The following is a 223,335-nucleotide window of genomic DNA, read 5'->3' as shown; positions in this document are numbered from 1 at the left end:
CCAGGGAAGACAAGTCGGTGCCAAAGCCACTCCGCAAGGCCGTGCTGCCCGTCGCGGGCCTGGGCACGCGTTTCCTGCCCGCGACCAAGCAGATGCCGAAGGAGATGCTGCCGGTCGTGGACAAGCCGCTGATCCAGTATGCGGTGGAGGAAGCGCGCGCGGCGGGCATCGAGCAGTTCTGCTTCGTCACCGGCCGCGGCAAGACGATGCTCGTGGACCAGTTCGACATCCCCTACGAGCTGGAGCGCACGCTGGCGGAGCGCAACAAGACGAAGGAGCTGGAGCTGCTGCGGGCCCAGGCGTTGCCGCCGGGCGCCATCGTCTCCACGCGGCAGCAGGTGCCGCTCGGGCTGGGCCATGCCATCTGGTGCGCGCGCAACTTCGTGCAGGACGATCCCTTCGCCATCCTGCTGCCGGACGACCTCATGCTCTGCGACACCTCCTGCATGAAGCAGCTCGCCGACGCCTATGAGGCGACGGGCGGCAATGTGGTGGCGATCGAGGAGGTGCCGAAGGAGCATGTGTCGCGCTACGGCGTGATCGCGCCCGGCGCGACGCGCGGCAACCTCGTGGAGGTCACGGGCCTCGTCGAGAAGCCGCCCATCGAGAAGGCGCCCTCCAACCTCACCGTGATCGGCCGCTACGTGCTGATGCCGGAGGTGATGGCGCACCTTTCCAAGATGGAGAAGGGCGCGGGCGGGGAGATCCAGCTGACCGACAGCATGGCGAAGCTGATCGGGAGCCAGCCCTTCCACGGCGTGCGCTACGAGGGCCGCCGCTTCGATTGCGGTTCGAAGGAGGGCTACCTGGAGGCGCAGGTCGCCTTCGCCCTCTCGCGCGACGACATGGCGCCTGCGATGCGCGCCATCCTGAACAAATACGCCTGAACGGCGAGCCTGGAGCGGATCAGCACATGACGGCTTTCCACCACAGCTTCGACCCGACCTCGCTGCGCGAATACGACATCCGGGGGATCGTCGGGCAGACGCTTCGCCCCGAGGACGCCTTCGCGATCGGGCGCTGCTTCGGCTCCATCGTCTCGCGCGGCGGCGGGACAAAGGTCGCGGTCGGCTATGACGGCCGGCTCTCCTCGCCGGAGATGGAGGCGCAGCTCGTCGCCGGCCTGCGCGCCTGCGGTCTCGAGGTGCTGCGGATCGGCTGCGGGCCGACGCCGATGCTGTACTACGCCGCCTATGCGCTGCAGGCGGATGGCGCGGTGATGGTGACCGGCAGCCACAACCCGCCGAACTACAACGGCTTCAAGATGATGCTGGGGAAGAAGCCCTTCTTCGGCAGGCAGATCCAGGAGATCGGCCGCATGGCTGCCGAGGGCGACGTGGTGCCCGCCGCCATCGGATCGGACCGCCAGGTGGACATCTCCGAGCAGTATGTCTCGCGCGTGCTCGAGGATTGGGACGGCGGCGACCGCGCGCTGCGCGTGGTGTGGGACCCGGGCAACGGCTCCTCGGCCGAGATCGTGAAGAAGCTGGTGGCGCGGCTGCCGGGGACGCATTTCGTCATCAACGGCACGATCGACGGCACCTTCCCGGCGCATCACCCGGACCCGACGGTGGCCAAGAACCTCGAGCAGATCATCGCCGAGGTGGCCCGCGAGAAGGCCGATCTCGGCATCGCCTTCGACGGCGACGGCGACCGCATCGGCGTGGTGGACGACGAGGGCCACATCCTGTTCGGCGACCAGCTGATGATCGTCCTGGCGCGCGACGTGCTGAAGCAGAAGCCGGGCGGGACCATCATCGCCGACGTGAAGGCGAGCCAGGTCTTGTTCGACGAGATCGCCAAGGCCGGCGGCACGCCCCTGATGTGGAAGACCGGCCACAGCCTGATCAAGGCGAAGATGGCCGAGACCGGCAGCCCGCTGGCCGGCGAGATGTCCGGGCACATCTTCTTCGCCGACAAGTGGTACGGCTTCGACGACGCGCCCTATTCCGCCGTGCGTCTGCTCGGCATCGTGGCGCGGATGCAGGGCAGGCTCTCGGCGGTGCGTGCGGCGCTGCCGCAGGTGATCAACACGCCCGAGCTTCGCTTCGACTGCCCGGACACCCGGAAGTTCGGCGTGATCCAGGAGGTGAAGGACCGCCTGGCCGCCGAGGGTGCGAAGGTGCAGGACGTGGACGGGGTGCGCGTGCTGACCGGGGATGGCTGGTGGCTGCTCCGCGCCTCCAACACGCAGGCGGTGCTGGTGGCGCGCGCCGAGGCGACGACGGAGGCGGGGCTCGATCGGTTGAAGGCGCAGATCGCGCGCCAGCTGGAGGCCTCGGGCCTGGCGGCGCCCGACTTCTCGGGGGCGAACGCCGGCCACTGAGGCCTGGGTCGTGGCGGTGTTCATCTATGGGACGCTGCTCGACCCTGCCGTCTTCGCGCGACTCGCCGGGCGGCGGCCGCTCCGCCGGGCGATTCCGGCAGGGCTGATCGGCTACCGGCGCGTGCGCTTGCGGGGCACACCCTATCCGACCCTGGTCGAGGGGGCGGGTGCCGTCGCCGGGTTGCTGCTGCCCCGCCTCGCCCCGGAAGCGTTCCGGCGCCTCGCCGCCTATGAGGGGCCGAGCTATACGCTGCGCCCCGTGCGCGTCGGCACGCCCCGCGGCCCGCGCTGGGCTCGCGCCTGGATGGCGGCGCGTCGCCGCGCCGATCCCTCCGTCCTCTGGGAGCCTGAGCGCTTTGCAACCCAGCCGCGCGAGAAAGTGAGCGACCACGCATGCTCGGCCGGGCTACATGCGGAGGTGGGTCGCCGGCGTTCGGCGGGAGGGTGCTTGATGGTGCATGGTCCGCGGAAGGTCATGGTGGTCGAGGACGAGGCTCTGGTGGCCATGCTGGTGGAGGACGCGCTGATCGATGCCGGATTCGGCGTGATGGGCCCCGCCGCCACGGTGGAGGAGGCCATGGCGATGCTCGACCGGGAGCGGCCGGACGCGGTGGTGCTGGACCTCAACCTGGCGGGCGAGACCTCGACCCCTGTCGCGGATGCGTTGGCCGCGCGCGGCATCCCCTATGTCATCGCGACGGGCTATGGCGCCTCCGGCCTGCCCGCAGGGCACCAGGATGCGACCGTGCTGGCCAAGCCCTATGACCCCGCCGAGCTGACCTCGGTGCTCGGCCGGCTCTGCCGACAGGCGGCCTGAGGGTTCGGGCCGCTACGCTGCCGGGTAGCGCCCGAGAAAATCCAGCAGCGCGGCGTTGAAGGCGGCCGGCTGCTCCCAATGGGCCGAATGGCCGCATTCCGCGATCACCCGCGTCTCGGCGCGGGGGACATGCGTGGCGACCTGCCGCAGCAGCGAAGGTGGGATCCAGAGGTCGGCATCCCCCGTCATCAGCAGGCAGGGCAGGTCGAGGGCTCTGAGCGCGGCGAAGGTGATCCGGTTCGCGGTGGGCTGGCGCAACTGCCGCCCAGGGATGGCGCGATGCTCCAGTTCCAGCCAGCTTGCCACGCCCGCCGGGTTGGCGGCCCGGTAGCTCGGGCCAAGCTCGCGGAACTCGGGCGGCATGGCGGCGAAGCCGGGCGGGCGCAGCCCTTCGCTCACGGCGGCATAGTCGGGGTCCGCGATGCCGAGGATCGAGCAGGAGAGCGTCAGGCTGATCAGGCGATCGGCACGCGACAGCGCGAAATCCAGCGCCACGATGCCGCCGGCCGCCGCCCCGACCAGGTGGCAGCGCGCGATGCCGAGATGGTCCAGCAGGGCGGCGAGGTCGCCGCTGCCCGTCCCCGGCGCCTCCGCGCTGCCGGGATCGGAGCCGCGATGGCCGCGGCGCGAATAGCCGATGGCGCGATAGCCCGCCGCGGCGAGGGCCGGGCGCTGGTGTTCCCAGATCTCCAGGCTGCCCGTGCCCGGATGCAGCAGCAGCACGGGCTCGCCGGGCCCGCCGGTGTCCCAGTAGGCGAGGCTTGTGTCGGGGAGCGCGGCGACCGCTTCGATCATGCGCTGAGTTATACCGAGCGGACGCAGGTTTCGCCTGCGTCCCTCAATCGTCGGCGCTTTGCTTGGCTGCGCCGCATAAGCGGCGGGCCGCATTCGCGGCCTCGGCCCTGCGGGCCGCAGGTCGGAACTTTTTGCGCCTGGTATCAGCGCGGATCGCTTCCGCCGGCAGCCGGGCGGCAATTTGGACGGACGGGGTGCCCGGCATGCCGACCATCCGCCGCGGGCCGCTGCGGCGTCGCTGAGGAAGCGCGCCGTGTTCGATCAGGCGACGATCTGGAAGTCTGCGGCGGTGACGCTCACGCCGGGATCCAGCCGTATCTCCGCGATCAGCACGGCGTCCACGCCATGGGTGCCGTCCGCATCCCACCAGAGCCGGCCGAGCGTGGCCGAAAGCGGCTGCCAGACGAACTCCGCATGTGTCGCCTGCGCCTGCCCGGATGCGTCCTCCGCGACCATGTCGGTCCCGGTCAGCCAGGTGCCTGCGACCAGCCCGCCGCCAAAGCCCTTGGCGGAGATCTGGAAGCGGTCGGAGGCGTCGAAATCGGTAATCGTGTCGCCGCCTTCGGCGGCGCTGCGATAGCGGAAGCGATCCCCGCCATCGCCGCCGGTGAGAAGGTCGGCGCCGAGGCCGCCGAGCAGCACATCCGCCATGATGTCGCCGGCCAGGCTGTCCGCGCCCTCGCCGCCGAGAAGGACGTCTGTGCCCGTGCCGCCGGCGAGCGAATCCGCGCCGCCGGCACCATCCAGCGTGTCATTGCCGCGTCCGCCGGAGAGCGTGTCGGCGCCCGAGAGAGCCGCGATGGAATCGTTGCCGTTGCCGGCCACGACCTGCCACCTCTCGAAGCCGCGGATGATGGTGCCGTCGCCGTCCAGCATCGCCCATTTGTCGATGCCGCGCGGGTCCAGCGTCAGGGAGTCCGCGATCCCTCGCCGCGAAAGCACCAGCAGGTCGCTGTCCGGGCCGCCATCGAGCGTGTCGGTGCCGCCCGTGCTGCGGATCGTGTCGTCGCCGCTGCCGCCGAGCACCATGTCGGCGGTGCCGTCGGCGGCGAAGCTGTCCTCGATGCTGTCGTTGCCATCGTGGCCGTGCAGCCGGTCGCTGCCCAGGCCGCCTTCGATGGTGTCGTTGTGGACGAATCCCTGGATCGTGTCGTTGCCGTCCCCGCCCTCGGCTATCCCGCCGAGCGGCGCGTCATAGCCTCCGAGCATCAGCCGATCGTTCCCCTCGTCGCCCTTCAGGACGGAGCCGCCCGCCGTGCTCCAGATCGTGTCGTCGCCAGCACCGCCGAACAGCGTGTCGGCGCCGAGCTGGCTGACGATGTTGTCATTGCCGCGGCCGCCCGACACGAAGTCCCTGCCGTTGCCCAGGATGAACTTGTCGTCGCCGCTGGTGCCATCGATGCGGAAGTCCTCGATGCCGCGGATCCGGGAGTCGTAGCCCCGGACCGGGACGAAGACGTCCGGCCACTGGGACAAGGCCAGGCTGGCGCCGACATCGCCGAAGAAGGTCATCTCAAGCCGGTCGTAGCCGTCGCCGCCGTCGATCACATGGCGAGCGGGATTGCGGGTGAGGATGATGTCGTTGCCGTCGCCGGCGCGCACGTGGTTGCCGATGCTGGTCGCGAGGTCGATCCGGTCATTGCCGGCCCCCCCGTCGAACAGGCTCCAGCCCTCGCTGCCGGTTGCCTCCAGCGAGTCGTTTCCGTCGCCGCCGAACAGGGCGTTGGTGCCGAGCCAGCCGTTCAGGGCGTCGTTGCCTCCCAGGCCTTCCAGCCTGTCGTTGCCGGGCAGGCCGTTGATCTGGTCCGCGTCCGTCGAGTAGGTCGCCGCGCCCATGATCACGTCGTCGAATTCCGTGCCCCGGAGGAAGTCGTTGCCGGTCGTGCCGAAGATCGTGGCCATGTCGCAACCCCAGGTCACCGCGCTCCCCGGTTAGCAGGGGGGGCGGCGGGGCGCTTTGCGCCAGGTCAAGCCGCCGCCGGCGCCGCCTCCGCCGCGATCAGCGCGCGCGCCTGCTCGGCCGGCATGGGGCGGCCGAGCAGCCAGCCCTGGCCGCGCTCGCAGCCGAGCGCGAGCAGCCGGTCCGCCTGTTCCCGGGTCTCGACGCCCTCCGCCACCACGCGCATCCCGAGGCCGCGGCCCATGCCGAGGATGGCGCCCACAACCGCCTCCACCCGCGGGTCGGCCTCCAGGTCGCGCAGGAACTGGCGGTCTATCTTGAGCTCGTCGAAGGCGAAGCGGCGCAGATAGGCGAGGCTCGACCAGCCGGTGCCGAAATCGTCGAGGGCGACGGAGACGCCAAGCGCCTGCAGGCCGCCGATGACGCGCGCGGCCTGCGGCCCGTCCTCGACCAGCATGCTCTCGGTGACTTCCAGCTCCAGGCGGTGCGCCGGCAGGCCCGAGGCGGCGAGTGCGGCGGCCACCGTCTCCACCAGGCCCTCGGCGCGGAGCTGGATCGCGGAGAGGTTCACGCCCGCCTTGAGCGCGCCCGGCCAGCCGGCGGTCTCGGCGGTCGCGGTACGGATCACCCAGGCGCCGAGCGGCACGATCAGGCCGGTCTTCTCGGCCAGCGGGATGAAGGCGTCGGGCGGCACCATGCCGCGGGTCGGGTGGTTCCAGCGCAGCAGCGCCTCGAAGCCGAGGAGCTCGCCGTCGGAGAGGCGCCGCTGCGGCTGCCAGTGCAGCTGGAACTGGCCCTCCGCGATCGCGATGCGCAGCTCGGCCTCGAGCTCCAGGGTGCGGCGCAGGGCGGCTTCGCGCTCGGGGGCGAAGCACAGGATGGCGGGAGTGGGCGAGCCGCGGGCGGCGGCCAGCGCGTCCTCGGCGCGCGTCAGCAACAGGCAGGGCTCCTCCGCGTCGTCGGGCGCGATGGCGATGCCGATATCGGCGGTCGCGTGCACCGTGCCGCCCGGCAGGTCGAGCGGCTCGGCCACCAGCGCGGCCAGGCGCTCGGCCAGGCGGAGCGCATCCGCCGGGTCTTGCAGGGCGGTCTGGACCACGCAGAAGCGGTCGCCCGAGAGGCGCGCGACCGGGTCTTCCAGCCGGACCGCCCCGCGCAGCCGCGCGGCGATCAGGCGCAGCGCCAGGTCGCCGCCGGCCCGGCCCTGCGCGGCGTTGACGTCGCGGAAGCGGCGCAGGTTCAGAACCAGCACCCCCACCTTCCAGCCCTGGCGGCGAGAGAGCGCGGCCGTCTCCTCGAGCCTGCCGCGCAGGGCGGACTGGGTCGGCAGGCCGGTGAGCGGATCGTGCAGGTCGGGCTCGGCGCCGCGCGGCGACGCGCCGGCGCGGGCAAGGCGGTACACGGCGAAGGGCGCGATGCCCGCGAAGGCGAAGAGCAGCGCGGCGCCCGTCGAGAGCAGCGGCGCGTCCTCCGGCCCGGCGGAGCGGCCGAGCGCCAGCAGCCAGGCCGCGGCGCCGAGCAGCAGCAGGCCGGCCGCGCCGGCGAGCAGCGGCGCCGCCTCGGCGGGCGGCGCGGAACGTAGTGGTCCTGCCATGGCGCCACCATCGCGGCAGAAGATGAACCCATGGTTGAGGCAGGACGCATATTCGTCGGAGGCGGCGATTTGCCCCGCAGGGCAGGGGGCCGCTATAGGGCGGCACCCATCCAAGCCGAGACAGACGGAGCAACCCGGCCATGGCCGGCCATTCGCACGCCAAGAACGTGATGCATCGCAAGGCCGTGCAGGGCGCCAAGCGCGCCCGCGCCTACGGCAAGCTGATCCGCGAGATCACCGTCGCCGCCAAGACCGGCATGCCGGACCCGGCGCACAATCCGCGCCTGCGCGCGGCGGTGAAGACCGCGCTGACCGCGAACATGACGCGCGACACCATCGACCGCGCCATCAAGCGCGTCGCCCAGGGCGCGGCCGGCGAGAACTACGAGGAGGTGCGCTACGAGGGCTACGGCCCGCACGGCATCGCCGTGATCGTCGAGGCGCTGACCGACAACCGCAACCGCACCGGCGGCGACCTGCGCTCGATCTTCGCCAAGGGTGGCGGTGCGCTGGGCGAGACGAACTCGGTCGCCTTCCAGTTCGAGCGCAAGGGCGTGCTGCGCTACCCGGCCGCCGTCGCCGATGCCGACGCCATGCTGGAGGCCGCGATCGAGGCCGGCGCCGAGGATGTGGAGAGCGGCGAGGACGGCCACGAGGTGTCCACCTCGGTCGAGGATTTCGCCGCGGTGCGCGATGCGCTGGAGCAGAAGTTCGGCACCGCCGAGGCGGGGCGGCTGGAATGGTGGCCCTCCACCACGCTTACGCTGGACGAGGAGAAGGCGGGCGAGGTGATGAAGCTGCTCGACGCGCTCGACGACCATGACGACGTGCAGCAGGTCTATGCGAACCTCGAGGCCGACGAGGCCGCGATGGAGAAGCTGACGGCCTGACCGCGAGCGTGGCGGCCGGCGAAGCCGGCGCTTGAGGCCCCAAGATTACGCCGCGCCGGGCGGAATCCGCGTCCAGTCGAAGCCGCGCCGCGCGCGCTCGAAGCCGTAATCATAGAGCGCGCGCATATAGGCCTGCTCGAAGGGCACGGTGTATTCGGTGGTGAAGTCGCTGCCGATAAAGGCCAGGTTGAAGTCCACGCCGTCGCGCTGCGCGGCGAAGTAGATCCGCATGACGTCGTTGTAGCCGCTCGAGCCGATCATCGTGGTGATCGCGCGGGCGGCGATGGAGACGGTCCGGCGGTCCGTGGCGGCCCATTCGGAATCGAGGCGGCCGTTGCGGATCACCCAGGCCCGGGCCGGCGTGACGCGGCGGCCCTGCGCGATGGCGTCGCGACGGCCGCGCGTGGCGACGGCGGGGTAGAGGAAGGCCTGGGCGAAGGCCCCGCCATCCACATGCATCTCCTGGTGCTTCACGCCGTCCAGCTCCACGTCGAACAGCACCGGCGGGAAGGCGCCCGGGATGGCCGCGGAGGCCAGAAGGATGCGGCGCACCGTGTCCAGGGCACGCGGATGCCCGCTCTTGGCGATGGCGCCGATGTTCCAGAAGACCGGCACCTGCGCGTCGATGTCGGCGCTGGCGACCATCAGCAGGCGCCCCTCGTCGTAGCCGGCGGCGATGCCGGCCATCATCTCCGCGTCGAGGTATTCGGAGATCATGCGGAACAGCGGCGTCGAATCCGCCATGGCGTCGTCCCACAGCGCCGCAGTGAACCAGCGGCGAACCAGGACGCGATCCGGCGTGATTTCCGTGTAGACCGCCTTGAGCTTGGCGTCCCAACCGCTGCCCAGGAAGGCGAAGGGCGCGGTCAGCGCGCCGGTGCTGACCCCGGTGACCAGGTCGAAGACCGGCCGGCCGCCATGCGCGGTCCAGCCGTTCAGCAGCCCGGCGCCGAAGGCCCCGTTCTCGCCGCCGCCGGAGATCGCGATCAGGTCGAGGGTGGGCAGGTCGGCGGTCCGGCTGACGCCCAGATGCCGGGCCTGGCGCTGCAGCGCCGCGGTGATCTCCCGGTCGAAGGCGTCGAAGCCGCCGGGGCTGTCGGGCCGGAAGCGCTCATTCGGCAGGCCGAGCACGCTGACGGCGCCGCTGCGCCCGCGCGGCACGGGCGCTTCGCGCATCGGCAGGGCGCAGGCGGGCAGGCCGGCGCCAAGCGCCAGCGCGCCGGCGCCGCGCAGCAGGCTGCGTCGCGCCGGGGATCGCACCCCGCGGGAGGCTGGCCAGTCGGGCATCGGCGGGACTCCGGGCCGGAAGGAAACGCGCCGGTATCTAGCGCAGGCCGGGCGGGCGGTGGAGCCCGGACGCGGCGGGCATCCCTTTCCCGGGCCGCAGGGGCTATGCAGGGCGCATGGCGCCGCCGCCGATTCGCATCCTGGGCCTCGATCCCGGCCTGCAGCACACCGGCTGGGGGCTGGTGGAGCATGACGGCTTCCGGCTGCGCTTCCTGGCCGATGGCGTGGTCTCCACCGCGCCGGGTGAGGAACTGGCGCGGCGGCTGCTGGTGCTGCATCGCGGGCTTGCCGAGGTGATCGCGCAATGGACGCCGGACGAGGCGGCGGTGGAGCACACCTATGTCGCGCGCAATCCGGAAAGCGCCCTGAAGCTCGGCCAGGCGCGCGGCGTGGTGCTGCTGGCGCCGGCACTGGCCGGGCTGGTCGTGCGCGAATACGGCGCGATGGAGGTGAAGCGCGCGGTGGTCGGAACGGGGCATGCGGCGAAGGAGCAGGTGCAGGCGATGGTGCGGCAGTTGCTGCCCGGCGTGACCTTCAAGCGTGCCGATGCGGCGGATGCGCTGGCGATCGCGATCTGCCACGCGCATCACCGCAGCACGCGGAATGCGTATTCGGCGGCGGTGGCGAGGGCGCGGGCGTGATCGGGTCGCTCAGGGGCGTTGTCGAATCCGTCCACGACGGCGGCTGCGTGCTGGACGTGAACGGCGTCGGCTATCTTGTCGCCTGCTCGCGCAAGACGCTCGACCGGCTGACGGCGAAGGAGGGCGCGCAGAAGCTGCTGGTGGAGACGCGGGTCAGCCAGGATGCAATCACCCTCTTCGGCTTCTTCGACGCGGCGGAGCGCGAGGCCTTCCGGGCGCTGATCGAGGTGAAGACGGTCGGGCCGCAGAAGGCGCTGCTGGTGCTCTCGGGCCTGTCGCCGAGCCAGCTCGCCGCGGCGATCGCGGCGAAGGAGCGCAAGAAGCTCTCGGAGGTGAAGGGGCTCGGCGCCGCCACGGCGAACCGCATCATCGACGAGCCCGCGATGCAGAAATGGGCGGTGGGCCGCGCGACGCCGGAGGCCGACGGGCTGGGCGGCATCGCCCTTGCGGTGCCGGCGGCGGAGGGCGGGGAGGCCGATGCCGTCTCGGCGCTGGTCAATCTCGGCATGAAGCGGCCGGAAGCGAGTGCGGCCGTCGCGCGCGCCGCGAAGCGCGTCGGCAAGGACGCCGCGCTCGAGGCGCTGATCACCGAGGCGCTGAAGGAGATGGCGCCGCGATGAGTGACGAGAGGCTCACCGCCGGCGCGCGGCAGGAGGAGGACGCGACAGAGGGCAGCCTCAGGCCGCAGACGCTCAAGGAGTTCATCGGGCAGAGGACGCTGCGCGAGAATCTCGAGGTCTTCGTCGGCGCCGCGCGGCAGCGGGGCGATGCGCTGGACCATGTGCTGCTGTTCGGGCCGCCGGGGCTTGGCAAGACGACGCTCGCACAGATCGTGGCGCGCGAGCTCGGCGTGGGGTTCCGCGCGACCTCGGGGCCGATCCTGCAGCGCGCCGGCGACCTCGCGGCGATCCTCACCAACCTGCAGCCGCGGGACGTGCTGTTCGTGGACGAGATCCACCGTCTGCAGCCGGCGATCGAGGAGACGCTCTATCCCGCGATGGAGGATTTTCGCCTCGACCTGATCATCGGGGAGGGGCCGGCGGCGCGCACGGTGCGCATCGACCTGCCGCCCTTCACGCTGGTGGGCGCGACGACGCGGGCGGGGCTGCTCAGCCAGCCGCTGCGCGACCGCTTCGGCATCCCGCTCCGGCTGCAATTCTACGAGGTTGACGAATTGTTGCTGATCGTCCGGCGCGGTGCCGAGAAGCTCGGCTTCCACCTCGCCGAGGATGGCGCGCTGGAGATCGCGCGGCGGTCCCGCGGGACGCCGCGCGTGGCGGGGCGGCTGCTGCGGCGGGTGCGGGATTTCGCGCAGGCCGCCGGCCGCGCGGCGGATCGCGCGATGGCCGATGCGGCGCTGGCGCGGCTGGAGGTGGATCGGCTCGGGCTCGATGCGCAGGACCGGCGCTATCTGCGGCGCATCGCGGAGCATCACGGCGGCGGGCCGGTCGGCGTGGAGACGCTGGCCGCCGCGCTTGCGGAATCGCGCGACACGCTGGAGGAGGTGATCGAGCCCTTCCTGATCCAGGAGGGGCTGGTGCTGCGCACCCCGCGCGGGCGCGTGCTGGGCGAGCCCGGCTGGCGCCATCTGGGCCTGACCCCGCCGGCCGGCTTCGGCGCGCAACTCGACCTGCTGGCCTCGATGCCGCCGGCGGACGGCACCGAATGAACGGAGATCCAGGGCCGCGAATGCGGCCCCGCGCACAGACGAACCATCGATAGAGGAACAAGAGTGCGTAGGCGCATCACGCCGAAGGCGTGCCTTCGGCACGACGCCACGCCTGCGGAGCAGGCGTCGGCGTCTCAGGCCACGAAAATGCCAGCGCACCGCCATGCGGTGCGCGTCTATTTCGAGGATACCGATGCGGGGGGAGTCGCCTACCACGCCAACTACCTGAAATGGGCGGAGCGGGCCCGGACCGAATCGTTGCGTGCCATGCACTTGCCCCATGCACTTATGATGGAGCGTTACAATGCGATGCTTGTGGTGCGGCGCATCGAAGTGGCGTATGTGCGGCCGGCCCGGCTCGACGAGCCCCTGATCGTCGAGACGCGGATCGTTGCGCTCGGCGCCGCGACGCTCGACCTGGACCAGCGTGTGGTCCGGGAGGAGGAGGGCGGGGCCGAGTTGGCGCGCCTGTCGGTCGGGCTGGTCTGCGTGCGCGGCAGCCTGGACGGCGCGGCGGGCGGCGCGGATGGGCTGAGGCCCGCCAGGATCCCCGAGCCCTGGCGGCAGGCATTGGGCGCGCTGCTGGCGCGGCCCGGGACATGAGGGTGGTCGCAAGCCAGGGCGGCCGGCGGTTGGAGAGGAGGCCCAGGCCTTGGGCAACGTAACGCAGACCCCGCTCGCCCAGGCGGCGCACGACCTGTCCCTTTGGGGGCTGTTCCTCCAGGCGGACTGGGTGGTGAAGGGCGTGATGATCGCCCTGCTGCTGGCCTCGATCTGGGTCTGGGCGATCGTGTTCGAGAAGGTGACGACGCTGCGCCGCATCCGCCGCGCGGCCGACGGCTTCGAGGACCGGTTCTGGTCGGGCGGCAGCCTGGAAGAGCTCTATGTCCGGGAGGGCGAGCAGCCGAGCCACCCGATGGCCGCGGTATTCGGCGCGGCGATGGGCGAATGGCGCCGCTCGACCGGCCGCGGCTTCGGCTCGGAGCTTGCTGTCACCGGCACAAAGGAGCGCGTGGAGCGCGCCATGGCCGTCGCGATCTCACGCGAGATGGATCGGCTGGAGCGGTGGATGATCTTCCTCGCGACCGTCGGCTCGGCAGCGCCCTTCATCGGCCTGTTCGGCACGGTCTGGGGCATCATGAACTCATTCAGCGCCATCGCGGGGATGCAGAACACCTCGCTCTCCGTGGTCGCGCCCGGCATCGCGGAGGCGCTGTTCGCGACCGCCATCGGCCTGATCGCGGCCATCCCGGCGACCATCGCCTACAACAAGTTCGCCTCCGACTTCGGGCGCTTCGCGGTGCGGCTGGAGGCCTTCGCGGCCGAGTTCTCGGCGATCCTCACGCGCCAGTCGGAAGCCGCGGCCGAGCCCGCGCAGCCGGCCCGCCCGGCGCCCGCGCCGGCGGCGGAATAGCGCCATGGCCGGCGGGCTGATGGGCGGCAATGGCGGCGGGCGCGGCCGGCGCTACCGCCCGATGAGCGAGATCAACGTCACGCCCTTCGTGGACGTGATGCTGGTGCTGCTCATCATCTTCATGGTGGCCGCGCCGCTGATGACCGTCGGCGTGCCGGTGGACCTGCCGCGCACCGCCGCGACGCCGCTGAACCAGGAGCAGGAGCCGCTGACCATCACGGTGGACAGCGAGGGCCGCATCTTCCTGCAGGAGACCGAGGTGCCGATCGAGAACCTGGTGCCGCAGCTCCAGGCCATCCTGGCGAACCAGCCGCAGGGCCAGCCGGAGCGGCGCATCTTCGTGCGCGGCGACCGCGCCATCTCCTATGGCCGCGTGATGGAGGTGATGGGCACCGTGAGCGCGGCCGGCTTCCAGCGCGTGGCGCTGCTGGCCGAGCAGCCGCAGGGAACGCCCGCGCGAAGCCCCGCCACCCGTCCCGCCGGCGCGCCGGCGCAGCCGGGGCGCTGAGCCTCGCGCGATGAGCGGGGTGGCGACCTTCTCGCTGGCCTTGGACCCGGACGACCGGCGGCTGAACCGCTGGCTCGGCGTGTCGCTGGCGCTGCATGTCGTTCTGGCGCTCGCGGCGGTGCTCTACGGCTATGTGAAGCCGCTACCGCCGCCGCTCGAGGTGCCTGTCACGGTGGAGTTCACCTCTCCCGTGCCACCGCAACAGGCGCCGGGCGAGCAGCCGGCGCCCGCGCCCTCGCCGGTGCCCTCGCCCGAGCCGCCCGACACCAGCGTGCCGGACCTGGCGGCGCCGCCGACCACCCAGCCGCCGCAGCCGACGCCCCCCCCGCCGCCACCGCCGCCGGCGCCGACGCCGGTTGCGCCGACCGTGCCGGTGCCGCCCGCGCCGACCCAGGTGGCGCCGCCCCCGCCGCCGCAGGTGGCCGCGCCCCGGCCGGAGCCGATCCCGCCCCCGCCGCCGCCCGCACCGACGCCGCAGGCGACCCCCACGCCGCCGCCGCGCCCCGCGCCGCCCGCCCCGGCGCAGGCCACGCCGTCACCGCCGGCGCCCGCGGTCGCGGAGCGGCCGAGCGAACCCCTGCCGCTGCCCCCGCCGCCCGCGCCGCCGCCGCCGACGCCGGCGCGCACGCCGGGCACGGCCCAGACCCCGCCCGTGCAGCGCCCGCAGGAGAACAGCCGCAGCGTGGACAACACGCTCGAGCGGCTGCGCCAGCAGCAGGCGCAGCAGCGCCCGCCCACCGCGCGCCCGCAGCCCCAGGCCGGCCGCCCCGCTTCCGGCGGCGGCGCGCCGACCGGCACGGCGCAGCTCACCCAGGGCGAGATCCGTGGGCTCGCCGAGCAGATCGGCGAGTGCTGGAGCGTGGATGCCGGGATGCTCGGCCTCGACCAGATCGTGGTGGAGCTGCGCGTACAGCTCGACGGCCAGGGCAATGTGCGCAACGTGGTGCCGGGCGACCGGGGCGTGCCGAGCGATGCACGTGCTCGTGCGGTCTACGAATCGGCGCGCCGCGCACTCTTGTCCCCGAACTGCAACCCGCTCAGGGTCCCGGCCGACAAGATGCAGACCGTCATGGCCTCAACCTTCCGCTTCAACCCGAGGGGTCTCGTGCGATGAGCCTCCGTTCCCCCTTCCTGCTCACCCGCCGCCACGCGCTGTTCGGCGCCGGCGCGGCGATGGTGGCGCCCGGCGTGCTGTCCTGGCCGCTGATGCCGAAATCCGCGATGGCGCAGGGCGCGGTGATCGACATCACGCGCGCGCGCACCGACCCGATCCCGATCGCCATTCCGGCGATGGCCGGCGCCTCGGCCGATGCGCAGCGGCTCGGGCGCGACATCGCGAATGTGATCCAGACCAATCTGCGCAATTCCGGCCTGTTCCGCCCGGTGGAGCGCCAGGCCTTCATCCAGTCGCCCGAGGCGGCGGCGGCGACGCCGCGCTGGCAGGACTGGCGCGTGATCGGCACCCAGGCGCTGACCACCGGCCGGGTCGAGGCGCAGGGCGACCGCGTGCGCGTCGAGTTCCGCCTGTTCGACGTGCTGGCCGAGCAGCAGATCCAGGGCACCGCCTTCACGGCGCCGGCCGCGCAGTGGCGGCGCATCGCGCACCTGATCAGCGACGTGATCTATGAGCGGATGCTGGGCGAGAAAGGCTATTTCGACACCCAGATCGTCTACATCTCCGAAAGCGGCCCGCGCGACCGGCGCACGCGGCGGCTCGCGATCATGGACCAGGATGGCGAGAACCACCGCTTCCTGACCGACGGGCGCTTCCAGGCGCTGACGCCGCGCTTCCACCCGAATGCGCGCCAGATCGCCTTCATGAGCTATCTGCGCAACGAGCCGCGGGTCTACCTGTTCAACCTGGACAGCGGGCAGCAGCAGGTGCTCGGCAGCTTCTCCGGCATGACCTTCAGCCCGCGCTTCTCGCCCGATGGGCGCAGCGTGATCCTCTCCGCGGCGCGCGGGGGCGATGCCAACATCTTCATCGTGGACCTGGCCAGCCGGCGGGAGCGGCAGCTGACCTCCGGCGGGTCGCTCGACGTCTCGCCCTGCTTCTCGCCGGACGGGACGCAGATCGTGTTCAACTCGGATCGCGGCGGCGACCAGCAGCTCTATGTGATGGGCGCGGACGGCTCGGGCGTGCGGCGCATCTCCTTCGGCAACGGGCGCTACGCGACGCCGGTGTGGTCACCGCGCGGCGACCTGATCGCCTTCACCCGCATGGCGGGCGGCCAGTTCGCCATCGGCGTGATGCGCCCCGACGGCAGCGGCGAGCGCATCCTGTCGGAGGGCTGGGCCATGGAAGGCCCGACCTTCGCGCCGAACGGCCGCGTGCTGGCCTTCTACCGCGAGACGCGGGCGCGGGATTCGCGGGGCGGCGGCTATTCCTCGCGCCTGGCGCAGATCGACATCGCCGGTTTCAACGAACGGCAGATGGTGACGCCGTCCGATGCCTCGGACCCGTCCTGGTCGCCGCTGCTGTCGTGAGCGGCAGGGGCGGCCGGGCGGGTTGCGCGTCCGGCATGGCCCCGCTGCGATCTTGACGGCGCGCGAATCGTTGACCGGGCCGGCCCGCATGGGTAACGGCCCAGCCACCGCCCGCAGGGCAGGCATCACGCAAGGGGTCGTTTCCACATGAAGATGAAGCTGATCGGCGCACTCGCCGCCATCGCGCTGCTCGGCGCCTGCCAGAGCGGCGACGAGAACGCCGCCGCCAGCGGCGCGGGCTCCGCCGCCAACGGCGCCGCCCCGCGCCCGGGCAGCCAGGAGGACCTGGTCGCGAATGTCGGCGATCGCGTCTTCTTCGACTTCGACCGCAGCAACATCCGCGCCGACCAGCGCCCGGTGCTGGAGCGCCAGGCGGCGTGGCTCGGCCGCTACCCGCAGGTGCAGGTGAGCGTTGAGGGCCACACCGACGAGCGTGGCACGCGCGAGTACAACCTCGCCCTCGGCCAGCGCCGCGCCAATGCGGCGCGCGACGTGCTGGTGGCGGGCGGCGTGGCGCCGGCGCGCATCTCCACCATCTCCTACGGCAAGGACCGCCCGGCTTCGCTCGGCTCCAACGAGGAAGCCTGGGCGCAGAACCGGCGCGCGGTCACCGTCGTTCGCTGACGGCGGGGTCCGGCCGGGCGCTGCCTCGCCCGGCCGGGACGCGTCCTGACACGATCGCGCCCGGGCCGGCAGGAGCCGGTCCGGGCGTCGCGCTTTCGGGGGAAACGCCATGCGTCTTGTGATTGCCGCCCTGCTGATCGCCCTGCCGGGCATCGCCGTGGCGCAGGTCGACAGCCGCGAGGGGATCGCGCTGCAGAACCAGATCCTGCAGCTGCGCCAGGAGGTGGAGATCCTGCGCCGCGGCGGGCTTTCCGCGCCGCAGCCCTCGACCGGCGGCGTGCTCGCCGCGCCCATGCCCTCCCGCCCCGCGGGCGCGCAGGGCGACCTGGTGCCGGCGCTGCTCGACCGGGTGCAGCGGCTGGAGGAGGAGCTGCGCAGCGTGCGCGGCCGCGCCGAGGAAGCGGAGTTCCGCGAGCGGCAGCTGCGCGAGCGGGTGGAGAAGCTGGAGGGCGACATCGACTTCCGGCTGCAGCAGCTGGAGGGCCAGCGTCAGGGCGCGGCGCCGGCGGCCCGCCCGCCCGCCGCGGCGGCAGCGGCACCCGCAGCCGCCGCCGCCAGCCCGGCCACCGCGGCGGCGCGCACCCCGCAGCGGGCGCTGGCCGAAGGCCAGGCGGCGCTCGGCCGGCGCGACTTCACGACGGCGGAGGCCGCGGCGCGCGAGGTGATCGGCAGCCGCGACACGGCGCGGATCGCCGATGGGCAGATCCTCCTGGGCGATGCGCTGATGGGGAAGCGCGACTTCGCGGGCGCGGCGGTCGCCTATGACGACGCGCGCCGGCGCAACCCGCGCGGCTCCCGCGCGCCGGAGGCGACGGTCGGCATCGCCAATGCGCTGATCGGCCTCAACAACAACCGCGACGCCTGCACGCTGCTGAACGAGCTGCGCAGCAGCAACCCGAACCTCTCGGGGCCGGTGGCCGAGCGCGCCGCCAATGCGCGCCGCCGCGCCTCCTGCCGCTAGCCGGATCGGGCCCGGCCCGGCCGCCGAGGCGGCCGAACCCGTCACAAAGGGCGAATTCGACGCGCTGATGGCGCCGCTCGGCCCCTTCGGGCCGACACCCGTCATGCTGGCCGGCGTCTCGGGCGGGCCGCACAGCCTGGCGCTTGCGCTGCTGACCGATGCCTGGGCGCGGGCGCGCGGCGGCCGTCTCCTGGCGCTGGTCTGCGATCACGGGCTGCGGCCGGAAAGCGGCGAGGAGGCGGCCGGCGTGGCGGCGATGCTGGCACGGCGGGGGATCGCGGCGCGGGTCGAGTCGCTCGGCCTGACGCCCGGGGCTGGCGCGCAGGAGCGGGCGCGGGCGGCGCGGCTGCGGGCGCTGCTGCGGGCCTGCCGGGCGCAGGGCGCGCCCTGGCTGCTGCTCGGCCACCACCGGCACGACCAGGCGGAGACGCTGCTGATGCGCGCCCTGGCCGGCAGCGGCCCGGCGGGGCTGGCGGCGATGGCGACCGTGCGGGCGGAGGCCGAGGCGCTGGTGCTGCGCCCGCTGCTCGGCGTCGCGCCCGCGCGGCTGGAGGCGGTGGTGGCCGAGGCCGGGCTCGAGCCGGTGCGCGACCCCTCCAACCGGGATGCGCGCTTCACGCGTATCCGGCTGCGCGGCGGCCTGGGGGAGGGGGCCGTCTCCGTCCTGGCCGAGACCGCGGCCCGCTTCGGCCAGCGCCGCCGGCGCATGGCCGCACAGGTGGCCGGGCGGCTCGCCGGTGCGGCGATGCTGCACGACGCGGGCTTCGCCCGACTCGACCTGCCGGCGCTGGGGTCCGACCCGGTGGCGCGGGCCGCCCTGTCGGCGCTGGTCCGGGTGGTGGCCGGCGCCGCCTATCCGCCGCCCGAGGCCGCCGTTGGCCGGCTGCTGGCGCAGGGGGAGGGGACGCTTGCCGGGGTGGTGCTGCGCCGCGGAGGGCTGCTGCTGCGGGAGGCGGCGGCGCTCGGTCCGCCGGTGGAGGCGCGGGCCGGGGCGCTGTGGGACGGGCGGTTCCGGCTGGTCGGCGCGCCCCCGCCGGGCGCAATGATCGGGGCAGCGGGGGAGGCGGCCCGGCGCCTCAAGCGGCCGGGCTGGATGCCGGCCGGCGTCGTCCCGACCCTTCCGGCGCTTTATGTGAACGGAACGCTGGCAGAGGTCCCGGCGCTGGCCTATCGTATTGCTTCATGTCGTGCGGACAGCGCCTTCCGCTTCGCGCCTGCGGGCGGGGCGATGACGTGATCCGCCCCGCCGCGCCGGCCGGGGCAGGGGACGACGTCGCGCCGCAGCAAGGCGGATGGAAGAACGGCGCCGCCACCCTATCTACACGACGGCGCGGCCCAGCCGGGCTGCGAGACATGGGAATCAACAGGTGAACAATTTCGGCCGCAATCTGGCGCTCTGGGTGATCGTCGCGCTGCTGCTCGTGGCGCTGTTCAACCTGTTCCAGCCCGCCTCCGGGCCGGGCCGGGCCTCCCAGCAGGTGGCCTATTCGGACTTCCTGAACGAGGTGAATGCCGGGCACGTCCGCGACGTGACCATCCAGGGCCGCACGGTCACCGGCCAGCTCTCGGACGGGCGCACCTTCCAGACCTACACGCCGGAAGACCCGGCCCTGGTCAGCAAGCTGACGGAGAAGGGCGTGCGCGTCGTCGCGCGGCCCGAGGACAGCGACGTGAACCCGCTGTTCCACTACCTGCTGTCCTGGTTCCCGATGCTGCTGCTGATCGGCGTCTGGGTGTTCTTCATGCGCCAGATGCAGGGCGGCGGCGGGCGGGCCATGGGCTTCGGCAAGTCCAAGGCCAAGCTGCTGACCGAGAAGCAGGGCCGCGTCACCTTCGAGGATGTGGCCGGCATCGACGAGGCGAAGGGCGAGCTCGAGGAGATCGTCGACTTCCTCCGCGACCCCCAGAAGTTCCAGCGGCTGGGCGGCAAGATCCCGAAGGGCGTGCTGCTGGTCGGCCCGCCCGGCACCGGCAAGACGCTGCTGGCGCGCTCCATCGCCGGCGAGGCCAACGTGCCCTTCTTCACCATCTCGGGCTCCGACTTCGTCGAGATGTTCGTGGGCGTCGGTGCCTCCCGCGTGCGCGACATGTTCGAGCAGGGCAAGAAGAACGCGCCCTGCATCATCTTCATCGACGAAATTGATGCCGTGGGTCGTCATCGCGGCGCCGGCCTCGGCGGCGGCAATGACGAGCGCGAGCAGACGCTGAACCAGATGCTCGTCGAGATGGACGGCTTCGAGAGCAACGAGGGCGTCATCATCATCGCGGCCACCAACCGGCCGGATGTGCTCGACCCCGCGCTGCTGCGCCCCGGCCGCTTCGACCGGCAGGTCGTGGTGCCGAACCCCGACGTGAACGGGCGCGAGAAGATCCTCCGCGTCCACATGCGGAAGGTCCCGCTCGCTTCCGACGTGGACCCGAAGGTGATCGCGCGCGGCACGCCGGGCTTCTCGGGTGCCGACCTCGCCAACCTGGTGAACGAGGCGGCGCTCCTCGCCGCGCGGACCGGGCGGCGGACCGTCGGCATGCACGAATTCGAGTCGGCGAAGGACAAGGTGCTGATGGGCACCGAGCGCCGCAGCCTGGTGATGAGCGAGGCCGAGAAGCGCATGACCGCCTATCACGAGGCGGGCCACGCCCTGGTGGCGCTGCACGAGCCGGAATGCGACCCGGTCCACAAGGCCACCATCATCCCGCGCGGCCGCGCGCTGGGCCTCGTGATGTCCCTGCCCGAGGGCGATCGCTACTCGATGCACAAGTCCAAGCTGAAGGCGCAGCTCGCCATGGCCATGGGCGGCCGGGTGGCGGAGGAGCTGATCTTCGGCCCGGACAAGGTGAGCAACGGGGCGGCGGGCGACATCAAGATGGCGACCGACCAGGCACGGCGGATGGTCACCGAATGGGGCATGTCCGAGAAGCTCGGCATGATCGCCTATGGCGACAACAGCCAAGAGGTCTTCCTCGGCCACTCCGTCACGCAGTCGAAGAACGTGTCGGAGGAGACGGCGCGGCAGATCGACGGCGAGATCCGCGGGATCATCGACAGCGCCTATGAGCGTGCGAAGAAGACGCTGTCGGAGAACATCGACGAGCTGCACCTGCTGGCGAAGGGCCTGCTGGAGCATGAGACGCTCTCCGGCGACGAGATCCGGTCGGTGATCAAGGGCGAGCCCGTGGTGCGCAATCGCCCGGACGAGCCGGCGCCGACCCGCGGCTCCGTGCCGAGCTCGGGCCGTTCCCCCACGCCGCGGCCCTCGGCCGGTCCGTGGAGCGGGGCGCCGGCGCCCGGCACCTGATCGGCGGCGCGAAGCTGGCCTGCGAGAGGCGAGGGGCACCGGCCCCTCGCCTTTTTTCGTTGCCGGCTATCGCGTCTACAGCGGTATCCACCACTGCCAGACGGTCTGCGGCGCGGCGTCGGGGCTGTTGGGCTGGTGGGTCAGCAGGTCGTAGAGCTGCTGCAGATTGACGTAGTTGGCGTATTCGATGTTGCCGTCCTGGTGCAGCCGGGCGTTGAGGAAGACGTCGTTCGACGGATCCGCATCGTTGTCGATGCGGCGGAAGACGAGGTTCAGCCTTCCGTCGCCATCGATGTCGTAGCCGCCGAGGACGCGCAGGCGATCCTCGGTCAGGTCGGCGGTGACCCGCTTCTGGCTGTCGAACTCGCTGCCCGGGGCGTGGGTGCCGTTGGCGACGAGCGGGTCGATATAGGTGCCGACGATGCGCGTACTGCCGCCGGCGCCATAATCGCCGGTGTCGATCGAGCCCGTGGTCTGGCCAAGCTGTTCCAGGGTGGCCCAGCGGCCGCCATTGCCGTCCTGGTCGGGGTTGACGAGGATGTATTCGGGCCGCCCGTCGCCGTTCACGTCGGCGACGCCCATCAGGTTCCAGCTGTCATTGGCGAAGTCGTTGCCGTCGTAGTCGCGCAGGTCCCAGTTGCGCCCCTCGGCGATGCCGAAGTCGAGGGTCATCGGCTGGCTGCCGCCGAAAGCGAGGAAGCGGTCGCCCGGAATGGCGTAGCCGATCGTGTCGAGCCTCTCATGGGCGATCGCCCAGCCATGCTCGAGGTTCATGATGTCGTAGTCAGTGACGGGCAGGGTGGTGGCGGTCATCACGCGCGTGACCGGCACGCCCGCACCGGGCAGGTGGTGGTCCAGGCTCACGGTGGAAATCGAGGCGGTGGACCACGTCGCATCGGGGAAGCGCAGGAACTCGACCTCGTAGAGCCGCGCGTCGTTCACCAAAATCGTGCGGTCGTCGAAGCGCGAGATCTGGTAGGAACTCGACAGGCTGTTGAACTGCGCTGTGTCGGTGCCGGAGCCGCCGATCAGCGCGTCACGGCCGCCATTCCCGATCAGAAGATCGTCGCCTGGTCCGCCATCGAGCGTCTCGGTGAAGACGCTGCCGATGAGCGTGTCGTTGCCGCTGAGGCCGAGGAGCGCGTCGCGGACGATGTAGGTCCCGACGTAGACCTCGAGGCGGTCGTTGTAATCCGTTCCGCTCAGCGTCTCGTCGAACTCGACGCAGCCGAACAGGGTGCAGATGAGGACCATGGGCGGGCTCCTTTCCCTGCCATGCGCGGCTGCGGATCCCCGCGCGCGCCTTTGCCGATCGGCTGCTTCGTGAGAACCAGCATCCATAAGAGAATTTCAACGTTCATTGATTCGCATCAATGGGCCGGCGCGGTTCCGGCGCCGGGCCGGCCTCTGCGCGGCTTGCCGATCGCGGACCGAGGCCGCAGCATGACGCGATCGCCTGCTCGTTCGGGCACGTGCCGAGATCTCCATGCCCGCTCCCACGCAAGACCGAGGCGCTTCGATGCAGTCCATGAGGGTCGAGCCGCTCGGGCTGCTGCGCGGCCGGGCTGCGGACTTCGCGCTGGCCGCGGACCTGGCGCTGCCGCTGGCCGGCGGGCCGGCCGCCTTCACCATGGTGCGGCTGCTCGGCGCGGGCGCCCCGGAGGGGGCGCTGGCGCTGGCCGATGTGCCGGCGGATTGGCAGCAGCATGTGATGGCGCTGACCAGGGCGCTGCCGCCCTTCGCCGGCCTGCCGTCCGGACGGCCGCTGGTGATGGGCGTGGTGAATGTCACGCCGGACAGCTTCTCCGATGGCGGGCGGCATCTGGACCCGTCGCGCGCCATCGCCGTCGGCCATGCCATGCTGGAGGCGGGCGCGGACATCCTCGATATCGGCGGCGAGAGCACCCGGCCCGGCGCCGAGCCGGTGACGCCGGAGGAGGAGCAGCGGCGCATCCTGCCGGTGATCAGGGAACTCGCGAAGGCCGCGACCGTCAGCGTGGACACGCGCAATGCCGCGACCATGCGCGCCGCGCTGGAGGCGGGGGCGGAGATCGTGAACGACGTCTCTGCCCTTCGGCATGATCCGGAGGCGGCGCGGGTGGTCGCGGAGAGCGAGGCCGCGGTGATCCTGATGCACATGCTGGGCGACGACCCGCGCACCATGCAGGACGACATCCGCTACGAGGATGCGGCCCTGGAGGTCGCGGAGTTCCTGGCCGCCCGCGTCGCCTGGGCCGAGGCGCAGGGCATCCCCCGCGGCCGCATCGCCGTGGACCCCGGCATTGGCTTCGGCAAGCGCACGCCCGAGAACCTGGCGCTGATCGAGCGCCTGCCGATCCTGGCCGGGATCGGCTGCCCGGTGGTGTTCGGCGCCAGCCGCAAGCGCTTCATCGGGGAACTGTCGGGCGTGGCCTCGGCGGAGCGCCGGCTGGCCGGCAGCCTCGCGGTGGCGCTCGCGGCCGCGGAGCGCGGCGCGGCGGTGCTGCGCGTGCATGACGTGGCGGAGACGGTGCAGGCCCTGCGGGTCGCGGCCGCTTGCGAGGCGGGGGCCGCGCCGCCGGTGGACGCGGAGGCGGAGGAGGAATAATCAGCCCGCCATGACGACGCCCGCCCGCAAGCTCTTCGGCACCGACGGCATCCGGGGCACGGCCAACCGCCCGCCCATGGATGCGGCGACCGCGCTCCGCCTGGGCCAGGCGGCGGGCCGGTTCTTCAACCGCGGCAACCACCGTCACCGCGTGGTGATCGGCAAGGATACGCGCCTGTCGGGCTACATGATCGAGCCGGCGCTGACGGCGGGATTCATCGGCGCGGGCATGGACGTGATGATCGTCGGGCCGCTGCCGACGCCGGCGATCGCGTTGCTGACGCGGAGCCTGCGCGCCGATCTCGGCGTGATGATCTCGGCCTCCCACAACCCCTATGAGGACAACGGCATCAAGCTGTTCGGGCCGGACGGGCTGAAGCTCTCGGATGCCGAGGAGGCGCAGATCGAGGCGCTGATGGGCGCGCCGGACCTGGCGGACAACATGGCCTCGCCGGGCAAGCTCGGCCGCGCGAGCCGGATCGAGGACGCGCCGGGCCGCTACATCGAGGCGGCGAAATCCACCTTCCCGAAGGGGCGCAGCCTGGAGGGCAAGCGCATCGTGCTCGATTGCGCGAACGGCGCCGCCTACAAGGTGGCGCCGACCGTGCTGTGGGAGCTGGGCGCGGAGGTGGTCTCGGTCGCCGTCGCGCCGGACGGGCTCAACATCAACCGCGAATGCGGGGCGACGGCGCCGCAGAAGCTGGCGGAGCTGGTGAAGGAGCGGCGCGCGGATCTCGGCATCGCCCTGGATGGCGACGCCGATCGGCTGGTGCTGTCCGACGAGCTGGGGCGCATCGTGGATGGCGACCAGATCCTGGCGCTCATCGCCGGCTCCTGGCACCGCGACGGCAGGCTGCGCGGCGGCGGCATCGCGGCGACCGTGATGTCCAATTTGGGGCTGGAGCGGCACCTGCAGGGCATGGGCCTCGCGCTGCATCGCGCCAAGGTGGGCGACCGCTACGTGGCCGAGGTGATGCGCGAGACGGGCTGCAACCTGGGCGGCGAGCAGTCCGGCCACATGATCCTGTCGGACTTTGCCACGACCGGCGACGGGCTGGTCGCGGCGCTGCAGGTGCTGGCGCTGCTGGTGGAGGAGGAGCGCCCGGCAAGCGAGGTTTGCCGTCGCTTCGATCCGCTGCCGCAGAAGCTCGTGAACATCCGCTATGCTGGCGCCTCGCCGCTCGGCGATGCCGAGGTGCAGCAGGCGATCGAGGCGGCGGGCGCGAAGCTCGGCAGCCGCGGCCGCGTGCTGGTGCGCGCCAGCGGGACGGAGCCGCTGATCCGCGTGATGGCGGAGGCGGAGGACCAGGCGGAGATGCAGGCGACGGTGGACGATCTGGCCGCGCTGATCCGAGCGCGGGCCGCCGCCGCGGGCGCGGCGCGCAAGGTGCAAGCGGCGGAGTGATGGCTCCTTCCGGGAGGGTTCTCGTCTGCGCCGGATCGGATTCCGGCGGCGGGGCGGGCATCCAGGCGGACATCAAGGCCGTGACGGCGCTCGGCGGCTTCGCGATGACGGCGATCACCGCGCTGACCGCGCAGAACACGCTCGGCGTGCATGGCGTGATGGGCGTGCCGCCCGACTTCATCCGGCTGCAGATCCGCGTGGTGCTGCAGGACCTCGGCGCGGATGCGATCAAGACCGGCATGCTGGCCGACAGCGCGACGATCGACGCGGTGTGCGACGCGCTGGCGGAATTCGGGCCGGGCATCCCGCTGGTCGCCGATCCGGTGATGGTGGCGAAGGGCGGGCATCCGCTGCTCGCACCCGAAGCGGTGGCGACGTTGCGCGCGCGCGTGCTGCCGATGGTCGCCGTGATCACGCCGAACATCCCCGAAGCGGAGGCGCTGTCGGGCGTCGCCATCGGCGATGTGGCGGGGATGCATCGGGCGGCGGAGACGCTGCTGGCGATGGGCGTGCGCGCGGTGCTGCTGAAGGGCGGGCATGGCAGCGGCGCGGTGCTGACCGACCTGCTCGCGACGCAGGACGGCACGGAAGTTTTCGAGAGCGCGCGGCTCGAGACGCGGCACACCCATGGTACGGGCTGCACCCTGGCGTCCGCGTTGGCCTGCGGCCTGGCGCAGGGCATGGCGCTGCGCGACGCGGTGATCCGCGCGCGTGCCTATGTGCGCGCGGCGATGCTGGCCGCGCCGGGCTTCGGCGCCGGGCATGGTCCGCTCGGCCATGGCGTCACCGTGGATCCTTCCCGCGTCGAGGGCCTGTCGTGAGAAAGTACCGCTTCGTCACGCTGGACGTGTTCACCGACACGCGCTTCGGCGGCAACCCGCTGGCCGTCTTTCCCGATGCGCGGGGGATGAGCGACGCCGAGATGCAGGCGCTGGCCGCCGAGTTCAACCTCAGCGAGACGACCTTCGTGCTGCCCCCGGAACGCGCGGAAAACACCGCGCGGGTGCGCATCTTCACGCCGAAGGTGGAGATGCCCTTCGCCGGTCATCCGAATGTCGGCACCGGCTACGTGATCGCGTCCGAAAGAGGCGGTGACCTGCTGCGCTTCGAGGAGATCGCGGGCCGCGTCGAGATCCGCATCGCGCGCGACGCCGCGGGCGCCGTGACGCAGGCCGACATCGCGGCGCCGCAGCCGCTCTCGCTCGGCGCGGAGTTCACGCCCGTGCAGCTTGCGCCCTGCGCCGGCCTCGAGCCCTGGGAGGTGGTGACCGAAAACCACCGACCGGTCGTCGCCTCGGTCGGCAATCCCTTCGTGCTGATGGAGGTGACGCCGGATGCGCTGACCCGCGCGGCGCCCGCGGATGCCGAGTTCCAGCGCGTGATGGCCGCGATGCCGCAGGTGGCGAAGCGGCTGGCGATCTATCTCTATGCCCGCGATGGCGCGGCTCTGCGCGCGCGCATGTTCGGCGGCGGGCTCGGCGTGAAGGAGGATGCGGCGACGGGCAGCGCGGCGGTCGCGCTCGCCGCGACGCTCCTGCATCTCTCGGGCGCGGACCGCGGTGCCTGGGACATCGTGCAGGGCGTCGAGATGGGGCGGCCGAGCCTGCTGCGCAGCACCGCGCATCGCGCGGCCGACGGCATCCGCTCCACCGTCGGCGGCGGCTGCGTGAAGGTCATGGAAGGCGAGGCGTTCCTTTGACGGCCATGACCCACGCCGCATCGCGGCCGACGCTCGCGCATCTGCCGCTGCCGCTGCTGGCGATGCCGATGGGCCTTGGCGGCGTCGGCCTCGCCTGGCGGCAGGCGCATGCGCTGCTTGGCGCGCCCGCGGCGATCGGGGAGGCGCTGCTGCTGCTGACGGCGCTGGTCTGGATCGGCGTGGTCGCGCTGCAGGTCGCGCGGCTGCTGCACCACCCGGAATCGGTGATCGAGGAGATCGGGCATCCCGTCCGCGTCTCCTTCGCCGCGGCGCCGACGATCGGGCTGATGATCCTCGCCGCCGCGGCCTTCCCGCATGCGCCGGGCCTCGGCGCGGCGCTGTGGAGCATCGCGGTGGCGGTGCATCTGCTGGTCGCGATGCTGCTGCTGCGTCGCGTGCTGAGCGGGCGGGGCGATCCGGCGATGATCGCGCCGCCGCTGCTGATTCCGCTCGTGGGCAACATCCTCGCGCCGGTCTTCGGCGTGGCGATGGGCTTCCATCACATGTCCTGGATGATGTTCGGCATCGGGCTGCTGCTGTGGCTGGCGGTGCTGCCGCTGCTGCTCTACCGCCTGTTCGCCGGCCCGGCGCTGCCGCTGCCGCTGGTGCCGAGCCTGGTGATCCTGGTGGCGCCGCCGGCCGTCGGCGCGGTGGCGGTGGCGGCGCTCACCGGCACTCCCTTCGGCCCCGCCCTGGCGCTGGCAGGCGTCGCGCTGCTGCTGGTGGCCGTGCTGCTCGCCATGGCCGGGGAGATCGCGCGGATCCCCTTCGGCATGGCCTGGTGGGGCACGACCTTCCCCTCAGCGGCCTTCGCCATCATGCTGATGACGCTGCGCTTCCCGCCCTGGCTCTGCTGGCCCGCGCTGGCCTTCGCGACGCTGCTGACCGGCTGGGTGACATGGCGCACCGCGCTGGCGGCGCGCGCCGGCGCCTTCTACCGCCCGGAGTGATGCGCAGCCGTCACGCGACGGCGAACAGGCTCAGCAGGAACAGGATGATCGCGATCGCCAGGAAGAGGCCGAACAGGATCTTGGCGACGCTGCCGGCCGCCGCGGCGACGCCGGTGAAGCCCAGCGCGCCGGCAATCAGCGCGATCACGAGGGCGATGATGGCCCAGGTCAGCATGAAGCCTTCTTCCTTCCGCTTGGGGTGACTGGCGACGCACCGCATGGGCGTCGCTGCCGGGGCCCGGTCGTCCGTTCCTCCGGGCGTCGCGTTCCCCGCCATAACGGGGTGCAAGCGGATGGGTTGCGGCGGACGCAGCCGCTTGCGGCACGGGAGGCAGGCGGCTAAGCCTCGCGGCGGGCCACGCCCCCCCACCGGGGCGCATCAGCTTCTGGAAGGGAGCTTCATATGTCGCACGCGAAACCGGACATCCGTCCGGCCAATCCCCGTTTCTCCTCCGGTCCCTGCGCCAAGCGTCCCGGCTGGACGCTGGAGGCGCTTTCCGGCGCGCTGCTCGGGCGCAGTCATCGGGCCAAGGATCCCAAGGCCAAACTGGTCGAGGTGATCGAGCGATCGAAGGCGATCCTCGGCATGCCGGCCGATTGGCGGCTCGGCATCGTGCCGGCCTCCGACACCGGCGCGGTGGAGATGGCGCTCTGGTCGTTGCTGGGGTCCAGGGGTGTGGACATCCTGGCCTGGGAGAGCTTCTCGAAGGACTGGGCGACGGATGTCACGAAGCAGCTCAAGCTTGCCGATGCGAAGGTGATCTCCGCCGGCTACGGCAAGCTGCCGGATCTCGCGCAGGTCTCGCCGGATCGGGACGTGGTCTTCGTGTGGAACGGCACGACGAGCGGTGTGCGGCTGCCGGATGCCGACTTCATCCGCGACGACCGCGAGGGGCTCGCGATCTGCGACGCGACGAGCGCGGCCTTCGCGATGGACCTGCCCTGGCACAAGCTCGATGTCGTGACCTGGTCCTGGCAGAAGGTGCTCGGGGGCGAGGCGGCGCATGGGATGCTGGCGCTGTCGCCGCGCGCGGTGGCGCGGCTCGAGTCCTACAAGCCGACCTGGCCGATGCCGAAGATCTTCCGGATGACCAAGGACGGGAAGATCAACGAAGGGATCTTCAAGGGCGAGACGATCAACACGCCGTCCATGCTCTGCGTCGAGGATGCGCTGGACGGGCTGCGCTGGGCGGAAGGCGTGGGCGGGCTGAAGGGCCTGGTCGCGCGCAGCGAGGGCAACCTGGCCGCTATCGCCGCCTGGGTGGCTAAGACGCCCTGGGTGGACTTCCTCGCGGAGGTTCCGGCCACGCGCTCCTGCACCTCGATCTGCCTGAAGATCGTCGCGCCTTGGTTCACCGCGCTGGATGCCGAGGGGCAGGCCGCCGCGGCGAAGAAGCTGTCTTCCATCCTGGAGAAGGAAGGCGTGGCGCTGGACGCCGCAGCCTATCGCGATGCGCCGCCGGGCCTGCGCATCTGGGGCGGCGCCACGGTGGAGACCGCCGACATCGCCGCGCTGCTCCCCTGGCTCGACTGGGCGTTTTCCCGCGTCGAGGCCGAGCAGAAGGTGGCTGCCTGATGCCGCGCGTCCTCATCTCCGACAAGCTCTCGCCCGCCGCCGTCCAGATCTTCCGGGACCGCGGCCTGGATGTGGACTTCAAGCCCGGCCTGAAGCCCGCGGAAATCCGGGAGATCATCGGCGAATACGATGGCCTCGCGGTGCGCAGCGCGACGAAGGTCACGCGCGAGCTGATCGAGGCCGCGCCGAGGCTGCGCGTGGTCGGTCGCGCCGGCATCGGCGTGGACAACGTCGACATCACCAGCGCCACCGCGCGCGGCGTCGTGGTGATGAACACGCCCTTCGGCAACGCGATCACCACCGCCGAGCACGCCATTGCGATGATGTTCGCTCTGGCGCGCCAGATCCCGGAGGCATCGGCCTCCACCAAGGCCGGGAAGTGGGAGAAGAACCGCTTCATGGGCGTGGAGCTGACGGGCAAGACGCTGGGACTCGTCGGCTGCGGCAACATCGGCTCGATCGTCGCGGACCGCGCCAACGGGCTGCGCATGAAGGTGATCGCCTTCGATCCCTTCCTGTCGGAGAAGCGGGCGGTCGAGCTCGGCGTGGAGAAGGTGGAGCTGGACGCGCTGATCGCGCGCGCCGACATCATCACGCTGCACGCACCCTATACCGAGCAGACGCGGAACATCCTCTCGCGCGAGCGGATCTTCGCCATGAAGAAGGGGGCGCGGCTGATCAACTGCGCCCGCGGCGGGCTGGTGGACGAGCAGGCGTTGTTCGAGGCGCTGCAGTCCGGACACCTGGCCGGCGCCGCGCTGGATGTGTTCGAGACGGAGCCCGCCACCGACAGCCCGCTCTTCACGCTGGAGAACGTGGTCTGCACGCCGCATCTCGGCGCGGCGACGACCGAGGCGCAGGAGAATGTCGCGCTGCAGGTCGCCGAGCAGATGTCGGATTTTCTGCTCACCGGCGCCGTCTCCAACGCCATCAACATGCCGTCCGTGACGGCGGAGGAAGCGCCGCGCCTCAAGCCCTATATGGAACTCGCGCGGCTGCTTGGCTCCATGGCCGGGCAGCTGACGGTGGCGCAGGACGCCTCGATCAAGGCGATCCGCGTGGAATACGAAGGCCAGGCGGCGGAGCTGAACCGGCGGCCGCTGACGGCCGCGGCGCTGGCCGGCGTGCTGACGCCGATCTCGGGCGCGGTGAACATGGTCAACGCCCCTGTGCTCGCGCAGCAACGCGGCATCGAGGTGGCGGAGACGGTGCATGAGCGCAGCGGCGACTATGTCACGCTGTTGCGCGTCACGGTCGTGACGGAAGGCGGGCCGCGCAGCGTGACGGGCACGCTGGTCGGAACCGGCAAGCCGCGCCTGGTGGAGATCAAGGGCATCGCGGTGGAGGCCGATTTCGCGCCGCACATGCTCTACGTGACGAACCAGGACAGGCCGGGATTCATCGGCCGCTTCGGCATGACGCTGTCGGAAGCGGGGGTGAACATCGCCACCTTCCATCTCGGCCGCACCGCACCTGGGGGCGATGCGATCTGCCTGGTCGGGCTGGACGGCCCGTTGCCGGCCGGCGTGCTGGAGACGGTGCGCGGGCTGCCGCTGGTGGTGCGCGCGGTGCCGCTGGCCTTCTGAACGGCGGCGGCGTCAGCCGCCGATCGTGCTGCGGCGGCTGTCGAGGCGGTTGATCTCGTTGGCCGCCGCGCCGGCTGCCTCGCTCACGCGCGGCAGCCGGGGCAGGGTGCGCAGCCGCTGCAACGTGGCCTCCGCGCCGAGGGGGAACATCGGGCCGCTGAGCGCCGCCTCCGCGCGGGCGAGGCTGCCGGCTTCCAGCGCATTCGCGAAGTCGCGCAGCTGCGCCATCAGCGGGCCGGCGGGCGCGTTCGGCGCGATGCCGACGGCCGCGCGCATCTCGTCCCGACCGCGGCGGATGATCTGCTGGTTCGCCGGCGAGACGTCGTGCATGTAGAGCGGGTCCGTGCGGAAGGAGTCGTCGATGAACTCCAGCAGGATCACGCCGCGCGCCGCCGCCACAGGATCGCCCGCGAGGTGCGCGGTGTTGCCAAGCCGCACCGGCGCCGACAGCGCCGCGCCGCGCACCGGATCGCCGATGCCGAACAGGTAGCCCGTCGTCGGATCCACCGAGCAGGCGCCGAGCAGGAGCAGCAGGGGAAGAAGGCGTCGCTTCATCGCGCAACCATAGCACGCCGCCGCGCCGCGGGTTGCCCGCCGACATGGCGCCACGTTTCGTCACTTGCCCTGGCGTGCCGCGGCACGGCAGATGCCGGCATGATTCTCTCGCGCCCCGCCCTGCTGCGCCGTTCCCTGCTGGTCATGCCGGCGCTGGCCGCGCTGCCCGCCCAGGCCCAGGGGCTGCGCACGCCGCGCCAGGCGGAGGGGCCCTACTACCCGGCCGCGATCCCCGCGGACGCCGATGCCGACCTGCTGCGCGTGGCGGGGCAGGCCGCGCCGGCGCGCGGCATCCCGCTGCTGCTGACCGGCGTCGTGCGCAGCGCGGATGGTTCCGGGCTGGCGGGCGCCGTGATCGAGATCTGGCAGGCGGATGCGCAGGGCATCTACCTGCATCCCCGCGACCCGCGCCAGGCGCAGCGCGATTCCGGCTTCCAGGGCTATGGCCGCGCCGTGGCCGACGGCGCGGGGCGCTACGCCTTCCGCACGATCCGCCCCGGCCTCTATCCCGGCCGCACCCCGCACATCCATCTGCGCGCGCAGCCGGCGGGCGGCGGGGCGGGGCTGACCACGCAGGTCTATTTCCCGGGCGAGCCGCGCAACGAGACGGACGGGCTGCTGCGGCGCGTTGCGCCCGAAAGCCGCGCGCTGCTGATGGCGCGCGTGACGCCCGTGGATGGCGGTCAGCGCGCGGAGTTCGACGTCTTCGTGGCGTGAGGGCGGCCGTCAGCCGAACAGGAAATCGCCTTCGGTCAGGCTCGCGGCGCTGACGCTCGTGAGCAGGAGCGTGGGCGCGCCGAAATACACGCTGCCGATGCGCACGCCCTCGGCCGTGTCCGTGAGGACGGCCCGCACATCGGCGAAATCCACGAGGCGCGGATCGACCGCCGCATAGCGGATGCGGTCCACGCCGGGCTGGAAGTCGAGGATGACGTCGGCGCCGCCATGGAGTGTCATGACGAACAGGTCGGCCCGGTCGCCGCCGACGAGGGTGTCCGCGCCGCCGCCGCCGATCAGCGTGTCCTGGCCGCTCATGCCCTCCAGCCGGTCTGCCCGCAAACTCCCCTCGATGATGTTGTCGGCGCTATTGCCGATCCCCGTGCCGACGCGCCAGCCGAGGATCAGGCCCTCGACATGGTCCGGGATGCGGAAGACGGTGGGCTCGCCGAGGTCGGCCAGGATCGTGTCGGCGCCGAAGCCCGCAAATTCGAGGATTCGCGTGCCTGACGCCTCGACGATGTAGAAATCGTCGCCCTGGTCGCCGAACAGCCGGTCGACGCTGTCATCATCCAGATCATCTTCGCCACCGCGCAGCGTGTCCGCGCCTGCGCCGCCAACGAGCGTGTCCGGACCGGCCCCGCCGATCAGGCTGTCGTTGCCGTTGCCGCCAATCAGGCGATCTGCGCCTTCCTCCCCGCGGACGGTGTCGTTGCCGTCGCCGCCGGCGAGGCGGTCATTGCCGCCGCCGCCGTACAGGACGTCGTTGCCTGCCTCGCCGAACAGGCTGTCGTTCCCGGCCCCGCCGTCCAGCTGGTCGAAGCCCCCCCTGCCCATCAGCCGGTTGTCGAGGCTGTTCCCGAACAGGAAGTTCATGCCGTCGTTGCCGGTGCCTTTGATCGCCTCTGCGCTTTCACGCAGGATCAAGGTCTCGACATTGCGCGGCAGTCGGTAGCTGAAGGACACGATGACGGTGTCGAAGTCGTCCAGGATGTAGAAGGGCTCGGTGTCCGGCTTCTCGGAAACGATGTCGCCGGGATCGTCCACGACATAGGTGTCGCCGCCCGCGCCACCGATCATGATGTCGGCGCCTTTCCCGTCGGCGAGAAAATCCGCGCCGTCGAGGCCGATCAGCGTGTCGTTGCCGGCACCGCCAAGCAGGATGTCGGTGGCCGGCAGGACGGGGTCGAAACCGGGATTGTCTGCTGGCACGATGATGTCGCTGCCGACCAGGCGCTCCCCAGCCGGCCCGGCTCGCTGCGCCGAGAAGCGGAGATCGGGGAAGTCGTCGGCGCCGATCGCGAAGCCCGGCGCTCCGTCGAAGCGGATGACCCGGTCGCGGGCGCCGAAGACGCCATCGCCGTCCCGGTCGAGCAGCACCCAGCCACCGCCTGCCGGGTCCGGCAGCCAGCCTGCGTGCCAGCCAATGATGTCATATTCCGCGGCCAGCAGCCGCATGCCCATGGTGGGTGCGCTGCCCTCGAGGGTGCCGATCCACACCCAGCCGCCGTGCGGGAAGGCTGAAATGGAGTAGGGAACGATGCTGTTGACGAAACCGCCGCCGGTGGACCAGCCGGGGGGAGAGACGTAGGGCTCCGCCTCCGCGGTGCGCTCCACGATACGCAGCCGGTCGCCTTCCGCGCGCGAGAAGTCCGTGATGCGCGGCATGCCGAGAAGAGGGTCCGGCGCGCCGGTTGCCAGCCGGAAGGTGTCCGCGCCCTCGCCGCCGGTCAGCGTCGCCGCCTCGATGGAAGCGCCGATGTTGTCGGCCCCGGCGCCGCCGAACAGCGTGTCTGTGCCGCCCGCGCCGCTGATCGTGTCGTCGCCCGCGCCGCCTTCGATGAGATTGGCGAAGCGGTTGCCGGTGAGCCTATCGTCGAAGGCGGAGCCGCGGAGGTCCTCGAAGGTCAGTTCGCCCCAGTAGCCGCCGAGCACGATCTCGTCGCGGCCGTCACCATAGGCCGGCGCCCCGCGGTAGAGGCCGATCTGGACGCCATGCGGCGCATCCTCGTAGCTAAGGAGATCGCGACCCGGCCCGCCATCCAGCACGTCGAAGCCGGGGCCGCCCTGGACGGTATCGTCGCCGCCGCCGCCGAGGATCGTGTCGGCGCCGGCGAAGCCCGCGAGGGACTCACCACCCTCGCCGCCTTCCAGCAGATCGTCCTCCGGCGTGCCCAAAACTCTTCCCCTTGCCTTCGGCCAGACATGATCGATGCGAGTGCGCATTGTATGCGGGGGGGGGTGAAAGGCAACAGACCATCGGTTGCAGCCTGGGCGGATCTCCCCCGCTTCCCCTTCGGCTTGCTCCCCGCCGCCCCGGCTGGCATCCCTCCGCGTCGTCATGACCGATGATCCGCCCAGCCCGGCCCTGCTGCCCGCCGGCCTCTCCGACCTGCTGCCGCCCGAGGCCGAGCGCGAGGCCGCGCTGGTGGAGGCGATGGTCGCGGTGTTCGGGCGGCACGGATACGAGCGGGTGAAGCCGCCGCTGCTGGAATTCGAGGACAGCCTGTTCGCCGGATCGGGCGCGGCCCTGGCCGACCAGACCTTCCGGCTGATGGACCCCGTCAGCCAGCGCATGATGGGGTTGCGCGCCGACACCACGCCGCAGGTCGCCCGCATCGCGGCGACGCGCCTGGCGCGGACGCCCCGCCCGCTGCGCCTGTCCTATGCCGGGCAGGTGCTACGGGTGCGCGGCACGCAGCTCGCCCCCGCGCGGCAGCTTCCCCAGGCGGGCATCGAGCTGATCGGGCCGGACCTGCCGGAAGCCGATGCCGAGGTCGCGGCGGTGGCGGCCGAGGCGCTGGCAGCCATCGGCATCGCCGACCCGACGCTGGACATCACCCTGCCGCGCCTCTCCCCCGCGCTGCTCGACGCCGCGGGGGTGGAGGGGGAGGCGCGGCGGCGGCTGGCGCGCGCGCTGGACCGCAAGGACGCCGCCGCGGTGCAGGCGCTGGTGCGCGAGGCCGGGGAGGCGGCGCATGTGCTGCCCGGGCTGCTCGCGGCCGCAGGCCCCGCGGAGGGCGCGCTCGCGGCGCTCGAGGATGCCGCGCTGCCGCCGGCGGCGCGCGCCATCGCGGACAATGCGGGTGCCGTGATCGCGGCGCTGCGCGCCCGCGCGCCGGGGCTGCGCATCACGCTCGATCCGGTGGAGTTCCGCGGCTTCCGCTACCACACCGGCGTCGCCTTCACGGTCTTCGGCGCCGGCGCCACCGGCGAGATCGCGCGCGGCGGGCGCTACATGTCGGGCGAGGAATGCGCGACGGGCATGACGCTCTATCCCGACGCGCTGCTGCGCGGCGTGCCGCCCGCGCCGCCGCGCCCGCGCGTCTTTCTTGCGTTCGGCACCGATCCCGCCCTGGCCCGCGCGTTGCGCGCGAAGGGCATGGCGACCGTCGCGCAGCTTTCGCCGGCGGACACGGCCCAGAGCCTGCGCTGCACCCATATCCTCGACGCGGCCGGCACGCCGCGCGCCCTGAAGGAGTAAGGCCCATGGCCAATGTCGCCGTGATCGGCGCCCAGTGGGGCGACGAGGGCAAGGGCAAGGTGGTGGACTGGCTGGCCAGCCGCGCCGATGTCGTGGTGCGCTTCCAGGGCGGGCACAATGCCGGCCATACGCTCGTGGTGGGCAGCCAGACCTACAAGCTGTCGCTGCTGCCCTCTGGCGTCGTGCGCGGCAAGCTCGGCGTCATCGGCAACGGCGTGGTGCTGGACCCCGAGCACCTGCTGAGCGAGATCGAGAAGGTCGGCGCGCAGGGGTTGCGGGTGACGCCCGAGAATCTGCGGATCGCGGAGAACGTGCCGCTGATCCTGCCCCTGCATCCGGCGCTGGACAAGGCGCGGGAGGCGGCGCGCGGCGAGGGCAAGATCGGCACGACGGGGCGCGGCATCGGCCCGGCGTACGAGGACAAGGTGGCGCGCCGCGCCGTGCGCCTGTGCGACCTGGCGGAGCCGGAGGTCCTCTCGCGCAAGCTGGACGAATTGCTGCTGCACCACAACACGCTGCTGAAGGGTCTCGGCGCCGAGACCTTCGAGAAGCAGGCGCTGCTGGACCGGCTGCTGGAACTGGCGCCGAAGCTGCTGCCCTTCGCGGAGCCGGTGTGGGAACGCCTGGACGAGGCCGCGCGCAGCGGCAAGCGCGTGCTGTTCGAAGGCGCGCAGGCGGTGATGCTGGATGTGGACCACGGCACCTATCCCTATGTGACGTCGTCCAACACCGTGGCGGGCAACGCGGCGGCGGGCGCGGGCGTCGGGCCGGGGCGCATCGGCTACGTGCTCGGCATCGCCAAGGCGTATGCGACGCGCGTGGGCTCGGGGCCCTTCCCGACCGAGCTGTTCGACGACACCGGCAAGCTGCTGGGCGAGCGCGGGCATGAGTTCGGCACCGTCACGGGGCGCCCGCGGCGCTGTGGCTGGTTCGACGCGGCGATGGTGCGCCAGGCGGTGAAGGTGGGCGGCGTGGATGGCCTGGTGCTGACCAAGCTCGACGTGCTGGACGGGCTGCCGAAGCTGCGGATCTGCACCGGCTACCGGGTGGCCGGCGAGACCATGAAGCGCCTCCCCGCCGGCGTCGCCGCCCAGGCGGCCGCGGAGCCGATCTTCGAGGACATGGAAGGCTGGTCCGGCTCGACGCGCGGCGCGCGCAGCTATGCCGAGCTGCCGGCCGAGGCGGTGAAATACATCCGCCGCATCGAGGAGCTGGTGGAGGCGCCGGTCGTGCTGCTTTCGACGAGCCCGGAGCGCGACGACACCATCGTGCTGCGCGACCCGTTTGTGGGGTGAGAGAGAACGAGATGAGCCAGCGCGACGAGTTCCACCACCTGTTCGACGAGACGCAGGGCCTGTTCCGCGAACTCGCGCCGGGCCTGACCACGCGCATCTTCCCGGGCGAGCATGCGATGCTCTCGGTGGTCACCATCGCGCCGGGCGCGATGGGCACGATGCATGACCATCCGGAGGAGCAATGGGGTGTGCTGCTGGAAGGCAGCGCCATCCGCTTCCAGGGCGGCGAGGAGATCGCCGTGCGGAAGGGCGATTTCTGGCGCACGCCGGGCGGCGTGCCGCACACGATGCGGGCCGGGCCCGAGGGCTGCAAGGTGCTCGACATCTTCGCGCCGCCGCGCGAGGCGTATCGCAAGGCCGGCAAGGGATTCGGCTGAGGCCATGTCCGGCATCACGCTTCGCGACAGCCGCGCCGAGGACATTCCGGCGATCGCCGCGATCTACGGTCACTGGGTCTCGACGGGCCTGGCCAGCTTCGAGCTTTCGCCGCCCGATGTGGCCGAGATGGCGAAGCGGCGCGAGGCCGTGCTCGCCGCCGGCTTCCCCTACATCGTGGCGGAAGGGGAGGGCGGGCGCGTGCTGGGCTATGCCTATGCCTCGCACTGGCGCACGCGGCCGGCCTATCGCTTCTCCTGCGAGAACTCGGTCTATGTCCACAAGGACGCGAACCGCGGCGGCATCGGCCGCGCGCTGCTGGAGGCGTTGATCGCGCGCTGCGCGGCGCAGGGGCTGCGGCTGATGGTGGCGGTGATCGGCGACAGCGCGAATGCGCCCTCCATCGGCCTGCACAAGGCCTGCGGCTTCACCATGGTGGGAACCCTGCCCGCGGTGGGGTGGAAGTTCGACCGCTGGGTGGACAGCGTGCTGATGACGCGTCAGCTCGGCGAAGGTGCGACGACGCCGCCGGTGGGCTGACAACACGCCGCTTGCGTAACCCGGCCGGAGGATCAGACTTCCGGCATGGAGCATGACGCCATCCTCCAGCGCCTCGGCATCGCGCTGGCCATCGGGCTGCTGGTCGGCGTGGAGCGCCATTGGCGGGAGCGCGATGCGGCGGCGGGCCATCGCACGGCCGGGGTGCGCACCTTCGGTACGCTCGGCCTGTTCGGCGGCGTCGCCGGGATCCTCGCTTCGGAGCTTTCGGGCGCGGCGCAGGGGCTGGTCCTGGCCGGCGCGATCCTCGCCGCGCTTGGCGCCGTGCTGCCCTTCGCGCTGCGTGAGGCTGCGGCCGATGGCAGCTTCAGCGCCACCACCGTGGTGGCCGCCATCGCGACCGTGGCGCTCGGCGCGCTCGCGGCCTTCGGCGAGACGGCGGCGGCCGGGGCGGCGGCCGTTGCGCTGACCGCGATCCTGGCCAGCCGCGAGTCCCTGCACGGCCTGGTGGCGCGCATCACCTGGGCCGAGATGCGCAGCGCGATCCTGCTGCTGTCCATGACGCTGGTCGCGTTGCCGCTGGTGCCGGATGCGCCGATCGCGGCGCTCGGCGGCGTCAATCCGGCGCAGGTCTGGCGGCTGGCCATCGTGCTCGCGGCGGTGTCCTTCGCGGGCTACCTGGCGGTGCGGCTGGTGGGCGCGGAACGCGGGCTGCTGCTGGCGGGCGCGGCGGCAGGGCTTGTCTCTTCCACCGCCGTCACGCTGTCGAACGGGCGGGCCGCGCGGGCCGGCGGGCCGGTGCCGGCGCTGGCCGCGGGCGCGCTGGCGGCCGGTGCCGTCTCCTGCCTGCGCACGGCCGGGCTGGCGCTGGCGGTTTCGCCTGTAGTGGGCGGGCAGGTTTGGCTGCCGCTCTGCGGCGCGGCGCTTGCCTTCGGGCTGCCGGCCCTGCTCGCGGGCCGGCGCAACGGACGCGGGCAGGCGGGGGCGCTGCCCGAAAATCCCTTCGAGCTGCTGGCCGTGCTGAAGCTCGCCTTGCTGCTGGCGGCCGTCGCGCTGCTCGCGCGGCTTGCCGCGGAGCGGCTGGGGGCGGAGGCCGTGCTGGTGGTCGCGGCGGTGACGGGGCTCGCGGATGTGGATGCAGTGACGCTCTCCGTGCCGCAGCTCGTGCCGGCGAGCCTGACGGCCACGGTCGCCGCGACGGCGATCGCGGTGGCGGTGGCGAGCAACATCGTCGCCAAGGCGGGCTATGCGCTGGGCATCGGGGGGTGGGGCTACGGCCTGCGCATCGCGCTGCCGTCGGTGGCGGCGCTGGCGGCCGGCGGGGCGCTGCTGCTTCTCGTCTGAAACGCATTTGCCTGCCAGGCGGGCATGTTTTCTTGCGTGTTGCCGAGAAGGCGTGCGGTGCCGCGGGGTGATGCCGAAATCAGGGGCAATGCGCGCTTGAAGCGGCGAGCGGCTTCTTGCGACACCGAACCATGCCCGACGGTGCGCCCCGACCGCATGACATCGCCGCGCTCAAGGCCGCTCTTCCGGGCCTCGCGCTGATCGAGGATCGGGCGCTGGTCCGCCAGCGCTCGCGCGACTTCTTCTGGTTCAGCCCGCTGCTGGATCGCCAGCTTCGCCGCAAATCCGCCGATGTGGTGGCGCTGCCGGCGGATGAGGCCGAGGTGATCGCGCTCGCCGCCGCCTGCGCGCGGCTGCGCATCCCCGTGACGCTGCGCGGCGCCGGCACCGGCACCTATGGCCAGGGCGTGCCGGAGCAGGGCGGCGTGCTGCTCGACATGACGCGGCTCGACCGGCTCGTCTTCGCCGATCCCGAACGCGGCCTGCGCGCGCAGGCGGGCATCCGCATGATGGCGGCGGAGGATGCGGCCATCGCGGCCGGCGGCGAGTTGCGCATCCATCCCTCCACCAAGCGCATGGCGACGCTGGGTGGCTTCTTCTGCGGCGGGTCGGGCGGCATCGGCGCGCTGCTCTGGGGCGGACTGCGGGAGCCCGGCAACATGCAGGCCGCCCGCGTGATCACGCTGGAGGAAACGCCGCGCGTGCTGGAGCTGCGCGGTGCCGACTGCAATCTTGTGAACCGCACCTATGGCAGCACCGGCATCGTGACGGAGGTGGAGGTGCCGCTGGCGCCGCATCGCGACTGGTGCGACGCGGTGGTGGCCTTCGAGCACTTCATGGACGCGGCGCGCGCGGGCGATGCGCTGTCGCGCAGCGGCCTCGGGGCGAAGCTCTGCGACGTGCTGGAGGACACGGCGGCGATCGGCCTGCCGCCGGTGCTGGGCGATGCGGTGGCGCCGCCGGGCGCGCATCTGCTGCTCGCGATGCTGCCCGCCGAGGCGGAGCGCGAGTTCCGTGCGCTGATGGAAGCGCAGAACGGGCGCGTGACGCTCTGGACCGGAAGCCGCGCGCGGGAGGCCGATGCGGATGCCACGCCCGTCTACGAATGCGCCTGGGGCCACACGACGCTGCATGCGCGCAAGCTGGATCGCGGCCTGACCTATCTGCAGACGCTGAACCCGCCCGGCCGCGTTCTGGAGAGCGTCGAATGGTCCTGGCGCCACTTCGGCGGGCGGGAGATGCCGATGCATCTCTGCTTCATCCTCTACGAGGGCGCGGTCGCGGCGAACGGCGCGCATCTGCTGCGCCTGCCGGAGGACGACGCGGCGGCGCGTGCGCGGCTGGACGCGATCATCGCGGCGCATGAGGCGGCGGGCGTCCCGGTCGCCAATCCGCATGTGAACACGCTGGAGGCGGGCAGCCGCCACAAGCGCGTGCCCGGCGACCAGCTCGGCTTCAAGGCCGAGGTGGATCCGCACGGGCTGCTCAATCCCGGGAAGATGGAAAGCTACGTCCCGGTCAAACCCTGAGGCGACACGAAGGAGAGAAGCCGATGACCAACATCACGCGCCGCCAGGCGCTGCTCGGCGCGGGTGCGCTGCTCGGCGCGCCCAATGTCGTGACGGCGCAGAGCCTGCACCGCGTGCGCTTCACGCTGGACTGGGTGTTCCACGGCTCCTACAGCTTCGCCGCCGCCGGCGAGCGCAACGGCATCTTCCGCAACAACGGCGTGGAGTTCTCCATCACGCGCGGCTACGGCTCCGGCCGGGTGCCGATCGACGTCGCGGCAGGCACCTACGACATCGGCATCGGCGACATGACGCCCGCGATCCGCTTCATGGCGGAGAACCCGCAGCGCGACGTGGTCGCGGTCGCCATCGTCTACGACCAGTCGCCCGCCTGCTGCACCGTGCGCGCCGATGGCCCGATCACCGAGCCGAAGATGCTGGAAGGCAGGACGCTCGCGGCGCCGGAATTCGACGGGGGGCGGCAGATCTTCCCGGTCTTCGCGCGCGCCGTCGGCATCGACGCGAACACGGTCCGCTGGAACAGCATCTCGCCCGAGCTGCGCGAGCCGATGCTGGTGCAGCGCCGCGCGGACGGCATCACCGGCTTCATCACCTCGACCGGCCTCAGCCTGAAGGCGCTGGGAATGGATTGGCCGCAGCAGCGCATCTTCCGCTACAAGAACTACGGCATGGATTTCTACGGCTCCGGCCTGATCACCACGCGCACCTTCCTGCGCGAGCGGCCCGAAGCCGCGCGCGCCGCGATCCGCGCGATCCTGCAGTCCACCATCTGGGCCTATCGCAACCCGACCGAGGCGATCGCCTTCCTGAAGCAGCGCGAGACGCTGACCGATGTCGCGATCGAGACGGAACGCCAGCAGGTCACCTTCGACGAGATGATGATCAGCGACACGGTGAAGCGCCACGGCCTCAGCCATTTCGAGCCGGCGCGCGCGCAGAAGCAGATCGAGGCCATCGTGCAGACCTTCTCGCTGCCGCGCACGCCGAGCGTGGACCAGGTCTTCGACGGCAGCTTCCTGCCGCCGGCGAGCGAGCTGCAGGTGGCGCCGGCCGCCTGATCCGGGTGCGCGGGAAGGGCGTGGCCCTTCCCGCGGCCGTGGCGCGGCGGAGGGAACCGGACCCGTTTCCGGGCGTCCTGGACGGCAAACATTCCGCCGGAGGTCGCCATGTCATCCCGTCTCGCCTGCCTGCCTGCCGCGCTGCCGCGCCGGTCCCTGCTGCTTGCGACCGGGTTCGCGCTGTGCGGCTGCGGCGCGCAGCACGCCCTGCCGCAGGCGGGCGAGGCGCAACTGGCGGAAGCGCGCCAGGCGATCGCGGCGGCCGGCCCGCTGCAGCGCAGCCAGCGCAGCGAGGCCGAACAGGTCGCCATGCTGCGCCGCGTGGCGCAGCGCGTCGCCGAGGCTTCCGACCCGCTCTGCCAGGACTACCTGGGCAACACCTGCCGCTTCCGCGTCGGCCTGGCCCGGTCGGAGGATGTGAATGCCTTCGCCACCGACAGCAACGTGGTCGGCGTCACATCGGGGATGCTGCAGGTGGTGCGCAACGATGCGGAGCTCGCCGCCGTGGTGGCGCATGAATACGGCCACCACCTGGCGAACCACATCCAGCGCGCCGGCACGCGCACGCAGCTCGGCTCGCTCGCGGGCGCGGTGATCGGGGCCTATCTGGGCGGCGACCAGCTGGCGCAGACCGGGGCACAGCTCGGCGGCGGCGCCGCGCGGCTGGTCTATTCTCAGGAGGAGGAGCGCGAGGCCGACTACCTCGCCGCCTTCATGGTCCGGCGCGCCGGCTACGACCTGGATCAGGCGGGCCAGATCTGGGTGCGCCTGGCCCAGGCCTCCGGCGGGGCCGAGCAGCCGAGCTTCCTCAGCACGCATCCCACCGGCCCGCAGCGCCTCGCCGCGTGGGAGCGCACGGTGGACGAGATCCAGGCGGCCGGCGCCAACCCGATGCCGCGCCGGAGCTGAGCGCGGCTGCCTACCGGATCGGCACCACCGCCACCGCGTTGTAGGGCGAGCCGTCCACCAGCTTGGTGGACCAGGCGAGGTAGACCACCGCGTTCCGCTCCTCGTCCACGAAGCGGTGCACGCGCGTCTCCTTGAAGAACAGGCTGGTGCTGCTCTCGAAGACCTGTTCGCCGCGTTCCCCGCGGCGGGCGCCGTCGCGCAGCTCCACAGGGCCCGTGGCGGCGCAGGTCAGGGAGAAGCGCGCCGGGTCGTCGGCGACGCCCAGCATGCCGGAGAAGCCGCCCGTGCGCGCCTGGCTGATCCAGCAGGAGACGTTGCGCACCTCCGGGTCGTCGAAGCGCTCCACCACCACGCGGTGGCTCCGCGTCAGGCCGAGATTGGTGATGGCGGTGTTCACGTAGCCGATCTCGCGCGTCTCCTCCGCGGCGCCGGCGGGCAGCGCGGCGAGCAGCAGGGCCAGGGCGGGCAGCAGGCGGGGCAGGGCGGGCATGCGGTGGTCCTCCATGCGGGCGTTACGCGGAGTCAGCATGGCCGCGCGGCGCGCCGCAACCGCGGCGACGATGAAATCAATCGCCGAGCGCGACGCCCTCCCGCCGGGGGTCGGGCGCGCCGAGCAGCCCGGCCGGGGTGATCCGGATCACCGAGAGGCCCGAGACATTGGCGCGCACATCCGTGCGATGGCCCATCGCCTGCAGCGCGGGCGCGAGGGAGGCCGCCTCCGTGCCGGCCTCCAGCTCCACCGGGCCGGTGCCGATGACGCCGATGCGCGGCAGCGCCACGGCCCGGGCCGGGGGCATGCTCCAGTCCAGCATGGCGACGAGGGTCTGCGCGACATGGAAGATGATGCGCGACCCGCCGGCCGAGCCTGCCAGGATCTCCGGCCGCCCCAGCGCATCGAGCACGATGGTGGGGGAAGTGGAGGAGCGCGGCCGCTTGCCCGGCTGCAGGCGGTTGGCCACCGGGCGGCCCTCCTGCTCCGGCAGGAAGGCGAAGTCGGTCAGCTGGTTGTTCAGCAGGAAGCCGCGCACGAAGATCCGCGACCCCATCGAGGCCTCGATCGTTGGGGTGAGGGAGACGGCGTTGCCGAAGGCGTCGAAGGCAACGATGTGGCTGGTGCCGGCCTCCTGCTCCGCGCCCTGCGGCGCGGCGCGGCCCTCGCGGAAGGGCGGGTCGCCGGCGGCGGGCGGGGCCATGGCGCGGGCCGGGTCGATCAGCGCGGCGCGGCCGGCGACATAGGCCGGATCGAGCAGGCCGCGCAGCGGCACGCGCACGTAATCGTCATCGGCGAGGTAGAGGTTGCGGTCGGCGAAGGCGAGGCGCCCGGCCTCGGCCAGCAGATGCGCGGCCGGTTCGCCGGCGGGATCGAGCGCCGCGAGGTCGAAGCGGGCGAGCATCCCCAGCACCTGCGCCACCGCGACGCCGCCCGAGGTCGGCGGCCCCATGCCGCAGACCTGCCGCGCGCGATAGGGGGCGCAGACCACGGCGCGCAGGCGGGGGAGGTAGTTGGCGAGGTCCGCGAGGCTCAGCGCACCCGGGTTCGGGTGGCGCTGCACGGCGGCGACGATCTCGGCCGCGATCGGCCCCGTGTAGAGCGCATCGGCGCCTTCCGCCGCGACGGCGCGCAGCGTGGAAGCCAGCGCGATGTTGCGCAGCACATGGCCGGGCGGCCAGGGATCGCCGCCGGCGTCGAGGAAATAGGCGCTTGCGGCGGGATCGCGCCGGAGGGCGGCGACCGCGCCGCCGACCGCGGCGGCCATGCGCTCCGGCACCGGGAAGCCGGCCTCGGCGGCCTGGATCGTGGGCGCCATCAGCCGCGCCCAGGGCAGGCGGCCATGGCGGCGATGCGCGTGCTCCAGCATGCGCAGCAGGCCGGGCACGCCGACGCTGCGGCCGCTTTCCATCGCCGCGACGAAGGGCATCGGCTGGCCGTCCGGGCGGCGGAACTGGTCGGGGCTTGCGAGGGCGGGCGCCGTCTCCCGCCCGTCCCAGGCTTCGATGCGGCGATCCGCCGCGCCGAAATGCAGCATCAGCCCGCCGCCGCCGATGCCGCTCGACTGCGGCTCGACCAGGGTGAGCATGACCGCGGCGGCGATGGCGGCGTCCAGGGCGCTGCCTCCTTCCCGCAGCACGGCCAGGCCGGCTTCGGCAGCCATCGGGTGGGGTGCGACGATCATGTGCCGCGTGGCGGGCTGCGCCTGCGCGGCCCATGCGACCGGTAAGGCGGCGATCAGGCAGAGCGCGAGCAGGGCGAGCAGGCGGCGCATTCCGGACTCCGTGGTCGCCGTGGCAGGCTCGCAGCATGCGCATGGGAGAGGATCTGCGGAAGGCCGCCGATCGCCGCGGCCGTCACGCGGAGGCGAAGGCGGCGGCGGCGCTGGCGGCGGAGGGCTGGGCGGTGCTGGCGCAGCGCGTCCGCACCCCGGCCGGCGAGATCGACCTGGTGGCGGAGCGCGAGGGGTTGCTGGCCTTCGTGGAGGTGAAGGCGCGGGCCAGCCTGACGGAGGCCGCGTTCGCGCTCGGCCCGCGGCAACGCGCGCGGCTGATCGCGGCGGCCGAGGCCTGGATGGCGGCGAACCCGGCGCATGGCACGGCGGGGGTGCGGTTCGACGTGCTGCTGGTGGACGCTGAAGGCCGCGTGCGGCGGATCGCGGACGCGTTCCGGGTGGAGTAGGCGCGTCAGGCCAGCGCCATGTTGTCCAGCAGGCGCACATCGCCGAGCCGCGCCGCGGCCAGCAGGCGGCCGGGGCCGGATTGCCAGGGGCGCAGCGTCTCCGGCTCCACGAGCGCGAAGTAGTCCGGCGCGAAGCCGGCCTCGACCAGGCGCTGCACTGCCTCCGTCAGCACGGGGCCGGACGCCTCGCCGGCAGCGATGCGGGCCAGCGCGTCGCGCATCGTGGCGGGCAGCAGCGGCGCGATCGCGCGCTGCGCCGCCGTCAGGCGGATGTTGCGGGAGGAGCAGGCGAGGCCGTCCTGCTCCCGCACGGTCTCATGGCCGAGGATCGCGATGGGCAGGTCGAGGTCGGCGACGACGCGACGTATCACCTGCAGCTGCTGCCAGTCCTTCTCGCCGAATACCGCGACATCGGCCTGGGTCTGGCTGAACAGCTTGGTGCAGACGGTGGCGACGCCGCGGAAATGGCCGGGGCGTGCTTCGCCCTCGAAGCCTTCGGCGGGGCCGGCGACCTCGATCGTGCTGGCGCTGCCGGGCGGATACATGGTGGCGACATCCGGCAGCCAGACCAGGTCGCAGCCCGCGTCGCGCAGCTTGCGCAGGTCGCCTTCCTCGTCGCGCGGATAGCGCGCGAAATCCTCGGAGGGGCCGAACTGCAAGGGGTTCACGAAGATCGAGACGGCGACGGCATCCGCGGCGCGGCGCGCGGCCTCGACCAGCGCGACGTGCCCTTCATGCAGCGCGCCCATGGTCGGCACCAGGGCGAGGCGGCGGCCGCCGGCGCGCAGCGTGGCGCTGGCCTGGCGCAATTCGGGAAGCGTGCGGATGCGCTGCATGCGCGCTGCCTCCCATGGCGGCAGGGGCGCGGTCAACCGGATGGCCGACCGCGCCGCCTGTCCCGTCAGGCGATCACGATGTTGTCGCCCAGGCCGCCATTCAGCACGTCGAGGCCGGGGCCGCCGATCAGCACGTCGTCGCCGGCATCGCCGTTCAGGATGTCGGCGCCCTCTCCGCCGATGAGCACGTCGTCGTCCTCGCCGCCATTGGCGATGAGCTGCATCACCGCCTGAAGGCCGGAGGCCTCGATCACGTCGTCGCCGCCGAGGCCGTTGACCACCAGCCGGTCCGTCGCCTCGAAGCCGGTGAGGTGGATCGTGGCGCCGAGGCCGAAGATGGACACGCCGGAGGCATCGCCCACCACGAGGATCACGTCGTCGGCGTTCGTGGCGTTGACCGTGACGGTGTCCACCGCTCCGTCTCCGGCCCCGCCCGCGCCGGCGAGGTTGATCGCGATCTCCGTCAGGTCGGTGCCGGAGAGGTCGCCGATGGTGATGTTGTCGGCGCCGCCGAGCGCGTTGAAGGCGATCTTCTCCACGTCGTTCAGGTCCATCAGCACGTTGGCGACGTCGCGGGTGAACAGCGCGCGGCCGCCATTGGCGAGGATGTTGATCGTCTCGGCGACATTGGCGCCGTTGAACTGCAGGGTGTCGAAGCCGTCCTGGCCCTCGACCACGTCGTTGTCGTCGCCGGGATTCCAGACGAAAATGTCGTCGCCAGCGCCCATCAGGGCGAGGTCGTTGCCGTCCCCGCCATTGATGAGGTCGTCGCCCGCGGAGCCGAGCAGGACATCGGCCCCGAGCCCGCCATTCATGGTGAGCGTCACCGCGCCGGCGGCGAGGCCGCTCGCGTCCATCACGTCGTCGCCGCCGAGCCCGTTCAGCACCAGGCGGTCATTGGCGCCGTCGCTGAACAGGATCTTCGTCTGCGCCGGCAGTCCGAAGACCGTGACGCCGCCGGCATCGCCGGTGACGCCGAAGGTGTCGGCGCCCTGCGTGGCGTTGACCGTCACGGTGTCGGCCGCGCCGTCGCCGCCGCCGTTCGGGCCGCGCAGGTCGAGCTCGACCTGCGTCACATCGGTGCCGGAGAGATCGCCGAGCACGATGTTGTCCGCGCCGCCGAGCGCGCGGAAGGAGACCTTCTCCACGTCGTCGAGGTCCATCGTGACGTTCCCGACGTCGCGGAGGAACAGCGCCCGGCCGCCATTGGCGACGAGGTTGATGGTCTCCGACGCGTTGGAGCCGAAGAACAGCAGCGTGTCGGCGCCGGCCTGGCCCTCCACCACGTCGCTGCCGTCGCCGGGATCCCATTGGAACACGTCGTTGCCGGCGCCGAGCAGCGCCAGGTCGTTGCCGTTGTCGCCGAAGACGAAGTCGTCGCCGTCGCCGCCGATCAGCACGTCCGCGCCCTGGCTGCCCAGGATCACGTCGTTCCCGGCGCCGCCATCGAGGGTCAGCCGGATGACGCCTGCCGGCAGCGTGGTCGCGGTGATGCCATCGTCGCCGGCGCCGCCATTGATCACCAGCGCATCGTTCGCGCCTTCCGCGCCGGTGATGTCCACCCGCGCCGCCAGGCCGAGGACCGCGACGCTGCCGCCGGCGCCGAAAACGTCCACGACGTCGTTGCCGCCGCCGCCATTCACGACCACAACATCCGCCGCCGCATCGCCCGCGGTGCCGCCGATCGTGCCGGCGAGGTTGACGTTCACGCGCGTCACATCGGTGCCGGTCATGTCGTTCACCGTGACGGTATCGGCGCCGCCCAGCGCGTTGACCGTCAGCGTCTCCACATCGTCGAGGTCCATGACGATGTTGCCGAGGTTGCGGGCGAACAGCGCACGGCCGCCATTGGCGGCGAGGCTCATCACTTCGTTGCCGTTGCTGCCGTTGAACAGGAGCGTGTCGGTGCCGGCCTGGCCCTCGACCACGTCGCTGCCGTCGCCCGGGTCCCATTGGAACACGTCGTCTCCGGCGCCGAGGAAGGCGGTGTCGCTGCCCTGCTGGCCGTCCACGAAGTCGTTGCCATCCCCGCCGAGCAGCAGGTCGGTGCCGTTGGAGCCAAGGATCGTGTCGTTGCCGGTGCCGCCATCCACCGTGACGGAAATCAGCGCGGCGAGGTTGCCGGTGGCGGAGAAGCTGTCGTTGCCGCCGTTCATGTTGACGACCAGCGTCTCCACCGTGCCCATGTCGAGGGAGAAGGGCGCGGGATCCAGCCGGTCGAAGCGCACGCGCGTGCCGTTGGCGGTGGCGGTGAAGACTTCCGCGCCGTTCCCGCCATTGACCTGAGTCGTGTCGATGCCGGCGCCGCCCTCGAACAGGTCGGTGTCGTCGCCCGGATTCCAGATCAGCAGGTCGTTGCCGGCCTCGCCGAAGAGCTGGTCGTTGCCGTCGCCGCCGGTGAGCGTGTCGTCGCCGCGGCCGCCGAAGAGCAGGTCGTTGCCGCCCTTGCCGAGCAGGGCGTCGTTCCCGTCCTGACCGAACAGCATGTCCGAACCGGACCCGCCGGTGATGGTGTCGTCGCCCGCGCCGCCGAACAGGGTCGCGCGCGGCAGCGCGCCGTTCGCCTCGTTCACCGTGATCCGGTCGTTGCCGCCCTGGCCGAAGACCTGGATCTGCAGGGTGTTGGCGACGGTGGGCACCGTGCCCTTGATCGGGACGGCGCCGTTGTTGACGAGAAGCCGGCCCGCGGCGTCGCGGCCGACCTCGATGTCGTTGTCGCGCGAATCGCCGAAGGCGAAGAGCCGGCCGGCGCTCGAGAGTGCGGTGATCGCCATGATGCGTTGCTCCCCCTGCGGATCTGCAGGTGGCGCTACGCTAGACCTGTCGGGCTTCCGGCCGATGTCACCGCGGGAACAGCACGCAGTCGTGCGCGACACGGTGTACGGGCGCATGTGTCACGTGCAACGCCCGCCTTGCAGGCGTTTCGTGCGTGTCGGCGCGCGGCGGTCGCCATTCGGCGGCTCGGCCGGCATATGCCGGCCGCAGATCCAGCCTTGGGGTCCCTGGTGTCAGACCGTCACCATGGCGCGGCCGGTGCCGAACAGCACATGCGCCTTCAGCCCGCGCAGGAGGCGGCGCATGGCGGTGTTTTCGGCCTCGAAGCTCACCTCGGCGGTGCTCGCGCCGAGGCCGAGCAGGCCGCCGGGCACGAGGCAGGCCATCAGCTCGCTCGCGATGCCGCGGCGGCGCCAGGGCTCGCTGACGCTGACGGCAAGCGTCACGCCGCCATCCGGCAGGCGCCAGGTGAGTGCGGCGCCGGCGATGCGGCCGCTGCCCGTCACCGCGCCGAAGCCCACGACGTTGCCGAGCCGCGGGCGGAAGTCAAAGCCGCGGCACTCGGCATCGATCTCGGCATCGGTGCGCGGCGATCCCCAGCGCGCGACCCGGTCCCAGCCGCAGAGCTCCTGCAGATGCACCGCCAGGGCGTGGCGGTCCTCCCCGTTCAGGCGCCGGAAGCAGAGGGGTGCGCCGGCGGCGGAGGCGCGGGTGACGGCGATCCGGCAGCTGGTGGCGAGCATCTCGTTCTCTCTCCTGGCTTGGCGCGACGCGGCGCGGCTGGCCCGGAGACCACCAGAAGGACGCCGCTGCGTCCCGAGAGTGGGACGAAATCAATCCGAAAGTTGGGGTGAGAACAAATCAACGACCCGGCATCCGGTGGCGGAAGGCCAGAGCCTCGGCGACATGGGCGCGGGCGATGCGGGCCTCGCCGGCCAGGTCGGCGATGGTCCGCGCGACGCGCAGCGCCCGCACCTGGCCGCGGGTGGAGAGGCGCAGCCGGCCGGATGCGGTCTCGAGCAGGGTTAGCGCCTCCGCGTCCAGGCCCGGCTGCAGCTCGTCCCAGCCGGCCTCGGCGTTGCGCGGGGCGCCGCCTCGGGCGCGGCCGCGTTCGCGCGCGGCGGCGACGCGTGCGGCGACGACCTCCGTGCGTTCGCCGATGGGGGCGCGGGCGAGCTCCACGGCGGGGATGGGCTGCACCTCGATCACCAGGTCCATGCGGTCGAGCAGCGGCCCGGAGAGCCGCGCCAGGTAGTCCTGGCCGCAGCCCGGCGCGCGGGCGCATTCGCGCGTGGCGTCGCCCAGATAGCCGCAGCGGCAGGGGTTCATCGCCGCGATGCACTGGAAGCGCGCGGGGTAGGAGACATGCGCATTGGCGCGGCTGATCGTGGTGCGTCCGGTCTCCATCGGCTGGCGCAGCGCCTCCAGCGCCGGGCGAGGGAATTCCGGCCATTCGTCGAGGAACAGCACGCCGAGATGCGCCAGGCTGATCTCGCCCGGCTTCGCGCGATGCCCGCCGCCGACCAGGGCGGGGACGGAGGCGGAGTGGTGCGGGTCGCGGAAGGGCGGGCGGCGGATCAGCCTGCCGCCCGAAAGCATGCCGGCGACGGAGTGGACCAGCGAGACGTCCAGCGCCTCGGCGGGCGTGAGGTCGGGCAGCAGGCCGGGCAGGCGCGCGGCGAGCATGGATTTGCCGGCGCCGGGCGGGCCGACCATCAGCAGGTTCAGCGACCCCGCCGCCGCGATCTCCAGCGCCCGCTTTGCGGATTCCTGGCCGCGCACCTCGGCGAGGTCGGCGCCGCGCCAGGGCTCCGGTTCGACATCCGGCAGCGTCGGCGGCGAGAGAAGCTGGCGGCCCGCGAAGTGGTTGATGAGGGAAGGGAGGTCGGGCGGCGCCAGCACCTCCACCGTGCCGGCCCAGGCGGCCTCGCCGCCCTGCGGGCCGGGGCAGACCAGGCCGAGTTCGCGCGCGCCGGCGCCGATCGCGGCGGGCAGCACGCCGGCGACAGGGGCGAGGGTGCCGTCCAGCGCCAGTTCGCCGAGGGCGGCGAATTCGGCGACCGCGTCGCGGGGGATGACCTCCATCGCGGCGAGGACGCCGAGCGCGATGGGCAGGTCGAAATGGCTGCCCTCCTTCAGCAGGTCGGCGGGAGCGAGATTCACCAGCACGCGCTTGGGCGGCAGGGAGAGGCCGATGGCGGTGAGCGCAGCCCGCACCCGTTCGCGGGATTCGCCCACGGCCTTGTCGGGCAGGCCCACGACGAGGAAGGCGGGGAGGCCGGGGGCGATCTGCACCTGGACTTCGACGGGCACGGCTTCGATGCCGGCGAAGGCGAAAGTCGGGATGCGGGCGATGGAGGACACGCGGCGAGGGTGGGGCGGGCGGGGGCGCGAGATCAACCGTGGGTTTTGCTGAGCATGGGGATTCTTTTGCGTTTTCTGCGGGGCTGGTCGTGCCCCCACCCGGCCTCGCTCCGCTCAACCACCCTCCCCCGCTTCGCAGGGGAGGGACCATTCGCGCGCCCTGCTCACTCCCCCGCTGTGCGGGGGCTTCGGCGCCAGAGGCGTCGGAGGCCGAAGGCTGGTTGGGGGTGGGGGCGCGACCGACTTGCCGGATGCAGCGCCACCCTCTTCCACCCCGCGCCGCATCGTCGTCTCATGGCGCCGACACAACACAGGCACACCGCACGCATGATCCGCGCCGCCATCATCGGCCTCGGCACCTGGGGGCAGCATCTCGTCCGCTGCGCGGAGGGCGCGAAGCACATCCGCTTCACCGCCGCCGCGACGCGCACCCCCGCCAAGGCCGCCGACTTCGCCGCCGCGCGCGGCCTGCGCATGCTGGAAAGCTACGAAGCCGCGCTGGCCGATCCGGAAGTGGACGCGGTGGTGCTCGCCACGCCGCACACCCAGCACACCGACCAGATCGTCGCCGCCGCGGCCGCGGGGAAGCCGGTCTTCACCGAGAAGCCGCTCGGCGTGAACGCCGCGGAGGCGCGGCGCGCGGCGGAGGCCTGCGCGAGGGCGGGGGTGACGCTTGCCGTCGGCTACAACTGGCGCTTCCAGCCGGCTTTGCAGCGCATCAAGGCGCTGGTCGAGGACGGCACGCTCGGCCGCATCCTGCACATGGAGGGCAATTTCTGCGGGCCGTCGGCCTATCGCTTCCCGAAGGGGCATTGGCGGCACGACCGGAAGGAAGGCCCGGCCGGCGGCATGACCGGGCGCGGCGTGCATGTGGTGGATGCGATGCTCTCGCTCGCCGGGCCGATCGAGCAGGTGACGGCGCAGAGTTTCCGGCTGGTGCAGGATTTCGGCATGGACGACACGACCTCCATGCTGTTCCGCTTCCGCTCCGGTGCGACAGGCTATCTCGGCACGGTCATCGCCACCGCCGAGACCTGGCGGCTGCAGGTGTTCGGCGCGAACGGCTGGGCCGAGGTGGGTGATGTCGAGCATTTGCCGACCTGGCAGTTGCGGCTCTGCTTGATCGACCGCAATGACATCGGGAAGAAGCAGCGCCCGGAGGTGATCACCTTCGAGGACACCAGCACGGAGCGCGCGGAACTCGACCACTTCGCGGGGGCGGCGCTGGCGAAGCGTCCGCTCGCCCTGCCGGATGGCGATGGCGTGCACAACGTGGCGGTGCTGGAGGCGATCATGGCCTCCATCGCATCGGGCGGGCCGGTGAAGGTGGGATGAGAGGGGATCAGGCGATGACGATTCGATTCACGCGACGCGCGGCGCTGCTCGGCGCGGCGGCGCTGGCTTCCGGCACGGCGGCGGCACAGGGCACGGATTACCCGAGCCGGCCGATCCGCGCCGTCGTTCCCTCGCCGCCGGGCGGGCCGCCGGACCTGATCATTCGCGCGCTGGCCCCAAAACTCTCGGCGGCGATCGGGCAGACGGTGGTGATCGAGAACCGGCCTGGCGCGGGCGGCATCGTCGGCACCGCGCAGGTCGCGCGCATGCCGGCGGATGGCTACACATGGCTGTTCACCACGGCGAGCCACGTCAACACGCCCCCCTTCAATCCCAACGTCAACTTCGACCCGATCGCCGACTTCACGCATGTGACGCTCGCCGTGCAGAATTTCGGGCAGGCGCTGGTGGTGCATCCCTCGGTGCAGGCGACCAACCTGGCGGAACTGATCGCGCTGGCGAAGCGTGAGCCGGGCAGGCTGACCTACGTCAACGCGGGCAACGGCACGGCCAGCCACATCCCCGCCGAGCTGATGAAGGCGATGACGGGGACCGACATCCTCTCCGTGCCGTATCGCGGCGTAGGCGAGGGCGTGACCGACCTGCTGGCCGGGCGCATCGACATGTTCTTCGTCGGCACGAATGTCGCGCTGGAGCATGTGCAGGCGGGGCGGCTCCGCGCCATCGCGCTGACCGGCGCGCGGCGCTGGAAGGGCATGCCGGACGTGCCGACGATGCAGGAGCAGGGGCTGGCCGGCTACGACGTGGTGAACTGGTTCGGCCTGTGGATGCCGGCCGGCGCGCCGCGCCCGATCGTGGAGAAGGCGCATGCCGCGATGCGGACGGCGGTGAACGACCCGGAGATCCTGGCGCTGTTCGACACGCAGGGTCTGCAGGGCATCGCCATGCCGCCCGACCAGTTCGCGGTCTTCGTGCAGGAGCAATCGCGCATCGCGCAGGAGATCGGGCGAAGGGTGAACGCCGCGCCGCGGTGAGACCGTTGCGGAGTGTTTGTCTCTCGCCTTATGGTTTCACAACGGCATCCTGGTGGGGGCGACCAATGATCGGTCGGTCATGGATTGCGGCGGGCTGCGCGCTGTGCGCGGGGTTGGGCTGGGCGGCGCCGGGCGAGGCGGCGATCCAGACCTACGTCTTCACGGGCACGGTGACCTTCGCAGGCGGTCTCGCACCGACCATCACAAGCGGCCAGGCCGTCAGCGGCTTCTTCAAGGTGGACACCACCACCCCTGCCGACGGCTCCTCCGACGCGACTGTCGCCGGCTACGCCGCGATCACGGCCTTCAGCATCACCGTCGGCGGCTACACGGCGACCTCGACCGGGGGACGGATCGTCATCGTCAATGACACGAACGACGTCCTTGGCATCCAGGGATCCAACCCGGTGACCGGCGCGGCCATCAACGGGCTGGTGCCTGCAAGTCCCCGTATCGAGCTGTCGGACTCCACAGGCGCGGTGTTCGGGCCGGCCGCTGCCGGGCTGCCGCTGCCCTTCGTGTTCGGCGCCTTCGACGGCACGGACGGCGTCGTCGAGTTCTCCGGAAATGACCCCGGCCAAGCCGCGTTCACGCTGAGCGGCCTCCGCCTCGTCGAGGTCACCGTGCCGGAGCCGGTAGCGCTGGCGCTGTTCGGCCTCGGGCTCGCCGGGTTGGCCGGTCTGCGGGCAGGGCGGCGCGCGGTCGTCCGGGCCTAGCCGCCCCAGGCGCCCAGGAACCGCCCCAGCAGCCCGCCGATCCGCTCCACGTTGTAGCCGCCTTCCTGGATGATCGCCGCCGGCAGCCCCGCCGCGGCGATCATCGCGCCCGCCCGCGCGAAGCCGTCCTCGGTCACGGCCAGGAAATTCAGCGGCTCGTGCTCGCTGGCGTCGAAGCCGAGGGAGACGACCAGCGCATCCGGCTTGAACGCGCGGATGGCGGAGAGGCCCGTCTCGATCGCCTCCAGCCAGTCGGCATCGCCGGTGCCCTGGGCCAGCGGCAGGTTCAGGTTGCGCTCCTCGCCGTCGCCGTCGCCGCGCTCCTCGGCGCGGCCGACGAACCAGGGATAGTAGCCGTCCGGGTCGCCATGGACGGACACGGTCAACACGTCGCCGCGCAGCCAGAAGATGCCCTGCGTGCCGTTGCCGTGGTGGCTGTCGATGTCGAGCACGGCGACGCGCGCGGCCCCCGCATCGCGCAAAGCCTGGGCGGCGATGGCGGCATTGTTGAGGTAGCAATGCCCGCCGGCGCGCGCGGCGTAGGCGTGATGGCCGGGCGGGCGGCAGAGGGCGTAGGCGGTGCGGCCCTGCGCGGCCTCGGCGGCTGCGGCGAGCGCGCAGGCGGCGGCGCCGATCGCGGCGTCATAGGTGCCGGGACCGATGGGGCAGGCGGTGTCGGCGCTGTACCAGCCGGCCTGGCCGACCAGGCCCTTCGGACGGCGCGCATCCTCCAGCAGCATCTCGGGGGTCGGGTGCATGTTGCCGACGACCTCGGGGCCGGGTTCCGGCAGGGCGGCCCAGGCGGCGGGCGCGTCGCGCAGGAAGTCGAGGTAGTCCGGCGCGTGCACCGCCTCCAGCGCGGCGCGCGGCGCCTCGGGCGGGATTTCCGGAACGATGCCGAGGCGCGACAGACCTTCCCGCAAGGCCGCGGCGCGACCCGGCACCTCGAAGTTCGGACGCACGCGGCCGCGCATCAGGAAGAAGCGGGGATCGTGCCGGGCCTCGGCGGGGTGGGCGAATGCCTTCATCTTTGGCAGGTTAGGCCCGCCACCTGACGGCGGGAAGGACGGCATGACGGAGTTGGACCCGGGCGCGCGGCGCGCGATCCTCGAAAGCTGCGACGCGCTGCGCGAGGAGTCCGTGCGCCTGCTGGAGCGCCTGGTGCGCTGCCCCTCCACGCTGGGCAACGAGGCCTCGGCGCTGAACGAGATGGCGCGGATCTATGAGGGGCTGGGCCTGGCGCCGCAGCGCGTCCCGGTCGAGGTCGAGAAGCTCAGGGCGCATCCCGGCTTCTCGCCACCGCTTGTTTCGTATGACGGGCGCGACAACGTCGTTGCGGTGCACCGGCCGCGCAGCGCGACCGGACGCAGCCTGGTCCTGCAGGGGCATGTGGACGTGGTGCCCGAAGGCGCCGCCGACGAATGGACCACGCCGCCCTATGAGCCCGCGATCCGCAACGGGCGGATGTATGGCCGCGGGGCCGGCGACATGAAGGCCGGCATCATCAGCTACGTCACGGCCTTCCGCGCGCTGAAGGAGGCCGGGCTGCAGCCGGCGGCCGAGGTGCAGATGCATGCGGTGATCGAGGAGGAATGCAGCGGCAACGGCGCGCTGGCCTGCATGGTGGCGATGCCGCCCTGCCAGGCGGCGATCATCCCGGAGCCCGGACCCGGCCTGCCCGCGATGTATTCCGCCGAGGTCGGCGTGGTCTGGGCCTTCGTCACCGTCACCGGCCGGCCGGCCCATGTGCGGGACAAGCAGGCGGGGGTGAACGCCATCGAGGCGGCGATGGCGATCTGGTCACGCTTCGAGGCCTATGAGCGCGAGATGAACCGCGCCGAACACATCCACGCCAGCTTCCGCGGCGTTAACCATCCGGTAAACGTCAATCTCGGAACTTTCGACGGCGGCGAGTGGAACAGCTCGGTCGCGACAAGGGCGAGGCTGGGGCTGAGGGTGGGGGTCATGGTGGGGAACAGTGCGGATCGGGTCCGCGCGGACATCGAGCGCATCGTGGATGCGGCGCGGGACGACGCGGCGCTGAAGGGGGCCAAGGTGACCGTGGAGTTCCGAGGCTTCCACGCCGATCCCTGCGTCTTCGACATGGAGGCGCCGATCGTGAAGCTGGCGATGCGGAGCTATGCCGAGGTGACCGGCGGGGATTTGCGCCAGTATCCGGCGACAGGGCTGACCGACGGGCGCTTCTTCCAGCTCTACCAGGGCACGCCGGTCGCCTGCTTCGGGCCGGATGCGCAGGAGATCCACGGCATCGACGAAAGCGTGGGGCTGGATTCGATGCACGACATCACGAGGTCCATCGCGCTGACCATGGCGGAGTGGTGCGGGGTGGAGGCGTTGTCGTGATGCGGAATCTGCCCGTCTCCGGCGCCAGGCTGTGGGACAGCCTGATGGAATACGCCCGCATCGGCGGGACGCCGAAGGGCGGCTGCAACCGGCAGACCCTGACCGACCTCGATGCCGAGGCGCGGCATCTGCTGGCTAGGCAGGCCGCGGCGGCGGGCGCGACGCTCAGCGTGGATCGCTTGGGCAACATGGTGCTGACGCGGCCGGGGCGCGATCCCGCGCGCAAGCCCGTCGCCATCGGCAGCCACCTCGATACGCAGCCCACAGGCGGGAAATTCGACGGCGTGCTGGGCGTGCTGGCGGGGCTTGAGATCCTGCGCGCGCTGCATGAGGCCGGCGTGCAGACCGAAGCGCCCGTCGCGCTGATCAACTGGACCAACGAGGAAGGCGCGCGCTTCTCGCCGCCGATGATGGGCTCCGGCGCCGCGATGGGCATTTTTCCTGAATCCGAGGTGCTGGCGAAGACCGACAGCACGGGCGCCGTTTTCGGCGCGGAGCTTTCGCGCATCGGCTGGGCGGGGAAGGCCGATCCGGCGGCGCTACAGGACCTCGGCGCCTATTTCGAGCTGCATATCGAGCAGGGGCCGGTGCTGGAGCGCGAGGGCCTTGACCTCGGCATCGTCACCCATGCGCTGGCGCAGCATTGGTTCGAGGTGACGGTGACCGGCGAGGATGCGCATGGCGGCAGCGCCATGGCGGGCCGCAAGGACGCGCTGATGGCGGCCGCGGAGTGCGCGTTGATGATCGAGCGCGCGGCGCTGGCGTGCGGCGCGCGCGCGACCATCGGGCGCATGACGCTGCACCCGGACAGCCGCAATGTCGTGCCGGGCCGCGTGTGGTTCAGCCTGGACACGCGGCACGATCACGAGGACCAGCTGGCGGCGCTGGCGGCGACGATGCGGGCGGAGGCCGCGGGCATTTCGGCGCGTCGCGGCGTGGCGATCGCCATCGAGGATTTCTGGATCTCGCCGGCCACGCCCTTCGATCCCGCCCTGGTCGGCCATCTGGAAGCCGCCGCCAGAACCCGCGGCGTACGTTCGAAAAAAATGCCGACGGCGATCGGCCATGATGCGGTGTATGTGGCGCGGCGCGTGCCCGCCGTGATGCTCTTCTGCCCCTGCCATGGCGGCATCAGCCACAACGAGGCGGAGAGCATCACGCCCGCCTGGGCGGAGGCGGGGCTGGTGGTGCTGGCGGACGCCGTGGTCGCGGCCGCCGGGGTTTCGAGAGACTGAGCAAGATGCGCATCGCGATCGGCGGCTTCCTGCACGAAAGCCATTCCTTCGCGCCACGGCCGACGACCTGGCGCGACTTCCTGGAGCCCGGCGGCTGGCCCGCCGTGCAGCGCCCGGCGACGCTGGTGGCGGCGCTGCGCGACACCGCGGTGCCGGCCGCGGGCGCCATCCGCGAGGCCGAGGTGGCGGGCGTCGCCATCGCGCCGCTCTCCTGGGGCTTCGCCAATCCGGCGGGGCCGGTCAGCGCGGAAGCGTTCGAGCGCCTGGCGTCGCTGATCTTCCACGACCTGCAGGCGGCGCTGGCGGAAGGGCCGCTCGACGGGCTCTATCTCGACCTGCATGGCGCGATGGTGGCGGAGAATTTCCCCGATGCGGAAGGCGAGCTGCTGCGGCGTGCGCGCGCCATCCTGGGGCCCGGCGTGCCGATCGCCGCCAGCCTCGACCCGCATTGCAACCTGACGGCTGCGATGGTGCGCGATGCCGACATCCTCTGCCCCTTCCGCACCTATCCGCATGTGGACATGAAGGAGGCCGGCGCGCGCGCGATGACGCTGCTGCTGGCCCGCATCGCGCGCCAGCAACCCTTCGCCAAGGCGTTCCGCCAGCTCGACTACCTGATCCCGATCACCAGCCAATGCACGCTGGTGCCGCCGATGGCGGAGGTGATGACGGCGCGCCAGACCATCTCCGCGAAGCTCGGCGCGGCGGAGCTCTCGCTCTGCTTCGGCTTTCCCTATGCCGACTTCGCCGATTGCGGCTGCGCGCTGGTGGCCTATGGCGTGACGCAGGAGGCGGCGGATGCGGCGGCCGATGCGCTGCTGAAGGAGCTGCGCCTGCGGGAGACGGAATTCGCCCAGCCGATCCTCGAGGCGAGGGAAGCAGTGGCGCAGGCCATCGAGCTCGCGAAGGGCGCGACCAAGCCGGTGGTGATCGCGGACACGCAGGACAACCCCGGCGGCGGCGGCCATGGCGACACCACGGGCCTGCTGGCGGAGCTGCTGGCGCAGCGCGCGGAAGGCGCCGTGCTCGGCCTGATCAACGACGCCGAGAGTGCGGCCGCCTGCCATGCGGCGGGGGAGGGGGCGCAGGTCTCGCTGAGGCTCGGCGGCAAGTCCGATGGGGCGCCGCTGGAGGTGGAGGCGCGGGTGCTCGCGCTGTCCAACGGATGCTTCACCTGCACCGGGCCGATGGCGGCCGGCAACCGCGCGGATCTCGGGCCGAGCGCGCTGATCGGCATCGGCGGCGTCGCGGTGATCGTCACCTCGCGCAAGATGCAGGCCTATGACCAGGCGCTGTTCCGCCATCTCGGGGTCGAGCCGGGCGAGCAGAAGATCCTGGCGCTGAAGTCGAGCGTGCATTTCCGCGCCGACTTCCAGCCGATCGCGCGCGCGGTGCTGGTCGCCGCCGCGCCGGGGCCGGTGGTCGCCGATCCGGCGATCCTGCCTTTCCGCCAGCTGCGTCCGGGGCTTCGGCTCCGCCCCGGCGACAACCGTCGGGTCGGCTGAGATGCGCAGCGCGCATCCGATCCGCGTTGCGCTGGTCCGCGCGCTGCCGCCCGCCTTCGCGGAGCTGGCGGCGGATGCACTGGCCGACAGCCAGAAGATGCTGGACGTGCTGCGCGAGGATTGGGAGAGCGGCACGCAGCGCTTCGACGCCCCCGGGGAGGCGCTGTTCGCGGCCTATGCCGGGGATGCGCTGCTCGGCCTCGGCGGGCTGACGCGCGATCCGTATCTGGAGGATGCCGCGGGGCGCGTGCGCAGGCTGTATGTGCGGCGCGCCGCGCGCGGCCATGGCGCGGGGCGGGCGCTGCTCGCGGCGATCACCGAGGGCGCGGCGGAGGCCGGCTGGCCGCGGCTGCGCGTACGCGCGCCGGCCTCGGCCTTCCTGTTCTACGAGCGCTGCGGCTTCCTGCGCGCGGTGGGCGAGCGGGCGGCGACGCATGTGCGGCCGCTGCGGCGGAGCCTGGCCGATCCGGCGCCGAGCGCGACGGGCCTGCGGGCATAGACCCCCAGCGCCCGGCGCTTCATTCCTCTCGCCCGAAGGCTGCTGTAGACAGCGGGGCCGCGGCACGGATCTGCGCTGCCGCCACACTCGGGAACGTCGCATGTCAGAGACCATCCTCCGCGCCGCCGAGGCGCTGCTCGCCGTCCGCAACGGCGCACCGCCCATCCCCGGCCTCGGCGCCGCCGCGCCTTCCGACGAGGCGGGGGCCTGGGCGATCCAGAAGGAGGTCCTGCGCCGGCTGGGCGGCACGATCGGCGGCTACAAATGCGCGACGCCGGCGAGCGCGCCGCCCTCGGCCGCGCTGCTGGATGCGCGCGGCATCAAGGCTGCGCCGGCGGCCTGGCCGGTGCCGAAGGGCGGGAAGATCGGCATCGAGACCGAGATCGCCTTCCGCCTCGGCCGCGACCTGCCGGCGCGCGGCACGCCGTATACGCGCGAGGAAGTGACCGAGGCGATCGCCGCCTGCTTCCCGGCCGTGGAACTGGTGGTCAGCCGCTACGCCGACCTGAAGGCGGTGACGCTGAACGAGAACATGGCCGACAACATCGCCCATGCCGGATTGATCTGCGGCGCGGAGGTGCCGGGCTGGCGCAGCCACGACCTGGGCGACCTGACGGTGCGGCAGAGCTGCGGCGGCCAGGTGCAGGTGGAGAAGCGCGGCAGCAACCCGGCCGGCGATCCGCTGCTGTCCCTCACGCGCCTGGCCAATCACCTGCACGCCTTCGGCCTGCATCTGGAAGCCGGGCAGGTTGTCACCACGGGAAGCTGGACGGGCCTGCTTTTCGTCGAGGGCGGCCAGCGCGTGGTCGGCGGCTTCGCCGGGCTTGGCGAGGTGGTCGTGGACCTCGGCTGACGGCCAGGGCTCACGCAACTTTCAAGCGACGGGGCACGCGGGCTGCCGCAGTGTGACGGCATCAGCATCAGAGCCTGCTTTCAGCCCATGGTCTCGTCGCGCCTGCTGCTCCTCGTGGAGGACGATCCGCTCGTTCGCGGCACGCTTGCCGAGGCGCTGACCGATGCCGGCTTCGAGGTGCTCGAGGCCGGCGACGCGGAGGCCGCGCTGCATGTCGTGGCCTCGCGGGACGACATCTCCGCGCTGCTGACGGACATCAACCTTCCGGGCGCCGATGGCTTCGTGCTGGCGCGCGCCGCGCGGCGCCTGCGCCCGGACCTGCCGGTGGTCTATGCCTCCGGCCGCGTGCGGGAGGCCGATCCGCGGCGCGCCCTGCCGGACGCGGCGTTCCTCGCCAAGCCCTTCAGCCTGTCCTGCGCGGTCAAGACGCTCGAGCGCGCCGTCGCGTCGGCGTGATGCGTCGTCAAGCGCCGCTGCGCCGCAGCACGGCATCCGTGAAGGACTGGGCCGCGCCGAGATAGCCCGCGGGATCGGTGAGGCGCGTAATGCCATCGGCATCGAGCAGCTTTGCGATGCGGCTGTCGCGCGCGAGGGCGGCGGCGAGTGGCACGCCCTCGGCGAGCGCGACGTCGCAGGCGTGATGGACCGCGTCGTGCGCGGCGCCGCGGCCGAGATGGGGGGCGAGGCCCATCATCACCGCCTCCGCCATGATCAGCCCGCCGCCCGCGTCGAGGTTGCGGCGCATGCGTGCGGCGTCCACCTCCAGCCCCTCCGCGATCGGCAGCAGCGTGGCCAGCGCACCATGCGTCAGCAGCAGGATCTGGCCGAGGGCGAGCTGTTCCTCCTGCATCGGGCCGGCGCCGCGTTCGTGCTGGTGCAGCATGGCGCCGAGCAGCAGCGGGATCTGCGCCTGCGCGGCGCGGGCCTGGGCGATCACGTATTCGCAGCCGATCGGGTTGCGCTTCTGCGGCATGGTGGAGCTGCCGCCCTTGCCGGGGGCCGCGGGCTCGCTGGCTTCGCCGACCTCCGACTGCATCAACCAGAGGATGTCGGTGGCGGGCTTGGCCAGCGTGCCGCCGAGGATGCCGCACCAGCAGCCGAGCTCCGCGATGCCGTCGCGCGCGACATGCCAGGTGATGGCGGGAAGCGCCAGGTCGAGCTCCTTCGCCAGTTCCGCTGCGACGCGCGGTCCGTCCTCACCCAGCGATGCGAGCGTGCCGACCGCGCCGCCGAATTGCAGGCGCAGCACGCGCGGGCGAAGCTGCACGAGCCGTTCACGCATGGTGATCAGCGGATCGAGCCAGAGCGCCACCTTGTAGCCGAAGGTGATCGGCAGCGCCTGCTGCGCATGGGTGCGGCCGGGCATGACGGTGTTGCGATGCGCGCGCGCGAGCTTTGCGAAGGCTGTGATCAGGCGCGCCAGGTCGGCGTCGAGCAGCGCGATGGCGTCGCGCAGCTGCAGCACCAGCGCGGTGTCCAGCACGTCCTGCGTGGTCGCGCCCCAATGCGTCCAGCGGCCCGCCTCGGCGCCCGCGAGCGCCGAAAGCTGCTTCACCAGGCCGACCGTGCAAAAACCCATGTTGCGCGTGGCGGCGGCGAGCGCGGGCAGGTCGAGCTGCGTCGCGTCGGCGGCTGCCGTGATCGCGGAAGCGGCCTCGGCGGGGATCAGGCCGAGCCGCGCCTGCGCGCGGGCCAGCGCTGCCTCGAAATCCAGCATGCGCTGCAGCGCGGCGCGCTCGCCGAGGATCGCGCGCATCGCGTCGGAGCCATAGACGGCGCCATGCACGGGCGCGTCGGCGGGGTGCACGGTCATCGGGTCTGCCTGACTGTTCCCTCTCCCGCGTGCGGGGGAGGGAGACGTGTGCGGGGGAGGCGCGGCCACCTCACACCTCCAGAAATACTGTCTCTCCGTCCCCTTGCAGCCGGATGTCCAGGCGCCAGACGCCGTCGCCCTGCGGCTTCGCCACCAGCGTCCTGCGGCGCGCAGGATCCTCCACCATCGTCAGCACGGGGTCGGTCGCGTTCAGCGCCTCGCCCTCGAAATAGGCGCGCGTGACCAGGTGCTGCATCAGGCCGCGGGCGAAGATCGCGATCTCGATATGCGGCGCCTGCATCGCATTGCCGCGGCCGGGCACGGGGCCCGGCTTCAGCGTGGTGAAGCGGAAGACGCCGTCGCTGTCCGTGGCGGCGCGGCCGAAGCCGTGGAAGACATCCTCGTATTTCCCGTCCGGCCCGGCCTGGAAGATCTCCACCATGCCGTCGGCGACCGGCGCGCCCTCGCCATCGGTGATGCGGCCCATCAGCGTGATGCGCTCGCCCTGCACGCCCTCGTTGCCCGAGCCGGCGCGGAGCAGGTCCGCCCATTCGGGGAAGTCGATCATGTGCCAGTAGGGACCGGCGGTCTGGTGCGCGGTGGCTGCGGTCATCGCCTCAGGCCTTCTCGAAGGGCGTGGCCTCGCGGCCGCGCAGCACCATGTCGAATCGGTAGCCGAGCGCCCATTCGGGCTTGGTGATCTCGAGGTCGAACTTCGAGATCAGCCGGTCGCGCGCCGCCTTGTCCGGCGTGGAGAGGAAGATCGGATCGAGGTCGAGCAGCGGATCGCCCGGAAAATACATCTGGGTGATCATGCGCTGGGCGAAGCCCGCGCCATGCAGGCCGAAATGGATGTGGATGGGACGCCAGGCGTTCCAGTGGTTCCGCCAGGGATAGGCGCCGGGCTTCACGCTGACGAAGCTGTAGTTCCCCTGGTCGTCCGTGAAGATGCGCGCGCGCCCTTCGAAATTCGGATCGAGCGGCGCGTCGTGCTGGTCGCGCGGATGGTGGTATCGGCCCGACGCATTGGCCTGCCACACCTCCACCATGACGCCGCGCTGCGGGCGGCCATCCTCGTCCGTGATGCGGCCGGCGACGATGATGCGCTCGCCGAGCGCGCCCTTGCCGTTCACCTGGCTCATGTCGGCATGCGCGGGATAGCGCGACGCGTCGAAGCGCGGCGCGCTGGTCTCGGTGAGGGTATGCGGGATGCGCAGCAAAGGCTGCTTCGGGTGCCGCTTGTGCGTGCTGCCATAGGCGGGGCTGTCGAGCGGCGGCTGCGTCGCCGGATCGGGCCGGCGATAGGGGATCGGGTCGCTCACCGTGTGCCTTCCTTGCCGTGCGGCCTTTTGGGCGGACCTTGCGGCAGGGGCAGGGTCAGCCCGCCTCTTCCTGCAGGACGCGCCGCGCGATCTTAAGCGCGGAATTCGCCGCGGGAACCCCCGCATAGGCGCCGACCTGCAGCAGCACTTCCGCGATCTCCTCCGGCGTCACGCCGGTGTTGCGGGTGGCGCGGACATGCAGTTCGAACTCCTCGTGCCGGCCGAGGGCTGCCATCATGGCAAGCGTCAGCAGGCTGCGCGTGTGGCGCGGCAGGCCGGGGCGCGTCCAGACGCCGCCCCAGACATTCTCCGTGATCCACGCCTGGAAGGCGGCGTCGAGCGGCGTGGTGCTGGCCTGCGCGCGCGCGACATGCGCCTCGCCCAGCACGGCCTTGCGGATGGCGAGGCCGCCTTCCGCGCCCGGTTGCGGTGCGAGCGCGGCGAAGTGGTCGAGCAGCGCGGCGTTCACCGCCTCCGCGCGCTCCAGCGTCGGGATATGCGCGGCCTCGGGGATGGTGACGAGCGTCGCACCCGGGATCATGTCCCGCAGCGCCTCCGCCATGGCGGGCGGCGTCGCGATGTCGCGCTCGCCGACGAGCACCGTGGTGGGGCAGGCAATGCGCCCCGCGATCTCGGCCGCGCGCGCATCGCGAAGCGCGGCGGCGGAGGCGGCGTAGCCCTGCGGGTCCGTTCCCAGCAGCATGCGCCTGAGGCCCTGCGCGGAGGCGAGCGAGGCATCCACCACCCAGCGCGGCATGACCATGTCCACGAGCCCCGCCATGCCCTGCGCGGCGACGATGTCGATGCGCTGCTGCCAGGCCTCGGGCGGCGGGAACTCCGCGGCGGTGTCCATCAGCACCAGCGAGGCGACGCGGTCCGGCGCCTCGGCGGCGATCTGCTGCGCGATGCGCCCGCCGATGGAGAGCCCCACGACATGCGCCTGCCGGATGCCGAGCGCATCGAGCAGCGCGAGCGCATCCTGCGCGTGGCGGGACATGCTGCCCGGCGCGGCGGTGACGCCCGAAAGCCCGTGCCCGCGCAGGTCCATGCGGATCACGCGGTGGTTGCGCGCCAGCACCGCGGCCTGCGGGTCGAAGACATGCAGGTTCGTGCCGATGGAATGCAGCATGAGGATCGGCGCGGCATCCGCGGTCGGCGGCGGGCCCTCGACGACGGCGTGGACGGCGATGTCGTGGAGCTGGAGGAACATGGCGAGATCCACGAGCCTACGCGTCAGACGCGCTCGAGCAGCATGGCGATGCCTTGGCCGACGCCGATGCACATCGTCACCACCGCATAGCGTTCCTTTCGGTGGTGCAGCTCCGCCACCGCGGTCTGCACCAGCCGCGCGCCGCTCATGCCCAGCGGATGGCCGAGCGCGATGGCGCCGCCATTCGGGTTCACATGCTCGGCGTCGTCCGGCAGGCCGAGGTCGCGCGTGACGGCCAGGCCCTGCGCGGCGAAGGCCTCGTTCAGCTCGATCACGCCGACATCGCCGAGCGCGACGCCGGTCTTGGCGAGCAGCCGGCGCACCGCCGGCGCCGGGCCGAAGCCCATGATGCGCGGCGCGACGCCCGCCGTCGCGGTCGCCACCACGCGCGCGCGCGGCGTGAGGCCGTGCTTCCGCGCGGCGGCCTCGCTGGCGACCAGGATGGCGCAGGCGCCGTCATTCACGCCGGAGGCATTGCCGGCCGTCACCGTGCCGCCTTCCTTGCGGAAGGGCGTTGGCAGCTTCGCCAGCGCCTCCAGCGTGGTGTCGGGGCGGGGATGCTCGTCGGTGTCCACCACGATCGGATCGCCCTTGCGGCGCGGGATCGTCACCGGGACGATCTCCTCCTTGAAGCGGCCGGCGGCCATGGCGCGACCGGCGCGCTGCTGGGAGCGGAACGCGAAGGCGTCCTGGTCGGCGCGGCTGATCTGGAATTCCTGTGCGACGTTCTCGGCGGTCTCCGGCATGGAATCGATGCCGTATTCGGCCTTCATCTTCGGGTTCACGAAGCGCCAGCCGATTGTGGTGTCGTAGATCTCGGCGGTGCGCCCGAACGCCTCCTGCGACTTGCTCATCACGAAGGGTGCGCGGGTCATGCTCTCGACGCCGCCGGCCAGCATCAGCTCCGTCTCGCCCGCCTTGATGGCGCGCGCGGCGATGCCGACGGCATCCATGCCGGAGCCGCAGAGGCGGTTGACCGTGCTGCCCGGGATGCTGTCCGGCAGGCCGGCCAGCAGCAGCGCCATGCGGGCGACGTTGCGGTTGTCCTCGCCGGCCTGGTTGGCGCAGCCGAAGATCACGTCCTCGACCGCTGCCCAGTCGAGTTCGGGGTTTCGCGCCTTCAGCGCCTTGATCGGGATCGCGGCGAGGTCGTCCGTACGGACCTCCTTCAGCGCGCCGGCGTAGCGGCCGATGGGGGTGCGGGCGGCGTCGCAGATGAAGGCGTCGGCCATGCGTCGGGTCCTCCGTTTGGCCAGGGCTTGCCCCTCGCCGGCCCGGACGTCAACTGAGCGCGTTCACCAGCCAGAGCGACAGGGCGGGGAAGGCGACCAGCAGCGCCAGGCGGATCAGGTCCATCCCGAGGAAGGGCAGCACGCCCTTGTAGGTGCGGGTGATGGGCACGTCGCGCGCCAGGGACGAGATGACGAAGACGTTCAGCCCGATCGGCGGCGCGGTCAGCCCGATCCCGACCACGCAGAGCACCAGGATCCCGAACCAGATCGCCGTCTCCTCGGTGGTGAGACCGAAGTCGAGCGCGGTGATCACCGGGAAGAAGACCGGCAGCGTCAGCAGCATCATCGCCAGCTCATCCATCACCGCGCCGAGGATGATGTAGGCGACCAGCAGCAGCACCAGCACGCCGTACGGCGGGAAATCCTGCTCGGTGATCCAGAGCGCGAGCAGGTCGGGCGCCTGGCTGAGTGCCAGGAAGGCGTTGAACACCTCCGCACCCAGCAGGATGACGAAGATCATCGCCGTGGTCTCGGCGGTGGCGAACAACGCTTCCCGGATGTGGCGGCCGCGCAGCGTCCCCCGCAGCAGGCCGACGGCGAGCGTCGCGATCACGCCAACGGCGGCACTCTCGGTCGGCGTGAAGACGCCGCCATAGATGCCGCCCACCACCACCACGGCGATCAGCAGCGCCGGGATGACGTTGAGGAAGGCGTCGCGCTTCTCGGCCGCGCTCGGCACCTCGCCGGGCGGGCCGAGCTCGGGCTTCGCGCGGACCACCAGCCAGATCGCCACAAGATAGAGGGACGCGGCGATCAGCCCCGGGATCAGCGCCGCCATGAACAGCTTGGCGATGTTCTGCTCGGTGCTGATCGCATAGACCACCAGGATCACCGAAGGCGGGATCAGGATGCCGAGCGTGCCGCCGACCGCGATGGTGCCGGTGGAGAAGCCGGGGTCGTAGCCGTAGCGCCGCAGTTCCGGCAGGGCGGCGCGGCCGAAGGTGGCGGTGGTGGCGACGGAGGATCCGCACACCGCGCCGAAGCAGGCGCAGGCGCCGATCACGCCCATCGCCATCCCGCCCGGCTTGCGCCCGACCAGCGCATTCGCCGCCGCGAAGAGGTCGCGCGCGAGGCCCCCGCGCTCGGCCAGCGCGCCCATCAGGATGAAGAGTGGGATGACCGAGAGGGTGTAGTTGGAGAACAGGTGGTAGGGCGTGGTCTTGAGGTAGTTGCCGAGCGCGGTCCAGTCCAGGATGTGGACATAGCCGCCCATGCCGACCAGCAGCATCGCGAGCCCGACCGGCGCGCGCAGCGCGATCAGCCCGAGCAGCACCGCGAAGCCCGTCGCGGCCAGGACGAATTCGGGCGCCATCAGCTGCGGCCGCGCAGCAGCCGCGGCACCCACCACAGCGCCATCAGCCCCGCCGCGGCGAAGCACATCGCGCCGATGGCGATCGCCCACCAGAAGGGCAGGGCCAGCAGGCCGATGGTGCGCGTGCCGCTGCGCAGCGTGTCGAGCGCGCCGAGCGTCATGCGCTCGGCCAGCCAGAGCGTCACCGCCGCCCAGACCAGCAGCCAGAAGGCGTCGATCGCGGCGTTGAGGCGGCGCGGCAGCCAGGTGGTGAAGCTGTCCACCAGGATGTTGGTGCGCATCAGCGTGCCATAGGCGAGGAAGCCGAAGACGCCGACGCCCGCGGCGATGGAGACGATCTCGAAGTCGCCGCGGATCGGCTGGCTGGTGGTCCAGCGCAGCAGCACGGAGACGGTCGTGACGCAGGCCGCGACGAGCAACGATGCGCCACCCAGAAAGGCCAGCGCGCGGGCCAGCAGCGGCACCGGGCCGGAAGGCGGCCCGGTGCCGGGGGAGTCCGCGCTCACCGGCGCGTCCGGCTCAGCCGACCCCGCCGGAGTTCTTCTCGATCAGCGCGCGCGCATCGGCCAGCAGCGCCGCGCCGTCGAAGCCCTTCTCGCGCGATCCGGCGACCCAGGAATCAACCACCGGCTTCGTCGCATCCATCCAGCGGCGCTTCTCGGCCTCGGAGATCTGCACGATCTTGTTGTCGCGGCGGCGCTCCACCATGGCGCGCACCACGGGGCCCTGCTCGTCCCAGACCTTCGCCGCCATCTCGGCCGCGACCATGCCGGAGTTCGCGTCCAGCACGCGCTTCAGGTCGGGCGCGAGGGCCTGGTACTTCGCCGGGTTCATCGCGAGGATGAAGGTGGCGGCGTAGAGCGTCGGGCTGCCCGGGATCTCCGTGTGGTTGCGCACCAGCTCCTGCAGCCGGATGGAGGGCACAACCTCCCACGGGACCACCGCGCCGTCGATCACGCGCTGGCTCAGCGCCTCCGGCACCTGCGGGATGGGCAGGCCGATCGGCGCGGCGCCGAGGGCGCGCAGCGCCTCGCCGGCCTGGCGCGTCGGGAAGCGCAGCTTCAGGCCGCGCAGGTCCTCCATGGTGAGGACCTCCTTGTTCGCATGGATCGAGCCGCCGTCATGCGCCCAGACCGTGATCGGGTGCACTTCCCGGAACTCGTCGCGCAGGTGCTTGTCGGTGAATTCCCAGCAGGCCTTGGCGTTCGGCATCGCAAGGCGATGCGCGACGAAGGGCAGCTCGAACACCTCGACCTTCGGGAAGCGGCCGGGCGTGTTGCCGGGCAGCGTCCAGACAATGTCGGCGACGCCGTCGCGCGCCTGATCGTAGAGCTGCGGCGGGGCGCCGCCGAGCTGCATCGAGGGGAAGATCTGGATGCGCAGCCTGCCGCCGCTCTCGGTCGCGATCTTCTGCGCCCAGGGCTGCAGGAAGTGGCGGTGCACGTTGGACACGGCGGGCAGGAAGTGGTGCAGGCGGAGCGTCACTTCCTGCGCGGAGGCGGGGCGCACCAGCGCCGGCGCCGCGAGGCCGGCGGCCCCGGCGAGAAGGATCGAGCGACGGGCGATCATGATGTTTCTTGCCTCCCTGGACGCGGCTTTTCGGCCGCCATTCCGCAATAGAAGCGCCCGGGCCGGCTTTCAAGCGCCGGCCAGGGCACCCTGCAACGCGCGCGCCTTGGCGGCGACCGTGGGCGCATCGTCGCCCGGGCGATAGATCGCGCTGCCGATCCCGAAGCCGGCGGCGCCCGCGGCGCGCCAGGGCGCCATGTTGCCGGGCTCGATCCCGCCCACCGGCAGGATCGGCGTGCCCTTCGGCAGCACCGCCAGCAGCGCCTTCAGCACGGCCGGCGAGGCGGCCTCGGCGGGGAACAGCTTCAGCCCGTCGGCGCCGGCCTTGAGCAGGGCGAAGGCTTCGCCCGGCGTGAAGAAGCCCGGCACGGCGAGCATCCCCGCCGCCTTCGCCGCGCGCACCACATCCGGGTCGGCATGTGGCGTCACCACCAGCCGCCCGCCGGCTTCCGCGATGCGCGCGCAATCGGCCGGATCGAGCACGGTGCCGGCGCCGACCAGCGCGCGGTCGCCGCAGCGCCGGGCGAGCCGGCCGATGCTGTCGAGCGGATCGGGCGAGTTCAGCGGCACCTCGATGACGGCGATGCCTTCGGCGATCAGCGCCTCGCCGATCGCTTCCACCTCCGCCGGCCGCACGCCGCGCAGGATGGCGACGAGCGGGCAGCGGGCGAGCCAGTCCTTCAGATCCATCCGAGGCTCCGTCCGATCTGGTGCAGTCCGGCGGCGACGAGGTCCGGGTCGTGCTTGCGCACGGTGACCCCGGACAGACGCAGCGCGTCCTCGTAGAGCGCGGCGAGCTCCGCCGCGCCGACCAGCTCCACCTGCGCAACGGGATGCGCGGCGAGCGCGGCGGCGATCTCGTGGCCGATCAGCAGGCCGGAGAGGTAGCTGCGCGTCTCGGCCTGCTCCAGCCTGTCCATCAGGTGCAGCGTGCGGGCGCCGAAGAGGTGGTGCAGCAGCCCGCCATGCTGGCGCGCGCGCGTCACGCCGCGCGCGAAGGCCTCCGGCCGGTGCGGGCCATCCAAGCTGGTGCGCGCCAGGATCGTGTGCGCGGAGAGCGCCGCGAAGGTCTCGCCGGTCATGTGGGTGGTGAAATGCGTGACGCGGTCGGCTTCCAGCCGCGCCCATTTGCTGTGCGTGCCGGGCATGCAGGCCAGCGCGTCGTCGAGCCCGATGGCCAGCGCGACCAGCTTCGTCTCTTCTCCGCGCATCACGTCGGGGATGCCGTCCGCATCCTCGGTGGTCAGGCCGGGCACCAGGCGGATCTCGGCGCCGTCGAAGGGCACGGGCACGGTCGCGGCGGCGATCTCGGCGGGGCCTGCGGGGCAGCGCAGATAGGGGGCCTCCACCCAGCCCTGTCGGCTGCCGACCATGCCGCAGAGCAGCACGCGCGTCTCGCCCTGCGCCAGCCAGGGGCCGACCGCCTCCCGCAGTGCCGCCGGGAAGCCGCCCGCCGGTACGGTCAGGATGCCGCCCGGCCGGTCCAGGCGGTCAGTGACCGCGCCGCCCGGACCCAGCCGGTAGGCGCGCAGGCTCGTGGTGCCCCAGTCGATGCCGATCATGCGCCAGGGATGGGCCGCGGCGGTGCCGCGCGCAAGCGTCGCCCGGCGTCCATCGCCGGGGCGTGACGCGCATCCGGCCGCTTCCGGCGCCGCCCGGCCTGTGCGAGGCTGCAATCTTCGCAGGGGGCAATGAAGGGGACTCAACCGGTGCGTCGTTCCGGCGGTCGGCTTCTGCCGACGGCGCTGCTGCTGACCGCGGCCGCCCTGCTCGGGCTGGCGGCGGCGGCGAATCCGGATCGCTTCAACCCGGACGCGGTTGCCTACCTCACGCTTGCCCGCCATTGGCGCGAGGGGGCGTGGGACCTGGCGACCAGCGGATACTGGGGGCCGCTGCTGCCCTGGATGGTCGCCGCGCTGCTGCCCCTCACCGGGGACCTGCTGGCGGCGGCGCGGCTGGCGATGGCGGCCTCGGCGCTGGTCTTCCTCGGCGGCGGTCTCGCGCTGCTGCGTGCGACGGGGTTGCCCGCGGCGGCGCAGGCGGTGGGTGGGCTGTGCCTGATGGGCTTCGCCCTCGCCTGGTCCATCCAGATCATCACGCCCGACCTGCTGGTGAGCGGCCTGCTGCTGGCCGGGCTCGCCGCGGCGCTGCGGCCCGGCTGGCCGCGCCGCCTGGCGGGGCAGGCGCTGGCGGGGCTGTTGCTGGGGCTCGCCTACTACGCGAAGGCGGTGGCGCTGCCGCTCGGGCTCGGCCTGCTGGTGCTCTGCGGGCTCTGGCACATGGTGGCGTGGCGCGCGGGCTGGCGCGGCGCCTGGGCGGCGCTGCGCTCCGGGGTGGTGATGCTGCTGGTCGCCGCGCCCTGGATCGGCCTGCTCTCGGCGCAATATAGCAAGCCGAGCTTCGGCACGAGCGGCGCGCTGAACCTCGCCATCGCCGGGCCGAGCTATGTCGCGGCGGCGGGCGACCGCTTCGACCCGCATCACCCGGCCTTCACCAGCTTCCATGCGCCGCGCGGGGGCCGCGTCACGGCGTGGGAAGAGCCGACCGAGATGGCCTATGTGAGCTGGACGCCCTGGGCGGATGCGGCCTCGCTGCGGCATTTCGGGCGGCTGATCCGCTACAATGCCGAGCTCAGCCTGCGCACGCTGCGCGGCTTCGACGCCTTCGGCCTCGGCCTCGCCGCGCTGCTGCTGGCGCCGCTGGCCGCCGTGGCCGGTGCGCAGCCCTGGCGCATGGCGGTGCTGCCCGCGGCGATGGTGGCGGCCATCTACCTGCCCGTGCTGTCGAACGGCGAGCCGCGCTACCTGATGCTGGCCTACCCGCTGATGTTCGCCGCCGCGGCCGGCATCGCCTTCACGCTGGCGGGGGAGGGCGCCTGGCAGGGGCTGCGACGCGCGCTCGCCGCGCTGCTGCTGCTTGTGGCCTTCCTGCTGCCGCTGCGCCACGACGTTGCGGTGGCGCTGCTCGGCCGGCCAAACCCGGCGCTGCTGGCTGCGCGTGAGGTCGCGGCGGCGATGCAGGCGCAGGACGTGCCGGGCGGTGTCGCCTCGGTCGGCGAGCTCGGCTTCGCGGCGATCTTCACGGCCTTCCTCGCGGAGCGCCCCTTCCTCGGCACCGAGGCTGCGCTGCCGCCGCGAGAGCGGCTCGCGGCGCTGCAGGCCGGCGTGCTGCTGGTCGCGCCCGGCGGTGCCGCGGACCGCGCCTTGCAGGCCGAGCCAGGCGCGGCGCGGCTGCTGCCGCCCGGCCCGACGGTTGCGGCCTGGCGGCTGCGATGAGCGCGCGCAGCCTGCTCGCCGCGCTCGGCTTCCCGCTGGGCTTCGGGCTGCTCGCGGTCCTGCTCGGCAAGGACGACAACTGGGACCTGCTGCACTACCACTACTACAACCCGCATGCCTGGCTTCACGGGCGCAACGGCCACGACCTGCTCGCGGCGGATTTCCACGTCTACTTCAACCCGCTGCTCGACCTGCCCTTCTACCTCGGCAACCGGCACCTGCCCGGCGCGGCGCTGACCTTCCTGCTCGGCGCGCTGCACGGGGTGAACGGGCTGCTGCTGTGGCGCATCGCAGGGCACGTGCTGCGGCCCGGCACGGGCGTTCCGCCGCTGGTGCCGGCGCTGGTCGGAATGCTGGGCGCGGGCTCGATCTACGTCGTCGGGACGACCTATTACGACGCGCTGGTGGCGCTGCCGGTCTTCGCCGCGCTGTGGCTGATCCTGCGCCGCTGGGATCTGGTGCAGCACGGCCCGCTCGGCCGGAGCCTGCCGCTGCTGGTGCTGGCCGGCGCCTGCGCCGGGACAGGGGTGGGGCTCAAGCAGACCGTCGCGGTCTTCGCGGTGGGCATCGGCGTCGCGCTGCTGCTGCTGCCGGGGCGGCGCATCGCGAGCATGGTGGCCTTCGGCATCGGCGGCGTGATCGGGGTGCTCGCCACCTCAGGCTTCTGGCTGTGGCACCTGTGGGAGACGACGGGCAATCCGCTGTTCCCGTACTTCAACCACGTCTTCCGCTCGCCGCTCGGCCCCGCCGAGGACCTGCGCACCCGCCACGCCATGCCGCGCGACCTGTGGGAGGCGCTGACCTGGCCGCTGGTGATGCTGCGCGCGCCCTGGCGGGTGGACAGCCCGGTGCGCGACGCGAAGCTGCTGGTGGCCTATCTGGCGGTGCCGGCCGGCCTGCTGCTGGCGCTGGCGCGGCCGCGCGCGGAGAACCTGCTGGCGGAGCGACGCATCGCGGTCTTCCTGCTGGTGGCCACGGCGGTCAGCTACCTGGTCTGGCTGCGCCTGTTCTCGATCTACCGCTACCTGATCCCGGTGGAGATGCTGGCGCCGCTGGTGATCCTGGCGGCGCTGGGCTTCGCGCCGCTGGCGCCGCGGGCCGCGCGCATCCTGGCGGTGGCGCTGATGATCGCGATCCTGCCGATCCAGCCGAGCAACCGCGACCGCATCGCCTGGGACGGGGCGATGGGCGCCCCCTTCGTCGCCGCCGCGCCGCCCGGGGGCATGGCGCTGGAGGGCGCGCTGGTGGTGGTGCCGGGGTGGCATCCGGGCTGGCGGCCGAACGCCTTCGTCATCCCCTTCTTCCCGCCGGAGGTGCCGTTCCTGCGCATCGTCGCGCATGACGATCCGGCCGGGCGGCTGGTGACCGGCTTCGACGCCGAGATCGCGCGGCGGATCGCCACGCATCCCGGACCGGTGCTGGTGCTGATGACGCCGGGCGGGGAGGCGCATGTCACGGCCTCCCTCGCGCGGCACAATCTGGCCGCGGAGTTCGCCGCCTGCCGGCGGCTCACCACAAGCATCGGCGGCCCGCTGGCGCTCTGCCCGGTCGGGCGGCGCTGACGCGCCGTCCTCGCCCGATATCAGGCCCCGCCGAACTTCACCTGCTGCTGGTCGTTCTGGCCGCGCATGGCCCAGCCGGTCGTGCGGTTCTCGATCGCGACGGCGGCGACATACATCGCGACGCCCATGATCGCGGTCATCATCAGCCCCGCGAAGACCAGCGGCACGTCGAAGCGCGAGCTCGCCAGGATCATCAGGTGGCCGATTCCTTTGTTCGCCGCCACCGTCTCCGCGATGATGGAGCCGACGAAGGCGACCGTGATCGAGATCTTCAGCGAGGCGAAGAAATAGGGCATCGCCCGCGGCAGGCCGACCTTGCGGATGATGTCGGAATGCCGGGCGCCCAGCGCGCGCAGCACGTCGCGCAGCTCCGGCTCCACCGTGGCGATGCCGGTCGCGACGTTCACCATGATGGGGAAGAAGCTGATCAGGAAGGCGGTGATCACCGCCGGCACCGTGCCGATGCCGAACCAGATCACCAGGATCGGCACCACCGCGACCTTCGGGATGGAGTTGAAGCCGATCAGCAGCGGATAGAGCCCGTGATAGAGCAGGGTCGAGCTGCCGATCGCGACGCCGAGCAGCAGGCCGAAGACGATGGCGAAGCCGAAGCCGATCAGCGTCGTCATCAGCGTCTGCCAGGAATTGTCGAGCAGCGGCACCCACCACTTCACCATGCTGGCGGCGATGTCGCTCGGCGCGGGCAGGACGAATTGCGGGACGTCGAAGGCGCGGACCGCGATCTCCCACACCACGAACATGCCGACGATCACCATCCAGGGCAGGGCGGCCTGCAGCCTGCGGCGGCGCCGCGCGGCGGCGGCCATGGATTCAAGCCGGCGCAGCGCCTCCGGCGACATGCCGTTGTCGGCGGGCAGCGTCGCCTGGCGGGCGGTCATGTCGTCAGGCATTCACCACCTCCTCGCCCTTGCGGGCGGCGCTGATGTACTCGCGCAGGTCGTGCACGAGGGAGACGAATTCCGGCTTGTAGGTGGTCTCCAGCGTGCGGGGGCGCGGGAAATCCACGATGCGCTCCGCGATGATGCGCCCGGGGCGGGAGGACATCACCAGCACGCGGTCGGCGAGGTAGGCGGCCTCGCGCAGGTCGTGGGTGACGAGGATCACGGTCGGGCGCCGCGCCATCCACACATCCTGCAGCACCGCCCAGAGATCCTCGCGCGTGAAGATGTCGAGCGCGGCGAAGGGCTCGTCCAGCATCAGCAGGGCGGGCTCGTGGATCAGCGCGCGGCAGAGGCTCGCGCGCTGCTGCATGCCGCCCGAGAGCTGCCAGGGGAATTTCTGCTCGAAGCCGCCGAGGCCGACCAGGGCCAGCAGGTCCCGGGCGCGGGCCTCATAGGTCGCGCGCTCGGCGCGCAGCCGGCGGCGATGCGGCTCCACCACCTCGAGCGGCAGCATCACGTTGTCCAGGATGTTCCGCCAGGGCAGCAGGGTGGGGTTCTGGAAGGCCATCCCGGCGATGGAGAGCGGCCCCGTCACCTCCTGCCCGGCGACCACCACATTGCCCGCGGTGGCCGGCCAGAGGCCCGTCACCAGGCGCATCAGCGTGGACTTGCCGCAGCCCGAAGGCCCGACCACGGCGATGAACTCGCCCTTGCGGACGTCCATCGTGGTGCCCTGCAGGGCGAGGGTGCCTTCGACGCCGCCGTAGCGCATGGCAACGCCGGTGATCTCGACGAAAGGCCGTTCCATTCTGCCCCCTGCCCGGCTTGGTGCGCGGAGATGTGCGTCACGGGGCCATCCCTACGCAAGACGCACGCCACGGGCGAACCCCTTTTTGCAGCGCCGCAGGAGGCATGGCCGTGCCGAGGCTGCAGGCAAAATGCCTATCTTCCGGGCGCATCCGGCGCGGCCAGCACGCCGGTGCAGGCGGCGGGCAGGCGGGGCGGCGGGCCGGGCCGGGCGGGGCGCGCAGGGGGGCGCCCTGCCTCCTCGGTGAACCACCAGTCGAGCGTCGAGTCGCAGCCATCGCCCGGCGGCGGCGGGGCGATGTCGCGGCAGAGCGGGCTGTCCGGCGGGCAGCGCAGGCGCACATGCATGTGGCTGTCATGCCCCCGCCAGGGCCGCACCCGGCGCAGCCAGGCGGCGCCGCCATGGTCGGCGCAGAGGCGCCGCTTGATCGCCGGGTTCACCAGCAGCCGGTCCACGCCGGGCGCCTCGGCCGCGATGCGGATCAGCTGGGCGTGCCGCGCGGTCCAGCGCGCCGGGTCCACCGCCATGCCGTCCGGCAGCACCAGGGAGGGGATCGAGAGCTCCTCCCGCCGGCCGGCCGGCACCAGGGGCTTCGGCCGCAGGTCGAGCCAGATGTCCACGTCGAGGCCGGTCTGGTGGCTGGCATGGCCCCAGGGCAGCGGCCCGCCGCGCGGCTGCGCGATGTCGCCGATCCAGAGGTCGGGCAGCCCCGCCGCCTGCGCCCGGCCCGCGACATGCTCCACCAGGGCGATCGCCGCCGGATGCCCCCAGTGCCGGTTGCGCGAGACGCGGATCGCCTGCCAGCCCGGCCCGTCATGCGGCAGCGCGACACCCCCGGCGAGGCAGCCGAGCGAGGTGCCGCCGATGGCCCGGGGCGGCCCGGCGGCCGGGCGTGCCGGCGCCGCCCAGTCCGCGGCGCGCGCGACCGGGCCTTCCGCTGCGCCCGCGCGCGATGCGGGCAGGAGAAGCAGCATGGCGAGCCCGAGCGCGCGAAGCAGCCTGTCCGTTCCGCACGCCGTCCCGCGCATGCCGCCCTCTCCGACCCGCCTCACCACCCAGTGATAGTCCCGGATGGCGCCCGCCTTGAAGCCGGCGCGTCCCGCCTTGCGGCGGCCATAGTGGTGGCGTGCTATGCCGCCGCGGCGTGGCCTCGTTCGGAGTGGTGCATTTGGCGCGTTTCCTGGTGACCGGCGGGGCCGGCTATGTGGGCAGCCACACGGTGCTGGCGCTGCTCGACCGCGGCGACGAGGTCGTCGTGCTCGACGATCTCTCCAAGGGCCATCGCGCCGCCGTCCCGGCCGGGGCGACGCTGGTGCAGGGGCGCTGCGACGATCCGCGCGCCGTCGAGGCCGCCTTCGCCCGCGGCCCCTTCGAGGCCGTGCTGCACTTCGCCGCGCTGTCGCTGGTGGGCGACAGCATGCGCGACCCGATGCGCTACATCGGGGAGAACGTGGCCGGCGTGACCGCCGTGGCCGGCGCCGCGGCGAAGGCCGGGTGCCGGAAATTCGTGCTCTCCTCCACCGCCGCCCTGTTCGGCTTCCCGGACCGCATCCCGATCGACGAGGAGCAGCGGCTGGAGCCCGCCTCGGCCTATGGCGAGAGCAAGCTGCTCTGCGAGCGGGCGCTGGCCTGGGCCGAGAAGGTGCACGGCATGCGCTTCGCCGCGCTGCGCTACTTCAACGCCGCGGGCGCCGACCCGGATGGCCGCGCGGGGGAGGACCACGACCCCGAGACGCATCTGATCCCGCTGGCGATCGGCGCCGCGCTCGGCCTGCGGCCGCCGCTCACCGTCTTCGGCGACGACTACGACACGCCCGACGGCACCTGCATCCGCGACTATGTGCATGTGACGGACCTGGCGGAGGCGCATCTGCGCGCGCTGCCGGTACTGGAGGAGCGCTCGGTCCGCTACAACCTCGGCAACGGCACGGGCTATTCGGTGAAGCAGGTGCTGGACACGGTCGCGCGCGTCGGCGGCCGGCCGGTGCCGCATGGCTACGGGCCGCGCCGCGCGGGCGATCCGGCCGCGCTGGTCGCCTCCTCGCGGCGGCTGCGCGAGGAGACCGGCTGGATGCCGCGCTTCCCGGCGCTCGAGGACATCGTGCGGACCGCCTGGGCGTGGCACGCGGCGCATCCGCGGGGGTATGCGGGCCGCTGATGCCGGGGCGGCCCTCCCCCGCAAGCGGGGGAGAGCGCCGTGATCAGCCGTTGAAGCGGAAGGCGCCGCTCACCTGGTCGCCATCGGTCGCGGCGGCCGGAGCCTCGCCGGCGGTGGCCTTGGCCTGGGCCTGGGCCATCGCCTCCTTGGCGCGCTGCTCGACCTGCTTGGTCACCTCGACCAGCACGCGCGCCAGCGCGGGCAGCTGAACCACCGGCACCACCAGCGTGCCGGAGGGCTCCGGCTTCGCGTCCTTCTGCGCCGTGGCGGCGCCGAGGGTCAGGCGGGCGACGCCGTTGGCGATGTGCACGTCGAGCACGCCGTCGCCGAAGATGATGGGGCTGGCAGCCATGGTCCGGTGTCCTGTCGGTCGTTGGGGGTGGGTGAAGGCGCGCGCCGCCCTGCCGGCGGCACGCGCATCTCGGCGCGGCGGCTATTGCTCGCGGAAGGCGCGGTGGAAGCTGTCGAAGACCGGCTGCAGCAGGTAGCGCCCGAAGGACCGCTCGCCGGTCTGGATCATCGCCTCCACCATCATGCCCGGACGCAGCTGCACGCCTTCCAGCGCCTGCAGCTGCGCCTGGTCGATCTCGATGTTGACGCGGTAATAGGCGATGCCCCGCCGGTCGTCCTGCGTGACGTCCGAGGCCACGAAGGTCACGTGGCCGTGCAGATAGGGCACGAGGCGCTGCTTGAAGGCGGGCAGCCGCACCTCGGCGAGCAGGCCGGGATGGATCACCTCGATGTCGTTCGGCTGGACATTCACCTCGGCGATGATCCGGTCCTCGCGCGGGACGAGGTCCATCACCGGGTCGCCCGGCCGCACCACGGCGCCGATGGTGAAGACCCGCAGGTTGAGCACCGTGCCGGATTCCGGCGCGGTGATGTCGAGCCGGGTGGACACGTCCTCGGCCGCGCGCAGGCGTTCCTCGGCCTCGGCGAGCTTCACGCGCACCTCGCGCAGCTCGGCGGAGACTTCCTGGGCGCGCTGGTCGCGCAGGCGGCGCATCTCGCGTTCGGCCTCGGCGATCTGCGCGTTGCTGCGCTCGGCCTGGCTGCGCAGGTCGGCGATGTTGCCCTCGGTCGAGGCGACCTGGCGCTGGATGGCCAGAAGCTGCGGCAGGCGGGCGAGGCCCTGGCTCAGCAGCCGGGCGGTGTTGGCTTCCTCGGCGCGCAGCAGCACCAGCATGCGCTCCTGCGCGTCGCGCTGCGCCTCGCCGGAGCGGATCTGCGCCTGGAACTGCTCGACGCGCGCGTTCAGCACGTTGAGCTGGCTTTCCAGCGCCACGCGGCGCGCCTCGAACAGCGCCCGCTGGCCGTTGACCGCATCCTGCGCGCGGGACGCCTCGGCGCCGATCAGGTCGGGCGGGAAGATGATCGCGGCGGCGTCGTTCTGCTCGGCGACGAGGCGCGCATCCTGCGCCAGCAGCGCCCAGCGCTGGCTGCGCAGCGTCTCGGTCTGCTGCGAGGCCTGGGGCTGGTCGAGGCGCATCAGCACCTGGCCGCGCCGCACCTCGTCGCCGTCGCGCACCAGGATCTCGCGGACGATGCCGCCCTCGAAATGCTGGATGGTGCGGCGGGTGCCCTCCACCTTCAGCACGCCGGGCGCGATCGCGGCCTCTGCCAGCGGGGTGAAGGCCGCCCAGCTGCCCAGGCCGACGAGGAAGATCAGCACGATGGCGTAGCCGAGCAGCATCGGCACGCGGGTGCGCGGGCGCGGCGCGTCGAGGATCAGCGGCTCGGTCGGCGGCTGCCACAGCGCCGGGACGCCGCCGGAGGCCTGCGCCACGGCGGCCTTCTCGGGGAGCGTGATCTGGTTCATCGGGCGCCACCTTCGACGCGGGCCGGAACCTCGGCGGGCCGGCTCTGCTGCTGCACCAGGCGCTTCAGCACCTCGGCGCGCGGGCCGAAGGCTTCCACCGCGCCGTCACGCATCAGGAGGACCTTGTCCACGCCCTGCACCAGGGTCGGGCGATGCGAGACGAGGATCACCGTGGTGCCGCGGCGCTTCAGTTCCTCGATGCCGCGGATCAGCGCCTGCTCCGCGTCGCCGTCGAGGTTCGAGTTCGGCTCGTCCAGCACCACCATCTTCGGGCTGCCGAACAGCGCGCGGGCCAGGCCGATCAGCTGCCGCTGGCCGCCCGAGAGGTGCTGGCCGCCATCGCCGATCTCGGTGTCGTAGCCCTGCGGCAGGCGCAGGATCATCTCGTGGCAGCCGGCGAGCTTCGCCGCCTCGAACACCAGCTCGGGGTCGGCATCGGCCATGCGGGCGATGTTGCGCAGCACCGTGCCGTCGAACAGCTCGACGTCCTGCGGCAGGTAGCCGACATACTTGCCGAAATCCTCGCGCATCCAGGTGAAGACGTCGGCGCCATCCAGCCGGACCGTGCCGGCGGAGGGCTGCAGCGTGCCGATCAGCAGGCGGATAAGCGTCGTCTTGCCCGCGGCGGAGGGACCGATCACCGCAAGCGATTCGCCGGCCGCGAGGTTGAAGGACACGCCCTTGATGATCGCCACCGGCTGGCCCGGGAAGCCGAAGGTCACGCGCTCGGCCGAGACGCGCCCGGTCGGCGGCGGCAGGGCCATCCCCGGCGGGCGCATCCGCGGCAGGGCGAGGAAGCCGAGCAGGCGGCGATAGGCCTGGCGCGCCTGCACCAGCTGCTTCCAGCCGCCGATCATCTGCTCCACCGGCGCCAGCGCGCGGCCCATGATGATCGAGGCGGCGATCGAGGCGCCGGCGGTCAGCTGCTGCCCGAGCACGAGATAGGCGCCATAGCCCAGCACCGCGACCTGCACCGCGAGGCGGAAGAAGCGCGTGATGGAGAGCAGGAAGGCTGCGCGGTCCGCGGCGCGTTCCTGCGGCGGCAGTGAATTCGCGAGGCCCTCGCGCCAGCGCTGCATGACGGCCGGGCCCATGCCCATGCTGTCGATGACCTCGGCGTTGCGGACCATGCTCTCGGCCCGGCGCTGGCTGGCCATGGCGCCGGTCGAGGCCTTCCGCAGCAGCGCGCCGGTGGCCCATTCATTCGCCAGGGTCAGCATGAACAGCAGCACCGCGCCGACCAGCGCGATGGCGCCGAGCGCGGGATGCAGCAGGAAGATCACCGCGAGGAAGATCGGCACCCAGGGCACGTCGAACAGCGTCAGCGCGGCGGGGGAGCCGAGCCAGCTGCGGCAGACGGCCAGGTCGCGCAGCGCCTCCATCCGGTAGGGGCGGTTGCGGAGCTGGCTTTCGATGGCGCGGAGGAAGGCCTCGGGCGCGGCCTTGCCCTCGACCCAGCCGGCGATGCGCTGCATCACCTGCCCGCGCAGGCCGTCCAGCACCGCCATGACCAGCAGGGCGAACATCGCGATGGCGGTCAGGTAGTAGAGCGTGTCCATGCTGCGGGTGGAGAGCACCCGGTCGAACACCTGCATCATGTAGAGCGAGACGGTGAGCTGCAGCATGTTCACCACGCCGCTGAACAGGGCGACGGCGGCGATCTGGCGGCGGCAGGCGCTGACGGCCTTGGACAGCACCGTCTCCCCCGGCCGCTCGGGGATCGGCATGTTGAGCGGCATCGGGCGCAGCATCGGGATCAGGCCCCTCCGGACAGGCGGGCAAGCAGCTCCGCCAGCCGCGACGGGATGGTCGGGTCGAGCGCGAGCGTCACGGCGACGAGCGCCGCGCCGAGGGCGAGGGCGGCGAGGTTGGCCAGCACCGCGCCGGGGAAACCGAGCGGGCGGGGAAACCGGTCGAGCTGCTCGGCGACCGCCTGGCGGCGGATCTCCTCCACCTGGTTGTGCAGCAACCGGAACGCATAGGCGTGCAGGTCGGCTTCCGCCTTGCGGCGCAGGCTTTCCACGCCGTCGGGGCCGGGCGGCTTGCCCGCCTGCACCGCCATGCCGAAGGCCAGGAGGTCGCGCAGCCGGCTTTCCTCGGCGCCGAGGAAGTCACGCAGCGAGGGCAGGCCCGAGGCGGGATCGGGGCCCGGGACGCCGACAGGCCCGGTCGCCCCGGCCAGGCGGTTGATGCGCCCCGGCGCAGGACCGGGCGCCGGGCGCTCGGCTTCCGTGTCGCCGCTCGTTTCAGTAGCCGATGCCGTCATGAGGACCTGGCGCTCTTTTACCGTGCCGGATGAATAGATCGTGAGGGGATCTTGCCCGTCCGGCGAAACCGGGCATCCAGGTGGCAGGCTAGCACGTCCGGCCGGGGGCACAAAACGCGGAGTCGTAGCCCTGCCGGGGCTGCGCTGACGGATCGTTACTTTGTGCGGACGGTTTCGCCCTGCGGCGCGGGGATGGCGAGATAGGCGATGCGCCGCGCCTCCAGCCGGCCGCGCGTCACGGTGTCCAGGATCAGGCCGCAGGCCAGCAGCAGGAAGGCGAGCAGCATCAGGCCCATCGAGAGCACCGCGGTGGGCAGGCGGGGCACCAGGCCGGTTTCGAAGAAGGTCTGCAGCACCGGCACGGACAGGCCCAGCGACAGTGCGGCGACGGCCGCCGAGACGGCCGTGAAAAAGGGCAGGGGCCGTTCCCGCCGGACCAGCAGCCCGATGGTGCGCAGGATGCGGAAGCCGTCGCGCCAGGTGTTCAGCTTGGACTGGCTGCCCGGCGGCCGTTCCCGGTAGCGGGTGCGCAGCTCGCCGACCGGCATGCGCAACTCCAGCGCATGGACGGTGAATTCCGTCTCGGTCTCGAAGCCGGAGGCCAGCGCGGGGAAGGATTTGGCGAAGCGGCGGGAGAAGACCCGGTAGCCGGAGAGCATGTCCGTGATCCGGTCCCCGAAGACCAGCCGCACCACCCCGGTCAGCACGCGGTTGCCCAGCCGATGGCCGGGGCGGTAGGCGGCTGTCGCGTCGGTGACGCGCACGCCGGTCACCATGTCGAGCTGCTCGGCCAGCAGCATGCGCACCATCTCCGGCGCGTCCGCGGCGTCATAGGTGTCGTCGCCATCCACCAGCACGTACACGTCGGCCTCGACATCGGCGAACATGCGCCGGATGACATGGCCCTTGCCCTGCTGCGTCTCGCGCCGGACCACGGCGCCGGCCGCGGCGGCGACCTCGGCCGTCCGGTCGCGGCTGTTGTTGTCGTAGACGTAGATGGTCGCCGCCGGCAGGGCCGCCTGGAAGGCGGCGACGACGCGCGGGATCGCCACTTCCTCGTTGTAGCAGGGCACCAGCACGGCGATGCGGGGGGCAGGGCTGGCGGCCCAGGCGTCACGATCCGCCGGCATGGGATCCCCCGAAGACGAAGCGGCGCGAGAGCACGAAATTGCCCACCATCCCGGCCAGCGCACCGGCCGCGACGCCAATCACCGGATGCTGCGCCACGAAGGGCACCCCAGCGACCAGCGCCGCATAGGTCCCGTAGTTGAAGGCGAAGCCGACCAGGTTGACCACGACGAAGACCGCCCATTGGCGCATCGCCGGGCCGCTGCCCTGGCCGCGGAAGGTCCAGGCCCGGTTGAGCGCCCAGGTCGTCGTCGCCGCCGCCAGGTAGGAGACGACGCGCCCGCCATAGAGCCCGAGCCCGACCGCCAGCCCGGCATAGAGCACGGCGGTGTCCACCACGAAGCCGATCGTGCCGACCACGCCGAAGCGCAGGAATTGCCCGAGAGTCCGGCTGCGTGCCGGGCCGAGCCGATCCAGCAGTCGACGCAGCAGCGAATCGCCCTGCATGGGTCTCCTCTGCGGCGCGGCAAGGCGGGTCATGCGGGGGCTCAAAGCACGGACCGGTGTCCGAACCAAGGCGGGGGGCTGCGGCTGGACGCGTCCCGGCCGGGCTGCAACCTTGCCGCGACGACAGGCGGGACGGTGCGGATGCGGATCGGTCTGGTGGGCCTCGGCAGGATGGGCGGCGCGATGCGCCAGCGCCTGGCGGAGACGGGGGCGGAGGTCGTCGCCTACGACATCGCCCCCGGTCATGGCGGCGTGGCGCGTCTTGAGGAGGTCGCGGCGCCGCTGGTGCTGCTCTCCCTGCCGGACGGCAAGGCGGTGGGCGCCGCGCTGGCCGGGCTGCTGCCCGCCCTGCCCGCGGGCGCCGTGATCGCGGACACCTCCACCATCTCGCCGCTCGAGGCGCGCGATTTCGCCGCGCGGGTGGCGGCGGCCGGGCATGCCTATCTGGACGCCCCGGTCTCTGGCGGGCCGGCGGGTGCGGCGGCGGGGACGCTGACCGTGATGCTGGGCGGGGACGCGGCGGCGCTGGAGCGCGCGCGGCCGGGGCTGGAGCGGATTGCCGCCCGCATCCTGCATGTCGGCGATTCGGGCGCGGGGCAGGTGGCGAAGCTGGTGAACAACCTGCTGGTCGCGACGCATCTGGTCGTCGCCGGGGAGGCGCTGCGCATCGGAACCGCCGCCGGAGTGCCGGCCGAGGCGCTGCTGGCGGTGGTGAACGCCGCCTCGGGCCGCTCCGCCGCGACGGAGGTGAACCTGCCGCGCTGGGTGCTCTCCGGCAGCTTCGATTCGGGCTTCACGGCGGGCTTGATGCGCAAGGATGCGCGGCTGGCGCTGGAGCTGGCGCGCGCGGTGGGCGCCGAGCCTTCGGCCTGCGGCGCCGCGGTGGCGGCCTGGGAGACGCCGGCGCTGCCGGACGATGCCGACTTCAACCGCATCGCCGCGCTGTTGATGCAGGAGGAACGGGCATGAGCTTCGCCGCCGCGACGGTCGCGCGGGAGGGGGTGGAGACGCTGCTCGGCGGGCGCGTCGGCAGCCTGGTGGATGGCGCGACGCGGGAGGGCGAGGGGACGCCGATCGAGCTCCTCGATCCCGCGACGGGCTCGGACCTGCTGGCCTATGCCGATGCCGGGCCGGCGGTGGCGCGGGCGGCCGCGGCGGGCGCGGCCCGCGCGCAGCAGGCCTGGATCGGCCTGCCGGCGGCGGAGCGCGGGCGCCGGCTCTGGGCGCTCGGCGCGCTGATCCGGCGGGAGGCGGAGGCGCTGGCGCGGCTCGAATGCGCCAACACCGGCAAGCCGATCCGCGACTGCCGCGGCGAGGTTTTCCGGGTTGCGGAGATGGCCGAATACTGGGCCGGCTGGTGCGACAAGATCGAGGGACGAACCATACCCGTGCCCTCCGGCCATCTCGTCTATGTGCGGCGGGAGCCCTGCGGCGTGGTGCTGGCGATCACGCCCTGGAACGCGCCGCTCTTCACCTGCGGCTGGAATGTCCTGCCCGCGCTCGCCGCCGGCAATGCGGTGGTGCTGAAGCCTTCGGAATACACGCCGCTGACCTCGCTCGCCTTCGCGCGCCTGGCGCTGGAGGCCGGGCTGCCGGAAGGGCTGGTGCAGGTGGTCGCCGGGCTCGGCGCGACCTCGGGCGCGGCGCTGCTGCAGGCCGAGCAGGTCGCGATGGTCACCTTCGTCGGCGGGCCCGCGACCGGTGCCACGATCGCCGCCGCCTGCGCCGCCCGCACCATCCCCTGCGTGCTGGAGCTCGGCGGCAAGAGCGCCAACATCGTCTTCGACGACGCCGACCTGCCGCTGGCCGTGCAGGGGGCGCAGCAGGCGATCTTCGCCGGGTCGGGGCAGAGCTGCGTCGCGGGCTCGCGCCTGCTGGTGCAACGCAGCGTCCATGACCGCTTCGTCGCGCAGCTGGCCGAGGCGTCGCGCCGCATTGCGCTCGGCGACCCGCTGGAGGCGACGACGGAGGCCGGGCCGGTCTGCAATGCTCGGCAATTCGCGCATGTCGAGGCGCTGATCGCCGCCGGCACGGCGGAGGGCGCGCAGGTGCTGGCGGCGCCGCGCGACGCGGCGCTGCCGCCCGGCGGCTTCTGGGTGCCGCCAACCATCCTGGCGGGCGTCGGCAACGGATCGCGCGTGGCACGCGACGAAATATTCGGGCCGGTGGTGGCGGCGATCCCCTTCGAAGACGAGGCGGAGGCGATCCGGCTGGCGAATGCGACGGCATTCGGCCTCGCCGGCGCGGTCTGGACGCGGGATGTCGGGCGGGCGCATCGCGTGGCGGCTGCGGTGCGCGCGGGCACCTTCTGGGTGAACGGCTACCGCACCATCCATGTCAGCGCGCCCTTCGGCGGCTTCGGCGCCTCGGGGCATGGGCGGTCCTCCGGCATCGAGGCGCTGAACGCCTACACGCAGTCCAAGGCGGTCTGGGTCGAGACGGCGGCGGCGCCGGTGCTCGGCTTCGGGCATCGGCCGGCGGCTGGCTGAGCGCGCGCCATGCCCGTCACGCCGGAGGAGGTGCGCGCCGCCTATCGCCTGATCCTTGGCCGCGAGCCGGAGAACGAGGCCGTGGTGGCGGCGCATGCGTCGGGCGCGCGCGATCTCGCCGCGCTGCGCGCCACCTTCCTGAACGCGCCGGAGTTCTGCCAGGCCAATGCGCGGGAGATCCTGCGCTTCACGACCGGCTGGGCTGCGACGCGCAAGCACGGTCCGGTCGAGACGGAATGCTCGCCGGAGGACCTGGCCAGGCTCTTCGCGCATGTGCGCCGCGTCTGGAGCCGGCTGGGCGAGGTCGAGCCGCACTTCTCGGTGGTGAGCCACGCCGCCTACAAGCCGGAGCGCATCGCGGAGACGATGCCGGCCTTCCTGGCGACGGGACGGGCGGAGGCGGAGATGCTGGCGGCGGAGCTTGCCGGCCACGGGTTCAGGACCACGGGCTGGTCGCATGGCGTCGAGCTCGGCTGCGGCGTCGGGCGGGTGACGCGCCACCTGGCGGGCTTCGCGGAGCGGGTGACCGGCCTCGATGTCTCGGCGCCGCATCTGGAGCTGGCCCGGGCGCATCTGGCGGCGGAGGGGGTGGGCAACGTGACGCTGGCGCGGATCGAGGACCCGGCCGGCCTCGTGCTGCCCGCCTGCGACCTGCTCTATTCGCGTATCGTCCTGCAGCACAACCCGCCGCCGGTGATGCTGTTCCTGCTGCGCCGGATGCTCGCCGCGCTGCGTCCCGGCGGCGTCGCGGTATTCCAGCTGCCGGTCTTCCTCGAGGGCTATCGCTTCGTCCTGGCGGAGTATCTGGCCGGCATGGACGCGATCGACGACCAGGAGCTGCACGCGCTGCCGCAGGCGGCGGTCTTCGGTGCCATCGCCGAGGCCGGCTGCCGGGTGCTGGCCTGCTACCGCGACAACTCCCTGGCGCGCATCACCCAGCTGTCCAACCGCTTCGTCCTCTACCGGCCCGCCGCTTCCCCTTGAGGGACATGCCTGCCGCCCGCTAGCCTCGGCGCGGCTTCATCCTGGAGACGACCAAAAAATGCTTCGTCGCGACCTGCTCGCCGGTGCCGCCGGCGCTGCCGCCGCCGCGGCCCTGCCGCGCTTCGCCATCGCCCAGCCCGCGGCCGCGCGCACGCTGAAATACGTGCCGCACGCCAATCCGGGCAACATCGACCCCTTCACCAACACCGCCTTCGTGGCGCGCGACCATGCCTTCCTGGTCTTCGACCAGCTCTACGGCATGAACGAGCGCTTCGAGCCGGTGCCGCAGATGGTGCAGGGCCATGTGGTGGAGAATGGCGGGCTGCTCTGGCGCTTCACCCTGCGCGAGGGGCTGAAGTTCCACGACGGCTCGCCGGTGCGCGGGCGCGACTGCATCGCCTCCATCCGCCGCTGGGGCCGACGCGACGCCTTCGGGCAGGAGCTGATGGCGCGCGTGGCCGACATGACGGAGGAGAGCGACCGCGTCTTCGTCATCCGGCTGAACCGGCCCTTCCCGAAGATGATCGAGGCCTTCTCCAAGGTCACGACGAGCTGCCTGTTCGTGATGCCGGAGCGGCTGGCGACTGTGGACCCCTTCCAGAACATCACCGAAGCGGTCGGCAGCGGCCCCTATCGCTTCGTGCAGAACGAGTGGGTGCCGGGCTCGCGCCTCGCGTATGTGAAGAACCCGGACTACGTGCCGGTTCCCTCCGGCACGCCGAGCATGACGGCGGGGCCGAAGGTCGCGCATTTCGACCGCGTCGAGTGGCACATCATCCCCGATGCCTCCACCGCATCCGCCGCGCTGCAGTCGGGCGAGATCGACTGGTGGGAGCAGCCGACGGCGGATCTGTTTCCGCTGTTCCTGCGCGGCGCGAATGCGCGCAACATCACCGTGGACATCATCAACAATTCCGGCCTGATCGGCATCTTCCGCCCCAACCACCTGACCGCGCCCTTCAACAACCCCGCGGTGCGCCGCGCCGTGCTGACCGCGATCAACCAGATCGATTTCATGACCGCGGTGATCGGCGAGACGGGCGTGCAGGGCCGGGCGGACCTTCGGCGCGAGGGCATCGGCTATTTCGCGCCGGAAAGCCCCTCGGCCTCCACCGTCGGGCTCGACCGGCTGAAGAAGAGCGTGGATGCGGCGCGGTCGGAGTTGCAGGCGGCGGGTGCGATGGGGGCGCGGCTGGTGCTGCTGAACGCCACCGACCTCGCCTCGATCAACGCGGCGACGCTGGTGGGCGCCGACCTGTTCCGCCGCATGGGCTTCAACGTGGACCTGGTCAGCACCGACTGGGGATCGGTCGTTGCGCGACGCGCCAGTCGCAACCCGCTCGACCAGGGCGGCTGGTCCGGCTTCTTCACCTTCTGGTCGGGCGTGGACCACTGGAACCCGGCGAGCCACGCCTCGATCCGCGGCCATGGCGAGAACGCCTGGCCGGGCTGGCCGACCATCCCGGCGATCGAGCAGCAGCGCAACGCGTGGTTCGACGCGCCGGACGAGGCCGCGGCCAAGGCCGCGACGACCGAGATGCAGCGCATCGCCTTCGAGGAGGTGCCCTACGTTCCCACCGGCATGTACTACCAGCCGACGGCCTACCGGCGGAATCTGACGGGCATGCTGAAGGGACAGCCGCCGCTGTTCTGGAACGTACGGCGCACGTGAGGGGAAGGTGGCGACGCGCGTGAGGGAAAGGCCGCTGCGCGCGTGATCGCGTAAGCGCAGCCGTCGCCCCGCGGCTCTTGCGCGGGGCGGCGGCTTGCGGTTGATGGACCGGCCCGTCGCGGGTTCCCCGCGCCGGCCGCAAGGGAGGCCCAATTCGATGCTGCGACGCCACCTTCTCACCGGGGCGGGGGCCGCGCTCGGCGCCGGCGCCCTGGGCGCGCCCGCGCTCGGCCAGGGCGCCTCGGGCGCGCCGCGGGTGCTGAAGTTCATCCCGCAGGCGGATCTCGCGGTGACCGACCCGATCCTCACCACCGCCTATGTCACCCGCAACCACGGCTACATGGTGTGGGACACGCTGTATGGCCTCGACGCGGACTACAAGCCGCAGCCGCAGATGGTGGAGGGCCACACCGTCGAGGATGACGGCAAGCGCGTGACGATGCGCCTGCGCGAGGGGCTGAAGTTCCATGACGGCGAGCCGGTGCGGGCGAAGGACGCCATCGCCTCGATCCGTCGCTGGGCGGCGCGCGACGCGCTCGGCCAGGTGATGATGTCGGTGACGGACGAACTCTCGGCGCCGGACGATCGCACCATCGTCTTCCGCCTGAAGCGCGCCTTCCCGCTGATGTTCGACGCGCTCGGCAAGCCTTCGAGCCCGGTCTGCTTAATCATGCCGGAACGGCTGGCGAGCCAGGACCCGAACCGGCCGCTGACCGGCGACCTGATCGGCTCCGGCCCCTTCCGCTTCGCGGCGAACGAGCGCGTGCCGGGCGCGCGCGTGGTCTATACCCGCTTCGCGGAGTACGTGCCGCGCGCCGAGGGCACGCCGTCCTGGACGGCGGGGCCGAAGCGCGTGCATTTCGACCGCGTCGAGTGGCATGTCACGCCCGATCCCGCCACCGCCTCCGCCGCGCTGCAGAACGGCGAGATGGACTGGTGGGAGCAGCCGACCGGCGACCTGCAGCCCGTGCTGCGGCGCAACCGCAACGTCACGCTGGAAATCCCCGACCCCACGGGGCTGATGGCGATCGCGCGCTTCAACCACCTGCATCCGCCCTTCGACAAGCCGGCGGTGCGCCGCGCGCTGCTCGGCGCGGTGAACCAGGCGGACTTCATGACGGCGGTGATCGGCACGGACCGCAGCCTGTGGCGCGAGGGCGTCGGCTTCTTCCCGCCCGGCACGCCCTTCGCCTCCGATGTTGGTCTCGATGCGCTGACCTCGCCGCGCGACATGGAGAAGGTGAAGCGCGACCTTGCCGCCGCCGGCTACAACGGCGAGCGCGTGGTGCTGATGGCGGCCTCCGACTTCCCGAGCCTGAACGCGCTGGCGCTGGTGTCGAACGACATGCTCACCAAGGCGGGCATGAATGTCGAGTTCGTCAACACCGACTGGGGCACCGTGGTGCAGCGCCGCGCGAGCAAGGAGCCGCCTTCGCGTGGCGGGTGGAGCATGTTCTGCACCTTCTGGGCGGGGCTCGACATGTTCAACCCGGGCGTCCACCAGAGCCTGCGCGGGCATGGCGACGCGGCATGGTTCGGCTGGCCAACCATCCCGCGCATCGAGGAACTGCGCCAGGCCTGGTTCGACGCGCCCGACCTCGCCGCGCAGCAGCGCATCTGCCGCGACATCCAGCAGGTCGCCTTCCAGGAAGTGCCCTATCTGCCGCTCGGCCAGTATTTCCAGGCGACGGCCTATCGCCGCAACCTGACCGGCGTGCTCAAGGGCCTGCCGCTGTTCTGGAACGTGCAGCGCAGCGGCTGAGGGCCGTCGCCCTGCCGGAACGAGGGGGCGTCGCGGGGGACCGCGGCGCCCTTCGCGTCTTGCACGCCCGGCGCTCCCCTGTTCTGATCCCGCCGGACGGGCATTCACCACGGGAGAACGACCATGCTGCGCAGGGACCTGATGAAGGCCGGCCTGGCCGCGGGCGCCGCCACCGGTCTGCAGCGCGCCGCCGTCGCGCAGACGCCGCGCGCGCGCACGCTGCGGATGGTGCCGCAGGCCAACCTCACCAGCCTGGACCCGATCTGGACCACGGCGAACATCACCCGCAACCACGGCCACATGATCTACGACACGCTGTACGGCCTGGATGCGGAGTTCCGCCCTCAGCCGCAGATGGCTGCGGGGCATGTGGTGGAGGATGGCGGGCGCAGCGTGACCATCACGCTGCGCGACGGCCTGCGCTTCCACGACGGCGAGCCGGTGCGCGCGCAGGACGTGGTGCCGAGCGTGCAGCGCTGGATGCGCCGCAACCCCTTCGGTCAGAAGATCGCGAGCGTCACCGACGCGGTGGAGGTGGTGGACGACAAGCGCCTGCGCTTCCGCCTGAAGCGGCCCTTCCCGGCGCTGTTCGCGGGCCTCGGCCAGGTCTCCAACAGCCCGGCCTTCATCATGCCGGAGCGTCTGGCGAACACCGATCCCTTCCAGCAGGTGCGGGAGGCGATCGGCAGCGGGCCGTTCCGCTTCAAGGCCGACGAGTACAACTCCGGCAGCATGGTCGTGTACACGAAGAACGAGGCCTATGTGCCGGTTTCGAGCGGCACGCCGAGCCTCACCGCCGGACCGAAGGTCGCGCATTTCGACCGAGTCGAGTGGCACATCATCGTGGACGCGGCGACGGCCGCGGCCGCGCTGCAGACCGGCGAGATCGACTGGTACGAGCAGCCGCCGCCGGAGATCCAGCAGCTGTTCGGCCGCAACCGCAACATCCGCGTCGAGACGATCGATCCGCTGCCGCTGATCGGCATCCTGCGCTTCAACCACCTGCATCCGCCCTTCGACAGCAAGGCGATGCGCCAGTCCATCCTGCCGGCCATCAGCCAGGAGGACTTCATGTCGGCGGTGGTCGGGACCAATCCGCGCGACTACCGCACCGGCGTCGGTGTCTTCACGCCCGGCACGCCGCTGGCGAACGATGCCGCCCTTGCGCCGCTGACCGGCCCGCGCAGCATCGAGCGGGCGAAGGAGCTGATGCGCGCGGCCGGCTACACGAACCAGCCGATGCGCCTGATCGGCCCGACGGACATCCTGGCGCCTTCGGCGATGACGCAGGTGGGCGCGGACCTGGTGCGGCGGCTCGGCTACAACGCCGACATCGTGCTGACCGACTGGGGCACGACGGTGCAGCGCCGCACCTCGCGCGAGCCGGTGGAGCGGGGCGGCTGGAGCATGCTGTTCACGGCCTTCTCCTCCTTCGACTTCGCCAATCCGGCGGCGCATTTCCCGCTGCGCGGCAACGGCACGGGCGCGTGGTTCGGCTGGCCGACCGCGCCGCGCCTGGAGGAACTGCGCGACGCCTGGTTCGAGGCGCCGGACCTCGCGACGGAGCAGCGCATCGCGCGCGAGATCCAGGAGGTGGCGATGGACGAGCTGCCGTATGTTCCGGTCGGCGCCTACATGTCGAACACGGCGCTGCGCAACGATCTCAGCGGGCGTGTCGCGGGCCTTGCGCTGTTCTGGGGCATCCGCCGCGGCTGAGCGGGAAGGGGGCTGATGATGATCGAACGTCGTGCATTCCTGGGCGCCGCGGCCGGGCTGGTCGCCGCGCCGCGCGTGGTGGGGGCGCAGGGAGCGCAGGCGCGCACGCTGCGCTTCGTGCCGCAGGCCAACCTGGCCAGCCTCGATCCGATCTGGTCCACGGCCGTCGTCGTGCGCAACCACGGGCTGATGGTCTACGACACGCTCTACGGCCTCGGCAGCGATTTCCGGCCGCGGCCGCAGATGGCCGCGGGCCATGAGATCACCGACGACGGCAAGCGCTGGACCGTCACGCTGCGCGAGGGGCTGCGCTTCCATGACGGCGAGCCGGTGCGGGCCGAGGACTGCGTCGCCTCCATCCGCCGCTGGGCGAAGCGCGACGTGCTCGGCCAGCGGCTGGACGCGCTGCTCGACGAGATCCGCGCGCTCGATGACCGCCGCTTCGAGATGCGGCTGAAGAAGCCATGGCCGGGCCTCGCCTTCGCCTTCGGCAAGCCCTCGGCGAACATGTGCGCGATCATGCCGGCGCGCATCGCCGCGACCGATCCCTTCACGCAGCTCACGGACAGCACCGGCTCCGGCCCCTTCCGCTTCCGCCGCGACCTGTTCCGCCCCGGCGATCTTGCGGTCTATGAGCGCTTCGACGGCTACCAGCCGCGGCAGGAGGCGGCGGATTTCCTCGCCGGCGGCAAGCAGGTGCATTTCGATCGCGTGGAATGGCGGGTGATGCCCGATCCCTCCACCGCCTCGGCCGCGCTGCAGAACAACGAGGCCGACTGGTGGGAGACGCCGCATGCGGACCTGCTACCGCTGCTGCGGCGCAACCGCGACATCGTGGTGGACCTGATCAACACGGCGGGCAACCTCGGCGTGCTGCGCTTCAACTTCCTCAATCCGCCCTTCGACAATGTGGCGGTGCGCCGCGCGCTGCTGCCCGCCGTGGACCAGCAGGCCTTCATGAACGCCGCGATGGGCACCGATCCCTCGCTGTTCCGCGTGCCGGCCGGCGCCTTCACGCCGGGCACGCCGCTGGCCAACGATGCGGGGCTCGAGGTTCTCTCCGGGCCGCGCGACGTCGAGGCGGCGCGCCGCGCGCTGCGCGAATCCGGCTACCGCAACGAGCGCGTGGTGATGCTCTCGGCCACCGACCTGCCGGTGCTGCAGAGCCTGGCGGAAGTGGCGGCCGACCTGCTGCGCCGCGTCGGCTTCAACGTGGACCTGCAGGCGATGGACTGGGGCACGCATATCCAGCGCCGCAACAACCGTGGCCCGGTGGACCAGGGCGGCTGGAGCGTGTTCTGCACCACCTGGGAAGGCCTCGACGTCTCGGTGCCCGGCAGCCACCAGCCGATCCGCGGCCATGGCGCGCAGGCCTGGGCGGGCTGGCCGACCATCCCGCGCCTCGAGGAACTGCGCGAAGCGTGGTTCGAGGCACCCGACCTCGATGCCGAGAAGCGCATCGCGGCGGAGATGCAGCGGGTCGTGTGGCAGGAAGTGCCCTTCATCCCCCTCGGCCAGGTGCTGCCCTCGATGGCGTATCGCCGCAGCATCACCGGCGTGGTGAAGGGCGGCCCCGCGCTGTTCTGGGGCGTGCGCCGGGCCTGACAGGGGGCGCTGAGACAGCGGGCGGCCGCCCTCACGGTTCGTGGCATGCCGTGTGCTGAGTGACGAGGTGGCCGTGACGGATACGGCGGTTCTTGGTGGCGGGGTGCTGGCGCCCCGCCCAGGAATGAGGCAGTTTGCCCGGCAGCCGGGCAAGAGCACGTGGGAGAGTCTCTGAATGGATCGCAGGTCGTTTCTCAAGGCCGGCGTAGCCGCCGGATCCGTCGCGGCTGCGGGCGGGCTTTCCGCGCCGGCCTACAGCCAGGCGGCCAACCGCACGCTGCGCTTCGTGCCGCAGGCCAACCTGGCCAATTTCGACCCGATCTGGGGCACGCAATACGTCGTCCGCAACGCCTCCGTCCTGGTGTGGGACACGCTCTACGGCTTCGACGAGAAGCTGGAGCCGCAGCGCCAGATGGTGGAGGGCGAGGAGGTCAGCGCCGACGGCAAGACCTGGACCTTCAAGCTGCGCGAGGGCCTGCGCTTCCATGACGGCGAGCCGGTGCGCGCGCGCGACGTGGTCGCCTCGATCAACCGCTGGATGCCGCGCGACCCGATGGGCCAGCTGCTGCGCGCCATCAATGTCGAGCTCAGCGCGGTGGACGACCGCACCTTCCGCTGGGTGCTGAGCGCGCCCTTCACCAAGATGAAGATGGCGCTGGGCAAGAACGCGACGCCGATGTGCTTCATCATGCCGGAGCGCATCGCCTCGCGCTTCGACAGCTTCACGCAGATCAACGAATACGTCGGCTCCGGCCCGATGCGCTTCGTGCGCAACGAATGGGTGCCGGGCGCGCGCGCGGTCTTCCAGCGCTTCGACCAGTACGTGCCGCGCAACGAGCCGGCGAGCTGGCTTGCCGGCGGCAAGCGCATGATGGTGGACCGGGTGGAGTGGGTGATCATGCCCGATCCCGCCACCGCGGCCGCGGCGCTGCAGAACGGCGAGATCGACTGGTGGGAGAACCCGATCACCGACCTCGTGCCGGTGCTGCGACGCAACCGGAACATCGCGGTCGACATCGCCGATCCGCTCGGCAACATCGGCAGCTTCCGCATGAACCACCTGCATGCGCCCTTCAACAACGTGAAGGTGCGCCAGGCGGTCATGACGGCGCTGAGCCAGCAGGACTACATGACCGCGCTGGTCGGCTCCGACCAGAACCTGTGGAAGGTCATGGGCGGCTTCTTCACGCCGGGCACGCCGCTGTACACCGAGGAAGGCGGCGAGATGATGAAGGCCGCCAACATGGAGCGCGGCCGCCAGATGCTGAGGGAATCCGGCTATGCCGGCGAGCCGGTGGTCTGCCTGGTCGCGCAGGACCAGCCGATCACCAAGGCGCAGGGCGACGTGACGGCCGACCTGCTGAAGCGGCTCGGGATGAACGTGGAATACGTGGCGACCGACTGGGGCACCGTCGGCCAGCGCCGCGCGATGAAGAACCCGCCCGGCCAGGGCGGCTGGGGCATGTTCCACACCTGGCATGCCGGCGCGGACGCCATCAATCCCGTGCTCTACAACGCGGTGCGCGCCAATGGCGACGGCGCTTGGTTCGGCTGGCCGACTGTCCCGGCGGTGGAGGCGGAGGTGCCGAACTGGCTCGCCGCGACCACGCTGGAGCAGGAGCGGGCGGCGATCGGCCGCCTGAACCGCGCCGCGGTGGAGAATGTGGTGTATTGCCCGACCGGCTTCTTCCTGGGCTACCAGGCGTGGCGGCGCAACGTGTCGGGCATCGTCAAGGGCCCGATCCCCTTCGCCTGGGGCGTTTCGAAGTCGTGAGTCGCGCGCCGGCCGGGCAGCAATGCCCGGCCGGCCGCATGGCAGGCAGGATCTAGATGTTCGCTTACGTCGTCCGGCGCGTGCTGGCGACCATCCCCGTCATGGCGGTGGTGGCGCTGTTCGTGTTCTCCCTCCTCTACATCGCGCCGGGCGACCCGGCCGCCGTGATCGCCGGCGACCAGGCGACGCCGCAGGATGTCGAGCGCATCCGCGAGAGCCTGGGCCTCGATCGCCCCTACCTGGTGCGCTTCAGCGCCTGGGTCTGGGACATCCTGCGCGGCGATCTCGGCGTCTCGATCTTCACCAACCTGCCGGTCAGCACGATGATCGCGCAGCGCATCGAGCCGACGCTGTCGCTGATGATCGTCACGCTGATCCTGGCGATCAGCATCGCGGTGCCGATGGGCGTGGTCGCCGCCTGGAAGCAAGGCACGCTGATCGATCGCGCCGTGATGGCCTTCGCGGTGCTGGGCTTCTCGGTGCCGGTCTTCGTCGTCGGCTACCTGCTTGCCTACTATTTCGCGTTGGAGTGGGACCTGCTGCCGGTGCAGGGCTACACGCCCTTCTCGGAAGGCTTCTGGCCCTGGCTCGAGAACCTGATCCTGCCGGCCATCGCGCTGGGATCGGTCTATATCGCGCTGATCGCGCGCATCACGCGCGCCACGATGCTGGAGGTGCTGCAGCAGGACTACATCCGAACCGCGCGCGCCAAGGGCGTGGGCCAGCGGGCGATCCTGTTCCTGCACGCGCTGAAGAACGCCGCCGTGCCGATCGTCACCGTCATCGGCATCGGCATCGCGCTGCTGATTGGCGGCGCGGTGGTGACGGAGAGCGTCTTCGCGATCCCCGGCCTCGGCCGTCTCACGGTGGATGCGATCCTTCGCCGCGACTACCCGGTGATCCAGGGCGTGGTGCTGCTGTTCAGCTTCGTCTACGTGCTGGTCAACCTGGCCATCGACCTGCTCTACACCCTGTTCGATCCGAGGATCCGGTATTGAGCACGCTCGTCTCCCCGGGCGGCGTCGCCGCCACGCTTCCGCACGAGGTCGCGGCCGCGACCCCGATGCCGGACATCATGCCCCCCGTGAAGCAGCGGAAGGGGTTCCTGGGCTTCCTATGGCGCAACCCGACCATCGCGATCGGCGGCTTCCTGGTCCTGCTGATGGTCTGCGTCGCAATCTTCGCGCCCTTCCTCTGGACCAAGGATCCGACCGCGCTCGCCCCCGCGATGCGCACCCGCGAGCCTTCGGCGCAATGGTGGTTCGGCACCGACATGCTGGGCCGCGACGTCTATTCGCGCGTGATCTACGGCACGCGCGTGTCGCTGACCGTCGGCTTCTCGGTGGCGATCTGCGCATCGCTGATCGGGCTGGTGATCGGGCTGGTCTCGGGCTTCATCCGCGTGGCGGATGCGGTCATCATGCGGATCATGGACGGGATGATGTCCATCCCCTCCATCCTGCTCGCGATCGCGCTGATGGCGCTCACGCGCGGGTCGGTCGGCAACGTGATCCTCGCCATCACCATCGCGGAGATCCCGCGCGTCTCGCGCCTGGTGCGCGGCGTGGTGCTCAGCCTTCGCGAGCAGCCTTATGTGGACGCCGCGGTCGCGGCCGGCACGCGTACGCCGATGATCATCATCCGCCACATCCTGCCGAATACGCTGGCGCCGCTGACGGTGCAGGCCACCTACATCTGCGCCTCGGCGATGATCACCGAAGCGATCCTGTCCTTCATCGGCGCGGGCACGCCGCCGATCATCCCCTCCTGGGGCAACATCATGGCCGAGGGCCGTGCGCTCTGGCAGGTGAAGCCCTACATCGTGTTCTTCCCGGCCGTGTTCCTCTCGATCACGGTGCTGGCGGTGAACCTGCTCGGCGACGGCCTGCGCGACGCGCTGGATCCGCGCATGGCCAAGAGGCTGTAAGGACCATGGCGCTTCTCGAAATCGACCAGCTCCAGGTCCATTTCCGCACGCCCGACGGCATCAACCGCGCGGTGGACGGCGTCTCCTTCCATGTCGAGGCGGGGGAGACGCTGGCCATCGTCGGCGAGTCCGGCTGCGGCAAGTCCGTCACCGCCATGTCCATGCTGCGCCTGATCCCGGAACCGCCCGGCAAGATCGCCGGCGCCATCCGGCTGAACGGCAAGAACCTGCTTGAATTGTCGGACCGCGAGATGCGCCAGATCCGCGGCAACGACATCTCGATGATCTTCCAGGAGCCGATGACCAGCCTGAACCCGGTGCTGACCGTCGGGCGGCAGATCGGCGAGACGCTGCGGCTGCACCAGGGCATGTCCAAGGCCCAGGCGGAAGCGAAGGCGGTGGAGATGCTGACGCTGGTCGGCATCCCCGAGCCGGGGCGGCGCGTGCGCGAATATCCGCACCAGCTCTCCGGCGGCATGCGCCAGCGCGTGATGATCGCCATCGCGCTCGCCTGCAACCCGAAGCTGCTGATCGCGGACGAGCCGACAACCGCGCTCGACGTGACCATCCAGGCGCAGATCCTGGAGCTGATGCGCGACCTGAAGCACCGCGTCGGCGCCGCCATCGTGCTCATCACCCATGACCTCGGCGTGGTGGCCGAGGTCGCGGAGCGCGTGGTGGTCATGTACGCCGGCAAGAAGGTGGAGGAGGCGGCGATCGGGCCGCTGTTCCGCAATCCGCGGCATCCCTACACGCAGGGCCTGCTCGGCTCCATGCCGAAGCTCGGCTCCTCCCTGCATGGGGATGAGACGCGGCTGGCCGAGATCCCCGGCCTTGTGCCGAGCCTGAAGCAGAAGATCCCGGGCTGCGTCTTCGCCAGCCGCTGCCCGCATGCGACGGATCTCTGCCGCAGCGTCGCCCCGGCGCTGGAGCTGAAGGCGCCCAACCATGTGGCCGCCTGCCACTATGCCCCGCGCGAGGGAGCGATGGCCGCATGAGCACGCCTGTCCTGCAGGTCAACGACCTCAAGAAGCACTTCCCGCTGCGCGGCGGCCTGCTCGGCGGGACCACCGGCTATGTCTATGCGGTGGACGGCGTCTCCTTTGACATCGCGAAGGGCGAGACGCTGTCGCTGGTCGGCGAGTCCGGCTGCGGCAAGTCCACCGTCGGCAAGGCGGTGCTGCGGCTGTTCGACATCACCGCGGGCCAGGTGATCCTGGACGGGGAGCGGATCGACGACATGCCCTCCGGCACGCTGCGGCCGATGCGGCGCCGCATGCAGGTGGTGTTCCAGGACCCGTTCAGCTCGCTGAACCCCCGCATGCGCGTGCGCGACATCCTGGCCGAGCCGATCCGCAACTTCGGCCTGGCGAAGGACGGGGCGGAGCTAGAGGCCAAGGTCGCCGCGCTGATGGACAAGGTGCGGCTGCCGCGCGATGCGGTGAACCGCTGGCCGCACGAATTTTCGGGCGGCCAGCGCCAGCGCATCGGCATCGCCCGCGCGCTGGCGGCCGAGCCCGACATCATCATCTGCGACGAGGCGGTCAGCGCGCTCGATGTCTCGGTGAAGGCGCAGATCGTGAACCTGCTGCAGGACCTGCAGAAGGAGCTCGGCCTGGCGATGCTGTTCATCAGCCACGACCTGGCGATCGTGGAGCACATGACGCATCGCGTCGCGGTGATGTATCTCGGCAAGATCGTGGAGGTGGCGCCGAAGCGCAGCCTCTTCGCCGCGCCCAAGCACCCCTACACCGAGGCGCTGCTCTCCGCCGTGCCGGTGCCGGAGCCCGGCGCCGCGCGCGAAAGAATAATCCTGAAGGGCGACGTGCCGAGCCCGATCAACCCGCCCAAGGGCTGCCGCTTCCACACCCGCTGCCCCTACGCCTTCGACCGCTGCCGGACGGAGGAGCCGCCGCTGCGCGCCGTCGCCGATGCGCTGGGCGAGGGGCATGTCGCCGCCTGCCACCTGCACGACCTCTCGCCGGCGGAGAACCCGCTCTCCGGCTCGAAGGGCGCGGCGCTGCTGGCTGCGCAGTAGCCTCGCCCCTGACCCGGCGCTCGCCGGGCCGGCACCGTCACGAGATCGTGAGCGACCGCCATTTCAGTGGCGGTCCGATCGCGTCGCATCACACTCTCCCAATCGCAAGCTTTGCGATGCGGGAGGGTGCAATGCGTAAGCTTCTGTCGGCCTCGGTGCTCGCCGCGTGCCTCGCTGCGGCGAACGGGGCGCAGGCCGGCGCGCTGCTGTTCCGCACGACGCTCGGTCCGGAGGTGCCCGGCGCGACCGGTTCCGGTTCTGCCTGGGTGTGGCTCGACCCTGTGGCCAACACGCTGCGCATCCAGGCCGAGTTCAGCGGCCTGACCGGCAACACCACCGTGGCGCACATCCATTGCTGCACGACGATTCCGGGCACGGGCACGGTGGGCGTGGCGGTGACGCCGGGGACGCTCACCGGCTTCCCCACCGGCGTCACTTCCGGCAGCTATGACCGGACCTTCGCAACCGACGACACGGCGACTTACACCAGCGGCTTCCTGACGGGCGCCGGCGCCGGCACGACGGACGGGGCCGAGGCCGCGCTGATCGCCGGCATGCGTGCCGGCAAGGCCTACTTCAACATCCACTCCACTGCGTTCCCTCCCGGTGAGATCCGCGGCTTCCTCGCCGCCGTGCCGGAGCCCGCGGCGCTCGGCCTGTTCGGCCTCGGCCTCGCCGCGCTGTCGGCGCTGCGCCGGCGCACGGCGGCACCGTGAGCCTGGGCGCCCGCCCGCGCGCGGCTTGACGCGCGCGCGGGGCAGGGCGAGGCTTCCCCCGCGAAACGGCACCCCCAGATCAGGGGCGCCACAGGATTCGGGGAGAGGCGCGATGCCGCAGGTCACGCTGACGGTGAACGGCACGAAGCACACGGTCGAGGTCGAGGCGCGCACGCTGCTCGTGGAGCTGCTGCGGGAGAAGCTGCGCCTCACCGGCACGCATGTCGGCTGCGACACCAGCCAGTGCGGCGCCTGCGTGGTGCATATGGGCGGCGACAGCATCAAGGCCTGCACCATCCTCGCCGTGCAGTGCGAGGGCGCGGACGTCACCACGATCGAGGGCTTGGCCAAGGCCGATGGCACGCTGCACCCGATGCAGGAAGCCTTCCGCGAGTATCACGCCCTGCAGTGCGGCTTCTGCACGCCGGGCATGGTCATGTCGGCCATCGACCTGGTGAACAAGCACCCGGGCGGCCTCTCCGAGCAGGAGATCCGCGAGGGGCTGGAGGGGAACCTCTGCCGCTGCACCGGCTACCACAACATCGTCAAGGCGATCGCCGCGGCGGCCGATGTGATGCAGGGACGCCGCAGCGAACTGGCGCGCGCCGCCGAATAGCGGCGCCGGCGACGGGGGAGGGACAAGAACAATGAACGTCGTGGCGCCCTTCGAGGGCATCGGCGCATCCGTGCGCCGCAAGGAGGACCTGCGCTTCCTCTCGGGCCGCGGGCACTACACCGACGACATCAACCGCCCGGGCCAGGCGCACGCCTACATCCTGCGCAGCCCGCACGCCCATGCCGCGGTCAACGCGATCGAGACGGCGGCGGCAAAGGCCATGCCCGGCGTCGTCGCGATCTTCACCGGCGCGGACCTCGCCGCGATCGGGGGCCTGCCCTGCGGCTGGCAGATCCACAACAAGGACGGCTCGCCGATGGCCGAGCCGAAGCATCCCGTGCTCGCCGAGGGCAAGGTGCGCCATGTCGGCGATCCCGTCGCCGTGGTGATCGCGGAGACGCGCCAGCAGGCGCGCGACGCGGCCGAGGCGATCGTGGTGGACTACGCGCCGCTGCCCGCCGCCGCGACGATGCAGGCGGCGCTGGCATCCGGTGCGGCGCAGATCCATGAGGCCGCGCCGGGGAACCTCTGCTACGACTGGCACATCGGCGACAAGGCCGCGCAGGAAGCAGCCTTCGCCAAGGCGCACAAGGTCGTCACCTTCGAGACGACGAACAACCGGCTGGTGCCGAACGCGATGGAGCCCCGCGCGGCGGTCGGCGACTTCGATCCGCAGTCGGGCGATTACACCCTCTACACCACCAGCCAGAACCCGCATGTGATCCGGCTGCTGATGGGCGCCTTCGTGCTGAACATCCCGGAGGCGAAGCTGCGCGTGGTCGCGCCCGATGTCGGCGGCGGCTTCGGCAGCAAGATCTACCACTACGCCGAGGAGGCGATCGTCACCTGGGCCAGCGGCCGGGTGAAGCGCCCCGTGAAGTGGACCGCGGACCGCACCGAATCCTTCATGTCCGACGCGCATGGCCGCGACCATGTCTCGAAGGCCGAGCTGGCGGTGGACAAGGACGGCAAGATCCTCGGCCTCAAGGTCCACACCTACGCCAACATGGGTGCGTATCTCTCCACCTTTGCCCCATGTGTCCCGACCTATCTCTACGCCACGCTCCTCGCCGGGGTGTACACCACGCCGGTGATCTATGCGGAGGTGAAGGCCGTCTTCACCAACACCGTGCCGGTGGATGCCTATCGCGGCGCCGGCCGGCCGGAGGCGACCTATCTGCTCGAGCGGCTGATGGATGTCGCGGCCGCCGAGATCGGCATGGACCGCGTGGAGTTCCGCCGGAAGAACTTCATCCCCGTGGACGCCTTCCCGTACCAGACGCCGGTGGCGCTGCAGTACGACAGCGGCAACTACTTCGCGACGCTCGACGCCGCGCTGGAAGCCGCCGACTGGAAGGGCTTCGAGGCGCGGCGCGCCGCGGCGAAGGCCAAGGGCAAGCTGCGCGGCATCGGCATCTCCACCTATCTGGAGGCCTGCGGCATCGCGCCTTCCGCCGTTGTGGGCAGCCTCGGCGCGCGGGCGGGCCTCTACGAGGTCGGCACGATCCGCGTGCATCCGACGGGCAGCGTGACCGTGCTCACCGGCACGCACAGCCACGGCCAGGGGCATGAGACGACGCTGGCGCAGCTCGTCGCCGACCGGCTCGGCGTGCCGATCGCCAATGTGGACATCGTGCATGGCGACACGGCCAAGGTGCCCTTCGGCATGGGCACCTACGGCTCGCGGTCGCTCGCGGTCGGCGGCTCGGCCATGTTCAAGGCGATGGACAAGATCATCGCCAAGGGCAAGCGCATCGCCGCCCACCTGATGGAAGCGAGCGTCGAGGACGTGGAGTTCGACCGCGGCACCTTCCGCGTGGCCGGCACGGACAAGACGAAGTCGCTGACCGACATCAGCCTCGCGGCCTACGTCCCGCACAACTATCCGATCGAGGAGATCGAGCCGGGGCTCGAGGAGACGGCCTTCTACGATCCGAAGAACTTCACCTATCCCGGCGGCTGCCACATCGCCGAGGTCGAGATCGACCCGGAGACGGGCAAGGTGTCGATGGTGAACTTCACCGCCGTGGACGATGTCGGGCGCGTCATCAACCCGATGATCGTGGAGGGCCAGGTGCAGGGCGGCGTAGCGCAGGGCATCGGCCAGGCGCTGCTGGAAAGCGCGATCTACGACGCGGAGGGGCAGCTGATCAGCGGCAGCATGATGGACTACACCATGCCGCGCGCGGACGATCTTGCGCCGGTCAGCGTCGCGACCCACACCACGCTCTGCACGCACAACCCGCTCGGCGTGAAGGGCTGCGGCGAGGTCGGCGCCATCGGCTCGCCGCCCGCGGTGATGAACGCCGTGGTGGACGCGCTGAAGGATTTCGGCGTGCGTCACATCGAGATGCCGGCCACGCCGGCGAAGATCTGGAACATCATCCACGCCCGCAAGGCGGCGGAGTAGGAGACCGGGCCATGTATGACTTCAGCTACCACAAGCCGTCCTCGGTCGCCGATGCGGTGAAGCTGCTGGCGGCGGACCCCGATGCGCGCGCGATCTCCGGCGGGATGACGCTGCTGCCCGCGCTGAAGCTGCGCCTCAACAAGCCGACCTCGGTGGTGGACCTCTCCGGCATCGCGGAGCTCCGCGGCGTGAAGCGCGAGGGCAACACGATCGTCGTCGGCGCGCTGACGAAGCACTACGAGATCGCGACCAATGCCGACATCAAGGCGGCGATCCCCGCGCTCGCCTGGATGGCCAGCACCATCGGCGACACCCAGGTGCGCAACCGCGGCACCATGGGCGGCTCGGTCGCCAACAACGACCCCTCGGCGGATTATCCGGCGGCGCTGCTCGCGCTGGGTGCGACCATCCAGACCAACAAGCGCAAGATCAGCGCCGACGACTTCTTCCAGGGCATGTTCGCCACGGCGCTGGAGACCGGCGAGATCGTCACCGCCATCCACATCCCGGTGCCGGAGAAGGCGGGCTACGCCAAGATGAAGAACCCGGCCAGCCGCTACTCCATGGCCGGCGTGTTCGTCGCCAAGGGGCCGGCGGGCGTGCGGGTCGGCGTGAACGGGGCAGGGGCCAACGGTGCCTTCCGTGCCACCGAGATGGAGAAGGCGCTGTCGGCCAACTGGTCGCCCGATGCGGTGGCCGGCGTGAAGATGGACGCCGGCATGATGAACGGGGACATCCACGGCAGCGCCGAGTATCGCGCGCATCTGGTGACCGTCATGGCGAAGCGGGCCGTCGCCAACGCGGGCTGACGCGCCGCGCAGCCGCCCGGGCGCCGGCTATGCCGGCGCCCTTTTCATGTACCCGCTGATGTATCCGATTGCCTGCCGCTCGCGCAGCGTGCATGACGTATGCACCTTGCGCCGCAGCAGCCCGCTCGGGGTGCCGACCGGCGCCACCTCGAAGCGGAGCCATGCCGGACACCGGGACTGCGGCGGAACGCCGAGCCTCTCCCGACCTGACCGCGCCCCGGGCGCCGCGGAACCGGCGTTTCTCCCTGCTCGGCCCGGCCGGCGGCCGCCTCGCGGTGCTCGTCGCGGCGGTCCTGCTGCTGCTGAGCACCGTCTTCGTCTCGATCACCTGGCAGGACCATGTCGCCACGCTTGAGGATGGCTGGGCCGCGGCCGAGCGCGCCGCGCTGGGCGCGGCGGAGCATGCCGGCCGCGGGCTGAGCGCCGCGCGGCTGGTGACCGACCGCGTGGCGGAGGCGGTCCAGCGCGACGGCGCGGAGGTGTTCCGCGGTGCCGGCCAGGCCGAACTCACGGCGATGCTGCGGGAGGTGCCGCAGATCGGTGCCGTCCTCGTCACGGGGCCCGAGGGCCGCGTCCTCGCCAGCAGCCTGGACCCCGATCCCGCGCCCCGCACGCTGACGCACCGCGGCTATGAGGAGGCGCTGCGCCAGGGCGCCGACAGCGCCTTGGGCCCGATGCGGCTCGATCACGCCTCCCCCATCTGGTTCTTCAGCTTCGCGCGGGCCGTGCGCGGCCCGACCGGGGATCTGCGCGCGGTCGTGCTGGCGGCCATGCATGCCGACGAGTTCCAGCGCTTCCAGCGCGGCCTTGGGCTCGGCGCCGGCGGACGGGTCGGGCTGTTCCGGCTGCCCGACGGCGCGCCGCTGATGCTCTCGCCGCTGCCGCAGGCGGCCGACGCGGCAGGGCTGCCGCGGGGAAGCCAGTTGACGCCCCCGCCCGAGGCGCTGCGCGCCGCGGCGACGACGCAGTTCCGGGATGGCCGCTTCGAATGGGCCGGGCCCGGCGGGCAGCGCCATCTCGTCGCCTGGCGGCTGGCCAGCCCCGGGCCGCCGCTGATCGCCGCGGCCGGCATGCCGCGCAGCGTCGCGCTCGCGCCCTTCAATGCGCGCGTGCTGCGCAACGCGCTGCTCTTCGCGCTGGCCGGCGTGGTGGTGCTCGCGCTGGCCGGCGCAGTCGCGACGGCGCTGGCGCGCGGCGTTCGCCTTAGGCTTTCGGCGGAGGCGGGCCAGCGCGAGCTGGCCGCGGTGCTGGAGGCCACCGGCGACGGCGTGCTCGCACTCGACGCCACCTGGCGGATCAGCTTCGTCAACCGGCGCGCCGCCGCCGCGCTGGCCGCCGGGCGCGAGCTGCGCGGCCTGGTCTTCTGGGACGCCTTCCCCGAGGCGTCGGGCACGCCGTTCGCCGCCGCCTATCGCCGCACCATGGAGCAGCGCCTGCCCTCCGTGGTCGAGGCGGCCTGGCCCGCCATCGGCCGCCGGTTCCGCGCCGAGAGCCACCCGCGCGAGGACGGGGGCGTCGTCGTCTTCTTCCGCGACGTGACGCAGGAGCGCGAGGCGGCCGCGCGCGTGGCGGAGAGCGAGGCGCGGTTCCGCGCCATGGCCGACAACATCCCCCAGCTCGCCTGGATGGCGCGGCCGGATGGCTGGATCTTCTGGTTCAACCGCCGCTGGTTCGACTACACCGGCACGACGCTGGCCGAGATGGAGGGCCAGGGCTGGCGCAACGTCCACCATCCCGACCATGTCGAGCATGTGGTCGCGCGCCTCTCCCGCGCCTGGGAAGGCGGCCATCCCTGGGAGGACACCTTCCCGCTGCGCGCCAAGGATGGCGGCTATCGCTGGTTCCTCTCCCGCGCCATGCCGGTGCGGGACGGGGAAGGGCAGATCGCGCTCTGGTTCGGCACCCATACCGACGTGACGGAGCAGCGCGCCGCGCAGGCGGCGCTTCGGGAAAGCGAGGCGCATCTGCGCCGCGTGCTCGACAACCTCTTCGTCTTCGTCGCGGTGCTGTCGCCCTCGGGCAGGCTGCAGGAGGTGAACCGCACGCCGCTGGAGGCCGCGGCGCTGACGCTGCCCGATGTGCGGGGCAGGCCCTTCTGGGACTGTTTCTGGTGGTCGCACGACCCGGCGGTGCAGGCGCGGCTGCGCGAGGCCTGCGAGCGTGCGGCCGCCGGCGAGGCCTTGCGCTTCGACATCGAGCTGCGCATGGCGGGCGACAGGCGCCGGATGGCGGATTTCCAGATCGCGCCGCTGCGCGACGCCGCGGGGCGTGTGACGCATCTCGTGCCCTCGGCCACCGACATCACCAAGCGCCACGAGGCCGAGGCGGCGCTGGCCGAGAGCGAGGCGCGCTTCCGCCTGGCGCAGGAAGCGGCCGAGATCGGCGTGTTCGAGCGCGTGCTGCCGGGCCTCGACGCCCACTGGTCGCCCACCATGTTCCGCCTCTACGGCCTCGATCCCGCGGGACGCAGCCCCTGGATAGGGGAGGAGGAGCACCTCGCGCTGCTGCACCCCGAGGATCGTGAGCTGCATCGCGCGCGCCGGGAGGCGATGCGCGGCGATCCGTCGCAGAGCCGCTTCGCCTTCGAGTTCCGCATCTGCCGCGCCGACTCGGGCGAGGTGCGCTGGATCGCGACGCGCGGCGAGGTGGTGAGGGACGCCGCGGGCCGGCCGATGGTGATCCGCGGCGTCAACTACGACGTTACGGAACGGCGGCGGGCGGAGGAGCGGCAGCTGCTGCTGGCGCGGGAAGTGGACCACCGCGCCAAGAACGCGCTGGCCGTGGTGCAGGCGATCGTCGGGCTCACGCGTCACAGCGACCCCGAGCAGTTCCGCGCCGCCGTCACCGGCCGCATCGCGGCGATGGCACGCGCGCACACGCTGCTGGCCCGCGAAGGCTGGGGCAGCGCGGAGCTGCGCGAGCTGATCGAGGCGGAGGTCGCGCCGCACAGCAGCGCCATGCAGGACGGGATGGAGCGCGTGGCGATCTCCGGCCCGTCGGTGGCGCTGGCCCCCGGCGCCGCGCAGCCGCTGGCCATGGCGCTGCACGAGCTGGCGACCAATGCGGCGAAATACGGTGCCCTCACCAGCCCGGCCGGGCGGGTCCGCGTCGCCTGGGCCGCCACGGAGGATGGCGGCCTCGCGCTGCGCTGGATCGAGGAGGGCGGGCCCGAACTGGAAGGCCCGCCGCAGCGCCGCGGCTTCGGCTCGTCGGTGATCCGCAACACGGTGGAGCGCCAGCTCGGCGGGCGGGTCCGCTTCGACTGGCCGCGCGGCGGCCTGGATCTCACGCTGTCGCTGCCCGCGGCCCAGCTCCGGTGGCCGCAGGCGACGCCGCGCGAGGCGCGACCGGAGCCGTAGCGGCGGGGCCGCTGGCGCGGGTGCGCCGCGTCCTCCCTCTGCAGCCTGGCCAGCTACGGCGCTGTGGCCGGGTTCAGCGCCCGGCCACAGCGGCCCTGAGCAGCACATCCGCACGCTCGGCCAGCATCCCCGCATCGATCGGCTTGCGCAGAAGCGAGAAGCGCCCGCTGATGGCGCCGCCGACGGCGAGCTCGGCCATGTCGGTGGCGAAGCCGGTCAGCAGGATGGCCGGCAGGTCCGGCCGCCGTCGCTGCGCCTCCCGGATGAGCGCGAGGCCATCGAGGCCAGGCATCGAGAGATCCGTGACCAGGATGTCCACGGCCTCGCCCGCATCGAGCAGCTCGAGGGCCTCCGCGCTGCTGCCGACCGAGTGGACGACGAAGCCGGCCGCCTCCAGGGCTTCCGCGGTGAGCGCGCGGACGAGCGCTTCGTCGTCGACGAGGAGGAGCCGGCGCCGCGCGTCGGCCTGGGGGCGCGGCTCCGCGACATGCGGCGCGGGGGCGACGGGCTCGCTGGGGGCGACCGGCAGCCAGAGCCGCACCGTGGTGCCGAAGCCCGGCGCGCTCTCGATGGTCAGCGCGCCGGCGCTTTGCTCGGCGAAGCCGCGCGCCATGGCGAGCCCGAGGCCGGTCCCCTGTCCGCGCGGCTTGGTGGTGAAGAACGGCTCGGTCGCGCGGGCGAGGGTGGGCGCGTCCATGCCAACCCCGGTGTCGGCGATCGAGAGCCGGACATAGGCACCCGCCTTGAGGCCGGCGGCACCGGCGGCGGCTCCGTTCCCGTTCGCGACCGCCTCATGGATGGCGGACAGGGTCAGCACGCCGGCGCCGCCCATGGCGTCCCGCGCATTCGCGGCGAGGTTCACCAGCACCGTCTCGAGCTGCCCCCTGTCCGCGAGCAGCGCCGGGACGTTTGGCGCCACCTGCACGCGCACCTCGATGCCGCTGCCGAGCGTGTGCCGGAGGATCTCGCGCATCGCTGTGAGCAGGTCGGCGACATCGACCGGCTCGGCGCGCAGGTCCGCGCGCCGGGCGAAGGTGAGCAGGCGGCGTGTCACGGCGGCCCCCCTGGAGGCCGCGTCCACGACCATCAACGCCAGCCGGCGCACCCGGCCCGGATCCGCGGCGTCGCTCGCGATGAGGCGGGCCCCGCCCTGGACGGCCTGCAGGACGTTGTTGAAGTCGTGTGCGATGCCGCCGGCAAGCTGGCCAAGCGCTTCCATGCGCTGGGCCTGCGCAAGCCGGGCCTGCGCCTCCTCGCGCGCCGCCACCTCCGCCTCGACGCGGGCGCGGAGCTCATCGTTCAGCCGCCGCAACTCCGTCTGCGCACGATCGCGCTCCGTGGTGGAAGCGCGCAGCCTTGCGTCCGCCTCGGCGAGCGACGCAGAGACCTGGTTGAGCTCGCGGATCGACGTCCGCACCCCCGACAAGGTGGCCTTGTGGCCGACCTGCTCGGCCATGCGGCTCAGCGCGCCTATCGAGCGTGCGAGCCGCCGGCCGACGAACAACGCGGCGCCCACCGACAGGCCGATCGCGAGCAGCCCCGCCGCGCCGAAGTAGAAGGCCGAGCGTTGCATCGGCGCGCGAAGGTCGGATTCCGGCACGCCGATGGCCACGCGCCAGCCCCAGTGTGGCATGCGGACGAAGGCGCCCCAGACCGGCACGCCAGCCACGTTCACCGTGCGCACGCTGCCTTCGTCCGCCGCGGCATTCCGACGGAGGGCCTCGTTCGCAAGGCTTCCGACGAAGCGGTCATGCTCGGGGAAGCGCGCGACGATCCTGTCCTGCCGGTCGATGATCGAGACCGACCAACCCGGCGGCAGCCTGTGCCGCGAGAGCAGCGAAGCCAGGTGCTGCGCCCGGACGCCGATGTTGACGGCACGCTCGATCTCCCCCTCCCGCAGCACCGGCACGTCGAGAAGGATGTAGGGCTGCCGGTCGGTGGTGCCGGTGTAGAGGTCGGACACACAGCTCGACCGGGTGCGGAAGACGCAGGCGTCGGCCGCGAGGACCGCCGGGGCCGCGGTGACCGGCAGGGGCGTGCCGAAGGGAAAGAGCGTGTTGATCAACTGCTGTCCGGAACGGTCGCGCATGACGATGGCGCCGCCGGCCGGTGCGACCTGCACCGCCTGCTCGTGGAACCGCCGGAGGTCGCCATCCTCGAGCGCCGGCGACGTCGCCAGGGCGCGGAGGGTCCCGCCGAAGCTCGCGAGTTCGCGGTCGAGCTCGAGCGCAAGGTTGCGCGCCACGATCAGGGTCTGCTGCTGGTAGTCGTCGCGTGCCTGTTGGACCGAGGTCCAGGCAATCCAGCCGAGCAGGCCCCAGAGCGGGAGAACCATGCAGAGGGCAAAGAGCGCGAGATGGGTCCATACCGGACGCGACCGCGATGCGGGACGCCCGGGGATATGCTCCGCGGAACCTTCTGCGACCGGTTTGTCGACCGTGCGGGGCATGGTCCACCCTACTGGCGAGGAGCGGCCCGATCCATTCAACGGGTCCGTTCCTCTCTTTCACCGTCGCGTGATGTTTGCCGTGCTCCGCGACGTGGGGGCAGATGACCCGGTCAGCCTTGTCCGCACGCGCCCCGGTCATTCGCCGGCGCGGCGATCGTCATGGGCGCGGCGGGAGTGCCCGCGCTGCCCTGCCCGGTCGCGCATGCTTCGCAGGGCGCAATCAGCAGCGCGTGGTCAGTGGCGTTCGTAGATGAGGCGGGCGCGCACCGTGCCGGGCAGGGCGCGCAGCTCCGCCAGGATGGCCTCGGCTTCCTGCCGTGCCTCGACGCTCTCGACCACGACGTAGCCGAGCTCGGAATCGGTCTGGTAGTACTGGGCCGCGATGTTCAGCCCGCGCCGGCCGAAGCTCTCGTTGATGCGGGAGAGGATGCCGGGCGCGTCGCGGTGCAGATGCGTCCAGCGCGCGCCGGTCGGGCGCGGCGGCAGCTGCACGTTGGGCAGGTTCACCGAGCCCATGGTGGCGCCGGTGTCGCTGTATTCCACCAGCTTGCGCGCCACCTCCATGCCGATGCGGTCCTGCGCCTCGGCCGTGCTGCCGCCGATATGCGGGGTCAGGATGGTGTTCGGCAGCCCCTGCAGCGGGGAGACGAAGGGATCGCCGTTGCGCTTCGGCTCCTCGGGGAAGACGTCCACCGCGGCGCCGAGGATGCGCCGGTCGCGCAGCGCCGCGGCCAGCGCGTCCACATCCACCACCGTGCCGCGGGCATTGTTGATGAAGACCGCGCTCGACTTCATCTGCGCAAGCTCGGCCGCGCCGATCATGCCGATGGTCTCCGGCGTCTCCGGCACATGCACCGTCACGACGTCCGACAGGCGCAGCAGCTCGCCGAGGCTCGCCGCCTGGTGGGCGTTGCCATGCGGCAGCTTGGCGGTGTGGTCGTAGTAGATCACCCGCATGCCGAACGCCTCGGCCAGCACCGAAAGCTGGCTGCCGATGTTGCCGTAGCCGACGATGCCGAGCGTCTTGCCGCGCATCTCCCAGGAATTCGCCGCCGACTTGTCCCAGCCCCCCTGATGGGCGGCGTTGGACTTGTCCACGATGCCGCGCAACAGCATCACCGCCTCGGCCAGCGTCAGCTCCGCCACGCTGCGGGTGTTGGAGAAGGGGGCGTTGAAGACGGCCACGCCGCGCCGCGCCGCCGCCTGCAGCGCCACCTGGTTGGTGCCGATGCAGAAGCAGCCGATGGCGATCAGCCGGTCGGCGGCCTCCAGCACCTCCTCCGTCACCTCGGTGCGGGAGCGGATGCCGAGGATGTGGACGCCCTTCACCGCCTCGATCAGCGCCCTGCCTTCCAGGGCGCGCTTCTCGCGCTGCACGGTCGCGTAGTCGGCGCCGGCGAAGAGCTCGACCGCGCTGTCCGCGATGCCTTCCAGCAGCAGGATGCGGATGCGGTCCTTGGGGAGGGAGATGCGGTCGGTCATGTCGGGGCCGGTGCGGGGAGGCGGCGTCTTTGCCCGCGCGCCGAGGTCCGGGCAAGTGCGGTGCGTCACGCAGGTGGTTGAATGGCACCGGCTTCACATTACGTCTATGTCATGCGCAGCGAATCCACCGCCGACCAGTGGGCGACATGACGGCCGTTTCGGATGTCTCGGTCGGCGCGCTTGCGGACCGCTTCGGCGTGGCCGCTTCGGGCGCGCTGCTGCTGCTGCTCTCCATTCCCGCCTTCCTGCCCATCCCGCTGCCGACCGGCATCCCCGCCGGCATCGCCGTCGCACTGCTCGGTGCGCAGCTCGCGCTGGGGCGGCCCCGTCCCTGGCTGCCGGGCTGGCTGCGCCGCTTCACGCTGCGGCGCGATCAGGTGGCGCAGGGGCTCGGCAGGCTGTTCGGCGTGCTCCGCCGCTGCGGCCTGCGGCTGCGCCGCCGCCTGCCCGGCGCGGTCGGCGCCGATGGCGCGCCGCGCCCGCTGCCGGGGGCGGTGCTCGTTGCCTGCGGCATCGTGATCGTGCTGCCGATCCCCTTCGGCAACCAGCTGCCCAGCCTGGCCGTGGCCGCGATCGGGCTCGGCATGCTGCGCCGCGACGGGCTTTTCGTGCTGGCGGGCTATGGCTTCGCGGCTGCCGCCCTGGCATGGACGGCGGTGCTGTTGGTCGCCGGCACCAGCATCGTCGCACCCCTGCTGCCCGCCTGAGGCGGTGCTAGGGCGCAAACCCATCCGGCGGCGAAGTGGGAGCCAGACCTTGCGCGTGGACACCGTGGTCTTCGATGTCGGCAACGTGCTGATCCAGTGGAATCCCCGCCACCTCTATCGGAAGCTCTTTGCCAGCGAGGCGGAGGTCGAGGCGTTCCTGGCGGAGATCTGCACCGACGCCTGGAACCTCGAGCAGGATCGCGGCCGGAGCTGGGCCGAGGCCGTCGCAGAGCGCATCGCCCTCTTTCCCCGGCACGAGGCGCTGATCCGCGCCTTCTCCGACCGCTGGCACGAGATGGTGCCCGGCGAGGTGCCGGGCAGCGCCGCGATCCTGGAAGCGCTGCGGGACGGCGGCGTGCCGCTCTATGCCATCACCAACTTCTCGGCCGAGAAATATGCCGAGGCGCGCGAGCGCTTCCCCCTGCTGCGCGGCTTCCGGGACACGGTGGTCAGCGCGCATGAGCGCATGGTGAAGCCCGATCCCGCGATCTACCGCCTGCTGCTCGACCGCAACGGGCTCGAGGCCGCGCGCTGCCTCTTCGTGGACGACAGCGCGGCGAATGTGCGCGGCGCGCAGGAGGTGGGAATGCGCGCCCATCATTTCCGCGACGCGGCAGGTCTGGCAGCCGAGCTTCGTGCCCTGGGGCTGCCGGCCGGCGCCGCCGCCTGACGGCGTTCGGCGCGCCTACCGGTTCGCCAGCTCCGCCAGCACCGCCGCCAGCACCCGCGTGCCGGCGCCGAGCTGCTCCGGGGAGCTGTACTCGCTCGGGTGGTGGGAGACGCCGCCGCGGCAGGGCACGAAGATCATCCCCGAAGGGCAGACCTGGGCCAGGAACTGCGCGTCGTGGAAGGCGCCCGAGGCCATCCGCCGCACGCCGAGCCCGAGGCCGCGCGCCGCCTGCTCCACCAGCCCCGGCACCAGCGGGTCGAAGCGTGAGGGCAGGGCGTGGAAGCGCTCGGTCACCGTCGCGGCGCAGGTGGTCATGGCGGCCTGGACGGTGCGTTCGATCGCGTCGCCCTTGGCCAGCAGCACGTCCTTGTCCGGGTGCCGGAGGTCGATGGTGAAGCGCGCGCGCTCCGCCACGGAGTTCGAGCTGTTCGGCGAGACCTCGATCCGGCCCACGGTGAAGCGCAGCACGTCATCCGGGTCGTGGGTGAGCTCGTTCAGCGCGGCGATGGCGCGCAGCATGTCCTGCACCGCGTCCTTGCGCAGCCGGAGCGGCGCGGTGCCGGCATGGTCGGACTTGCCGACGACCTCCACCAGGAACCAGCGGCTGCCCTGGATGCCCTCGACCGCGCCGATGTCGAGGCCGGCGGATTCGAGCAGCGGGCCCTGCTCGATATGCGCCTCGACATAGGCGAAGGGGGCGGGGCCATCCACCACGCCGAGGCCGCGACGCGGGATGTCCGATTCCAGCGAAAGCTGCTTCGCCAGCTCCGCGCCGAAGGTGAGGCCCTCGCCATCGGCCACGGCGTCCCAGGTGTCGGCCGGCTTGAAGCCGGCATAGGCCATGGAGCCCATGCAGCCCGGCGCGAAGCGGCCGCCTTCCTCGTTGGTCCAGGCCACCACCTCGATGGGGCGGCGCGTCGTGATGCCAGCCCCGCGCAGCGCCTGCACCGCCTCCAGCCCCGCGATCACGCCCCAGATGCCGTCGAAGCGCCCGCCATTGGGCTGGCTGTCCATGTGGCTGCCGGTCAGCACCGGCGGCAGGCCGGGCTCCGTCCCTTCATGCCGCAGGAACAGGTTGGCCAGCCGGTCCACCGAGACCGTCAGCCCCGCCGCCTGCGCCCAGCCGATCAGCAGCCGCCGCGATTCGCGGTCGAGTTCGGTCAGGCAGGCGCGGTTCACGCCGTCGCCCGGGATGGCGCCGAGCGCGGCCATCCGCATCAGCCTGTCCCATTGCCGCGCCTGGTCCACCGCCGCGGCGGCGCGCGTCTGAACTTCGCCCGTCATGCCTCTCTCCCCAGCGGCGCCCAACTGCACGCCGCGGGGCGTCCGATCAAGCGGGGGCGTTCAGCGCGCCACCACGCTGATCCCGAGCCGCGCGATCGCCTGCGCCGGATCGCCGCCCATGGCCGAGATCTCGCCGAAGGCGACGGGCTTGGGCGGGCGGACGGTGATCTCCAGCGTGCCGGGCTGGCGGATGAAGCTGGCGACGGCCTGGCGGATCGGCGCCATCGGATCCTGCGCGGCCTGGGGCGCGCCCTTGGCCTGCGGCGCGGCGCCGCGCCGGCCGGGGGGCGGGGAGCCCGGCATCGGCATGGCCAGCGCCATCTGCGCCCATTGCTCGCGCAGCCGCGCTTCCGGCATCCGCTGCTGCCGCGCCTGCACGGTCAGCACGCGGCCGAGCAGCCCGTGGTCGCGCAGCGAGAGGCTCAGCCCTGCCAGCTGCGCCGCGGCGAACTGCATGGCGGTCTCGGCCGGGTCCATGGCGGTGCCGGCCTCCGGCGCCGGGGGCGCGCCGTCCACCTGCGCCTCGATGCCGAGCGTCGCGGCCTGGTCCCAGCTGACGCGGATCGGCGCGATCTCCATCCGCCCGCCTTCGCGCGGCACGCTGCCGCGGATCTCGAGGCCGCCCGCGATCTCCTGGTAGCCGAGCATCTCCAGCCAGTCAGCATAGCCGCGCGGCGGGATGATGCGCAGCCCTTCCGCCGCCATGCTGCCGCGCGCCACGCCGTTCTCCAGCGAGGCCTCGCTCAGCAGCCGGCCGAGCGCGAAGACCGGCTGCCCGTCCCAGCGCGCGTCGAGGCCCTCCAGGCTGAGGCGCTGCGGCGTGCCGGCCATGGGATCGGGCACCTGCAGGCCGCCGATCACCGCATCCACCGTGCCCGCGGCATCCACGCCGGACACGTCCAGGCGGCCGAGGCTCATCTCGATCTGGCCGTAGCCGGTGGCCGGAGCGGCGACCTGCAGCCCCTGCAGGGCCAGGGTCATGGCGTTGCCCGGCGTCCAGTCGCGCAGGCTCGCTTCCCGCAGCCCGAGCGTCACGCCATCGGTGGGGTCGCGCAGCTGCGCCCCCTGGATCAGGATGCGGCCCGCGCGGAACTTCTGGGGGGCGAAGTCGGCATTGTCGACCGGCAGCGTCACCGCCTCCAGCTCGATGCGGCCGAGCCTTGCTTCCTGCGGGTCCTGCTGCGTGCCGCGGAAGGCGAAGCCGCTGGCGGCGGCGGAGGCGACGCCGTCGGGGCGCAGCTCGCGCAGCGTGAGCCGTTCGAGGCTGACGGCGCCCTGGGCCGGGTCCTGGATGCGCGCCGCCTCGACCTCCAGCGCGTCGAGCGTGATGTTCTGCAGGTTGAGCGACTTGCCCTCCACCGGCACGGGCAGCCCGGCGACCAGCAGGCGCGCGACCTCGCCCGTGCCGCCCTCCGGCGTGCGGAGCGTGACGCGCAGCGCCTCGGCGCGGCCGAGCCGCGTCTCCGTGACATCGGCCAGGCGCAGCTCCGGCACCTCGAGCCGGCCCTTGCCGTCGGTCAGCACCACGCCGGAGAGGGTGGCGCGGCCGGTCACCGGGTCCACCTGCCGCCCGCCGATCTCGAGCCGCATCTCCGGCGGCAGGGCCGCGCGCAGACGCTCGATCGCCGCGTCCAGCCGGCGCTCCGCTTCCGCCTGCGCAAGCGCCGCGGCGCCGGCGACGAGCAGCACGCCGCCGAGGGCGTAGGCAGGGAGGCGATGACGCATTCCGGGCTCCATGTGCTTGCTTGGCGGGCAGAGTAGGGCGCGCGGCGCGGTCCGTCCAACGCGATGGCGCTTCCCTCCGCGCCGCGGCTTGCTAGCCTGCGGAAACGACCGGGAGATGAACGCATGATCCGCCGCCGCGCCCTGCTCGCCGCGCCCGCCCTGCTTGCCATGCCCGGGGGCGCCGCCGCGCAATCCTGGCCCGAACGGCCGGTGCGCATCCTGGTGCCCTTCGCGCCCGGCGGGAACACGGATGGTCTCGCGCGGCTCGCCGCCGACCTGTTGCAGGAGGCGCTGCCGGGATCGAGCTTCGTCGTGGAGAACCGCACCGGCGCGGGCGGGCTGCTGGCGGCCGAGCAGATGGTGCGCGCCGCTCCGGACGGCTACACGCTGATGATGATGGCCGTCGCCGTGCTGGCGGTGGCGCCGGCGGCGATGGCGCAGCCGCCGCGCTTCGATCCGGTGGCCGATGTCACGCCGATCGTGAACCTCGGCACCAATCCCTTCGTGCTGATGACCCATCGCAGCGTGGAGGCCGCGGACCTCGCCGCGCTGCTGGCATGGATGAAGGCGCGATCGGGCCGCTTCGTGTATGCCTCGGGCGGCGTGGGCAGCTTCCAGCATCTGTCGATGGCGTTGCTGCTGCAGCGCATCGGCGTGCAGGCCGAGCACGTGCCCTATCGCGGCGGCGCGCCCGCGCTGGCCGATGTGCTGGCGGGGAATGCGCCGATGATGTTCGCCAACCTGTCGGAGGCCGTGCCGCATGCGCAGAACCCGGCGGTGCGGCTGCATGGCGTCTCCGGCCTGCAGCGCAGCCCGCAACTGCCGGGCGTGCCGGCGATCGCCGAGCAGTTGCCGGGCTTCGAGACGATCACCTGGAACGGGCTGATGGGGCCGAAGGGCATGCCCGCGCCCATCGTCGCGCGGATTTCCGGCGTCATCGCGGAGGCGCTGAAGCGGCCCGATGTGCGGGCGCGCATGGACAGGATCGGCGCCGATCCGCTCGGCGAGGGGCCGGATGCCTTCGCCGCGCGGCTGAAGGCAGATGTGGCGCGCTGGAACGAGGTGGTGCGGGTGGCGGGGATCCGCTTCCAGTAAGGCTGTCTCTCCCTCCCCCGCTGTGCGGGGGAGGGCCGGGGTGGGGGCACGACCGACCCTACCGACCCTCCACCGTCACGCCACCGCCGCCGCGGCGCGCACCCCCTCGATCATGCTGGTCCGCAGCAGATGCGCGCGCGCCTTCGCCGGGTCCGCCGCCGTCGCGCGCAGCTCATCCAGCCGCGCTGCGCGCTTCGCCGGGTCCTTCTCCTCCAGCGTCTTCTTGTTGGCGATGGTCATGGCCTGCAGGAAGGCCTCGGCCACATGCCGCCGCTGCCGGTCGTAGCGGTCGAGCAGGTCGTCGCTGCCGCCATCAAGGACCGCGGCGATGCGCTCGGCGGCGAGGATCGCGTCATGGATGCCGAAATTCATCCCCATCCCGCCGAGCGGGTTGTTCACATGCGCCGCGTCGCCCGCCAGCAGCACGCGGCCCTTGCGGAAGGTGGCGGCGACGCGCTGGTGCACGGCGTAGAGGTTGGTGTGCACCACCTCGAAGGCGCCTTGCTGGGGGATCAGCGCGCGCACCCGCTCGCGCGCCGCGGCGCGGTCGAGCAGCCCGGCTTCGTCCGCCTCCGGGTCTGTCGGGAAGACGATGCGCCAGAGGCCCGGCGGGCCCTTCGCCGGCACCTTGAACATCGCGCACCAGGTCACCGGATCGGAGACGTAGGAGGAGATGGCGTAGCCCTTCGCGCCCATGTCCTCCGGCGTCGTGATCACCAGGAAGCGCTCGGGCCAGGTGAAGCCCTCGAAGCCGATGCCCTGCGACTTTCTTACGTTGCTGCGCCCGCCATCGGCGCCGATCAGGAAGTCGGCGCGTTGCGTCTCGCCCTGCGTCGTGGTGACGGTGACGCCTGCGGCGTCCTGCACGGCGCCCTCGACCTCCACGCCCCAGCGGATCTCGGCATGCGGATGCCGGGACAGATGCGCCAGCAGGATGCGGCAGAGCTTGTGCTGCTCGCATTGCAGGCGGAACGGGTAGGGCGTGACGTCCGACAGGATGGAAAGGTCGAACTCCGCCACCACCCCCTCCGCCCGGCCGCGGAACTGCCAGACGGGCGCGCGGATGCCCTGCGCCAGCAGGTCCGCGGTGACGCCGGCCTCGGCATACATCTCCATCGTGGGCGGATGGATGGTGGCGGCGCGGGGATCCTCGAAGGGCTCGGTGTGGCGTTCCAGCACGCGCACGGGCACGCCGGCACGCGCCAGGAACAGCGCCGCCGTCAGCCCCGCCGGCCCGGCCCCCGCGATGAGGACGCGCGGTTCCGCCATGCCCTGATCCTTTCCCGGCCTTTCGCTGCCAGGAAACTAGGCGGCGCGGGCGCCCTGCGGAAGATGTGGCCAAGGCTTGCCCGGCCCTGTCGGCGGCGCGATTGTTGCACCGCACAGGCGCCGCAACGCGCCGAAGGACCGGGATTCGGATGGACCTCGCCTACCTGGCCGAATGGGCCAACCTGCTGATCCGCTGGCTGCACCTGATCGCCGGCATCGCCTGGATCGGCACCAGCTTCTACTTCATCGGCCTGGACAACCAGCTCGACCCGCCGCGGGACGGCAACCCGCGCGTCAAGGGCGAGCAATGGTCCATCCATGGCGGCGGCTTCTACCACAAGCAGAAATACGCCGTGGCGCCCGCGGTGCTGCCGGAGAAGCTGCACTGGTTCAAATGGGAGGCCTACTGGACCTGGATCAGCGGCTTCTCGCTGTTCGTGCTGATCTACTGGGCGAATGCCTCGACCTACCTGGTGGACCCGGCGGTGCTGGACATGCCGCCCTGGCTGGCCGTGCTGCTGAGCGCGGTCATGCTTGTAGGCGGCTGGGTGGTCTACGACCTGCTCTGCCGGTCGAAGTTCGGCGAGGACGAGACCAAGCTTTCCGTCGCGATGGTGGCGCTGCTCGTCGTGACCGCCTTCGTCGCCTGCCACGTCTTCAGCGGCCGCGGCGCCTTCCTGCAGGTGGGCGCGATGACGGGCACGATCATGGTGGCCAACGTCGCCATGGTGATCATCCCGGGCCAGCGGAAGATGGTCGCGGCGATGCAGGCCGGCCGCGAGCCCGACCCGAAATACGGCCGCTGGGGCAAGCAGCGCAGCGTCCACAACACCTACCTGACGCTGCCGGTGCTGTTCCTGATGATCAGCCCGCACTACCCGATGACCTGGAGCCATGACTGGAACTGGGTGATCCTGCTGGCCGTCGCGCTGGCCGGCGCCCTGGTGCGGCAGTATTTCGTCTCCCGCCAACTGGGCCGGAACCCGCTGGTGCTGCCGGCGGCGGCGACGGCGGTGGTGGTCGGGCTGATGTTCGCACTGCGCCCGGCGCCGAACCCGGCGCTCGCCGGCATCGAGGTGCCGCCGATCGCCGAGGTTCATGCCATCGCCGCCGCGCGCTGCGCCACCTGCCACGCCGCGCGCCCCACCTTCGAGGGCATCGCCGCCGCACCCAAGGGCGTGATGCTCGAGACACCGCAGCAGATCCGCCGCTGGGCGGCTTCCATGCGGCAACAGATCGAGACCGAGGCGATGCCGCCCGGAAACCTCACCGAACTGACCACCGAGGAACGGACGAAGCTGCTCGCCTGGATCGCGGCTGGGGCGCCGGCCCAATGAAGGCGTCGGCTCTCACCACGCATGTGCTCGACACGGCGGCCGGCAGGCCTGCCGCTGGCGTGAAGGTGGAGCTCTGGCGCATCGAGCCTGGCGGCGCGGCGAAGGTGACGGAGCGGCTGACCAATGCCGATGGCCGCACCGACGCGCCGCTGCTGACGCCCGAAAGCTTCGTCGCCGGGCGCTACGAGCTGCGCTTCGACGTCGGCGCGTATTTCGGCGGCGAGGGCTTCCTCGATGTCGTGCCGATCGCGGTGAAGCTGGAGGCAGGGCAGGGGCACTACCACGTGCCCCTGCTGTGCTCCCCCTGGAGCTACGCGACCTACCGCGGTAGCTGAACCGCGCCGGATAGTTTGCGCGCGCGCCGGCTTGTCTCCGCGCAGACCAGCCGGCAGGTTTGCGCCCAAGGCCGCGGAGCGCACAGCGCGGCGGGGAGCGGGACGACCTCATGAGCATCACAGGCGCCGAATGGCTGGCGCGTAGCCTTGCCGCCTCCGGCCAGACCCATGTGTTCTTCGTGGATGCGGTGCTGCGGCCGACGCTGCTGGCGCTGTCGCGCCTCGGCGTGAAGCCGGTGCTCGCGCATACCGAGAAGGCGGCGGTCTACATGGCCGATGCCTATGCGCGGGTCAGCGGGCGGCCCGGCGTTGTGGCGGCGCAGTCGGTGGGTGCCGCGAACCTCGCCGCCGGGCTGCAGGACGCCTTCCTGGCGCGCGCGCCGGTGATCGCGATGACCGGGCGCAAGGTGGCGGCGCATCAGCACCGCAACGCCTATCAGGAAGTGGCGCATGCGCCGCTGTTCCAGGCGGTGACGAAATTCGCCGCCGAGGTCGCGGCGGCCGACGAACTGCCGCAGCGTCTGCGCCAGGCCTGGGCGGCCGCGGTCAGCGTGCCGGCGCGGCCGGTGCATCTCGATCTCGCCGGACTGCAGGCGGAGGTGATCGAGCAGGGGCAGGTGGCGGCGCCGCCCGCCGAACTCGGCGCGCTGACCGCGCCGCGCTTCCGCCCGGCGCCCGATCCGCAGGCGATCGAGCAGGCGGCCGCCGTTCTCGCCCGCGCGCGGCGCGTCGCCATCATCGCGGGCGACGGCGCGGCGCTGTCGGCTTGCGGGGCGGAGCTGCTGGCCGTGGCCGGGAAGCTGGCCGCGCCGATCCTGACGACGCTCGGCGCGCGCGGCCTGGTGCCGACGACGCATCCGCTGCATGCCGGCGTTGTCGGCAGCTATTCCGCGCCGCCGGCCAACCGCATCGCCGCCGGCGCCGACCTGCTGCTGCTGGTCGGCTGCGACAGCGGCGACCAGGTGACGCATGGCTGGCGCGTGCCGCCGGCGGGCACGCCCGTCGTGCAGATCGACGCCGATCCGTCCGAGTTCGACCGCAGCTATCCCGCAGATGTGGCCGTGCTGGCCGATCCGCGCGCGGCGCTGGCCGCGCTCGCCGCCGCCCTGCCGGATGCGCCGCGCGACCCTGGCTTCCTGCAGGATGCGCAGGCGCAGCTGGCCGAGTGGCGCGCGGAGATCGCGCCGCGCCTGGCGAGCGAGGCGGTGCCGATCGACCCGGCGCGGCTCTGCGCCGAACTGTCGCGCGCGCTGCCGGAGGATGCGATCCTGGTGGCCGACACCGGCTATTCCGGGATCTGGACCGGCACGCTGGTGGAGATCACGAGCCAGGCGTATCTGCGCGCGGCCGGTTCGCTCGGCTGGGCCTTTCCCGCCGCGCTCGGCGCGAAATGCGCCGCGCCGGACCGGCCCGTGGTCTGCTACTGTGGCGACGGCGCGTTCCACTACCACATGCCGGAGCTGGAGACGGCGCGGCGCCTCGGGCTCGCCGTCGTCGTCGTGGTGAACAACAACCGCGGCTTCGGCCAGGGCTGGCCCAATGTGCGCCGTGTCGCCGGCAACGACAGCGATGCGGCGGCCGAGATCCTGCGTTTCGGCGAGAGCGCGGATTTCGCCGCCATCGCGCGCGGCTTCGGCCTGCACGGCGTCACGGTGGAGCGCCCTGGCGACATCGCGCCCGCGCTGCGTGCGGCGCTGGCGCGCAACGAGACCACCGTGCTGGATGTGCGCACGGATATCGAATCGCGGGCCCCCGAGGCCAGCATCCCGGGAGGGTGAAGACCATGGCGATCAAGGTCGCAGTGATCGGCGCCGGCACGATGGGCCATGCCCTCGCGCTGGTCTATGCGCTGGGCGGGCATGAGGTGCGCCTGACCGACAGCTCCATGAGCATGCTCGACAAGGCCGGCGGGCTGATGGAAACGGCGCTGGCCTCGCTCGTCGCGCATGGGGAGGCGCCGGCGGAATGCACGGCCGAGTGGCTGCATGCGCAGGTCACGCGCCTGCCGATGCTGGCCGAGACGGTGGAAGGCGCCGACCTGATCGTCGAGGCGATCATCGAGAACCCCGAGACGAAGCGCCTGCTGTTCACGGAGCTCGACCGGCTGGCGCCGATGGACGCGGTGATCGCCTCCAACACCTCCTATCTCGATCCCTTCCCACTGATCCCGGAACGGCGGCAGGCGCGGTCGCTCGTCATGCACTGGTACACGCCGCCCTACCTGGTGGACCTTGTGGACATCGTCGGCGGGCCGAAGACCGATCCCGCGATCATCGCCTGGGCGAGCGACCTGGTCGCGGCGATGGGCAAGGTGCCGCTGGTGATGCAGAAATTCGTCCCCGGCTACATCGCGAACCGCATCCAGTCCGCCATCGCGGCCGAGGTGTATCGCCTGCTGGACGAAGGCGTCTGCACGCCGGAGGACATCGACACCGCGGTGGTGCATGGCCTTGCGCTGCGCATCCCCGTCGTCGCGGTGATGGCGAAGGCGGACTTCACCGGCCTGCCGCTGCTGCAGCACGCGCTGCGCAACGCCACCTACCAGCCGCCACCGCCGCGCAACAACAGCGAGACGCTGGACAGGCTGATCGAGGAAGGGCGCACCGGCGTGATGACGGGCGCGGGCTACTACGAGTGGGGGACCGACACGCAGCAGCTGATGGCCGCGCGCGACCGGCGGCTGGTGGCGCTGAAGAAGGCGATGCGCGAGATCGGCACCATGGCCGGCGCGACGCGGGTGCAGGAGTAGGGCCATGAGCATCACCTACGACCTCAAGGGCAAGGCCGCGCTCGTCACCGGCGGCGCCTCCGGTATCGGCTTCGCAACGGCGACGATGCTGGCGCGCGGCGGGGCGGCCGTTGCGATCAACCACCTGGCCGACGATCCGCGCGGGCCGGAGGCGGTGGCGAAGCTGCATGCGATGACGGGCGCCAAGGTCGTCTCCGCGCCCGGCAATGTCGGCGACGCGGCGGATTGCGCGGGCATGGTGGAGCGCGCGGTCGCCGATCTCGGGCGGCTCGACTATCTGGTGAACAACGCCGGCACGCCCGCCACGCGCACAACCATCGCGCCGCATGAGCTGGAAAGGCTGACGGAGGAGGTCTGGCACACGCTGCTGGAGGTGAACCTCCTCGGCGTGTTCCGCTGCAGCAAGGCGGCGGCGCCGGCGCTGAAGAAGGCGCATGGCGCGATCGTGTCCATCGCCTCCATCGCCGGGATCAACCATGCGGGGTCGTCCATGGCCTATGGCGCGACCAAGGCGGGCGTGATCAGCCTGACCAAGAACCTGGCGCGCGGCCTGTCGCCGGAGGTGCGGGTGAACGCGGTCGCGCCGGGGGCCGTGGATTCCACCTGGATGATCGAATGGACCAACGAGCAGCGCGCGAACTCCATCGAGAACGCTTTGCTCAAGCGCCGCTGTACGCCGGAGGACATCGCCGAGGTCGTGGTGTTCCTGCTGGCGGGTGCTGCGATGGTGACGGGCCAGACCGTCGTGGTGGATGGCGGGCTGACGACGTGATGGTGGACACCGCCCGCTTCCTCGCCGACCTGCACGATCTTCGGAAGATCGGCACCTACAAGACCGGCGTGCACCGCCCGACCTACACGAAGGAGGACATGGAAAGCCGCCGCTGGCTGATGGACCGCATGACGGAATGCGGCCTGGAGCCGGAGATGGACGGCATCGGCAACGTCATCGGCCGCCACAAGGGCGCCGGGCCGCATCTGCTCGTCGGCAGCCATATCGAGACGCAGAACCATGCCGGCTGGCTGGATGGCGCTCTCGGGGTCGTCTCGGGTCTTGCGCTCGCCCGCGCGGGCCTGCCGGTGGATGTCATCGCCTTCGCCGACGAGGAAGGCCATTATGGCGGCTTCATCGGCAGCCGCAGCTTCATCGGGCAACTCGAAGACGCCGAGATCGACCGCCTCGCCAACCGCTACCATGGCAAGCCCCTGCGGGAGGCGTTGAAGGAAGCCGGGCTGGAAGGCCGCCCGCGCATGCGCTGCGCGGAAGGTCGCTACAGGGGCTTCCTCGAGATGCATATCGAGCAGGGAACCCAGCTCGAAAGCGCGGGCCTGCGCGTCGGCGTCGTCACCGGCATCGTCGCGATCCGGCAGTGGAAGCTGGTCTTCACCGGCATGCAGGACCATGCCGGCGGCACGACGATGGCGGAGCGGCGCGACGCGGGCCTTTCCGCGATCCGCCTGCTGGCAGAGATCGACCGGCAATTCCCGCTGGTCTGCGGGCCGCGCAGCACCTGGACGACGGGGCGCATCAGCCTCGATCCTGGCGCAGCCAGCATCATCCCCGGCCGCTGCGAGGTGCTGTTCCAGCTACGCGACGTGGACACCGCGATCATCGCCCGCATGGAGGAGCGCCTGCATGCGCTGGTGCAGGAGAGCAACCGCCGCGAGAAATGCCCCTGCGTGCTGGAGCCGGTCAGCCTCTCCACCCCCGCGCTCTGCGACCAGGCGCTGCAGCAGGCGCTGGCCGACGCGGCGGAGGCGTTGGCACCTGGCGCCTGGCAGCGCATGCCCTCAGGCGCCGGGCACGATGCGCAATACATCGCGCGGGTGATGCCGGCTGCGATGCTGTTCACGCCCTCCATCAACGGCATCAGCCACCATTGGGCCGAGGACACGAAGGAGGAGGACCTGGCGCTCTGCGTGCGGGTTCTTGCCGAAGGCGCGGCGCGCTACCTGGCGGCGTAGTCCACCCGCGCCCAGCTCGCGCAGAACGCGGGCAGCAGCCTGCCGCCGAGCAGGGAGGCGATGGCCGGATCCGGGTCGCGCGGCGGCAGCGCGGCCACTGGCGCGGTTGCGAACAGCAGGATCGCAAGCCCGGTCGCGACCGGCGCGCCTCGCGCTCCGCTGCCCGGCCGGCGCAGCAGCAGCCATCCCAGCATCAGGCCGACCACGCCGAGCGCCACGAAGATCATGTCGTACGCGAGCGGGTTCGCCACGCCGATGCGCGCGCGGTGCATGCCGAGCACCCAGTGGTTCAGCACCACATCCAGGATGTGCCACGCGCCGAAGCCGATCCACGCCCAGGCGACCAGGCCGCGGCCGGCGCGCGGTGCCGCGATCCCTTCGCGATGCTGCCAGAGCAGCCCGAGGCCAAATACGGCAACGGCGTAGTGCGCCGCATGGAACAGCCCATCCCAGACCACATGGAAGGGCATTCCCTCCTCCGGCGCCCAGAGCGAGAGCAGGTGGTGCCATTGCAGGATCTGGTGGAACAGGATCCCGTCGAAGAAGCCTCCGAGTGCGAAGCCCAACAGGAAGGCGGGCAGGCGGAGTTCGTGCGGCATGTGCCGGCAACGCCCCGCCGCCCGTGGCGTTCGGCGACTACTGCGCCTGGATGTTGGCCGCGCGCACCACCTCGCCGAACTTGGCGTTCTCCGCCCGCATGAAGGCGCCGAATTCCGCCGCGCCGCGCGGCGTCACGCGCGCGCCCTGGTCGGCCACGCGGGCCGCCATGGCGGGGTCGCGCATCACCTTCAGCGTCTCGGCCTCGAGCTTCGCCAGCACCGGCGCCGCCACGCCGTTCGGCGCGACCAGGCCGAACCAGATCGCCATCTCGTAGTCGATCCCGGCTTCCTTCATCGTCGGCACGTTCGGCAGCGCGGGATGGCGCTCGGCGCCCGACACCGCCAGCGGCTTCAGCGTGCCGGCCTGGATATGCGGCAGCAGCAGCGGCACGCCCTCGAAGGCCACGTCGATCTCCTTGGCCAGCAGCGCGGTCGCGACCGGCGCGGCGCCGCGATACGGGACGTGGGTGATGTCCACGCCGGCACGCAGCTTGAACAGCTCGAAGGCGAGATGCGTGCTGCCGCCGATGCCCGCGCTGGCATAGTTCAGCGCCCCCGGCCGTGCCTTCGCCGCCGCCACCAACTCCGCCACGGAGGATACGCTCAGCTTCTGCGATGCGACCATGACGATCATGATCTCGGCGCAGCCCGCCACCGGCGTCAGGTCCTTCATCGGGTCGTAGCCCGCATTGGTGAAGAGATGCGGGTTGATCGCCATGGTCGCGGTGTTGGCGATGCCGATGGTGCGGCCATCCGGGCGCGCCTCCACCACCTCCCGCGTGCCGATCATGCCGCCCGCGCCGGCCTTGTTGTCCACCACGACATTCTGTCCGAGGCTGGCCGGCAGGCGATCCGCCAGCAGCCGCGCCAGGCCGTCATTGAAGGCACCGGGCGGGGCGGGGACGACGATGCGCACCGGCCCGTCCTGGGCGCGGGCGATGGCGGGCAGCGCCAGCGCGCCGCCGGCGGCCAGCAGGCCGCGACGATTGAGCAACATGGACCCTTCCTCCTTCACGGCTTCATCGCCGCTATGTCGTCGAGCGTGGCGCCGAGGCCGAAGCCGGGCGCGTCATTCGGCACCAGATCGCCGTTCACCGGCACGGCCATGCCGGGGAACAGCCGCGTTTCCTCCAGCGGGATGCCCGGCGCGGTGCCCACGAACATCTCGCCCATCGGCGCGCCGGGCATGGCGAATCCGAAATGCTGCCCGTATGGCGTGTTCATGCCCGCATGCGGGATCACCGCGATGCCGGCGGCATCCGCGATGGCGTGGATGCGCAGCAGCGCCGTCAGCCCGCCCGCCCAGGCGATGTCGGGCTGCAGCACGTCGGCCACGCGCCGCGCCGCGGCGTGCAGGAAGGGCGGCGGCATGTACCAGTGCTCGCCTGTCGCGAGCCCCATCCAGGGCAGGCGTTTCCGCAGCGCCTCCTGGCCGTCCAGGTCCTCAGGCGTCAGGCAATCCTCGATCCAGCGCAGGCCATGGGGGCGCAGCCGTTCCGCGAGGCGCACCGCGTATTCGACATCGAGCGCCATCCAGCAATCCAGCATCAGCTCCACGTCGCGCCCGATCATCTCCCGCGTGCGCGCGACGAGGTCCTCGTTGCGGTTGAGGCCTGGCAGGCCATCGGCCGGGCCATGCGGCAGCGGCAGCTTGGTGGCGCGGAAACCCAGCTCCATGTGCCAGTCGGTGTCGCCGCCCGTCGCGTAGCAGGGGATCGCCGGACGCGCCGGCCCGCCGATCAGCCGCCACACCGGCTGCCCCAGGATCTTGCCCTTGAGGTCCCAGAGCGCGAGGTCCACTGCGCTGATCGCATAGGCCGCCAGCCCCGCCGCGGAATAGGGCGAGGCTATGCGCGCCATCATGTCCCACAGCGTCTCGGTCGCCAGCGCATCCTCGCCGATCAGCAGCGGCGCCAGGTGGCTCTCGATGGTCGGGATCACCGGCCCCGCATAGCGCGTGATGCCGAAGCCCCATGTGCCGTCGCTGGCCGTCACCAGGCAGCCGACGCCCGGCCAGGTGGGGCGCCAGATCGTCCGGTCCACCTTGAAGCGCGCATGCCGCGCCATCGGCCCCGCGACCTCCGCGGTGCCGTTCCAGCTCGGCCGGCGGGGCTTCGTGCGCGGCGGGCCGCCGACCAGGTCGCTTCGGATCGGGAAGACCTGGATCGCGGAGATGGTCGGCATGGCGGCAGGCTAACGCGCCCGGCGCGCGGCGCGAAAGGGGCGCCACCTTCGCCGTCCTCGCGCGTTCATTGCCTCCGCGGCCCGGGCCGCCTGGAACGGAGGCTCGCTTGGCGCTTTTGACGAAGCAGGATCTGCGGCGGCATTCGCGCTTCGCCTGGCTCTGCCTGCTCGGGCTTGCGGCCGTGATCGTTGCGCTTTGGGCGGTCGAGCGGCGCAACGCCGCGATCGGCACCGCAGCGGCACTGGTCGGCTGCCTCGCCCTGATCCTTCCGCCACGCGAACGGATGGAGGTGCTGCCCTGGCGCGTCCGCGCCCTGCCACGCCGGCTGGATGCGACGCCGGTGCTCGCGACCGTGCTGGCGAGCCCCGGCTACGGGCTGAACTACTTCTATGGCGTGAACCCCTATGACGAGATCGTGCACGCGCTGAGCGGGATGCTGGCCGGCGCGGTCTTCGCCGCGTTGCTGCTGGCCGATGGCAGGCCGCGCGGGCCCGGCCGGATGGCACTGGCCGGCGCCGCCTTCGGGCTCGCGCTCGGCGTCGCGTGGGAAGTCTTCGAATGGGCCGTCGCGATCATCGGCGACTGGCGCGACACCTGGACCGATGTCGTGCTCACCGCGCTCGGCGCATCGGCCGGTGCGGCGCTGTGGCTGCGGGCCGGCGGCCGGCGCTGAGTGCGGGTCGCCACCTACAACATCCACCGCGGCTGGGGTGCCGTGGGCTGGTATCGCCCGGACCGCATCCTTGATGTCGTTGCGGAGCTGCGCGCCGATGTGGTCGCGCTGCAGGAAGCGCAGCACTGGCTCCGCCCCGGCGTGGACATGCTGGACGGGCACGCGATGGGCGAGGTGCTCGGGCTGCGGCCGCTGGCGGTGGCGGAGCAGCCCGCGCATCTCGGCTGGCGCGGCAACGTCCTGCTGGTGGCGCAGCATGCGCGCGTGCTGCGCGCGCCGGTCGGGCTCCGCCTGGGCGGGGCCGAGCCGCGAGGAGCGATCCTGGTGGAACTGGACCTGGGCGAAGGACCGTTCCGGCTTCTGGCCACGCATCTCAGCCTGGGAAGCGAGCGCCGGCGGCGCCAGGCGCGGCTGCTGCTGCAGGCGATGCAGGCCGGCGTCGGACCGGCGTTGCCGACCCTGCTGCTGGGCGACCTGAACGAGCGGCGGGAGGATGGCGGCGCGCTGGAGGTGCTCCGGCCGGTCTTCGGCGCGCCGCCGCGCGCACCCACCTTCCCGGCCTTCCGGCCGTGGCTCTCCTTCGACCGCATCCTCGGCGACCGGACCGGCCTGGTCTCGGCGGTGCGGGCGCACGACACGCCCCTGGCGCGCCGCGCCTCCGACCACCTGCCGCTGGTCGCGGAGGTGGATCTCGGCGCGAGACGGCCGGTGCTGCTGGATTAGTCCAGCAGGGTCGCCGCCACGCGCAGCAGGCTGCCATTCGGCACGCGCAGCGCCTCCAGCACCCGGAAATGGTCGGCCCCCGGCACCGGCACCAGCGGCCCCGGCGCATGGGCTGCGCTGCGCAGCGCGTGGAAGTCGCGCGACTGGCGGCACAGCTCCGGCAGCTCCGCGCTGCCATAGGCGACAGCCAGGGGCTTCTGCACGACCGGCCGGCGCATGGGGGAGAGCTCGGCGATCTCCTCCTCCGTCAGCTTCAGTGCGGTGTTCAGCTTGGTGTCGCGGATCGGGGCGAGCTCGAAGATGCCGGAGATGGCGAGGCCCGCCGTCACCGCCGGATGCTCCAGCGCCAGCGCCGTGAGGTGCCCGCCCGCCGACCAGCCGGAGACGACGATCGGCCCGGCGATGCCATGCTCCGCGCCATGCGCCGAGAGCCAGTCCAGCGCGGCATGGACCTGCCAGGCGATGCGCGTCAGCGAGGCTTCGGGCGCGATGCTGTAGCCGTTGAAGGCCGCGCTCCACCCCATCGCCAGCGCGCCTTCGGCAAGGTGGACGAAATCCTCCCGCCGGTTGCGCTGCCAGTAGCCGCCATGGATGAAGACCAGGCAGGGCGCGTGCGGGTCGCGGCCGGGGAACAGGTCCCAGGCTTCGCGCTGCGTGTCGCCGAAGGCGAGGTCGAGATGCCCCGGATGCGCCGCGCGGAAGGCGGATGAGGCGGCGTTGCGCTCGGCGACCAGCGCCGGGCTGTCGGCGACGGCGCCGGCATTGTCATAGGCCGCGTCGCGCTCCGCCTGGCTGGCGGTGGCCCAGAAGCCGGGCAGGGGGGTCATGCCGGCAGTTCCATGATCGGCTTGCCGGCGAGATAGGCCTCCACCGCTGCGACCGCGCCTTCGAAATAGGCGGCATAGGCCTGGGTCGAGACATAGCCGAGATGCGGCGTCAGCATCGTGTTCGGGCAGGCGAGGATCGGGGCGTCGGGCGGCAGCGGCTCCTCCTCGAACACGTCGATGCCGGCGCGGATCTTCTTCTCGTTCAGGGCGGCGATCAGGGCGGGCTGGTCGATCAGCGGCCCGCGGGAGGTGTTCACCAGGATCGCACCCGGCTTCATCCGGGCGATGTCCGCCGCGCCGACCAGCCCGCGCGAGCGGTCGGAGAGGATGACATGCAGCGTGATGACGTCGGCGCGGGCGAACAGCTCCTCCTTCGTCGCGTACTCCACGCCGGCCGCCGCGGCTTTTTCCGGCGTCAGGTTCTGGCTCCAGGCGATCACCTTCATCCCGAGCGCGGCGCCGACCTTCGCCACCGCCGTCCCGAGCTTGCCGAGACCCACCACGCCGAGCGTCAGCCCGCCGGCCGAGGTGCCGACCGTGGTCTGCCAGCGCCCGGCGCGCAGGCTCTCCATCTCCGCCGGCACGTTGCGCAGCAGGTTCAGGATCAGCGCCCAGGTGATGTCCACCGTCGGCGCGCCGGCGCCCGGCGTGCCGCTGACGACGATGCCGCGCGCCTTCGCCGCCGCCACGTCGAAGCCGCGGTTCCGCTCGCCGGTGGTGATGAGGAGCTTGAGGTTCGGCAGGCGCTCGATCAGGGAAGCGGGGAAGGGCGTGCGTTCCCGCATGCCGAGGATGGCGTCGAAGGGGAGCAGGCGCTGCACCAGCGCCTCGCGGTCCTTCAGCGTGTCCCGGAAGACCTCGATGGCGAGCGAGTTCGGCAGCCGGTCCCACGGCCCCATGGAGAGCGCGACGCCCTGGTAGTCGTCGAGGATCGCAAGGCGCTTGAGTTCAGGCATGGTCGTCCCTTCGGCGGTCTTTGCAGGCGATCTACGCCGCCGCGCCGGGAACCACCAGCGCCGCCGCGGCATCGCGCAGGCGATCCGGCAGGGGTTGCGGCTTCGTCTGCGTCGCGCGGTCCACATAGACATGCACGAAGTGGCCCTCGGCGCTGGCGCTGTCCTCGTCCTCGCGGAAGATCGCGATGCCGTAGCGGATCGAGGTGTTGCCGAGCCGCTCCACGCGCAGCCCGGCCGTGACGGTCTCGGGGAAGGCGATGGGGGCGTGGTAGCGGCAGAGCGTCTCGACCACCACGCCGATCACCGGGCTGTCGGTGAGGTTGATCGCGCCCGATCCCAGCAGGAAGCGGGCGACCACCGTGTCGAACCAGGAATAGTAGGTGACGTTGTTGACGTGCCGGTAGACGTCGTTGTCCATCCAGCGCGTCGGGATCTCCAGGAAGAAGCGGTAGTCCGCGCGGGTCGGGCGGGCCTTGCTCATGCCAGCGCCTCGGCCACGATCGTCTCGTCCACGCAGGCGTCGAAGCCCGGCGCGCGGGGGATGGCGCCGACGCCGAGCATCGCGGCCTCCAGCGTCTCGAAGGCCTCGCGCGGGAAATGCGGCGTGCGGCTCCAGATGCCGAGGCCGAGGTAGCGCGCCACCGCCTTCTGCAGGATGGCGCGGTCGGTGTCCTCGAAGAAGGGGGCGACGGTCGTGGCGATCTCGGCGGGCGTGGCGGCATGCAGCCAGCGCTGCATGGCGGCGATGCCGCGCACCATCGCGCGCATCGCCGCCCGTTTTTCCGTCAGCGCCGGGCGCGCGGCGTAGAAGGCGGTGTAGCTGGTCGGGCCGCGCGAGCCCTGGGCGTGCCACACATGCCCGCCGCGGGATTCCAGCAGGCTCACGAAGGGCTCGAAGAGCTGTGCGGCATCGAGCGTGCCGGATACGACCGCCTCTACGTTCTCCGCCATGCCGCGGCCCGTGACGGGGCGCAGCGCCGACACCGCGATCCCGGCGCGGCGCAGATCGTGCTGCAGGCACCACCAGGGGGTCGGCACCTCGCTGACCACGCCGAGCGTCACGCCGGCCAGGTCGCGCAGCGCGAAGTCCGGGCGCGGCGCGCCGCCGACCAGCAGGAAGGGATCGCGCATCACCACCGCGCCGAAGCTGACCAACTGGCTGCCTGGATTCGCCGCATGGTCGCGGATCACCCGCATCGGCCCGCTCCAGGCCAGGTCTGCCGCGCCGGAGAGCAGGTTGGCCACGGCGCGGTCAGGCTCGCCCACGGTCAGCAGCCGCACCTCCACACCCTCGGCGGCGAAGTCGCCGCGCGCGAGCGCCGCGTAGAAGGGCGTGTAGAAGATGGCCCGGAAGGGCTCCTGCAGGGTCAGGACGGACAAGCGGCGCTCTCCCGGATTTGCGTGGCCCGCAGATTGCAGCAATAGGGGCGTATCCGGAAACCGGGGGAGAAGCAGGACCATGACCATCCATCGCCGCGCGCTGCTGGGCGCGCTAGCCGCCGCGCCGCTCGCCGCACCCGCGCTGGCCCAGGCGCCGCGTCCGATCCGGGTGATCGTGCCGTTCGGCGTCGGCGGCCTGACCGACGTTGTGGCGCGCATCCTGATCGAATTCATGTCGCCCGCGCTCGGCCGCCCGATGGTGGTGGAGAACCTCGGTGGCGCCGGCAGCACCATCGGCGCGGCCGCCGCCGCGCGCGCCGCACCGGACGGCAACACGATCATGGTCGGCAGTGTCGGCCACACGGCCATGAAGGCGCTCTACGCCAACTTCCCCTTCGACCCGATCGAGAGCTACGCGCCTGTCGCGCTCACCACGCGCCAGCCCTTCGTGGTGGTGGTGCATCCCTCCGTGCCCGCGACCGACGTCCCCTCCTTCCTCGCCTGGCTGCGCAGCCGCAACGGGGAGGCGAATTTCGGCACGGCCGGCATCGGCGCGACGAGCCATCTCTCGGCCGAGCTGCTGCGCAAGCTGACCGGCGCAGGCTTCACCGTGGTGCCGTACCGCACCACGCCGCAGGGCGTCTCGGACCTCACCGCCGGGCGCGTGGAGTTCATGATCGACAGCCAGACCCTGCTGGCGCCCCTGATGGCGGACAACCGCGTGCGCGGCCTGGCCGTCACCACGGCGCAGCGCAGCAGCATGCTGCCGCAGCTGCCCACCCTCGCCGAGGCCGGGGTGCCGGGCTACGACAGCTCCGCCTGGAACGGCATCTACGCGCCGGCCGGCACGCCGGATTCCGCCATCCGCCCCATCGCCGCCGCCGCCGCGACCGCGGTGCGCGACCCGGCGACGAAGGAGCGGCTGGCGCGCGCGGGGGTGGACGTGTTCGAGGACACCTCGCCCGAGGCGCTCGCGGCCCATCTTCGGGTCGAGGTCGCCAAATGGAGCGAGCTGGTGCGGGCCCTGAACATCCGCGGCGGCTGAGCGCCGAGTCGCACCTGACAGATCGCCTCAGCTTTCGCCGCCAAAGTCCTTGATTCCGTAACATCGGCGGAAGAAGGCTTCGCCGCCGCGGGGGGCACGGCTATAGACGCCGAAAGCCCCCCGAGCCCGAGAAACCATTGCCGCGATGTCCGCCGCGCCCAGGTCCACCGGCCCCCGCCTAGAGCCCTTCCGGCTCCGCGGCGCCAATTTCAACCTGCTGGTGCTGCGCCTGCTCGATCATCGGGCGGAGGCGGTGGTGCCTGCCATCGGCGACCAGTTCCGCCGCGCCCCCGGCTTTCTGCGCTTCGCGCCGGTCGTGATCGGGCTCGACGACATCACCGCCCGGCCTGAGGAGGTGGATTTCGCCGCCCTCGCCCATGGCCTGCGCGCCATCGAGATCGTGCCCGTCGGCACCACCGGCGGCACGACGGAGATGCGCAACGCCGCGATGGGCGTCGGCCTGCCGCCGCTGCGCATGGCCGGCGGCAAGGAGACCGAGATCGCAACCGCCGCGGAGCCGGCCGCGGCGGCACCTGCGCCGCCGCCGGCCGCGCCCGAGCCGGCCACCCCCGCGCCGCCGCAGCCGCAGGCCGCGGCGAAGCCCGCCATGATCGTGGACCAGCATGTCCGCGCGGGCACGCGCATCTGGGCGCAGGGCACCGACCTGATCGTGGTCGGCACGGTCAACCCGGGCGCCGAGGTCATCGCGGATGGCAACATCCACGTCTATGGGCGGCTGCTCGGCCGCGCCATCGCCGGCGGTCAGTCGGCGAACGAGGCGCGGATCTTCGCCACCCATTTCGACCCCGAGCTCGTCTCCATCGCCGGCTACTACGCGGTGCGGGAGGGCCTCGGGGGTGCGCCGATCGGCAAGGCCGTCATGGCCCGGCTGATCGGCGAGCAGATGCGATTCGATCCGCTGGCCTGAACCGGCAGCGACAGGGGACAAGGCAGGGGGTTTGCATGGCGGAAGTCATCGTCGTCACGTCGGGGAAGGGAGGGGTCGGCAAGACCACCAGCTCGGCCGCCTTCGCCACCGGCCTCGCGCAGCGCGGCAAGAAGGTGGTGGTGATCGATTTCGACGTCGGCCTGCGCAACCTCGACCTCATTATGGGCGTCGAGCGGCGCGTGGTGTTCGACATCGTCAACGTGATCCAGGGCGAGGCGCGGCTGAACCAGGCGCTGATCCGCGACAAGCGCGTGGACACGCTCTCCATCCTCCCGGCCAGCCAGACCCGCGACAAGGACGCGCTGACCAAGGAAGGCGTCGGCACCATCATCGAGGAGCTGTCGAAGGACCACGACTACATCCTCTGCGACAGCCCGGCCGGCATCGAGAAGGGCGCGCTGCTGGCGCTCTACTTCGCCGACCAGGCGGTCGTGGTGACCAACCCGGAAGTTTCCTCGGTGCGCGACAGCGACCGCATCCTCGGCGTGCTGCAGTCCAAGTCGAAGCGCGCGGAGGAGAAGCGGGACCCGGTCAAGGAACACCTGCTCGTCACCCGCTACGACCCCGCCCGCGTCGAGAAGGGCGAGATGCTGAAGCTCGACGACATCCGCGAGATCCTGGCGATCCCGCTGCTCGGCGTCATCCCGGAGAGCGAGAGCGTGCTGCGCGCCTCCAACACCGGCACGCCGGTGGTGATGGACGCCGAGAGCATCGCGGGCCAGGCCTACAAGGACGCGGTTGGCCGCTTCCTCGGCGAGAAGGTGGAGCACCGCTTCCTGGAAGCGCAGAAGAAGGGGATCTTCTCGCGCCTGTTCGGGGGGAGGGCTGCCTGATGAGCTGGCTCGATTTCTTCCGTTCGCGCAAGCCGGAGCCGGCGACCGCGGACCAGGCGAAGGAGCGGCTGCAGATCGTCCTCGCGCATGAGCGCATCGGCCGCACGCGGGAGGATTTCCTGCCGAAGCTGCAGCAGGAGATCGTGATGGTCGTGGCCAAATACGTCGCGATCGACCCGGGCAAGGTGAACGTCTCGCTCGACCGCGGCGGCGACATGTCCACCCTGGCGATCGAGATCGACCTGCCCGGTCCGCAGGGCGCGGGACTCCGGCGCGCGAGTTGAGGGCGGCGTGACGGCCCTCTCCAGCCGCATGTGATAGCCCTCTCCCCCACTTATGGGGGATAGGGTTGGGTGAGGGGGACGCGCAAGACGACCTGACCGTCAGCCACCTGGAAGCCCCTCTCACCCCACCCTCTCCCCCCTATGGGTGGAGAGGGCTTTTTTGACCGTCCTATAAATTCGCGCCCTTCAGCGCCGCGATCACCGCGTCCGTCACCTCCGCCGTCGTCGCGCGGCCGCCCAGATCCGGCGTCAGCACCTCGCCGCGCGCCGTCACCGCCTCCACCGCGCGCATCAGGCGCCGTGCGGCGTCGCCCTCGCCCAGATGCTCCAGCATCATGGACGCGGTCCAGAAGGAGCCGAGCGGGTTGGCGATGCCCTTGCCCGTGATGTCGAAGGCCGAGCCGTGGATCGGCTCGAACATCGAAGGGCGCTTGCGCGTCGGGTCGATGTTTCCGGTCGCGCCGATGCCGAGCGAGCCGGCCAGCGCCGAGGCGAGGTCCGAGAGGATGTCGGCATGCAGATTGGTGGCGACGACGGTGTCGATGGTCTCCGGCTTCATCACCATGCGCGCGGTCATGGCGTCCACCAGCATCTTGTCCACGGTGAGCTCGGGGAATTGCGCGGTGACCTCGGCGCAGACCTCGTCCCACATCACCAGGCCGTGGCGCTGCGCGTTGGACTTGGTCACCACCGTCAGCTTCTTCCGCGGCCGGGTCATCGCCAGCTCGCAGGCGTAGCGGCAGATCCGCTCGACGCCCGCGCGGGTGAAGACCGCGACATCCATGCCGACCTCGATCGGCAGGCCGCGATGCGCGCGGCCGCCGACGCCGGAATACTCGCCCTCCGAGTTCTCGCGGACGATCACCCAGTCGATGCGCCGGCCGAGATCCTCGCGCAGCGGGCCGACCACGCCGGGCAGAAGGCGGGTCGGGCGGACATTCGCGTACTGGTCGAAGCCCTGGCAGATCGCCAGCCGCAGCTCCCAGAGCGTGATGTGGTCGGGGATGTCGGGCGCGCCGACGGCGCCGAAGAAGATCGCGTCGAAATCCTTGAGGCGATCGAGGCCGTCCGCCGGCATCATGCGGCCGGTCGCGCGATACATCGCGCTGCCCCAGTCGAAGGTCTCGGTGGTGAAGGTGAAGCCGCCATCGGCCTCCGCCACGGCGTCCAGCACGCGGCAGCCGGCGGCGATCACCTCCGGCCCGATGCCGTCGCCGCCCATCGCCGCGATCCTGTGCCTGCGCATGTCCTGGCCCTTTCCGTAGGGCGGCGGGTCTAACAACGCGGCGCGGTGACGGCAACGCCGGGAGCGGGCGCGCCGCCCCCACCCCGACCCTCCCCCGCAAGCGGGGGAGGGACTGAAGAGCTCAGATCTCCCACTGGAAGCCGTCGATCTTGATGTCCTGGCCGGTGATGAAGTTCGGCTGCTCCGCCGCCAGGAAGGCCACCACCCGTGCCACATCCGCCGGCTTGCCGACGCGCCCGAGCGCGATCTTCTTCGCCAGCTCCGGCCCGCGGCTTTTCGTCAGGCTGTTGCCGACCTCGGTCTCGATGATGCCGGGGCAGACGCAGTTGATCGCGATCTCCGGCCCCAGCTCCTTCGCCAGGGACCGTGTCATGCCGATGATGCCGGCCTTGGCCGCGGCGTAGGAGAACTTGCTGACCGCGCTCGTCACGCCGCCGGTATGCGCGTTCAGCGAGGACATGGACACGATCCGCCCGCCGCCGCCCTTCCTCATCAGCGGCACGAAGGCCTGGATGTAGTTGAAGCAGGACTTCAGGTTGATCGCGATTGTGCGGTCGAACTCCTCCTCCGTGCAGTCCAGGATGCCCTTGGGGTTCGCCTTGCCGGCATTGTTCACCAGCACGTCGCAGCGGCCCCATTGCGCCTCCACCTCGGCGGCGATGGCCTTCGCCCTGGCATGGTCGGCGACATCGGCCTCGAAGGTGAGGCAGCGCACGCCCATCCCTTCCAGCTCGCCCCTGGTGCGCGCCATCTCGGGTGCCAGCAGGTCCACCAGCACCAGGTCGAAGCCGCGCTCCGCCAGCGCATGGGCGCAGCCCCGCCCGATTCCGCGCGCCCCGCCCGTCACCACCGCGACCTTGCTCATCCTGGCGTCCCCTCTGCGTCTGCCGCCGCGCATCCTCCGCCCGCCTGTCCCCGTTGCCAACAGGGCCGGGATGGGCACATTGAGGCCGGAAGGTCGGCCCTCCGAGCCACCTTGCGAGAGGAGGCGGCGGCATGCGCACCCAGGTCGGCATCATCGGCGCCGGGCCGTCGGGCCTGTTGCTCTCGCACCTGCTGCACCTGGCCGGCATCGACAGCATCGTGCTGGAGACACGCTCGCGCGACTATGTGGAAAGCCGCGTCCGCGCCGGCCTGCTGGAGCAGGGCAGCGTCGAGACACTCACCGAAGCCGGCGTCGCCGACCGCCTGCACCGCGAGGGCCTGGTGCATCACGGCATCGAGCTGCGCTTCGACGGCGTCGGCCACCGCATCCCGCTGACCGACCTCACCGGCAAGGTGGTCACCATCTACGGCCAGCAGGAGGTGGTGAAGGATCTGATCGCCGCGCGCATCGCCGCCGGCGCCCGGCGCGATCATGCGCCGATCCTGTTCGATGTGGAGGACGTCGCGGTGCACGACGTCACGGGCAGCCCGCGCATCACCTTCCGCCACGAGGGCCGCGAGCAGGTGGTGGAGTGCGACGTCATCGGCGGCTGCGACGGCTTCCACGGCATCTGCCGCCCGGCGATCCCGGACCTCGCGATCTATGAGCGGGTCTATCCCTTCGCCTGGCTCGGCATCCTCTCCCACTCGCGGCCGGTCAGCGAGGAGCTGATCTATGCGCGCCACGCGGATGGCTTCGCGCTGGCGACGATGCGCTCCAACACGGTCAGCCGCCTCTACCTGCAATGCGCGCCGGACGAGGATCTTTCCCTCTGGCCGGATGCGCGCATCTGGGAGGAACTGCACCGGCGCCTCGGCTGCGGCGACGAGCTCGAGGAAGGAAAAATCTTCCAGAAGGGCGTGACGCCGATGCGCAGCTTCGTCTGCGAGACGATGCGCCATGGCCGGCTGTTCCTGGCCGGCGACGCCGCGCATATCGTCCCGCCCACGGGTGCGAAGGGCATGAACCTCGCCATCGCCGACATCCGCGTGCTGGCCCGCGGGCTGGAGCGGTTCTACGCGAGGGGCGAGACGGATCTGCTCGACCGCTACGCGGAGATCTGCCTGCGCCGCATCTGGAAGGGCCAGCGCTTCAGCTGGTGGATGACCTCCATGCTGCACCGCTTCGACGGCGACGACCCCTTCGAGCACCGGGTGCAGGTGGCGGAGCTGGACTACGTCAGCACCTCCCGCGCGGCGATGACGACGCTGGCCGAGAACTACGTGGGCCTGCCCTTCGAGGTGTAGCGCCGGGGCCGTCCGCAACGCGGGCGGCGGCGGGAAGGCCGGCGCGCGCGCCGATGTTCCGTGGAAATTCCAAGCTGTTCCGTTGCCGTTCCGCGACGATGGCCCGTTAACTCGCGTGGGCTGCAGGCGGATGGCACCGATGGGTCGCTTCCAGGCTCTCCCTGGCGCAGGCGCGTCTCGTTGCTCGTCGCGGGCGCCGGCGACGCGGTCATGACGCCGTCGGCGATCGCCCCGGTACTGGCCGCCGTCGTCCCGGTGCTGGTCACCATCGCGATCGGATTCTTCTGGGTCCGCTCGGGGCGATCGCTGGAGAACAAGAGCCTCACGCCGCTCGTCGTGAGCATCGGCACGCCGTGCCTCATCCTCGCGACCTTCATCCGCACCGAGATATCGCCGGCAAGCTTCGCGACCATGGCGCTCGCGACGGTGGTGGCGATCCTCGCCTTTGCCGTGGTGGCGTTCGTCGTGCTGCAGGTCCTCGGCCTGCGCGTGCGGACCTACCTGCCGTCGCTGACCTTCCCCAACAACGGCAATCTGGGCCTGCCGCTCGCCGCCTATGCCTTCGGCAGCGAGGGGTTGGGCTATGCCATCGTCTTCTACGCGATCTGCATGGTCGGCCAGTTCACGGTCGGCGAGGCCGTCGCGGCCGGGCGGTCGAACTGGAGCGCGGTGCTCCAACTGCCGCTGATCTACGCGACGGCGCTCGGCGCCGCCGTCTCCTTCCTGGGTGCGGCGCCGCCCGCTTGGATCACGAACACCATCACGCTGATCGGCGGCATGACCATCCCGCTGATGCTGCTGATGCTGGGCGCGTCGCTCGCGCGCATCCGCGTCCGGTCGCTGGGCCGGGCCGCCATGCTGTCCGCCGTTCGCATCGTGCCGGGCGCCGCCGTGGGATACGGCGTCGCCGTGCTGCTGGGCCTGCATGACGCGGCCAAGGCCGTGCTGATCATGCAATGCGCGATGCCGGTGGCCGTCTACAACTACCTCTTCGCGCAGAAATGGAACAACGAGCCGGAGGAGGTCGCGGGCCTCGTCGTCACCTCGACGCTCGCCTCGATCGTCAGCGTGCCGGCGCTGCTGTGGTTTCTCTCGCCCTGAGGAGTCTCGACATGAGGGTTCCCGTGACGATGGTCGATGGCGTCGTCGAATCCACGCTCTCGAGCGACCAGGCCCATTGCGTGCTGTGGCTGCGCGAGCTGGATACGGGCCTCTTCACATTGGGCATGCCCGTCGCGCAGCTTCCGCCGGCGATCGAGCATTTCGCGCGCCTGCTCGCCGAATCCGCCCAGGGCGGCCAGGACATCCGGAGCAAGCTGATCGGCACCGATGGGGTCTTTCGCGCCCGATGGTGCAACGGGCATGACGACGCTGACGGCAATTTCGTGCTGGTGCTTGCGCTCGAGTCAGGTGGCAGGCTCGCCTTCGCATTGTCGGCCGCGGCCACTGCGGCGCTCAAGGACAGCCTCTGCGGGACCGGTCATCGGGCGGCGCCGGCGCCCAGGGAGGACTTGCAGTTCACCCCGTAGACCCGGCTGGTCGCGGGCGTCAGCCGCAATTGTGGAAGCCGCCGCCCGGCAGCGGCGCAAGCTCCAGCACGCCGAGCAGCGCGAAGTCGTCGCCGCGCGGCGCGATCACCAGCGCGCTGCCTTCCGGGAAGGCGCGGCCGGCAACCGCATCGCCGAACACCATGATCCCCGGCGTGCGATGTCCGACCAGCACGCGGTTGGTGCCGGCCGGCGGCGCCTCGGCGAACAGGCGGCGATGCTCGGCCAGCACCCAGGAAAGCCGCGCGCCGGCATAGTCGTCCGCCAGCAGGCTATCGGTGACGGTGACATCGGCCGCGCCGAAGGCGTGCTCCGCCGTGTCGCGTGCGCGATAGACCGGTCCGGCCAGCACCGGCTTCACGACGGGAATGCCCAGAGTGCGCAGCCGCTCCCCGATGCGGCGGGACTGCGCCACGCCGTCGGGGGAGATGTTCCGCTGGCCCGCTCGGTCCCCGATGCGGTAGCTGGAATCGCAGGGCTCGCCGCGCGTGTCCGCGTGGCGGAAATACAGCACGAGCCCGCCCTGGCGCAGCCGCGCCACCAGCGCGGCGCCCTCCGGCTGCTCGGGCGTGACGGGCACCTGGCGCGGCTGCGCCAGGGCAGGCGTGGCGAGAAGCGGCAGGGCGAGAAGCGTGCGGCGCAACATGCGGCGCTACATCGTTGCGCCGCGCCGCAGCTCAAGCCCCGAGGATCGCCTCCACGACTTCCTGCACCTCCAGCGCCTCCCGCAGCGTGGCGAGGTTCACCGTCTCGCCCCGCGTCAGCGCCGCCAGCTTGTCGAGCTGCCCCTTCAGCACCATCGGGCGCATCTTCTCGTTGGGCAGCGCATCCGGCGCGGCGTGCCAGCCGACATCCACGGCCAGCTTCTCGGCATAGGACCAGTCGCGCAGGCGGATCGCCCCGCCCTCGCTCTCCAGCTTCCACTCGTTGTGGTCGTCCGCTTCCGTCGTGCCGACGCCGCCGGTGATCTCCACCGGCACGCCGCCGGCCGAGAGCGTTGCGCGGATCGCCGTCTCGGCGCCGTCGCCGGGTGGGAAGGTGGCGTCGCGCGAATGCAGGGTCAGCGGGCCGAGCTGGCGGCGCGTGAGGAAGAGGAAATGCGACAGCACCTCCCGCGTGAAGCCGCCTTCGGCGCGCTTCGCGAGCCAGCCCGCGGCACCCTGCTGCCAGCCGCGTGGCCAGGTGGCGAAGGCGAGATGGATGGAGAGCGCCTTGGCCGCGCCGAGGTCGCGGCGCCAGGCCGCAAGCTGCGCGACGGCGGGGGAGGAGGCCATCGGGAAGTTCACCGCGGCGCGCCGCCCCGCGGCCTCGGCTGCCGCGACGAAGCGGCGTGCCTGCTCGAGGTCGGAGGCGAGCGGCTTCTCGAGGAACACCGCCTTGCCCGCGGCGAAGGCCGCCTCCGCATGCTGGATGTGGGAGGAGGGCGGGGAGGCGACATAGAGCACGTCGCAGGCCGCGATCACCGCCGCCGCCGATTCGAGCATCGGCAGCCCCGGCGCGATCGCCGCCAGGCGCGCGGCGGCGGCGGGCGCGGGATCCCACACCGCGGCTGGCCGCAGCACCGCGGGATCGTGGTTCAGCGCCGCGCGCAGCAGCCGCTCCCCCATGATGCCGAAACCGACGATGCCGAGCGCGACGGACATGCTGCCCTCCCAGGTGCGTGGCGCTGCATAGATCAGATCCGCGCCGCCCGGCATCACCCGGTCGTGCAAATCCGCGCCGCCGGGCGCATGGCTGCGCGATCCGAGGGTGGACGGCGCCGGGTGGCGGGCTACTACTCGCAGGCGGAATGGTGAGGGCCCGCGCCGGCAGGTCGGCCGGCAGGCCTGCTCACGTTCCTGCCCTGGCGGGAATGGGATGGCGCGATGAGCAAGCCGCTGGACGACTTCAATCGGCGCATGACGCATGGCGACGCTCTCGGGCCGGCGACGAACGCCGCCGAATCCGCCGCGCAGCCCTATCTCGACGCACAGCGGCGCAGCACGGCGCCGACGGGCGGCGGCAGCATCGAATTCGGCACGACGATCAGCGGCATCCTGCTGCTGGTCGGCATCGTCCTGTTCGCCGGCGGCGCCTATGCGCTGGAGACCCTGAAGGAAGGCGCCGCGCTGATGGGGATCGCTGTCCTCATCCTCAGTGGCGGCCTCATCCTGGTCGGCGGCGGCGGGCTGGCGGTTTCCTGCTTCCGGGCCCTCGGCTCCGTCCGCGGCATCCGGGACCTCGGTCTCGCCACCATCGCCGGCCTCCTGGCGTGGTGGTTCGCGCCTTGGTTCGGCTTCGTCGCCCTGCTGCTGCCGCACGGGCTCCTCGCCCTGGGTGCGGCGGCCCTGGTGCTCGTCGTGACGGCGCGCCTTCGCTAGCGTCGCACCGCGGCGCCGCGTGCACCGCGCCAGAGCATCACCAGCAGCGAGATCGCCGCCAGCAGGCCGCAGGCCAGCATGAAGGGCAGGGTCCAGCTTCCGGTCGCGCCGACCGCGAAGGCGAAGGCGGTCGGCGCCGAGAGATAGCCCAGGAAGCACAGCATGATCGCGCCGGAGGACGCCTCCGCCACGCGGTCCGCTGGCACGACGCGGGCGACCTCGGCCAGGAAGATCCCGTTCCAGGATGCCGCGGTGAAGCCGCAGAGGAAGGCGAGGCCGAGCGCCGGCAGCCAGGACAACGACGGACCGACAAGCACCCAGAGGGCGGAAAGCCCCGCCGCCGCAAGCCCGTGGACGCAGAGGCTGCGCGTCGCATCGCCCAGCCGGTCCGCCGCCCAGCCGAGGATGAGCCGGCCGACCACCCCGGCAAGCTGCATCGCGGCGTAGAGGGTGCCGGCGGTCGTCAGCGCCATCCCATGCGCCTCCACCAGCCATGTCACGGTGAAGCTGAACAGGCTGCCCTGCAGCGCCGCGAAGGCGAAGGCCTGCAGGCAGAGCGGCGGCAGGACGGGATGCAGCCGCAGCGTCGTCACCGGCGCGGCCAGGCGCTTCAGCGTGAAGGCCTCGCGGATGGGAAAGGCGGGATTGCGCTCGGCGTCCAGGGTGTGGCGCATGGGCTGCAGGACAAGCGCCGCCGCCAGCGCCGCCGCGACGCCGCAGAACATGGCGGCCTGCCAGCCCCAGGCCGCGGCGACCGGCGCGGCGATCAGCCCGGCCAGCGCGCCCCCGGCCGGCGCCCCGGCCTGCTTCACGGAGAAGATCAGCACCCGGTGCCGCGGCGGCGCCGTGGCCTGCAGGATGCGGCTGCCCGCCGGCCCGGTCGGGCCGTAGCCGATGCCCATCAGCATCGCCGCGAAGGGCAGCAGCCAGAGCTGGCCCATCGCCACCAGCGTGAGCGCGGCCGCGCCCGTCAGCACGCCCCATTGCAACATCCGCGCCGGCCCGAAGGCGGCGACCAGCGGCGTGCCGAACAGCAGGAACAGGATCGCGCCGAAGGTGTTCAGCGAGGAGAAGTTGCCGACCATCTCCGGCGGCACGCCGAGATCCGCCGTCATCCGCGGCGCGACGACCGGCACGAACTGGCTGGTGGCGCTGCCGACGGTCTGGATCAGGAGGGTGGCGAGAAGGGCCGGCAGCCAGGGCGCGCGCATCGGCTGCGCAGCCTGCGTCCGGCCACGCGCCGCGTAAAGCCGGGGGGCGAGGCTCAGCGCCGGAACTTCAGGTCCAGGCCCTGGCGCTTCCAGCGCGCCTCGATCGCGTCCATGTCCACGGTGCCGGAGGGCCTTGCCTTGCTCGGCTGGTCCTTCAGGCCGGGGGCGCGGTCGCGCTGCCAGATCTCGTAGAGCCGGCGCAGCTCGTCCAGCGGCTGGCCGTGGTCGTCCACGCGGATGGAGAGGTCCGGGAAGTCCTCGGTGGTGACCATCACCATCGCCGCGGATTGCCGGCCGCGCTTGTCGCCGCCGGCCGCGTCGCCGGCATCGAGCGCGATCAGAAGGCGTTCCGGCAGCGGCAGCTCGGCATGGGTGACATAGGCGGCGTAGGTGTCCGCCAGCACCGCCGGCCCGGCCAGCATGTTGCCGGCAAAGGACACCCCGGCCGAGGTGACGTCGCCGCACCACTCCACGCAGTTGGCGCCGGTGAAGGCGGCGGCGCGGCCGTGGCGGTCCACGGCATGGATCTGCCGCAGGTTCTTTCCCTCGTCGCCGACCAGCGCGCCCTCGATCGCCGCAGCGGGTGAAAGGCCGCGCGCCATCGCGTCCAACACCGCCGGTCCGAGATAGCGGTTGGTCATGGACTGCGTGGAGACGGCCCCCACGCCCGCGCGGACGAAGGGACAATAGGCGCCGACCGCGAAGGCGCAGGTGGCGACGGCCACCGCGAAGGCGCCGGTGCCGGGATCATGCGCGACGATGGACCAGGTCATGGAGCCATTCCGAATCCCACCTGTCCGGGCACTACATCGGCTGCCGCGGTTGCGCGCAAGCGCCCGGCGCCGCATTTTGCGCCCATCTTGGAAACGGGAGGACACGATCCGATGACTTCGCTGCCGCGCCGCCGCGCCCTGCTGCTGGCCTCCGCCCTTGCCGCACCGGCGCTCTGGCCGGCGGGAAGCCGCGCCCAGGCGACCTGGCCTGACCGGCCGATCCGCCTGATCGTGCCCTTCGGCGCGGGCGGCGCGATCGACACCCTGTCGCGCACCGTCGCCCAGCGCTTCCCCGAGGTCACCAACGGCCAGACGCTGGTGGTGGAGAACCGGGCCGGTGCGGGCGGCACGATCGCCGGCCTCGCCGTCTCGCGCGAGCGGCCGGACGGCAGCGTGCTGATGATGGCCGATGTCGGCGCCAATGCGATCGGCAAGGAGCTGAACCCGAACCTCGCCTATGATCCGGCGACCTCCTTCACGCCGATCATCCACCTGGTGAACCTGCCGGCGGTGCTGATGGCGCATCCCTCGGTGACCGCGACCAGCATCCGGGAGATCATCGAGCAGGCGAAGGCGCGGCCCGACGGCTTCACCTATTCCTCCGCCGGCAACGGCAATGGCAGCCACCTCTTCATGGCGCTGTTCCTGAAGGAGGCCGGCATCAGCATGGTGCATGTGCCCTACCGCTCGGGCGCCGAGATGGTCACGGCGCTGATCCGCAACGACGCGCAGTTCGGCTTCCCGACCGTCTCCTCCGGCATCGGCCAGATCCGTCAGGGCAACGCGAAGGCGATGGGCATCGGCAACCCCGAAGGTACGCCGCTGCTGCCGGATGTGCCGGCGATCTCCACCGTGATTCCGAACTTCCGCGTGGCGGTGTGGCACGGCATCGTCGCGCCGGCGGGCATGGACCCGGCGCTGGTCGCGCGCATCAACGAGGTGTTCGGCCGCATCGCCGCGATGGAGGCGGTGAAGCAGCGCATCTTCGAGACGCAGGCCGGCGCGGTGGTCGGCGGCTCGCCGCAACAGTTCGGCGAGTTCATCCAGGGCGAGATCGCGCGCTGGACCCCGATCATCCGCGCGGGCGGCATCCGCTCCGAGTGATCCCTGCCGGCGCCGTCCCCGTGCGGGGCGGCGCCGGATCTGCGGCCTTCAGCGCAGCTTCGGGGCGCCTGGCTTGCCGTCCCAGCTCTCCACCATCCAGGTGAAGGCGGTCGTCCAGGCTGCGTCGGTGTTGGGCGGCAGCTTGCCGGCCTTCAGGTCGGCGACGCTGACATCCGCCAACTGCAGATGCGGCCGCTCGCCGGGGCGGGAGACCAGGCCCTCATCGGCGCCGACGGCCTCCAGCCGGTCCCACATCGGCGCATGCGCCTCGTCGTCGTCCCAGGACCAGCGGCCTTCCAGCGCGAGCACGAAATCGGCGGCGAGGCCGAACTGGTGCAGGCTGTCCCAGGCCTGGACGGGCGTCAGGATGCGGCCCGGCCGGGTGCGGCCTGAGGCATAGAGGTGGTTCTGCCGCCAGGGACCGCGCAGGCCTTCGTAGATGCCGAAGGGGATGCCCTCCGCGTTCAGCCGCGCGACGGTGCGCAGCGCGCGGTTGCGGAAGGCGGGGTGCAGCATCTTCGGATCGCGGTTCACCCGCTCCACGTTCCGCCACGGGAACATCTCCGTCACCTGCTGCGGCGGCTTGGCGCCGGCCACCTGGCGACGCAGCAGCCCGGCGGGGGCGAAGCCGCGATTGCCCTGCGGCGCCTCCACCTCCAGCCAGGCCTGGCCGGGCTGGCCGACCAGGGTCAGGGTCTGGTCCACCGGCAGGGCTCGCAGCGCCTTGTGCTCCGGCCCCGGCCCTTCGCGGAGCTCGGTCGCGGCGGCGACGCGGTACAGCACGGGGTAGGGGGAGGGTGCCGTCATCGGTGATCCTGTGGAATCGCCCGCCCGTCTGCGGGGAGGGTCGGGGGAGAGGCGCGACCGGAAGGATGGCGCCGGCGCCCCTCTACCCCGGCGGCGTCACGGGTTCCAGACCGGCGGCGATTCGCTGCCGATCTGGCTGGTGATGCGGGTGTAGTGCTCGGGCCGGCGATGCCGGGCGAAGTTGAAGATGGTGGTGCGCCCGAGCTCGCACATGCCGAGGTCGCAATCGGCCGTGATGACCTCGTCCTCCCAGCTCGTCGCCTGGGCCATGATCTCGCCCTGCGGGTTCACGATGATGGAATGGCCGAACAGCTCGTGCCCGTCCTCCGTGCCGGCCTTGGCCACGCCGACGCCGAAGCAGGCATTCTGGTAGCACCCGGCCTGGATCGAGAGATGGCTGTGGGCGACGCGCAGGTGATGCGCCTCGAAGCCACGGTTCTCCATGTTCAGGCTGGGCGTGTTGTAGCCGAGCATGACCAGTTCCACCTGCTGCAGGCCGAGCACGCGCCAGGCTTCCGGCCAGCGGCGGTCGTTGCAGATCATCATGCCGATGTTCACCGGCCCCGCGCCGCCGACCGGCGCGCGCACCACGGGGAAGCCGAGGTCGCCCGGCTCGAAATAGCGCTTCTCCAGGTGCTGCACCTTGCGCACGGGGTCGTACTCCGCGTGACCGGGCAGGTGGACCTTGCGGTATTTCAGCGCGATGCCGCCCGAGGGATGGACGTAGATCGCGGTGTTGTAGCGATGCCCGTCCGGCGTCTTCTCGGCGTAGCCCAGGTGGAAGCCGAGGTTGAGCCGCTTCGCCGCGTCGAAGAGCGGCGCCGTGGCGTTGGACGGCATGGCGTGCTCGTACCAATGATCGGCCTCGGCCAGGTCCTCGTGGTACCAGCGGGGGAAGAAGGTGGTCAGCGCCAGTTCGGGAAAGACCACCACCTCCGCGCCGCGCCGCGCCGCCTTCTCCATCAGCGCGACCATGCGCGCGACCGCCACCTCGCGCCCCTCGGCCTTCTGGATCGGGCCCATCTGGGCGGCGGCGACGACGAGGCGGCGGGACATGCGGTTGCTCCTGGCGGCAAGGCGGCGACGATCCAGGCCGTGGCGGGGCGGGTCAAGCGGGGCGGATCCGCCCGAACCGGACAAGGTTCCGTCCGTGCACAGGCTTGCCGATGCGCCGGTCGGTGGGTACGCGATCACCCCTCGAAACGGGATGCATCGCCTTGCAGCTTCTGTCCCTGGCGGTGCGCCCGATTGCCTGCGCGCTTGCCCTGGCGGCCGCCGCGCCGCCGGCCGGCGCACAGCCGGCCCCGGCCTCGCCGGCACCCTTGGCCGCCACCGTGCCGAACTGGTGGGGCGGCCTGCCGGCGGGGGATGCCCGCATCGCGCGGGACAGCCTGCGCAACGGCCTCACCGTCTGGATCGGCTCGGTGGCCGAGGACGGCTATCTGCGCCAGATCGCCATCCAGCCCTGGAACTACGATTGGGGCGGCGACACCTTCTACGGCGCTTCCTACAGCCGCCGCCTTCTGCGCGTCTGGACGGACTTCGCCGTGGATTTCGAGCTGGGTGCCGGCTACCGCTCCGGGCAGACCAACTCGCCCGAAGCCTGGTACGCCTTCTATCTCCGCTACGACGGCTTTCCCTGGCGCGACCGGCTCTACACCAGCTTCGGCCTCTCCACCGGCATCAACTGGCTGAACACCCTGCCGGAAGTGGAGACCGGCACGCCGCAATACCCCGAGCCGCACACCTCCAGGTTCCTGCACTACTTCTCGCCGGAGATCGCCGTCGGCCTGCCGCACCGTCCGCAGGACGAGCTGGTGCTGCGCTATGCGCACCGCAGCGGCATGTTCGGGCTGTTCAACGGCGTGTGGGAGGGGTCGAACGTCCTGCAGCTCGGGTATCGTCGGCGGTTCTGAGCCGGGCCGCGGCAAGCCCCGCCGGCGACGGCTTGCCCGACGCCGCCGGCACACGAGATGTGACTGGCCATGCCGTATCCGAAGCGCGTCGCCCGTCCCGCACCCGATCTCGTCGCCGGCGCCGCCGGCGCGGTGAAGGACGCGATCGCGCGGCAGGTCGTCGCGCTGTTCAACGACCGCAGCCGCGGCGAGCAGCCGGTGCGGCGCCAGCCCGATGGCCTGTTCGGCCCGGCCGCCGTCGCCTGGCGGGTGCATGGCGACGTCACGGCGATGATGGTCGGGGGCGTCGCGGCGCTGCTGCTGCAGATGCTGCATCCCGGCGTGCTGGCGGGCGTCTGGGACCATTCGCGCTTCCGCCACGACATGCATGGCCGCCTGCGGCGGACGGCGCGCTTCATCGCGCAGACCACCTATGCCGGGCGGGAGGAGGCCGAGGCGGCGATCACTCGCGTGCGCCGGATCCATGATCATGTGCGCGGCACCCTGCCCGATGGCACGCCCTATGCGGCGAACGATCCCGCGCTGCTCGCCTGGGTGCATGTGACGGAGGCGACGAGCTTCCTCGCCGGCTGGATCCGCTATGCCGAGCCGGGCATGCCGGCGGCGGACCAGGACCGCTATTTCGCCGAGATGGCCACCATCGGCACCGCGCTCGGCGCCGATCCGGTGCCGCGGTCGCGGCTGGAGGCACGACGCCTGATGCACGCGACGCGGGGCGACCTCCGGGTGGACGATCGCACGCGCGAAATCTGCCGGCTGCTGCTGACGCATCGCAGCGGCCATCCGCTCTCGACGCCGGTGGAGGCGCTGACGGCGCAGGCCGGTGTGGACCTGCTGCCCGACTGGGCGCGGCGGATGCATGGGCTCGACACGCCCATGCTGGCGCGCCCGCTGGTGCGCGCCGGCACGCTCGGCGTCGCGCGGACGCTGCGCTGGGCCTTTACCTGAGGCGGGCGATCACGCCGGCGGCGTTGCGCCCACCTGCTCCACGATGCGCCGATAATGCTGCGGCCGGCGGTGCTGGGCAAAGTTGAACATTTTTTCCTTGCCCTGCCGGCAGGCGTCGAAATCCACCTCGGCAAGGATCAGCTCGTCGCCGAGCGTATTTGCCTGTGCCACCACCACGCCGTTCGGGTCCACGATGCAGGACCCGCCGATCAGCCCCGCGCCGTCCTCGTTGCCCGCCTTCGCGACCGCGCAGGCCCAGGTCGCGTTCATGTAGGCGTTGGACTGCGCCGCGAGCGTGGAGTGGAAGGTGCGCAGCTCCGCGCTCTCGCTCTCGCCGCCATTCGGGTCGTAGGCGGCGGAGTTGTAGCCCACCATCACCAGCTCCACGCCCTGCAGGCCGAGGCAGCGCCAGCCCTCCGGCCAGCGGCGGTCGTTGCAGACCAGCATGCCGAGCACCGGCCGGCCCCATGCCTCAGGCCCGCGCGCCACGGGGAAGCCGAGGTCGCCATACTCGAAATACATCTTCTCGAGCTGCTGGTACTTCTGGCCCGCCTTCACATGGTCGCTGCCGGGCAGGTGGACCTTGCGGTACTTGAACAGGATCGCGCCGTCCGGCCCGACCGTGATCGCACTGTTGAAGCGGTGCCCGTCGGGGGTGAGCTCGGCATAGCCGACATAGAAGCCGACGCCGAGTTCGCGCGCGCGGTCGAACAGCTTCTGCACCTGCGGGTTCGGCATCGCCGTCTCGAAGCTGCCGAGCAGTTCCGGATCGTTCCGCTCCATCGGCCATCGCGGAAAGAAGGTGGTGAAGGCGAGTTCCGGGAAGACCACCAGCTTCGCGCCCTGCACCGCCGCCTGCTCCAGCAGCGCGATCATGCGCGCGAGCGTCGCGGCGCGGCTGTCGGCGCGCTGGATCGGGCCCATCTGGGCGCCGGCGAGGATCAGCTTGCGGGTCATCGAAACAGGTCCCTGATGTCCTGGCGCGTGCCGCCGATGCTGCGCCACACCGCGATGAAGCCGCCGGCGAGGCCGACGCCGGCAAACAGCCCGCCCATCCCCGGCGTGTTCGGTGCCAGAGACGGTCCGAGCATCGCGCCAAGCAGCCCGGTGCCGATGCCCACCAGCATCGCAAGGACGAACTGCGTCATGCCCGGCTTCTGCCGCGCGGGTGCACGTTCCGGCCCGCCGCGTGAGGGGCGCGGAGGGCGCTTGATCCAGCGCTGGTGCTGCGGGCGTTCGGAAGCCATGCGGGGGGTGTAGCGCCGGCCGCCCGGCGCGTCAGCCCGCCGCCTGCGGCCCGATCGGGCAGGTCGCCTCGCGGCTCACCAGGTCGAAGACGAAGAGCATCTTCGCCATGCCCGTCAGCACCGCGGCCACCATCGCCAGCTCCACCATCTCGGCCTCCGAGAAGAAGTGCCGGAGTTCGGCGGCGAGCGCAGGCGTGACCTCGCCGCGCATGTTGGGCAGCGCCATCTGCTCCGCCAGGCGCAGCACCGCGCGTTCCTTCGCGTCGAAGGCGGGGCTGTCGGTCTCCCACATTGCCGCGACCTGCGCCTCGGTCACGCCGGCCTCGAGTGCGGACTTCGTGTTGCCGCGGTTGCAGAAGGCGCAGCCATGCAGGGTGGAGAGCTTGAGACGCAGGATCTCCTTGATCCGGCGCTCGACGCGCCCCTTGAAGAAGACCTCGGCGTAGAAGCCGTCATAGTACCAGCCCAGCAGTTCCGGCGCCTGGGCCAGCACCTCGATCAGCGTGGCCTCGCCGCGCACCTGGTCTGCGGTCTCCGCCACCTTCCGCCAACGCTCCGGCATGGCGGCGCGGGGCAGGGGCGGGATGCGCGGATCAGGCATCGATGGTGCTCCTTTGCGCCCCGCGTCCTGCGCGGGGCGAGCCGCCGAATGGCGGCCGCGGCAAGTGCCGCGAGCCAAGCCGCCGGAGGCGGCGCCCGGCGCTTGAGGGCGCCATCATGACTCAAGCGCGGAGCGCTTGTGCTGCCGCGGCACGAAGCGGCCGGTGCCGGGCTTCGCCTTCACCGCCGCGCCGTCCCAGATCTCGCTGCCGCGCAGCCAGGCGGAGGCGACGCGGGCCTTCATCGGGCGGCCGTGATAGGGCGACCAGCGCGCATCCTCGCGGTCCTGGATGATGCGCTCGTCGAAGACGAAGTCGCCCGTCTCCAGGATGCAGAAATCGGCGTCCGCGCCGAGGCGGATGCCGCCCTTCTTCGGGTCGAGCCCATGGTAGCGCGCCGGCTCCTCGGAGCAGAGGCGGGCCATGACGGTCGGCGGCAGGCCGCGCTCCGCCAGCAGGGTGTACATCAGCGGCGCGTAGCTCTGCAGGCCGGTCAGCCCGGCGCCCACGGCGAAGATGTCGCCGTGATACTCCTTCTTCGGCTTCGGCCAGGGGGCATGGTCGGTCGAGACGTAGGAGACGATCCCCTCCCGCACCGCGCCCCACATCCGCTCCACCTCGGCCGCGGTTCGGAAGGGCGGGTTGCACTTCCCGAAGCCCTGCAGGCGGACGATGTCCTCCTCCGTCATGCACAGGTACTGGATGCAGGCCTCGCCCGAGGTCTTCGCACCCTGGCCGCGGTAGATCCGCGCCAGCTCGAAGCCGCGCGCCAGGGAGGAATGCGCGATGTGGACATGCGCGCCCGTCTCCAGCGCCATCTCGAAGATCTCGAGGTCGGCCATCGTCTCGGTGATCGGCGGGCGGGTGCGGCAGTGCCAGATGGGGGAGGTGTTGCCCGCGGCCTTGGCGGCCTCGGTCAGCTTCACCACCAGCTCCTGGTCCTCGTTGTGGACCGCGACCATCAGCCCGGTCTTGGCGATCTCCGCGAAGGCCGAGAGCATGGTCGGGTGGTCGATGCGCGGGAAGCGGTGCGCGTCGTATTCATAGGTGGAGACCTTGAAGGCGCTCGCCCCGGCCTCCGCGATGGCGGCGATGTCCTCGAGCCCGCCGGATTTCTTGATCGTGCCGTAGAGCGCCATGTCCACATGCGACAGGCGGTGCACATGCTCGACCTTGTCGGCGAAGATTGCCGCCGTCGTCACCGGGTTGGGCACGTCATAGGGCATGTCGCAGACCGTGGTGACGCCGCCGGCCGCGGCCGACATGGTCGCGCCCTCGATCCCCGGCCATCCGGTGCTGGACGAGGTGTGCATGTGCCCGTCCACCAGGCCCGGCATGATCACCTTGCCGGAGAAATCGGCCAGGCGCTTCGCCGGCGGCGGCGCGCCGGCGCCGATCGCCGCGATGGTCTCGCCCCGCACCGCGACATAGCCGCCCTGGATCACGCGGTCAGACAGCACCACGTCGCCGGTGACGACGAGGTCGAAGGGGGCGGCGTCGGTCATGCGGGCCTCTCGGTGGCGTTGGTCGGCGGCAGGCTAGCCCCAGGGCGCCGCGCGTGGAACCTTCCCGCCGTCGTCTTGCTGCCGACCCCGCGCGGCGCGAGCATCGCCGCATGAACGCCGCCGCCCGCCTCCGCGCCCGCCTCACGCCCGATCGCCCGGCCATCGCGATGTCCGCGCACAACCCGCTCTCCGCGAAGCTGGCGGCCGAGGCGGGGTTCGACGCGATCTGGGGCAGCGGCTTCGAGCTCTCGGCCGCGCATGCGGTGCCGGATGCCTCGATCCTCTCCTGGGAGACGCACCTGGCCGCGATGCGCGCCATGATCGAGGTGCAGGATGCGCCGGTGGTGGCCGACATCGACACCGGCGGCGGCAACGCCGTCTCGGTCGCCTACCTCGTGCCGCGCTACGCCGCGGCCGGCGTCGCGGCGGTGGTGATGGAGGACAAGACCTTCCCCAAGGATTCCAGCCTGCGCCCCGGCGGGCGGCAGGAGCTGGTCCGCGTCGAGGAGTTCCAGGGCAAGATCGCAGCGGCGCGCGTGCCGGACGGCCCGCTGGTGATCGCGCGGACGGAGGCGTTGATCGCCGGCCTCGGCCAGGCGGAGGCGCTGCGACGCGGCGAGGCCTATGCCGAGGCCGGGGCGGATGCGGTGCTGATCCATTCCAAGCAGAAGACGCCCGACGAGATCCTCGCCTTCTGCCGCGCCTGGACGGGGCGCGTGCCGCTGGTGCTGGTGCCGACTTCCTACCCGCAGCTCTCCTTCGCGGAGGTGGCGGCGCTGGGCAAGGTCGGGCTGATCATCTGCGGCAACCACGCCATCCGCGCCGCGGTCGGCGCGATGCGCGAGACCTTCGCCCGCATCCTGGCCGAAGGCGGCATCGCGGGTGTGGAGGGACGCATCGCCAGCGTGGCCGACGTGTTCGCCCTGCAGGGCGACGACCGGATGCGGGCGATCGAGGCGCGCTTCCTGCGCTGAGCGCGGCCGCGCGGCTCAGCCCGGCCACACCCCGTCGTCGTTCAGGATGGTGCCGAGCAGGCTCGGGGTCGCGACGGCGACGCCGGCCGAGGGCGAGGAGAGACGCAGCACGAAGGTCTCCTCGGGCTCGGGCAGCAGGTCGCCCTGCACGGCGATCGTCAGGTCCTGCGTGGTGACGCCCGGAGCGAAACTCAGGCTGCCGCCGGGCAGGACGTTGCCGGCAAAGTCCCGCTGGGTCGCGCGGGCGGCGCCGGTCGGCGCGACCGACCAGGCGAGGTCATGGGTGACCGACAGATCGCCGCTGCGGGTCAGCGCCACCGTGAAGACCGCGCCGGCGCCCGGCCCGCCTTCCGGCAGCGCCGGCGCGGCGATGGCCGCGGTGATGGAGGCGTCGTCGTTGCGGATGGTGGCCGTGGCGGTCGCGGTGCCGAGTTGCAGGCTCTCCGTCGGGCTGTGCAGGCGCAGCACGAAGGATTCGTCCGGCTCGATCAGCGCATCGCCCAGCACGCGCAGCGTGACAGTCTTCTCAGCCTCGCCGGCCGCGAAGGCGACCGTGCCGGAGGGCAGGACTCCGCCCAGGAAGTCGCTGGCGACCGCGCGGCTGGTCCCCGTCGGCGCCACGGACCAGCCGACGCTCTGCGCCAGGTCGAGCGGGCCGCTGCGCGTCAGGGTGAAGGTGAAGGGCGTTGTGCCGCCAGGCTGCCCCTCGGCCTGCACGGCCGCATCGATCGCGACGGAGACCCGCGTGTCGTCGTTGAGGATCGTGCCCTGCAGAGTCGCGGCGGCGACGCTCAATCCCGGGGAGGTTGGCGTCAGCCGCAGCGCGAAGGTCTCGTCGGTCTCGAAGAGCCGGTCGCCGACGACACTGAAGGCGATGGTCCGCACCGTCTCGCCAGGGGCGAAGTCGAGGCGGCCGGATGGCAGGGCGCGGCCGACGAAATCCTGCGCGTCCACCGGGCTTGTGCCGGCGGGCCGCACCGACCAGGCGAGCGAATGCGCGACGGAGATGTCGCCGCTGCGCGTCGCGGTGAAGCTGATCGGCGTCGCCAGGCCCGTGCCCTCGGCGATGCGCGGCTGGGCAGGGGTCACGGTCACCAGCGCATCGTCGTTGATGATCGCCCCGCTGGCCTGGGCGAGGCCGAGCGAGACGCCGGCGGAGGGCGTGTGGAGCTCGAAGGCGAAATACTCCAGGTCCGGCTCCACAAGCCGGTCGCCGACAACCCGGACGGTCACGACCTTCTCGGCTTCGCCCGGCGCGAAGGTGACCTGGCCGGAGGGGAAGACGCCGCCGGCAAAATCCCGCGCCGAGGCCTTCGCCTCCACGCCGGACACGCCGCTGGTCACGCGCCAGCCGACGCTGTCGGTTCCGGAGAGATCGTCGCTGCGCCGGATGACGAAGTCGATGGCGGTGGTGCCCCCGTCGCCCTCCCGCACATGGGTCGGACTGTAGGCCATCGCGATGCGGGGCTCGTCATTGTAGATCAAGCCGGTCTGCGCGCGCTCGGGCAGCACGATGCCGTGCACCCGGCCGAGCGTGACGTTGAACCATTCCGTTGCCTCCGGCAGCGTGTCGCCGGCGACGGGGATCGTGAAGCTCGTGCTCGTCGCGCCGGGCGCGAAAAGCGCCGTGCCGGAGGGCAGCACACCGCCCGCGAAGTCGTTCGCCTCCGCGCGCTGCCCGTTCGGCCCGGCCGGCGTCACCGTCCAAGGGATCGCGACCTCCCGGTCCAGATGCCCATGACGTTCGAGGCGGACGAGGATGCCCGTGGTTCCGGCATCGCCCTCGTTTCCTGCGATGCCGTCGCGGCCGAACAGCACCTCGGCGTCGTCGTCGAGGATCGTCGTCTCCGCCGTGGTCGTCGCGAAGCGCACGCCGCCGAAGGGGGCGGAAAGCGCGATCTGGGCCGTCTCGGCCGCCTCCAGCACGGAATCGCCGGCGAGCAGGACCGAGACCAGCCGCACCGCCTCTCCGGGCGCGAAGGTGATCCGTCCGGACGGCAGCACGCCGCCCACGAAATCGGCATCGTCCACCGGGTTGGCGCCGCCGCCGAGGATCGCCCAATCCACCGTCTGGGTGTCCGCGGTGTCGGTGCGGCTGACCCGGAAGCGCAGCGCGCTCGCCGGGCCGGAGCCTTCCTCCATCTGGTCGGCCAGCGCCTCCACCCGCACCGCGCCGTCATCGTCCAGGATCGCGGCAGCCACCGAGGCGGCATCGAGCGTGATGCCGGGCGAGGGATCGCTGAGGCGGACCAGGAATTCCTCGAGCGGCTCCACGAGGCTGTCGCCGGCCAGGCGGAACTCGATGGTCTTCACCGTCTCGCCCGGCGCGAAGGTCAGGATGCCGGAGGGCAGCACGCCGCCCGCGAAATCGGCGCCCGTCGCCGGCGTGCTGCCGAGGCCCTCCACCCGCCAAGCCACGCTGTGCGTCGAGCCCGCCGGCGCGACGCGATGAACGAAGAAGGCCTGCAGCCAGCCCTCGCCGGTGCCCTCCGGGGTCGAGGGGCTGATGCGCGTGATGCCGATCCGGCTGTCGTCGTCGAGCACGGTGCCGGTGGTGGTGAAGACGCGGCGCTCGGTGCGACCGAAGGCTGTTCCGGACGGAGGCTCGGCCACGCGCAGCAGGAAGCCCTCGTCGAATTCCGGCGTCAGGTCGCCCTGGATGGAGAAGCTGATCTCCGCCGTGACCTGCCCCGCCGCGAAGGAGAGGACGCCGAGCGGCAGCGAACCGCCCACGAAATCCGCGGCGTCCACCGGGCGGTCGCCATGACCCTCCACGGTCCAGAAGCCGCTCCAGGCGGCAAGGTCGCCGCTGCGCGTCACGGTCACCGTCACGGGTGTGGCGCCGGACTGGCCCTCCGCGATCGCGAGGCTCGCCGGAGAGAAGGCGATCGCCATCTCGTCGGTGAGGATGCGGCCAACCGCCACGCCCTGGCCGACGCCGAGCCCCGCGGAAGGGAAGGCGAGCCGGACCTCGAAGGTCTCGTCCGCCTCGACGAGGTCGTCGCCGGCGACCTGGATCGCGATGGTCTTCACGCTCTCGCCCGGCGCGAAGGTGACGCGCTCGGCGAGCGAATCCGGGTCCACGAAGTCGGAGCGCGCGGCCGGGCTGGTCCCTGCGGCGGCGGCGAACCACAGCACATCCTGCTGGGTGGAGAGGTCGCCGGTGCGGCGGAGGGTGAAGGTGAAGGTGGTGGCGGTGCCGGCCGCGCCTTCCCGCTTCACCGCATCCGTCGCCTCGATCGAGACCTGGCTGACCACCGGTTCGAGGTCATTGACGAAGTTGGCGCCGACATCCTCCCAGGCCTCGACCACGTAGTCGCCCTTCCGGGCCGGATCGACGAAGCCGATGCGCAGGTGATGGCGCCCGCTGACCTCGGGCGCGAAGAACAGGATCGAGTCCTCGCCGACGAGGTCCGGGAAGCCGATGTCGTCGCCGTCGAGCGAGAGGAGGCGGTAGCCCTCGGCGTCGAAGATCTCGATGACCGGCTGCCACGCCGCCGCGACCCAGAAATAGTAGAGATTGCCCGCCGTCAGATCGACGCCGAGGATGTCGCGCGTCTCGGTGGCGTCGATCGCCTGGAACAGCAGCGCGGAACGGTCGCCGATCCCGATCTCGGTGTCGGGCTGCAAGGCGATCACGCCGTCCTGGCTCTGCCAGGCGAGGCTGAGGCGCAGACTGGTCGCGTTCAGCACGGACCAGAGCGGGTCGCGCACGCTCACACTCTATCTCGCGGGCTGATTGGGGTTACGATTTCGTAGCAGATCGGCAACGTCTCGGAAAGACTCACCCGCCCGGAAAGAGCATCTCCGCGAAATCGAGCGCCAGGCGCGTCGCCTCGCTCTCGCGCTCGGCATTCCAGGCCAGCGCCACGCCCACAGCATGGATCGGTCCTTCCAGCTCGCGGAACGCCACGCCCGGCGGGCGCAGCCGCGCCATGCCCGCGCTGACCAGCGCGATGCCGAGCCCGGCTGCGACGAAGCCGAGCTGCGCCATCGCGCTGCCCACCTCCCGCACGACGCGCGGCGTGAAGCCGGCCTCGCGGCAAGCGGTGACCATCGCATCCGAATAGGCGGGGCTGATGCCGCGGGGCAGCACCAGCATCGGCTCGTCGGCAAGCTGGCCGAGCGGCAGCGGCGCGCTGCTCTCGGCCAGCGGATGGCCGCTCGGCAGTGCGGCCGCCAGCACGTCGCGGCCGAGGGCGCGCAGCTTCACCGGCGGGCGGTCACGATCCAGCCGCAGCAAGGCGAGGTCGACCTCGCCGCGCCGCAGCGCCTCCACCGCATCGGTCGTGTCGAGCTCCCGCACCGAGACCGCCGCGTCCGGGCGCGCCGCCTGCAGCGCGCGGACCAGCGGCGGCAGGTAGTCGAATAGCGCGGAGGTGACGCAGGCGATCGCGACCGGCGCGGCGCGGCCGGCGCGGAGCTCTCGCGCCAGCGCCTCGAGCTCTCCCGCGCCTTCGGCGAGACGGCGCGCGAGCGGGATCAGCGCCTCGCCCTCCCGCGTCGGGCGCGCGCCCTTGCCGGTGCGCTCCAGCAGCTTCACGCCGAGCTCGCGTTCCAGCGCCTGGATCTGCGCGGTCAGCGGCGGCTGCGAGATGCCGAGCCGCGCGGCGGCGCGGCCGAAATGCCCTTCCTCGGCGACGGCGAGAAAATGCCCGAGGCGGCGGACGAGGCGAAAATCCATGGCAGATCCGTGTGGCGTCTTGTTGTGCGCCTGGCCTGCCTCAACCCTGCGCACACGCTTTAGCGTCGGCGCGATACGAAATCCATATCGCCGCTCTTGTCCAATCGGAATGGACGATCACGCGAAGCGGGCGCAAAACGGCGCGTAGAGTTCCACACGGCAAGGATGAGGACAGACGTGCAGAAGCATCCCGTGAAGGTCCACCCCTCGAAGGCGCTGCTGAAGCGAGAGGACCAGCTGGCCTGGAAGATGGCCGCCGTCGCCACCGACAAGGTCGCGGTGGAGAAGGACGTCCAGGCGATGATCATCAACCGGATCATCGACAACGCCTCCGTCGCCATCGCCGCGATCAACCGCCGCCCGGTCGTCTCGGCGCGCGGCATGGCGCTGGGTCATCCGCGCAAGGGCGGGGGCACGGTGTTCGGCGTGAAGTCGGCGACGACCGTCAGCCCCGAATGGGCGGCCTGGGCGAACGGCACGGCGGTGCGCGAGCTCGACTTCCACGACACCTTCCTGGCCGCGGACTACTCCCACCCCGGCGACAACATCCCGCCCGTGCTGGCGGTGGCGCAGACGATGGGCAAGTCAGGCCGGGACCTGATCCGCGGCCTGGCGACCTCCTATGAGCTGCATATCGACCTGGTGCGCGCGATCTGCCTGCATGAGCACAAGGTGGACCACATCGCCCATCTCTGCCCTGCGGCCGCGGCCGGCATCGGCACGCTGCTCGGCCTGAAGCAGGAGGTGATCTTCCAGTCCATCCAGCAGGCGCTGCACACCTCGATCAGCTTCCGCCAGAGCCGGAAGGGCGAGATCAGCAGCTGGAAGGCCTATGCCCCCGCCCATGCCGGCAAGCTCGCGGTGGAGGCGGTGGACCGCTGCATGCGCGGCGAAGGCGCGCCCTCGCCGATCTATGAAGGCGAGGACAGCGTGATCGCCTGGGTGCTGTCCGGCCGGACGCAGGCCGACAGCAAGGGCCGCAAGACGGTCTACGACCCGGTCTACTACGAGGTGCCGCTGCCGGCGCCGGGCGAGCCGAAGCGCGCCATCCTCGACAGCTACACCAAGGAGCACTCGGCCGAGTACCAGTCCCAGGCGTTGATCGACCTGGCCTTCCGCATGCGGGAGCAGATCAAGGACTGGGAGGCGATCAAGCGGATCACCATCCACACCTCCCACCACACCCACTACGTGATCGGCACCGGGGCCAACGACCCGCAGAAGATGGACCCCAAGGCCAGCCGGGAGACGCTGGACCACTCGATCATGTACATCTTCGCCGTCGCCCTGCAGGACGGGCGCTGGCACCACGTGGACAGCTACGCGCCGAAGCGGGCGCAGCGGGCGGACACCGTCCGCCTCTGGCACAAGATCGAGACGCGCGAGGACGCGGAGTGGACCCGGAAGTACCACTCCCGCGATCCGGACGAGCTCTCCTTTGGCGGCCGGGTGGAGATCGAGTTCAACGACGGGACGAAGATCGTGGACGAGCTTGGCGTGGCCAACGCCCACCCGAACGGCGCGCGGCCCTTCGCCCGGGATCAGTACATCCAGAAGTTCCGCACGCTGACCGAAGGCATCATCACGACGCGGGAGGCCAACCGCTTCCTGGCCGACGTGCAGGACCTGGCCCGCATCCCGGCGGGCGAGCTGCACGTGCTGAACGTCGCGCTGCCGGCCGGCACGCTGCTGGAGTCCAAGCCGGGCATCTTCTGAACGATCCACTCCCTCCCCCGCGCGCGGGGGAGGGTCGGGGTGGGGGCAGCGCACCCTCGGGCCGTTGTCCCTGCACATCTGGGGAGTGAACCAGTCATGAGCGAAGCAGAACCCACCATCTACAAGGGCCTGGTCGGCGTCTATGCCGACGTCTCCGCCGTCTCCAAGGTGATGCCGGAGACCAACAGCCTCACCTATCGCGGCTATGCCGTGCAGGACCTCTGCGAGGAGAGCAACTTCGAGGAGGTCGCCTACCTGCTCTGGCACGGCGAACTGCCGACCGCCGCCCAGCTCGCCGCCTTCCAGAAGGAGGAGCGGGCCAACCGGGCGATCTCCCCGGCGCTGCTTTCCGTCCTGCGCGCCATCCCGAAGGACGCGCACCCGATGGACGCGGTGCGCACCGCCGTCTCCTTCATGGGGACCGAGGACCCGGAGGCGGGCGACGTCTCGGACGCGGCGCAGCGGCGCAAGGCGATGCGGCTGCTGGCCAAGCTGCCGACCGCGGTGGCCGCGACCAACCGCCTGTCCAAGGGGCTGGAGCCGATCGCGCCGGACCCCTCGCTGCCCTTCTGCGAGAACTTCTTCCACCTGGTCTTCGGGAAGGTGCCGCAGCCGGAGGTCATCAAGTCCTTCGACGTCTCGATGATCCTCTACGCCGAGCACACCTTCAACGCCTCCACCTTCACGGCGCGGACGGTGACCTCGACCGGGGCGGACATGCACGGAGCCATCACGGCGGCGATCGCCGCGCTAAAGGGCCCGCTGCATGGCGGCGCCAACGAGGCGGTGATGCACATGCTGAAGGAGATCGGCGGGCCGGATAAGGCCGGGGAGTGGATCCACGGCAAGTTCGACCACAAGGCGCTGGTGATGGGCTTCGGCCACCGCGTCTACAAGAGCGGCGACAGCCGCGTGCCGACCATGAAGAAATACGCCGAGAAGATGGCGGAGGTGGTGGGCGACCGGCGCTGGATGGAGACCTCCCGCGTGCTGGCGGAGATCATGCTGCGGGAGAAGAAGATCCATCCGAACCTCGATTTCCCGGCCGGCCCCGCGTACTACCTGATGGGCTTCGACATCCCGATGTTCACGCCGATCTTCGTCTGCTCCCGCATCACCGGCTGGGCGGCGCATGTGTTCGAGCAGGCGGCGGACAACCGGCTGATCCGCCCGCTCTCCCAGTACACCGGAGAAGCGCAGCGTCCGGTGAAGCCGATCGGCAGCCGCGGCTGACGCTTCGCGCGCCGCGCCGGCGGATGCCGGCGCGGCACCTCGGCAGGTGCGTCGCGACGCTTCGCAGCACCGCCGTCTTCCGCTCTCCGACGACGCCCGACGACACCACGACGCAGTACGCAGAGTCGTCGCGACGAAAATCATGCGCGTCATCGTGCATCGCGATGCGATTCCGTTTGACACGTTGCGCGCGAATGCCGCACGTCTGATTCGCACGCACGCGCTTGACGCGATTCGCGCGCCGAAGATCGAAGCGGCGACGTCGGCACACTCCACGACGCAGCGATCGAAGGAAGGCAAGCGACACGTCGGCGCGGCGCGCGGCAGGAAGGATCGGTCCATGGACCGCAGGCTCGGGGGGGAGGTTGGCATCCAACGCACATCCTTCTCCGCACCGCCGGACAGCGCGCCCCGCGCGCCAGCGCCCGGCGGGAGAGATGCCGGAACACGCGCCAGGCGCCATGCAGCGCGGCGCGCGTCGTCCCCGGCGCCTGCGTGGGAGTGGACGGCGCATGCCGCGGTCTGGCGCGATACGGGATCCGCGCCGGCCGTGACGACGCCACCCCGACTGCCTCGGCGGACGCCGCGCCCCGTTTCCGCGCGTGTGCCCCGCCTTCGGAACATCACCGCGTCACACACGAAGGACCTGACAGAATGACCGATATCGTCGAGACCACCGAGACCGAAGCCGAGCCCCGCGCCCAGGCGATGGCGATGGCCGCCACGAAGAAGACCGCCCGGAAGCCGGCGGCGAAGAAGGCCGCGCCGAAGAAGGCGGCGGCGAAGAAGACGACCGCCCGCAAGGCGGCGCCGAAGAAGGCGGCGGCGAAGAAGACGACCGCCCGCAAGGCGGCGCCGAAGAAGGCGGCGGCGAAGAAGACGACCGCCCGCAAGGCGGCGCCGAAGAAGGCGGCGGCGAAGAAGACGACCGCTCGCAAGGCCGCGCCGAAGAAGGCGGCGGCGAAGAAGACGACCGCCCGCAAGGCGGCGCCGAAGAAGGCGACCTCCGCCCGTTCGGAGGCCGCGAAGAAGGCCGCCGCGACCCGCGCCGCGAAGCGCGCCGCCGCTGCCGCCGCTGCCGCCGCGCCGTCGGCCGACAACGCATCCTGATCCAACCGCCGATCCCGGCGTAGGGGGCGCCATCCGCAAGGGTGGCGCCCTTCGCGCGTTTATGGGGTGCCTGAAGCGCCGGCGCCGGCTTCCGCCGGCTTGGCTTGCGCGCAGGCCACAGGCGCGCTGGTGGCATTGTCGGTTGGTGTGCGGCGCGCATTCGCGCGCTCGGCCCGCTTCGCGGGCCGCCGGGCCGCATCCTATCTTCCTGGCATGTTGATCCGTCCCTTGCCGCGCGCTGAGCGCGGCGCGCTTGCACCGCTCCTTGCGGCCTATGCCGCGGAGATGCGGGAGGCGCTCGCCGGTGCCGCCGTGGCTGCGCCGGAAGACCAGGCCGCGCTCCTCGCGGCGCATCCGGCGGCCGAGGTGATGGTGGCGGAGCGCGATGGCGCGGCGCTCGGCTTCGCCGTGCTCTTCGATCTGCCGGAGATCGTCTTCGCACGCTGCTGCGGCCAGCTCGACGACCTGTTCGTCCTGCCGGCGGCGCGTGGCCAGGGCATCGCGCGCGCCCTGATCGCGGAATGCTGCGCGCTCGGCCGCTCGCGGGGCTGGAGCCATCTGCGCTGGATCGTGCCCGAGGGCGACATCGCCGCCATCGCCCTCTATGAGCGCATCGCAGCCCGCGCCGACTGGCGCAGCTACGTCATCCGCCTTGATCCCGCCGCCTCGCTCTGACGTCTTCCTCCCCCGCATGCGGGGGAGGGTCGGGGTGGGGGCCGCGCACCGATGGGACGCGTGGCGTGGCCTTACCCGAAGGTCTGCAGCAGGTCGTCCACCTGCGCCGGCGTCAGCCGCCGCACGCCGGGTACGTTGCGCAGCAGCAGCGCCAGCCGCGCGGCCTCCTCCAGCTCCTCGGCGGCGTACACCGCGTCGCGCAGCGTGGCGCCGCTCACCACAGGGCCATGGTTCGCCAGCAGCAGCGCCTTCGCGACCTTCGCCGCCTCGAACACCGCCGGTTCCATCGCGCCGTCGCCCGGGCGGTAATAGGGCACGCAGGGGAGGCGGCGGCCGATGCGCATGACGAAATAGGGTGTCAGCGGCGGCACCTCCGCGTCGCCGCCTTCGGGAGCCAGACAGGAGATCGCCGTGGCGTAGGTCGAGTGGAGATGCACGACGGCACCCGCCTCCGGCCGCGCCGTCAGCACGGCGCGATGCAGGAACACCTCCTTGCTCGGCTTGTCGCCCGTGATATGCGACCAGTCCGGCGCCAGCTTGCTGATCCGCGCCGGATCCAGCCGTCCGAGGCAGGAATTGGTCGGCGTCATCAGGTAGCCGTCCGGCAGGCGAACGCTGACGTTGCCGGCCGTGCCGACCGAGTAGCCGCGGTCGAACAGCGACTTCCCGAGCACCGCCAGTTCCTCGCGGAGGGCGCGCTCATCCATGGGTGAAGGCCTTGAGGAAGAAGTCGCGCGCGCCGAAATTGCCGCTCTTGAGCGCCAGGTGAATCCCCACCGGTTCCGCAAACGTCCAGGGCACGCCCGGATCGATCTCGGCGCCGATGCGCAGCGACGTGACGCCGAGCCGCTGCACCACCGCGCCGGAAGTCTCGCCGCCCGCCACCACCAGCCGCTTCACGCCGCGTGCGACCAGCCCTTTCGCGACGGCCGCCAGCGCTTCCTCCACCAGCGTGCCTGCGGCGTCGCGTCCCAGCTTCTGCTGCAGCGCGGCCACCTTCTCGGGCGGCGCGCTCGCTGCGATCACCACGGGCCGGTCGGCGGCGAGCCTGCCCTCGACCCAGTCCAGCGCCTGCCGTGCCAGCGCCTGCGCATCGGGCGTGGCGAGCGCATCGAGCTCGAGAACCGGCACGTGATCGCGCGCGAGCCCGATCTGCCCGAGCGTGGCGCGGGAGCAGGACCCCGCGACGACCGCGCAGAGCCCCTCCGCCTTCGGCAAGGCCGCGGCGTCGCTGCGCTCCGGCAGCAGGCCGGCGCGCCGGAAATTCCCGGGCAGGCCCATCGCGACGCCCGAGCCGCCGGTGACCAGCGCATGGCTGGCGCAGGCCTCACCGATCGCGTGCAGATGCGCGTCGCTGACGGCATCCACGATCGCGTAGCGTCGCCCGCCTTCCGCCAGCTTCGTCATCGCCTGCCGGATCGCCGCCGCGCCCTGCTCGACCACGGCGAAGGGCACGAGGCCGACGCCGCCATCGGTCTGGCGCGACAGCACGCGCACGAGATCGGCATCCTTCATCGGGGTGAGGGGGTGGTTCTCCATCCCGCTCTCGTTCAGCAGGCGCGATCCCACGAAGAGGTGCCCCTGGTAGATGCTGCGGCCATTGGCCGGGAAGGCCGGGCAGGCGATGGCGAAGCCGGCGCCGAGCCGCTTCAGCAGCGCATCCGCCACCGGGCCGATGTTGCCGTCGTCCGTGCTGTCGAAGGTCGAGCAGTATTTGAAGAAGAGCTGCTTCGCGCCTGCGGCCAGCAGCGCCTCGGCCGCCGCGACACTCTCCGCCACCGCCTGCGCAACCGGCGCGGTGCGGGACTTCAGCGCGATCACCACGGCGTCGGCCTCGGGCAAGGGACCGGTGGGCACGCCAATCACCTGCACGCAGGTCATGCCGTTGCGCACCAGCATGGAGGCGAGGTCCGTCGCGCCGGTGAAGTCGTCCGCGACGCAGCCGAGCAGAAGAGCCATCAGGCAGTGTCCTTCCCAGGCGGTAGGCATAGCATGTCGGCGTGGCCGATGCGGAAGCCGAGCCGGCCATCCGCCGCCTGCTCCATGCGCAGCCGCGCCCAGTCGCGCAGAGCGAGGCGGCCGCGCCGCTCATGCTGGCCGGCGGCCGCGGCCATGCCGCCCACCAGTTCCTCCGCGAAGCGCGTCGCGACGGGGTTGAGCGGCCGCGTGCGCACCGACCAGTCGGAGGGTGCGCGCAGCACGGCATAGCCCTGCGCCGCGAAGGCCTCCGCGATCGCCTCCGGCGCCTGCGCGCCCAGCGCGATGCCGCCAAAGCCCTTGTCGCGCGCCTGGTCGCGGGCGAAGCCACGGGCGACCAGCGCGTCCTCCCGATGCGGGGGGGAGAAGCGCTCGCGGCCCGTGACGTTCAGCGCGGCATAGAAGGGCAGGCCGCGCGCGGCGCAGACGGCCGCCATGCGTTCGATCCAGCCGTGGCTGACCAGGTCGCAGAGCGCGGTGTTCACCACCGCGTCCACTGCATGCAGCGGCAGGTTGTCCGGCGCTTCCCGCAGATCGGCGACCAGCCCTTCCACGCGCCATGCGCCGCGCGGGCTGTGCACCAGCAGCGTCTTCCGTCCCGGGAAGGTCACGCCCCAGCCGGCATTCTCCGCGCGCTCCGCGATGGTGTCGAAGGCGCGTTCGATCAGCGCGGCATCGGCGTCCACTAGCGTCCAGGCCTGGGCGCGGCCGATGAAGTGCCCGAGCCAGCGCAGCAGCGCGCCGGTGCCGGCACCGAGATCGAGAATGCGCGGCCGTGCCGGCAGTGCCTGCGAGAGTTGCGCCGCAAGGCCAGGGTCGCGCGCGGCCGCGTCGAAGGGCTCGCGCAGGTCGAGCCAGTCGCCGTCGAATTCCTCGGGCATTCAGGCCTTCTCCAGCTCGGCGGCGAAGGCGGTCGCGCGGTCGGCCCAGCGTGGCAGGCGCTGCCCGGCCTGCCAGGCGGCCTCCGCCATCTCCGCGCGCAGCGCCGTGTCGAAGATGGCGCGGCGCATCGCCTTGCCGAGCGAGACCACGTCGCCGGGCGGCGAGACCACGCCGGCCTCGACCGGCACGAGCTCCGCCAGCGCGCCGCCGGCGGTGACGGCGACCGGCACGCCGCGCGCCAGCGCCTCGGCCACGGCCATGCCGTAGCCTTCCCAATGGCTGGCCAGCGCGAAGAGGTCCGTGCCCTGCCACAGCGCCGCCAGTGCCGGGCCGTCCACCTCGCCGGCGAAGGTCACGCGCTGCGCGATGCCGAGTTCCTCGGCCAAGGCAGACAGGCCGTGCGCGTACACCGGGTCGCGCGCGCCGCCGGCGATGGTCAGGCGCCAGTCCAGGTCGGAGAGCGTGGCCAGCGCGCGCATCAGCACGTCATGGCCCTTGCGCGGGATCAGGCTGCCGACCGAGAGGATCGCGCAGCCCCCGCGCGAGCCTGCGCTGCGCGCGGCGGGATCGGTGCCGGGCTCGACCACGCCGATGCGCGCCGGGTCCACGCCGAATTCCGGCTCCAGCCGCCGCGCGGTGAGCGGGCTGGTGGCGACGAGGCGCGCCATGCGCGGGAACAGCGCCTGCTCGGCGGCGCGCAGCGCGTCGCGGACCTCGCCGGGATTGCCGTGCTCGAGCGCGGTCGGGTGGTGGATCAGGCCGACGGCGCGGCGTGCGGCGAGTTCCTCGGCGAAGGGCGCGAAGGCGGGCAGGCCGAGGCCGTCGACGATGATCCGCGTCGAGGCCGGGATTGCGGCGAGCGCGGCGCGCGCGCCCTCCGTCGCTGCGGCGTCCGGCAGCGGGTGGCAGCCGGGCAGTTCCACCACCTGCACCGCATGGCCGAGGCCGCGCAGGCCCTCGACCAGCCGGCGGTCATAGATGTAGCCCCCCGAAATCGTGTCGAACGGCCCGGGGACGAGCAGGGCAATATCCATGTCGTTCAAACAGGCCCTTCGAAGGCCGCCCAGGCGATATGGCTCTCGCGCAGCAGCACCTTGATGCCGGTCACCGCCTTGCCGCCATCGCCGAGCCGCCCGTCGCGGCAGGCGCTGGCGAGCTCCTGCTGGATGTGCAGGCAGAGATACTCGGTGGTGGTGTTCTTGCCGGCGAAGACCGGCTCGGCATCCAGGTTGCGATAGTCGATCGGGGCGAGCACCGCGCGCAGCACGTCCTTCGCCAGGCCGATGTCGATCAGCAGGTGCAGGTCGTCGAGCTTCGGCGCACAGAACTCGGCTTCGACGACGAAGGTCGCGCCGTGCAGCCGCTGCGCCGGGCCGAAGGCCTCGCCGCGGAAGCTGTGCGCAATCATGATGTGGTCGACGACGGTCAGGCTGAACATCGCAGGCGCTCTCTCACTCTATATATAGGTGACGACGGGACAGAGAGGTTGGGGCGCGCCGGCATCCGGCAACAGCACCGACCCGATCCGCGCCGGCAATTCGGCGAAGGGGATCTCCGGCCCGAGCAGCGCGTCCAGGCGGTCATCGGCCAGCAGCGACAGCGCGAGCGCCATCCGCTCCCCATGCGTGCGGTGCCCGCGCATCGCCGGCGCCACCGCGCCGACCTGCGTCGAGACCAGCGACAGGCGCTTCGCGTGGAAGGCCTCGCCGAGCGGCAGTTCCACGGCGCGGTCGCCGAACCAGGAGGCCTCGACGATCCGCCCCTCGAAGCCGCAGCGCGTGAGTGCGAGGCGCAGCCCCTCGGCGCTGGCCGAGGCATGCACCACCAGGTCGCGCTCGCCCGGCGCATCCTGCGGCGCGCAGAAGCGGGCGCCGAAGCGCTCGACCAGATCGCGGCGCGAGGCATCGAGGTCGCAGACGACGAGGTCGAGGCCCGGCACGCGCGCCAGCAGGAAGGCCACCAGCAGCCCGACCACGCCCGCGCCGATCACCAGCGCACGCTCGCCGACCAGTGGGCGCGCATCCCACAGCACGTTGACGGCGGTTTCCATGTTGGCCGCCAGCACGGCACGCCTGTCCGGCACCGTGTCGGGGACCGGGATGCACATGGCGGCGGGCGCGAGGAAGGCGTCGTGGTGCGGATGCAGGCAGAAGACGCGGCGGCCGCGCAACGCGGACGGGCCCTCCTGCACGAGGCCGACCGCCGCGTAGCCGTAGGAGACGGGGAAGGGGAAGCCGCCCTGCATCAGCGGCGCGCCCATCGCGCCCCACTGGCTTTCCGGCACGCGGCCGGTGAAGACGAGGCGCTCGGTCCCGCGCGAGATGCCGCTCGCGCGCGTGACAACCAGCGCCTGGTCGGCGGCCGGGGCGGCGAGCTCCGCCTCGCGGATCTCCCCGCGCCCAGGCGCGACCGTCCAGAAGGCGCGCGCCTTCATGCCGCGCAGACCTTCGGCCGCGCGCGGTCCAGCGCCGCGTCGCAGAGTATGTCATCGCCGATCGGCCAGATCCGCCAGGCGAAGCGCAGCCCGTCGGCGATGCGCGTCGCCTCGGGCAGGCTGAAGGCGGGAATGCCGGAGCCGAGGATCACCGGCGCGATCGTCACATGCAGCCGGTCGAGCAGCCCCGCCGCGAGGAAACCCGACACGGTCTGCCCGCCGCCTTCCACGAAGATCCGCCGCAGCCCTCGCGCGGCCAGCGCGCGCAGCAGCGCCGGCAGGTCCAGCCCTTCGCCGGCGCGCGGGATGCGCAGCACCTCCGCCTGGCCATGCGAGGGCGGACCATCGGTCGCCGCCACCAGGAGCGTCGGCGCCGCGCCGTCCCGAAAGACGCCATGCGTCGCCGGCAGCCGGCGCGCGGGATCGAGGATCACGCGCACGGGATTGGGCCCCGCCACGTCGCGCGTGGTCAGCCGCGGATCGTCGTGCCGCACCGTGCCGGCGCCGACCAGCACCACGTCGCACAGCGCGCGCAGCCGGTGCGTGTGCAGGATGTCGCCCGCGCCGCCGATCCATTGCGAGGCACCGCCCGCCGTGGCGATGCGCCCATCGAGGGTCTGCGCGAGCCGACCGATCACACGGCAGCCATCCGCCGCGGTGGGCGCGGCGAGCACCGGCCCGAACAGGTCGCCGAGCGGCGTCGCCGGTACGGGCGCGCCATCCCGCGCCGCGAGCAGCGCGGCCCAGTCCTGGTCCTGCTGAGGGTGATCGGCCATGCGGCCGCAGCTATGCCGAAGCGGCGCGCCCTCGGCAATCGCAGGTCTGGCGCCTCACGCCCGCGACAGCACCGAGACCGCGGCGCCGCGCCCCTCCTTCATGCGGCCGCGCGCACCATAGGTGCCGGGGCCGGGCGGTCGCGCCGCGCCGGCGATGGTCTCGATCACGCGCGACTGCAGCGCGATGGCGCGTTCGAGCAGCCGGCGGTTCTCCGCCGTCAGGTCGCGCAGCCGCGCTGCGACCTCCTCGGCGCGCGCGCGCTCCCCGCCCTCCGCCCGCGTGCCGAGCTTCTGCGCGGCGGCGAAAGCGGCGGCGAAGGCGTCCGCCGCCTGGCGCTTGCCGCCGGCGAGCTCGCCCGCCGCGGCGAGGTCGAGCCGGGCGAGGGCCTCGTTCTCGGCGCGCAGCGCCTCCATCAGGCGCTGCGCGGCCTGCATCACGGCGTCCATCATGCGCTTCGTCCTCCTTCCTGGGCCCGCAGCAATTCGCGGAACACGGCATCGCCGATGCCGAAGCCGCCGGTGCGGGCGATGTCGCGGGCGATCGCGTCCACCAGCATGGGCCGCCACTGCGCCTCCGCCTGGCCGCCGCCGAAGGGGCCGTCGGTCGGCAGCGCGGCAAAGACCGGCTGGAACATGGCCGAGACGGCCTGTGCCTCGAATTCCTGCGAGAGGCGTCGCAGCGTGCCATGCGCCGCCGGCGGCGACTGGCTCAGGGCATTCAGCGCGGTCATGGCTCCGTCTCCCTCATCTCACTTCGAGTTCCGCCTGCAGCGCGCCGGCGGCCTTGATGGTCTGCAGGATCGTGATCAGGTCGCGCGGCCCGACGCCGAGGCTGTTCATCCCCCGCACCAGGTCGTCCAGCGTGACCGTGCCGCGCAGGATGCCCATGCGGCGCTCGGCCTGGTCGTCCACCTCGATGTTGGTGCGCGGCACCACCGCCGTCTGGCCCTGGGCGAGCGCATTGGGCTGCACCACCTGCGGCGTCTCCGTGATGCGGATGGTCAGGTTGCCCTGCGCGATCGCAACCGTGCTGATGCGGACATTCGCCCCCATGACGATGGTGCCGGAGGCTTCCTCGATCACCACGCGCGCCACCTGGTCGGGCTGCACGCGCAGCTGCTCGATCTCCGCCAGCAGGCCGACGGCGTCGCGCCCGCCGATGTTGAGCGAGACGGTGCGCGGGTCGGTCGCCACAGCCATGCCGCTGCCGCCGAAGCGGTTGATCGCGGCGGCGATGCGCCGCGCCGTCGTCAGGTCCGGGTTGCGCAGCGAAAGCCGGATGCGGTCGCCCTGGGCGAAGCGGAAGGCGACCTCGCGCTCCACCACCGCGCCGGAGGAGATGCGGCCCGCCGTGGGCACGCCACGGGTGACGCTGCCCGCCGCGCCGCGCGCCGCGATCGCACCCGTGGCGACGGTGCCCTGCGCCACGGCATAGACCTCCCCGTCGGCGCCGAGCAGCGGCGTGACCAGCAGCGTGCCGCCGGTGATGTTGGTGGCGTCGCCAAGCGTCGAGACAGCGACGTCGATCCGCGTGCCGGGGCGGGAGAAGGCCGGCAGGTTCGCCGTCACCATCACCGCCGCGACGTTCTTGGTGTCGAGCCGGGCTTCCTGGTCGCGCGTGTTCACGCCGAGCCGCTCCAGCACGCCGATCAGCGACTGGCGGGTGAAGACCGCCGAGCGCAGCCGGTCGCCGGTGCCGTTCAGCCCCACCACCAGCCCGTAGCCGACCAGCTGGTTGTCGCGCACGCCCTCGACATCGGCGATGTCCTTGATGCGCACCTGCGCCGACGCCGGCGCGACGAGCGCCGGCAGCGCGGCCAGCAGGCAGCCAAGCGCGGCGCTGGCGATGCGCCGCAGCCGCGCGCTCATCTTCGGGCAAGGAATTTCGGCCACGCTCCCCTCCAGGTCGCACGGCGCGTCATCGGCGCCGCAGCCGGGTGCCGGGCAACCGGCGTGCCAGGGCTGGGGGCCGAAGGCACGGCAAGTCCTGCCGGGATCGCGGCAGACGGTGCCGGCAGGGCGGCAGGAGAGGGCCATGAGAGCGGACAGGACGTCGGCGTGAGGGGAATCGGTGGGGTCTTCGCCGCTGGCGTGGCGGCGGCGCGGCGCGGCGCGCGCCCGGGGTCCGGATTCGCGCTGCCGGAGGCCCGCTCGGCGGCTTCCACAGCGACCTCGGCGAGCGCGGGGGTCGCGGCGCTGCTCGCGGTGCAGGACGAATCCGCCGGCTCGCGCGGGCGGCGCCAGGCGCCGCTGCAGCGCGCCGCGCTGGCGCTCGAGGAGCTGCGCGGCCTGCAGCTCGACCTGCTGCGGGGCGGCGACGATCCGGCGCGGCTCGCCCGGCTCGAGGCACTCGCGGAAGCGTCGGAGGAGGCGACCGAGCCCGCGCTGCGGTCGTTGCTCGCGCATGTCCGGCTACGCGCGCGGGTGGAACTCGCCCGTCGGCATGCGCAGAAAGCAGGCGCCGCGCCGCCCTGAACGCCGTTTGCCGCGCGGCTTCGCGGCATTCGGGTGAAAATGCGCGAAGATCAGCGACTTGCCGTGGAGACAGGGCTTGTCTCTGCCCCAGTGTCGCCACTATGGTCCGCCCGCCTTCGCCGGCCGGGCGCCGGGCCATGGCCGAAGGAGGTTGGGGAAGTGTGCCATGCTCGTGACCTTGCCGCCGGACTACCGACCGTCGTCCGACGAAGAGTTCATGAATCCCCTTCAGCTCGAATATTTCAGGCAGAAGCTCTTGCGATGGCGGGGAGAGTTGTTGCGCGAGGCCGGCGAGACGCTGCACAGCCTCGGTGAGGGCGGCATTGCCGAGGCGGACCTCACCGACCGTGCGAGCGTCGAGACCGACCGTGCGCTGGAACTCCGCACGCGGGATCGCGCGCGCAAGCTGATCTCGAAGATCGACCAGGCGATCGAGCGGATCGAGAACGGCACCTACGGCTATTGCGAGGAAACCGGCGAGCCGATCGGCCTGCGCCGGCTGGAGGCGCGGCCGATCGCGACCCTCTCCATCGAGGCACAGGAGCGCCACGAGCGCATGGAGCGCGTGCACCGGGACGATTGATCCCGGCGCTGCGCGGCGCCGAGGTGCCGCGCTACGCCTCGCGCCGGCGGGCGCGCTCGACCACGCGGCGGGCGCGGATGCCTGCCCGCACGGTCCAGACCACCAGCTTCGACAGCGCCTGCATGTCGAGCGGCATGCCGCGCCGCCAGACATCCATCAGCAGCACGATCCGCACCGCGTCGCTCTCGTTGCGCACGCCGTGGCGGAAGGTGTCGTCCCACAGCAGCGCCTGGCCTTCCTCCAGCCGCAGATCCTGCCCGTCCACGGACAGGACCGCGGCCGGGCGCCCGAGCGCGTCGCGCGGCATGACCAGCGGCAGGTAGAAGCGCAGCACGCCGCGCACCGGCCCGCGATGCTCCGGGATCACCTTGCGCGGGGCGAGGAAGGAGACGGAGGCGGAGAGCACCTCCGGCGTGGCGCGGAGCAGGCCTGCAAGCGTGGGGCAGAGGCGCATGTTCTCCGGGAATTCCACGCCATAGGCCTTCAGCAACAGCAGGCGCCAGTCGCGTCCGTCGTTGGAGGAGATTTCGGCCTGCTCGGGCATGATCTCGTGGAAACGTGGCACCCGGGCCAGGCCCTGCGCCACGGCCAGGGCCTCGTCGCGCAGGTCGCGCCACGCTTCGGCGAAGCGCTGGCCTTCCGGGAAGAGGCGGTCCATCGGCAGGATCGCGGGCGCCTCGATCCGGCTGTCATAGAGCCTGCGGATCGCGCCGGCGGCGTGCTCATAGAGGTCGAATGTCGTGTCCATCGTGGCGTCCCCCTTCCCGTGCTGGGGAGGCGGCAGGGCGCGGCCAGAGGCCGACGGCACTGAAGGCGAGAGCCGCCACCAGGCGCCAGGCGCCGACCGGCCGGGCGGCGGGCCGAATCGGAGGCGTATTCGCCGCCGACGCGCCGACTGTCCCATCCTTGACGTGTTCCGCGTCCAAGCCGCCCGTCCTCCGAGTCGGAAGGCTGCCGCCCGGGGTGTCAGCGGAGCGTCCGTGCCGCGGCAGTGGGCGTGTACGGGCGCGTCAAATACCCGTCAGCGCTGGGAACGCGGCAGCGGGACGGGATCACGAATCCGTTTGAATGCGTCAGTCCTAATGTTTAAGCTTCGAGGCATTCCGGCGTTCGGGGCCACGCATGTCAGCGAGCGACACGCAATCAGCCCGGCTTGCCCTGCGGCTGCTCGGGCCGTTCCGGCTGTCGATGGGGGAGGAGCGGCCCGATCAGTCCTTCGGGCCCAAGGTGCAGGTGCTGCTGGCCTATCTGGCAACGCGCCGAGGCGTGCCGCAGCACCGTGACCGCGTTGCGACGCTGTTCTGGGCGGATCGCGGGCAGGAGCAGGCGCGGCACAGTCTGCGCCAGGCGCTGCTGACGCTTCGCCGCGGCCTCGCGGCCGCCGGCGCAGACCCGGTCGTGACCGATGCCGGGTTCGTCGCGCTCGATCCGGCCGCCGTCACGACAGATCTCGAATCCTTCGAGGCCCTGGCCGCGCGCGACGATCTCGACTCGCTGCGGCAGGCGGAGGCGCTCTGGGCGGGCGACTTCCTCGAGGGACTGGCGGTCTCCTCCGAGCTGTTGGTCGAATGGCTGGAACGCGAACGGGAACGGCTGCGCTCGCTGGCCTGCGACCTCAGGCTGCGCCTGGCGCGCGCGCTGGCGGAGGCGGGCGAGACGGGGGAGGCGATCGCCGCGGCGCGCCGCGCGCTGGCCATCGACCCGGCGCTGGAGGAGGGCCACCAGCTCCTGATGCAGTTGCTCCCGTCGGCGGGCCACCGCACGGCGGCGCTGCGGCAATACCAGATCTGCGCCGCGGCGCTGGTCCGCGAGCTCGGCGCGAAGCCCTCCGCCGAGACCGAGCGGATCGCCGCCGCGCTGCGCAGCGAGCATGCGCCGGCCGCGCGGCCCGTCGGCTCGCCCCAGCCCGGGCGCCGGGCGGCGCACTCCGCTCCGCGCCATCGCCGCGCCGCCTGGCTGTTCGCCGGCGGCGTTGCTGCACTGCTGCTCGTGCTGGCGATCCTGCTCGCGCCCACGCGGACCGCCGAACGCGTCCCGACGCCGCCGGCGGCATCCGGGGAAAGCCAGCGCTGACGGCGCGGCGTTCGCTCGTCAGGCGGCCGCCGGCTTCGGCTTCCGGCGCGGCGCCGGCGATTTCCGCGCGGGCGGTTCCGGCGCGGATGGCGCCGCGGATCGGCGCGCCGGCGGGGGGCGTCCATCGAAGTTGAAGCGCGTGACGCGCGAGGACCAGAAATGCAGGTCGCTTGCGAGGCGCTGCTGGTCCGCGACGGCGTGGCAGAGCGCGCGGGCGGCGCCGACCGCGGCGGCTTCCTCGGGCGGCGCGGCTTCCAGGGCGGCATCGAGGGCCGCGAGGGAGTCTGACGCGGGCGTCGCCTGCAGGCGTGCGATGAGCGCGCCGGTGGCGCGCGGCGCGCCGGTGGAGAGTGCCAGCAGGATCAGCGCCGCGTCGTAGCTGCCGGCCTCCCCGCCTTCCAGCGCGAAGCCGCGGCGCTCGGCGGGCGAGAGGCTGGCCTTCAGCAGGCGATAGAGATTGGCGAAGCGCTTCGCGCGGCGCGGCGAGGCGCCGATGGCCGCGGCCATGTCGAGAAGCCTGTCGCGCTCCGTGGGTCCGAGCACCAGCGCTTCCGCGACGGCTTGCGGTTCCGGGATCTCCGCTTTGGCTGCCGCTTGGGCGGGTGTCGCCTCCTCCTCCTCTGGGCCGGCGGCATCGGCGGGTTCGTCGAGCGGCTTGTCCGGCGTGGCCTGCCCCGCCTTCGCGTGCGTCGTGCTCGCGCCGCCCCCGCTGGTGTCGCTCGCGGCGGACGGACCATCCGTGCCGACCGCACCCTCCAGCAGGCGCCGGCCGGCCGCGGCATCCATCGGCGGCAGCCAGAAGGGAACTTGAAAAACCTTCTCCAGGTAGTCGATCGGGGAGGCGATGCCCGGGCCCTCGCCGAGCTGCTTCGGATAGCGCTCATGCAGCGCCTGCGCGACCCAGCGCACATCCACGCCGACCACCGCGACGAACAGCTTGAAGGCCAGCAGCAGGTGCACCGCCTCCAGCACCTCCACCACGCGCGCCGGCGGGCAGCGGTCGAGGTCGTCGATGTAGAGCACGATGCGCTCCACCGGCGCCTGCGCCTGCACCGCGCTTTCCTGCGGGTGCACCTGCTCGAGAATCTCCTGCAGGCGCTCGAGGTCGGTGCGGATGGTGTGGACCAGGCCGAGATGCCGCTGGTAGTCGCCCTCCGCCAGGCGCTGCGCGACGAAGCGCTTCAGCCGCTCGGCCGAGACGGATTGCTTCAGCTCCTCCTGCGCCTTGTCCACGGCGGCCTGCGCGGCCTGGAATTCGGCGCGGCGGCGGGCGGCCTCGGCTTCCGCCTCGCTCGTGGCGCGGCGCGCGGCGAGGAGTTCGGCCTCGTGTTCCGACAGGCGCTGCGCCTGCCGCGCCTCCACCCGCTCCCGGATGCTGCCCAGCAGCGCGAAGGCGCGGGAGGCGTCGGCCATGTGGCGCTTCGCCCAGGCGAGCGCGGCGCCGAGCGCGGTGGTGGCGGTGCCGAGCAGCGTCACCACGGTGGTCATGGTCGCCGCGATCTCCGCGCCGCGCGCCTCCAGTTCCTGCGCGAGGCCGACCAGCAGCACGAGTGCGATCAGCGTGAGCAGCACGCCGAGAATCAGCCGGTCCTTCCGGATGCGCGCATTGGCCAGCCAGCCGAGCTGGCCCATGCCACGCGCCGCGCTGGAATGCGCCTCGTCCAGTAATTCGCGCACGGCGCCGAGCTGGGTCTGCAGCGCCGCCGTCGTCGTCGCCGCGCCGGTCGCGGCCTTGGTGAGCGCCGGAACCTGGTCCGCAAGCTCCGGCCGGCCGAGATAGGTCGCGGCCTTGGCGACGCTGTCGCCGACGCTGCGGATCCAGGCCTCGGGACTCGCCTGCCCCTCGGGCGGGCCGAGCTGCGCCAGCGCTTCCTGCTGCACGGCGCGCAGCACATCGGCGGCGCTCGGCAGGTTGCCCTCGCTCGCGCGGCGGGAGGCGAGCTGCTGGTCGGCCTGCCGCATCGCGGCCTGCGCCTCCACCAGCCGCCGCTCCGCCGCCTGCAGCCGCTGCTCGGCCTCGATCTTCTCCGCCTCGCGCAGCTTGAGCTGGTTCAGCATCAGCTCGAAGGGCGCGGTCGCCGGGTCCTTGGGCTTCAGCTCGCGCTCCAGCGCGACGAGGATGGCGTGGACGAGGCTCGCCCAGAGATTGCCCTCGGCATAATGCCAGGCGTTGAACTCGATCTGCACGATGCGGCCGAGGAAGGGCGTGGGCTGCTTCCGCGCCGCCGCGTCGCGCCCGGCCTGCTCGAACTCCCGCACGGCGGCGCGGATCATCGCCATGAAGAAGGACTTGCCCGAGCCCCAGGGGCCGAAGACCGCGATGGAAAGCGGCGGCCGCTGCTCCCGTGCCGCCATCAGCGCGCCGAGTGCGTCGGCGTAGCGCCGGATGTCGAGCGTGTCGTCGCCGCGCGGATCGGCCGGGATCACGTCTGGCCGGGCGGTCGCGATCATCGGCAGGCTGCTGCCGATCAGCAGGCTGCGCCAGGCGGCGTGGTCGTCGCGCGGATGCCGGTCCCGGATGATCCGCGCCATCGCTTCGCGCAGTACGTCGATATCGGCGCCGGCCTCGGTGAGGCGGATGCGCGCGTCGCTCGCGCGGTCGGTGCCGTCGGGCATGCTGATGAGGGCCGCGAGCAGGTGGCGCGCACCGACCGGGGCGTTGCCGGAGGTGCGCCCCGCGATGAGCCGCGCATCGTCGAGGATCGGCTGGGCATTGTTGCTGAGCGGCGGGAAGCTGTCGCCCGCCGCGGCGACCGCGGCGGCGAGGTCGGCCGGCATGTCGAAGGCCGCATCGCGCACGGCGGCATAGCCGCCGTCATGATCGAGCATGCCGCGCAGCATCTTCGCGAGCTCCGCATCGCCGGGGGGCAGCAGCCGCTGGGATTCCGCGATGGCGACCATCAGGCCGGAGGAGCGCAGCAGCGCGCGCCTGGCTTCCTTGCGGCGGCCGGCGAGGACGAAGGCGAGGCGGAGGATGGCGGAGGCGGGCGCGTCGTAGCCGGGCAAATCGGTGGACGTGGGGGATGATGCCGTCTGGTCCGGCGCCGGGCTGGCCGTCGAATCGGGCGGCGTCGAGCCCGGCAGCAGCGCCGCGACCCGCCTTCCTTCCTCTCCGGACAGCCCCCAAACCTGCGCCTGCGTCACATGGGCGCGTGGGATGTCGAACAGGTAGCTGGCCATGATGTCGGCGGGCTCGGCCGGCGTCGTGCTGCCGGTGCGCCGCGCATGCAGGCTGGCGGCCGAGGTGAGCACGAGTGTTGCCGATGCCGACAGCATCGGCCGCCCCGAGGGCCAGCCGCGTTCCGGCGATGCCGCCACCTCGCGGGCGATGCGGTCGATCGCGGAACGGGAGAGCTCGCCCTTGCCCTTCAGCATCTCCGCGACGCGCAGCGCGCGGCGTGCTTCCACCTGCCAGTCCTGCTTCGCGCTCAGCCGCGCGAAGAGCAGGCCGAGCAGCAGCGTCGTGTAGCTGACGAAGACGTCGTCCTGGATACTCTCCCCGATCCAGGCGGCTGCGCGCACAACCTCGACCGTCTCCGCCGAGAGCGGCACGGGGAAGTCGGGCACATCCGTGGGCGGCGGCTGCATGGCGTCGCTCCCGTCCTGTTCCGGGACGATAGCGAGTGGGCGGCGCGCCTGGCTACCCGCTGAGATCCGGCACCGGATCGTCCAGCTCGGGCGGCGGCTGCGCCAGCGGATCGCGGGCCAGCAGCCGCGCGTCGTTCTCCGCCACGCGGCCGACGCGGTTGTCCACCGGCCAGATCGCCAGGTCCTCCTCGGGGCAGGGGACCATCAGTTCCAGCAGGTCTTCCGGCTCCGCGGGCTCGGCGCCGAGCCAGGCATCCCAGGTCTCGGGCGCCAGGATCACCGGCATGCGGTGATGCACCAGCGCCTGCTTGCCGTTCGCCTCCGTCGTGATGACGGTGAAGGTGCGCAGCCACTCGCCTTCCGGCGACTTCCAGCCTTCCCACAGCCCGGCGACGGCCATCGGTTCGCCGGACGCGAGCGCGACCGCATAGGCCTGGCGCGAGCCGTCCTCCGCCTTCCGCCATTCATAGAAACCGTCCATCGGCACCAGGCAGCGGCGCTTCGCGAAGGCGTCGCGGAAGCTCGGCTTCTCCGCGATACCGTCGCCGCGGGCGTTCATCAGCTTCGCCGCGTCCTTCGTGTCCTTCGCCCAGCGCGGCACCAGCCCCCAGCGCAGCGGATCGAGGTGCCGCTCGCCGCTGTCCGGATGGCGCCGCACGACCAGCGAGGTCTGCGTCGGCGCCACGTTCCAGGAGGGCGGGTGGTTCGGCGTGGGGTTCGTCGTCTCGAAATACCGGGCGAGGCCGGCCGGGTCGCGCTGCAGGAAGAAGCGGCCGCACATGATGTGTCCTCCGTGCGGGGTCAGCCCGCCGAGACCGACTTCGCCCAGGCGAGGAAGACGAAGAAGCCCGCGATGCCGAGCACGATATGCGCGAACAGCACCAGCTCGCCCCGCGATTTCGATCCGCGCGCCAGTTTCCACGCGCCCCAGCCCGCGGCGGTGGCGATGCCGACCAGGGCGATCGGGATGAAGCCAGCCGGTCCCGGCAGGCTTGGCGGCGGCGCGGCGATGACGGCGGCCAGCACCAGCCCGCTCGCCGCCAGCGCGGCGATCAGGTGCAGGTCCTTCAGCCGCTTGCGTCGCGCCCGCATCAGATACAGCGCCCCGGTCGCGAAGCCGAGCGCGATGGTCGCCACCAGCGCGACGATCGCCGCCGTGTTCATCCGCACCCTCTCCCGCCCCGGTTCCGGCCCCTTACGAAGGGGGCACGGCGCCGGCGTCAAGATCAGAAGGGCAGGATGGTGTCCAGCACCTCCTGGCCGTAGCGCGGGCGCTGCACGTCGCTGATCGTGCCGCGGCCGCCATAGGCGATGCGCGCTTCCGCCAGCCGGTCGTGCCGCACCGTGTTGTCGCTGGAGATGTCCTGCGGGCGGATCACGCCGCTGACCGTCAGGTCGCGCAGCTCGCTGTTGACCCGCACCTGCTGCCGTCCGGTCACCACCAGGTTTCCGTTCGGCAGCACCTGCGCCACCGTCGCGGCCACGCGGAGCGTCACGCTCTCGTTGCGGCGGATGCTGCCGCTGCCATTCGTGTTCTGCGCGCCGCGCGTCTCCACCAGCCGCGACGGATCGATGGTGTTGGGGAAGATGCGGGTGAAGCTGCTCTCCAGCCCGAGGATGCGTGGGATGCCGAGCGAATCCGTGCCCAACCGCTCGCGCTCCGTCTCGTTGTTGAGCTGCGCGCGGTCCTGGATCGAGACCAGGATGGTCACCAGGTCGCCCGGCTGCGCCGCGCGCTGGTCGCGCAGGAAGGTCCGGCTGCCGGGGCGCCAGAGCGAATTCGCGGTCACCACCGGCGTTTCCAGCGCGGGCATGGGCATGCTCACCTGCCGCCAGCGCGGGTCGCTGGTCGGGTTCTCGATGCCGGCGAGGACCGGCGGGCGCCCGACCTCGCTGAGCCGCTCGCAGCCGGCAAGGACCAGCGCGGCGAGTAGCAGCGCACTTCTGTTCATCGCGGGGGCCCCACGCGTACGCGGCCGCGCGCGACGGCTTCCGCCTGCACGACCGTCCGGCTCGACAGGTTCATCACCGGCACCGTGCCGCCGCGCGGGGCGGCGGCCATGGCGCGGCCCTGGGCGCTCAGCGTCATGCCCGGGATCTCGTAGAGCATCGTCACGGTCTGCCCGCGCTCGATCAGCATCGGCTGCGCCAGGTCGGCCAGCAGCAGCGGCTGCTCGGCCGCGGCGGGGCGGCGCAGCGCCTGCCCGAGCACCGCCTCCGTCGCCTGGGCGGCGCCGGGACGCAGGCGGGAGGCGGGGACGCGGATCAGCCGGACGTCCTCGGCGTCCAGCACCTCGCCGGCGGTGAGCCGACGCGCCGCGACCAGCATCGGCGCGGTGCGCAGGGCGCGTCCGGCCAGGCGCAGGCGTTGCGTCGGCGTGCCCTCGGCCATGATGGCGAGCGTCGCGACGAAGCGCGCGCCCGCGAGATCCAGCACGGCCCCCTCCACGGCGAGCTGCACGAAGCCGCCCTCGGGCACCATCGGCGGCGCGAAGCCGGGGAGCTCGATCTCGTCCTCATCCTCGAGCCCCTGGCCGCGCAGCGCGGCGCGGAGCGCGAGCAGGACCTCGTCATGGGAGAGCGCGCGGCCCGGCCGTTCCAGCACCACGCGCTCGGCGCCCATCGGGCGCCAGTCCAGGCCGTTGGCCCGCGCGATGGCCTGCAGCTGCGGCGCCTCCACCACCAGCCGCGCACCGGGCGCGGGCGCGGGGCCGAGCACCACATCGGCGCGCGGGCCGGCATTCTCGAACAGGTCGGAGAGTCGCACGACGGCGTCCTGCACCACGGCAAAGGGCCGCGGCCCCGGCTGCTCCGCGCGCAGCGGCGCGGCGGCGAGAAGCGCGAGCACGAACAGAAGATACCGCATGGCCGTCACCGCAGCCGCGAGAGGGTGGAGAGCATCTCGTCGCTCGCGGAGATGACGCGGCTGTTCATCTCATAGGCGCGCTGGGCGGTGATCAGGCTGGTGATCTCCTGCACGACATTGACGTTGGAATTCTCGACGAAGCCCTGCAGCACCTGGCCGAAGCCCGGCGTGCCCGGCGCGCCCTGTTGCGGATCGCCCGAGCCTGGCGTGGCCAGCAGCATGTTGTCGCCGATCGCCTCCAGCCCGCCCTCGTTGGCGAAGATCGCAAGCTGGATCTGGCCGACATTCTGCGGCTCGATCTGGCCGTCGAGCTTCGCCAGCACCTCGCCATTGGCGTTGATGGTGACGTCCACCGCATTGGCGGGGATGGTGATGCCGGGCTGCACGACGAAGCCGTCGGCCGTCACCAGCACGCCTTCGGGCGAGAGGGCGAAGGTGCCGTCGCGCGTGTAGGCGGTTTCACCGGAGGGCAGCTGCACCTGGAAATAGCCGTTGCCCCGCACCGCGATGTCGAAGCGGTTGCCGGTCTGGCCCAGGCTGCCCTGTTCGGTGATGCGATACACGGCGCCGGTCTTCACGCCGAGGCCGATCTGCGCGCCGGAGGGCAGCACCGATCCCGTGTCGGCGCTCTGCGAGCCGACGCGGCGGAGGTTCTGGTACAGCAGGTCCTGGAACTCGGCGCGCCGGCGCTTGTAGCCGGTCGTGCTCATGTTCGCGATGTTGTTGGAGATGACCTCGACATTGGTCTGCTGGGCCATCATGCCGGTGCCGGCGATGTGAAGGCTGCGCATCTTAGTGTGCCCTCAGGCGCCGGGCGGCCGCTCCGCGGCCTTGGCTTGCGCGCAGGCCACGGGTGCGCCGGGCTATGCTGCTGGTTTGTGCGCGGCGGCCGTTCGGCCGCTCGGTCGCCTGCGGCGACCGCCAGTTCTGATGGTTGTCGGGATTCATCGTTGTCGTCCTCACCGGCGCCGGAGGATGCGTTCGACGGCGCTGCCGAGGCGTTCGCCTTCGCGCTCGGCCATCTGCGCGACGAACTGGAAGTGGCGCATGTCGTCGGTCAGCCGCGTCATCTCGAGAACGGGGCGGACATTGCTGCCCTCCACCGCGCCCTGCACCACGCCCGGCGCCGCCACGGGCTCGGGCGGCATGTCCTCGGGCGCGGCGAAGTTGCGGTCGCCTTCGGCCGTCAGGCGCTGCAGGTCGGCAAAGCGCACGATGCGCAGCTGGCCCGCCGGCCCGTTCTCCGTCAGCACGGCGCCGTCGCCGCGTATGTCGATGCGCGACGTGTTCGGCTCCAGGCGCAGCGGCTGACCGCCGGCGGCCAACACCTGGTTGCCCTCGGCGTCCACCACGCGGCCCTGGCCGTCCAGCGTGAAGCGGCCGGCGCGCGTGTAGCGCTCGCCGCGCGGCGTCTCCACCGCCAGGAAGGCCTCCTGGTCGGACAGAGCGAGGTCGAGCGGATTGCCGGTGCGCGTCAGCGGCGCCGGCGTGGCGTCCCGCCAGGTGGCCCGGTCCTGCGCGAAGGCCAGGTCGCGGCCGCCCCGCGGCGCATCGGCCCAGAGCTGCCGCTCCAGCACGGCACCGAAGAGCGGGCGATGCGCGCGATAGCCGGGCGTGTCGGCATTGGCCATGTTGTTCGCCGTCACCGCCGTCGCGCGTTGCGCGGCGATCAGGCGTGACAGGACGATATAGCCGGGGCTGTCCATGCGGCGTGCTCCGATGCGTCGCCAGCCGTTCCGCAAGGCGCGTGCCAGCCGGCGCGGCGCTTTCCGCGGCGTCGGCTGCCGCGCGCCCGGCAGGTTTTTCCCTGTATCGGCAAGCGGCACGCGCCATCGAAAGCATCCGTTAACCCAGCCCGCCCAGGATGCGCCGCGTCGGCAGGAGGCGGATGGAACGGGCCATGGCGGCCGCGAAGGAGGAAAAGAAGCCGGAGGGCGAGGCCGGCGAGCCCAGGAAGGGCGGCGGCAAGAAGAAGCTGCTGCTGCTCGCGCTGCCGCTGCTGTTGATCGGGCTCGGCGCAGGCTTGTGGTTCGGCGGCATCCTGCCGCCGCTGCTCGGCATGGGCGCGAAGCCGGCCGACGCGACCGAGGAAGCGGCGGCGCAGCCCCCGCCCGCGCCGACGCCGGCCTTCGTGGACCTGCCGGAGATCGTCTCCAACCTCAACGTGCCGAACGGCCGCCGCGCCAGCTTCGTGCGGCTGCGCGCCAAGCTCGAGATCTCCGATTCCACGCAGGTCGCGGCGGTGACCGAGGCGATGCCGCGCCTCGTGGACCTCTTCGCCACCTATCTGCGCGAGGTGCGACCGGACGAGCTGCGCGGCTCCGCCGGGTCGCACCGCCTGCGGGAGGAATTGATCGCGCGTGCCTCCATCGCCGCGAGCCCCGCGCGCGTCACCGACGTGCTCTTCGTGGAGATCCTGGTGCAATGAGCGGCGAGGCGGGGGAGGGCGAGAACCAGGAGGACCTCGCCGCCGCCTGGGGCGCGGCGCTCGACCAGGAGCAGGGCGGGAAGGGCGCGGAGGGCGAGGCGCCGACCTCCGGCGAGGCGACGCGCGTGCTGAACCAGGCCGAGATCGACAGCCTGCTCGGCTTCGATGCCGGCCCCTCGCGCGAGAGCGCGATGTCCGGCATCGAGCGCATCATCTCCTCCGGCCTCGTCGCCTACGAACGCCTGCCGATGCTGGAGATCGTCTTCGATCGCCTGGTGCGGCTGATGACGACCACGCTGCGCAACTTCACCTCCGACAATGTCGAGATCTCCATCGACGTGATGGCCTCGCAGCGCTTCGGCGACTACCTGAACTCCATCCCGCTGCCGGCGATGCTGGCGGTGTTCCGCGCCGAGCAGTGGGACAATTACGGCCTGATCGTGGTGGATTCCGCGCTGATCTATTCGGTGGTGGACGTGCTGCTCGGCGGGCGGCGCGGCACGGCCGCGATGCGCATCGAGGGCCGCCCCTACACCACCATCGAGCGCACCCTGGTGGAGCGCCTGATCGGCGTGGTGCTGGGCGACCTGAAGGCCGCCTTCGAGCCGCTCTGCGAGGTGGATTTCCGCTTCGACCGGCTGGAGGTGAACCCGCGCTTCGCCGCCATCTCCCGCCTGTCCAACGCCGCGGTCGTCAGCCGCATGCGGATCGAGATGGAGGATCGAGGCGGCCGGCTGGAAGTGCTGCTGCCCTACGCCACGCTGGAGCCGGTGCGCGAGCTGCTGCTGCAGCAATTCATGGGCGAGCGCTTCGGCCGCGACAGCATCTGGGAGACCCACCTGGCGGAGGAACTGCGCCAGACCGACGTCGCGCTGGATGTCGTGCTCGACCAGCAGGTGATGCCGCTGAGCCAGGTGCTGGGGCTGCGCGTCGGCGACCGCATCCTGCTCTCCACCCCGCCCGGCGCCCCCGTCTCGCTGCGCTGCGGCGATGTGGCGCTGTTCGAGGCCGAGCTTGGCCGCCGGGAAAGCCGCCTCGCGGTCAGGATCGACAAGGTGCGCCCGGTGCCGCCCACCCCGACGGAGGATGCCGCATGAGCCTGCTGGAATGGGCTGCGCATGCCACGCTGCTGGCCCTGTTGCTGGTAGTGATCCCCTTCGCCTGGCGGCTGGAGCGGCGGATCGCGGTGCTGCGCGGCGCCGGCGGCGACCTGCAGAACGGCGCTGCGGACATCGCCCGCGCCACGGAAGCCGCGGAGGCGGCGCTGGCGCGGCTGCGCGCGACCGCCGAGCAGTCCGGGCGCGCGGTCGCGGAGCGCGTCGCGACCGCCGAAAAGCTGCGCGACGACCTGGCCTTCCTGACCGAGCGCGCGGAGGTGCTGGCCGATCGCCTGGACGGGCTGGTGCGCCGGGCGCGGCCGATGGCGGGCGACGCGCCTGCCCCGCCCGCCGCCGCGCCCGAGCGCGCGGCCCGCAGCGAGGCGGAACGCGAATTGCTGCGCGCGCTGCAGGGCCTGCGCTGAGATGCCGCGCATCGGGCTGCTGCGGCTCGGCATCGGCGCGGCGGCGCTGCTGGTGCTGATGAAGGCGGAGCGGCTTGCAGCGCCGTTCTGGGCTGCCGCGCCGAGACCGGTCGCCTCTGCTGCCGCGCAGGCGCCGCCAGCCGCGCCGGCGCCGCCACCCGCCGCGCAACCGGAGGCGCCGCCGCCGGCCGAAGCCGCCGCCGAACGCGCGGTGCTGGAGGCGTTGCGCGCGCGCCGCGCCGAGATCGAGGCGCGGGAGCAGGCCGCGGCGCAGCGCGAGGTGATGCTGGCCGCCGCCGAACGGCGGCTGATGACGCGCGTGGAGGAACTCACCGCCCTGCAGGGGCGGCTGGAGGCGCTGGAGCGGGAGCGCGCGGCGCGGGAGGATGCCGGGCTGCGCGGGCTGGTGAAGCTCTATGAGGGGATGCGGCCGCGCGACGCGGCGGCGATCTTCGACGATCTCGACATGCCCGTGCTGCTCTCGATCGTGGACCGCATGCGCGAGGCGAAGGCCGCGCCGGTGCTCGGCGCCATGCGGCCGGATCGCGCGCGTGCCCTGACGGCGGAACTCGCGCGGCTGCGGGCGGAGCGGGTGGAACAGCAGGCGGCGCGGCGATGAGGGAACTGCGTCTTCGCGATGCGTTCATCAGCGCCGCGCTAGCTCTCACGGCCGTGCCGCGGGGCGCGCGGCGCTGGGCAAGAGGGTAACCGGAACGCATGGACAAGCGCATGTCCGTCCTGATCGTGGACGACTACAAGACGATGCTGCGCATCATCCGCAACCTGCTGAAGCAGCTCGACATCGAGAATGTCGAGGAGGCCTCGGACGGGGAGGAGGCGCTCAGCAAGCTGCGCGCCGGCAATTTCGGCCTGGTCATCAGCGACTGGAACATGGCGCCGATGACCGGCCTCGACCTGCTGAAGGAGGTGCGGGCCGATCCCCGTCTGAAGCACACGCCCTTCATCATGATCACCGCCGAGAGCAAGACGGAGAACGTGGTCGCGGCGAAGCAGGCGGGCGTCTCCAACTACATCGTCAAGCCGTTCAACGCCGAGACGCTGCGCGAGAAGATCGAGAAGGTGATGGTGCATGCCTGACGGCATCGCCCCCGGCGCGGCGGACGCGCCCACCAGCGAGAGGATCGAAGCGGCCGTCCGGCAGGTGCTCGGCAGCATGGCCGGCGACCTGACCGCGACCGAGGCCGCGCTGCTGGCCGAGCTGGAAGGCCTCGGCCGCACCGTCGCCCGCGCGAAGCAGGAGATCGCGCGGCTGAAGGTGGACGACATCACCGGCAGCCACATCCCGAGCGCGACCGACGAGCTGGACGCGATCGTGGACCACACCGCGCAGGCGACGAACGAGATCCTCGATTGCTGCGAGGTGCTGGAGACGGTGTCGGCCCGCGTCGGCAAGGCGGATGCGGAGGCGCTGCAGGGCGCCATCACCCGCATCTACGAGGCCTGCAGCTTCCAGGACATCACCGGCCAGCGCATCGGCAAGGTGGTGACCGCGCTGAAGGCGATCGAGGCGCGCGTGGCCGACGTGACGGGCAACTTCCTCGAGGGCCGCGCGGCGCCGGAGCCGGAGGCCGAGGTGACGGAGGGCCGCCGCCTTGCCGAAGGCCCGCAGCTGCCGGGCGCGGCGGTGAGCCAGGCCGAAATCGACCGCCTGCTGTCGGAGCTCTGATCCCATGCGCCGTCTCGGCCTGCTGCTGCTGCTGGTCCTGCTGCTGCTGCTGCCCGAGGCGGCCTCGGCCGAGGCGCGCGTTCGGATGCGCGTGGGCGATCACCCGACGCATGGCAGGCTGGTCTTCGACTGGCCGGAGCGCGTCGGCTACGCGGTCGAGGAATCCGAAGGACGCGTGGTGCTGCGCTTCGCCGCGCCGGCCAGCTTCGACGCCAGCGCGGCACGCCGCCCGCCGCGCAACATCCGCGCCATCGCGGCGGAAGGCGACACGGCGACGGTGACGCTGGCGCCGGGCGCGCGGGTGCGGGTGTTCCGTCTCGGCAACCGCGTGGTCGTGGATGCGCAGAACCCGGCGCGCGCCGCGCCGGCTGCGACGCCTTCCGCGGCGCCGCGTGCTTCCGCCACGCCGCGCCCAGCCGCGCCGGAGCCGCCGCGGCCGGCCGCCGTCCAGCCCGCGCCGGCCGCACCGGTGCATTCCGCGCCGGTGCAATCCGCGCCGGTGCAGCCTGCTCCGGTGCAGCCCGCGACCGCGCCGGAGCGCAGTGCGCCGCCCGCCGCCGAGGTCGCGCAGGCGCCGCCCGCGCGCCCGGTGCAGGCCGCGCCCGGCCGCCTTCTGGTGCCGGCCTCGGCCGAGGTCGGTGCCGCGCTCTTTGCCCGGGGCGATGCTTGGTTGCTGGTGCTGGATGCGCCGGTCTCGCTCGACGATGCCGCGCTGCGGTCGGGGCCGCTAACCGGAACGCAGATCAGCCGCGGCGAGCACGCCACCTTGCTGCGCCTGCCGCGCGCCGCCTTCGCAACGCCGCTGGTCACGCGCCATCGCGATGGCTGGTTGCTGGAGCAGGTGGAGGCGCCGCCGACGCTGCGCTCGATCCGGCCGGATATCGAGCCCGGCCCGCCGGCGCGCCTGCTGCTGCGCGCATCGCGCGCCGCACGCAGCGTCGCGGTGCTCGACCCCGAGACGGGCGGGGCGCTGCTGGTCGGCACGGTGCGCGAGGGCGGCGAGGCGACGCCCGCCGGCCGCCGCGCCGCAGCCTTCGAGGTGCTGCCGACGCGCCTCGGCGCCGCCATCCTGCCGCGTGCGGACAGCGTGACGCTGCGCGCCTTGCCGGCCGGCTTCGCCGCCGATCCCGGGCCAGGCGTCGCGCTGGCGATGGGCGCGGAAGCCGAGGCCGCGGACGAGGCTGCCGCGCTCTCGCGCCTGTTCGACCTGCCGTCGGAGCCGCTCGCCGCGCTGGTGCAGCGCGAGCGCAATGCGAATCTCGCCGTCGCCGGCGCGCCGCCGCTCGGCCGCGGCCCGCCGCGCCTGCGCGCCGCGGAGGCACTGCTCGCCCTCGGCCTGGGACCGGAAGCGCAGGCGATGGCGGCGCTGGCGATGCGCGAGGATCCGCGCGCGGCCGAACAGCCCAGGACGCGCGCGCTGCATGGCGCTGCCGCACTGGTCGCGGGCCGATTGAACGAGGCCGACGGCCTGCTCGATCCACGCCTGCCGGAGAGCGACGAGATCGTGCTGTGGCGTGGCTTGCTGGCCGCCGCGCGCGGCGAGGACGGGGCTGCTGGAATCGCCGCCTCGCTTCCGATCCTGCGCGCCTGGCCGGAGCCGCTGCGCGACCGCCTGGCGCCGCTCGCCGCGATGGCGCTCGCGGAGGGCGGCGAGACCGTCGCGGCACGCCGCTTGATTGCGGGCCGGGAGGACGATCCGGCCTTTGCGCTGGCCGAGGCACGGCTGCGCGAAGCCGGCGGCGATTCGGAGGGCGCGCTTGCCGGCTACGACGCCGTGGCGCGCGGCCGCGATCGGCTCGCGCGCGCGATCGCGATGCGCCGCGCGGCGGAGCTTCGGCTTGCGACCGGCGCGCTGGATGCCGCCGGCGCGGCGGCGGCGATGGAGGCGGTGCTCGCGGCGTGGCGCGGCGATGCGCAGGAACTGCGCGCCCGCACGCGGCTGGCGGAGCTGCGCCTCCAGGCCGGCGCGCCGCGCGCTGCCTTCGACGCGCTGCGGGAGGCCGAGCAGGCCTTCCCGCAGGCTGCCGCGGAACTGCGCCCGAAGCAGGCCGCCGCGCTGCTCGCTGCGATCGAGACCGAGCCGCCGGTCGCCGCCGTCGCGCTGTTCGACACCCATGCGGCGCTGCTGCCGCCCGGCGCTCCGACCGAGCAGGCGTTGACCGCACTCGCCGAGCGCCTCGCCGCGCTCGACCTGGTGGATCGCGCGCGTCGCGTGCTGGGTGGCGCGCTGGCGCGGGCGGAGAGCGACGAATCGCGCGCCCGCATCGGGCTGTCGCAGGCCAAGCTCGCGCTGAACGCCGGGGATGCGGCCGGGGCGCGCAAGGCGCTGGAGGACACCACGGCGGCGGCGCTGCCGGAGGAGTTGCGCGTCGCGCGCCTGCGCGCCGAAGCGCGCGCCCTGTCCGCGCTCGGTGCGCATGACCTGGCCGCGGCGCGTCTGCGCGAGGCGGGGCGGGAAGCGCTGCCTGAGCTGGCCGAGCTGCTCGCCGCGCGCCAGGACTGGCCGGGCGCGGCGGCGGCCATGCAGGCGCATCTCGCCGCCACGCTGCCTGCGTCTCCGGCGCCGCTGGAGGAGGAGGCGCGGCGCCAACTCGCCCGCGCCGCCGCACTGCTGGCGCTGGCCGGCGACGAGGCCGGGCTCGCCGCGCTGCGCGCCGCCGAAGGTTCACGCATGGAGGAAGGCGCCTTCGCCGAGGCCTTCGCGCTGATGACGGCCGGCCGGATCGGCGGCATCGGCGACCTGCCGCGGCTGCGGCGGGAGCTGGAGGTGGCCCGCCTGCTACCCGCCCAGCTGGAGCGGTTGCGGCCGGGCAGCGGGGCGGCAAGGTAAGTCTCCGGCCTCCCCCCGGGGGCGGCCGGTGAAGCCCCGCGTCCCCATCGGGGGGAACCCGCGTTTTTTTCGGCCCGGGGGTCCCGATTTCCCTTGCGCCCCCGTCCCCCTTGCCCCATATGCGCGCCCCGTTGACCCCACGAGGTGCCGCCTATCGCGGCCACCAAGGTCATCTGCTGGCTGGAAGGAGCCTCGTTCATGGAAGCTCTCGTCCAACCGGGGATGGTCTCGGATATGCCGAGCGACACCCGGAACGACATCGACCACGGGTCGGTCGAGAAGGACTACTTCATCAACCGCGGCGGCCTGCGCTTCGCCGGCGTCCACCTGATCGTGGACCTCTGGGGCGCGACGCGGCTGGATGACCCCGACCACATCGACGCCGTCCTACGGGAGGGCGCGCTCGCGGCCGGTGCGACGATCCTGCACGGGCACTTCCACCACTTCTCGCCGAATGGCGGAGTGTCGGGCGTGCTGGTGCTGGCGGAGAGCCACATCTCCATCCACACCTGGCCGGAGCGCGACTACGCCGCGATTGACATCTTCATGTGCGGCGAGTGCGACCCCGCCAAGGCGATCCCGGCGATCAAGAAGGGCTTCCAGCCCGAGCGCGTGCAGCTCGCCGAGCACAAGCGCGGCCTGATCGGGTAAGCGCTTCGCGCCGTTTCGTGATAAGGGGCCGGGCCGAAGGGTCCGGCCCTTTTTCTTGCCAGCCACTCGTGACAGCGGAATGACAGAGATGCCCACCGATTCCTGGGTGAACGAGACGCTCTACGCCGAATGGGGCCAGCGCTTCCTGGTGAAGCGCGAACTGGCGCGCGTGAAGTCCGACTTCCAGGACATCATGCTGTTCGAGAGCCACACGCATGGCCGCGTCATGCTGCTCGACGGCGTGGTGCAGATCACCGAGATGGACGAGTTCGTCTACCAGGAGATGATCGCCCATGTGCCGCTGCTGGCGCATGGCGATGCGAAGCGCGTGCTGATCATCGGCGCGGGCGATGGCGGCGTGCTCAAGCGCGTCCTCCAGCACCGCAACGTCGAGAAGGCCGTGATGGTCGAGATCGACGGCGAGGTGATCCGGCTGGCCAAGGAATTCATGCCCGGCATCGCCGGCGACGCCTGGACCGATCCGCGCGCCGAGGTGATCGTCGGCGACGGCATCGACCATGTCCGCCAGGCGCCCGCCGGCAGCTATGACGCGATCATCGTGGACAGCACCGATCCCATCGGCGTGGGCGAGGTGCTGTTCACCGACGAGTTCTATGCGAATTGCGCCCGCATCCTCACCGATCGCGGCCTGATCGTGAACCAGTGCGGCGTGCCGGCGATGCAGGCCGAGGAGCTGCGCGACACCTCGCTGCGGCGCGCGAAATCCTTCCCGGATGTCTGGGCCTATGTCGCGGCGGTGCCGACCTATGTCGGGGGCTACATGACGCTGGGCTGGGCGGCGAAGGATGCCGCGCTGCGGACGGTGGACGCGGCGGAGATCCGGCGCCGCGCGGATGTGGCGGGCGTGCTGGACACCACCGGTTACTGGACGCCCGAGATCCATGTGGGCGCCTTCAACCTGCCGCCCTACATCGCCCGGCACCTGCCGCGGCGCTGACGCGCCAACGGGCTATTCCGCCGGCACCTCCGCCACCCGCTCGCCCGGCTTGAACTGCCTGAGGCGGGCGGCGCGGAAGCGCTCGCCGAACACGTCTGTCAGCGTCGGTCCGATGCCCTTGCGCGCCGTCTCGAATTGCTGGCGGGCGTCGGCGTCGGCCGGGTCATGCAGCGCCTTGGCCTCGGCGTCCTGCAGGGCGCGCACCTCCTCGTTCAGCCGGCGCGCCGATTCATGCGGCAGGGCGCGGCCGGCGACATAGACCGCCTGGCTGATGCCGATCAGGTAGTTCACCTGCTCCGGGATGCTGAAATTGGCGAGGTCGCCGGTGCCGTTCACCACCAGCGCACCGGCCGCGAACAGGCTGAACACCAGCGCCTGCACCCGCGTCACGTCGATCTCGCCTTCCGCCGAGACGAGGTCGAGCCAGCGCGGCAGCCGGGGCGAGGGGTCCACGATCCCCGTGCCGAGCAGCCAGAGCCGGTTCTGCGTGTCGATGCTGGTGCCCTCCGCCACGCGCGCCAGCGTCGAGCCCGCGAGGGTGATGCCAAGCAGCGTCAGCACCGTGTTTGACACCTCCGGCAGCTTGCCGGTGCGCGCCATGACATAGGCATAGACGCCGGAGACGACCACGGTGAACAGCAGCACCTGGAAGCGCGACAGGCTGCAGACCCCGAAGCTGTCCTGCGCGATCACCGTCGGGCGCATGGCGTACCAGAAGGCCGCGCTGCGGCCGCGGCGGATCACGCCGGTGCTCTGCGCATGCGCGATCTGCCTCGACTGGAGCTGCAGCGTCGCCAGGGCGAGGGCGAGGTAGATCGCGGCCACCGTCAGCACGCCCGTCAGCGTCGAAAGCTTGAAGGTGGAGATGAAGAAGGGCTCCCGCGCATAGGCGCGGATCTCCTTGCCGTTCGCGCGGCGGGAGCCGGGGTCGTAGTTCGGGTCGACGCAGACGAAGACCACCACCTGCCATCGCGTGGGCAGCCAGCCACCGCGCTCGAGCGCGGGGAACAGGGCAGTCACCGCGGTGCGGTCGTCCTCCGGAGAGGGCGGCAGGACGGTGCCGCGGACAAGATCCTGCTCCGTGATGGAGCCCGGCGTCCGGTCCGCGGGATAGGCCACCGCCTCCAGCCACGCGGCGCGCCATTCATTCGCGGTGATGCCGTCCGGGCGGGAGATGATGAATTCCAGCGTCGGGATGGCCTTGGCGGTCTGCTGCACATTCTCGAGCCGCAGCGCCGGCGCGCTGCCGTTCAGGTGCTCCGCGACGGAGCGCATCACCATGAAGCCCGAGCCGACGCGCCATTCCTCGTCGGGCGGCACGCGCGGACTGCAGAGGATTCGGCCCTGCGGCGCCGTCGCGGGCTGCGCCAGCGCGGGCGCAAGGCCGGGCAGCACGAACAGGACGAGCAGGAAGAGAAGCCGGCCCATCGCTCCGCCTCTGTTGCGCAGCGCGACGATGCGCGGCGGGCGGCCCTGCTGTCCAGCCTTTGTGGGCAGTTGCTGCCGAGCCATTCCCGTGCGCTGCGCCCGCCGGAGGCGGGCGAGGCCGCGAAGGCGGCCCGCCGCTTGTGCGGCGCAGCCAAGCGAAGCGGCGGCGTCTGAGGGCCCTTTCCGTGTCAACGGAAAGGCTCACCGGCATCAGGTCGCGAATCCCTGCACCAGGCTGCCCGCGACCAGCCGCCAGCCGTCCACCAGGACGAAGAAGGCAAGCTTGAAGGGCAGCGCGACGACGGTTGGCGGCAACATCATCATGCCGAGCGACATCAGCACGCTCGCCGCGACCAGGTCGATCACCAGGAAAGGCAGGAACAGCAGGAACCCGATCTCGAAGGCGCGGCGCAGCTCGCCCACCAGGAAGGCCGGCATCAGCGCGCGCCACGGCGCCTGCTCGGCCGGCGCCTGCGGCAGGTTCCCGAGGTCGAGGAACAGCGCGAGATCGGCGTCGCGCACCTGGGCCGCCATGAAGCGGCGGAAGGGCTCGGCGGCGGCGGCGAGCCCCTCCATCTCGCCGATCCTGCCTTCCGACATGGGGCGGATGCCCTGTTCCCAACTCGCCATCAGCACCGGCTCCATCACGAACAGGGTGAGGAACAGCGCGAGTGCGATCAGCACCGGGTTGGGCGGGATGGCGGGCGCGCCGATGGCGCTCCGCAGCAGGGACAGCACGATGACGATGCGCGCGAAGGCGGTGACCATCACCAGCAGCGCCGGCGCAAGCGAAAGCAGGCCGATCAGCGCGGCAAGCTGCACCAGACGCGCGGTGGCGCCCGCCCCTTCGCCGCCGAGATCGAGGTTGAGGCTCTGCGCCGCGGCCGCGCCGGGCAGCATCAGCAGCAGCAGGAAGAGGAGGGCGCGGATCATGGCCCTGCCTTCGGCGGCGTCTCGGGCCAGCCCAGCACGATGTCCTGCCCACCGCCCGTCAGCAGCAACAGCGATCGTCCGTCGCAGCGCAGCAGCACCACACGGCGGCGCGCATCCAGCGCCACCGCTTCCTCCACCATCAGGCGGCGGTTGCCGCGCGCAAGGCCGGCGGCGCGCACGCCGCGCAGCACCAGCACCAGCGCGAGCAGGATGCCCGCCAGCGCCGCGGCGGCGGTGATCAGGCCGGTCCAGCCGATCTCGTGCATGCCGTCTCCATCCTGGGACGAGCCTGTGGGGGTGGGTTCAGGTGCGGGCGAGGCTGGCCGCGAGGCCGTCCACCTGGCCGCGCAGCGACAGCAGGGCAGGGCGCAACCGCTTCGCTTCCTCCGCGCCGAGCGCCATCACGGCGGCGCAGAGCGTCGTCGCCTCGCGCTCGAGCCCGGCGAGGTCGATCCGGCGCCCGCCCTCGACCAGCGCGCGCGCGAGGGACAGCGTGCCGTCGAGCGAGGCGATGGCGGCGTGGACGGCCTCGGCGGGTTGGGTTGGCTTGCGCATCGGCGCTGACTAGCCCGGCGCCGGTGAAGGAAGCGTTACCGCCGCCATCCTCGCATCGCTAACCGTTTCTTCACCGCTTCGCGCGAGGCTGCGTGCATGGATCCCGCCGCCGCGACCCGCGCCGCCCGCGCCCCCGATCCGCTGGCCCTCGCCGAGCGGCGGCTGCATTGGCTCGACCGGCGCCAGGCGGTGCTGGCGCAGAACGTCGCCAATGCCGACACGCCCGGCTACCGCCCGCACGACCTCGTGCCCTTCCGGCGCGAGCTGGAAGGGGCGGTACGGCTGGCGATGGCGCGCACCCAGCCCGGGCATGGCGCCGGCAGCCCGGCCGCGGCGGCGAATGCGCGCACCGAGCGCGGCGTGCCGGAGGTGACGCCGGACGGCAACGCCGTCTCGCTCGACCGCGAGGCGATGCGCATCGCGGAGACGGATACCGCCCATGCCGTGGCGATGGCGGTGCATCGCAGCTTCATGGGCATGTTCCGCGCGACGCTCGGGCGTTGAGCGCGGTTGCAGGGAAGGGGAAGAGGATGGACCTCGATCGCGCCTTGCGGATCTCGGCGGCGGGCATGGCGGCGCAGTCCACGCGCCTGCGCGTCGTCGCGGAGAACCTGGCCAACCGCGACAGCACGGGGGAGGCGCCGGGCGCCGATCCCTATCGCCGCCGCACCGTGACCTTCGCCAACCGGCTCGACCGGGCGCTCGGCGTGGAGGCGGTCGGCGTCTCGCGCATCGGCACCGCGCCCGGCGAGTTCCCGACGCGCTTCGAGCCCTCCCACCCGGCGGCGGATGAGCGCGGCTACGTCAAGACGCCGAACGTGGACAGCCTGGTCGAGGTGATGGACATGCGGGAGGCGCAGCGCAGCTACAGCGCCAACCTCTCCGTGCTGGAGACCACGCGCGCCATGCTGACGCGCGCGATCGAGGCGCTGCGGTGAGCGGCGCCGCCGGCATCGGCGCGACCGCCGCCGCGGCCTATCGCGCCGCCTCGGGCGCGGCGGCCGGCGGCACCGTCGGCGCGGCGGAGGCGGCGACCGGCGGCTTCGGCGCGCTGGTGCAGCGGGCGATGGAGCAGGGCGTGCAGATCGGCCGCAGCGCGGAGGCCGCCTCCACCGCGGCCATGCTCGGCCAGGGCGGCGTGACGGAGGCAGTGCTGGCGATCTCCCGCGCCGAGCTCACGCTGCAGACCGCGGTCGCCGTGCGCGACCGCGTCGTCGCCGCCTACCAGGACGTCATGCGCATGCCGATCTGACGGCGGCGCGGCATCGCAGGCGGGGAAAAGCTCCGTGGACACCGAGCAGGCGCTGGCGCAGGCGCTGCGCGAATCCCTCTGGGTCTCGCTGCAGGTCATGGGGCCCCCGCTGCTCGCGGTGCTCGCCGTCGGCCTTGTCATCTCGCTGCTGCAGGCGCTGACGCAGGTGCAGGAGGCGACGCTGGCCTTCCTGCCGAAGCTCGCAGTCTGCGCGGTTGTGATGCTGCTGCTCGGCCCTTTCGCGGTCGGCGCGATGCGCGGCTGGACCGAGACGCTGTTCGACCGCGCCATCGAGCTCGGCGGCGTGCGATGACGGCCGAGGACGCCGCGCTGCTGCAGTCGCTACCGGCGCTGGCCTTCCAGGCGGTGCTGGCCTTCGCGCGGATCGGCGCGGCGGTGATGCTGCTGCCGGGCCTCGGCGAGCAGGAGGTCTCGCCCACCATCCGCCTCGTGCTCGGGCTGGCGCTGCTGGCGCTGTTGCTGCCGGTGCTGGCACCCGGCCTGCCGGCGGCGCCGGCCGATGGCGCGGGCGCAGCCGGGCTGATCGCGCAGGAGGTCGTGGTCGGGCTCTGGCTCGGCGGGCTGGCGCGCATCGCCGCGCTGGCACTCGCCATGGCGGGGCAGGCGATCGCCACGCTGATCGGGCTGCAGGGCCTGCTGGTCGCGGATCCCGAGCTCGGCGGCCAGAGCACGGCGCTGGGCCGCGCCTTCGGGCTCATTGCAGCCTGCCTCGTGCTCGGCACGGGGCTCTATGCCATCGCGCTGCGCGCGCTGGTGGACAGCTACGCGGTGCTGCCCGCTGGCGCGCCGATGCCGGCCGGCGCGGCCGCCGAGGCGATGGCGGAGGCTGGCGCCGCCTCCCTCGCGCTGGCGCTGCGCCTGGCCGCGCCCTTCGTGATCGCGGCGATCGTGCTGAACCTCTCGCTCGGCCTGCTCGCGCGGCTGGCGCCGCAGGTGCAGACCTTCTTCGTCGCGGTGCCGGGGCAGATCCTGGCCGGGATCGCTCTGCTGGCCCTGCTGGCGCCGCCGCTGCTGGCGGTGTTCGCGGAAAGCCTCGCCGATGCGTTCCAGGCGCTGCCGGGGGCGCGCTGAGCGATGGCCGAGGAGGATGCCGCCGATCCCGCCGACCGCTCGGAAGCCGCGACACCGCGGCGTGTCGAGAAGGCGCGCGAGCAGGGGCAGGTGGCGCTGTCGCGGGAGGCGGCGGGCTTCGCGGCGCTCGCGGCCGGCAGCCTGGCCGTGGCGCTGGCGCTGCCGCCGCTCGGGCTCGAGCTGCTGAAGGCCATGCGCGCCACGCTGGAGCAGGCGCATGGCGCAGACCCGCTGGAGGTGGCGCGGCTGCTCGGCTGGCAGGGGCTGCTGCTGGTCGCGGCGGTGGCCGGTGCGGCGGCGCTCGGCGCCTGTGCCGCGACGCTGCTGCAGACGCGCGGGCTGGTCTCGGCCAAGGCGCTCGAGCCGCGGCTCGACAAGATCAGTCCGCTCGCGGGGCTGCGGCGGCTGTTCGGGGCGGAGGGCCTCGCGGAATTCCTCCGCAGCCTGTTGAAGATCGGCGTCGTGGGCGTCGCGCTCTGGTTTGCGCTCGGCGATCCGGCCGAGTTGCAGTCGGCGCTGCACGCCCCGGCCGGCGGGATGCTGCAGGCAGCCGCGGACGCATCCTGGCGGCTGGTCGGCGCGGCGCTCGGCGCCTTCGCGGCCCTTGCGGTGCTCGACCTGCTCTGGGTGCGGTTCAACCACCTTCGCCAGCTGCGCATGACGCGGCAGGAACTGCGCGACGAGATGAAGGAGAGCGAGGGCGACCCGCATCTCCGCGCCCGCCGCCGGCAGCTGCGCGAGAGCCGCGCCCGCAACCGCATGATGGCGGAGGTTCCTCGCGCAGCGGTTGTGATTACGAACCCCACACACTATGCGGTGGCGCTGGCCTATGCCGAGGGAGAGGCGGCGCCGAAGGTCGTGGCGAAGGGCGTGGACGAGCTGGCCGCGCGTATCCGCGCGCGGGCCGAGGCAGCTGCCGTGCCGATTGTCAGCAATCCTCCGCTCGCGCGTGCCCTGCACAGGCTGGAACTCGGCGCCGAGATTCCAGCGGAGCATTACCAGGCGGTCGCCGAGATCATTGCATTCGTATGGCGCCGCAGGCGCGGTGACGAACAACTTGTTGCACGGGATGGGGCGAGACGCGCTTGACGAGACACCCGAATGCATGTGCAGGGTCACTGAAGCGTGATGTTGCGCTGGACAGGGGGATGCCGATGGCTGAACCGCGCTGGGGCGGGCTCGAAGCCCTGTTGCGGAGCCGCCTTCCGAAGGGCGAGCTGGATCCCGCGCTCTGCGCGGTGCTGGAGGCCGCGTCGCCCGGCCTCGCCCTGCTCGATCCCTCCGACCGGCTGATGGCCTGGAACCCGGAACTGGCGCGGATCTGCGGCCCGACGCTGCCGCTGCGCCCCGGCATGGCGATGGCCGGGCTGATCGCGCCCGACATGCGCGACGCTGCCGCCGCCGCGCTCGATGCGGGACGGCGGGTCGAGGCCGCGCTGGCCAGCGCGGGCTCGCCGCAAGTGCAGATCGAGCGCCGCCGCCTGCGCGAGAACGGGGCGCTGCTGCGCGTCGCGCCCGTCGCGACCGCCGAGCAGAACGCCCAGAACGCCGCGGCCGCCAGGCTGCAGGCGGTCGGCGCGCTGGCGGGCGGCATCGCCCACGACTTCAACAACCTGCTGACCGCCATCTCGGGCAGCGCCGAGGCCGCCCTGGCCCGCGACCCGGATTGCGACGCCGCGCCGGAACTCCGCCAGGTGATGGAAAGCGCCGGCCGCGGCGCGGCTCTGGTGCGGCAACTGCTCGCCTTCGCGCGACAGCAGGCGCTGAACCCGCGGGTGGTGGAGCTGAACGCCGCCGTCTCCGCCATGGCCGGGTTGCTGCAACGCCTGCTCGGCAGCCGCATCCGCCTCGCGGTGGATCTCGAGGAGCCGGGGCGACGCGTGCGGATCGACCCGACGCAGCTCGACCAGGTGATCATGAACCTGGCGCTGAACGCGCGCGACGCGATGCCGGATGGCGGCGCGCTGCGCATTGCGACCCGCCATGCCGTGGTGCTGCAGCCCGAGCCGCTGCAGCAGGAGGAACTGCCGCCCGGCCGCTATGCGGTGCTGGAAGTGAGCGACAGCGGCGCCGGCATCCCGGCCGACATCCTGCCGCGGATCTTCGACCCCTTCTTCACCACGAAGCGGGAGCAGGGCGGCAGCGGGCTCGGGCTCGCCACGGTGCACGGCATCGTGCGGCAGTCGGGCGGCTTCATCGCGGCCGAGAGCCGGCTCGGCGAGGGCACCACCTTCCGCATATGGCTGCCGCGGCATGAGGGCGCTGCGGATGCGATTCCGGCCGCGTCGCCGGCCGCGGCGCCAGTGCCGCCGGTTTCTCTCCCGCAGCCGAAGCCCGCGATGCCGAGTGCCGCGCCGGTGCTGCTGGTGGAGGACGAGGCACCGCTGCTGAAGCTGGCCGAGCGCGCCCTGCGCCGGGCCGGATTCGATGTGTTGAGCGCCGCCTCGGCGGAGGATGCACTGGACCTGCTCGAGCAGGGCGGCCCGAAGCCGATGGCGCTGGTCTCGGATGTGGTGATGCCTGGCATGGACGGCCTCGCCCTGGCGTCCCGCCTGCGCGAGCGCGACCCCGACCTGCCGGTGCTGCTCGTCTCGGGCTATGCCGAGGTGGCGCTGGGCCGGGACCTCGAGGCGGAGCGTCTCAAGCTGCTGCCGAAGCCCTACGGTCTGGCCGACCTCGTGGCGGAACTGCGCTCCATCCTGCCGAGGACGCACGCCGAAGTTTCCTAAATGTTCTTGTCGGGCCCATCCACCTGGGCCATAGTGCCGCCCGGCTACCGGCCGGTTGCGGAACCCCGTGGTGTCCCCGCAACCGATCGGGCATGTTTGCCGCAGGCATGACCGCAGGGTGGTGATTCGCCCGGCGGTTGCGCCCGTGGGTTGAGACAGGACGTCGGAGAGGGCGCGACCCCATGGACAAGACGAAGGCGCTGGATGCCGCGCTGAGCCAGATCGAGCGGGCATTCGGCAAGGGCTCGATCATGCGCATGGGCACGAAGGCCGCCGATGCGGAGGTGGAGGTCGTCTCCACCGGCTCGCTGGGGCTGGACCTGGCACTCGGCATCGGCGGGCTGCCGAAGGGCCGGATCGTGGAGATCTACGGCCCGGAGAGCTCGGGCAAGACGACGCTGGCGCTGCATGCCATCGCGGAGGCGCAGAAGAAGGGCGGCACCTGCGCCTTCATCGATGCCGAGCATGCGCTCGACCCGGGCTATGCCCGCAAGCTCGGCGTGGACGTGGACAACCTGCTGATCAGCCAGCCCGATGCCGGCGAGCAGGCGCTCGAGATCTGCGACACGCTGGTGCGCTCGGGCGCGGTGGATGTGCTGGTGGTGGACAGCGTCGCCGCGCTGGTGCCGCGCGCGGAGCTGGAGGGCGAGATGGGCGACAGCCATGTCGGCCTGCATGCCCGGCTGATGAGCCAGGCGCTGCGCAAGCTGACCGGCAGCGTCGCCCGCTCCAACACGCTGCTGATCTTCCTGAACCAGATCCGGCTCAAGATCGGCGTGATGTTCGGCAACCCGGAGACGACCACGGGCGGCAACGCGCTGAAGTTCTACGCCAGCGTCCGCATGGAGATCCGGCGCATCGGCTCCATCAAGGAGCGCGACACCACCACGGGCAACCAGACGCGCGTGAAGGTGGTGAAGAACAAGATGGCGCCGCCGTTCCGCCAGGTGGATTTCGACATCATGTATGGCGAAGGCATCTCCAAGGTCGGCGAGCTGATCGACCTCGGGGTGAAGGCCGGCATCGTCGAGAAGTCGGGCGCCTGGTTTTCCTGCGACAGCCAGCGGATCGGGCAGGGGCGGGAGAACGCCAAGCAGTTCATGCGCGACAACCCGGAGGTGGCGGCCAGCGTCGAGAAGCGCATCCGCGACCAGGCGGCGGGCCTCGCCAACGCGATGCTGGCCGGCGAGGAAGCGGAGGCCGCCGCGGCGGAGTGAGGGACGGTCTGCAGGGGGCTTTGCCCCCTGCACCCCCACCAGGAAGCTGAGCTTCCTGGACCGGCGTCCGTTTAACGCAGAAGGAGGAGGGGGCCTTGGCCCCCTCCTCCTTCTGCGTTCAATACGAATGTGGGGGTCCGGGGAGCTTAAAGCTCCCCGGCGGGGGCACGGGGGCAGCGCCCCCGCACACACGCCCTACCTCACGCCGCGCTGCCCTTGCTCCGCTTCGCCGGGTCGTTCGCCGCCTTGCCGCGCAGGGCGGCCGGGTTGACGTGCTGTTCGGCGATCTCGGTCAGGCGCTCGTCGGTGTCCTTCTCCTCCTTGAGCGTCTGGGCCAGCAAGTCGGCGGCCTCCTGCATGCCGGCGGCCTTCGCCATGGCGCAGAGGGTGCCGTAGGCCGCGATCTCGTAGTGCTCGACCTTCTGCGCGGCGGAGATCAGCGCGGCGTCGCGCACCGGGCCTTCCTCGTGCTCGTCCACGATCTCCTCGGCCTCCGCGACCAGGCCCTCCATCGCCTCGCATTCCTCGCCCTCCGGGTCGCAGCCCAGCATCTCCGCAACCTTCTCCAGCCGCTCGACCTGGCGCTGGGTGATCTCGAGATGCTCCTCGAAGGCGTCCCGAAGCGCCGGGGTGGAGGCGGCGTCTGCCATGTCGGGCAATGCGTCCAGCAATTGCGTCTCGGCGCTGTAGGTGTCCTGAAGCAGTTCGCCCATCAGCGACTTGAAGTCCTCGGCCATGGCGGTCGTCCCTGTGGTGGGGTGGTGGCAGGTCCCGAACGGGCGGGCACGGGGGCGGGTTCCGGCGCGCCGGCCCTCGACGGGGGCAGCACTGCGCGCTAGTGGAAGCGGCTTTTCCCCGGGCAAGAGACTTCGGCGAACCAAGGCCATGACCAGCAGCAACGACATCCGCGCCACCTTCCTCGACTACTTCCGCCGCAATGGGCACGAGGTGGTGGACAGCTCGCCGCTGGTGCCGCGCAACGACCCGACACTGATGTTCGCGAATTCCGGCATGGTGCAGTTCAAGAATGTCTTCACCGGGCAGGAGAAGCGCCCCTATGTGCGCGCGACCACGGCGCAGAAATGCGTCCGTGCCGGCGGCAAGCACAACGACCTGGACAATGTGGGCTATACCGCCCGCCACCACACCTTCTTCGAGATGCTGGGGAATTTCAGCTTCGGCGACTACTTCAAGGAACAGGCCATCCATCATGCCTGGGAGCTGCTGACCAAGGATTTCGCCCTGCCGAAGGACCGGCTTCTGGTCACCGTCTACTCGGAGGACGAGGAGGCGCCCGCCTATTGGAAGAAGATCGCGGGTTTGTCCGAAAGCCGCATCATCCGCATCCCGACCAGCGACAATTTCTGGCGCATGGGCGACACCGGCCCCTGCGGCCCGTGCTCCGAGATCTTCTTCGACCATGGCGACAAGATCGCCGGCGGCCCGCCTGGCTCCGAGGACCAGGACGGCGACCGCTTCATCGAGATCTGGAACCTGGTCTTCATGCAGTATGAGGAAGGGCCGCCCGGCACGCGCGTGGCGCTGCCCAAGCCCTCGATCGACACGGGCATGGGGCTGGAGCGCTTCGCGGCGATCCTGCAGGGCAAGCACGACAATTACGACACGGACACGCTGCGCGCGATCATCCTGGCCAGCGCCGAGGCGACCGGGCAGGACCCGGACGGCAAGTGGCGGGCCAGCCACCGTGTGGTGGCGGACCACCTGCGGGCATCGTCCTTCCTGGTTGCGGATGGGGTGCTGCCGTCCAACGAGGGGCGCGGCTATGTCCTGCGCCGGATCATGCGCCGCGCCATGCGCCATGCGCACATGATGGGCTCGCAGGACCCGCTGCTCTATCGCCTGGTGCCCGCGCTGATCCGCCAGATGGGCGCCGCCTATCCGGAACTGGTGCGCGCGGAGAAGCTGATCGTCGAGACGCTGAAGCTCGAGGAAGGCCGCTTCCGCAGCCTGCTCGCCCGCGGCCTCGGCCTGCTGGCGGAGGAGACGGCGCGGCTCGGCGACAGGGGCGTGCTGCCGGGCGAGGTGGCCTTCCGCCTCTACGACACCTATGGCTTCCCGCTGGACCTGACGCAGGACGCGCTGCGCGGCGAGGGCAAGAGCGTGGACGTCGCCGGCTTCGAGGCGGCAATGGCCGAGCAGAAGAAGCGCGCCCGCGCGGCCTGGGCGGGCTCGGGCGAGGCGGCCACCGAAACCCTCTGGTTCGACCTCAAGGAGAAGGTCGGCGCGACGGAATTCCTCGGCTACTCGACCGAGACGGCGGAGGGCGAGATCCTCGCCATCGTGCGCGACGGTCAGGTGGTGGACAGCGCGCCCGTCGGCGCCGAGGTCGCGGTCGTGCTGAACCAGACGCCCTTCTACGCCGAGAGCGGCGGCCAGGTGGGCGACACCGGCCTGATCTCCGCCGGCGAGGCGGCGCGGATCAATGTCCGCGACACGCAGAAGAAGCTGGGCGACCTGATCGTGCATTACGGCCAGGTCGCGCATGGCGAGGCGAAGGTCGGCCTCGCGGTGCAGGCCGAGGTGGACCATGCCCGCCGCACCGCGATCCGGTCGCACCACTCCGCGACGCATCTGCTGCATGAGGCGCTGCGGCGGCGGCTGGGGACGCATGTGAGCCAGAAGGGCTCGCTGAACGCGCCGGACCGGCTGCGCTTCGACGTCTCGCACAACGCGCCGATGACGGACGAGGACCTGGCCTGGGTCGAGGCCGAGGTGAACGCCCGCGTGCGCGAGAATGCCGAGGTGACGACGCGGCTGATGACGCCGGAGCAGGCCGTCGCCGCCGGCGCGATGGCGCTGTTCGGCGAGAAATACGGCGAGGAGGTGCGCGTCGTCGGCATGGGCCATGACGAGGCGGCCGCAGAGAAGCACGGCGTCTATTCGCTCGAGCTCTGCGGCGGCACGCATGTGCGCCGCACCGGCGACATCGGCCTGTTCCGGATCGTCAGCGAGGGCGCGGTCAGCGCCGGCGTTCGCCGCGTCGAGGCGGTAACCGGCGAGAGCGCGCTGAAGCTGCTGGAAGAGCGCGACCGCCAGCTGAACGAGGCCGCCGCGGCGCTGAAGGTGCGGCCGCAGGAACTGGCGGACCGCATCGCCGCGCTGGTGGAGGAGCGCCGCAAGCTGGAGCGCGAGGTCTCCGACCTGCGCAAGAAGCTCGCGACCGGCGGCGCGGCGGCGGAGGTGGAGACCATCGGCGGGCTGCGCGTGGCGCTGCGCGATGTGGGCGAGGTGCCGGCGCGCGACCTGAAGGGCCTGGCCGAGGCGATCCTCAAGGGCGGCACGGCGGATGTCGTGGTGCTGGTGAGCAGCGAAGGCGGCAAGGCGAGCATCGTCGCGGGGCTCGGCGAGGGCGCGAAGGGCAGGGCGGATGCCGTCTCGCTCGTGCGCGCCGCGGCGGCCGCGGTCGGCGGCAAGGGTGGCGGTGGGCGGCCGGAGATGGCGCAGGCCGGCGGCCCCGATGCCGACAAGGCGGCCGAGGCGCTGTCCGCTGTGCGCGAGACGCTGGCGCATGGCGTCGCGGCCTAGGCCGCGTCTTACGCGTCTTCACGGCGCGATCCGGGTGGCGGCGCTCGCCGTGCTGGCAGCGCTGCCCGCCGGCGCCGACGCCGCCGAGATCGTGCTGCGCGCGGAGCGGCCGCGGTCCCGGCCGCTGATCCTGCATGTCGAGGCGCAGGACGGCGCCTGGCAGGTGCGCGTGCTCGACACCGGCGGGGTGGAGCGGCAGCGCTTCGCGGTGCCGACCGATGCGCCGGATGCGCCGCCCCGCGCACTCGACGCCGACCAGGACGGCGCGGCCGATCTCTGGCTGCCGCTGATCGCCGGCGGGGCGAACACCGCCTTCGCGCTGTGGCGGATGCAGCCTTGGCGCTCGCGCTTCGTGGCGGCCGGCGAGGTCTCGGGCGCCACCTTCACGCTCGATCCCGCCGGTCATCTCGTCGCAACGGCGCGCAGCGGCTGCTGCGCGGTGGAGCATGTGTTCCACCGCTTCGGCGGCGACGGCGCGCTGGATCGTGCCTTCACCCTGACGCGCCGGCTCGACCCGGAGCTTCCGGCCGCGCAGCGCTGCACGGTCGAGCCCGGCAGCGTGACGCCGCCGGCAAAGCTGGTGGAGGCGCTCTGCGCGCTGGATGCGGAGGCGCCGATCCCCGGCCGCCGGCTTCCGGTGCATTGAGGCGAGGCGCATGACGGAACACCGCCGCCGCGCGCGCGAGCTCGGCCTTGCTCCCGGCATCCTGCCGCCCGGCCCGCTCAATGCGATCACGGATGTCGCGGGTGTGCGCGTCGGGCAGGTGACGGTGATCGCGGGGGAGGGCACGCGCACCGGCGTCACCGCCATCCTGCCGCACGCGCAAAATCCCTTCGCGCACCGTGTGCCGGCGGGCGTCTTCGCGATGAACGGCTTCGGCAAGATGGCCGGGGTGACGCAGGTCCAGGAACTCGGCGAGCTGGAGACGCCGATCCTGCTGACCAACACGCTGGCCGTCGGCCGCGCGGTGGAGGCGCTGGTGGACTGGACGCTGGCGCAGCCCGGCAACGAGGCCGTGCGCAGCGTGAACGCCGTGGTGGGCGAGACCAATGACGGGCGCCTCAACGACATCCGCGCCCGCGGGATCGGCGCGGCCGAGATGCGCGATGCGCTGGCGATCGCGGCCCCGGGGCCGGTCGCTGAAGGCAGCGTCGGCGCCGGCACGGGCACCATGGCCTTCGGGTGGAAAGGCGGCATCGGCACGGCGTCCCGCGTGCTGCCGCCGGCGCTCGGCGGCTGGACGGTGGGGGCGCTCGTGCAGGCGAATTACGGTGGCGCGCTGGTGATGGACGGCGTGCCCGTCGGCCGGCTGCTCGGCAGATACTTCCTGGCTGACCATGTCGCGCAACAGGCCGATGCGGATGGCTCCGTGGTGGTGGTGGTCGCGACCGACGCGCCGCTGTCGGACCGCAACCTGCAGCGCCTCGCACGGCGCGCCATGGCGGGCATCGCGCGGACGGGCGCGGCGTTCAGCGACGGCTCGGGCGACTACGCCATCGCCTTCGCGACGCATCCCGAGGTGATCCGCGCGCCGGAGAAGCGGGCCGCGGAGGCGCGCTATGCGGAGTGGCCGAATGACCGCGTCTCGCCGCTTTTCGTCGCGGCCATCGAAGCGACGGAGGAGGCGGTGCTGAACGCGCTGACCATGGCGACCACGGTGGAAAGCCGCATCGGAGGCCGTCGCGTCACCGGCCGCGCCCTGCCCCTCGACCGCCTGGCGGAACTGCTGGCGCGGCGCTGAGGCGGCCCGATGACCGAAGGGCCGTCAGGCCCGAAGGTCTGAATCGGCCCGCCCATCCGCAAGACTCAGCCCGCCGCCCGCAGCGCCGCGCGCACTTCCGATCGGAACTCGCGACGGTGCAGCTCGCGCAGCACCAGCAGGCTCGCCAGCGCCAGCGCCAGGGGATGCACGATCCAGGCCAGCGCCGCCAGCCCGAAATAGTAGCTGCGCAGGCCCGTGGTGAAATGCCGTGCGGCGCGGTTCAGCACGCGGGCCGTCGCCTCGGCTTCGGCCTGGGCCGCCGCGCTCTCCGGCGCATGCGGCATGGCGCCGAGCAGGATGGAGCCGTAGTTGAACTGGCGCAGCGCCCAGGTCAGCTCGAAGAAGGCGTTGACGAAGATCACCAGCAGCAGGGCGATCTTGATCTCCCAGGCGACCTCGTCGGGCACCGCGGACCAGGGCAGCACCGCGATGACGCGCCGCCCCATGTCCGATGCGCCGAGCAGCGCCACCAGGCCGCCCAGGATCAGGATGGAGGTGGTGGCCAGGAAGCCGGTGGACTGCATCAGGTTGCCGATCGCCGCGATGTCGGCGATGCGGTTCTCGCGCGCCAGCGCCGCCAGCATCCAGCGGCGGCGGTGCGCGTCCATGGCGGCGATCACGCTGCGTGCCCGGATCGCCGGCACGCGGTCCACCACGGTCGCATAGCCGATCCAGCAGGCGGCGAAGACCGCGAGCGCCAGCCAGTCGAGCAGCGTCAGCACCTGCATGGGCTAAGGCTACTGCGTCAGCCGCAGTCGGGCGACAGGCCCTGCGCCGCGCACCAGTCGCGCGCCGCCTGCTCGAACTCCCGGTCCACGCCGCGCAGCAGGTCGAGGAAGGCCTGCTCCGCCTCGCCCAGATGGCGGCGGCGCAGGCGAAGGACGACCGGGTGCAGCGAGACCCAGGGCTCCCGCCAGGGCAGGGCGACGACCTGGCCGGCCTGCAGCGCCGGCAGCGCCAGCGGCAGCGTCATCGGAGCCACCGCATCGGACTGGCGCACCGCGGCCAGGGCCACGGTCGGGCTTTCCTGCACCAGCGCGGGAAAGGCCGGGTGCATGGTGCCGCGCACGCGGGCCTGCTCGCGCGCCACCGCCATCGGCGCCTGCACGGCGGTCGGCACGCGGCCGATGAAGATCATCGGATAGGAGAGGATGTCGGGCAGGCTGAGGCCGCGCTGCATCGTCAGCGGATGGCCCGGGCGGACGACGAAGACGCCGGGCTGCGGCTGCAGGGGCTCCACCTCCAGGCCGGGATCGTCCTCGATCCCGCGCCGGTCCACCAGGCCGATCGGCGCTTCCCGGTCGTGCAGGCCGCGGGCTACGTCGGCCCAGTTCACCGAGTTCACGCGCAACCGCACGCGGGGGTAGAGCGGCAGCATCCGCGCCGCGGCGGTCATGGCGAGCGTCTCCGCCAGATAGGCGCCCGCATGGATGGAGAGGTCGCGCACCTGGTCGCCGCGCACCTCCGCCAGGTAGCGGTCCAGGCGTTCGAGCCGGCCCAGCATCTCCTGCGCGTCGGCAAGCACGGCGCGACCGAGATCCGTGGCGATGGCGCCGCGCGGGCTGCGCTCGAACAGCCGGCCCTTCAGCTTCGCCTCCAGCGCGGCGAGGCTGCGGGTCAGCGCCGGCTGCGTGGTGTTCAGGACGCGCGCCGCCCTGACCAGGCTGCCGTGCTCCCCGATCGCCTGCACAAGCCGCAGGTCCCGCACCTCGAGCATATGCCTCCCCCGGCAAGCGAAGATTGCCGACACGGCATTGGCCGATAAGCGCGCGCCCATGGCAATGGCTTTCGGGAACGAACAGGCGGGGACCCATGGGAAGGGAGGCGGCAGGACGCATGGCGACGCTCGAGTCGCGCGCGCCCGCGGGCATGGTCGCCATTCCCGGCGGCACCTTCCTGATGGGCTCCGACCGCCATTATCCGGAGGAACGGCCGGCGCATGCCGTCCGGGTCAGCGGCTTCTGGATGGACCGGACCGCCGTCACCAACGCCGAGTTCGCCCGCTTCGTGGCCGCAACGGGCCATGTGACGGTCGCCGAACGGCCGCTCGACCCGGCGATGTATCCGGGCGCCGATCCGCTGATGCTCGTGCCCGGCGCCCTGGTCTTCCGCATGACGGAGGGGCCGGTGGACACGCGCGACATGACCAACTGGTGGCACTGGACGCCCGGCGCGAACTGGCGCCAGCCGGAGGGTCCGGGCAGCACGGTCGAGGGGCGCGAAGCGCATCCCGTGGTGCAGATCGCCTTCGAGGATGCCGAGGCCTATGCGCGCTGGGCCGGAAAGGAACTGCCGACCGAGGCCGAGTGGGAATTCGCCGCGCGCGGCGGGCTCGAAGCGGCGGAGTTCGTCTGGGGCGAGGAGCTGACGCCGGACGGCGTGCACATGGCCAACACCTGGCAGGGGCCGTTTCCCTGGCGGAACTTCGCCGCCGACGGCTTCGAGCGGACCGCGCCGGTCGGCAGCTATCCGCCGAACGGCTACGGCCTGTCGGACATGGCGGGCAATGTCTGGGAATGGACGACCGACTGGTGGTCCACCCGGCACGAGGCCGACCCGACGAAGCCCTGCTGTGCGCCGCTCGACCCGCGCGGCCCGCGCATGGAGTTCAGCTACGACCCGGCGCAGCCGGCAATCCGCATCCCGCGCAAGGTGGTGAAGGGCGGCAGCTTCCTCTGCGCGCCGTCCTATTGCCGGCGCTACCGCCCCGCGGCGCGCCACGCGCAGATGGTGGACACGGGCATGAGCCATATCGGCTTTCGCTGCATCCGCCGCGACGTCTCGAACCAGGCTTGAGGGAGAACACGATGAGCCAGACCACGGGCGGCCGTTCGCGCCGCGACATGCTTCTCGGCGGCGCCGCCGGGCTCGCCGCGACCGCGGCGGCTGGCACGCGCCTCGCCCAGGCGCAGCAGGCGCCGGCTTCTCCCGCGCCGGGCGCGCGCGCGCCGCAGGGGCGGCCGAACATCCTGGTGATCTGGGGCGACGACGTGGGGTGGTCGAACCCGTCCTGCTACAACATGGGCATGATGGGCTACCGCACGCCCAACATCGACCGCATCGCGCGCGAGGGCGCGATGTTCACCGACGCCTATGGCGAGAATTCCTGCACCGCCGGGCGCTCCGCCTTCATCACCGGGCAGAGCCCCGTTCGCACGGGCCTCTCCAAGGTCGGCCTGCCCGGCGCGACCGAGGGGATGCGCGCCGAGGACCCGACGATCGCCGGGCTGCTCAAGCCGCTCGGCTACGTCACCGGGCAGTTCGGCAAGAACCACCTCGGCGACCGCGACGAACACCTGCCGACCATGCACGGCTTCGACGAGTTCTTCGGCAGCCTCTATCACCTGAATGCGGAGGACGAGCCGGAGAACCCGGACTATCCGCGCAACCCCGAATTCCGCCGCCGCTTCGGCCCGCGCGGCGTGCTGAAGTCCTGGGCGAACCCGGACGGCACGCAGCGCATCGAGAACACCGGGCCGCTGACGAAGCAGCGCATGGAGACGGTGGACGAGGAGTTCCTCACCGGCGCGCTCGACTTCATGGATCGCGCCCATCGCGACGGGAAGCCGTTCTTCACCTGGTTCAACTCGACGCGCATGCACATCTGGACGCGGCTGAAGGAAGCGAGCCGCGGCGTCACGGGCCTCGGCGTCTATCCGGACGGCATGGTCGAGCATGACGGGCATGTCGGGCAGCTGCTGAAGAAGCTAGACGACCTCGGCATCGCCGAGAACACCATCGTCCTCTACTCGACCGACAACGGCGCCGAGGTGATGTCCTGGCCCGATGGCGGCGCCACGCCCTTCCGCGGCGAGAAGGCGACGGCCTGGGAAGGCGGCTTCCGCGTGCCGTCGCTGGTGCGCTGGCCGGGGCGCATCCCGGCCGGGCAGGTGATCAACGACATCTTCTCCCACCAGGACTGGCTGCCGACGCTGCTCGCCGCCGCGGGCGAGCCGGAGATCAAGCAGAAGCTGCTGGACGGCCACCAGGCCGGGCGGCGCACCTACAAGGTGCATCTCGACGGCTACAACCAGCTGCCGCTGCTGACGAAGACCGGGGACGGCGCGCGGCGGGAGATGTTCTACTTCACCGATGACGGCGACCTCGCGGCGCTGCGCCTGGACCAGTGGAAGATCCACTTCATGATCCAGGAGGCGCACGGCCTGCATGTGTGGGAGCGGCCCTTCACCACGCTGCGCTTCCCGCAGCTCTACAACCTGCGCAGCGATCCCTATGAGCGCGCCGACGAATCGATCGACTACGGCCGCTGGCGCATCGAGCATGCCTTCGCGCTGGTGCCGGCCCAGGCCATCGTCGGGCGCTTCCTGGCGACCTTCGAGCAGTTCCCGCCCCGCCAGGCGCCGGGAAGCTTCGGCCTCGGCGATGCGATGGCGCGGCTGCGCCAGGGCGCGAGCGGCCGCTGAACCCCGGCCGTGCCGCCGGCGGATGCGCGGCGGCACGGCTGACCGACCCAGGAACGAGACGTCATCATGCAAGCGAAACTCACGGCCGAGTTCATCGGCACCCTGTGGCTCGTGCTCGGCGGCTGCGGCTCCGCCGTGCTGGCGGCGGCCTTCCCCGAGGTGGGGATCGGGCTGCTCGGCGTCTCCCTCGCCTTCGGCCTGACGGTGCTGACGATGGCCTACGCCATCGGCCATATCTCCGGCTGCCACCTGAACCCGGCCGTGACGCTCGGGCTGGTGGCCGGCGGGCGCTTCCCGGCCGGCGAGGCGGTGCCCTACATCGTCGCGCAGGTCGCCGGCGCCGTCGCCGGCGCCGCGATCCTCTACCTGATCGCCAGCGGCAAGGCGGGCTTCGATCTCTCCGCCGGCTTCGCCTCCAACGGCTATGGCGATCATTCGCCGGGCAAGTACGGGATGATGTCGGGGCTCGTCACCGAGGTGGCGATGACCTTCTTCTTCCTCTTCGTCATCCTCGGCGCGACGCATGGCAGGGCGCCGGCGGGCTTCGCGCCGATCGCGATCGGCCTCTGCCTGACGCTGATCCACCTGATCAGCATCCCGGTGACCAACACCAGCGTGAATCCCGCGCGCAGCACGGGCCCCGCGATCTTCGTGGGCGGCTGGGCGCTGGCGCAGCTCTGGCTGTTCTGGATCGCGCCGATCGCGGGCGCGGTGCTCGCCGGCTTGGTCTATCGCAGCCTGTCGCCGGACCGCGAGGCCGATATCGAGGGCGCGCCGCGTGGCGCCGAGATCCGCGCGGCCGAGTGACGGGACGCGAAGGATGATGCCGGGCAGTCGCCTTGCCCCCCAGGGCGGCTGCCTCGTGGCAGGCGGGCGGTTCCCCCCGCCCGCCTGCCGGCACCCGGGCGGGGAAGGAGGCGTCGCATGACGAGCGTGTTGCCGCGGCGCGCGGCGCTCGGCCTGCTTCTGGCCACGACGGGCGCGGCGGCGCCACGCGCGCAGCCCGCCACGGACCCGCTGCCCTCCTGGCGCGAAGGTCCACGCAAGCAGGCACTGCGCGACTTCGTCGCCGCCGTGACGCGCGAGGGCGGCGAGGCCTTCGTGCCGCCCGCGGCGCGCATCGCCGTCTTCGACAATGACGGCACGCTCTGGGTCGAGCAGCCGGCCTACACGCAGCTGTTCTTCATCCTGGACCGTATCCGCGAATTGGCGCCGCGGAACCCACAATGGCAGGAGGACCCCACCTTCCGGGCCGCGATCGCGGGCAATCTGCAGGAAGCCGCGCGCGGCGGGATGGAGGCGCTGCTGAAGCTCGCCGGCGCGGCGCAGGCTGGCAACACGCCCGAGGAATTCCAGCGCCTCGCGTCCGCATGGCTCGCCACGGCGCGCGATGCGCGCTGGCGCCGGCCCTACACGGAACTGGTCTACCAGCCGATGCTGGAGGTGCTGGCCTTCCTGGGCGCGAACGGCTTCACCAGCTTCATCGTCTCGGGCGGCGGCGTCGAGTTCATCCGCGCCTTCTCGGCCGGGACCTACGGCATCCCGCCGCACCGGGTCATCGGCTCGACCTTCGCGCTGAAGCCCGGCGAGCAGGATGGCCGCATCACGCTGACGCGCGAGCCGCGCCTCGACTTCGTGGATGACGGCCCCGGCAAGCCCGTGGGCATCGCGCGGCACATCGGGCAGCGGCCCATCGCCGCCTTCGGCAATTCGGATGGCGACCATGAGATGCTGCGATACACCACGGAAGGCGCCGGGCGCCGCCTCGGCATGATCCTCCGCCACGACGATGCGGAGCGCGAATACGCCTATGACCGGGAGAGCCATGTCGGCCGGCTCGCCAAGGCGCTGGACGAGGCACCGCAGCGCGGCTGGTCGGTGATCTCCATGCGGCAGGATTGGCGCCGCGTGTTCCCCGGCGACGCGTGACGCAAGACACCAGGAGGAAGGCCATGTCAGGACGCCATCTCGCCGCGGCGCTCGGCGCGCTGCTGCTCGCGCAGCCCGCGCTGGCGCAGACCGCGGCGCCGCAACCCACGCCGGCAGCGCCCACGGCGGCGGAACCCTTCGCGCGGGAGCGCGTGGTGCGCGGCGCGGCGACGGTGCAGAGCGTGGACCAGGCGACGCGCCAGGTGGTGCTGCGCGCGCAGGACGGCCGGCTCGCCACCATCACCGCCGGGCCTGAGGTGCGCAACCTGGCGCAGGTGCGCGCGGGGGACCGCGTGGTGGTGGAGTATCGCGACGCGCTGCTGCTGGAGATGGCGCCGCCCGGCAGCACGGCGGAGCCGCAGGCCGTGACGGGCGCCGGTCGGGCCGAGCCCGGCCAGCGGCCCGGCGCGGTGGCTGGCGAGGCGCTGCGCGTGCGGGTGAGGATCGTCTCCGTGAATCCCGCCGATGGGCGCGTCACTTTCGAGGGGCCGGCCGGCGTGCGATCCCTGGTGCCGCAGGATCCGCGGGTGCGGGAGTATGTCGCCGGCCTGCGGCCGGGCGACGAGGTGGATGTCACCTGGGTCGAGGCGCTGGCGATCAGCGTGCAGCCGGCGCGCGGCCGATGAGGCAGCTGCGCCGCGCCCTGCTGGATGGGGCGCTGGTGGTGCTGCCGCTGGGCGCGCTCGCGCTGCTGGTGATCGGGATCGTGGCGCGGCTGCGCGACGCCGCCGATCCGCTCTCGTCGCAATTCGTGCATCCGCTGGTCGGGGCGGTCGCGCTGCTGGTGGTGCTGTGCCTGGCGGTCGGGCTGCTCGTGCGCTCCGCCATGGGCGCCGCGCTGCGGCGCAACGCCGATCGCCTGCTGTTCGAGCGCATACCCGGCTATCGCCTGGCCAAGGCGATGCTCGGCGAAGGCCTGACCGCGGAAGAAGGTCGCCGGCCGCGCCCCGCGCTTGCCAGCATCGAGGAGGGCGAGTGCCCCGCGCTGGTGATGGACGAACTCGCCGACGGGCGTCTCGTTGTCTTCGTCCCTGGCTCACCGGGGGCGATGTCCGGCGCCGTCTATCTTTTCACGGCCGACAGGGTCAGAGTGCTGGACGTGCCGCTCATGCCGTTCCTGCGGTGCGTCGCCTCCTGGGGGCTCGGGCTGCGCGAACTGCTCCAGAACGCCGAAGCGGCGCGGGCAACCGTGGTGCCGGTTGGGGGAGGACAGCGATGAAGCGTGGTATGGGCGGGCGCAGCGGTCCCTGGCGTCCCACGCTGCTGCTGCTCGTCGCGGCCGGCTTCGGCGGCGCGGTCTGCACCCATCCACCGGGCACGGCCCTGGCGCAGACGGCGGCGCCCGCGCCGCAGCCGGCCGCGCAGCCCACGCAGGCGGGGCAGAACGACCGCCTCGACCAGGGCCAGCTCGAGGCGCTGCTGGCGCCGATCGCGCTCTATCCCGACAGCCTGCTGATGCAGGTGCTGATGGCGTCCACCTATCCGCTGGAGGTGGTTCAGGCACAGCGCTGGGTCGGGCAGGGGAACAACGCCCAGCTCAAGGGGGAGGATTTGGCGAAGGCGCTGGAGGCGCAGAGCTGGGATCCCTCCGTCAAGTCGCTGGTGCCGTTCCCGGACGTGCTGACGATGATGAGCGACCAGCTCGACTGGACGCAGCAGGTGGGCGATGCGCTGCTCGGGCAGCAGGAAGACGTGCTGAACGCCGTGCAGGTGCTGCGCGGGCGCGCCCATGCCGCCGGCACGCTGCAGAGCGGGCCGCAGCAGACGGTGAACGTGACGACCAATGTCGTCGCCGCGCCGGCGCCGGGCGCGGTTGCGCCGGTGGTGGCGCCGCCGCCGCAGATGATCGTCATCGAGCCGACGCAGCCGGAGACGGTCTATGTGCCCGCCTACAACCCGAATGTCGTCTACGGCACCTGGCCCTATGCGTCCTACCCGCCAACCTATTATCCGCCACCGCCGTCCTGGGGCATCGGCAATGCGCTGCTGACCGGCATGGCCTTCGCCGGCGGCGTGGCGCTGGTGGGCTCGCTCTGGGGCTGGGCCTCGCCCGGCTGGGGGCGCGGCAACGTGAACGTCAACGTCAACCGCTACAACAACATCAACGTCAACCGGGCGCAGATCAACAACAACGTCTGGCGACACGACGAGACGCATCGCCACGGCGTGGCGTATCGGAATGACCAGGTGCGCAACACCTATCGCCCTTCCGGCACGCCGCAGCGCGCGGATGCGCGCGAGCAGTTCCGCGGCCGCACGGAGCAGATCCAGAGGGAAGGTGGCCTGGACCGGGCGCAGATCGGCGAGCGTGACCGGCCGGCCGCCGGCGATCGGCCGGGCGTCGGGGATCGCGAACGGCCGGGTGGCGGCGATCGGCCGAACCTTGGCGACCGTGGGCAGGCGCAGCGTCCGGGCGGAGCCGGCGATCGCCAGAACCTCGCGGATCGCCGCGACGGCGCCGGTCCGGCGCAGCGCCCGGCCGAACGGCCTGCGCAGCGTCCGGCGGAACGCCCGGCCGAGCGGCCTGCGCAGCGTCCCGCCGAGCGTCCCGCCGCCGCCGACCGGCAACCCGCCCGGACCGCAAGTGGCCGGCCACAGGTGCAGCCCGCGGCGCCGCAACGCGCCGACCGCGGCGCGCTGCAAGGGGCAGCCAATCCGCAACGTGACGCCGCCGCCGCCTCGCGCGGGCAGGCCAGCCGGCAGGCGGCGCAGGCGCGCCCCGCGCCGCAGCGCTCGGCGCCCCAGCGTGCGGCGCCGCAGCGCGGCGGCGGCGGCGGTGGACGAGGCAGGTAGGGCCGGAGGAACGCAGCCATGATCCGAGCCTTCCCCGCGGTCTTGCTGGTCCTTGGCCTCGCCATGCCGGGCGCTCTCGCCCAGACCGCTGCCCCCGCTGCGCCGGCCGCGCAGCCTCCCGCAGCCGCGCCGGCGCCGCAGCCGGTGCCCCCGCAGCGCTTCCGCAGCCCGGATGAGGGCTTCGCCGCCTTCGCGGACGCGGTCGCGAAGCATGACGAACGGCGTCTGCTCCGCGTCCTCGGGGAGGCAGGGCGTCGGTTGATCCGTTCCGGCGATCGCGTGGCCGACCAGGCGGCGCGAGAGCAATTCACGGCGCTCTATGCCGCAGGCCACCGGATCGAGCGGCCTGCGCCGGATCGTGCGGTGCTGATGGTCGGCGCCGATGGCTGGCCGCTGCCCATTCCGATGCGTCTCAGCGGCGGCGCCTGGCGCTTCGACGCGCGCGCCGGCGCGCAGGAGTTGGTGGACCGGCGGATCGGCCGCAACGAGCTCGACGTGATCGACACGCTGCGCGCCATCGCGGATGCGCAGGCCGACTTCGCCGCCGGCCCGGGCCGGCACGGCGGCCTGCGTGCCTATGCGCAGCGCTTCTTCTCGACCCCGGGCCAGCGCGACGGCCTCTGGTGGCCGAGTGCGCCAGGCGAGGCGCAGAGCCCGCTCGGCCCGCTGATCGCCGCGGCGAGCGCTGGCGGCTATGCGCGCGGGCGTGGCGACGCGCCGCAGCCCTATCACGGCTACTACTTCCGCATCCTGACGCGGCAGGGGCCGGCGGCGCCGGGCGGGGCGATGGACTGGGTGGTGAATGGCAGGATGATCGGCGGCTTCGCCGTGCTCGCCTGGCCGGCCACCTATGGCAGCACCGGCTGGAAGAGCTTCATGATCAGCCATGACGGCGTGGTGTGGGAGCGCGACCTCGGGCGCGACACCGCGCGCGCCGCCGCGGGCATCACGGCCTTCGATCCCGGGCCGGGCTGGTCGCGCGTGGCGGACTGATGCCGCATCACGCGCGGCAGGCCGCGGTGTAGCGCGCCCGCGTCGCGGCATCGGGCGGGTAGAGCCCGTCGAGGGAAGCGCCGGCCGCGATCTGTTCCTCGACCCAGGCTTCGAAGTCGCGCTTCGCGGCGGCTTCCTCGGCGACCTGCTCGGCGATGCTGCGCGGGATGCACACCACGCCGCAGGCATCGCCAACCATCACGTCGTCGGGGAAAACAGCGACGGCGCCGAGCCCGACCGGCACCCCGCCATCCACGACCATGACTGCAGCGCCCGAGGGCACCGGCGCGGAGCCGCCGGCATGGAAGACCGGAAGCGGGATGGCCGCGACCGCCGGCAGGTCGGCGACGCCGCTGTCCACCACCACGCCAGCGACGCCCCGGCGATGCAGCGCCGTCGCGATGATGTCGCCGAGGACCGAGACATGCGCCGCGCCGCCGGTGGCACAGACCAGCACGGCGCCTTCCGGCGCGGCGGCGAACAGGCTGCGGTGCAGGTTCGGCGCCTCGCCGCGCGCCACGGCGTCGCGCATGTCCTCGCGCACGGGGATGGCGCGGATGGTCCAGGCCGGGCCGACCATGCGTGGCGCGTCAGGGTTGGCGGGCGTCACACCATGCAGGAAGCGGCTGCGCAGGCCGCGCGCGTACAGCACGGCGGAGAGCGTCGGCACCGGCAGCGCGGCGAGCTTCGCGCGGAGCGCCTCGGGCAGGGGTGTCATTGCCGGCCTCTCTCCTTCCCGCCAAGCTGCGCAGGCCTGTCGGGAGAGGGTGTCACATGGATCAGCCCACGTGGAAGCCGTTCATCGAGCAGAATGTCGTCTGGCTCTACACCGACGACCTCGACCGGCTGGCGAACTTCTATCGCGACGTGCTGGAGCTGCCGCAGGTGCTGGACCAGGGCGTGTGCCGCGTCTTCCAGGTGAGCCCGACGGGCTTCCTCGGCGTCTGCAACAAGGAGGGGCGGCCGCGCGGCACGAAGGGGATGATGTTCACCTTCCTCGTCGACGACGTCGAGCAGGCCTATGCCTATTTCAAGGCGAAGGGCGTGGAGTTCGACGGCCCCCCGAACATGCTGGGTGGGCGCACGGTGTATTCCTGCTTCTTCAAGGACCCGGAGGGCTACTGGCTGGAGATGCAGGAGTTCAACGATCCGCGCTGGCCCTATCCGGCAGGCCGTGGGCCGCGGCGGGGCTAACCAGGCGGCCCGCGATGCGGGCCGAGGCCGCGAAGGCGGCCCGCGCCCGGAACCATCCGCGCCGCAGGCACGCCAGTGCGTGGCGCCAAGCCAAGCGCGCGGAGCGCGCGCCCGGCGTCTGAGGGCACCAATCAAGGATACTGCAGCACCACCTCGCGCCCGATCTCGTCGGCCTGCCGTTCCGCCCGCGCGCGCCACGCGCGCATCAGCGGGCTCTCCATCTGCGCCGCGATGAAGGCCATCGATTCCGGCGCAAGCTCGACGCCATAGGTGACGTAGCGGCTGCACATCGGCGCCATCACGGCGTCGGCGAAGCAGAAGGCCTCGCCCGTCAGATACGGCCCGCCATGCCGCGCCAGCGCATCGCGCCAGATCGCCTCCAGCCGCTCCGTGCCGGTCCGCACGCCGGGGCGGTTCATCAGCTTCACGTGGGAGGGCAGCCCGTCCTTCACGGGCCAGCGCTTGATCAGGTTCATCGGCAGGCCGTTGCGCACCTCGTCGAAATGGCCGTGCAGCTCCGCCGCCATGCAGCGGGCATGGGCGCGCTTCGCGGGATCGCGCGGCCAGATCGCGCAGGCGGGATCGCGCTCCCACAGCCACTCGGCGATGGCGAGGCTGTCCCAGAGCACCGTGCCGTCCGGCAGGTGCAGCGCCGGCACGCGGCCCGAGGGGCTGATCGCGCGCAGCTTCGCGGGACTGTCCGGGCGGGAGAGGAAGATCGTGCGCTCCTCCACCGCAAGCCCGCCGAGCCGGCAGGCCATCCAGCCCACCACCGACCAGGAGGAGGACCAGGCGCTGCCGAGATACAGCACGGGCTTCGTCACGGGCGCGCCTCCACGATCCTCGCCGTGGATGTTGCGCCGCAGCGTGCGGGATGTGCAACATGATCACCCGCCGAGGAGACACGCCGCATGACGACGCGCCGCAGGCTGATCGCCAACACCGCCCTGGTCATCGCCGCGCCGGCCGTCGCGCGCGCGCAGGGCGCCTTCCCGACGCGACCCGTGCGCTTCGTCGTGCCCTGGCCGCCGGGCGGCGCGACCAGCAACATCGCGCGCATCGTGGGCGATGCGATGACGCCCGCGCTTGGCCAGCCCGTGGTGCTGGACCACCGCGCCGGGGCGGGCGGTGCGATCGGGTCCGAGAACGTGGCGAAGTCGCCACCGGATGGCTACTCGATCCTGATCGCCGGCGCCGGCACCTTCTTCCGCCCGGTGATCGAGCGGAACGTGCCCTGGGACCCGCAGAAGGATTTCAGCTTCGTCGGCCTGATCGGGCAGGGGCCCTTCGCGCTGGTGGTACGGAACGGGCTGCCCGGCACGCTCGCGGAGTTCGTCGCCCATGTGAAGGCGAATGCAGGCAAGCTGAACTTCGCGTCCTCCGGCCAGGGCTCGACCAGCCACCTGACGGCGGAGGCGTTCAACACCGCGGCGGGCATCCAGGCGACGCATGTGCCCTATCGCGGCTCCGCGCCGGCGATGACCGACCTGGTGGCGGGGCGCGTGGACTACTATTTCGACGCCTTCAGCACCGTGCAGGAGCACGCTGCGGCCGGCCGCATCCGCATCCTCGGCGTCAGCACGCCGACCCGCGCGCCACAGGCGCCGGAGGTGCCGACGCTCGGCGAGGCCGGGCTGCCCGGCTTCGCCATCGCGCCCTGGTGGGGCATCGTCGCGCCGACGGGCGTGCCGGGCGCGGCGCTGGAGAAGCTGTCGGGCGCCCTGGGCCAGGCGCTGGCGCAGCCCGCCGTGGCGGCGGCGCTCGCCAACCAGGGCTGCACGGCGGCCTTCCTTCCCTCGGCGGAGTTCGAGCCCTTCGTGCGCGCCGAGGATGCGAAGTGGACGCGCGTGATCGAGGCCGCCGGGCTGCGGGTGAGCTAGCGCCGTCGTCATGCGCGGCACCGTGCTGGCGGTGGACCTCGGCGGGTCCAGCCTGCGCGTCGCGCTGGTCGGCGGAGAGGGCGGGATCCGCGCGCTGCATGCGCTGCCGCAGCGCAGCGGCGCAGAGGCGGAGCCGGAGGATTGGTGGCGCGCGGTGCAGGCGGGCGCCGAGGCGCTGCTTGCGGCCGATCCCGCCGGCTTCGCCACGCTGCGCGCCGTCGCCGTCAGCGCCTTCACGCGCAGCCTGGTGCTGGTGGACCGTGCGGGCGCGGTACTCCGCCCGGCGATCCTGTGGGGCGACACGCGCGCCGAGGCGAGGCTGCCGGCGCTGCATGCCCGGCTGCCCGACGGGCATGCGGAGACGGCGCAGATCAGCGCCTTCCATCCGCTCGCCCGGCTGTTCTGGCTCGCAGGCGAGGAGCCAGGGGTGCTGTCGCGCGCGGCGGCCGCCATCGAGCCGAAGGACTACCTGAATGCCTGCCTGACCGGCGCGGTGGCATCCGATGTGATCTCCTCGGCGCGGCTGGCCGCGTCGGCGACCTTGTTCGCGTCGGCGGGACTGCCCGCGCTGCTGCCGCCGCTGAACCGGCCGGGGGAGGTCATGGGGCATGTGCGGGCCGGGCTGCCGGGCGCGCTTGCACGTCTCGCCGGGCTGCCCGTGATGGCGATGGCGCATGACAGCTGGGCGGCGGTGCTGGGGCTGGGCGCGATGCGCGCTGGCTGCGCCTATTGCATCTCCGGCACCACGGAGGTGCTGGGGCTGCTGCATGACGCGCCCGCCGTCGCGCCGGGGCTGCTGACTGTGGATTGGGGCGGGCTGTGGCAGCTCGGCGGGCCGAGCCAGCACGGCGCGGACCTGCTCGCCTGGCTCGCCGCGATGGGCGTGGCCGCGGAGGAAGCGCCGCCGGGCGATCCCTTGCCGCTGCTGTTTCTGCCGACGCTGGCCGGCGAGCGCGTGCCGCATTGGGACCCGGCGCTGCGCGGCGCCTTCCTTGGCCTGGCGCGCGAGCATGGTGCGGCGGAGATGCGGCGCGCGGTGATGCAGGGTGTCGCGCTGAACAACCGCACCGTCCTGGAGCGCGCCGAGGCCGCGACCGGACGCGCGGCGGAGGAGCTGCGTCTGGGCGGCGGCGGCGCGATGCCGGGCTGGGCACAGCTGCGCGCCGATGTGCTGGGACGGCCCGTGGTGCTGACGGAAGGGCGCGAGCCGGGACTGCTCGGCTGCGCGGTCGCAGCCTTCGCGGCGCTGGAGGACGTTCCGCTGGAGGTGATGCAGGCGCGGCTGGTGCGGACAGCGGCGCAGTTTGCGCCCGATCCGCGGCGGCATGCGATGGCGACTCGGCTGCATGCGCTGTTCCGGCAGGCGGAAGAGGCCGTGGCGCCGGTGTCGCGCGCGCTGGCGGGGTTTTCGTAGGGCGCCGGCTGGGGAAAGCTGGGGCGATGCGTTTCGTCGCTCGTCTGAGGCAGCGCGCGCTGCCCCCACCCCGACCCTCCCCCGCAAGCGGGGGAGGGAGGCGCGCCCGATGACCCGCCGCATCCTCGCGCGCTACGGCACCGCCCTGGCCGGCGTCGGGCTCTTCGCCATCTTCGCGGTCACCAGCCCGGTCTTCCTTACGCCCGACAACATCGCGCTGATCCTGAAGGAGACCGCCTTCCTCGGCATCCTGGCGATCGGCTTCACCCTGGCGCTCGTCACCGCGGAGATCGACCTCTCCGTCGCCGAGGTGGCGTCGCTCGCCGCGGTGGTGACGGGCGCGCTGGTGCATGGCGGCACCGATCCGTGGATCGCCATCGCGGCCGGGCTGGCCGTCGGCACGCTGTGCGGCGCGGCGAACGGCGTCGCGGTGACGGTGCTGAACGTGCCATCGCTGATCGCGACGCTCGGCGTGGCGGCGATCGCAAAGGGCCTGTCGTTCATGCTCACGCAGGGCGTGGCCTTCGTCGGCCGCTGGCCCGCCTCCTTCACCGGCCTGGCGCGCGGGACGCTGCTCGGCGTGCCGAACCTGATCTGGTGGCTTGCCGGCATCGGCTTCGCGGCCTGGCTGCTGGTGAAATGGACGCGGCTCGGCGCGCATCTCGTCGCGACGGGTGAGGCGGACGAGGCAGCGCGCCTGGCCGGCATCCGCACGCGGTCCATGAAGCGGCTCGCGCTGACGCTGGCGGGCGCCTGCGCGGGGCTGACGGCAGTGCTGCTGGCCTCCTCGCTCTCCTCCGCCGCGCCGGCGATGGCGAACGACCATTTCCTCTACGCCATCGCCGCCGTGCTGCTGGGGATGAGCATGTTCGAGCCGGGCCGGCCGAACATCCCAGGCACGCTCTTCGCCGCCTTCACGCTGAAGGTGCTGGGCAATGGCCTGGTGCTGCTTGGCGCCGAATACTATTGGCAGGACATCATCCTCGGCACGATCATCCTGCTTTCCGTGGCGCTGTCCGCGACCGGGACGGGCAAGGCGCCTTTCGTCAAGAAGCTGAATGTCCGCAGGTAGGGAGAGAACGATGCAGCAGATCACGAAGCGCGGCCTGATGCTCGGCGGTGCGGCGCTGGCGGCGACCCTGGCTCGGCCGGCGCTGGCGCAGGCGATGGATGTCGCGATCATCGGCTTCCAGATGAGCAGCGAGACGCATGCCCGCGCCGCCAACGCCGCGGCGGCGGCCGCGCGCGCCAAGGGCTGGAACGCGACGGTGCTGAACAGCGAGGGATCGCTGCCGCGCCATGCCGAGCAGCTGGACACGCTGATCGGCCGCCGGCCGAAGGCGATCATCGTCTGCATGGGCAAGCCGGTGGAGGCGGAAGCGCAGTTCCAGCGCGCCAAGGCGGCCAATGTCCCGGTGGTCACCATCATGTCCGGCGCGTCCAACGACACGCTCTTCGACATCCAGGTGAACGAGTACAAGGTGGGAGCGGAGGCGGCGCTGTGGCTGCTGGGCGAGCTTGGCTATCAGGGCAACATCCTGACGCAGCGCTTCGAGGGCAATGTCGGCACGCGCATCCGCGGCAAGGTGCTGGACGTGGTGCTGAGCGAGAACACCGGCGTGCGCGTGCTGGGCAGCCACACCATGGCGCGCACGGCAAGCTGGCGCGACGACGTGCGCCAGGGCTTCCAGGCGCTGCTGCTGCGCCACGGCGCGCAGACACAGGGCATCTGGGCGAGCTTCGACGGCCAGGCCTTCGTGATCGACGACCTGCTGAAGGCGCGCGGCGCGAAGAAGGGCCAGGTCAAGTTCGTCTCGATCGATGGCGGCGCCGAGACCTATCGCCGCATCGCCGATCCCGAGAGCACGCTGATGGCGACGGTGACGATCCCCTTCGAGGAGATGGGGACGAAGGCGGTGGACGCCGTCGAGCGCATCGTGGCGAAGGGCGAGCCTAAGGGCGCGATCACCTCCGGGCCGTATCTGTTCATGGATGCGTTCCTGGTCGATGGGAACAACGTGCGGCGGTTCCTGTAGGAGATGCGGATTACCCCCACCCCGACCCTTCCGCGCAAGCGGGAGAGGGAGAAGTCGTGCATGCTGCTCCCTCTGCCGCGGAGCGGGGGCTTGCGGCATCGCCGCGAGGCCGCGGGCTGGTCGGGGTGCGGGTGTCTCCACCCGTGACCCCGCTTCTCTCCCTCCGCGGCATCGGCATGTCCTATGGCGCTGTCACCGCGCTGCGCGACGTGGACTTCGACATCGGCGCGGGCGAGGTGGTCGCGCTCTGCGGCGACAACGGCGCGGGAAAATCCTCGCTGGTGAAGATCCTGGCCGGGGCGCAGGCGCCGACCGCCGGCAGCATCGCGCTGGATGGCGCGAACGAAAAATTCCGCGATCCGCAGGATGCGCTGCGGAAGGGAATCGCGACGATCTACCAGGACCTCGCGGTCGCGCCGCGGCTCTCTATCTGGCAGAACGTGTTCCTCGGATCGGAGCTGACGCGCCCGCCTTTCGGGCTGCTCGACAAGCGCCGCATGGCGGAGATGAGCCGCGGCTTCCTTGCACGCCTTGCCGTGGACATCGCGGACATGGAGACCCCGGTGGAGCGCCTCTCCGGCGGGCAGCGGCAGGCGGTCGCGATCTGCCGGGCGCTGCGCTGGGACGCGCGCATCATCATCATGGACGAGCCGACCGCGGCTCTCGGCGTGAAGGAGACGGCGCAGGTGCTGGAACTGATCCGGCGCCTGCAAGCGGAGAAGCACACGGTCATCCTGGTCAGCCACGCCATGCAGGATGTGGTCGCGGTGGCTGACCGCGTGGTGATCCTGCGCGGTGGCCGCAAGGTGCAGGACCGGCCGGTGGCGGGGCTGACCGCGGGCGACCTCGCCGCGATGATCATGCAGCGCGCGGCCTGACGGAGGTTCTTTGCGACATGCCCAGGATCGTCACCATCGGCGCGGCGCAGATGGGCCCCATCGCGCGCAGCGAGTCACGCCCCCAGGTGGTGGAGCGCCTGATCGCGCTGCTGCGCCAGGGCGCCGCCACGGGCTGCGAGCTGGTCGTCTTCCCCGAGGCGACGCTGACGGCGTTCTTCCCGCATTGGTGGATCGAGGACGCGGCCGAACTGGATGCCTGGTTCGAGCGCGAGATGCCTTCCAACGAGACGGCGCCGCTGTTCAACGAGGCGCGTCGCCTCGGCGTCGGCTTCCATCTCGGCTACTGCGAGCTGGTCGAGGAGGAGGGGCGGCAGCGCCGCTTCAACACCGCGATCCTCGTCGGCAAGGACGGGCAGGTGATCGGGAAATACCGCAAGATCCACCTGCCGGGCCATGCGGAGCACGAGCCCTGGCGGCCCTTCCAGAACCTGGAGAAGCGCTACTTTGAAGTTGGGAATCTCGGCTGGCCTGTGTGGCGCGCCTTCGGCGGCGTCAC

At 72.1% G+C, this 223,335-nt stretch carries 214 protein-coding genes (1 of these 214 cut by a window edge); 127 read left to right on the top strand and 87 right to left on the bottom strand.

All coding sequences use genetic code 11. The features are described from left to right. Positions 1-17 precede the first annotated feature (17 nt). From galU to DFH01_RS16545, 3 genes are read left to right on the top strand one after another with little or no spacing between them, the layout of a single operon-like run. On the top strand, positions 18-887 hold the full coding sequence (gene galU, locus DFH01_RS16555) for a UTP--glucose-1-phosphate uridylyltransferase GalU (RefSeq protein WP_109871535.1): 870 nt from the start codon (positions 18-20) through the stop codon (positions 885-887). A 26-nt stretch (positions 888-913) separates the two neighbouring features. After that, positions 914-2,326: a phosphoglucomutase/phosphomannomutase PgmG gene (pgmG, locus tag DFH01_RS16550; RefSeq protein WP_109871534.1), complete on the top strand. Its 1,413-nt coding sequence runs from the start codon at positions 914-916 to the stop codon at positions 2,324-2,326. Between the two features lie 10 nt (positions 2,327-2,336). Continuing rightward, entirely contained in the window at positions 2,337-3,143 is an 807-nt protein-coding gene (locus tag DFH01_RS16545) for a gamma-glutamylcyclotransferase (RefSeq protein WP_109871533.1), read from the top strand. Positions 3,144-3,155: 12 nt separating this feature from the next. On the opposite strand, the gene DFH01_RS16540 is transcribed toward DFH01_RS16545, so the two are convergent. From DFH01_RS16540 to DFH01_RS16530, 3 genes are all read right to left on the bottom strand, one after another. Then, positions 3,156-3,938 (bottom strand): alpha/beta fold hydrolase, encoded by a 783-nt coding sequence (locus DFH01_RS16540; RefSeq protein ID WP_158287790.1) that lies wholly within the window; start codon positions 3,936-3,938, stop codon positions 3,156-3,158. Between the two features lie 261 nt (positions 3,939-4,199). Further along, positions 4,200-5,840: a calcium-binding protein gene (locus DFH01_RS16535; protein WP_109871531.1), complete on the bottom strand. Its 1,641-nt coding sequence runs from the start codon at positions 5,838-5,840 to the stop codon at positions 4,200-4,202. Between the two features lie 65 nt (positions 5,841-5,905). Then, complete coding sequence (locus DFH01_RS16530) at positions 5,906-7,432, bottom strand: putative bifunctional diguanylate cyclase/phosphodiesterase (RefSeq protein ID WP_109871530.1); 1,527 nt, start codon at positions 7,430-7,432, stop codon at positions 5,906-5,908. Between the two features lie 140 nt (positions 7,433-7,572). Here DFH01_RS16530 and DFH01_RS16525 point away from each other — a divergent pair, with 140 nt between their 5' ends. Next, on the top strand, positions 7,573-8,322 hold the full coding sequence (locus tag DFH01_RS16525) for a YebC/PmpR family DNA-binding transcriptional regulator (RefSeq protein ID WP_109871529.1): 750 nt from the start codon (positions 7,573-7,575) through the stop codon (positions 8,320-8,322). 45 nt (positions 8,323-8,367) lie between these two features. Here DFH01_RS16525 and DFH01_RS16520 read toward each other — a convergent pair whose 3' ends face one another. Further along, positions 8,368-9,609: a patatin-like phospholipase family protein gene (locus DFH01_RS16520; RefSeq protein WP_109871528.1), complete on the bottom strand. Its 1,242-nt coding sequence runs from the start codon at positions 9,607-9,609 to the stop codon at positions 8,368-8,370. Between the two features lie 116 nt (positions 9,610-9,725). Between DFH01_RS16520 and ruvC the strand changes: the two genes are divergently transcribed. The 12 genes from ruvC to ftsH all read left to right on the top strand — a co-directional run bounded on the left by ruvC (position 9,726) and on the right by ftsH (position 21,209). After that, the gene (gene ruvC / locus DFH01_RS16515) at positions 9,726-10,250 is read left to right on the top strand and encodes a crossover junction endodeoxyribonuclease RuvC (protein ID WP_109871527.1); all 525 of its coding nucleotides are present in this window, start codon (positions 9,726-9,728) and stop codon (positions 10,248-10,250) included. Continuing rightward, positions 10,247-10,870 (top strand): Holliday junction branch migration protein RuvA, encoded by a 624-nt coding sequence (gene ruvA, locus DFH01_RS16510; RefSeq protein ID WP_109871526.1) that lies wholly within the window; start codon positions 10,247-10,249, stop codon positions 10,868-10,870. Before ruvC ends, ruvA begins: the two co-directional genes overlap by 4 nt. Then, positions 10,867-11,919, top strand: a complete 1,053-nt coding sequence (gene ruvB, locus DFH01_RS16505; RefSeq protein ID WP_109871525.1) for a Holliday junction branch migration DNA helicase RuvB — start codon at positions 10,867-10,869, stop codon at positions 11,917-11,919. Before ruvA ends, ruvB begins: the two co-directional genes overlap by 4 nt. A gap of 147 nt (positions 11,920-12,066) precedes the next feature. Beyond that, positions 12,067-12,522 (top strand): YbgC/FadM family acyl-CoA thioesterase, encoded by a 456-nt coding sequence (locus DFH01_RS16500; RefSeq protein WP_109871673.1) that lies wholly within the window; start codon positions 12,067-12,069, stop codon positions 12,520-12,522. A gap of 49 nt (positions 12,523-12,571) precedes the next feature. Continuing rightward, entirely contained in the window at positions 12,572-13,333 is a 762-nt protein-coding gene (gene tolQ, locus DFH01_RS16495; protein ID WP_109871524.1) for a protein TolQ, read from the top strand. A gap of 4 nt (positions 13,334-13,337) precedes the next feature. Beyond that, positions 13,338-13,841 carry a protein TolR gene (tolR, locus tag DFH01_RS16490; protein ID WP_109871523.1) on the top strand — a complete coding sequence of 168 codons (504 nt, stop codon included), beginning with the start codon at positions 13,338-13,340 and terminating at the stop codon, positions 13,839-13,841. Between the two features lie 10 nt (positions 13,842-13,851). After that, complete coding sequence (gene tolA / locus DFH01_RS28490; protein ID WP_109871522.1) at positions 13,852-14,955, top strand: cell envelope integrity protein TolA; 1,104 nt, start codon at positions 13,852-13,854, stop codon at positions 14,953-14,955. Further along, the gene (gene tolB / locus DFH01_RS16480) at positions 14,952-16,328 is read left to right on the top strand and encodes a Tol-Pal system beta propeller repeat protein TolB (protein WP_109871521.1); all 1,377 of its coding nucleotides are present in this window, start codon (positions 14,952-14,954) and stop codon (positions 16,326-16,328) included. The genes tolA and tolB overlap by 4 nt, the downstream gene beginning before the upstream one ends. 147 nt (positions 16,329-16,475) lie before the next feature. After that, positions 16,476-16,952: a peptidoglycan-associated lipoprotein Pal gene (gene pal, locus DFH01_RS16475; RefSeq protein WP_109871520.1), complete on the top strand. Its 477-nt coding sequence runs from the start codon at positions 16,476-16,478 to the stop codon at positions 16,950-16,952. 109 nt (positions 16,953-17,061) lie between these two features. Continuing rightward, positions 17,062-17,913, top strand: a complete 852-nt coding sequence (locus DFH01_RS16470) for a tol-pal system YbgF family protein (RefSeq protein WP_109871519.1) — start codon at positions 17,062-17,064, stop codon at positions 17,911-17,913. Beyond that, positions 17,885-19,150 (top strand): tRNA lysidine(34) synthetase TilS, encoded by a 1,266-nt coding sequence (gene tilS / locus DFH01_RS16465; RefSeq protein WP_109871518.1) that lies wholly within the window; start codon positions 17,885-17,887, stop codon positions 19,148-19,150. The genes DFH01_RS16470 and tilS overlap by 29 nt, the downstream gene beginning before the upstream one ends. A 130-nt stretch (positions 19,151-19,280) precedes the next feature. Beyond that, positions 19,281-21,209 (top strand): ATP-dependent zinc metalloprotease FtsH, encoded by a 1,929-nt coding sequence (ftsH, locus tag DFH01_RS16460; RefSeq protein ID WP_109871517.1) that lies wholly within the window; start codon positions 19,281-19,283, stop codon positions 21,207-21,209. A 75-nt stretch (positions 21,210-21,284) separates the two neighbouring features. Here the strand turns inward: ftsH and DFH01_RS16455 are convergent, their stop codons facing one another. After that, the gene (locus DFH01_RS16455; protein ID WP_109871516.1) at positions 21,285-22,463 is read right to left on the bottom strand and encodes a calcium-binding protein; all 1,179 of its coding nucleotides are present in this window, start codon (positions 22,461-22,463) and stop codon (positions 21,285-21,287) included. A 274-nt stretch (positions 22,464-22,737) separates the two neighbouring features. Between DFH01_RS16455 and folP the strand changes: the two genes are divergently transcribed. The 5 genes from folP to DFH01_RS16430 are packed head-to-tail and all read left to right on the top strand — an operon-like array spanning position 22,738 to position 27,850. Further along, on the top strand, positions 22,738-23,796 hold the full coding sequence (folP, locus tag DFH01_RS16450; RefSeq protein ID WP_233256136.1) for a dihydropteroate synthase: 1,059 nt from the start codon (positions 22,738-22,740) through the stop codon (positions 23,794-23,796). Between the two features lie 10 nt (positions 23,797-23,806). After that, on the top strand, positions 23,807-25,201 hold the full coding sequence (gene glmM, locus DFH01_RS16445) for a phosphoglucosamine mutase (protein ID WP_109871514.1): 1,395 nt from the start codon (positions 23,807-23,809) through the stop codon (positions 25,199-25,201). Beyond that, positions 25,201-26,022, top strand: coding sequence for a bifunctional hydroxymethylpyrimidine kinase/phosphomethylpyrimidine kinase (gene thiD, locus DFH01_RS16440; RefSeq protein WP_109871513.1), 822 nt, complete (start codon positions 25,201-25,203; stop codon positions 26,020-26,022). Before glmM ends, thiD begins: the two co-directional genes overlap by 1 nt. Further along, a complete protein-coding gene (locus DFH01_RS16435; RefSeq protein WP_109871512.1) occupies positions 26,019-26,900 on the top strand; it encodes a PhzF family phenazine biosynthesis protein in 882 nt (293 codons plus the stop codon). The genes thiD and DFH01_RS16435 overlap by 4 nt, the downstream gene beginning before the upstream one ends. 5 nt (positions 26,901-26,905) lie before the next feature. Further along, complete coding sequence (locus DFH01_RS16430; protein ID WP_109871511.1) at positions 26,906-27,850, top strand: SLAC1 family transporter; 945 nt, start codon at positions 26,906-26,908, stop codon at positions 27,848-27,850. Positions 27,851-27,860: 10 nt separating this feature from the next. Here the strand turns inward: DFH01_RS16430 and DFH01_RS16425 are convergent, their stop codons facing one another. Then, the gene (locus DFH01_RS16425) at positions 27,861-28,025 is read right to left on the bottom strand and encodes a DUF1328 domain-containing protein (RefSeq protein WP_109871510.1); all 165 of its coding nucleotides are present in this window, start codon (positions 28,023-28,025) and stop codon (positions 27,861-27,863) included. Between the two features lie 228 nt (positions 28,026-28,253). Between DFH01_RS16425 and DFH01_RS16420 the strand changes: the two genes are divergently transcribed. Continuing rightward, entirely contained in the window at positions 28,254-29,426 is a 1,173-nt protein-coding gene (locus DFH01_RS16420) for a phosphoserine transaminase (RefSeq protein ID WP_109871509.1), read from the top strand. Continuing rightward, positions 29,426-31,012 (top strand): phosphoglycerate dehydrogenase, encoded by a 1,587-nt coding sequence (gene serA, locus DFH01_RS16415; RefSeq protein WP_109871508.1) that lies wholly within the window; start codon positions 29,426-29,428, stop codon positions 31,010-31,012. Before DFH01_RS16420 ends, serA (DFH01_RS16415) begins: the two co-directional genes overlap by 1 nt. A gap of 12 nt (positions 31,013-31,024) precedes the next feature. Here the strand turns inward: serA (DFH01_RS16415) and DFH01_RS16410 are convergent, their stop codons facing one another. Further along, a complete protein-coding gene (locus tag DFH01_RS16410; RefSeq protein ID WP_109871507.1) occupies positions 31,025-31,567 on the bottom strand; it encodes a hypothetical protein in 543 nt (180 codons plus the stop codon). Positions 31,568-31,666: 99 nt separating this feature from the next. On the opposite strand from DFH01_RS16410, the gene DFH01_RS16405 reads away from it, so the two are divergent. After that, positions 31,667-32,284, top strand: coding sequence for a dioxygenase family protein (locus DFH01_RS16405; protein WP_109871506.1), 618 nt, complete (start codon positions 31,667-31,669; stop codon positions 32,282-32,284). Positions 32,285-32,293: 9 nt separating this feature from the next. Here the strand turns inward: DFH01_RS16405 and DFH01_RS29015 are convergent, their stop codons facing one another. Next, positions 32,294-34,510 carry a calcium-binding protein gene (locus tag DFH01_RS29015; RefSeq protein WP_158287789.1) on the bottom strand — a complete coding sequence of 739 codons (2,217 nt, stop codon included), beginning with the start codon at positions 34,508-34,510 and terminating at the stop codon, positions 32,294-32,296. A gap of 115 nt (positions 34,511-34,625) precedes the next feature. Here DFH01_RS29015 and DFH01_RS16395 point away from each other — a divergent pair, with 115 nt between their 5' ends. The 8 genes from DFH01_RS16395 (at position 34,626) to DFH01_RS16360 (ending at position 42,776) form a co-directional block, all read left to right on the top strand. Then, on the top strand, positions 34,626-35,768 hold the full coding sequence (locus DFH01_RS16395) for an ATP phosphoribosyltransferase regulatory subunit (RefSeq protein ID WP_109871504.1): 1,143 nt from the start codon (positions 34,626-34,628) through the stop codon (positions 35,766-35,768). A gap of 5 nt (positions 35,769-35,773) precedes the next feature. Next, positions 35,774-37,063: an adenylosuccinate synthase gene (locus DFH01_RS16390; protein WP_109871503.1), complete on the top strand. Its 1,290-nt coding sequence runs from the start codon at positions 35,774-35,776 to the stop codon at positions 37,061-37,063. A gap of 11 nt (positions 37,064-37,074) precedes the next feature. Next, positions 37,075-37,440, top strand: coding sequence for a cupin domain-containing protein (locus DFH01_RS16385; protein ID WP_109871502.1), 366 nt, complete (start codon positions 37,075-37,077; stop codon positions 37,438-37,440). A 4-nt stretch (positions 37,441-37,444) separates the two neighbouring features. Beyond that, on the top strand, positions 37,445-37,978 hold the full coding sequence (locus tag DFH01_RS16380; protein WP_109871501.1) for a GNAT family N-acetyltransferase: 534 nt from the start codon (positions 37,445-37,447) through the stop codon (positions 37,976-37,978). 45 nt (positions 37,979-38,023) lie between these two features. Beyond that, the gene (locus tag DFH01_RS16375; RefSeq protein ID WP_109871500.1) at positions 38,024-39,280 is read left to right on the top strand and encodes an MgtC/SapB family protein; all 1,257 of its coding nucleotides are present in this window, start codon (positions 38,024-38,026) and stop codon (positions 39,278-39,280) included. 131 nt (positions 39,281-39,411) lie between these two features. Then, positions 39,412-40,809 (top strand): FAD-binding oxidoreductase, encoded by a 1,398-nt coding sequence (locus DFH01_RS16370; RefSeq protein ID WP_109871499.1) that lies wholly within the window; start codon positions 39,412-39,414, stop codon positions 40,807-40,809. A gap of 23 nt (positions 40,810-40,832) precedes the next feature. Continuing rightward, positions 40,833-41,867 (top strand): ABC transporter substrate-binding protein, encoded by a 1,035-nt coding sequence (locus tag DFH01_RS16365; protein WP_109871498.1) that lies wholly within the window; start codon positions 40,833-40,835, stop codon positions 41,865-41,867. Positions 41,868-41,975: 108 nt separating this feature from the next. Beyond that, complete coding sequence (locus DFH01_RS16360; protein WP_109871497.1) at positions 41,976-42,776, top strand: M48 family metalloprotease; 801 nt, start codon at positions 41,976-41,978, stop codon at positions 42,774-42,776. Between the two features lie 10 nt (positions 42,777-42,786). Here the strand turns inward: DFH01_RS16360 and DFH01_RS16355 are convergent, their stop codons facing one another. Together DFH01_RS16355 and ggt are read right to left on the bottom strand one after the other, a co-directional pair. Then, on the bottom strand, positions 42,787-43,266 hold the full coding sequence (locus DFH01_RS16355; protein ID WP_109871496.1) for a CreA family protein: 480 nt from the start codon (positions 43,264-43,266) through the stop codon (positions 42,787-42,789). 76 nt (positions 43,267-43,342) lie between these two features. After that, the gene (gene ggt, locus DFH01_RS16350; RefSeq protein WP_109871495.1) at positions 43,343-45,040 is read right to left on the bottom strand and encodes a gamma-glutamyltransferase; all 1,698 of its coding nucleotides are present in this window, start codon (positions 45,038-45,040) and stop codon (positions 43,343-43,345) included. A gap of 41 nt (positions 45,041-45,081) precedes the next feature. Between ggt and DFH01_RS16345 the strand changes: the two genes are divergently transcribed. Continuing rightward, the gene (locus DFH01_RS16345; protein ID WP_109871672.1) at positions 45,082-45,447 is read left to right on the top strand and encodes a YraN family protein; all 366 of its coding nucleotides are present in this window, start codon (positions 45,082-45,084) and stop codon (positions 45,445-45,447) included. 5 nt (positions 45,448-45,452) lie between these two features. On the opposite strand, the gene panC is transcribed toward DFH01_RS16345, so the two are convergent. From panC to DFH01_RS16325, 4 genes are all read right to left on the bottom strand, one after another. Then, a complete protein-coding gene (panC, locus tag DFH01_RS16340) occupies positions 45,453-46,283 on the bottom strand; it encodes a pantoate--beta-alanine ligase (protein ID WP_109871494.1) in 831 nt (276 codons plus the stop codon). Positions 46,284-46,348: 65 nt separating this feature from the next. After that, positions 46,349-49,057 (bottom strand): beta strand repeat-containing protein, encoded by a 2,709-nt coding sequence (locus DFH01_RS16335; protein ID WP_109871493.1) that lies wholly within the window; start codon positions 49,055-49,057, stop codon positions 46,349-46,351. Positions 49,058-49,291: 234 nt separating this feature from the next. Further along, the gene (locus tag DFH01_RS16330) at positions 49,292-49,801 is read right to left on the bottom strand and encodes a GNAT family N-acetyltransferase (protein WP_109871492.1); all 510 of its coding nucleotides are present in this window, start codon (positions 49,799-49,801) and stop codon (positions 49,292-49,294) included. 118 nt (positions 49,802-49,919) lie between these two features. Further along, the gene (locus DFH01_RS16325) at positions 49,920-51,422 is read right to left on the bottom strand and encodes a YifB family Mg chelatase-like AAA ATPase (RefSeq protein ID WP_109871491.1); all 1,503 of its coding nucleotides are present in this window, start codon (positions 51,420-51,422) and stop codon (positions 49,920-49,922) included. Positions 51,423-51,749: 327 nt separating this feature from the next. Here DFH01_RS16325 and DFH01_RS16320 point away from each other — a divergent pair, with 327 nt between their 5' ends. The 3 genes from DFH01_RS16320 (at position 51,750) to DFH01_RS16310 (ending at position 54,468) form a co-directional block, all read left to right on the top strand. Continuing rightward, on the top strand, positions 51,750-52,757 hold the full coding sequence (locus tag DFH01_RS16320) for a Gfo/Idh/MocA family protein (protein WP_158287788.1): 1,008 nt from the start codon (positions 51,750-51,752) through the stop codon (positions 52,755-52,757). A gap of 14 nt (positions 52,758-52,771) precedes the next feature. After that, positions 52,772-53,752: a tripartite tricarboxylate transporter substrate-binding protein gene (locus DFH01_RS16315; protein WP_158287787.1), complete on the top strand. Its 981-nt coding sequence runs from the start codon at positions 52,772-52,774 to the stop codon at positions 53,750-53,752. Positions 53,753-53,817: 65 nt separating this feature from the next. Next, positions 53,818-54,468: a PEP-CTERM sorting domain-containing protein gene (locus DFH01_RS16310; protein WP_146217076.1), complete on the top strand. Its 651-nt coding sequence runs from the start codon at positions 53,818-53,820 to the stop codon at positions 54,466-54,468. Here DFH01_RS16310 and DFH01_RS16305 read toward each other — a convergent pair. Further along, positions 54,465-55,496 carry a histone deacetylase family protein gene (locus DFH01_RS16305; protein WP_109871487.1) on the bottom strand — a complete coding sequence of 344 codons (1,032 nt, stop codon included), beginning with the start codon at positions 55,494-55,496 and terminating at the stop codon, positions 54,465-54,467. The two genes, DFH01_RS16310 and DFH01_RS16305, sit on opposite strands and share 4 nt — an antisense overlap. A 43-nt stretch (positions 55,497-55,539) precedes the next feature. Here DFH01_RS16305 and DFH01_RS16300 point away from each other — a divergent pair, with 43 nt between their 5' ends. From DFH01_RS16300 to DFH01_RS16275, 6 genes are all read left to right on the top strand, one after another. Beyond that, positions 55,540-56,832 (top strand): ArgE/DapE family deacylase, encoded by a 1,293-nt coding sequence (locus DFH01_RS16300; protein ID WP_109871486.1) that lies wholly within the window; start codon positions 55,540-55,542, stop codon positions 56,830-56,832. Then, positions 56,832-58,067, top strand: coding sequence for a Zn-dependent hydrolase (locus tag DFH01_RS16295; protein WP_109871485.1), 1,236 nt, complete (start codon positions 56,832-56,834; stop codon positions 58,065-58,067). The genes DFH01_RS16300 and DFH01_RS16295 overlap by 1 nt, the downstream gene beginning before the upstream one ends. Positions 58,068-58,072: 5 nt before the next feature. Beyond that, the gene (locus DFH01_RS16290; RefSeq protein WP_109871484.1) at positions 58,073-59,572 is read left to right on the top strand and encodes a M81 family metallopeptidase; all 1,500 of its coding nucleotides are present in this window, start codon (positions 58,073-58,075) and stop codon (positions 59,570-59,572) included. Position 59,573: 1 nt separating this feature from the next. Further along, positions 59,574-60,071, top strand: a complete 498-nt coding sequence (locus tag DFH01_RS16285) for a GNAT family N-acetyltransferase (RefSeq protein WP_109871483.1) — start codon at positions 59,574-59,576, stop codon at positions 60,069-60,071. Between the two features lie 100 nt (positions 60,072-60,171). Further along, positions 60,172-60,924, top strand: coding sequence for a 2-keto-4-pentenoate hydratase (locus tag DFH01_RS16280; protein ID WP_158287786.1), 753 nt, complete (start codon positions 60,172-60,174; stop codon positions 60,922-60,924). A gap of 87 nt (positions 60,925-61,011) precedes the next feature. Then, a complete protein-coding gene (locus DFH01_RS16275; protein WP_109871481.1) occupies positions 61,012-61,380 on the top strand; it encodes a response regulator in 369 nt (122 codons plus the stop codon). Between the two features lie 7 nt (positions 61,381-61,387). Here DFH01_RS16275 and DFH01_RS16270 read toward each other — a convergent pair whose 3' ends face one another. The 10 genes from DFH01_RS16270 to DFH01_RS16225 all read right to left on the bottom strand — a co-directional run bounded on the left by DFH01_RS16270 (position 61,388) and on the right by DFH01_RS16225 (position 71,004). Further along, positions 61,388-62,737, bottom strand: coding sequence for a class-II fumarase/aspartase family protein (locus tag DFH01_RS16270; protein WP_109871480.1), 1,350 nt, complete (start codon positions 62,735-62,737; stop codon positions 61,388-61,390). A gap of 70 nt (positions 62,738-62,807) precedes the next feature. Further along, a complete protein-coding gene (gene pcaG / locus DFH01_RS16265; protein WP_109871479.1) occupies positions 62,808-63,350 on the bottom strand; it encodes a protocatechuate 3,4-dioxygenase subunit alpha in 543 nt (180 codons plus the stop codon). A 4-nt stretch (positions 63,351-63,354) separates the two neighbouring features. Beyond that, positions 63,355-64,059: a protocatechuate 3,4-dioxygenase subunit beta gene (gene pcaH / locus DFH01_RS16260; protein ID WP_233256135.1), complete on the bottom strand. Its 705-nt coding sequence runs from the start codon at positions 64,057-64,059 to the stop codon at positions 63,355-63,357. 55 nt (positions 64,060-64,114) lie between these two features. Next, positions 64,115-65,269, bottom strand: coding sequence for a bifunctional 3-oxoadipate enol-lactonase/4-carboxymuconolactone decarboxylase PcaDC (pcaDC, locus tag DFH01_RS16255; RefSeq protein ID WP_109871478.1), 1,155 nt, complete (start codon positions 65,267-65,269; stop codon positions 64,115-64,117). 23 nt (positions 65,270-65,292) lie between these two features. Next, positions 65,293-66,501, bottom strand: coding sequence for a 3-oxoadipyl-CoA thiolase (pcaF, locus tag DFH01_RS16250; RefSeq protein WP_109871477.1), 1,209 nt, complete (start codon positions 66,499-66,501; stop codon positions 65,293-65,295). A gap of 49 nt (positions 66,502-66,550) precedes the next feature. Beyond that, on the bottom strand, positions 66,551-67,906 hold the full coding sequence (locus DFH01_RS16245) for a TRAP transporter large permease (RefSeq protein WP_233256134.1): 1,356 nt from the start codon (positions 67,904-67,906) through the stop codon (positions 66,551-66,553). Then, a complete protein-coding gene (locus DFH01_RS16240; RefSeq protein WP_109871476.1) occupies positions 67,873-68,379 on the bottom strand; it encodes a TRAP transporter small permease in 507 nt (168 codons plus the stop codon). Before DFH01_RS16240 ends, DFH01_RS16245 begins: the two co-directional genes overlap by 34 nt. Positions 68,380-68,392: 13 nt before the next feature. Beyond that, complete coding sequence (locus DFH01_RS16235) at positions 68,393-69,442, bottom strand: TRAP transporter substrate-binding protein (protein WP_109871475.1); 1,050 nt, start codon at positions 69,440-69,442, stop codon at positions 68,393-68,395. A 69-nt stretch (positions 69,443-69,511) separates the two neighbouring features. Continuing rightward, a complete protein-coding gene (locus DFH01_RS16230) occupies positions 69,512-70,132 on the bottom strand; it encodes a 2-dehydro-3-deoxy-6-phosphogalactonate aldolase (RefSeq protein WP_109871474.1) in 621 nt (206 codons plus the stop codon). Next, positions 70,123-71,004 carry a 2-dehydro-3-deoxygalactonokinase gene (locus DFH01_RS16225; protein ID WP_109871473.1) on the bottom strand — a complete coding sequence of 294 codons (882 nt, stop codon included), beginning with the start codon at positions 71,002-71,004 and terminating at the stop codon, positions 70,123-70,125. The genes DFH01_RS16230 and DFH01_RS16225 overlap by 10 nt, the downstream gene beginning before the upstream one ends. A 147-nt stretch (positions 71,005-71,151) precedes the next feature. Here DFH01_RS16225 and DFH01_RS16220 point away from each other — a divergent pair, with 147 nt between their 5' ends. Together DFH01_RS16220 and DFH01_RS16215 are read left to right on the top strand one after the other, a co-directional pair. After that, positions 71,152-72,717 (top strand): hypothetical protein, encoded by a 1,566-nt coding sequence (locus DFH01_RS16220; RefSeq protein WP_109871472.1) that lies wholly within the window; start codon positions 71,152-71,154, stop codon positions 72,715-72,717. Next, complete coding sequence (locus tag DFH01_RS16215) at positions 72,714-74,279, top strand: hypothetical protein (protein ID WP_109871471.1); 1,566 nt, start codon at positions 72,714-72,716, stop codon at positions 74,277-74,279. The genes DFH01_RS16220 and DFH01_RS16215 overlap by 4 nt, the downstream gene beginning before the upstream one ends. Positions 74,280-74,299: 20 nt before the next feature. Here the strand turns inward: DFH01_RS16215 and DFH01_RS16210 are convergent, their stop codons facing one another. The 3 genes from DFH01_RS16210 to mepA all read right to left on the bottom strand — a co-directional run bounded on the left by DFH01_RS16210 (position 74,300) and on the right by mepA (position 77,017). Next, positions 74,300-75,190 (bottom strand): ABC transporter permease, encoded by an 891-nt coding sequence (locus DFH01_RS16210; RefSeq protein WP_233256133.1) that lies wholly within the window; start codon positions 75,188-75,190, stop codon positions 74,300-74,302. Further along, complete coding sequence (locus DFH01_RS16205) at positions 75,183-75,989, bottom strand: ABC transporter ATP-binding protein (RefSeq protein ID WP_109871470.1); 807 nt, start codon at positions 75,987-75,989, stop codon at positions 75,183-75,185. The genes DFH01_RS16210 and DFH01_RS16205 overlap by 8 nt, the downstream gene beginning before the upstream one ends. A gap of 134 nt (positions 75,990-76,123) precedes the next feature. Further along, positions 76,124-77,017 (bottom strand): penicillin-insensitive murein endopeptidase, encoded by an 894-nt coding sequence (mepA, locus tag DFH01_RS16200; protein ID WP_199231249.1) that lies wholly within the window; start codon positions 77,015-77,017, stop codon positions 76,124-76,126. A 140-nt stretch (positions 77,018-77,157) separates the two neighbouring features. Here mepA and galE point away from each other — a divergent pair, with 140 nt between their 5' ends. After that, the gene (galE, locus tag DFH01_RS16195) at positions 77,158-78,147 is read left to right on the top strand and encodes a UDP-glucose 4-epimerase GalE (protein WP_109871469.1); all 990 of its coding nucleotides are present in this window, start codon (positions 77,158-77,160) and stop codon (positions 78,145-78,147) included. A 43-nt stretch (positions 78,148-78,190) separates the two neighbouring features. On the opposite strand, the gene DFH01_RS16190 is transcribed toward galE, so the two are convergent. The 6 genes from DFH01_RS16190 to DFH01_RS16165 form a co-directional block, all read right to left on the bottom strand. Continuing rightward, positions 78,191-78,499 (bottom strand): hypothetical protein, encoded by a 309-nt coding sequence (locus tag DFH01_RS16190; RefSeq protein WP_109871468.1) that lies wholly within the window; start codon positions 78,497-78,499, stop codon positions 78,191-78,193. 81 nt (positions 78,500-78,580) lie between these two features. Beyond that, entirely contained in the window at positions 78,581-79,966 is a 1,386-nt protein-coding gene (locus DFH01_RS16185; protein ID WP_109871467.1) for an HlyD family type I secretion periplasmic adaptor subunit, read from the bottom strand. Continuing rightward, a complete protein-coding gene (locus tag DFH01_RS16180; protein WP_233256131.1) occupies positions 79,963-81,705 on the bottom strand; it encodes a type I secretion system permease/ATPase in 1,743 nt (580 codons plus the stop codon). Before DFH01_RS16180 ends, DFH01_RS16185 begins: the two co-directional genes overlap by 4 nt. Before the next feature lie 17 nt (positions 81,706-81,722). Next, a complete protein-coding gene (locus DFH01_RS16175; protein ID WP_109871466.1) occupies positions 81,723-82,232 on the bottom strand; it encodes a hypothetical protein in 510 nt (169 codons plus the stop codon). 155 nt (positions 82,233-82,387) lie between these two features. After that, positions 82,388-83,362, bottom strand: coding sequence for a glycosyltransferase family 2 protein (locus tag DFH01_RS16170; RefSeq protein WP_109871465.1), 975 nt, complete (start codon positions 83,360-83,362; stop codon positions 82,388-82,390). Continuing rightward, a complete protein-coding gene (locus DFH01_RS16165; protein ID WP_109871464.1) occupies positions 83,346-83,807 on the bottom strand; it encodes a GtrA family protein in 462 nt (153 codons plus the stop codon). Before DFH01_RS16165 ends, DFH01_RS16170 begins: the two co-directional genes overlap by 17 nt. Before the next feature lie 141 nt (positions 83,808-83,948). On the opposite strand from DFH01_RS16165, the gene DFH01_RS16160 reads away from it, so the two are divergent. The 17 genes from DFH01_RS16160 to DFH01_RS16080 all read left to right on the top strand — a co-directional run bounded on the left by DFH01_RS16160 (position 83,949) and on the right by DFH01_RS16080 (position 107,684). Further along, on the top strand, positions 83,949-84,776 hold the full coding sequence (locus DFH01_RS16160) for an NAD(P)-dependent oxidoreductase (RefSeq protein WP_109871463.1): 828 nt from the start codon (positions 83,949-83,951) through the stop codon (positions 84,774-84,776). Beyond that, positions 84,773-86,296 (top strand): aldehyde dehydrogenase family protein, encoded by a 1,524-nt coding sequence (locus tag DFH01_RS16155; RefSeq protein ID WP_109871462.1) that lies wholly within the window; start codon positions 84,773-84,775, stop codon positions 86,294-86,296. Before DFH01_RS16160 ends, DFH01_RS16155 begins: the two co-directional genes overlap by 4 nt. A gap of 9 nt (positions 86,297-86,305) precedes the next feature. Next, the gene (locus DFH01_RS16150) at positions 86,306-87,280 is read left to right on the top strand and encodes a class I SAM-dependent methyltransferase (RefSeq protein WP_109871461.1); all 975 of its coding nucleotides are present in this window, start codon (positions 86,306-86,308) and stop codon (positions 87,278-87,280) included. A 58-nt stretch (positions 87,281-87,338) separates the two neighbouring features. Continuing rightward, a complete protein-coding gene (locus DFH01_RS16145) occupies positions 87,339-88,952 on the top strand; it encodes an ABC transporter substrate-binding protein (RefSeq protein ID WP_109871460.1) in 1,614 nt (537 codons plus the stop codon). 157 nt (positions 88,953-89,109) lie between these two features. Continuing rightward, positions 89,110-90,714, top strand: a complete 1,605-nt coding sequence (locus DFH01_RS16140; RefSeq protein WP_109871459.1) for an ABC transporter substrate-binding protein — start codon at positions 89,110-89,112, stop codon at positions 90,712-90,714. Between the two features lie 123 nt (positions 90,715-90,837). Beyond that, entirely contained in the window at positions 90,838-92,430 is a 1,593-nt protein-coding gene (locus DFH01_RS16135; RefSeq protein ID WP_109871458.1) for an ABC transporter substrate-binding protein, read from the top strand. A gap of 21 nt (positions 92,431-92,451) precedes the next feature. Next, on the top strand, positions 92,452-94,035 hold the full coding sequence (locus DFH01_RS16130; protein ID WP_408609196.1) for an ABC transporter substrate-binding protein: 1,584 nt from the start codon (positions 92,452-92,454) through the stop codon (positions 94,033-94,035). 175 nt (positions 94,036-94,210) lie between these two features. Continuing rightward, positions 94,211-95,809 carry an ABC transporter substrate-binding protein gene (locus DFH01_RS16125; protein ID WP_109871457.1) on the top strand — a complete coding sequence of 533 codons (1,599 nt, stop codon included), beginning with the start codon at positions 94,211-94,213 and terminating at the stop codon, positions 95,807-95,809. A 56-nt stretch (positions 95,810-95,865) separates the two neighbouring features. Beyond that, positions 95,866-96,807 (top strand): ABC transporter permease, encoded by a 942-nt coding sequence (locus DFH01_RS16120; protein ID WP_109871456.1) that lies wholly within the window; start codon positions 95,866-95,868, stop codon positions 96,805-96,807. Continuing rightward, positions 96,804-97,736: an ABC transporter permease gene (locus DFH01_RS16115; protein WP_442899706.1), complete on the top strand. Its 933-nt coding sequence runs from the start codon at positions 96,804-96,806 to the stop codon at positions 97,734-97,736. The genes DFH01_RS16120 and DFH01_RS16115 overlap by 4 nt, the downstream gene beginning before the upstream one ends. 5 nt (positions 97,737-97,741) lie before the next feature. Continuing rightward, a complete protein-coding gene (locus DFH01_RS16110; protein WP_109871455.1) occupies positions 97,742-98,734 on the top strand; it encodes an ABC transporter ATP-binding protein in 993 nt (330 codons plus the stop codon). Further along, positions 98,731-99,774, top strand: a complete 1,044-nt coding sequence (locus DFH01_RS16105) for an ABC transporter ATP-binding protein (RefSeq protein ID WP_109871454.1) — start codon at positions 98,731-98,733, stop codon at positions 99,772-99,774. Before DFH01_RS16110 ends, DFH01_RS16105 begins: the two co-directional genes overlap by 4 nt. Positions 99,775-99,905: 131 nt before the next feature. Then, positions 99,906-100,490: a CHRD domain-containing protein gene (locus DFH01_RS16100; RefSeq protein ID WP_109871453.1), complete on the top strand. Its 585-nt coding sequence runs from the start codon at positions 99,906-99,908 to the stop codon at positions 100,488-100,490. Positions 100,491-100,602: 112 nt separating this feature from the next. Next, positions 100,603-101,106: a (2Fe-2S)-binding protein gene (locus DFH01_RS16095; RefSeq protein WP_109871452.1), complete on the top strand. Its 504-nt coding sequence runs from the start codon at positions 100,603-100,605 to the stop codon at positions 101,104-101,106. A 31-nt stretch (positions 101,107-101,137) separates the two neighbouring features. Continuing rightward, the gene (locus tag DFH01_RS16090; RefSeq protein ID WP_109871451.1) at positions 101,138-103,516 is read left to right on the top strand and encodes a xanthine dehydrogenase family protein molybdopterin-binding subunit; all 2,379 of its coding nucleotides are present in this window, start codon (positions 101,138-101,140) and stop codon (positions 103,514-103,516) included. Between the two features lie 11 nt (positions 103,517-103,527). Then, positions 103,528-104,325 (top strand): FAD binding domain-containing protein, encoded by a 798-nt coding sequence (locus tag DFH01_RS16085; protein ID WP_109871450.1) that lies wholly within the window; start codon positions 103,528-103,530, stop codon positions 104,323-104,325. Between the two features lie 161 nt (positions 104,326-104,486). Further along, positions 104,487-107,684 carry a PAS domain S-box protein gene (locus DFH01_RS16080; RefSeq protein ID WP_109871449.1) on the top strand — a complete coding sequence of 1,066 codons (3,198 nt, stop codon included), beginning with the start codon at positions 104,487-104,489 and terminating at the stop codon, positions 107,682-107,684. Positions 107,685-107,757: 73 nt separating this feature from the next. Here DFH01_RS16080 and DFH01_RS16075 read toward each other — a convergent pair whose 3' ends face one another. Together DFH01_RS16075 and serA (DFH01_RS16070) are read right to left on the bottom strand one after the other, a co-directional pair. Beyond that, positions 107,758-110,019, bottom strand: coding sequence for a response regulator (locus DFH01_RS16075; RefSeq protein ID WP_109871448.1), 2,262 nt, complete (start codon positions 110,017-110,019; stop codon positions 107,758-107,760). Positions 110,020-110,367: 348 nt separating this feature from the next. Next, complete coding sequence (serA, locus tag DFH01_RS16070; protein WP_109871447.1) at positions 110,368-111,615, bottom strand: phosphoglycerate dehydrogenase; 1,248 nt, start codon at positions 111,613-111,615, stop codon at positions 110,368-110,370. A gap of 146 nt (positions 111,616-111,761) precedes the next feature. Here serA (DFH01_RS16070) and DFH01_RS16065 point away from each other — a divergent pair, with 146 nt between their 5' ends. Both DFH01_RS16065 and DFH01_RS16060 read left to right on the top strand, forming a co-directional pair. Continuing rightward, complete coding sequence (locus DFH01_RS16065) at positions 111,762-112,322, top strand: exopolysaccharide biosynthesis protein (RefSeq protein ID WP_109871446.1); 561 nt, start codon at positions 111,762-111,764, stop codon at positions 112,320-112,322. A gap of 55 nt (positions 112,323-112,377) precedes the next feature. After that, on the top strand, positions 112,378-112,992 hold the full coding sequence (locus DFH01_RS16060; RefSeq protein ID WP_233256146.1) for an HAD family hydrolase: 615 nt from the start codon (positions 112,378-112,380) through the stop codon (positions 112,990-112,992). A gap of 15 nt (positions 112,993-113,007) precedes the next feature. On the opposite strand, the gene DFH01_RS16055 is transcribed toward DFH01_RS16060, so the two are convergent. After that, positions 113,008-114,276, bottom strand: a complete 1,269-nt coding sequence (locus DFH01_RS16055; RefSeq protein ID WP_109871444.1) for a M20 family metallo-hydrolase — start codon at positions 114,274-114,276, stop codon at positions 113,008-113,010. Positions 114,277-114,336: 60 nt separating this feature from the next. After that, positions 114,337-116,001, bottom strand: coding sequence for an aq_1923 C-terminal domain (locus DFH01_RS16050; RefSeq protein ID WP_109871443.1), 1,665 nt, complete (start codon positions 115,999-116,001; stop codon positions 114,337-114,339). Positions 116,002-116,124: 123 nt separating this feature from the next. On the opposite strand from DFH01_RS16050, the gene DFH01_RS16045 reads away from it, so the two are divergent. Then, positions 116,125-117,096: a Bug family tripartite tricarboxylate transporter substrate binding protein gene (locus DFH01_RS16045; RefSeq protein ID WP_158287785.1), complete on the top strand. Its 972-nt coding sequence runs from the start codon at positions 116,125-116,127 to the stop codon at positions 117,094-117,096. 75 nt (positions 117,097-117,171) lie between these two features. Here DFH01_RS16045 and DFH01_RS16040 read toward each other — a convergent pair whose 3' ends face one another. After that, positions 117,172-118,365, bottom strand: a complete 1,194-nt coding sequence (locus DFH01_RS16040) for an FAD-dependent oxidoreductase (RefSeq protein ID WP_109871441.1) — start codon at positions 118,363-118,365, stop codon at positions 117,172-117,174. Positions 118,366-118,514: 149 nt separating this feature from the next. On the opposite strand from DFH01_RS16040, the gene DFH01_RS16035 reads away from it, so the two are divergent. The 6 genes from DFH01_RS16035 (at position 118,515) to DFH01_RS16010 (ending at position 124,751) form a co-directional block, all read left to right on the top strand. After that, complete coding sequence (locus DFH01_RS16035; RefSeq protein ID WP_109871440.1) at positions 118,515-119,702, top strand: urate hydroxylase PuuD; 1,188 nt, start codon at positions 118,515-118,517, stop codon at positions 119,700-119,702. Then, positions 119,699-120,037, top strand: a complete 339-nt coding sequence (gene uraH / locus DFH01_RS16030; RefSeq protein WP_109871439.1) for a hydroxyisourate hydrolase — start codon at positions 119,699-119,701, stop codon at positions 120,035-120,037. Before DFH01_RS16035 ends, uraH begins: the two co-directional genes overlap by 4 nt. Before the next feature lie 110 nt (positions 120,038-120,147). After that, positions 120,148-121,815, top strand: coding sequence for a thiamine pyrophosphate-binding protein (locus tag DFH01_RS16025; RefSeq protein WP_109871438.1), 1,668 nt, complete (start codon positions 120,148-120,150; stop codon positions 121,813-121,815). Between the two features lie 5 nt (positions 121,816-121,820). Beyond that, positions 121,821-122,786 (top strand): 3-hydroxyacyl-CoA dehydrogenase family protein, encoded by a 966-nt coding sequence (locus DFH01_RS16020; protein ID WP_109871437.1) that lies wholly within the window; start codon positions 121,821-121,823, stop codon positions 122,784-122,786. Between the two features lie 4 nt (positions 122,787-122,790). Continuing rightward, complete coding sequence (locus tag DFH01_RS16015; RefSeq protein WP_109871436.1) at positions 122,791-123,558, top strand: SDR family NAD(P)-dependent oxidoreductase; 768 nt, start codon at positions 122,791-122,793, stop codon at positions 123,556-123,558. Further along, the gene (locus tag DFH01_RS16010; protein WP_109871435.1) at positions 123,558-124,751 is read left to right on the top strand and encodes a Zn-dependent hydrolase; all 1,194 of its coding nucleotides are present in this window, start codon (positions 123,558-123,560) and stop codon (positions 124,749-124,751) included. The genes DFH01_RS16015 and DFH01_RS16010 overlap by 1 nt, the downstream gene beginning before the upstream one ends. Here the strand turns inward: DFH01_RS16010 and DFH01_RS16005 are convergent. From DFH01_RS16005 to DFH01_RS15995, 3 genes are read right to left on the bottom strand one after another with little or no spacing between them, the layout of a single operon-like run. Next, on the bottom strand, positions 124,736-125,350 hold the full coding sequence (locus DFH01_RS16005) for a DUF2243 domain-containing protein (protein ID WP_109871434.1): 615 nt from the start codon (positions 125,348-125,350) through the stop codon (positions 124,736-124,738). The two genes, DFH01_RS16010 and DFH01_RS16005, sit on opposite strands and share 16 nt — an antisense overlap. Before the next feature lie 37 nt (positions 125,351-125,387). Continuing rightward, positions 125,388-126,347 (bottom strand): Bug family tripartite tricarboxylate transporter substrate binding protein, encoded by a 960-nt coding sequence (locus DFH01_RS16000; RefSeq protein ID WP_109871433.1) that lies wholly within the window; start codon positions 126,345-126,347, stop codon positions 125,388-125,390. A 14-nt stretch (positions 126,348-126,361) separates the two neighbouring features. Then, positions 126,362-127,534 (bottom strand): enolase C-terminal domain-like protein, encoded by a 1,173-nt coding sequence (locus DFH01_RS15995; RefSeq protein ID WP_109871432.1) that lies wholly within the window; start codon positions 127,532-127,534, stop codon positions 126,362-126,364. A gap of 107 nt (positions 127,535-127,641) precedes the next feature. Between DFH01_RS15995 and DFH01_RS15990 the strand changes: the two genes are divergently transcribed. Together DFH01_RS15990 and DFH01_RS15985 are read left to right on the top strand one after the other, a co-directional pair. Further along, positions 127,642-128,208, top strand: a complete 567-nt coding sequence (locus DFH01_RS15990; protein WP_109871431.1) for a DUF2238 domain-containing protein — start codon at positions 127,642-127,644, stop codon at positions 128,206-128,208. After that, positions 128,209-128,931 carry an endonuclease/exonuclease/phosphatase family protein gene (locus DFH01_RS15985; RefSeq protein WP_109871430.1) on the top strand — a complete coding sequence of 241 codons (723 nt, stop codon included), beginning with the start codon at positions 128,209-128,211 and terminating at the stop codon, positions 128,929-128,931. It begins immediately after the preceding gene. On the opposite strand, the gene DFH01_RS15980 is transcribed toward DFH01_RS15985, so the two are convergent. The 4 genes from DFH01_RS15980 to DFH01_RS15965 are packed head-to-tail and all read right to left on the bottom strand — an operon-like array spanning position 128,928 to position 132,094. Continuing rightward, complete coding sequence (locus DFH01_RS15980; protein ID WP_109871429.1) at positions 128,928-129,758, bottom strand: alpha/beta hydrolase; 831 nt, start codon at positions 129,756-129,758, stop codon at positions 128,928-128,930. The genes DFH01_RS15985 and DFH01_RS15980 overlap by 4 nt on opposite strands. Continuing rightward, a complete protein-coding gene (locus tag DFH01_RS15975; RefSeq protein ID WP_109871428.1) occupies positions 129,755-130,714 on the bottom strand; it encodes a D-2-hydroxyacid dehydrogenase family protein in 960 nt (319 codons plus the stop codon). The genes DFH01_RS15980 and DFH01_RS15975 overlap by 4 nt, the downstream gene beginning before the upstream one ends. A gap of 31 nt (positions 130,715-130,745) precedes the next feature. Continuing rightward, entirely contained in the window at positions 130,746-131,195 is a 450-nt protein-coding gene (locus DFH01_RS15970; RefSeq protein ID WP_109871427.1) for an acyl-CoA thioesterase, read from the bottom strand. Then, on the bottom strand, positions 131,192-132,094 hold the full coding sequence (locus tag DFH01_RS15965; protein WP_158287784.1) for an ABC transporter substrate-binding protein: 903 nt from the start codon (positions 132,092-132,094) through the stop codon (positions 131,192-131,194). The genes DFH01_RS15970 and DFH01_RS15965 overlap by 4 nt, the downstream gene beginning before the upstream one ends. Positions 132,095-132,173: 79 nt before the next feature. Between DFH01_RS15965 and DFH01_RS15960 the strand changes: the two genes are divergently transcribed. The 4 genes from DFH01_RS15960 to minE all read left to right on the top strand — a co-directional run bounded on the left by DFH01_RS15960 (position 132,174) and on the right by minE (position 135,205). Then, positions 132,174-133,139, top strand: a complete 966-nt coding sequence (locus DFH01_RS15960; RefSeq protein WP_158287783.1) for a Bug family tripartite tricarboxylate transporter substrate binding protein — start codon at positions 132,174-132,176, stop codon at positions 133,137-133,139. 145 nt (positions 133,140-133,284) lie between these two features. Further along, entirely contained in the window at positions 133,285-134,067 is a 783-nt protein-coding gene (gene minC, locus DFH01_RS15955; RefSeq protein WP_109871425.1) for a septum site-determining protein MinC, read from the top strand. Between the two features lie 35 nt (positions 134,068-134,102). Continuing rightward, positions 134,103-134,921 carry a septum site-determining protein MinD gene (gene minD / locus DFH01_RS15950; RefSeq protein ID WP_109871424.1) on the top strand — a complete coding sequence of 273 codons (819 nt, stop codon included), beginning with the start codon at positions 134,103-134,105 and terminating at the stop codon, positions 134,919-134,921. Further along, positions 134,921-135,205, top strand: a complete 285-nt coding sequence (gene minE, locus DFH01_RS15945; protein WP_109871423.1) for a cell division topological specificity factor MinE — start codon at positions 134,921-134,923, stop codon at positions 135,203-135,205. The genes minD and minE overlap by 1 nt, the downstream gene beginning before the upstream one ends. Positions 135,206-135,374: 169 nt before the next feature. Here the strand turns inward: minE and DFH01_RS15940 are convergent, their stop codons facing one another. Further along, a complete protein-coding gene (locus DFH01_RS15940) occupies positions 135,375-136,451 on the bottom strand; it encodes a tartrate dehydrogenase (RefSeq protein ID WP_109871422.1) in 1,077 nt (358 codons plus the stop codon). Between the two features lie 121 nt (positions 136,452-136,572). Continuing rightward, positions 136,573-137,316, bottom strand: a complete 744-nt coding sequence (locus DFH01_RS15935) for an SDR family NAD(P)-dependent oxidoreductase (protein WP_109871421.1) — start codon at positions 137,314-137,316, stop codon at positions 136,573-136,575. 131 nt (positions 137,317-137,447) lie between these two features. Here DFH01_RS15935 and pobA point away from each other — a divergent pair, with 131 nt between their 5' ends. The 3 genes from pobA (at position 137,448) to DFH01_RS15920 (ending at position 140,152) form a co-directional block, all read left to right on the top strand. Beyond that, positions 137,448-138,623, top strand: a complete 1,176-nt coding sequence (gene pobA, locus DFH01_RS15930; RefSeq protein ID WP_109871420.1) for a 4-hydroxybenzoate 3-monooxygenase — start codon at positions 137,448-137,450, stop codon at positions 138,621-138,623. A gap of 210 nt (positions 138,624-138,833) precedes the next feature. After that, positions 138,834-139,724, top strand: a complete 891-nt coding sequence (locus DFH01_RS15925; RefSeq protein WP_146217074.1) for an AEC family transporter — start codon at positions 138,834-138,836, stop codon at positions 139,722-139,724. An 11-nt stretch (positions 139,725-139,735) separates the two neighbouring features. Further along, complete coding sequence (locus DFH01_RS15920) at positions 139,736-140,152, top strand: hypothetical protein (protein WP_158287782.1); 417 nt, start codon at positions 139,736-139,738, stop codon at positions 140,150-140,152. Between the two features lie 19 nt (positions 140,153-140,171). On the opposite strand, the gene DFH01_RS15915 is transcribed toward DFH01_RS15920, so the two are convergent. Further along, on the bottom strand, positions 140,172-140,816 hold the full coding sequence (locus DFH01_RS15915) for a histidine phosphatase family protein (RefSeq protein WP_109871417.1): 645 nt from the start codon (positions 140,814-140,816) through the stop codon (positions 140,172-140,174). A 31-nt stretch (positions 140,817-140,847) separates the two neighbouring features. Beyond that, positions 140,848-141,813: a Gfo/Idh/MocA family oxidoreductase gene (locus DFH01_RS15910; protein ID WP_109871663.1), complete on the bottom strand. Its 966-nt coding sequence runs from the start codon at positions 141,811-141,813 to the stop codon at positions 140,848-140,850. 222 nt (positions 141,814-142,035) lie between these two features. Between DFH01_RS15910 and DFH01_RS15905 the strand changes: the two genes are divergently transcribed. Continuing rightward, the gene (locus tag DFH01_RS15905; protein ID WP_109871416.1) at positions 142,036-142,530 is read left to right on the top strand and encodes a hypothetical protein; all 495 of its coding nucleotides are present in this window, start codon (positions 142,036-142,038) and stop codon (positions 142,528-142,530) included. Here DFH01_RS15905 and DFH01_RS15900 read toward each other — a convergent pair. Together DFH01_RS15900 and DFH01_RS15895 are read right to left on the bottom strand one after the other, a co-directional pair. Beyond that, a complete protein-coding gene (locus DFH01_RS15900) occupies positions 142,527-143,741 on the bottom strand; it encodes an MFS transporter (RefSeq protein WP_109871415.1) in 1,215 nt (404 codons plus the stop codon). The genes DFH01_RS15905 and DFH01_RS15900 overlap by 4 nt on opposite strands. Positions 143,742-143,794: 53 nt before the next feature. Next, positions 143,795-144,514: a DUF1028 domain-containing protein gene (locus tag DFH01_RS15895; protein ID WP_109871414.1), complete on the bottom strand. Its 720-nt coding sequence runs from the start codon at positions 144,512-144,514 to the stop codon at positions 143,795-143,797. A 111-nt stretch (positions 144,515-144,625) separates the two neighbouring features. Here DFH01_RS15895 and DFH01_RS15890 point away from each other — a divergent pair, with 111 nt between their 5' ends. After that, positions 144,626-145,618, top strand: a complete 993-nt coding sequence (locus DFH01_RS15890) for a Bug family tripartite tricarboxylate transporter substrate binding protein (RefSeq protein ID WP_109871413.1) — start codon at positions 144,626-144,628, stop codon at positions 145,616-145,618. Positions 145,619-145,666: 48 nt separating this feature from the next. On the opposite strand, the gene DFH01_RS15885 is transcribed toward DFH01_RS15890, so the two are convergent. Both DFH01_RS15885 and DFH01_RS15880 read right to left on the bottom strand, forming a co-directional pair. Further along, on the bottom strand, positions 145,667-146,425 hold the full coding sequence (locus tag DFH01_RS15885) for an SH3 domain-containing protein (RefSeq protein WP_109871412.1): 759 nt from the start codon (positions 146,423-146,425) through the stop codon (positions 145,667-145,669). Positions 146,426-146,521: 96 nt separating this feature from the next. Further along, complete coding sequence (locus DFH01_RS15880) at positions 146,522-147,481, bottom strand: N-carbamoyl-D-amino-acid hydrolase (RefSeq protein WP_109871411.1); 960 nt, start codon at positions 147,479-147,481, stop codon at positions 146,522-146,524. Positions 147,482-147,642: 161 nt separating this feature from the next. Between DFH01_RS15880 and DFH01_RS15875 the strand changes: the two genes are divergently transcribed. Together DFH01_RS15875 and DFH01_RS15870 are read left to right on the top strand one after the other, a co-directional pair. After that, positions 147,643-148,341: a hypothetical protein gene (locus DFH01_RS15875; RefSeq protein ID WP_109871410.1), complete on the top strand. Its 699-nt coding sequence runs from the start codon at positions 147,643-147,645 to the stop codon at positions 148,339-148,341. 69 nt (positions 148,342-148,410) lie between these two features. After that, positions 148,411-149,289, top strand: coding sequence for an oxygenase MpaB family protein (locus tag DFH01_RS15870; RefSeq protein ID WP_109871409.1), 879 nt, complete (start codon positions 148,411-148,413; stop codon positions 149,287-149,289). A 9-nt stretch (positions 149,290-149,298) separates the two neighbouring features. Here DFH01_RS15870 and DFH01_RS15865 read toward each other — a convergent pair whose 3' ends face one another. From DFH01_RS15865 to DFH01_RS15850, 4 genes are all read right to left on the bottom strand, one after another. Further along, positions 149,299-150,246, bottom strand: a complete 948-nt coding sequence (locus DFH01_RS15865) for an N-carbamoyl-D-amino-acid hydrolase (protein ID WP_199231248.1) — start codon at positions 150,244-150,246, stop codon at positions 149,299-149,301. Continuing rightward, on the bottom strand, positions 150,243-150,437 hold the full coding sequence (locus DFH01_RS15860) for a hypothetical protein (protein ID WP_109871408.1): 195 nt from the start codon (positions 150,435-150,437) through the stop codon (positions 150,243-150,245). The genes DFH01_RS15865 and DFH01_RS15860 overlap by 4 nt, the downstream gene beginning before the upstream one ends. 130 nt (positions 150,438-150,567) lie before the next feature. Further along, entirely contained in the window at positions 150,568-151,137 is a 570-nt protein-coding gene (locus DFH01_RS15855; protein WP_109871407.1) for a carboxymuconolactone decarboxylase family protein, read from the bottom strand. A gap of 114 nt (positions 151,138-151,251) precedes the next feature. Further along, positions 151,252-152,640 carry a dihydroorotase gene (locus tag DFH01_RS15850; protein WP_109871406.1) on the bottom strand — a complete coding sequence of 463 codons (1,389 nt, stop codon included), beginning with the start codon at positions 152,638-152,640 and terminating at the stop codon, positions 151,252-151,254. A gap of 110 nt (positions 152,641-152,750) precedes the next feature. Between DFH01_RS15850 and DFH01_RS15845 the strand changes: the two genes are divergently transcribed. Next, entirely contained in the window at positions 152,751-153,614 is an 864-nt protein-coding gene (locus DFH01_RS15845) for a phosphonopyruvate hydrolase (protein ID WP_109871405.1), read from the top strand. Positions 153,615-153,629: 15 nt separating this feature from the next. Here the strand turns inward: DFH01_RS15845 and DFH01_RS15840 are convergent, their stop codons facing one another. Beyond that, positions 153,630-157,328 carry a Calx-beta domain-containing protein gene (locus tag DFH01_RS15840; RefSeq protein WP_158287781.1) on the bottom strand — a complete coding sequence of 1,233 codons (3,699 nt, stop codon included), beginning with the start codon at positions 157,326-157,328 and terminating at the stop codon, positions 153,630-153,632. A gap of 70 nt (positions 157,329-157,398) precedes the next feature. Then, positions 157,399-158,298, bottom strand: a complete 900-nt coding sequence (locus tag DFH01_RS15835; protein ID WP_109871403.1) for a LysR family transcriptional regulator — start codon at positions 158,296-158,298, stop codon at positions 157,399-157,401. Positions 158,299-158,475: 177 nt separating this feature from the next. Here DFH01_RS15835 and DFH01_RS15830 point away from each other — a divergent pair, with 177 nt between their 5' ends. From DFH01_RS15830 to DFH01_RS15815, 4 genes are all read left to right on the top strand, one after another. Beyond that, a complete protein-coding gene (locus tag DFH01_RS15830; protein WP_109871402.1) occupies positions 158,476-160,014 on the top strand; it encodes an MmgE/PrpD family protein in 1,539 nt (512 codons plus the stop codon). A gap of 96 nt (positions 160,015-160,110) precedes the next feature. Beyond that, positions 160,111-161,247, top strand: coding sequence for a bifunctional 2-methylcitrate synthase/citrate synthase (locus DFH01_RS15825; RefSeq protein WP_109871401.1), 1,137 nt, complete (start codon positions 160,111-160,113; stop codon positions 161,245-161,247). A 495-nt stretch (positions 161,248-161,742) separates the two neighbouring features. After that, entirely contained in the window at positions 161,743-162,357 is a 615-nt protein-coding gene (locus DFH01_RS15820) for a histone H1-like repetitive region-containing protein (protein ID WP_233256130.1), read from the top strand. Positions 162,358-162,570: 213 nt separating this feature from the next. Next, positions 162,571-163,032, top strand: coding sequence for a GNAT family N-acetyltransferase (locus DFH01_RS15815; RefSeq protein WP_109871660.1), 462 nt, complete (start codon positions 162,571-162,573; stop codon positions 163,030-163,032). A 71-nt stretch (positions 163,033-163,103) separates the two neighbouring features. Here the strand turns inward: DFH01_RS15815 and otnC are convergent, their stop codons facing one another. From otnC to DFH01_RS15765, 10 genes are read right to left on the bottom strand one after another with little or no spacing between them, the layout of a single operon-like run. Next, a complete protein-coding gene (gene otnC, locus DFH01_RS15810; protein WP_109871400.1) occupies positions 163,104-163,739 on the bottom strand; it encodes a 3-oxo-tetronate 4-phosphate decarboxylase in 636 nt (211 codons plus the stop codon). After that, the gene (otnK, locus tag DFH01_RS15805; protein ID WP_109871399.1) at positions 163,732-164,991 is read right to left on the bottom strand and encodes a 3-oxo-tetronate kinase; all 1,260 of its coding nucleotides are present in this window, start codon (positions 164,989-164,991) and stop codon (positions 163,732-163,734) included. Before otnK ends, otnC begins: the two co-directional genes overlap by 8 nt. Further along, positions 164,991-165,890, bottom strand: a complete 900-nt coding sequence (locus DFH01_RS15800; RefSeq protein ID WP_109871398.1) for a class I SAM-dependent methyltransferase — start codon at positions 165,888-165,890, stop codon at positions 164,991-164,993. The genes otnK and DFH01_RS15800 overlap by 1 nt, the downstream gene beginning before the upstream one ends. Then, entirely contained in the window at positions 165,891-166,925 is a 1,035-nt protein-coding gene (locus DFH01_RS15795) for a glycosyltransferase family 4 protein (RefSeq protein ID WP_109871659.1), read from the bottom strand. Positions 166,926-166,930: 5 nt separating this feature from the next. Continuing rightward, a complete protein-coding gene (locus DFH01_RS15790; protein ID WP_109871397.1) occupies positions 166,931-167,329 on the bottom strand; it encodes a 6-pyruvoyl trahydropterin synthase family protein in 399 nt (132 codons plus the stop codon). Between the two features lie 18 nt (positions 167,330-167,347). Continuing rightward, the gene (locus DFH01_RS15785; RefSeq protein ID WP_109871396.1) at positions 167,348-168,325 is read right to left on the bottom strand and encodes a zinc-dependent alcohol dehydrogenase; all 978 of its coding nucleotides are present in this window, start codon (positions 168,323-168,325) and stop codon (positions 167,348-167,350) included. Further along, a complete protein-coding gene (locus DFH01_RS15780) occupies positions 168,322-169,101 on the bottom strand; it encodes a RibD family protein (protein WP_109871395.1) in 780 nt (259 codons plus the stop codon). Before DFH01_RS15780 ends, DFH01_RS15785 begins: the two co-directional genes overlap by 4 nt. Positions 169,102-169,155: 54 nt before the next feature. Beyond that, on the bottom strand, positions 169,156-169,551 hold the full coding sequence (locus DFH01_RS15775; RefSeq protein ID WP_109871394.1) for a flagellar export chaperone FlgN: 396 nt from the start codon (positions 169,549-169,551) through the stop codon (positions 169,156-169,158). Beyond that, entirely contained in the window at positions 169,548-169,832 is a 285-nt protein-coding gene (locus DFH01_RS15770; protein ID WP_109871393.1) for a rod-binding protein, read from the bottom strand. Before DFH01_RS15770 ends, DFH01_RS15775 begins: the two co-directional genes overlap by 4 nt. A gap of 13 nt (positions 169,833-169,845) precedes the next feature. Continuing rightward, the gene (locus DFH01_RS15765; protein WP_109871392.1) at positions 169,846-170,970 is read right to left on the bottom strand and encodes a flagellar basal body P-ring protein FlgI; all 1,125 of its coding nucleotides are present in this window, start codon (positions 170,968-170,970) and stop codon (positions 169,846-169,848) included. Between the two features lie 189 nt (positions 170,971-171,159). On the opposite strand from DFH01_RS15765, the gene DFH01_RS28245 reads away from it, so the two are divergent. Together DFH01_RS28245 and dksA are read left to right on the top strand one after the other, a co-directional pair. Then, on the top strand, positions 171,160-171,576 hold the full coding sequence (locus tag DFH01_RS28245; RefSeq protein WP_158287780.1) for a flagellar assembly protein FliX: 417 nt from the start codon (positions 171,160-171,162) through the stop codon (positions 171,574-171,576). Positions 171,577-171,742: 166 nt separating this feature from the next. After that, on the top strand, positions 171,743-172,159 hold the full coding sequence (gene dksA, locus DFH01_RS15755) for an RNA polymerase-binding protein DksA (RefSeq protein ID WP_109871391.1): 417 nt from the start codon (positions 171,743-171,745) through the stop codon (positions 172,157-172,159). A gap of 31 nt (positions 172,160-172,190) precedes the next feature. On the opposite strand, the gene DFH01_RS15750 is transcribed toward dksA, so the two are convergent. Further along, positions 172,191-172,907, bottom strand: coding sequence for an aspartyl/asparaginyl beta-hydroxylase domain-containing protein (locus DFH01_RS15750; protein ID WP_109871390.1), 717 nt, complete (start codon positions 172,905-172,907; stop codon positions 172,191-172,193). Between the two features lie 374 nt (positions 172,908-173,281). Here DFH01_RS15750 and DFH01_RS15745 point away from each other — a divergent pair, with 374 nt between their 5' ends. After that, the gene (locus DFH01_RS15745) at positions 173,282-174,232 is read left to right on the top strand and encodes an AfsR/SARP family transcriptional regulator (RefSeq protein ID WP_109871389.1); all 951 of its coding nucleotides are present in this window, start codon (positions 173,282-173,284) and stop codon (positions 174,230-174,232) included. Positions 174,233-174,250: 18 nt separating this feature from the next. Here DFH01_RS15745 and DFH01_RS15740 read toward each other — a convergent pair whose 3' ends face one another. The 7 genes from DFH01_RS15740 to DFH01_RS15710 form a co-directional block, all read right to left on the bottom strand. After that, the gene (locus DFH01_RS15740; protein ID WP_109871388.1) at positions 174,251-177,820 is read right to left on the bottom strand and encodes a P-loop NTPase fold protein; all 3,570 of its coding nucleotides are present in this window, start codon (positions 177,818-177,820) and stop codon (positions 174,251-174,253) included. Between the two features lie 52 nt (positions 177,821-177,872). Next, complete coding sequence (locus DFH01_RS15735; RefSeq protein WP_109871387.1) at positions 177,873-178,601, bottom strand: SOS response-associated peptidase; 729 nt, start codon at positions 178,599-178,601, stop codon at positions 177,873-177,875. Between the two features lie 20 nt (positions 178,602-178,621). Further along, entirely contained in the window at positions 178,622-178,984 is a 363-nt protein-coding gene (locus DFH01_RS15730) for a hypothetical protein (protein WP_109871386.1), read from the bottom strand. Positions 178,985-179,046: 62 nt separating this feature from the next. Beyond that, positions 179,047-179,772 carry a flagellar basal body L-ring protein FlgH gene (flgH, locus tag DFH01_RS15725; RefSeq protein WP_109871385.1) on the bottom strand — a complete coding sequence of 242 codons (726 nt, stop codon included), beginning with the start codon at positions 179,770-179,772 and terminating at the stop codon, positions 179,047-179,049. Then, complete coding sequence (gene flgA, locus DFH01_RS15720) at positions 179,769-180,686, bottom strand: flagellar basal body P-ring formation chaperone FlgA (protein WP_109871384.1); 918 nt, start codon at positions 180,684-180,686, stop codon at positions 179,769-179,771. Before flgA ends, flgH begins: the two co-directional genes overlap by 4 nt. A gap of 5 nt (positions 180,687-180,691) precedes the next feature. After that, positions 180,692-181,477, bottom strand: a complete 786-nt coding sequence (flgG, locus tag DFH01_RS15715; protein ID WP_109871383.1) for a flagellar basal-body rod protein FlgG — start codon at positions 181,475-181,477, stop codon at positions 180,692-180,694. A gap of 168 nt (positions 181,478-181,645) precedes the next feature. Continuing rightward, positions 181,646-182,392 carry a flagellar hook-basal body complex protein gene (locus DFH01_RS15710; RefSeq protein WP_109871382.1) on the bottom strand — a complete coding sequence of 249 codons (747 nt, stop codon included), beginning with the start codon at positions 182,390-182,392 and terminating at the stop codon, positions 181,646-181,648. A gap of 194 nt (positions 182,393-182,586) precedes the next feature. Here DFH01_RS15710 and DFH01_RS15705 point away from each other — a divergent pair, with 194 nt between their 5' ends. From DFH01_RS15705 to speE, 9 genes are all read left to right on the top strand, one after another. Next, positions 182,587-183,114: a flagellar basal body-associated FliL family protein gene (locus tag DFH01_RS15705; RefSeq protein ID WP_109871657.1), complete on the top strand. Its 528-nt coding sequence runs from the start codon at positions 182,587-182,589 to the stop codon at positions 183,112-183,114. Then, positions 183,111-184,211, top strand: coding sequence for a flagellar motor switch protein FliM (fliM, locus tag DFH01_RS15700; RefSeq protein ID WP_109871381.1), 1,101 nt, complete (start codon positions 183,111-183,113; stop codon positions 184,209-184,211). The genes DFH01_RS15705 and fliM overlap by 4 nt, the downstream gene beginning before the upstream one ends. Beyond that, on the top strand, positions 184,208-184,636 hold the full coding sequence (locus DFH01_RS15695; RefSeq protein WP_109871380.1) for a DUF6468 domain-containing protein: 429 nt from the start codon (positions 184,208-184,210) through the stop codon (positions 184,634-184,636). The genes fliM and DFH01_RS15695 overlap by 4 nt, the downstream gene beginning before the upstream one ends. Position 184,637: 1 nt before the next feature. Continuing rightward, complete coding sequence (locus tag DFH01_RS15690) at positions 184,638-185,255, top strand: MotE family protein (protein ID WP_109871379.1); 618 nt, start codon at positions 184,638-184,640, stop codon at positions 185,253-185,255. Positions 185,256-185,353: 98 nt separating this feature from the next. Beyond that, positions 185,354-185,734 carry a chemotaxis response regulator CheY gene (locus DFH01_RS15685; RefSeq protein WP_109871378.1) on the top strand — a complete coding sequence of 127 codons (381 nt, stop codon included), beginning with the start codon at positions 185,354-185,356 and terminating at the stop codon, positions 185,732-185,734. Beyond that, positions 185,727-186,323: a protein phosphatase CheZ gene (locus tag DFH01_RS15680; protein WP_109871377.1), complete on the top strand. Its 597-nt coding sequence runs from the start codon at positions 185,727-185,729 to the stop codon at positions 186,321-186,323. Before DFH01_RS15685 ends, DFH01_RS15680 begins: the two co-directional genes overlap by 8 nt. Positions 186,324-186,327: 4 nt before the next feature. Beyond that, positions 186,328-189,153 carry a hypothetical protein gene (locus tag DFH01_RS28240; protein WP_158287779.1) on the top strand — a complete coding sequence of 942 codons (2,826 nt, stop codon included), beginning with the start codon at positions 186,328-186,330 and terminating at the stop codon, positions 189,151-189,153. 198 nt (positions 189,154-189,351) lie between these two features. After that, positions 189,352-189,804, top strand: coding sequence for an adenosylmethionine decarboxylase (speD, locus tag DFH01_RS15670; RefSeq protein WP_109871376.1), 453 nt, complete (start codon positions 189,352-189,354; stop codon positions 189,802-189,804). A gap of 88 nt (positions 189,805-189,892) precedes the next feature. Next, positions 189,893-190,762 carry a polyamine aminopropyltransferase gene (gene speE / locus DFH01_RS15665; RefSeq protein ID WP_109871375.1) on the top strand — a complete coding sequence of 290 codons (870 nt, stop codon included), beginning with the start codon at positions 189,893-189,895 and terminating at the stop codon, positions 190,760-190,762. A gap of 12 nt (positions 190,763-190,774) precedes the next feature. Here the strand turns inward: speE and DFH01_RS15660 are convergent, their stop codons facing one another. The 4 genes from DFH01_RS15660 to DFH01_RS27840 form a co-directional block, all read right to left on the bottom strand. Beyond that, on the bottom strand, positions 190,775-192,190 hold the full coding sequence (locus DFH01_RS15660) for a hypothetical protein (RefSeq protein ID WP_109871374.1): 1,416 nt from the start codon (positions 192,188-192,190) through the stop codon (positions 190,775-190,777). Between the two features lie 210 nt (positions 192,191-192,400). After that, a complete protein-coding gene (gene fliP, locus DFH01_RS15655) occupies positions 192,401-193,123 on the bottom strand; it encodes a flagellar type III secretion system pore protein FliP (RefSeq protein WP_109871373.1) in 723 nt (240 codons plus the stop codon). After that, the gene (locus DFH01_RS15650) at positions 193,120-193,389 is read right to left on the bottom strand and encodes a flagellar biosynthetic protein FliO (RefSeq protein WP_109871372.1); all 270 of its coding nucleotides are present in this window, start codon (positions 193,387-193,389) and stop codon (positions 193,120-193,122) included. The genes fliP and DFH01_RS15650 overlap by 4 nt, the downstream gene beginning before the upstream one ends. Positions 193,390-193,426: 37 nt before the next feature. After that, positions 193,427-193,678 (bottom strand): hypothetical protein, encoded by a 252-nt coding sequence (locus DFH01_RS27840; RefSeq protein ID WP_146217072.1) that lies wholly within the window; start codon positions 193,676-193,678, stop codon positions 193,427-193,429. Positions 193,679-193,774: 96 nt separating this feature from the next. On the opposite strand from DFH01_RS27840, the gene DFH01_RS15640 reads away from it, so the two are divergent. From DFH01_RS15640 to recA, 8 genes are all read left to right on the top strand, one after another. Continuing rightward, positions 193,775-194,182: a flagellar basal body rod protein FlgB gene (locus DFH01_RS15640; RefSeq protein WP_109871370.1), complete on the top strand. Its 408-nt coding sequence runs from the start codon at positions 193,775-193,777 to the stop codon at positions 194,180-194,182. A 26-nt stretch (positions 194,183-194,208) separates the two neighbouring features. Next, positions 194,209-194,616, top strand: coding sequence for a flagellar basal body rod protein FlgC (gene flgC, locus DFH01_RS15635; protein ID WP_109871369.1), 408 nt, complete (start codon positions 194,209-194,211; stop codon positions 194,614-194,616). Further along, positions 194,613-194,930 (top strand): flagellar hook-basal body complex protein FliE, encoded by a 318-nt coding sequence (gene fliE, locus DFH01_RS15630; RefSeq protein WP_109871368.1) that lies wholly within the window; start codon positions 194,613-194,615, stop codon positions 194,928-194,930. The genes flgC and fliE overlap by 4 nt, the downstream gene beginning before the upstream one ends. Before the next feature lie 34 nt (positions 194,931-194,964). Beyond that, positions 194,965-195,243, top strand: coding sequence for a flagellar biosynthetic protein FliQ (locus DFH01_RS15625; RefSeq protein WP_233256129.1), 279 nt, complete (start codon positions 194,965-194,967; stop codon positions 195,241-195,243). Further along, positions 195,240-196,022 (top strand): flagellar biosynthetic protein FliR, encoded by a 783-nt coding sequence (locus DFH01_RS15620; protein ID WP_109871367.1) that lies wholly within the window; start codon positions 195,240-195,242, stop codon positions 196,020-196,022. The genes DFH01_RS15625 and DFH01_RS15620 overlap by 4 nt, the downstream gene beginning before the upstream one ends. A gap of 3 nt (positions 196,023-196,025) precedes the next feature. Then, a complete protein-coding gene (flhB, locus tag DFH01_RS15615) occupies positions 196,026-197,111 on the top strand; it encodes a flagellar type III secretion system protein FlhB (RefSeq protein WP_109871366.1) in 1,086 nt (361 codons plus the stop codon). 65 nt (positions 197,112-197,176) lie between these two features. Further along, complete coding sequence (locus DFH01_RS15610) at positions 197,177-198,751, top strand: ATP-binding protein (RefSeq protein WP_158287778.1); 1,575 nt, start codon at positions 197,177-197,179, stop codon at positions 198,749-198,751. 182 nt (positions 198,752-198,933) lie between these two features. Next, positions 198,934-199,968, top strand: coding sequence for a recombinase RecA (gene recA / locus DFH01_RS15605; RefSeq protein WP_109871364.1), 1,035 nt, complete (start codon positions 198,934-198,936; stop codon positions 199,966-199,968). A 200-nt stretch (positions 199,969-200,168) separates the two neighbouring features. On the opposite strand, the gene DFH01_RS15600 is transcribed toward recA, so the two are convergent. Then, complete coding sequence (locus DFH01_RS15600; RefSeq protein ID WP_109871363.1) at positions 200,169-200,705, bottom strand: ferritin-like domain-containing protein; 537 nt, start codon at positions 200,703-200,705, stop codon at positions 200,169-200,171. A gap of 148 nt (positions 200,706-200,853) precedes the next feature. Here DFH01_RS15600 and alaS point away from each other — a divergent pair, with 148 nt between their 5' ends. Genes alaS through DFH01_RS15585 form a run of 3 tightly spaced genes read left to right on the top strand, consistent with a single transcriptional unit; the run spans position 200,854 to position 205,256 of the window. Beyond that, positions 200,854-203,514 carry an alanine--tRNA ligase gene (gene alaS / locus DFH01_RS15595; protein ID WP_109871362.1) on the top strand — a complete coding sequence of 887 codons (2,661 nt, stop codon included), beginning with the start codon at positions 200,854-200,856 and terminating at the stop codon, positions 203,512-203,514. A gap of 34 nt (positions 203,515-203,548) precedes the next feature. Beyond that, positions 203,549-204,160 carry a hypothetical protein gene (locus tag DFH01_RS15590; protein WP_109871361.1) on the top strand — a complete coding sequence of 204 codons (612 nt, stop codon included), beginning with the start codon at positions 203,549-203,551 and terminating at the stop codon, positions 204,158-204,160. Between the two features lie 10 nt (positions 204,161-204,170). Beyond that, positions 204,171-205,256: a DmpA family aminopeptidase gene (locus DFH01_RS15585; RefSeq protein WP_199231246.1), complete on the top strand. Its 1,086-nt coding sequence runs from the start codon at positions 204,171-204,173 to the stop codon at positions 205,254-205,256. Between the two features lie 65 nt (positions 205,257-205,321). On the opposite strand, the gene DFH01_RS15580 is transcribed toward DFH01_RS15585, so the two are convergent. Together DFH01_RS15580 and DFH01_RS15575 are read right to left on the bottom strand one after the other, a co-directional pair. Further along, entirely contained in the window at positions 205,322-206,005 is a 684-nt protein-coding gene (locus DFH01_RS15580) for a DUF599 domain-containing protein (protein ID WP_109871359.1), read from the bottom strand. 17 nt (positions 206,006-206,022) lie between these two features. Beyond that, positions 206,023-206,994: a LysR family transcriptional regulator gene (locus DFH01_RS15575; protein WP_158287777.1), complete on the bottom strand. Its 972-nt coding sequence runs from the start codon at positions 206,992-206,994 to the stop codon at positions 206,023-206,025. Between the two features lie 119 nt (positions 206,995-207,113). On the opposite strand from DFH01_RS15575, the gene DFH01_RS15570 reads away from it, so the two are divergent. From DFH01_RS15570 to DFH01_RS15545, 8 genes are all read left to right on the top strand, one after another. After that, positions 207,114-208,073, top strand: a complete 960-nt coding sequence (locus tag DFH01_RS15570; RefSeq protein WP_199231245.1) for a formylglycine-generating enzyme family protein — start codon at positions 207,114-207,116, stop codon at positions 208,071-208,073. Positions 208,074-208,084: 11 nt separating this feature from the next. Beyond that, a complete protein-coding gene (locus DFH01_RS15565; protein WP_109871356.1) occupies positions 208,085-209,701 on the top strand; it encodes an arylsulfatase in 1,617 nt (538 codons plus the stop codon). Between the two features lie 66 nt (positions 209,702-209,767). Further along, the gene (aqpZ, locus tag DFH01_RS15560) at positions 209,768-210,508 is read left to right on the top strand and encodes an aquaporin Z (protein WP_109871355.1); all 741 of its coding nucleotides are present in this window, start codon (positions 209,768-209,770) and stop codon (positions 210,506-210,508) included. A gap of 117 nt (positions 210,509-210,625) precedes the next feature. After that, a complete protein-coding gene (locus tag DFH01_RS15555; protein WP_109871354.1) occupies positions 210,626-211,630 on the top strand; it encodes an HAD family hydrolase in 1,005 nt (334 codons plus the stop codon). A gap of 23 nt (positions 211,631-211,653) precedes the next feature. Beyond that, complete coding sequence (locus DFH01_RS28235) at positions 211,654-212,256, top strand: hypothetical protein (RefSeq protein WP_158287776.1); 603 nt, start codon at positions 211,654-211,656, stop codon at positions 212,254-212,256. Beyond that, complete coding sequence (locus tag DFH01_RS28230) at positions 212,253-212,849, top strand: DUF502 domain-containing protein (protein ID WP_158287775.1); 597 nt, start codon at positions 212,253-212,255, stop codon at positions 212,847-212,849. The genes DFH01_RS28235 and DFH01_RS28230 overlap by 4 nt, the downstream gene beginning before the upstream one ends. Beyond that, on the top strand, positions 212,846-214,423 hold the full coding sequence (locus DFH01_RS15550) for a DUF3300 domain-containing protein (protein WP_158287774.1): 1,578 nt from the start codon (positions 212,846-212,848) through the stop codon (positions 214,421-214,423). The genes DFH01_RS28230 and DFH01_RS15550 overlap by 4 nt, the downstream gene beginning before the upstream one ends. 18 nt (positions 214,424-214,441) lie before the next feature. Continuing rightward, positions 214,442-215,416: a DUF2950 domain-containing protein gene (locus DFH01_RS15545; RefSeq protein ID WP_233256128.1), complete on the top strand. Its 975-nt coding sequence runs from the start codon at positions 214,442-214,444 to the stop codon at positions 215,414-215,416. Positions 215,417-215,423: 7 nt separating this feature from the next. Here the strand turns inward: DFH01_RS15545 and DFH01_RS15540 are convergent, their stop codons facing one another. Then, a complete protein-coding gene (locus DFH01_RS15540; RefSeq protein ID WP_109871352.1) occupies positions 215,424-216,134 on the bottom strand; it encodes an RraA family protein in 711 nt (236 codons plus the stop codon). Positions 216,135-216,190: 56 nt separating this feature from the next. On the opposite strand from DFH01_RS15540, the gene DFH01_RS15535 reads away from it, so the two are divergent. After that, the gene (locus DFH01_RS15535; protein WP_109871351.1) at positions 216,191-216,610 is read left to right on the top strand and encodes a VOC family protein; all 420 of its coding nucleotides are present in this window, start codon (positions 216,191-216,193) and stop codon (positions 216,608-216,610) included. Positions 216,611-216,741: 131 nt separating this feature from the next. Here the strand turns inward: DFH01_RS15535 and DFH01_RS15530 are convergent, their stop codons facing one another. After that, positions 216,742-217,434, bottom strand: a complete 693-nt coding sequence (locus DFH01_RS15530; RefSeq protein WP_109871350.1) for a glutathione S-transferase family protein — start codon at positions 217,432-217,434, stop codon at positions 216,742-216,744. A gap of 87 nt (positions 217,435-217,521) precedes the next feature. Here DFH01_RS15530 and DFH01_RS15525 point away from each other — a divergent pair, with 87 nt between their 5' ends. From DFH01_RS15525 to DFH01_RS15500, 6 genes are all read left to right on the top strand, one after another. Then, a complete protein-coding gene (locus DFH01_RS15525) occupies positions 217,522-218,490 on the top strand; it encodes a Bug family tripartite tricarboxylate transporter substrate binding protein (protein WP_109871349.1) in 969 nt (322 codons plus the stop codon). 10 nt (positions 218,491-218,500) lie between these two features. Further along, complete coding sequence (locus DFH01_RS15520) at positions 218,501-219,904, top strand: xylulokinase (protein ID WP_109871348.1); 1,404 nt, start codon at positions 218,501-218,503, stop codon at positions 219,902-219,904. A 109-nt stretch (positions 219,905-220,013) separates the two neighbouring features. After that, a complete protein-coding gene (locus DFH01_RS15515) occupies positions 220,014-220,976 on the top strand; it encodes an ABC transporter permease (RefSeq protein ID WP_109871347.1) in 963 nt (320 codons plus the stop codon). A 10-nt stretch (positions 220,977-220,986) separates the two neighbouring features. Next, the gene (locus DFH01_RS15510) at positions 220,987-221,940 is read left to right on the top strand and encodes a sugar ABC transporter substrate-binding protein (protein ID WP_109871346.1); all 954 of its coding nucleotides are present in this window, start codon (positions 220,987-220,989) and stop codon (positions 221,938-221,940) included. A 143-nt stretch (positions 221,941-222,083) separates the two neighbouring features. Next, the gene (locus DFH01_RS15505) at positions 222,084-222,818 is read left to right on the top strand and encodes an ATP-binding cassette domain-containing protein (RefSeq protein WP_109871345.1); all 735 of its coding nucleotides are present in this window, start codon (positions 222,084-222,086) and stop codon (positions 222,816-222,818) included. Positions 222,819-222,835: 17 nt separating this feature from the next. Continuing rightward, on the top strand, positions 222,836-223,335 hold the 5' portion of the coding sequence (locus DFH01_RS15500) for an N-carbamoyl-D-amino-acid hydrolase (protein WP_109871344.1). 436 nt of this gene lie beyond the right edge of the window; only the first 500 of its 936 coding nucleotides appear in the window; the start codon lies at positions 222,836-222,838; its stop codon lies off the right edge, out of view.

It is taken from the genome of Falsiroseomonas bella, assembly GCF_003173615.1.
Lineage (GTDB): Bacteria > Pseudomonadota > Alphaproteobacteria > Acetobacterales > Acetobacteraceae > Falsiroseomonas > Falsiroseomonas bella.
Note: the sequence above shows the minus strand (reverse complement) of the source record. Positions and strands in the feature narration are given on the sequence as shown.

Coding starts and splice junctions, on each gene's coding strand:
- DFH01_RS16140 (WP_109871459.1), top strand. CDS start 89,110: ATGCTGCGACGCCACCTTCTCACCGGGGCGGGGGCCGCGCTCGGCGCC.
- DFH01_RS15775 (WP_109871394.1), bottom strand. CDS start 169,551: ATGATGGACGCCGTGATGCAGGCCGCGCAGCGCCTGATGGAGGCGCTG.
- DFH01_RS15710 (WP_109871382.1), bottom strand. CDS start 182,392: ATGGACAGCCCCGGCTATATCGTCCTGTCACGCCTGATCGCCGCGCAA.
- DFH01_RS15795 (WP_109871659.1), bottom strand. CDS start 166,925: ATGGATATTGCCCTGCTCGTCCCCGGGCCGTTCGACACGATTTCGGGG.
- DFH01_RS16180 (WP_233256131.1), bottom strand. CDS start 81,705: ATGCCGCTCAACATGCCGATCCCCGAGCGGCCGGGGGAGACGGTGCTG.
- pal (WP_109871520.1), top strand. CDS start 16,476: ATGAAGATGAAGCTGATCGGCGCACTCGCCGCCATCGCGCTGCTCGGC.
- DFH01_RS15745 (WP_109871389.1), top strand. CDS start 173,282: ATGTCAGCGAGCGACACGCAATCAGCCCGGCTTGCCCTGCGGCTGCTC.
- DFH01_RS28230 (WP_158287775.1), top strand. CDS start 212,253: ATGAGGCAGCTGCGCCGCGCCCTGCTGGATGGGGCGCTGGTGGTGCTG.
- DFH01_RS16310 (WP_146217076.1), top strand. CDS start 53,818: ATGATCGGTCGGTCATGGATTGCGGCGGGCTGCGCGCTGTGCGCGGGG.
- DFH01_RS16085 (WP_109871450.1), top strand. CDS start 103,528: ATGTATGACTTCAGCTACCACAAGCCGTCCTCGGTCGCCGATGCGGTG.
- DFH01_RS16320 (WP_158287788.1), top strand. CDS start 51,750: ATGATCCGCGCCGCCATCATCGGCCTCGGCACCTGGGGGCAGCATCTC.
- folP (WP_233256136.1), top strand. CDS start 22,738: ATGAGGGTCGAGCCGCTCGGGCTGCTGCGCGGCCGGGCTGCGGACTTC.
- DFH01_RS15685 (WP_109871378.1), top strand. CDS start 185,354: ATGGACAAGCGCATGTCCGTCCTGATCGTGGACGACTACAAGACGATG.
- DFH01_RS16050 (WP_109871443.1), bottom strand. CDS start 116,001: ATGCGTCATCGCCTCCCTGCCTACGCCCTCGGCGGCGTGCTGCTCGTC.
- flgH (WP_109871385.1), bottom strand. CDS start 179,772: ATGAACAGAAGTGCGCTGCTACTCGCCGCGCTGGTCCTTGCCGGCTGC.
- DFH01_RS16370 (WP_109871499.1), top strand. CDS start 39,412: ATGCCCGACGGTGCGCCCCGACCGCATGACATCGCCGCGCTCAAGGCC.
- DFH01_RS16455 (WP_109871516.1), bottom strand. CDS start 22,463: ATGGTCCTCATCTGCACCCTGTTCGGCTGCGTCGAGTTCGACGAGACG.
- DFH01_RS16095 (WP_109871452.1), top strand. CDS start 100,603: ATGCCGCAGGTCACGCTGACGGTGAACGGCACGAAGCACACGGTCGAG.
- DFH01_RS16080 (WP_109871449.1), top strand. CDS start 104,487: ATGCCGGACACCGGGACTGCGGCGGAACGCCGAGCCTCTCCCGACCTG.
- fliP (WP_109871373.1), bottom strand. CDS start 193,123: ATGATCCGCGCCCTCCTCTTCCTGCTGCTGCTGATGCTGCCCGGCGCG.
- DFH01_RS16380 (WP_109871501.1), top strand. CDS start 37,445: ATGTCCGGCATCACGCTTCGCGACAGCCGCGCCGAGGACATTCCGGCG.
- DFH01_RS16045 (WP_158287785.1), top strand. CDS start 116,125: ATGATCCGCCGCCGCGCCCTGCTCGCCGCGCCCGCCCTGCTTGCCATG.
- DFH01_RS15730 (WP_109871386.1), bottom strand. CDS start 178,984: ATGAACACGGCGGCGATCGTCGCGCTGGTGGCGACCATCGCGCTCGGC.
- aqpZ (WP_109871355.1), top strand. CDS start 209,768: ATGCAAGCGAAACTCACGGCCGAGTTCATCGGCACCCTGTGGCTCGTG.
- DFH01_RS15925 (WP_146217074.1), top strand. CDS start 138,834: ATGACGCCGTCGGCGATCGCCCCGGTACTGGCCGCCGTCGTCCCGGTG.
- DFH01_RS15750 (WP_109871390.1), bottom strand. CDS start 172,907: ATGGACACGACATTCGACCTCTATGAGCACGCCGCCGGCGCGATCCGC.
- DFH01_RS16190 (WP_109871468.1), bottom strand. CDS start 78,499: ATGGCTGCCAGCCCCATCATCTTCGGCGACGGCGTGCTCGACGTGCAC.
- DFH01_RS16285 (WP_109871483.1), top strand. CDS start 59,574: ATGCGCAGCGCGCATCCGATCCGCGTTGCGCTGGTCCGCGCGCTGCCG.
- DFH01_RS15915 (WP_109871417.1), bottom strand. CDS start 140,816: ATGTTGCGCCGCACGCTTCTCGCCCTGCCGCTTCTCGCCACGCCTGCC.
- DFH01_RS16090 (WP_109871451.1), top strand. CDS start 101,138: ATGAACGTCGTGGCGCCCTTCGAGGGCATCGGCGCATCCGTGCGCCGC.
- DFH01_RS15620 (WP_109871367.1), top strand. CDS start 195,240: ATGACGGCCGAGGACGCCGCGCTGCTGCAGTCGCTACCGGCGCTGGCC.
- DFH01_RS16390 (WP_109871503.1), top strand. CDS start 35,774: ATGGCCAATGTCGCCGTGATCGGCGCCCAGTGGGGCGACGAGGGCAAG.
- DFH01_RS16160 (WP_109871463.1), top strand. CDS start 83,949: ATGCGGATCGGTCTGGTGGGCCTCGGCAGGATGGGCGGCGCGATGCGC.
- DFH01_RS15800 (WP_109871398.1), bottom strand. CDS start 165,890: ATGCCCGAGGAATTCGACGGCGACTGGCTCGACCTGCGCGAGCCCTTC.
- DFH01_RS15565 (WP_109871356.1), top strand. CDS start 208,085: ATGAGCCAGACCACGGGCGGCCGTTCGCGCCGCGACATGCTTCTCGGC.
- DFH01_RS15785 (WP_109871396.1), bottom strand. CDS start 168,325: ATGAAGGCGCGCGCCTTCTGGACGGTCGCGCCTGGGCGCGGGGAGATC.
- DFH01_RS15705 (WP_109871657.1), top strand. CDS start 182,587: ATGGCGGCCGCGAAGGAGGAAAAGAAGCCGGAGGGCGAGGCCGGCGAG.
- DFH01_RS16520 (WP_109871528.1), bottom strand. CDS start 9,609: ATGCCCGACTGGCCAGCCTCCCGCGGGGTGCGATCCCCGGCGCGACGC.
- DFH01_RS15740 (WP_109871388.1), bottom strand. CDS start 177,820: ATGCAGCCGCCGCCCACGGATGTGCCCGACTTCCCCGTGCCGCTCTCG.
- DFH01_RS27840 (WP_146217072.1), bottom strand. CDS start 193,678: ATGCGCAAGCCAACCCAACCCGCCGAGGCCGTCCACGCCGCCATCGCC.
- DFH01_RS16020 (WP_109871437.1), top strand. CDS start 121,821: ATGGCGATCAAGGTCGCAGTGATCGGCGCCGGCACGATGGGCCATGCC.
- DFH01_RS16405 (WP_109871506.1), top strand. CDS start 31,667: ATGATTCTCTCGCGCCCCGCCCTGCTGCGCCGTTCCCTGCTGGTCATG.
- DFH01_RS16235 (WP_109871475.1), bottom strand. CDS start 69,442: ATGATCGCCCGTCGCTCGATCCTTCTCGCCGGGGCCGCCGGCCTCGCG.
- DFH01_RS15690 (WP_109871379.1), top strand. CDS start 184,638: ATGCCGCGCATCGGGCTGCTGCGGCTCGGCATCGGCGCGGCGGCGCTG.
- DFH01_RS16430 (WP_109871511.1), top strand. CDS start 26,906: ATGACCCACGCCGCATCGCGGCCGACGCTCGCGCATCTGCCGCTGCCG.
- DFH01_RS16205 (WP_109871470.1), bottom strand. CDS start 75,989: ATGGAACGGCCTTTCGTCGAGATCACCGGCGTTGCCATGCGCTACGGC.
- tilS (WP_109871518.1), top strand. CDS start 17,885: ATGCGCGCCGCCGCGCCTCCTGCCGCTAGCCGGATCGGGCCCGGCCCG.
- tolB (WP_109871521.1), top strand. CDS start 14,952: ATGAGCCTCCGTTCCCCCTTCCTGCTCACCCGCCGCCACGCGCTGTTC.
- DFH01_RS15960 (WP_158287783.1), top strand. CDS start 132,174: ATGACCATCCATCGCCGCGCGCTGCTGGGCGCGCTAGCCGCCGCGCCG.
- pcaDC (WP_109871478.1), bottom strand. CDS start 65,269: ATGTTCCTCCAGCTCCACGACATCGCCGTCCACGCCGTCGTCGAGGGC.
- DFH01_RS15910 (WP_109871663.1), bottom strand. CDS start 141,813: ATGTCCGTCGCGCTCGGCATCGTCGGTTTCGGCATCATGGGGGAGCGG.
- DFH01_RS15835 (WP_109871403.1), bottom strand. CDS start 158,298: ATGGATTTTCGCCTCGTCCGCCGCCTCGGGCATTTTCTCGCCGTCGCC.
- DFH01_RS15575 (WP_158287777.1), bottom strand. CDS start 206,994: ATGCTCGAGGTGCGGGACCTGCGGCTTGTGCAGGCGATCGGGGAGCAC.
- DFH01_RS16290 (WP_109871484.1), top strand. CDS start 58,073: ATGCGCATCGCGATCGGCGGCTTCCTGCACGAAAGCCATTCCTTCGCG.
- DFH01_RS15970 (WP_109871427.1), bottom strand. CDS start 131,195: ATGAGCAAGGCCCGCCCGACCCGCGCGGACTACCGCTTCTTCCTGGAG.
- otnC (WP_109871400.1), bottom strand. CDS start 163,739: ATGGATGAGCGCGCCCTCCGCGAGGAACTGGCGGTGCTCGGGAAGTCG.
- pobA (WP_109871420.1), top strand. CDS start 137,448: ATGCGCACCCAGGTCGGCATCATCGGCGCCGGGCCGTCGGGCCTGTTG.
- DFH01_RS15535 (WP_109871351.1), top strand. CDS start 216,191: ATGGATCAGCCCACGTGGAAGCCGTTCATCGAGCAGAATGTCGTCTGG.
- DFH01_RS16535 (WP_109871531.1), bottom strand. CDS start 5,840: ATGGCCACGATCTTCGGCACGACCGGCAACGACTTCCTCCGGGGCACG.
- DFH01_RS16035 (WP_109871440.1), top strand. CDS start 118,515: ATGGACCTCGCCTACCTGGCCGAATGGGCCAACCTGCTGATCCGCTGG.
- DFH01_RS15680 (WP_109871377.1), top strand. CDS start 185,727: ATGCCTGACGGCATCGCCCCCGGCGCGGCGGACGCGCCCACCAGCGAG.
- DFH01_RS16300 (WP_109871486.1), top strand. CDS start 55,540: ATGACGGAGTTGGACCCGGGCGCGCGGCGCGCGATCCTCGAAAGCTGC.
- DFH01_RS16175 (WP_109871466.1), bottom strand. CDS start 82,232: ATGACGGCATCGGCTACTGAAACGAGCGGCGACACGGAAGCCGAGCGC.
- DFH01_RS28240 (WP_158287779.1), top strand. CDS start 186,328: ATGCGCCGTCTCGGCCTGCTGCTGCTGCTGGTCCTGCTGCTGCTGCTG.
- DFH01_RS15975 (WP_109871428.1), bottom strand. CDS start 130,714: ATGCCTGAACTCAAGCGCCTTGCGATCCTCGACGACTACCAGGGCGTC.
- speD (WP_109871376.1), top strand. CDS start 189,352: ATGGAAGCTCTCGTCCAACCGGGGATGGTCTCGGATATGCCGAGCGAC.
- DFH01_RS15780 (WP_109871395.1), bottom strand. CDS start 169,101: ATGGCCGATCACCCTCAGCAGGACCAGGACTGGGCCGCGCTGCTCGCG.
- DFH01_RS15545 (WP_233256128.1), top strand. CDS start 214,442: ATGATCCGAGCCTTCCCCGCGGTCTTGCTGGTCCTTGGCCTCGCCATG.
- DFH01_RS15695 (WP_109871380.1), top strand. CDS start 184,208: ATGAGCCTGCTGGAATGGGCTGCGCATGCCACGCTGCTGGCCCTGTTG.
- DFH01_RS15850 (WP_109871406.1), bottom strand. CDS start 152,640: ATGACCGACGCCGCCCCCTTCGACCTCGTCGTCACCGGCGACGTGGTG.
- DFH01_RS15825 (WP_109871401.1), top strand. CDS start 160,111: ATGAGCGAAGCAGAACCCACCATCTACAAGGGCCTGGTCGGCGTCTAT.
- DFH01_RS16225 (WP_109871473.1), bottom strand. CDS start 71,004: ATGATCGGCATCGACTGGGGCACCACGAGCCTGCGCGCCTACCGGCTG.
- DFH01_RS15550 (WP_158287774.1), top strand. CDS start 212,846: ATGAAGCGTGGTATGGGCGGGCGCAGCGGTCCCTGGCGTCCCACGCTG.
- alaS (WP_109871362.1), top strand. CDS start 200,854: ATGACCAGCAGCAACGACATCCGCGCCACCTTCCTCGACTACTTCCGC.
- DFH01_RS16165 (WP_109871464.1), bottom strand. CDS start 83,807: ATGCAGGGCGATTCGCTGCTGCGTCGACTGCTGGATCGGCTCGGCCCG.
- DFH01_RS15920 (WP_158287782.1), top strand. CDS start 139,736: ATGAGGGTTCCCGTGACGATGGTCGATGGCGTCGTCGAATCCACGCTC.
- DFH01_RS16355 (WP_109871496.1), bottom strand. CDS start 43,266: ATGCCCGCCCTGCCCCGCCTGCTGCCCGCCCTGGCCCTGCTGCTCGCC.
- fliM (WP_109871381.1), top strand. CDS start 183,111: ATGAGCGGCGAGGCGGGGGAGGGCGAGAACCAGGAGGACCTCGCCGCC.
- flhB (WP_109871366.1), top strand. CDS start 196,026: ATGGCCGAGGAGGATGCCGCCGATCCCGCCGACCGCTCGGAAGCCGCG.
- DFH01_RS16110 (WP_109871455.1), top strand. CDS start 97,742: ATGGCGCTTCTCGAAATCGACCAGCTCCAGGTCCATTTCCGCACGCCC.
- recA (WP_109871364.1), top strand. CDS start 198,934: ATGGACAAGACGAAGGCGCTGGATGCCGCGCTGAGCCAGATCGAGCGG.
- flgC (WP_109871369.1), top strand. CDS start 194,209: ATGGACCTCGATCGCGCCTTGCGGATCTCGGCGGCGGGCATGGCGGCG.
- serA (WP_109871447.1), bottom strand. CDS start 111,615: ATGACCGACCGCATCTCCCTCCCCAAGGACCGCATCCGCATCCTGCTG.
- DFH01_RS15895 (WP_109871414.1), bottom strand. CDS start 144,514: ATGACCTGGTCCATCGTCGCGCATGATCCCGGCACCGGCGCCTTCGCG.
- DFH01_RS16410 (WP_109871507.1), bottom strand. CDS start 31,567: ATGAAGCGACGCCTTCTTCCCCTGCTGCTCCTGCTCGGCGCCTGCTCG.
- DFH01_RS16005 (WP_109871434.1), bottom strand. CDS start 125,350: ATGCCGCACGAACTCCGCCTGCCCGCCTTCCTGTTGGGCTTCGCACTC.
- DFH01_RS16365 (WP_109871498.1), top strand. CDS start 40,833: ATGACCAACATCACGCGCCGCCAGGCGCTGCTCGGCGCGGGTGCGCTG.
- DFH01_RS16135 (WP_109871458.1), top strand. CDS start 90,838: ATGCTGCGCAGGGACCTGATGAAGGCCGGCCTGGCCGCGGGCGCCGCC.
- DFH01_RS28235 (WP_158287776.1), top strand. CDS start 211,654: ATGTCAGGACGCCATCTCGCCGCGGCGCTCGGCGCGCTGCTGCTCGCG.
- DFH01_RS15570 (WP_199231245.1), top strand. CDS start 207,114: ATGGCGACGCTCGAGTCGCGCGCGCCCGCGGGCATGGTCGCCATTCCC.
- DFH01_RS16280 (WP_158287786.1), top strand. CDS start 60,172: ATGTCAGAGACCATCCTCCGCGCCGCCGAGGCGCTGCTCGCCGTCCGC.
- DFH01_RS15845 (WP_109871405.1), top strand. CDS start 152,751: ATGAACGCCGCCGCCCGCCTCCGCGCCCGCCTCACGCCCGATCGCCCG.
- DFH01_RS16055 (WP_109871444.1), bottom strand. CDS start 114,276: ATGACGGGCGAAGTTCAGACGCGCGCCGCCGCGGCGGTGGACCAGGCG.
- DFH01_RS15525 (WP_109871349.1), top strand. CDS start 217,522: ATGACGACGCGCCGCAGGCTGATCGCCAACACCGCCCTGGTCATCGCC.
- pgmG (WP_109871534.1), top strand. CDS start 914: ATGACGGCTTTCCACCACAGCTTCGACCCGACCTCGCTGCGCGAATAC.
- DFH01_RS16120 (WP_109871456.1), top strand. CDS start 95,866: ATGTTCGCTTACGTCGTCCGGCGCGTGCTGGCGACCATCCCCGTCATG.
- DFH01_RS15890 (WP_109871413.1), top strand. CDS start 144,626: ATGACTTCGCTGCCGCGCCGCCGCGCCCTGCTGCTGGCCTCCGCCCTT.
- DFH01_RS16075 (WP_109871448.1), bottom strand. CDS start 110,019: ATGGTTCTCCCGCTCTGGGGCCTGCTCGGCTGGATTGCCTGGACCTCG.
- minC (WP_109871425.1), top strand. CDS start 133,285: ATGTCCGCCGCGCCCAGGTCCACCGGCCCCCGCCTAGAGCCCTTCCGG.
- DFH01_RS16025 (WP_109871438.1), top strand. CDS start 120,148: ATGAGCATCACAGGCGCCGAATGGCTGGCGCGTAGCCTTGCCGCCTCC.
- otnK (WP_109871399.1), bottom strand. CDS start 164,991: ATGGCTCTTCTGCTCGGCTGCGTCGCGGACGACTTCACCGGCGCGACG.
- DFH01_RS16170 (WP_109871465.1), bottom strand. CDS start 83,362: ATGCCGGCGGATCGTGACGCCTGGGCCGCCAGCCCTGCCCCCCGCATC.
- DFH01_RS15885 (WP_109871412.1), bottom strand. CDS start 146,425: ATGACGGCACCCTCCCCCTACCCCGTGCTGTACCGCGTCGCCGCCGCG.
- DFH01_RS16150 (WP_109871461.1), top strand. CDS start 86,306: ATGCCCGTCACGCCGGAGGAGGTGCGCGCCGCCTATCGCCTGATCCTT.
- DFH01_RS16500 (WP_109871673.1), top strand. CDS start 12,067: ATGCCAGCGCACCGCCATGCGGTGCGCGTCTATTTCGAGGATACCGAT.
- DFH01_RS16000 (WP_109871433.1), bottom strand. CDS start 126,347: ATGTTGCTCAATCGTCGCGGCCTGCTGGCCGCCGGCGGCGCGCTGGCG.
- DFH01_RS15510 (WP_109871346.1), top strand. CDS start 220,987: ATGCAGCAGATCACGAAGCGCGGCCTGATGCTCGGCGGTGCGGCGCTG.
- ruvB (WP_109871525.1), top strand. CDS start 10,867: ATGAGTGACGAGAGGCTCACCGCCGGCGCGCGGCAGGAGGAGGACGCG.
- minE (WP_109871423.1), top strand. CDS start 134,921: ATGAGCTGGCTCGATTTCTTCCGTTCGCGCAAGCCGGAGCCGGCGACC.
- DFH01_RS15640 (WP_109871370.1), top strand. CDS start 193,775: ATGGATCCCGCCGCCGCGACCCGCGCCGCCCGCGCCCCCGATCCGCTG.
- DFH01_RS16425 (WP_109871510.1), bottom strand. CDS start 28,025: ATGCTGACCTGGGCCATCATCGCCCTCGTGATCGCGCTGATTGCCGGC.
- DFH01_RS16270 (WP_109871480.1), bottom strand. CDS start 62,737: ATGACCGTGCACCCCGCCGACGCGCCCGTGCATGGCGCCGTCTATGGC.
- DFH01_RS15585 (WP_199231246.1), top strand. CDS start 204,171: ATGACGGAACACCGCCGCCGCGCGCGCGAGCTCGGCCTTGCTCCCGGC.
- DFH01_RS16305 (WP_109871487.1), bottom strand. CDS start 55,496: ATGAAGGCATTCGCCCACCCCGCCGAGGCCCGGCACGATCCCCGCTTC.
- speE (WP_109871375.1), top strand. CDS start 189,893: ATGCCCACCGATTCCTGGGTGAACGAGACGCTCTACGCCGAATGGGGC.
- flgA (WP_109871384.1), bottom strand. CDS start 180,686: ATGCGGTATCTTCTGTTCGTGCTCGCGCTTCTCGCCGCCGCGCCGCTG.
- DFH01_RS16530 (WP_109871530.1), bottom strand. CDS start 7,432: ATGGCAGGACCACTACGTTCCGCGCCGCCCGCCGAGGCGGCGCCGCTG.
- DFH01_RS15980 (WP_109871429.1), bottom strand. CDS start 129,758: ATGACCCCCCTGCCCGGCTTCTGGGCCACCGCCAGCCAGGCGGAGCGC.
- pcaF (WP_109871477.1), bottom strand. CDS start 66,501: ATGGCCGACGCCTTCATCTGCGACGCCGCCCGCACCCCCATCGGCCGC.
- DFH01_RS16395 (WP_109871504.1), top strand. CDS start 34,626: ATGACCGATGATCCGCCCAGCCCGGCCCTGCTGCCCGCCGGCCTCTCC.
- DFH01_RS15900 (WP_109871415.1), bottom strand. CDS start 143,741: ATGCGCGCGCCCTGGCTGCCGGCCCTTCTCGCCACCCTCCTGATCCAG.
- serA (WP_109871508.1), top strand. CDS start 29,426: ATGCCGCGCGTCCTCATCTCCGACAAGCTCTCGCCCGCCGCCGTCCAG.
- DFH01_RS16385 (WP_109871502.1), top strand. CDS start 37,075: ATGAGCCAGCGCGACGAGTTCCACCACCTGTTCGACGAGACGCAGGGC.
- DFH01_RS15515 (WP_109871347.1), top strand. CDS start 220,014: ATGACCCGCCGCATCCTCGCGCGCTACGGCACCGCCCTGGCCGGCGTC.
- uraH (WP_109871439.1), top strand. CDS start 119,699: ATGAAGGCGTCGGCTCTCACCACGCATGTGCTCGACACGGCGGCCGGC.
- DFH01_RS15940 (WP_109871422.1), bottom strand. CDS start 136,451: ATGCGCAGGCACAGGATCGCGGCGATGGGCGGCGACGGCATCGGGCCG.
- DFH01_RS15580 (WP_109871359.1), bottom strand. CDS start 206,005: ATGCAGGTGCTGACGCTGCTCGACTGGCTGGCGCTCGCGGTCTTCGCC.
- DFH01_RS16525 (WP_109871529.1), top strand. CDS start 7,573: ATGGCCGGCCATTCGCACGCCAAGAACGTGATGCATCGCAAGGCCGTG.
- DFH01_RS15600 (WP_109871363.1), bottom strand. CDS start 200,705: ATGGCCGAGGACTTCAAGTCGCTGATGGGCGAACTGCTTCAGGACACC.
- DFH01_RS16420 (WP_109871509.1), top strand. CDS start 28,254: ATGTCGCACGCGAAACCGGACATCCGTCCGGCCAATCCCCGTTTCTCC.
- dksA (WP_109871391.1), top strand. CDS start 171,743: ATGCTCGTGACCTTGCCGCCGGACTACCGACCGTCGTCCGACGAAGAG.
- DFH01_RS15905 (WP_109871416.1), top strand. CDS start 142,036: ATGAGCAAGCCGCTGGACGACTTCAATCGGCGCATGACGCATGGCGAC.
- DFH01_RS16315 (WP_158287787.1), top strand. CDS start 52,772: ATGACGATTCGATTCACGCGACGCGCGGCGCTGCTCGGCGCGGCGGCG.
- DFH01_RS16065 (WP_109871446.1), top strand. CDS start 111,762: ATGACGGCCGTTTCGGATGTCTCGGTCGGCGCGCTTGCGGACCGCTTC.
- DFH01_RS15855 (WP_109871407.1), bottom strand. CDS start 151,137: ATGCCTGATCCGCGCATCCCGCCCCTGCCCCGCGCCGCCATGCCGGAG.
- DFH01_RS15865 (WP_199231248.1), bottom strand. CDS start 150,246: ATGACCCGCAAGCTGATCCTCGCCGGCGCCCAGATGGGCCCGATCCAG.
- thiD (WP_109871513.1), top strand. CDS start 25,201: ATGGCTCCTTCCGGGAGGGTTCTCGTCTGCGCCGGATCGGATTCCGGC.
- pcaG (WP_109871479.1), bottom strand. CDS start 63,350: ATGACCGCAGCCACCGCGCACCAGACCGCCGGTCCCTACTGGCACATG.
- DFH01_RS16295 (WP_109871485.1), top strand. CDS start 56,832: ATGCGGAATCTGCCCGTCTCCGGCGCCAGGCTGTGGGACAGCCTGATG.
- DFH01_RS15555 (WP_109871354.1), top strand. CDS start 210,626: ATGACGAGCGTGTTGCCGCGGCGCGCGGCGCTCGGCCTGCTTCTGGCC.
- DFH01_RS16100 (WP_109871453.1), top strand. CDS start 99,906: ATGCGTAAGCTTCTGTCGGCCTCGGTGCTCGCCGCGTGCCTCGCTGCG.
- DFH01_RS15770 (WP_109871393.1), bottom strand. CDS start 169,832: ATGACCGCGCTGAATGCCCTGAGCCAGTCGCCGCCGGCGGCGCATGGC.
- DFH01_RS16215 (WP_109871471.1), top strand. CDS start 72,714: ATGAGCGCGCGCAGCCTGCTCGCCGCGCTCGGCTTCCCGCTGGGCTTC.
- ggt (WP_109871495.1), bottom strand. CDS start 45,040: ATGCGCCGCCTGCTCGCCCTGCTCGCGCTCTGCCTGATCGCCGCCTTA.
- DFH01_RS16105 (WP_109871454.1), top strand. CDS start 98,731: ATGAGCACGCCTGTCCTGCAGGTCAACGACCTCAAGAAGCACTTCCCG.
- DFH01_RS16345 (WP_109871672.1), top strand. CDS start 45,082: ATGGGAGAGGATCTGCGGAAGGCCGCCGATCGCCGCGGCCGTCACGCG.
- DFH01_RS16145 (WP_109871460.1), top strand. CDS start 87,339: ATGCTTCGTCGCGACCTGCTCGCCGGTGCCGCCGGCGCTGCCGCCGCC.
- DFH01_RS16360 (WP_109871497.1), top strand. CDS start 41,976: ATGTCATCCCGTCTCGCCTGCCTGCCTGCCGCGCTGCCGCGCCGGTCC.
- DFH01_RS15610 (WP_158287778.1), top strand. CDS start 197,177: ATGGCTGAACCGCGCTGGGGCGGGCTCGAAGCCCTGTTGCGGAGCCGC.
- DFH01_RS16185 (WP_109871467.1), bottom strand. CDS start 79,966: ATGAACCAGATCACGCTCCCCGAGAAGGCCGCCGTGGCGCAGGCCTCC.
- DFH01_RS16015 (WP_109871436.1), top strand. CDS start 122,791: ATGAGCATCACCTACGACCTCAAGGGCAAGGCCGCGCTCGTCACCGGC.
- mepA (WP_199231249.1), bottom strand. CDS start 77,017: ATGCGCGGGACGGCGTGCGGAACGGACAGGCTGCTTCGCGCGCTCGGG.
- DFH01_RS15660 (WP_109871374.1), bottom strand. CDS start 192,190: ATGGGCCGGCTTCTCTTCCTGCTCGTCCTGTTCGTGCTGCCCGGCCTT.
- DFH01_RS16375 (WP_109871500.1), top strand. CDS start 38,024: ATGGAGCATGACGCCATCCTCCAGCGCCTCGGCATCGCGCTGGCCATC.
- tolR (WP_109871523.1), top strand. CDS start 13,338: ATGGCCGGCGGGCTGATGGGCGGCAATGGCGGCGGGCGCGGCCGGCGC.
- DFH01_RS16155 (WP_109871462.1), top strand. CDS start 84,773: ATGAGCTTCGCCGCCGCGACGGTCGCGCGGGAGGGGGTGGAGACGCTG.
- DFH01_RS15650 (WP_109871372.1), bottom strand. CDS start 193,389: ATGCACGAGATCGGCTGGACCGGCCTGATCACCGCCGCCGCGGCGCTG.
- flgG (WP_109871383.1), bottom strand. CDS start 181,477: ATGCGCAGCCTTCACATCGCCGGCACCGGCATGATGGCCCAGCAGACC.
- tolA (WP_109871522.1), top strand. CDS start 13,852: ATGAGCGGGGTGGCGACCTTCTCGCTGGCCTTGGACCCGGACGACCGG.
- DFH01_RS16330 (WP_109871492.1), bottom strand. CDS start 49,801: ATGCTCGCCACCAGCTGCCGGATCGCCGTCACCCGCGCCTCCGCCGCC.
- glmM (WP_109871514.1), top strand. CDS start 23,807: ATGACGACGCCCGCCCGCAAGCTCTTCGGCACCGACGGCATCCGGGGC.
- ruvC (WP_109871527.1), top strand. CDS start 9,726: ATGGCGCCGCCGCCGATTCGCATCCTGGGCCTCGATCCCGGCCTGCAG.
- DFH01_RS15790 (WP_109871397.1), bottom strand. CDS start 167,329: ATGTTCAGCCTGACCGTCGTCGACCACATCATGATTGCGCACAGCTTC.
- DFH01_RS16335 (WP_109871493.1), bottom strand. CDS start 49,057: ATGGCGATCACCGCACTCTCGAGCGCCGGCCGGCTCTTCGCCTTCGGC.
- DFH01_RS15520 (WP_109871348.1), top strand. CDS start 218,501: ATGCGCGGCACCGTGCTGGCGGTGGACCTCGGCGGGTCCAGCCTGCGC.
- DFH01_RS16010 (WP_109871435.1), top strand. CDS start 123,558: ATGGTGGACACCGCCCGCTTCCTCGCCGACCTGCACGATCTTCGGAAG.
- DFH01_RS15540 (WP_109871352.1), bottom strand. CDS start 216,134: ATGACACCCCTGCCCGAGGCGCTCCGCGCGAAGCTCGCCGCGCTGCCG.
- DFH01_RS16230 (WP_109871474.1), bottom strand. CDS start 70,132: ATGGATCTGAAGGACTGGCTCGCCCGCTGCCCGCTCGTCGCCATCCTG.
- DFH01_RS15815 (WP_109871660.1), top strand. CDS start 162,571: ATGTTGATCCGTCCCTTGCCGCGCGCTGAGCGCGGCGCGCTTGCACCG.
- minD (WP_109871424.1), top strand. CDS start 134,103: ATGGCGGAAGTCATCGTCGTCACGTCGGGGAAGGGAGGGGTCGGCAAG.
- DFH01_RS16275 (WP_109871481.1), top strand. CDS start 61,012: ATGGTCTCGTCGCGCCTGCTGCTCCTCGTGGAGGACGATCCGCTCGTT.
- DFH01_RS16210 (WP_233256133.1), bottom strand. CDS start 75,190: ATGCCTGACGACATGACCGCCCGCCAGGCGACGCTGCCCGCCGACAAC.
- DFH01_RS15735 (WP_109871387.1), bottom strand. CDS start 178,601: ATGTGCGGCCGCTTCTTCCTGCAGCGCGACCCGGCCGGCCTCGCCCGG.
- DFH01_RS15995 (WP_109871432.1), bottom strand. CDS start 127,534: ATGCCGACCATCTCCGCGATCCAGGTCTTCCCGATCCGAAGCGACCTG.
- DFH01_RS16040 (WP_109871441.1), bottom strand. CDS start 118,365: ATGGCGGAACCGCGCGTCCTCATCGCGGGGGCCGGGCCGGCGGGGCTG.
- DFH01_RS16470 (WP_109871519.1), top strand. CDS start 17,062: ATGCGTCTTGTGATTGCCGCCCTGCTGATCGCCCTGCCGGGCATCGCC.
- DFH01_RS16540 (WP_158287790.1), bottom strand. CDS start 3,938: ATGATCGAAGCGGTCGCCGCGCTCCCCGACACAAGCCTCGCCTACTGG.
- DFH01_RS15935 (WP_109871421.1), bottom strand. CDS start 137,316: ATGAGCAAGGTCGCGGTGGTGACGGGCGGGGCGCGCGGAATCGGGCGG.
- DFH01_RS15860 (WP_109871408.1), bottom strand. CDS start 150,437: ATGACGCAGTTCGTCCTTGCGATGCTGGTGGGCATCGGCACCGGGCTG.
- panC (WP_109871494.1), bottom strand. CDS start 46,283: ATGCAGCGCATCCGCACGCTTCCCGAATTGCGCCAGGCCAGCGCCACG.
- DFH01_RS16125 (WP_109871457.1), top strand. CDS start 94,211: ATGGATCGCAGGTCGTTTCTCAAGGCCGGCGTAGCCGCCGGATCCGTC.
- DFH01_RS29015 (WP_158287789.1), bottom strand. CDS start 34,510: ATGCGCACTCGCATCGATCATGTCTGGCCGAAGGCAAGGGGAAGAGTT.
- DFH01_RS15880 (WP_109871411.1), bottom strand. CDS start 147,481: ATGTCCCGCCGCCTCGTCGTCGCCGCCGCCCAGATGGGCCCGATCCAG.
- DFH01_RS15765 (WP_109871392.1), bottom strand. CDS start 170,970: ATGAGCGCGCGGCTGCGGCGCATCGCCAGCGCCGCGCTTGGCTGCCTG.
- DFH01_RS15870 (WP_109871409.1), top strand. CDS start 148,411: ATGCCGTATCCGAAGCGCGTCGCCCGTCCCGCACCCGATCTCGTCGCC.